Annotated in this window: 214 protein-coding genes, 1 tRNA gene and 3 pseudogenes; 108 read left to right on the top strand and 110 right to left on the bottom strand. The window is 62.9% G+C overall.

The window, feature by feature from the left end; genetic code table 11:
• Window positions 1-490: 490 nt before the first annotated feature.
• The 5 genes and pseudogenes from AC0L2C_RS13635 (at window position 491) to AC0L2C_RS13615 (ending at window position 7,196) form a co-directional block, all read left to right on the top strand.
• Window positions 491-919 (top strand): CBS domain-containing protein, encoded by a 429-nt coding sequence (locus AC0L2C_RS13635; protein WP_023797535.1) that lies wholly within the window; start codon window positions 491-493, stop codon window positions 917-919.
• A gap of 300 nt (window positions 920-1,219) precedes the next feature.
• Complete coding sequence (locus AC0L2C_RS13630; RefSeq protein ID WP_128171160.1) at window positions 1,220-2,380, top strand: efflux RND transporter periplasmic adaptor subunit; 1,161 nt, start codon at window positions 1,220-1,222, stop codon at window positions 2,378-2,380.
• Window positions 2,380-5,511 carry an efflux RND transporter permease subunit gene (locus AC0L2C_RS13625; RefSeq protein ID WP_473523566.1) on the top strand — a complete coding sequence of 1,044 codons (3,132 nt, stop codon included), beginning with the start codon at window positions 2,380-2,382 and terminating at the stop codon, window positions 5,509-5,511. Before AC0L2C_RS13630 ends, AC0L2C_RS13625 begins: the two co-directional genes overlap by 1 nt.
• A 347-nt stretch (window positions 5,512-5,858) precedes the next feature.
• Window positions 5,859-6,675: pseudogene (locus AC0L2C_RS13620) on the top strand (SDR family oxidoreductase).
• A 26-nt stretch (window positions 6,676-6,701) separates the two neighbouring features.
• Window positions 6,702-7,196 (top strand): MaoC family dehydratase, encoded by a 495-nt coding sequence (locus AC0L2C_RS13615; protein WP_031254237.1) that lies wholly within the window; start codon window positions 6,702-6,704, stop codon window positions 7,194-7,196.
• Between the two features lie 5 nt (window positions 7,197-7,201).
• Here the strand turns inward: AC0L2C_RS13615 and AC0L2C_RS13610 are convergent, their stop codons facing one another.
• Entirely contained in the window at window positions 7,202-7,897 is a 696-nt protein-coding gene (locus AC0L2C_RS13610; protein ID WP_023797531.1) for a hypothetical protein, read from the bottom strand.
• A 214-nt stretch (window positions 7,898-8,111) separates the two neighbouring features.
• Here AC0L2C_RS13610 and AC0L2C_RS13605 point away from each other — a divergent pair, with 214 nt between their 5' ends.
• Window positions 8,112-8,756: a TetR/AcrR family transcriptional regulator gene (locus AC0L2C_RS13605; RefSeq protein ID WP_128247424.1), complete on the top strand. Its 645-nt coding sequence runs from the start codon at window positions 8,112-8,114 to the stop codon at window positions 8,754-8,756.
• A 245-nt stretch (window positions 8,757-9,001) separates the two neighbouring features.
• Complete coding sequence (locus tag AC0L2C_RS13600) at window positions 9,002-9,247, top strand: hypothetical protein (RefSeq protein ID WP_023797529.1); 246 nt, start codon at window positions 9,002-9,004, stop codon at window positions 9,245-9,247.
• 85 nt (window positions 9,248-9,332) lie between these two features.
• Here AC0L2C_RS13600 and AC0L2C_RS13595 read toward each other — a convergent pair whose 3' ends face one another.
• From AC0L2C_RS13595 to AC0L2C_RS13575, 5 genes are all read right to left on the bottom strand, one after another.
• Window positions 9,333-9,563 carry a hypothetical protein gene (locus AC0L2C_RS13595; RefSeq protein WP_023797528.1) on the bottom strand — a complete coding sequence of 77 codons (231 nt, stop codon included), beginning with the start codon at window positions 9,561-9,563 and terminating at the stop codon, window positions 9,333-9,335.
• A 50-nt stretch (window positions 9,564-9,613) separates the two neighbouring features.
• Window positions 9,614-10,195 carry a sarcosine oxidase subunit gamma gene (locus AC0L2C_RS13590; protein WP_128247423.1) on the bottom strand — a complete coding sequence of 194 codons (582 nt, stop codon included), beginning with the start codon at window positions 10,193-10,195 and terminating at the stop codon, window positions 9,614-9,616.
• On the bottom strand, window positions 10,188-13,178 hold the full coding sequence (locus tag AC0L2C_RS13585) for a sarcosine oxidase subunit alpha (RefSeq protein ID WP_128173537.1): 2,991 nt from the start codon (window positions 13,176-13,178) through the stop codon (window positions 10,188-10,190). Before AC0L2C_RS13585 ends, AC0L2C_RS13590 begins: the two co-directional genes overlap by 8 nt.
• A complete protein-coding gene (locus AC0L2C_RS13580; RefSeq protein ID WP_023797525.1) occupies window positions 13,175-13,471 on the bottom strand; it encodes a sarcosine oxidase subunit delta in 297 nt (98 codons plus the stop codon). The genes AC0L2C_RS13585 and AC0L2C_RS13580 overlap by 4 nt, the downstream gene beginning before the upstream one ends.
• A gap of 88 nt (window positions 13,472-13,559) precedes the next feature.
• Entirely contained in the window at window positions 13,560-14,813 is a 1,254-nt protein-coding gene (locus tag AC0L2C_RS13575; protein ID WP_473523565.1) for a sarcosine oxidase subunit beta, read from the bottom strand.
• Between the two features lie 259 nt (window positions 14,814-15,072).
• Between AC0L2C_RS13575 and AC0L2C_RS13570 the strand changes: the two genes are divergently transcribed.
• Window positions 15,073-15,831 carry an SDR family oxidoreductase gene (locus AC0L2C_RS13570; RefSeq protein WP_473523564.1) on the top strand — a complete coding sequence of 253 codons (759 nt, stop codon included), beginning with the start codon at window positions 15,073-15,075 and terminating at the stop codon, window positions 15,829-15,831.
• Between the two features lie 83 nt (window positions 15,832-15,914).
• The gene (locus tag AC0L2C_RS13565) at window positions 15,915-16,301 is read left to right on the top strand and encodes an SET domain-containing protein (RefSeq protein ID WP_128169930.1); all 387 of its coding nucleotides are present in this window, start codon (window positions 15,915-15,917) and stop codon (window positions 16,299-16,301) included.
• An 88-nt stretch (window positions 16,302-16,389) separates the two neighbouring features.
• On the opposite strand, the gene AC0L2C_RS13560 is transcribed toward AC0L2C_RS13565, so the two are convergent.
• A complete protein-coding gene (locus AC0L2C_RS13560) occupies window positions 16,390-16,833 on the bottom strand; it encodes a DUF6766 family protein (RefSeq protein WP_023797521.1) in 444 nt (147 codons plus the stop codon).
• Window positions 16,820-17,329, bottom strand: coding sequence for a ferritin-like domain-containing protein (locus AC0L2C_RS13555; RefSeq protein WP_023797520.1), 510 nt, complete (start codon window positions 17,327-17,329; stop codon window positions 16,820-16,822). Before AC0L2C_RS13555 ends, AC0L2C_RS13560 begins: the two co-directional genes overlap by 14 nt.
• Before the next feature lie 406 nt (window positions 17,330-17,735).
• Between AC0L2C_RS13555 and rpsU the strand changes: the two genes are divergently transcribed.
• From rpsU to AC0L2C_RS13535, 4 genes are all read left to right on the top strand, one after another.
• Window positions 17,736-18,008, top strand: coding sequence for a 30S ribosomal protein S21 (rpsU, locus tag AC0L2C_RS13550; RefSeq protein WP_023675331.1), 273 nt, complete (start codon window positions 17,736-17,738; stop codon window positions 18,006-18,008).
• Between the two features lie 152 nt (window positions 18,009-18,160).
• Complete coding sequence (locus AC0L2C_RS13545) at window positions 18,161-19,006, top strand: tetratricopeptide repeat protein (protein ID WP_027153011.1); 846 nt, start codon at window positions 18,161-18,163, stop codon at window positions 19,004-19,006.
• Between the two features lie 154 nt (window positions 19,007-19,160).
• Entirely contained in the window at window positions 19,161-19,634 is a 474-nt protein-coding gene (locus AC0L2C_RS13540; protein WP_473523563.1) for a DUF992 domain-containing protein, read from the top strand.
• A gap of 276 nt (window positions 19,635-19,910) precedes the next feature.
• Window positions 19,911-21,416: an MFS transporter gene (locus AC0L2C_RS13535; RefSeq protein ID WP_473523562.1), complete on the top strand. Its 1,506-nt coding sequence runs from the start codon at window positions 19,911-19,913 to the stop codon at window positions 21,414-21,416.
• Between the two features lie 139 nt (window positions 21,417-21,555).
• On the opposite strand, the gene coaBC is transcribed toward AC0L2C_RS13535, so the two are convergent.
• From coaBC to ubiE, 6 genes are all read right to left on the bottom strand, one after another.
• Complete coding sequence (coaBC, locus tag AC0L2C_RS13530; protein WP_473523561.1) at window positions 21,556-22,773, bottom strand: bifunctional phosphopantothenoylcysteine decarboxylase/phosphopantothenate--cysteine ligase CoaBC; 1,218 nt, start codon at window positions 22,771-22,773, stop codon at window positions 21,556-21,558.
• A gap of 19 nt (window positions 22,774-22,792) precedes the next feature.
• Window positions 22,793-23,200: a type II toxin-antitoxin system VapC family toxin gene (locus AC0L2C_RS13525; protein WP_031254220.1), complete on the bottom strand. Its 408-nt coding sequence runs from the start codon at window positions 23,198-23,200 to the stop codon at window positions 22,793-22,795.
• The gene (locus AC0L2C_RS13520; protein ID WP_023797510.1) at window positions 23,197-23,451 is read right to left on the bottom strand and encodes a FitA-like ribbon-helix-helix domain-containing protein; all 255 of its coding nucleotides are present in this window, start codon (window positions 23,449-23,451) and stop codon (window positions 23,197-23,199) included. The genes AC0L2C_RS13525 and AC0L2C_RS13520 overlap by 4 nt, the downstream gene beginning before the upstream one ends.
• A 2-nt stretch (window positions 23,452-23,453) precedes the next feature.
• The gene (locus AC0L2C_RS13515) at window positions 23,454-23,663 is read right to left on the bottom strand and encodes a FitA-like ribbon-helix-helix domain-containing protein (protein ID WP_473523560.1); all 210 of its coding nucleotides are present in this window, start codon (window positions 23,661-23,663) and stop codon (window positions 23,454-23,456) included.
• Window positions 23,664-23,738: 75 nt separating this feature from the next.
• Complete coding sequence (gene ubiB, locus AC0L2C_RS13510) at window positions 23,739-25,313, bottom strand: 2-polyprenylphenol 6-hydroxylase (protein ID WP_473481021.1); 1,575 nt, start codon at window positions 25,311-25,313, stop codon at window positions 23,739-23,741.
• 70 nt (window positions 25,314-25,383) lie between these two features.
• Window positions 25,384-26,160: a bifunctional demethylmenaquinone methyltransferase/2-methoxy-6-polyprenyl-1,4-benzoquinol methylase UbiE gene (ubiE, locus tag AC0L2C_RS13505; RefSeq protein ID WP_473523559.1), complete on the bottom strand. Its 777-nt coding sequence runs from the start codon at window positions 26,158-26,160 to the stop codon at window positions 25,384-25,386.
• A 148-nt stretch (window positions 26,161-26,308) separates the two neighbouring features.
• On the opposite strand from ubiE, the gene AC0L2C_RS13500 reads away from it, so the two are divergent.
• The 3 genes from AC0L2C_RS13500 to AC0L2C_RS13490 all read left to right on the top strand — a co-directional run bounded on the left by AC0L2C_RS13500 (window position 26,309) and on the right by AC0L2C_RS13490 (window position 28,738).
• Window positions 26,309-27,283 (top strand): adenosine deaminase, encoded by a 975-nt coding sequence (locus AC0L2C_RS13500; RefSeq protein WP_473481017.1) that lies wholly within the window; start codon window positions 26,309-26,311, stop codon window positions 27,281-27,283.
• 163 nt (window positions 27,284-27,446) lie between these two features.
• Window positions 27,447-28,076, top strand: coding sequence for a uracil phosphoribosyltransferase (gene upp / locus AC0L2C_RS13495; protein WP_023797505.1), 630 nt, complete (start codon window positions 27,447-27,449; stop codon window positions 28,074-28,076).
• Between the two features lie 110 nt (window positions 28,077-28,186).
• Window positions 28,187-28,738, top strand: coding sequence for a TIGR02281 family clan AA aspartic protease (locus AC0L2C_RS13490; protein ID WP_473523558.1), 552 nt, complete (start codon window positions 28,187-28,189; stop codon window positions 28,736-28,738).
• A 60-nt stretch (window positions 28,739-28,798) separates the two neighbouring features.
• Here the strand turns inward: AC0L2C_RS13490 and deoA are convergent, their stop codons facing one another.
• From deoA to AC0L2C_RS13460, 6 genes are all read right to left on the bottom strand, one after another.
• Entirely contained in the window at window positions 28,799-30,118 is a 1,320-nt protein-coding gene (deoA, locus tag AC0L2C_RS13485) for a thymidine phosphorylase (protein WP_473523557.1), read from the bottom strand.
• Complete coding sequence (locus tag AC0L2C_RS13480) at window positions 30,118-30,936, bottom strand: purine-nucleoside phosphorylase (protein ID WP_128173525.1); 819 nt, start codon at window positions 30,934-30,936, stop codon at window positions 30,118-30,120. Before AC0L2C_RS13480 ends, deoA begins: the two co-directional genes overlap by 1 nt.
• Window positions 30,937-30,967: 31 nt before the next feature.
• Window positions 30,968-31,360: a cytidine deaminase gene (cdd, locus tag AC0L2C_RS13475; protein ID WP_023797501.1), complete on the bottom strand. Its 393-nt coding sequence runs from the start codon at window positions 31,358-31,360 to the stop codon at window positions 30,968-30,970.
• 78 nt (window positions 31,361-31,438) lie between these two features.
• A complete protein-coding gene (locus AC0L2C_RS13470; RefSeq protein ID WP_023797500.1) occupies window positions 31,439-32,410 on the bottom strand; it encodes an ABC transporter permease in 972 nt (323 codons plus the stop codon).
• A gap of 1 nt (window position 32,411) precedes the next feature.
• Window positions 32,412-33,551, bottom strand: coding sequence for an ABC transporter permease (locus AC0L2C_RS13465; RefSeq protein WP_473523556.1), 1,140 nt, complete (start codon window positions 33,549-33,551; stop codon window positions 32,412-32,414).
• A complete protein-coding gene (locus AC0L2C_RS13460) occupies window positions 33,548-35,080 on the bottom strand; it encodes an ABC transporter ATP-binding protein (protein ID WP_473523555.1) in 1,533 nt (510 codons plus the stop codon). Before AC0L2C_RS13460 ends, AC0L2C_RS13465 begins: the two co-directional genes overlap by 4 nt.
• Before the next feature lie 163 nt (window positions 35,081-35,243).
• On the opposite strand from AC0L2C_RS13460, the gene AC0L2C_RS13455 reads away from it, so the two are divergent.
• Window positions 35,244-35,453 carry a SlyX family protein gene (locus AC0L2C_RS13455; protein WP_091600472.1) on the top strand — a complete coding sequence of 70 codons (210 nt, stop codon included), beginning with the start codon at window positions 35,244-35,246 and terminating at the stop codon, window positions 35,451-35,453.
• 67 nt (window positions 35,454-35,520) lie between these two features.
• Here the strand turns inward: AC0L2C_RS13455 and AC0L2C_RS13450 are convergent, their stop codons facing one another.
• From AC0L2C_RS13450 to AC0L2C_RS13440, 3 genes are all read right to left on the bottom strand, one after another.
• Complete coding sequence (locus tag AC0L2C_RS13450; protein WP_023797496.1) at window positions 35,521-36,510, bottom strand: BMP family lipoprotein; 990 nt, start codon at window positions 36,508-36,510, stop codon at window positions 35,521-35,523.
• A 186-nt stretch (window positions 36,511-36,696) separates the two neighbouring features.
• The gene (gene msrA, locus AC0L2C_RS13445; RefSeq protein WP_473523554.1) at window positions 36,697-37,359 is read right to left on the bottom strand and encodes a peptide-methionine (S)-S-oxide reductase MsrA; all 663 of its coding nucleotides are present in this window, start codon (window positions 37,357-37,359) and stop codon (window positions 36,697-36,699) included.
• A 67-nt stretch (window positions 37,360-37,426) separates the two neighbouring features.
• Window positions 37,427-37,744, bottom strand: coding sequence for a hypothetical protein (locus AC0L2C_RS13440; RefSeq protein WP_287196735.1), 318 nt, complete (start codon window positions 37,742-37,744; stop codon window positions 37,427-37,429).
• Window positions 37,745-38,169: 425 nt separating this feature from the next.
• Between AC0L2C_RS13440 and AC0L2C_RS13435 the strand changes: the two genes are divergently transcribed.
• Together AC0L2C_RS13435 and AC0L2C_RS13430 are read left to right on the top strand one after the other, a co-directional pair.
• Window positions 38,170-38,259 (top strand) — tRNA-Ser (locus tag AC0L2C_RS13435).
• Window positions 38,260-38,517: 258 nt separating this feature from the next.
• Window positions 38,518-39,084 carry a T4SS efffector SepA family protein gene (locus AC0L2C_RS13430; protein ID WP_473523553.1) on the top strand — a complete coding sequence of 189 codons (567 nt, stop codon included), beginning with the start codon at window positions 38,518-38,520 and terminating at the stop codon, window positions 39,082-39,084.
• Window positions 39,085-39,282: 198 nt separating this feature from the next.
• Here the strand turns inward: AC0L2C_RS13430 and AC0L2C_RS13425 are convergent, their stop codons facing one another.
• The 6 genes from AC0L2C_RS13425 to AC0L2C_RS13400 all read right to left on the bottom strand — a co-directional run bounded on the left by AC0L2C_RS13425 (window position 39,283) and on the right by AC0L2C_RS13400 (window position 46,622).
• Window positions 39,283-39,624 carry a GIY-YIG nuclease family protein gene (locus AC0L2C_RS13425; RefSeq protein ID WP_473523552.1) on the bottom strand — a complete coding sequence of 114 codons (342 nt, stop codon included), beginning with the start codon at window positions 39,622-39,624 and terminating at the stop codon, window positions 39,283-39,285.
• A 53-nt stretch (window positions 39,625-39,677) separates the two neighbouring features.
• On the bottom strand, window positions 39,678-40,394 hold the full coding sequence (locus AC0L2C_RS13420; RefSeq protein WP_473523551.1) for a DUF4145 domain-containing protein: 717 nt from the start codon (window positions 40,392-40,394) through the stop codon (window positions 39,678-39,680).
• 92 nt (window positions 40,395-40,486) lie between these two features.
• Window positions 40,487-41,134: an HNH endonuclease gene (locus AC0L2C_RS13415; protein WP_473523550.1), complete on the bottom strand. Its 648-nt coding sequence runs from the start codon at window positions 41,132-41,134 to the stop codon at window positions 40,487-40,489.
• On the bottom strand, window positions 41,131-42,654 hold the full coding sequence (locus tag AC0L2C_RS13410) for an AAA family ATPase (RefSeq protein ID WP_473523549.1): 1,524 nt from the start codon (window positions 42,652-42,654) through the stop codon (window positions 41,131-41,133). Before AC0L2C_RS13410 ends, AC0L2C_RS13415 begins: the two co-directional genes overlap by 4 nt.
• Before the next feature lie 1,459 nt (window positions 42,655-44,113).
• Window positions 44,114-44,470 carry a hypothetical protein gene (locus AC0L2C_RS13405; RefSeq protein ID WP_473523548.1) on the bottom strand — a complete coding sequence of 119 codons (357 nt, stop codon included), beginning with the start codon at window positions 44,468-44,470 and terminating at the stop codon, window positions 44,114-44,116.
• A 1,255-nt stretch (window positions 44,471-45,725) separates the two neighbouring features.
• On the bottom strand, window positions 45,726-46,622 hold the full coding sequence (locus tag AC0L2C_RS13400) for an ATP-dependent DNA ligase (protein ID WP_128169911.1): 897 nt from the start codon (window positions 46,620-46,622) through the stop codon (window positions 45,726-45,728).
• Window positions 46,623-46,692: 70 nt separating this feature from the next.
• On the opposite strand from AC0L2C_RS13400, the gene AC0L2C_RS13395 reads away from it, so the two are divergent.
• Window positions 46,693-46,881: a DUF3606 domain-containing protein gene (locus tag AC0L2C_RS13395; RefSeq protein ID WP_128169910.1), complete on the top strand. Its 189-nt coding sequence runs from the start codon at window positions 46,693-46,695 to the stop codon at window positions 46,879-46,881.
• 254 nt (window positions 46,882-47,135) lie between these two features.
• Here AC0L2C_RS13395 and AC0L2C_RS13390 read toward each other — a convergent pair whose 3' ends face one another.
• Window positions 47,136-47,504 (bottom strand): YybH family protein, encoded by a 369-nt coding sequence (locus tag AC0L2C_RS13390; RefSeq protein ID WP_473523571.1) that lies wholly within the window; start codon window positions 47,502-47,504, stop codon window positions 47,136-47,138.
• A 400-nt stretch (window positions 47,505-47,904) separates the two neighbouring features.
• Window positions 47,905-48,795 carry a LysR family transcriptional regulator gene (locus AC0L2C_RS13385; protein ID WP_473523547.1) on the bottom strand — a complete coding sequence of 297 codons (891 nt, stop codon included), beginning with the start codon at window positions 48,793-48,795 and terminating at the stop codon, window positions 47,905-47,907.
• A gap of 139 nt (window positions 48,796-48,934) precedes the next feature.
• Between AC0L2C_RS13385 and AC0L2C_RS13380 the strand changes: the two genes are divergently transcribed.
• The 18 genes from AC0L2C_RS13380 to AC0L2C_RS13295 all read left to right on the top strand — a co-directional run bounded on the left by AC0L2C_RS13380 (window position 48,935) and on the right by AC0L2C_RS13295 (window position 67,368).
• Window positions 48,935-49,660 (top strand): SDR family oxidoreductase, encoded by a 726-nt coding sequence (locus AC0L2C_RS13380; protein WP_473523570.1) that lies wholly within the window; start codon window positions 48,935-48,937, stop codon window positions 49,658-49,660.
• An 85-nt stretch (window positions 49,661-49,745) separates the two neighbouring features.
• Window positions 49,746-50,018: an Atu4866 domain-containing protein gene (locus AC0L2C_RS13375; protein ID WP_473523569.1), complete on the top strand. Its 273-nt coding sequence runs from the start codon at window positions 49,746-49,748 to the stop codon at window positions 50,016-50,018.
• Between the two features lie 86 nt (window positions 50,019-50,104).
• Window positions 50,105-50,866, top strand: a complete 762-nt coding sequence (locus AC0L2C_RS13370) for an NYN domain-containing protein (protein ID WP_091595693.1) — start codon at window positions 50,105-50,107, stop codon at window positions 50,864-50,866.
• 530 nt (window positions 50,867-51,396) lie between these two features.
• Window positions 51,397-51,657 (top strand): DUF982 domain-containing protein, encoded by a 261-nt coding sequence (locus AC0L2C_RS13365; RefSeq protein ID WP_051505610.1) that lies wholly within the window; start codon window positions 51,397-51,399, stop codon window positions 51,655-51,657.
• Between the two features lie 220 nt (window positions 51,658-51,877).
• Complete coding sequence (locus tag AC0L2C_RS13360) at window positions 51,878-52,066, top strand: DUF3606 domain-containing protein (protein ID WP_023797481.1); 189 nt, start codon at window positions 51,878-51,880, stop codon at window positions 52,064-52,066.
• Window positions 52,066-52,248, top strand: coding sequence for a hypothetical protein (locus AC0L2C_RS13355; protein ID WP_036262205.1), 183 nt, complete (start codon window positions 52,066-52,068; stop codon window positions 52,246-52,248). Before AC0L2C_RS13360 ends, AC0L2C_RS13355 begins: the two co-directional genes overlap by 1 nt.
• Before the next feature lie 516 nt (window positions 52,249-52,764).
• Window positions 52,765-52,854 (top strand): K(+)-transporting ATPase subunit F, encoded by a 90-nt coding sequence (locus AC0L2C_RS13350; protein ID WP_023797479.1) that lies wholly within the window; start codon window positions 52,765-52,767, stop codon window positions 52,852-52,854.
• A gap of 33 nt (window positions 52,855-52,887) precedes the next feature.
• The gene (gene kdpA / locus AC0L2C_RS13345) at window positions 52,888-54,591 is read left to right on the top strand and encodes a potassium-transporting ATPase subunit KdpA (protein ID WP_287239825.1); all 1,704 of its coding nucleotides are present in this window, start codon (window positions 52,888-52,890) and stop codon (window positions 54,589-54,591) included.
• Window positions 54,592-54,615: 24 nt separating this feature from the next.
• Complete coding sequence (locus AC0L2C_RS13340; protein ID WP_023797477.1) at window positions 54,616-54,828, top strand: hypothetical protein; 213 nt, start codon at window positions 54,616-54,618, stop codon at window positions 54,826-54,828.
• The gene (kdpB, locus tag AC0L2C_RS13335) at window positions 54,825-56,918 is read left to right on the top strand and encodes a potassium-transporting ATPase subunit KdpB (RefSeq protein ID WP_473523546.1); all 2,094 of its coding nucleotides are present in this window, start codon (window positions 54,825-54,827) and stop codon (window positions 56,916-56,918) included. The genes AC0L2C_RS13340 and kdpB overlap by 4 nt, the downstream gene beginning before the upstream one ends.
• Window positions 56,919-56,930: 12 nt before the next feature.
• Complete coding sequence (gene kdpC, locus AC0L2C_RS13330) at window positions 56,931-57,500, top strand: potassium-transporting ATPase subunit KdpC (protein WP_023797475.1); 570 nt, start codon at window positions 56,931-56,933, stop codon at window positions 57,498-57,500.
• A gap of 69 nt (window positions 57,501-57,569) precedes the next feature.
• On the top strand, window positions 57,570-60,287 hold the full coding sequence (locus AC0L2C_RS13325; protein ID WP_128173506.1) for a sensor histidine kinase: 2,718 nt from the start codon (window positions 57,570-57,572) through the stop codon (window positions 60,285-60,287).
• 10 nt (window positions 60,288-60,297) lie between these two features.
• A complete protein-coding gene (locus AC0L2C_RS13320; protein WP_287239819.1) occupies window positions 60,298-60,990 on the top strand; it encodes a response regulator transcription factor in 693 nt (230 codons plus the stop codon).
• Between the two features lie 590 nt (window positions 60,991-61,580).
• Entirely contained in the window at window positions 61,581-62,822 is a 1,242-nt protein-coding gene (locus AC0L2C_RS13315) for a CAP domain-containing protein (protein ID WP_473523545.1), read from the top strand.
• A 78-nt stretch (window positions 62,823-62,900) separates the two neighbouring features.
• Window positions 62,901-64,661 (top strand): type I secretion system permease/ATPase, encoded by a 1,761-nt coding sequence (locus AC0L2C_RS13310; RefSeq protein WP_473523544.1) that lies wholly within the window; start codon window positions 62,901-62,903, stop codon window positions 64,659-64,661.
• The gene (locus AC0L2C_RS13305; RefSeq protein ID WP_473523543.1) at window positions 64,658-66,112 is read left to right on the top strand and encodes an HlyD family type I secretion periplasmic adaptor subunit; all 1,455 of its coding nucleotides are present in this window, start codon (window positions 64,658-64,660) and stop codon (window positions 66,110-66,112) included. Before AC0L2C_RS13310 ends, AC0L2C_RS13305 begins: the two co-directional genes overlap by 4 nt.
• 321 nt (window positions 66,113-66,433) lie before the next feature.
• Entirely contained in the window at window positions 66,434-66,730 is a 297-nt protein-coding gene (locus AC0L2C_RS13300; RefSeq protein WP_473523542.1) for a hypothetical protein, read from the top strand.
• Window positions 66,731-66,858: 128 nt separating this feature from the next.
• Window positions 66,859-67,368, top strand: coding sequence for an NUDIX hydrolase (locus AC0L2C_RS13295; RefSeq protein ID WP_128173503.1), 510 nt, complete (start codon window positions 66,859-66,861; stop codon window positions 67,366-67,368).
• On the opposite strand, the gene AC0L2C_RS13290 is transcribed toward AC0L2C_RS13295, so the two are convergent.
• From AC0L2C_RS13290 to AC0L2C_RS13270, 5 genes are all read right to left on the bottom strand, one after another.
• Complete coding sequence (locus AC0L2C_RS13290) at window positions 67,344-68,195, bottom strand: citryl-CoA lyase (protein WP_023797466.1); 852 nt, start codon at window positions 68,193-68,195, stop codon at window positions 67,344-67,346. The two genes, AC0L2C_RS13295 and AC0L2C_RS13290, sit on opposite strands and share 25 nt — an antisense overlap.
• Window positions 68,196-68,208: 13 nt before the next feature.
• Window positions 68,209-69,393: a CaiB/BaiF CoA transferase family protein gene (locus AC0L2C_RS13285; RefSeq protein ID WP_473523541.1), complete on the bottom strand. Its 1,185-nt coding sequence runs from the start codon at window positions 69,391-69,393 to the stop codon at window positions 68,209-68,211.
• A 15-nt stretch (window positions 69,394-69,408) separates the two neighbouring features.
• On the bottom strand, window positions 69,409-70,932 hold the full coding sequence (locus AC0L2C_RS13280; RefSeq protein ID WP_287230415.1) for a tripartite tricarboxylate transporter permease: 1,524 nt from the start codon (window positions 70,930-70,932) through the stop codon (window positions 69,409-69,411).
• Between the two features lie 4 nt (window positions 70,933-70,936).
• Entirely contained in the window at window positions 70,937-71,473 is a 537-nt protein-coding gene (locus tag AC0L2C_RS13275) for a tripartite tricarboxylate transporter TctB family protein (RefSeq protein ID WP_023797463.1), read from the bottom strand.
• 129 nt (window positions 71,474-71,602) lie between these two features.
• Window positions 71,603-72,580: a Bug family tripartite tricarboxylate transporter substrate binding protein gene (locus AC0L2C_RS13270; RefSeq protein WP_023797462.1), complete on the bottom strand. Its 978-nt coding sequence runs from the start codon at window positions 72,578-72,580 to the stop codon at window positions 71,603-71,605.
• 204 nt (window positions 72,581-72,784) lie between these two features.
• On the opposite strand from AC0L2C_RS13270, the gene AC0L2C_RS13265 reads away from it, so the two are divergent.
• Window positions 72,785-73,558 (top strand): IclR family transcriptional regulator, encoded by a 774-nt coding sequence (locus tag AC0L2C_RS13265; RefSeq protein ID WP_031254195.1) that lies wholly within the window; start codon window positions 72,785-72,787, stop codon window positions 73,556-73,558.
• Window positions 73,559-73,608: 50 nt separating this feature from the next.
• Here AC0L2C_RS13265 and AC0L2C_RS13260 read toward each other — a convergent pair whose 3' ends face one another.
• Together AC0L2C_RS13260 and AC0L2C_RS13255 are read right to left on the bottom strand one after the other, a co-directional pair.
• Entirely contained in the window at window positions 73,609-74,148 is a 540-nt protein-coding gene (locus AC0L2C_RS13260; RefSeq protein ID WP_023797460.1) for a GNAT family N-acetyltransferase, read from the bottom strand.
• A 201-nt stretch (window positions 74,149-74,349) separates the two neighbouring features.
• Window positions 74,350-74,550 (bottom strand): YdeI/OmpD-associated family protein, encoded by a 201-nt coding sequence (locus AC0L2C_RS13255; protein WP_128169938.1) that lies wholly within the window; start codon window positions 74,548-74,550, stop codon window positions 74,350-74,352.
• A gap of 169 nt (window positions 74,551-74,719) precedes the next feature.
• Here AC0L2C_RS13255 and AC0L2C_RS13250 point away from each other — a divergent pair, with 169 nt between their 5' ends.
• Complete coding sequence (locus tag AC0L2C_RS13250) at window positions 74,720-75,175, top strand: DUF2214 family protein (protein WP_128173499.1); 456 nt, start codon at window positions 74,720-74,722, stop codon at window positions 75,173-75,175.
• On the opposite strand, the gene nth is transcribed toward AC0L2C_RS13250, so the two are convergent.
• Entirely contained in the window at window positions 75,169-75,972 is an 804-nt protein-coding gene (nth, locus tag AC0L2C_RS13245) for an endonuclease III (RefSeq protein WP_128173498.1), read from the bottom strand. The genes AC0L2C_RS13250 and nth overlap by 7 nt on opposite strands.
• Window positions 75,973-75,994: 22 nt before the next feature.
• On the opposite strand from nth, the gene AC0L2C_RS13240 reads away from it, so the two are divergent.
• The 5 genes from AC0L2C_RS13240 (at window position 75,995) to AC0L2C_RS13220 (ending at window position 80,841) form a co-directional block, all read left to right on the top strand.
• Window positions 75,995-76,489 carry a DUF2244 domain-containing protein gene (locus AC0L2C_RS13240; RefSeq protein WP_091595586.1) on the top strand — a complete coding sequence of 165 codons (495 nt, stop codon included), beginning with the start codon at window positions 75,995-75,997 and terminating at the stop codon, window positions 76,487-76,489.
• 234 nt (window positions 76,490-76,723) lie between these two features.
• A complete protein-coding gene (locus tag AC0L2C_RS13235) occupies window positions 76,724-77,602 on the top strand; it encodes a methylated-DNA--[protein]-cysteine S-methyltransferase (RefSeq protein WP_128173497.1) in 879 nt (292 codons plus the stop codon).
• Window positions 77,603-77,748: 146 nt separating this feature from the next.
• Window positions 77,749-78,660, top strand: coding sequence for a ribokinase (locus AC0L2C_RS13230; protein ID WP_473523540.1), 912 nt, complete (start codon window positions 77,749-77,751; stop codon window positions 78,658-78,660).
• 5 nt (window positions 78,661-78,665) lie between these two features.
• On the top strand, window positions 78,666-80,114 hold the full coding sequence (locus AC0L2C_RS13225; protein WP_473523539.1) for an amidase: 1,449 nt from the start codon (window positions 78,666-78,668) through the stop codon (window positions 80,112-80,114).
• Between the two features lie 112 nt (window positions 80,115-80,226).
• Entirely contained in the window at window positions 80,227-80,841 is a 615-nt protein-coding gene (locus tag AC0L2C_RS13220; RefSeq protein WP_473523538.1) for a LysE family translocator, read from the top strand.
• Window positions 80,842-81,080: 239 nt separating this feature from the next.
• Here the strand turns inward: AC0L2C_RS13220 and AC0L2C_RS13215 are convergent, their stop codons facing one another.
• Window positions 81,081-82,022, bottom strand: a complete 942-nt coding sequence (locus tag AC0L2C_RS13215; protein ID WP_473523537.1) for a nucleoside hydrolase — start codon at window positions 82,020-82,022, stop codon at window positions 81,081-81,083.
• A gap of 143 nt (window positions 82,023-82,165) precedes the next feature.
• On the opposite strand from AC0L2C_RS13215, the gene AC0L2C_RS13210 reads away from it, so the two are divergent.
• Both AC0L2C_RS13210 and AC0L2C_RS13205 read left to right on the top strand, forming a co-directional pair.
• Window positions 82,166-82,591 carry an Hsp20 family protein gene (locus AC0L2C_RS13210; protein WP_023797450.1) on the top strand — a complete coding sequence of 142 codons (426 nt, stop codon included), beginning with the start codon at window positions 82,166-82,168 and terminating at the stop codon, window positions 82,589-82,591.
• A gap of 63 nt (window positions 82,592-82,654) precedes the next feature.
• Window positions 82,655-82,912 carry a BQ00720 family protein gene (locus tag AC0L2C_RS13205; protein WP_023797449.1) on the top strand — a complete coding sequence of 86 codons (258 nt, stop codon included), beginning with the start codon at window positions 82,655-82,657 and terminating at the stop codon, window positions 82,910-82,912.
• Window positions 82,913-83,000: 88 nt separating this feature from the next.
• Here AC0L2C_RS13205 and ptsN read toward each other — a convergent pair whose 3' ends face one another.
• From ptsN to lptC, 6 genes are all read right to left on the bottom strand, one after another.
• Window positions 83,001-83,465, bottom strand: coding sequence for a PTS IIA-like nitrogen regulatory protein PtsN (gene ptsN / locus AC0L2C_RS13200; protein ID WP_023797448.1), 465 nt, complete (start codon window positions 83,463-83,465; stop codon window positions 83,001-83,003).
• Between the two features lie 106 nt (window positions 83,466-83,571).
• Window positions 83,572-84,156, bottom strand: coding sequence for a ribosome hibernation-promoting factor, HPF/YfiA family (gene hpf / locus AC0L2C_RS13195; protein WP_023797447.1), 585 nt, complete (start codon window positions 84,154-84,156; stop codon window positions 83,572-83,574).
• Between the two features lie 268 nt (window positions 84,157-84,424).
• Window positions 84,425-85,951: an RNA polymerase factor sigma-54 gene (gene rpoN, locus AC0L2C_RS13190; RefSeq protein ID WP_128247357.1), complete on the bottom strand. Its 1,527-nt coding sequence runs from the start codon at window positions 85,949-85,951 to the stop codon at window positions 84,425-84,427.
• Between the two features lie 189 nt (window positions 85,952-86,140).
• Window positions 86,141-86,959, bottom strand: coding sequence for an LPS export ABC transporter ATP-binding protein (gene lptB, locus AC0L2C_RS13185; protein ID WP_128247356.1), 819 nt, complete (start codon window positions 86,957-86,959; stop codon window positions 86,141-86,143).
• Window positions 86,959-87,573 (bottom strand): LptA/OstA family protein, encoded by a 615-nt coding sequence (locus AC0L2C_RS13180; protein ID WP_128247355.1) that lies wholly within the window; start codon window positions 87,571-87,573, stop codon window positions 86,959-86,961. The genes lptB and AC0L2C_RS13180 overlap by 1 nt, the downstream gene beginning before the upstream one ends.
• Complete coding sequence (lptC, locus tag AC0L2C_RS13175; protein ID WP_128247354.1) at window positions 87,560-88,273, bottom strand: LPS export ABC transporter periplasmic protein LptC; 714 nt, start codon at window positions 88,271-88,273, stop codon at window positions 87,560-87,562. Before lptC ends, AC0L2C_RS13180 begins: the two co-directional genes overlap by 14 nt.
• Before the next feature lie 322 nt (window positions 88,274-88,595).
• On the opposite strand from lptC, the gene sppA reads away from it, so the two are divergent.
• From sppA to olsB, 11 genes are all read left to right on the top strand, one after another.
• Window positions 88,596-89,549, top strand: coding sequence for a signal peptide peptidase SppA (sppA, locus tag AC0L2C_RS13170; RefSeq protein WP_128247353.1), 954 nt, complete (start codon window positions 88,596-88,598; stop codon window positions 89,547-89,549).
• Window positions 89,550-89,617: 68 nt separating this feature from the next.
• Window positions 89,618-89,902, top strand: a complete 285-nt coding sequence (locus AC0L2C_RS13165; protein ID WP_023797441.1) for an integration host factor subunit beta — start codon at window positions 89,618-89,620, stop codon at window positions 89,900-89,902.
• An 81-nt stretch (window positions 89,903-89,983) separates the two neighbouring features.
• Entirely contained in the window at window positions 89,984-90,316 is a 333-nt protein-coding gene (locus AC0L2C_RS13160; protein WP_027153064.1) for a LapA family protein, read from the top strand.
• Window positions 90,317-90,450: 134 nt separating this feature from the next.
• A complete protein-coding gene (lhpI, locus tag AC0L2C_RS13155; protein ID WP_128247352.1) occupies window positions 90,451-91,425 on the top strand; it encodes a bifunctional Delta(1)-pyrroline-2-carboxylate/Delta(1)-piperideine-2-carboxylate reductase in 975 nt (324 codons plus the stop codon).
• Window positions 91,426-91,585: 160 nt separating this feature from the next.
• The gene (locus AC0L2C_RS13150; RefSeq protein WP_287239796.1) at window positions 91,586-92,071 is read left to right on the top strand and encodes a DUF1772 domain-containing protein; all 486 of its coding nucleotides are present in this window, start codon (window positions 91,586-91,588) and stop codon (window positions 92,069-92,071) included.
• 89 nt (window positions 92,072-92,160) lie between these two features.
• The gene (locus AC0L2C_RS13145) at window positions 92,161-93,198 is read left to right on the top strand and encodes an RsmD family RNA methyltransferase (RefSeq protein WP_023797438.1); all 1,038 of its coding nucleotides are present in this window, start codon (window positions 92,161-92,163) and stop codon (window positions 93,196-93,198) included.
• Window positions 93,199-94,050 carry a TrmH family RNA methyltransferase gene (locus AC0L2C_RS13140; protein ID WP_023797437.1) on the top strand — a complete coding sequence of 284 codons (852 nt, stop codon included), beginning with the start codon at window positions 93,199-93,201 and terminating at the stop codon, window positions 94,048-94,050.
• A gap of 14 nt (window positions 94,051-94,064) precedes the next feature.
• Entirely contained in the window at window positions 94,065-94,565 is a 501-nt protein-coding gene (gene lspA / locus AC0L2C_RS13135) for a signal peptidase II (RefSeq protein ID WP_031254192.1), read from the top strand.
• 53 nt (window positions 94,566-94,618) lie between these two features.
• Window positions 94,619-95,608, top strand: coding sequence for an acrylyl-CoA reductase (NADPH) (gene acuI, locus AC0L2C_RS13130; protein ID WP_128247350.1), 990 nt, complete (start codon window positions 94,619-94,621; stop codon window positions 95,606-95,608).
• A gap of 192 nt (window positions 95,609-95,800) precedes the next feature.
• Window positions 95,801-98,089 (top strand): response regulator, encoded by a 2,289-nt coding sequence (locus AC0L2C_RS13125; protein ID WP_473523536.1) that lies wholly within the window; start codon window positions 95,801-95,803, stop codon window positions 98,087-98,089.
• Between the two features lie 177 nt (window positions 98,090-98,266).
• On the top strand, window positions 98,267-99,142 hold the full coding sequence (olsB, locus tag AC0L2C_RS13120) for a l-ornithine N(alpha)-acyltransferase (RefSeq protein ID WP_473523568.1): 876 nt from the start codon (window positions 98,267-98,269) through the stop codon (window positions 99,140-99,142).
• A gap of 93 nt (window positions 99,143-99,235) precedes the next feature.
• Here olsB and AC0L2C_RS13115 read toward each other — a convergent pair whose 3' ends face one another.
• Together AC0L2C_RS13115 and grpE are read right to left on the bottom strand one after the other, a co-directional pair.
• Complete coding sequence (locus AC0L2C_RS13115; RefSeq protein WP_023797432.1) at window positions 99,236-99,868, bottom strand: trimeric intracellular cation channel family protein; 633 nt, start codon at window positions 99,866-99,868, stop codon at window positions 99,236-99,238.
• A gap of 119 nt (window positions 99,869-99,987) precedes the next feature.
• Window positions 99,988-100,623 carry a nucleotide exchange factor GrpE gene (gene grpE / locus AC0L2C_RS13110; RefSeq protein WP_091595557.1) on the bottom strand — a complete coding sequence of 212 codons (636 nt, stop codon included), beginning with the start codon at window positions 100,621-100,623 and terminating at the stop codon, window positions 99,988-99,990.
• Between the two features lie 239 nt (window positions 100,624-100,862).
• Here grpE and AC0L2C_RS13105 point away from each other — a divergent pair, with 239 nt between their 5' ends.
• Window positions 100,863-101,096 (top strand): hypothetical protein, encoded by a 234-nt coding sequence (locus AC0L2C_RS13105; protein WP_473523535.1) that lies wholly within the window; start codon window positions 100,863-100,865, stop codon window positions 101,094-101,096.
• Window positions 101,097-101,230: 134 nt separating this feature from the next.
• Window positions 101,231-102,253, top strand: coding sequence for a fatty acid desaturase (locus AC0L2C_RS13100; RefSeq protein WP_473523534.1), 1,023 nt, complete (start codon window positions 101,231-101,233; stop codon window positions 102,251-102,253).
• Window positions 102,254-102,329: 76 nt separating this feature from the next.
• On the opposite strand, the gene AC0L2C_RS13095 is transcribed toward AC0L2C_RS13100, so the two are convergent.
• From AC0L2C_RS13095 to cysG, 6 genes are all read right to left on the bottom strand, one after another.
• Entirely contained in the window at window positions 102,330-102,950 is a 621-nt protein-coding gene (locus tag AC0L2C_RS13095) for a DJ-1/PfpI family protein (protein ID WP_473523533.1), read from the bottom strand.
• Window positions 102,951-103,085: 135 nt separating this feature from the next.
• Entirely contained in the window at window positions 103,086-103,622 is a 537-nt protein-coding gene (locus AC0L2C_RS13090; protein ID WP_473523532.1) for a DUF934 domain-containing protein, read from the bottom strand.
• A gap of 166 nt (window positions 103,623-103,788) precedes the next feature.
• Window positions 103,789-104,553 (bottom strand): phosphoadenylyl-sulfate reductase, encoded by a 765-nt coding sequence (locus AC0L2C_RS13085; RefSeq protein WP_128173486.1) that lies wholly within the window; start codon window positions 104,551-104,553, stop codon window positions 103,789-103,791.
• Entirely contained in the window at window positions 104,528-106,198 is a 1,671-nt protein-coding gene (locus AC0L2C_RS13080; RefSeq protein WP_473523531.1) for a nitrite/sulfite reductase, read from the bottom strand. Before AC0L2C_RS13080 ends, AC0L2C_RS13085 begins: the two co-directional genes overlap by 26 nt.
• Before the next feature lie 47 nt (window positions 106,199-106,245).
• The gene (locus AC0L2C_RS13075; RefSeq protein ID WP_023797424.1) at window positions 106,246-106,551 is read right to left on the bottom strand and encodes a DUF2849 domain-containing protein; all 306 of its coding nucleotides are present in this window, start codon (window positions 106,549-106,551) and stop codon (window positions 106,246-106,248) included.
• Window positions 106,548-107,999 (bottom strand): siroheme synthase CysG, encoded by a 1,452-nt coding sequence (gene cysG, locus AC0L2C_RS13070; RefSeq protein WP_473523530.1) that lies wholly within the window; start codon window positions 107,997-107,999, stop codon window positions 106,548-106,550. Before cysG ends, AC0L2C_RS13075 begins: the two co-directional genes overlap by 4 nt.
• A gap of 436 nt (window positions 108,000-108,435) precedes the next feature.
• Here cysG and AC0L2C_RS13065 point away from each other — a divergent pair, with 436 nt between their 5' ends.
• Both AC0L2C_RS13065 and ybaL read left to right on the top strand, forming a co-directional pair.
• A complete protein-coding gene (locus AC0L2C_RS13065) occupies window positions 108,436-108,885 on the top strand; it encodes a baeRF12 domain-containing protein (protein ID WP_473523567.1) in 450 nt (149 codons plus the stop codon).
• Between the two features lie 198 nt (window positions 108,886-109,083).
• A pseudogene (ybaL, locus tag AC0L2C_RS13060) lies at window positions 109,084-110,854 on the top strand (YbaL family putative K(+) efflux transporter).
• Between the two features lie 66 nt (window positions 110,855-110,920).
• Here the strand turns inward: ybaL and AC0L2C_RS13055 are convergent.
• The 8 genes from AC0L2C_RS13055 to AC0L2C_RS13020 all read right to left on the bottom strand — a co-directional run bounded on the left by AC0L2C_RS13055 (window position 110,921) and on the right by AC0L2C_RS13020 (window position 118,036).
• A complete protein-coding gene (locus AC0L2C_RS13055) occupies window positions 110,921-111,673 on the bottom strand; it encodes an SDR family NAD(P)-dependent oxidoreductase (RefSeq protein ID WP_065010150.1) in 753 nt (250 codons plus the stop codon).
• Window positions 111,674-111,776: 103 nt separating this feature from the next.
• Window positions 111,777-114,029 (bottom strand): transglycosylase domain-containing protein, encoded by a 2,253-nt coding sequence (locus AC0L2C_RS13050; RefSeq protein ID WP_473523529.1) that lies wholly within the window; start codon window positions 114,027-114,029, stop codon window positions 111,777-111,779.
• Window positions 114,030-114,487: 458 nt separating this feature from the next.
• Entirely contained in the window at window positions 114,488-114,877 is a 390-nt protein-coding gene (locus tag AC0L2C_RS13045) for a hypothetical protein (RefSeq protein WP_023797418.1), read from the bottom strand.
• A 207-nt stretch (window positions 114,878-115,084) separates the two neighbouring features.
• A complete protein-coding gene (locus tag AC0L2C_RS13040) occupies window positions 115,085-115,231 on the bottom strand; it encodes a hypothetical protein (RefSeq protein ID WP_023797417.1) in 147 nt (48 codons plus the stop codon).
• 27 nt (window positions 115,232-115,258) lie between these two features.
• The gene (locus AC0L2C_RS13035; protein ID WP_023797416.1) at window positions 115,259-115,513 is read right to left on the bottom strand and encodes a GlsB/YeaQ/YmgE family stress response membrane protein; all 255 of its coding nucleotides are present in this window, start codon (window positions 115,511-115,513) and stop codon (window positions 115,259-115,261) included.
• Window positions 115,514-115,618: 105 nt separating this feature from the next.
• Entirely contained in the window at window positions 115,619-115,867 is a 249-nt protein-coding gene (locus AC0L2C_RS13030) for a hypothetical protein (RefSeq protein WP_023797415.1), read from the bottom strand.
• Window positions 115,868-115,918: 51 nt separating this feature from the next.
• Window positions 115,919-116,539 (bottom strand): ribonuclease D, encoded by a 621-nt coding sequence (locus AC0L2C_RS13025; RefSeq protein WP_287344067.1) that lies wholly within the window; start codon window positions 116,537-116,539, stop codon window positions 115,919-115,921.
• A 111-nt stretch (window positions 116,540-116,650) separates the two neighbouring features.
• Window positions 116,651-118,036: a M20/M25/M40 family metallo-hydrolase gene (locus tag AC0L2C_RS13020; RefSeq protein ID WP_473523528.1), complete on the bottom strand. Its 1,386-nt coding sequence runs from the start codon at window positions 118,034-118,036 to the stop codon at window positions 116,651-116,653.
• Between the two features lie 403 nt (window positions 118,037-118,439).
• Here AC0L2C_RS13020 and polA point away from each other — a divergent pair, with 403 nt between their 5' ends.
• Window positions 118,440-121,406 (top strand): DNA polymerase I, encoded by a 2,967-nt coding sequence (polA, locus tag AC0L2C_RS13015; protein WP_473523527.1) that lies wholly within the window; start codon window positions 118,440-118,442, stop codon window positions 121,404-121,406.
• A 254-nt stretch (window positions 121,407-121,660) separates the two neighbouring features.
• Here polA and AC0L2C_RS13010 read toward each other — a convergent pair whose 3' ends face one another.
• The 8 genes from AC0L2C_RS13010 to AC0L2C_RS12975 all read right to left on the bottom strand — a co-directional run bounded on the left by AC0L2C_RS13010 (window position 121,661) and on the right by AC0L2C_RS12975 (window position 129,619).
• Window positions 121,661-122,065, bottom strand: a complete 405-nt coding sequence (locus AC0L2C_RS13010; protein ID WP_023797411.1) for a Fur family transcriptional regulator — start codon at window positions 122,063-122,065, stop codon at window positions 121,661-121,663.
• Between the two features lie 142 nt (window positions 122,066-122,207).
• Window positions 122,208-123,254: an L-glyceraldehyde 3-phosphate reductase gene (gene mgrA / locus AC0L2C_RS13005; protein ID WP_287344071.1), complete on the bottom strand. Its 1,047-nt coding sequence runs from the start codon at window positions 123,252-123,254 to the stop codon at window positions 122,208-122,210.
• A 124-nt stretch (window positions 123,255-123,378) separates the two neighbouring features.
• On the bottom strand, window positions 123,379-124,542 hold the full coding sequence (locus tag AC0L2C_RS13000) for a Gfo/Idh/MocA family protein (protein WP_287344072.1): 1,164 nt from the start codon (window positions 124,540-124,542) through the stop codon (window positions 123,379-123,381).
• A 12-nt stretch (window positions 124,543-124,554) separates the two neighbouring features.
• Window positions 124,555-125,301 (bottom strand): sugar phosphate isomerase/epimerase family protein, encoded by a 747-nt coding sequence (locus AC0L2C_RS12995; protein WP_287344073.1) that lies wholly within the window; start codon window positions 125,299-125,301, stop codon window positions 124,555-124,557.
• Window positions 125,302-125,356: 55 nt separating this feature from the next.
• Entirely contained in the window at window positions 125,357-126,454 is a 1,098-nt protein-coding gene (locus tag AC0L2C_RS12990; RefSeq protein ID WP_287344074.1) for an ABC transporter ATP-binding protein, read from the bottom strand.
• A 2-nt stretch (window positions 126,455-126,456) separates the two neighbouring features.
• Window positions 126,457-127,392: a carbohydrate ABC transporter permease gene (locus AC0L2C_RS12985; RefSeq protein ID WP_023797406.1), complete on the bottom strand. Its 936-nt coding sequence runs from the start codon at window positions 127,390-127,392 to the stop codon at window positions 126,457-126,459.
• Window positions 127,385-128,278 carry a carbohydrate ABC transporter permease gene (locus tag AC0L2C_RS12980; protein ID WP_023797405.1) on the bottom strand — a complete coding sequence of 298 codons (894 nt, stop codon included), beginning with the start codon at window positions 128,276-128,278 and terminating at the stop codon, window positions 127,385-127,387. Before AC0L2C_RS12980 ends, AC0L2C_RS12985 begins: the two co-directional genes overlap by 8 nt.
• A gap of 108 nt (window positions 128,279-128,386) precedes the next feature.
• Window positions 128,387-129,619 carry an ABC transporter substrate-binding protein gene (locus AC0L2C_RS12975; protein WP_023797404.1) on the bottom strand — a complete coding sequence of 411 codons (1,233 nt, stop codon included), beginning with the start codon at window positions 129,617-129,619 and terminating at the stop codon, window positions 128,387-128,389.
• Window positions 129,620-129,783: 164 nt separating this feature from the next.
• Between AC0L2C_RS12975 and AC0L2C_RS12970 the strand changes: the two genes are divergently transcribed.
• Both AC0L2C_RS12970 and AC0L2C_RS12965 read left to right on the top strand, forming a co-directional pair.
• Complete coding sequence (locus AC0L2C_RS12970) at window positions 129,784-129,918, top strand: hypothetical protein (protein ID WP_287172870.1); 135 nt, start codon at window positions 129,784-129,786, stop codon at window positions 129,916-129,918.
• Between the two features lie 86 nt (window positions 129,919-130,004).
• Window positions 130,005-131,048, top strand: a complete 1,044-nt coding sequence (locus tag AC0L2C_RS12965; protein WP_287344076.1) for a LacI family transcriptional regulator — start codon at window positions 130,005-130,007, stop codon at window positions 131,046-131,048.
• Window positions 131,049-131,291: 243 nt separating this feature from the next.
• Here the strand turns inward: AC0L2C_RS12965 and AC0L2C_RS12960 are convergent, their stop codons facing one another.
• From AC0L2C_RS12960 to AC0L2C_RS12910, 11 genes are all read right to left on the bottom strand, one after another.
• Complete coding sequence (locus tag AC0L2C_RS12960; protein WP_353682521.1) at window positions 131,292-132,251, bottom strand: adenylate/guanylate cyclase domain-containing protein; 960 nt, start codon at window positions 132,249-132,251, stop codon at window positions 131,292-131,294.
• A 192-nt stretch (window positions 132,252-132,443) separates the two neighbouring features.
• Window positions 132,444-133,496 (bottom strand): alpha/beta fold hydrolase, encoded by a 1,053-nt coding sequence (locus AC0L2C_RS12955; protein WP_287344078.1) that lies wholly within the window; start codon window positions 133,494-133,496, stop codon window positions 132,444-132,446.
• A 43-nt stretch (window positions 133,497-133,539) separates the two neighbouring features.
• Complete coding sequence (locus AC0L2C_RS12950) at window positions 133,540-134,277, bottom strand: hypothetical protein (RefSeq protein ID WP_287344080.1); 738 nt, start codon at window positions 134,275-134,277, stop codon at window positions 133,540-133,542.
• Between the two features lie 53 nt (window positions 134,278-134,330).
• A complete protein-coding gene (locus AC0L2C_RS12945; RefSeq protein ID WP_473523526.1) occupies window positions 134,331-135,137 on the bottom strand; it encodes an SDR family NAD(P)-dependent oxidoreductase in 807 nt (268 codons plus the stop codon).
• A 129-nt stretch (window positions 135,138-135,266) separates the two neighbouring features.
• A complete protein-coding gene (locus AC0L2C_RS12940) occupies window positions 135,267-135,929 on the bottom strand; it encodes a VOC family protein (protein ID WP_473523525.1) in 663 nt (220 codons plus the stop codon).
• A gap of 67 nt (window positions 135,930-135,996) precedes the next feature.
• Window positions 135,997-137,274, bottom strand: coding sequence for an epoxide hydrolase family protein (locus AC0L2C_RS12935; RefSeq protein WP_236375964.1), 1,278 nt, complete (start codon window positions 137,272-137,274; stop codon window positions 135,997-135,999).
• A complete protein-coding gene (locus AC0L2C_RS12930; RefSeq protein ID WP_077380650.1) occupies window positions 137,271-137,699 on the bottom strand; it encodes a DUF6130 family protein in 429 nt (142 codons plus the stop codon). Before AC0L2C_RS12930 ends, AC0L2C_RS12935 begins: the two co-directional genes overlap by 4 nt.
• A gap of 89 nt (window positions 137,700-137,788) precedes the next feature.
• Entirely contained in the window at window positions 137,789-139,150 is a 1,362-nt protein-coding gene (locus AC0L2C_RS12925; RefSeq protein WP_287344087.1) for an epoxide hydrolase family protein, read from the bottom strand.
• 240 nt (window positions 139,151-139,390) lie between these two features.
• Window positions 139,391-139,777 (bottom strand): response regulator transcription factor, encoded by a 387-nt coding sequence (locus tag AC0L2C_RS12920; RefSeq protein ID WP_473523524.1) that lies wholly within the window; start codon window positions 139,775-139,777, stop codon window positions 139,391-139,393.
• A gap of 73 nt (window positions 139,778-139,850) precedes the next feature.
• A complete protein-coding gene (locus AC0L2C_RS12915; RefSeq protein WP_128247318.1) occupies window positions 139,851-140,513 on the bottom strand; it encodes a response regulator transcription factor in 663 nt (220 codons plus the stop codon).
• A gap of 13 nt (window positions 140,514-140,526) precedes the next feature.
• On the bottom strand, window positions 140,527-142,110 hold the full coding sequence (locus AC0L2C_RS12910; protein ID WP_287344092.1) for a sensor histidine kinase: 1,584 nt from the start codon (window positions 142,108-142,110) through the stop codon (window positions 140,527-140,529).
• Between the two features lie 654 nt (window positions 142,111-142,764).
• Between AC0L2C_RS12910 and AC0L2C_RS12905 the strand changes: the two genes are divergently transcribed.
• Entirely contained in the window at window positions 142,765-142,938 is a 174-nt protein-coding gene (locus tag AC0L2C_RS12905; protein ID WP_236375973.1) for a helix-turn-helix domain-containing protein, read from the top strand.
• A gap of 9 nt (window positions 142,939-142,947) precedes the next feature.
• A complete protein-coding gene (locus tag AC0L2C_RS12900) occupies window positions 142,948-143,424 on the top strand; it encodes a Clp protease N-terminal domain-containing protein (protein WP_473523523.1) in 477 nt (158 codons plus the stop codon).
• A gap of 192 nt (window positions 143,425-143,616) precedes the next feature.
• Here AC0L2C_RS12900 and AC0L2C_RS12895 read toward each other — a convergent pair.
• Window positions 143,617-143,991, bottom strand: a pseudogene (locus tag AC0L2C_RS12895) (LysR substrate-binding domain-containing protein); the annotation flags it as partial.
• Between the two features lie 142 nt (window positions 143,992-144,133).
• Between AC0L2C_RS12895 and AC0L2C_RS12890 the strand changes: the two are divergent.
• Window positions 144,134-144,457: a nuclear transport factor 2 family protein gene (locus tag AC0L2C_RS12890; RefSeq protein WP_128247316.1), complete on the top strand. Its 324-nt coding sequence runs from the start codon at window positions 144,134-144,136 to the stop codon at window positions 144,455-144,457.
• Entirely contained in the window at window positions 144,454-145,233 is a 780-nt protein-coding gene (locus tag AC0L2C_RS12885) for an SDR family oxidoreductase (RefSeq protein WP_473523522.1), read from the top strand. Before AC0L2C_RS12890 ends, AC0L2C_RS12885 begins: the two co-directional genes overlap by 4 nt.
• 23 nt (window positions 145,234-145,256) lie before the next feature.
• Here AC0L2C_RS12885 and AC0L2C_RS12880 read toward each other — a convergent pair whose 3' ends face one another.
• Together AC0L2C_RS12880 and AC0L2C_RS12875 are read right to left on the bottom strand one after the other, a co-directional pair.
• Window positions 145,257-145,727, bottom strand: coding sequence for a MarR family winged helix-turn-helix transcriptional regulator (locus AC0L2C_RS12880; RefSeq protein ID WP_128247314.1), 471 nt, complete (start codon window positions 145,725-145,727; stop codon window positions 145,257-145,259).
• Window positions 145,728-145,754: 27 nt separating this feature from the next.
• Window positions 145,755-145,934 (bottom strand): hypothetical protein, encoded by a 180-nt coding sequence (locus tag AC0L2C_RS12875; protein WP_473523572.1) that lies wholly within the window; start codon window positions 145,932-145,934, stop codon window positions 145,755-145,757.
• Here AC0L2C_RS12875 and AC0L2C_RS12870 point away from each other — a divergent pair.
• Window positions 145,870-146,664, top strand: a complete 795-nt coding sequence (locus AC0L2C_RS12870) for an alpha/beta fold hydrolase (protein ID WP_023797390.1) — start codon at window positions 145,870-145,872, stop codon at window positions 146,662-146,664. The two genes, AC0L2C_RS12875 and AC0L2C_RS12870, sit on opposite strands and share 65 nt — an antisense overlap.
• Window positions 146,665-147,094: 430 nt before the next feature.
• Here the strand turns inward: AC0L2C_RS12870 and AC0L2C_RS12865 are convergent, their stop codons facing one another.
• The gene (locus AC0L2C_RS12865) at window positions 147,095-148,801 is read right to left on the bottom strand and encodes a winged helix-turn-helix domain-containing protein (protein WP_287239724.1); all 1,707 of its coding nucleotides are present in this window, start codon (window positions 148,799-148,801) and stop codon (window positions 147,095-147,097) included.
• A 212-nt stretch (window positions 148,802-149,013) separates the two neighbouring features.
• Between AC0L2C_RS12865 and AC0L2C_RS12860 the strand changes: the two genes are divergently transcribed.
• Entirely contained in the window at window positions 149,014-149,631 is a 618-nt protein-coding gene (locus AC0L2C_RS12860; RefSeq protein ID WP_287239722.1) for a cupin domain-containing protein, read from the top strand.
• 281 nt (window positions 149,632-149,912) lie between these two features.
• On the opposite strand, the gene gndA is transcribed toward AC0L2C_RS12860, so the two are convergent.
• From gndA to AC0L2C_RS12830, 6 genes are all read right to left on the bottom strand, one after another.
• On the bottom strand, window positions 149,913-151,340 hold the full coding sequence (gndA, locus tag AC0L2C_RS12855) for an NADP-dependent phosphogluconate dehydrogenase (protein WP_473523521.1): 1,428 nt from the start codon (window positions 151,338-151,340) through the stop codon (window positions 149,913-149,915).
• Window positions 151,341-151,511: 171 nt separating this feature from the next.
• The gene (locus AC0L2C_RS12850; RefSeq protein WP_473523520.1) at window positions 151,512-153,137 is read right to left on the bottom strand and encodes a copper resistance CopC/CopD family protein; all 1,626 of its coding nucleotides are present in this window, start codon (window positions 153,135-153,137) and stop codon (window positions 151,512-151,514) included.
• A 54-nt stretch (window positions 153,138-153,191) separates the two neighbouring features.
• Entirely contained in the window at window positions 153,192-153,710 is a 519-nt protein-coding gene (locus AC0L2C_RS12845; RefSeq protein ID WP_128247309.1) for a YcnI family copper-binding membrane protein, read from the bottom strand.
• Between the two features lie 39 nt (window positions 153,711-153,749).
• On the bottom strand, window positions 153,750-154,289 hold the full coding sequence (locus AC0L2C_RS12840; RefSeq protein WP_128247308.1) for a copper chaperone PCu(A)C: 540 nt from the start codon (window positions 154,287-154,289) through the stop codon (window positions 153,750-153,752).
• A 104-nt stretch (window positions 154,290-154,393) separates the two neighbouring features.
• The gene (locus AC0L2C_RS12835) at window positions 154,394-154,750 is read right to left on the bottom strand and encodes a DUF2946 family protein (RefSeq protein ID WP_128247307.1); all 357 of its coding nucleotides are present in this window, start codon (window positions 154,748-154,750) and stop codon (window positions 154,394-154,396) included.
• Between the two features lie 142 nt (window positions 154,751-154,892).
• On the bottom strand, window positions 154,893-155,786 hold the full coding sequence (locus AC0L2C_RS12830; protein WP_128247306.1) for a GntR family transcriptional regulator: 894 nt from the start codon (window positions 155,784-155,786) through the stop codon (window positions 154,893-154,895).
• A 268-nt stretch (window positions 155,787-156,054) separates the two neighbouring features.
• Here AC0L2C_RS12830 and AC0L2C_RS12825 point away from each other — a divergent pair, with 268 nt between their 5' ends.
• The 6 genes from AC0L2C_RS12825 to AC0L2C_RS12800 all read left to right on the top strand — a co-directional run bounded on the left by AC0L2C_RS12825 (window position 156,055) and on the right by AC0L2C_RS12800 (window position 163,634).
• Window positions 156,055-157,560 carry a UxaA family hydrolase gene (locus AC0L2C_RS12825; RefSeq protein WP_128247305.1) on the top strand — a complete coding sequence of 502 codons (1,506 nt, stop codon included), beginning with the start codon at window positions 156,055-156,057 and terminating at the stop codon, window positions 157,558-157,560.
• A 62-nt stretch (window positions 157,561-157,622) separates the two neighbouring features.
• Window positions 157,623-158,621 (top strand): aldo/keto reductase, encoded by a 999-nt coding sequence (locus AC0L2C_RS12820; protein ID WP_287239713.1) that lies wholly within the window; start codon window positions 157,623-157,625, stop codon window positions 158,619-158,621.
• Window positions 158,622-158,949: 328 nt separating this feature from the next.
• The gene (locus tag AC0L2C_RS12815) at window positions 158,950-159,945 is read left to right on the top strand and encodes an ABC transporter substrate-binding protein (protein ID WP_027153111.1); all 996 of its coding nucleotides are present in this window, start codon (window positions 158,950-158,952) and stop codon (window positions 159,943-159,945) included.
• 91 nt (window positions 159,946-160,036) lie between these two features.
• Window positions 160,037-161,590 (top strand): sugar ABC transporter ATP-binding protein, encoded by a 1,554-nt coding sequence (locus AC0L2C_RS12810; protein ID WP_287239709.1) that lies wholly within the window; start codon window positions 160,037-160,039, stop codon window positions 161,588-161,590.
• Window positions 161,587-162,552 carry an ABC transporter permease gene (locus tag AC0L2C_RS12805; protein ID WP_473523519.1) on the top strand — a complete coding sequence of 322 codons (966 nt, stop codon included), beginning with the start codon at window positions 161,587-161,589 and terminating at the stop codon, window positions 162,550-162,552. The genes AC0L2C_RS12810 and AC0L2C_RS12805 overlap by 4 nt, the downstream gene beginning before the upstream one ends.
• Window positions 162,553-162,617: 65 nt before the next feature.
• Window positions 162,618-163,634 (top strand): zinc-binding alcohol dehydrogenase family protein, encoded by a 1,017-nt coding sequence (locus tag AC0L2C_RS12800; RefSeq protein ID WP_473523518.1) that lies wholly within the window; start codon window positions 162,618-162,620, stop codon window positions 163,632-163,634.
• 7 nt (window positions 163,635-163,641) lie between these two features.
• Here AC0L2C_RS12800 and phnF read toward each other — a convergent pair whose 3' ends face one another.
• Entirely contained in the window at window positions 163,642-164,391 is a 750-nt protein-coding gene (gene phnF, locus AC0L2C_RS12795; protein ID WP_473523517.1) for a phosphonate metabolism transcriptional regulator PhnF, read from the bottom strand.
• 123 nt (window positions 164,392-164,514) lie between these two features.
• On the opposite strand from phnF, the gene phnG reads away from it, so the two are divergent.
• The 11 genes from phnG to phnE (AC0L2C_RS12740) all read left to right on the top strand — a co-directional run bounded on the left by phnG (window position 164,515) and on the right by phnE (AC0L2C_RS12740) (window position 174,457).
• Window positions 164,515-164,979 (top strand): phosphonate C-P lyase system protein PhnG, encoded by a 465-nt coding sequence (gene phnG, locus AC0L2C_RS12790; RefSeq protein WP_473523516.1) that lies wholly within the window; start codon window positions 164,515-164,517, stop codon window positions 164,977-164,979.
• Window positions 164,979-165,590 carry a phosphonate C-P lyase system protein PhnH gene (gene phnH / locus AC0L2C_RS12785; protein WP_091595426.1) on the top strand — a complete coding sequence of 204 codons (612 nt, stop codon included), beginning with the start codon at window positions 164,979-164,981 and terminating at the stop codon, window positions 165,588-165,590. The genes phnG and phnH overlap by 1 nt, the downstream gene beginning before the upstream one ends.
• Before the next feature lies 1 nt (window position 165,591).
• Window positions 165,592-166,704: a carbon-phosphorus lyase complex subunit gene (locus tag AC0L2C_RS12780; RefSeq protein ID WP_473523515.1), complete on the top strand. Its 1,113-nt coding sequence runs from the start codon at window positions 165,592-165,594 to the stop codon at window positions 166,702-166,704.
• Window positions 166,701-167,612 carry an alpha-D-ribose 1-methylphosphonate 5-phosphate C-P-lyase PhnJ gene (locus AC0L2C_RS12775; protein ID WP_473523514.1) on the top strand — a complete coding sequence of 304 codons (912 nt, stop codon included), beginning with the start codon at window positions 166,701-166,703 and terminating at the stop codon, window positions 167,610-167,612. Before AC0L2C_RS12780 ends, AC0L2C_RS12775 begins: the two co-directional genes overlap by 4 nt.
• A complete protein-coding gene (gene phnK / locus AC0L2C_RS12770; RefSeq protein ID WP_091595419.1) occupies window positions 167,609-168,385 on the top strand; it encodes a phosphonate C-P lyase system protein PhnK in 777 nt (258 codons plus the stop codon). The genes AC0L2C_RS12775 and phnK overlap by 4 nt, the downstream gene beginning before the upstream one ends.
• Before the next feature lie 2 nt (window positions 168,386-168,387).
• A complete protein-coding gene (phnL, locus tag AC0L2C_RS12765) occupies window positions 168,388-169,095 on the top strand; it encodes a phosphonate C-P lyase system protein PhnL (protein WP_287239705.1) in 708 nt (235 codons plus the stop codon).
• The gene (locus AC0L2C_RS12760) at window positions 169,092-169,709 is read left to right on the top strand and encodes a DapH/DapD/GlmU-related protein (RefSeq protein ID WP_287239702.1); all 618 of its coding nucleotides are present in this window, start codon (window positions 169,092-169,094) and stop codon (window positions 169,707-169,709) included. Before phnL ends, AC0L2C_RS12760 begins: the two co-directional genes overlap by 4 nt.
• Window positions 169,710-169,924: 215 nt before the next feature.
• Entirely contained in the window at window positions 169,925-170,782 is an 858-nt protein-coding gene (gene phnC / locus AC0L2C_RS12755) for a phosphonate ABC transporter ATP-binding protein (RefSeq protein WP_473523513.1), read from the top strand.
• A gap of 160 nt (window positions 170,783-170,942) precedes the next feature.
• A complete protein-coding gene (phnD, locus tag AC0L2C_RS12750; protein WP_287239700.1) occupies window positions 170,943-171,851 on the top strand; it encodes a phosphonate ABC transporter substrate-binding protein in 909 nt (302 codons plus the stop codon).
• 76 nt (window positions 171,852-171,927) lie between these two features.
• Complete coding sequence (phnE, locus tag AC0L2C_RS12745; protein ID WP_128170842.1) at window positions 171,928-172,902, top strand: phosphonate ABC transporter, permease protein PhnE; 975 nt, start codon at window positions 171,928-171,930, stop codon at window positions 172,900-172,902.
• Between the two features lie 4 nt (window positions 172,903-172,906).
• The gene (phnE, locus tag AC0L2C_RS12740) at window positions 172,907-174,457 is read left to right on the top strand and encodes a phosphonate ABC transporter, permease protein PhnE (protein WP_287364269.1); all 1,551 of its coding nucleotides are present in this window, start codon (window positions 172,907-172,909) and stop codon (window positions 174,455-174,457) included.
• Here the strand turns inward: phnE (AC0L2C_RS12740) and AC0L2C_RS12735 are convergent.
• From AC0L2C_RS12735 to AC0L2C_RS12725, 3 genes are all read right to left on the bottom strand, one after another.
• Window positions 174,445-175,326 carry a sugar phosphate isomerase/epimerase family protein gene (locus AC0L2C_RS12735; RefSeq protein WP_287239695.1) on the bottom strand — a complete coding sequence of 294 codons (882 nt, stop codon included), beginning with the start codon at window positions 175,324-175,326 and terminating at the stop codon, window positions 174,445-174,447. The genes phnE (AC0L2C_RS12740) and AC0L2C_RS12735 overlap by 13 nt on opposite strands.
• 34 nt (window positions 175,327-175,360) lie before the next feature.
• Complete coding sequence (locus AC0L2C_RS12730) at window positions 175,361-176,548, bottom strand: Gfo/Idh/MocA family protein (protein ID WP_091595405.1); 1,188 nt, start codon at window positions 176,546-176,548, stop codon at window positions 175,361-175,363.
• A 154-nt stretch (window positions 176,549-176,702) separates the two neighbouring features.
• Window positions 176,703-177,758, bottom strand: coding sequence for a sugar phosphate isomerase/epimerase family protein (locus AC0L2C_RS12725; RefSeq protein WP_287208575.1), 1,056 nt, complete (start codon window positions 177,756-177,758; stop codon window positions 176,703-176,705).
• 396 nt (window positions 177,759-178,154) lie between these two features.
• Here AC0L2C_RS12725 and AC0L2C_RS12720 point away from each other — a divergent pair, with 396 nt between their 5' ends.
• From AC0L2C_RS12720 to AC0L2C_RS12700, 5 genes are all read left to right on the top strand, one after another.
• Entirely contained in the window at window positions 178,155-179,042 is an 888-nt protein-coding gene (locus AC0L2C_RS12720) for a sugar phosphate isomerase/epimerase family protein (protein WP_287054404.1), read from the top strand.
• Window positions 179,043-179,109: 67 nt separating this feature from the next.
• A complete protein-coding gene (locus tag AC0L2C_RS12715; RefSeq protein ID WP_287054457.1) occupies window positions 179,110-180,279 on the top strand; it encodes a mandelate racemase/muconate lactonizing enzyme family protein in 1,170 nt (389 codons plus the stop codon).
• A 2-nt stretch (window positions 180,280-180,281) separates the two neighbouring features.
• Window positions 180,282-180,995 carry a FadR/GntR family transcriptional regulator gene (locus AC0L2C_RS12710; protein WP_287054406.1) on the top strand — a complete coding sequence of 238 codons (714 nt, stop codon included), beginning with the start codon at window positions 180,282-180,284 and terminating at the stop codon, window positions 180,993-180,995.
• A gap of 1 nt (window position 180,996) precedes the next feature.
• Complete coding sequence (locus AC0L2C_RS12705) at window positions 180,997-181,977, top strand: hydroxyacid dehydrogenase (RefSeq protein WP_473523512.1); 981 nt, start codon at window positions 180,997-180,999, stop codon at window positions 181,975-181,977.
• A gap of 44 nt (window positions 181,978-182,021) precedes the next feature.
• Window positions 182,022-182,408 (top strand): hypothetical protein, encoded by a 387-nt coding sequence (locus tag AC0L2C_RS12700; RefSeq protein WP_473523511.1) that lies wholly within the window; start codon window positions 182,022-182,024, stop codon window positions 182,406-182,408.
• 13 nt (window positions 182,409-182,421) lie between these two features.
• On the opposite strand, the gene AC0L2C_RS12695 is transcribed toward AC0L2C_RS12700, so the two are convergent.
• Both AC0L2C_RS12695 and AC0L2C_RS12690 read right to left on the bottom strand, forming a co-directional pair.
• Window positions 182,422-183,717, bottom strand: a complete 1,296-nt coding sequence (locus AC0L2C_RS12695; RefSeq protein ID WP_473523510.1) for an amidase — start codon at window positions 183,715-183,717, stop codon at window positions 182,422-182,424.
• A gap of 58 nt (window positions 183,718-183,775) precedes the next feature.
• Complete coding sequence (locus tag AC0L2C_RS12690) at window positions 183,776-184,684, bottom strand: SDR family oxidoreductase (RefSeq protein WP_236393040.1); 909 nt, start codon at window positions 184,682-184,684, stop codon at window positions 183,776-183,778.
• 121 nt (window positions 184,685-184,805) lie between these two features.
• On the opposite strand from AC0L2C_RS12690, the gene AC0L2C_RS12685 reads away from it, so the two are divergent.
• Complete coding sequence (locus AC0L2C_RS12685; protein WP_473523509.1) at window positions 184,806-185,378, top strand: TetR/AcrR family transcriptional regulator; 573 nt, start codon at window positions 184,806-184,808, stop codon at window positions 185,376-185,378.
• 56 nt (window positions 185,379-185,434) lie between these two features.
• Here the strand turns inward: AC0L2C_RS12685 and AC0L2C_RS12680 are convergent, their stop codons facing one another.
• Window positions 185,435-186,646, bottom strand: a complete 1,212-nt coding sequence (locus AC0L2C_RS12680; protein WP_473523508.1) for an MFS transporter — start codon at window positions 186,644-186,646, stop codon at window positions 185,435-185,437.
• 92 nt (window positions 186,647-186,738) lie between these two features.
• On the opposite strand from AC0L2C_RS12680, the gene AC0L2C_RS12675 reads away from it, so the two are divergent.
• Window positions 186,739-187,710, top strand: coding sequence for an AraC family transcriptional regulator (locus AC0L2C_RS12675; RefSeq protein ID WP_473523507.1), 972 nt, complete (start codon window positions 186,739-186,741; stop codon window positions 187,708-187,710).
• Window positions 187,711-187,780: 70 nt separating this feature from the next.
• Here the strand turns inward: AC0L2C_RS12675 and AC0L2C_RS12670 are convergent, their stop codons facing one another.
• The 7 genes from AC0L2C_RS12670 to AC0L2C_RS12640 all read right to left on the bottom strand — a co-directional run bounded on the left by AC0L2C_RS12670 (window position 187,781) and on the right by AC0L2C_RS12640 (window position 194,467).
• On the bottom strand, window positions 187,781-188,866 hold the full coding sequence (locus AC0L2C_RS12670) for an ABC transporter ATP-binding protein (RefSeq protein WP_473523506.1): 1,086 nt from the start codon (window positions 188,864-188,866) through the stop codon (window positions 187,781-187,783).
• Window positions 188,866-189,975, bottom strand: a complete 1,110-nt coding sequence (locus AC0L2C_RS12665) for an ABC transporter ATP-binding protein (RefSeq protein ID WP_128184826.1) — start codon at window positions 189,973-189,975, stop codon at window positions 188,866-188,868. Before AC0L2C_RS12665 ends, AC0L2C_RS12670 begins: the two co-directional genes overlap by 1 nt.
• Window positions 189,972-190,181 carry a hypothetical protein gene (locus AC0L2C_RS12660; RefSeq protein WP_027153141.1) on the bottom strand — a complete coding sequence of 70 codons (210 nt, stop codon included), beginning with the start codon at window positions 190,179-190,181 and terminating at the stop codon, window positions 189,972-189,974. The genes AC0L2C_RS12665 and AC0L2C_RS12660 overlap by 4 nt, the downstream gene beginning before the upstream one ends.
• Window positions 190,178-191,137: a carbohydrate ABC transporter permease gene (locus tag AC0L2C_RS12655; RefSeq protein WP_023797335.1), complete on the bottom strand. Its 960-nt coding sequence runs from the start codon at window positions 191,135-191,137 to the stop codon at window positions 190,178-190,180. Before AC0L2C_RS12655 ends, AC0L2C_RS12660 begins: the two co-directional genes overlap by 4 nt.
• A 1-nt stretch (window position 191,138) precedes the next feature.
• Window positions 191,139-192,044 (bottom strand): carbohydrate ABC transporter permease, encoded by a 906-nt coding sequence (locus AC0L2C_RS12650; protein WP_023797334.1) that lies wholly within the window; start codon window positions 192,042-192,044, stop codon window positions 191,139-191,141.
• 66 nt (window positions 192,045-192,110) lie between these two features.
• Window positions 192,111-193,427 carry an ABC transporter substrate-binding protein gene (locus tag AC0L2C_RS12645; RefSeq protein ID WP_473523505.1) on the bottom strand — a complete coding sequence of 439 codons (1,317 nt, stop codon included), beginning with the start codon at window positions 193,425-193,427 and terminating at the stop codon, window positions 192,111-192,113.
• Window positions 193,428-193,786: 359 nt separating this feature from the next.
• Complete coding sequence (locus AC0L2C_RS12640; protein ID WP_473475731.1) at window positions 193,787-194,467, bottom strand: TetR/AcrR family transcriptional regulator; 681 nt, start codon at window positions 194,465-194,467, stop codon at window positions 193,787-193,789.
• A gap of 115 nt (window positions 194,468-194,582) precedes the next feature.
• Between AC0L2C_RS12640 and AC0L2C_RS12635 the strand changes: the two genes are divergently transcribed.
• The 3 genes from AC0L2C_RS12635 to AC0L2C_RS12625 are packed head-to-tail and all read left to right on the top strand — an operon-like array spanning window position 194,583 to window position 197,138.
• Window positions 194,583-195,779, top strand: coding sequence for a Tm-1-like ATP-binding domain-containing protein (locus AC0L2C_RS12635; protein WP_473523504.1), 1,197 nt, complete (start codon window positions 194,583-194,585; stop codon window positions 195,777-195,779).
• Window positions 195,780-195,790: 11 nt separating this feature from the next.
• The gene (locus tag AC0L2C_RS12630; protein ID WP_473523503.1) at window positions 195,791-196,717 is read left to right on the top strand and encodes a phosphoenolpyruvate hydrolase family protein; all 927 of its coding nucleotides are present in this window, start codon (window positions 195,791-195,793) and stop codon (window positions 196,715-196,717) included.
• A gap of 4 nt (window positions 196,718-196,721) precedes the next feature.
• On the top strand, window positions 196,722-197,138 hold the full coding sequence (locus AC0L2C_RS12625) for a cupin domain-containing protein (RefSeq protein WP_287239667.1): 417 nt from the start codon (window positions 196,722-196,724) through the stop codon (window positions 197,136-197,138).
• Between the two features lie 129 nt (window positions 197,139-197,267).
• Here AC0L2C_RS12625 and AC0L2C_RS12620 read toward each other — a convergent pair whose 3' ends face one another.
• A complete protein-coding gene (locus AC0L2C_RS12620; protein WP_287364272.1) occupies window positions 197,268-198,458 on the bottom strand; it encodes a M24 family metallopeptidase in 1,191 nt (396 codons plus the stop codon).
• Window positions 198,459-198,735: 277 nt separating this feature from the next.
• Between AC0L2C_RS12620 and AC0L2C_RS12615 the strand changes: the two genes are divergently transcribed.
• The 5 genes from AC0L2C_RS12615 to AC0L2C_RS12595 all read left to right on the top strand — a co-directional run bounded on the left by AC0L2C_RS12615 (window position 198,736) and on the right by AC0L2C_RS12595 (window position 204,274).
• Window positions 198,736-200,346, top strand: a complete 1,611-nt coding sequence (locus AC0L2C_RS12615; protein ID WP_473523502.1) for an ABC transporter substrate-binding protein — start codon at window positions 198,736-198,738, stop codon at window positions 200,344-200,346.
• Window positions 200,347-200,632: 286 nt separating this feature from the next.
• Window positions 200,633-201,619 (top strand): ABC transporter permease, encoded by a 987-nt coding sequence (locus AC0L2C_RS12610; RefSeq protein ID WP_473523501.1) that lies wholly within the window; start codon window positions 200,633-200,635, stop codon window positions 201,617-201,619.
• Window positions 201,616-202,446, top strand: a complete 831-nt coding sequence (locus AC0L2C_RS12605; RefSeq protein WP_473523500.1) for an ABC transporter permease — start codon at window positions 201,616-201,618, stop codon at window positions 202,444-202,446. The genes AC0L2C_RS12610 and AC0L2C_RS12605 overlap by 4 nt, the downstream gene beginning before the upstream one ends.
• Window positions 202,443-203,474, top strand: a complete 1,032-nt coding sequence (locus AC0L2C_RS12600; protein ID WP_473523499.1) for an ATP-binding cassette domain-containing protein — start codon at window positions 202,443-202,445, stop codon at window positions 203,472-203,474. The genes AC0L2C_RS12605 and AC0L2C_RS12600 overlap by 4 nt, the downstream gene beginning before the upstream one ends.
• Window positions 203,471-204,274, top strand: a complete 804-nt coding sequence (locus AC0L2C_RS12595; RefSeq protein ID WP_473523498.1) for an ABC transporter ATP-binding protein — start codon at window positions 203,471-203,473, stop codon at window positions 204,272-204,274. The genes AC0L2C_RS12600 and AC0L2C_RS12595 overlap by 4 nt, the downstream gene beginning before the upstream one ends.
• Here the strand turns inward: AC0L2C_RS12595 and ggt are convergent.
• The 4 genes from ggt to AC0L2C_RS12575 all read right to left on the bottom strand — a co-directional run bounded on the left by ggt (window position 204,268) and on the right by AC0L2C_RS12575 (window position 209,166).
• Window positions 204,268-205,854 (bottom strand): gamma-glutamyltransferase, encoded by a 1,587-nt coding sequence (ggt, locus tag AC0L2C_RS12590; protein WP_473523497.1) that lies wholly within the window; start codon window positions 205,852-205,854, stop codon window positions 204,268-204,270. The genes AC0L2C_RS12595 and ggt overlap by 7 nt on opposite strands.
• A gap of 129 nt (window positions 205,855-205,983) precedes the next feature.
• The gene (locus AC0L2C_RS12585) at window positions 205,984-206,838 is read right to left on the bottom strand and encodes a TIGR01459 family HAD-type hydrolase (protein ID WP_473523496.1); all 855 of its coding nucleotides are present in this window, start codon (window positions 206,836-206,838) and stop codon (window positions 205,984-205,986) included.
• On the bottom strand, window positions 206,835-208,121 hold the full coding sequence (locus AC0L2C_RS12580) for an FGGY-family carbohydrate kinase (protein WP_473523495.1): 1,287 nt from the start codon (window positions 208,119-208,121) through the stop codon (window positions 206,835-206,837). The genes AC0L2C_RS12585 and AC0L2C_RS12580 overlap by 4 nt, the downstream gene beginning before the upstream one ends.
• Before the next feature lies 1 nt (window position 208,122).
• Window positions 208,123-209,166, bottom strand: coding sequence for a class II aldolase/adducin family protein (locus AC0L2C_RS12575; protein ID WP_473523494.1), 1,044 nt, complete (start codon window positions 209,164-209,166; stop codon window positions 208,123-208,125).
• A 199-nt stretch (window positions 209,167-209,365) separates the two neighbouring features.
• Between AC0L2C_RS12575 and AC0L2C_RS12570 the strand changes: the two genes are divergently transcribed.
• The 5 genes from AC0L2C_RS12570 to AC0L2C_RS12550 all read left to right on the top strand — a co-directional run bounded on the left by AC0L2C_RS12570 (window position 209,366) and on the right by AC0L2C_RS12550 (window position 215,101).
• Complete coding sequence (locus AC0L2C_RS12570) at window positions 209,366-210,148, top strand: DeoR/GlpR family DNA-binding transcription regulator (protein ID WP_128170895.1); 783 nt, start codon at window positions 209,366-209,368, stop codon at window positions 210,146-210,148.
• A complete protein-coding gene (locus AC0L2C_RS12565; protein WP_473523493.1) occupies window positions 210,145-211,524 on the top strand; it encodes an FGGY-family carbohydrate kinase in 1,380 nt (459 codons plus the stop codon). Before AC0L2C_RS12570 ends, AC0L2C_RS12565 begins: the two co-directional genes overlap by 4 nt.
• Window positions 211,521-213,065 carry a sugar ABC transporter ATP-binding protein gene (locus AC0L2C_RS12560; RefSeq protein WP_473523492.1) on the top strand — a complete coding sequence of 515 codons (1,545 nt, stop codon included), beginning with the start codon at window positions 211,521-211,523 and terminating at the stop codon, window positions 213,063-213,065. The genes AC0L2C_RS12565 and AC0L2C_RS12560 overlap by 4 nt, the downstream gene beginning before the upstream one ends.
• A 20-nt stretch (window positions 213,066-213,085) precedes the next feature.
• Window positions 213,086-214,084, top strand: a complete 999-nt coding sequence (locus AC0L2C_RS12555) for an ABC transporter permease subunit (protein WP_287054458.1) — start codon at window positions 213,086-213,088, stop codon at window positions 214,082-214,084.
• Between the two features lie 78 nt (window positions 214,085-214,162).
• A complete protein-coding gene (locus AC0L2C_RS12550; protein ID WP_091595356.1) occupies window positions 214,163-215,101 on the top strand; it encodes an ABC transporter substrate-binding protein in 939 nt (312 codons plus the stop codon).
• Window positions 215,102-215,230: the final 129 nt, after the last annotated feature.

Raw genomic sequence — 215,230 nt, 5'->3', positions numbered from 1 at the left:
GGCGCGCCGCCCTCGTTGGTGAGGCGTATATAGTCGGCGCCCATCCAAAGTGTCAACAACCATTTCAATCTTTTTTGCGGAGAACTGTTTCGCTTTGGCGTCTCAGTTCAGGGTGCACCAACCATGTCTTAGGTACGATTTGTTACCTATGTCTCCGGGCTGGACAACTTCCGGTAGACCGGCTGGATCGCCACGATCCGAAGGTTCTCACCATAAAAATTTGAACCGCACGGGACCAAGAACTCACCTGTCCCCATGCGGCGGAGCCGTCTCCGGTCCTGTGAGCTTAATATGGGAACAAAACAGGAAAATTCAAGGATCACGGCTGGAACCATTCGGCCCGGCTTTTAGTTCCATCAGCGAAGAACGGGACCGCCGAGCGAGCGTCGCAGCGCGACAGGCCTGAGGTCCTCAGCAAGTCTTCCAGGCCAATATCGCTCTACGACCGCAGGCGGTGGTGCTGTTCTGGGCACGAACAGGGAGATTCACCATGAAAGTCGCTGAGATAATGACCCCCAACGTCCATCTCGCCAGTCCTGACGAGTCACTGCAGAAAATCGCGAAACGAATGGCGGTTGACGATGTCGGATTCCTCCCCGTCGGAGAAAACGACCGACTCGTCGGAACGATCACCGACCGTGACATCGTCGTGCGTGCGGTCGCCGAAGGCAAAGACGGCAACGCGACGGTCCGCGACGTGATGACTGAGGATGTCAAATACTGCTTCGAGGACGAAGATATCGAGCACGTCGTCCAGAACATGGGTGATATCCAGGTCAGGCGGTTGCCTGTCCTCAATCGCGACAAGCGCCTGGTGGGCGTGGTCTCGCTCGCGGACGCGGCGCTGAAGGAAGATCCGGCAACCGCCGGAATCGCGATGTCCGGCGTCGTCGTGCCCGGCGGCGCACACGCGACGTAAAAAAATCCCCGCGGGCAAGCAGACGGGATCCGATGGACGACCTGCCGAGCGGCGTCGTCGGCATGGCCCTGAGGCGGCGATCGAAACGGCGAGCGCATTGGTGATCTCTGCCGCCCGCGCCGATCGGCCGGTGAGCCAGCCGGGGCCCTTACCAACGTTACACCGATTTAATGTGCAAGCGAGCGGGAGAATTGCCATAAAGCTTTGATATCGACGGGCCATCCCCTGTGTCGGAGGGTGCTGTCGCGTCTACTTCAGCTTGGGAAGGGGTAGACGGTATCTTTGCCAACCGGAGTGCCGATGGCCGCCTGGAAACAGATTGTTTTTGCATTTGTGATCCTCGTCGCGGCCGCGGCCGCCTGGGTTCGCTTTTTTCCAGGCGCGCCGGATGTGCTGGCGCGCTGGGGCATCGAATGGGCTGATGCCGCGACGCCTCCGACAGCGACGAGCGCCGTCGACAACGCCGGGCAAGCGGGCCGCCGCAGCGACGCCGGCCAACTGGCGACTATCGTCGCATTGCCGGCGGCCACGGCCGTCATCAATGATCGCCTGCGGGCAATCGGCACCGGCCGAGCCTACGCCTCGGTGACGGTCAATCCCTACAGTTCAGGCCGCCTGGTCGAATTTCTGGTCGAGTCCGGCGCCCATGTCGAAAAAGGACAGATCATTGCCACCCTCGATTCCGACACCGAGGTGATCGCACAGGACCGCGCAAAGGTTGCCTTGCAGGACGCGCAGGCCAAGCTCGACCGGGTCAAATCGTTGCGGGCTTCCAACGCTGCGACGGCGGTCTCTGTTGCCGATGCCGAGGTGGTGCTGGCCAATGCCAAGCTGGCGCTTCGCGATGCGGAACTGGCCTTGCAGCGCCGCTCGATCGTCGCGCCGATCGCCGGCGTCGTCGGCATCCTGCCGATATCAGCCGGCAACTATGTGACCAGCCAGTCGGCGGTCGCCACCCTTGACGACCGCTCCAGCATACTGGTCGAATTCTGGGTGCCGGAGCGCTTCGCCGCCGTCGTCAAAGTCGGCGCGCAATTGTCGGCGACGCCAATCGCCAACCCAAACAAAGCCTATACCGGCACGGTCTCCGCCATCGACAACCACATCGATGAAGCCAGTCGTACCCTTCTGGTCAAGGCAAAGATCGCCAATCCGGCCGATTCGCTGCGTGCCGGCATGTCCTTCCAGATCACCATGAAGTTCCCCGGCGACAGCTATCCTGCGGTCAGTCCGCTGGCGATACAATGGGGTTCGGACGGCGCCTATATCTGGACCATCGTGGACGGCAAGGCCAAGCGGGTTGCGGTGCGCATCATCCAGCGCAACACTGAGACCGTGCTGATCGATGCCCCGATCGTCAGCGGCGACATGGTGGTGACCGAGGGCACCCAGAGTGTCAGCGAAGGCGGCGAGGTCCGCATCGCCGGCGAACAACTGCGCGCCGCGGACGCCGACGGCTGATGACCGCAACCAACAACGCAGCCAGCGACACAGGATTCACCGCGCTGTTCATCCGCAGGCCGGTGATGGCCTTCGTTTTGAACACGCTGATCGCGGTCGCCGGCCTTGCTGCCTTTTACGGTGTCGAAATCCGCGAACTGCCGGATGTCGATCGCGCCGTCGTCACCGTCAACACGACCTTTGAAGGCGCTGCAGCCGAGACCGTCGACCGCGAATTGACCGACGTGATTGAGGGCGCGGTCGCCCGCGTCTCTGGTGTGAAGTCGATCTCGTCCACCTCGTCCTTCGGCACAAGCCGCGTCACCATCGAATTCAACGACGGCGTCGACCTCGACGTCGCCGCCTCCGATGTGCGCGATGGCGTCGGCCGCGTCGCCGACCAGATGCCAGATACGGCGGATGCGCCTCGCATCGTCAAGGCCGATGCCAATTCCGAGCCGGTGATGCGGCTGGCTGTCACCTCCGACACCATGTCGGTGCAGGACATGACGGTGCTGGTCCAGGACCAGATCGAGGACGAGCTTGCCGCCGTGCCTGGCGTAGCCGACGTCCAGGTCTATGGTGACCGCGACAAGATATTTCGCATCGATGTCGATCAGAACAAGCTCGCCGGCCTGGGCTTCACCGTCGCCGACCTGAGGACAGCGCTGGCCTCGGTCGCTTTCGATTCGCCTGCCGGCTCGATCACCACGACCAACCAGGATCTGATCGTGCGTCCGACGGCGGACGTGACCACGCCGGAGGAGTTCGAAAACATCATCATCGGCGGCACGACCCGCATCCGCGACGTCGCCACCGTCACGCTCGGCCCCGACATCGGTCAGACCACATTGCGATCGAACGGCAAGACCGGCATCGGTCTCGGCATCATCCGCCAGGCGGAATCGAACACGCTGGATATTTCGACCGGCGTCAGGGCCGCCGTCGCCGCGCTGCAGGCGGATCTGTCTCAGGGCATGTCGATCAAGGTCACCAGCGACGATGCGGTCTTCGTCAACGGCGCGGTGCATGAGGTCGAGATCGCACTCGGCCTGTCCGTCTCCATCGTGCTGATCGTCATCTATGTGTTTCTCCTCGACTGGCGCGCGACGCTCATTCCTGGGCTTGCGATGCCGGTCGCCATGATCGGGACGATCGCCGCCATCTATCTTGCCGGCTTCTCGGTCAACATATTGACGCTGCTGGCCCTGGTGCTGGCGACGGGCCTGGTCGTCGACGACGCCATCGTTGTTCTGGAAAATATCGTGCGACGACGCAACGAAGGCATGGGGCCACGCGCCGCGGCCGTGCTTGGCGCCCAAGAAGTGTTCTTCGCCGTCATCGCCACGACGCTGACGCTGGTCGCCGTCTTCGTGCCGATCTCCTTCCTGCCCGGCCAGACCGGCGGCCTGTTTCGCGAATTCGGCTTCGTTCTCGCCATATCGGTGCTTCTGTCCGCCGTCGTGGCGCTGACCCTTTGTCCGATGCTTGCCTCGCGCATGCTGTCGGTCGCGCCGCTTCATCACGAAGGCGGCAGCGGCATCGGCGCCCGCATCGGCGGCGCGCTGAACAGGCTCTACCGGCGCTGCCTGCGCACCTGCCTCGATGCGCCGTGGATCGTGCTCCTGGTCGCGCTGCTGTTTGCAGCCACCGCCTTCACGCTGTTCGGCACGATTCGCCAGGAACTGACGCCGACCGAGGATCGTGCCGTCGTGCTCATGCGCGTCGACGCGCCGCAAGGCGTCAGCCTCGACTACACGACGCAGCAGATGCAGAAGATCGAAAAACTGATCGAGCCGCTGCGCGATTCCGGCGAAATCCGCAATACGTTCGAGAGCGCCGGCCGCAACGGCGCCTACAATGCCGGCTTCATGGTGATGACGCTGGCGCCATGGGACGAGCGCACCCGCAGCCAGCAGCAGATCATGGCCGACATCAGACGGCTCACCCGGCAGGTGCCGAGCGTGCGCGTCTTTCCGATGCAGCCCAACAGCCTCGGGATTCGCGGCGCCGGCAACGGCCTGCAGTTCGCGCTGGTCGGCAACAACCGTGCGGCGCTCGGCGACGCTGCGGTGAAGATCATCGCCGAGATGCAGAAGGACGCCCTCTTCCAGTCGCCCCGGCTCTCCGTCGACCCGACGCAGCCCCAGCTTTCCGTCGCCATCGACCGCGAGCGCGCTTCCGACCTCGGCATCGACATCACCAGGCTGGCCGATTCCTTCCAGGCCATGCTCGACGGCAATGATGTCGTCGACGTCTATATCGCCGATCGCAGCTACGGCGTGAAGCTCGTCTCGACGACCAACCCGATCAACGATCCGACCGATTTGGAGAACATCTTCCTGAAGACGGCCGACGGCCGCTTCGTGCCGATGTCGACCATCGCCACTTTGACCGAGCGCGCCGTACCGCCCTCGCTGACCCGCGAGCAGCAGCAGCCGTCGGTGGCGATCACCTCCAACCTCAGCGGCGATTTCGCGCTCGGCCAGGCGCTCACCCGCGCCGAGGCAATCGCCACGCCGCTTCTGCCGCCGGGCAGCCGCATCGTCCCCTTGGCCGAGGCGGCGACGCTGGGCGAGACCAACAGCGCCATGATCACCATCTTCGGCTTCTCGCTAGTCATCATCCTTTTGGTGCTCGCCGCTCAGTTCGAGAGCTTCGTCAGCGCGGTCATCATCATGGCGACGGTGCCGCTCGGCCTCGCCTGCGCGATCTTTGCCCTTTTGCTCAGCGGCACCAGCCTCAACGCCTACAGCCAGATCGGCCTGGTGCTGCTGGTCGGCGTGATGGCCAAGAACGGCATCCTGATCGTCGAGTTCGCCAATCAGTTGCGAGACCGCGGGCTCGGCGTGCGTGAGGCGATCGAGCAGGCCTCCACCATCCGGCTGCGGCCGGTGATGATGACGATGATCTGCACCGTGCTCGGCGGCGTGCCGCTGGTGCTGGCGAGCGGCGCCGGCGCCGAGGCGCGGATCGCGCTCGGCTGGGTGATCGTCGGCGGCCTGGGTCTGGCCACCGTCTCGACGCTGTTCCTGACGCCGGTCGCCTATCTCCTGCTCGGCCGCTTCGTCACGCCGAAGGTGGAAGAGGCGTCACGGCTGAAGCGCGAACTCGAACAAGCCGCCTACACCAATGTCGAGCCGGCTGAGTAGGCAGGACAATCGCTTCAGCTTAGACCGGTGACCGCTCATTCCAAGCGTTTGCGCTGCCCCTCACCTGCCTGCCGGCATCCTCTCCCCGTATAGGGACGGGGAGAGGGGCTCTCGTCACCGATTTCGCCAATCACTGGCGTCGCAAGAAGGGCGCCGGCGTTGCGGTCAGCTCCTCCTCCCCGTCACTATACGGGGAGGAGTGCCCGGCAGGGCGATGAGGGGCGGCGCCGACTTCAACAAGTTGATCTCCAATACAAATTGGGCACTATCATTTGCCTGAAGAGATTTGCGGCCCTGACCATGGCAGCCTTTTGCTGGGCGAGGCACGGGCGCGCGGAGGAATTGCGATGAGCTATCTGGACGAGCTGTTTTCGGTGGCCGGCAAGACCGCGCTGGTGACCGGGGCTGCGACCGGCATCGGCCGCATGGCGGCGACCGCTTTGGTCAGTGCCGGCGCCACCGTGATGATCGCCTCGCGCAAGGGTGAGGACTGCATCAGGGTTGCCGATGAACTGAACGGCCTCGGCGGCACCGGCCGGGCCGAAGGCTTTGCCGGCGATGTCTCCAGCGAGGCTGGCATCGCGGCGCTGGTCGACGAGGTCAAAGGCGCGGACCGAGCGGCTGAACATCCTGGTCAACAATGCCGGCGTCTCCTGGGGGGCGCCGCTGGAAAGTTTTCCCTACCATGCCTGGGCCAGGGTGTTCGGCGTCAACGTCACTGCGGTCTTCCAACTGACGCGCGAGCTTCTGCCGCTGCTCGATGCCGCCGCCAGCGATGCCGATCCGGCCCGGGTGATCAATCTGGGTTCGGTGATGGGCACGCAGCCGCTGGCCGACGACGCCTACTCTTACTCTGCCTCAAAGGCTGCTGTTCACCATCTGACGCGCATCTTGGCGATCGAGTTCGCCGCCCGCCGCATCACCGTCAATGCCTTCGCCCCCGGCCCCTTCCAGAGCCGGATGACAGCTTTTGCCACCGCGAGCGAGGAACAGGCAAGACAAGTCGGCGGCCATGTTCCGCTTCGTCGCATCGGCGCGTCGGATGACATTGCCGGCGCAACGCTCTATTTGTGCAGCCGTGCCGGCAGCTATGTCACCGGCGCCATCCTGCCGATCGATGGCGGGCAGTCGGTGCAGCATGGGCTGACACTGTTCAAGGAATGAAGCCGCTCGCGCTCCGGACGGTTGAAATGGAGGACATCAGCGTGGAACCGATCAGTCTCGATGTGCTTCTGGCCAGCGTCGGCAAGGAGGTCGGCGTGTCGTCGTGGCGGGTGGTCTCGCAGCGCATGATCGACCAGTTCGCCGACGCCACCGACGACCACCAGTTCATCCATTGCGACCCGGAGCGCGCCAAGCGCGAGACGCCGTTCGGTGGCACCATCGCGCATGGTTTTCTGTCGCTTTCGCTTTTATCGGCGATGACCTTCGAGACCATGCCGCCGCTCGAAAACAGCAAGATGGGCGTCAACCATGGTTTTGACTCGCTGCGCTTCCTGGCGCCGGTGAAGACCGGCGCGCGCATCCGCACCCGTTTCGTGCTGGCCGACGTCAAGGTCAGGCCGTCGGGGTGGGTGCAGACCGCGCATGACGTGACGATCGAGATCGAGGGCTCGAAAAAGCCGGCGCTGACCGCGCGCTGGCTGACGCTGACATTGATCGAGCGCGAGCCAGAAGCGGCCTGAACGGCTCAACGAACCTCGCCAGAGATCATCTTCATGTGCCGGCCGACCTGCAGGGCGATGTAGACGACCAGCGCGCAACCGATCGGGAACACGATCTCGTTGAGGCCGGTTGTGATCGCCCGCGGCAATTCAAGGGCAACGCCGTTCACCGCGGCCGTCTCAATCGTCAGGACCGTGATTCCGCCGCCGAACACCGCGCCGATCGCGGTGCCTGCCAGCGCGAAATGGAGCGGACGGGGCCTTTCCTTCGACGCCAGCGAGGCCAGGATCCAGCCGAGCAGGCCGTATTCGATCGCCCGTAGCACGCCCAGCGTGGTGAGCGAGAGGGTGGCCGGTTTTGTGGCCGCATCAAGAGCAGTTACCATGACCTTTTGCGACCCCTTGGCGATGGCCATCGCCAGTGGTGCCGAGATTGCAGCGATCAGGCCGCCGAGCGAGGCTCGTACCTTGGCGATCGCCGTGCCGAGGCTGAGACCGGCGCAGACGAAGAACGCCCACGTCACGCCTTGCGCCAATTCGATCAGGATCAGGGTGGTAGCCGGGTGAGAACCCGCTGCAAGCCTGCCAGCCAGAGTAAGCGCCTCCATGGCGAATCCGAGCGCGATCGCCAACGATGCAACCATGACCACCCGCCTGAGGGCCAGCATGGCATCGTGAGAAAGTGGATCTGCGTTTGGCGCAACGGAAGAAAGCTCGGTCATGGTCATCTCGGCCCTAGCAACAAAATCTCTTGGCCGGGCCGCAGCTAACCTCTGGTTGTAACAGTCCGATGCCGCGTCGTTTCTGCCCGGGTAACACGTGTGATCGATGTTTAGGCGAAAATGGCTGAGAAGGACGCCGATTTTTGACCGCGCCTTGTCCGATTCCGTACAGCGTATATAATTTAGCCAGCCACAAACAGAAGGCAGGCGAAAATTGCCGCTTAGCGTCCAGACACGCCGCGAGAAACAAAAGGCCGAACTGCGCTCCGAACTTGTCGACGCCGCGCACAAGCTCGTCCAGGAAGAAGGCTATGAAGGCCTCACCATCCGCAAGCTGGCCAAGCGTGTCGGCTATGCGCCGATGTCGGTCTATTCCTATTTTGCCGACAAGCAGGACATCTTGTTCGCGTTGGCCGAGGACGCGTTCAAGACTCTGGCAAAGCGTATCGAGGATCACCCGGCCGACGATCCGATCGAGGCGCTGCAAGTGGTGATGACCGAATATGCGGCCTTCGGCCTTGGCAACCCCAACGAGTATCGCACGATATTCATGACCGAGAAGGTCAAGCCCCCGGAAGGCAGGACCTTCGCCGAGATGCAGGAGGGCAACCCATTGATGAAGGTGCTGATCAAGAGGGTCGAAGCCTGCGTGGCCGCCGGCAGGCTGAGGGGCGATCCGCGCGCCATCGCCACCATGCTGTGGTCGGTCGGCCACGGCACGATCTCGCTGCTGATCACCTTTCCCTTCTATCCGTTCGGCGACCAGCAGGCTTTCGTCAAGCGGATGTGCGACTTCACGCTTGCCGCTCTGGCCACGCAGGACGTGCCGCCGCTGACCGAGACGCCGGTCAACTGCTGAAGGGTTTTTGTTCGGTTTCGGATAGCTGACAGGCAAGCGAAACAGGGCGAAGGCCTGGGGAATCAATCTATGCGTGTAGGACCCTGGTGGCTGGGATCGCGACCCGGCGGGCTAGCGCCACGCTCGCCATCAAAAATTCCGTACATGTACAATTTCCGACTTGAACTTCATATTCGCCGGCCGTATATGTACGCAATGTTGTACATGTACAGAAAGATTTCAGAGATCCAGCCCGGAGACAGACAATGAAAAAGACAATCCTCACCCTCGCGGCAGTGCTTGCTTTCTCGGGCGCTGCCTTCGCCGACCAGAGTCAGCCCGGCAAACAGGCGACGGCCGCGGCCTGCGCCGACACCAGCATCAAGCTCGATTGCGGCGCCACCGGATCGGTCGAGAAGGCAGGCGCGGCCACCCACAAGGGCTCAACGGAAAGCAAGGACCCGCGGCTCGGCATCGACATCGACCCGTGGATCGTGCCCAGCACATTCTGACGTTCGAAAACAAAAGCGGCGACAGGAAATCCTGACCGCCCCGCTCTCGTGGCCGGCGACCCGGCTCGCTGGAGCCTGATGGAATTTATTTCCTGCGCTTCTTCATTCCGGCCACGATCTTGGCCTTGCCAGGTCTTGCAGGTGCGCCGGGAATCGAAGTCCCGGTGATCGACACCGGATCGCTGGCCGGAAACGTGTCCTCGAGCCCTTCCTCGAGTTCCTCTTCAATGTTTGGCTCTTTGTGCTGCTCGTGTTCGAACGAGCGCACGGCCGGCGTCTTCTGAGCCGCTGGATTCGGCGCGGATTTCGACGGCATCGACATTCTCCCCGACGTGCTCCGGCAAACGGTCGCGCCCAGCGAATATCCTAAGCCGCTGCGTCGCCGGCCGCCTCCGACAGGAAAGTAAAGACATAATCGGAAAAAGAGCGCCAGCATTCAACCCGGAACGCGTCGGCTGCGATGCGCAATAGCACGATCTCGGCCTTGCCCAGGATGGTGCGCGAGGCCGCGCCCACCGGAAAGACGTCCAGCGACAGATCCTGCGGACAGCCTGAATTGATCGTCGCCGCCGCAGCTGGACCGATAACCGAGATGGCGACGTTGCGATGCGAGATGCCGACCGCCGAATGCAGCACTGTGACCTCGGCGCAATCGGCGAGCGGGTCTTTTCCCACCTCGTCGATGACCAGCCATTCGTCCGGCCCAAGCCACAATGCCGTGCGCCCGGCTTTTGCCGCCGAGGTTTTGGGCTTCCGCGGCAGCTCCACGCCAAGCGCCTTCGAAAGCGCCGCGACCGAGGCGTCCGGCGCGCGCAGCGAAATACGCCGCGCCGGCGGCAGCACAGCAAGCGTAACGCCGGTTACGGACAGCTCCTGACCGGCGAGAGCCGGCCGGCGTTCGACCGACGGCGCAGCGGCGGCAGATTCCTTCGCGGCAGCCTTAGCCATTGAGGCGCTCCCCCTTGTCGTCAAAGAACACCATGCCGGTGACCTCCACCTCGATCGTCGCATTGGGCATCGGCACGTAGAGCGTCTCGCCCATCCGGTCGCGGCCGCCGGCAACCAGAGCCAGCGCAATCGAGCGGCCGCAATTTTCCGACCAGTAGCTCGAGGTGACATGGCCAATCATCGTCATCGGGATCGCCTGCTTCGGATCGCCGACGATCTGCGCGCCTTCTTCTAGCACCACTTTTGGGTCTTTGGTCTTCAGGCCGACAAGCTGCTTGCGGCCCTTGGCGACCAGGTCGGGCCGAGCCATGCCCCTGATACCGACGAAATCGGTCTTCTTCTTGCCGACCGCCCATTCGAGCCCGGCATCGCCGGGCGTCACCGTACCGTCGGTGTCCTGGCCGACGATGATGTAACCCTTTTCGGCACGCAGCACGTGCATCGCTTCGGTACCGTAAGCACAGGCGCCGTGCTTCTGGCCCTCGGCCCACAGCGCTTCCCAAACGGCCTGGCCGTAATCGGCCGGCACGTTGACCTCGAAGCCGCGCTCGCCGGTGAACGACATGCGGAACAGCCTTGTCGGCACGCCGCAAATCCTGCCCTCGCGCACCGACATATGCGGCAGCGCCCCGTCCAACATGTCGATGCCCTCGACCAGCGGCGCGATGATCTCCCGCGACTTCGGTCCCTGCACGGCGATCACCGCCCACTGCTCGGTGATCGAGGTCAGCCAGACGTTGAGATGCGGAAACTCGGTCTGGAGGTAATCCTCCATATGGTTCATGACTCGCGGCGCACCGCCGGTCGTCGTCGTCACATGGAAACGGTCGGGTGCAAGCCTGCCAACGACACCGTCGTCATAGATGAAACCATCCTCGCGCAGCATGATGCCATAGCGGCAGCGGCCGGGCTCCAGTTTCTCCCACGGATTGGTGTAGAGCAGTTCCATGAACTTCGCCGCATCCGGCCCGACCACCTCGATCTTGCCCAGCGTCGAGGCGTCGAACAGGCCGGCCGTCTTGCGCACCGTGACACACTCGCGATCGACGGCGGCGTGCATGTCCTCGCCTGCCTTGGGAAAATACCAGGCGCGCTTCCATTGGCCGACATCCTCGAACACTGCACCTTGGCGCTCGGCCCACGGATGGATCGCCGTCTTGCGGGTCGGGTCGAAGAGCGGACCCCGCGCGTGTCCGACGATCGAACCGAAAGTGACCGGCGTGTAAGGCGCCCGGAACGTCGTCAGGCCGACTTGCGGGATCGGCATGCCCAGCGTCTCGGCGGCGATCGCCAGGCCGTGCATGTTCGAGGTCTTGCCCTGGTCGGTCGCCATGCCGTTGGTGGTGAAGCGCTTGACGTGCTCGATCGAGCGCATGCCTTCATGCACCGCCTGGCGGATGTCCTTGGCGGTGACGTCGTTCTGGAAGTCGACGAAGGCTTTTACCGTCGTGTCCGGCCCGGCGCCGGGCGCCGCGCCCAGCATGCCACGCGACCAACTCTCGCTGGCGTCGACCTTCGGCTTGGCGCCGGCATTCTTGACGCCCGCATCCTTGGCCACCTTGGCGCCCGCCGCATAGGCCTCGTCGATCGTCGCCGACAGTCCGTCCGTGCCGTTGCAGGCGCCGACCGACACGCAATCCTGCGCGTAGGTACCGGGCACGAAACGCTTGGTCTCGTCGTTGAAGGCGACCTTGCCGCGCGATTGCGAGAACAGATGCACCGACGGTGTCCAGCCGGCCGACATCAGGATGGCGTCGACCGGGATGGTGCGCTCGCCGCCGCCATTCTTCGGCTGAACGGTCATCGACGAAACCCGCAATTTGCCGCCGGCGCGGATCACCGCGCGGCCGAAATTGACCTCGATTCCAAGCGCCCTCGCCTCGTCGATCACCGATCCGGTCGGGTTGTCGCGCAGGTCGACTATCGCCGCCACGCCGACGCCGGCCTTCTTCAGGTCGATCGCCGCCGCATAGGCGGAATCATTGACCGTATAGACGCCGACATTCCTGCCGACCGCGACGCCAAAATGGTTGAGATAGGTGCGCGCCGCCGACGCCAGCATGATGCCTGGCCGGTCGTTGTCGGCAAACACCATGTGCCGCTCGATGGCACCGGTCGCCAGCACGACGCGTTTGGCACGGACCTGCCACAGCCGCTCGCGCGGCAGCTCGCGGCCGGCATTCTTTAGATGGTCGCTGACGCGCTCGACCAGCCCGACGAAATTCTGCGCGTAATAGCCGAAGGCCGTGGTGCGCGACAGCACGCGGACATTGTCCATGGCCTTGAGCTTGGCGACTGCACCTTGCGCCCAGGCAAAACCATCCTGGCCGTCGATCCTGGCGCCACTCTCGAAATGCAGGCTGCCGCCAAAATCCGGCTGCTCGTCGGCAAGGATGACGCGCACGCCGGTTTCGGCCGCGGCAACTGCCGCGGCGATGCCGGCAGCACCGCCGCCCAGCACCAGCACGTCGCAATGTGCGAAACGCGCCGAATAGTGGTCGGGATCCGGCTGGTCGGGAGCGACGCCAAGCCCTGCCGCAGCCCTGATCCTGGGCTCGTAAAAGTTCTTCCAGGCGGACTTCGGCCACATGAAGGTCTTGTAGTAAAAGCCCGCCGAAAGCAGCGGCGAGGCGATGTCGCCGAGCGCGCTGACGTCGAAGGCCAATGACGGCCAGCGGTTCTGCGACTGTGCCGTCAGCCCGTCATAGAGCTCCTGCACGGTGGCACGGACATTTGGCGTCCTCCTGGCCGAGTCGCGCTTGATCTCAACCAGCGCGTTGGGCTCTTCCGCCCCGGCGGACAGGAAGCCGCGCGGCCGGTGATATTTGAACGAACGGCCGACCAGATGGACGCCGTTGGCGAGCAGCGCCGAGGCCAGCGTTTCGCCCTCGACGCCGGCATAGGACTGGCCGTCGAAGCTGAACCGAGCGGTCTCTGCCTGCTTGAGGCGCCCGGCGCCGGGAATGCGGAACGTCGCAATCATTCGGAGGCTCCCGGCAGCTTCGCCGGCTTGGGCTCGCCGGCCTTGTAGGTCATCAGGAACCTGTCGCTGACGGTATCGCGCACGGCATTAAAGAACCGCGCGCAGCCATGCATGTGCCGCCAGCGCTCATAGATGATGCCTTTGGGATTCGAGCGGATGAAGAAGAACTTTTCAAAATCGTCGTCGCTTGTCGCGGCCATATCCGCCGAACGCGCGATATGCGCCTCGCCGGCGTTGCGGAATTCAAGTTCCGGACGCTCTTCCTCACAATAGGGGCAGCGGATGAGAAGCATGGTTGTTCCTACAATTCGCCGTGGCCGACGCAAGCGTCGGCGGGTTGATCGCAAAGCCTCTGGCCCAACATCACAAAGCGGGCCATCATCAGTGCGCCACCGCTGCCGCCGCTGCCTCGTCGATCAGCCGACCGGTGCGGAAGCGCTCGATGGTGAAGGGCGCGTTGATCGGATGCGGATCGTCCCTGGCGATGGTGTGGGCAAAGACATGGCCCGAGCCCGGCGTCGCCTTGAAGCCGCCCGTGCCCCAGCCGCAATTGACATAGAGGCCGGGCACCGGCGTCTTGGCCAGGACCGGCGAACGGTCGGGCGTCACGTCGACGATGCCGCCCCACGAGCGCAGCATCTTCATGCGCGTGAACATCGGGAACATCTCGCAGATGGCGTCGAGCGTGTGCTGCAGGATGTGCAGGCCGCCGGTCTGCGAATAGGAGATATATTGGTCGGTGCCGGCGCCGATGACCAGTTCGCCCTTGTCGGACTGCGAGATATAGGCGTGCACCGTGTTCGACATCACCACGCAGGGGAAGACCGGCTTGACCGGCTCCGACACCAGCGCCTGCAGCGGATAGCTTTCCAGCGGCATGCGCACGCCGGCCATGTCCATGATGACCGACGAATGGCCGGCGGCAACGACGCCGACTTTTTTGGCGCCGATGAAGCCGCGCGTCGTCTCGACGCCCATGACCGCGCCGTTCGGCGCCCGCTTGACGCCGGTGACCTCGCAATTCTGGATGATGTGGACGCCGCGCGCCGAGGCGCCGCGCGCATAGCCCCAGGCGACGGCATCGTGACGCGCCGTGCCGCCGCGACGCTGCAGGGTCGCGCCCATCACCGGATAGCGGGCATCGCGCGAAATGTTGAGCGGCGGGCAGAATTCCTTGGCGGCTTCCGGCGTCAGCCATTCATTGTCGATGCCGTTCAGACGGTTGGCATGGACGTGGCGTTTCAGGACCTGGATGTCGTGCACATTGTGGGCCAGCATCATGACGCCGCGCGGCGAATACATGACGTTGTAGTTGAGCTCCTGGCTGAGCCCGTCCCACAGCTTCAGCGCGTGGTCGTAGATGCCGGCGCTCTCGTCATAGAGATAGTTGGAGCGGATGATGGTGGTGTTGCGGCCGGTATTGCCGCCGCCGAGCCAGCCCTTTTCCAGCACCGCGACATTGGTGATGCCGTGCACCGTGGCGAGATAATAGGCGGTGGCCAGGCCATGGCCGCCGGCGCCGACGATGATGACGTCGTACTCCTTCTTCGGCTCTGGCGAGGACCACTGTTCCTCCCAGCCCTTGTGGCCGCGCATGGCCTCGCGGGCGATGGCGAATACCGAGTATTTCTTCAACGTTCCAGCCTCGCAGATAGCGGCCGGACATCCAATCGAGCCCCGGCGCGCGAGGTGTATCACTAGCGAAACAGCGCTGCCACCCTTGCGCTGTTTGCGACGGCGCTTGCCGTTTTGCGCCACGGCCAAAAAGACCTGTCGAGCAACGAGCCGAACGACGCATCCGGACGCCTTCAGGTATCGGGTGGCTCGTGCCGCCTCGATCTGCGACCAAGCATCCGATTGCCGGCGAAAGCTGGCGCGAAAGAAGGATGCAAAAATGCTCGCACTCGCCAACAAGATCGCCATCGTCACCGGCGCCAGTTCCGGCATCGGCCGCGCCACGGCAAAACTCTTTGCCGAGGAAGGCGCCAAGGTGGTCGTCGCTGCCCGTCGCCAGGCAGAGCTGGACGCGCTCGTCGCGGAAATCGAGGAAGCCGACGGCACGGCGATCGCCCTTGCCGGCGACGTTCGCGACGAAGCCTATGCCAAAGCCCTTGTCGACCTGGCGGTCGAGAAATTCGGCGGGCTGGATATCGCCTTCAACAACGCCGGCTCGACCGGCAAGATGGGTCCAATCTCGGAGCTGTCGCTGGAAGGCTGGCGAGAGACGCTTGACACCAACCTGACCAGCGCATTCCTCGGCGCGAAATATCAGGTCCCGGCGATGGTCGAACGCGGCGGCGGATCGCTGATCTTCACCTCTACCTTTGTCGGCCATACCGTCGGCATGCCCGGCATGACCAGCTATGCCGCAAGCAAGGCCGGGCTGATCGGATTGACGCAGGTGCTTGCCGCCGAATATGGCGCCAAAGGCGTGCGGGTCAACGCGCTGCTGCCGGGCGGCACCGCCACGCCTTCGGCAACGTTCAAGACACCTGAATCGCGAGCCTTCGTCGAAAACCTGCATGCCTTGAAGCGCGTCGCCGAGCCTGAGGAGATCGCCCATTCGGCGCTCTATCTGGCTTCCGACGCATCGAGCTTCACCACTGGAACTGCGCTGTTTGCCGATGGCGGGGTCTCGATCAATCGGACGTGAGGCAATCTCGCAAAAGCGGTCTTGCTTTCCGGTGCGATTTGGCGATTTCTTCGGACACTTCTGTTCGAAGACAGGCCTAGAACATGCTGCTGATCAGGACCTACATCGCTGCTAGCGCAATCGAAGGCGTCGGCGTGTTCGCCGCCGAGCCGATCAGGAAGGGAGCGTCGATCTGGCGGCTCGATCCCGACTTCGATCGGCTGATCCCGCTGGAAAAATATGGGGCCGCGCCGCCGCACCTCAGGGAATTGCTCGACAGATATGCCTATCCTAGCCCGGACCGGCCCGGATTCATCGTCTATGAGGTCGACAATGGCCGCTTCATGAACCATTCTGAAAGGCCGAACACGGATTTTTCTCGGCATGGTGGGGCAACCGCGATCCGCGCCATAGCGGCGGGCGAGGAAATAACCTGCGATTACGGCGAGTTCTTCGAAGATTTCGAGCGGCTTCATTTGGCCACGGCATAGAGGAGCGCCTGTCGCCGCTTGCGAATGCAAGGACCATCAAACGGGCCCGGAGTGGTGAGCGGCTCCGGGCCACATTTCCATTCCCAGATCAGTTCCGGTGGGCGTGCGGCTCGTCGGTGTGGCGGCCGTCATACTGCAGGTCCAGCTCGCGAATCGCCTCCTTGCCTTTCTTCGGATCGACAAGCCTGAGAAGCGCGTCGATCTTGGCCTCCATCCGGTCGGTACTCTCCTTCGATTGCGGCGAACCGACGAAGAGCAGGAACGCCAGGCCACCGACCTGCCAGAGCAGCTGCAGGAATTCCGATTGCCAGTTCTCGAGCGTGTCGCGGCTCATCTCGATCAGATAGCCGCCGAACTCTGGCGGTTGGCTCAGCGCTCGCTGCTCGTCGAGATAGGCGAACCAGCCGAAAACCCAGTGGCCGACGATCGAAATGATGAAGAAGCCGAGGGTAATCCAGGCATAGCTGTAAGCCCGCCACACCGAAGGTGGTGTCACCTTGGCCGCCGGCCTGTCGTCCTCATCGTTTGGCATTGTCGCTGTCCGACCCCGAGCGAGCCAAGAACTGCTCCGTAGTCGCGGGCAGCTTGTTTTTCAGCCACTCGGCCATCGCCTCCTCCTCACGCAGATTTTCTTCGCAGGCCCGGGCGACTTCTGTTTCGCCTAGGGATTCGGCGGCTGCGATGAGGATCGTGTAGGATGCGATCTCCATGTGCTCGAAGGTGTAGCTCGCCAGTGAGCCTTTCATCACCTCGTCGCCGGCGAAGACGCCGCTTAGGGACTGTGCCATCGCCAGCAGCTTGCCGCCGGCGTCCTTCAGCGTGGACGTATCTTCGCCCACTTGTTCCAGGCAGGTCCTGAGGCGCGCGGCTTGCCCTCTCGTCTCGTTGAGGTGCAGGCTGATGCGCTCACGGAGTTCGGGATAACTCTCCAGCCGGCTCAGCTGGCCGTTCAGCATGGTTTCGGCCTGCTCCTCCATCGCATGCGCGTCCCTGAGCCACTGGACGAGCCATTCACGGGTCTCTGACATCGGTTTTCTCCTGTGCTTGCGTATGCGAAACAACCATGGGGAACGAGGTTTGTTCCTTCGTCGATAAAGCCGGGCGGACCGTTTTGCCGGATTGAGGCAGCAGGTTTTATCGGTGGCTGAGAAGACGTCAACGATGCTCTCATCGGCGCGGAGAGCCCGCCCGATAAGGCAAATCTACTACCAAGGGTCGTAATTCCTTGCTTTCTGACGGCAGTTATGCTAATGATTTGCGTATGGTGCTGATTGCGCCGACGACCCGCCGCCGAGGCGGGTTTTTCGTTTCGGCAGTGGACAGAGCGGCGTGATTCTGCTATCAGCCGCCACAATTCGTGGTGTAGACCGCCGCGGAGGCAAGCGACTATGGCCACTTGCCTGTTGTTAACAAACCCGAAAGACAGGATTGCCCGTGCAGGTACTCGTCCGCGACAACAATGTTGATCAGGCGCTTCGCGCGCTCAAGAAAAAGATGCAGCGCGAAGGCATCTTCCGCGAAATGAAGATGCGCGGACATTATGAGAAGCCCTCTGAGAAGCGCGCCCGCGAAAAGGCGGAAGCCGTTCGCCGCGCCCGTAAGCTGGCCCGCAAGCGCGCCCAGCGCGAAGGCCTGCTGCCGATGACGCCGCGCCCGGTGGCGGCTGGTGCCGCTGGGGCCGGCGCTCCGCGTCCGCCTCGGTTCTGACGCCAATTTTTCGTCCTTTTCGAAGGATACCCAAGGTGGCGCGATGCGAAATCGCCGCCACCTTTTTGTTTTGAATTCGACCAGCTCGCAGAGGGCCGGTTCGGAGAGGGAACAGACCTGACGGCGCGGGCGGGCAGTGAGGACGAGCAGACATGAACGCAATTAGCGTGGAGCGCAGAACCGCAATGCGCGGCTTCGCCCTGACGGCAGCCCTGCTTTCTGGCTTGGCGATCGCCGGCTGCCAGACAGCCCCGACCGGTGAATTCACCAACATCGACAAGGCACAAGGGTCGGCCGAGAACATCTCCTCGCTGTCAGCCGTTATCCAGCGCAGTCCCCAGGATCCGGAAGGCTATAATGTGCGTGGCTCGGCCTATGGCCGCGGCGGCCAGTATCAGGCGGCGCTCAAGGACTTCAATACCGCCATCCAGCTCAATCCGAATTTCTACCAGGCCTATTCGAACCGCGCTCTCATCCAGCGATTCCTCGGCGATCAGGCGGCCGCGCTTTCCGACTACAACCGCTCGATCCAGATCAATCCCGACTATGACGCAGCCTATATCGGCCGCGGCAATCTCTACCGCAAAGCCAACCGCATCCAGGAAGCGTTCAACGATTTCCAGAAGGCGATCCAGCTCGACACGACAGACGCGCGCGCCTATCACAATCGCGGCCTGATCTATCAGAGCCAGGGCCAACACGCTTTCGCCATCGAGGATTTCTCGACAGCCATCTCGCTGGCGCCGGACGCCGCCGAACCCTACAATGGCCGCGGCCTCTCCTATCTCGCCATGAACGACGAGGACAACGCCTTCGCCGACATCAACATGGCGATCAAGCTCGACGGCAAGAATGCCGAGGCCTGGTCCAACCAGGCGCTGATCTACGAGCGGCGCGGCGACAAGGCCAAGGCGGCAAAAGCCTATCGCGAGGCCGTGCGCCTCAGCCCCACCTACCAGCCGGCCAAGGACGGCCTGGCGCGCACCAGCACCGGCTGACCGACGGCGGCGTTTCGGCCTGACGTGGCGGGCCTGCCGTTTGGCATGGCTTCGAAACCTTCAACGACTGCCGCCTTGATCGCGCCAAGTTCTCGGCGGAACGCTCGGGACGCTTAGCCGTTGTTCAGGGCTATTCGCGAAAAGGACTCCTCCCATGATCAAGAAACTCGCCTGTGCCGCCGCCCTCGCCGCTACGGTTCTAGCCGCCCCTGCCAGCTCAGGGAGGCTGCAGCTCGGCGTGCTCGACTGCACCATCGACGGCGGCACCGGCTATATCGTGACATCCAACAAGGGCGTGGCCTGCACCTTTCGCCCTCATCATGGCGGTCCCCCGGAAGCCTATACCGGGGTCATTTCCAAGCTTGGCGTCGACGTCGGCAGGACGCACCAGGGCGAATTGATATGGGCGGTTCTGGCGGCCACCCGCAACCGTGATGCCGGCGATCTTGCCGGCAGCTATTATGGCGTCAACGCCGAGGCCAGCGTGGTAACGGGCGGCGGCGCCAACCTTCTGGTCGGCGGTCTGAACAGCGCCTTCTCGCTGCAGCCTCTAAACGTACAGGCGCAGACCGGCGTCAACCTGGCAGTCGCCGTCACCTCACTGGAACTGATCCACTCTTTCAAATGAGCGCCATAGCGTGGCTCTGCATGCGGCGCGGAACAGGATAGAACTGTTCCGCGCCGCACGACTTTTGGGGAACCGCCGTGCGAGGGAAGATCATCGCTGACGCCATGATCGCAATCTTGCCATCCCGCCTTCATAGCACCCTCAGCGCACCCGCGAAAAACCGCTTGAGCTCAACTGCGGTTGAGGTTTTACAACCCATCCCCGAAGTGCCATTTGGAGACGAAGAGCGCTCCACCATTTCTTTAATCGGCGTATACGAAAGTTCGGGAGGGCGGGGTGATCGAAACCAGCACAAACAGGGTCGACTGGCGGGCGCTGTGGGCGAGCGGCGATCTGGCGCGCTTCTGCTTCATCAGCCTCGGCATCCTGCTGCACGCCACCAACGAAACCATGGTGGCAACGGTGATGCCGGCGATGGTCGGCGAACTCGCCGGGGTTCAGCTGGTCGGCTGGTCGCTGGCGATCTACGAGCTCGGCGCCATCGTCGCCGGCGCTGCCGCCGGACGGCTGGTGAGCTATGTCGCGTTGCGCACCAACATGGTGGTTGCCGCCCTGCTCTACGCGGCCGGCGCCCTGGTCTGCGCCATCGCGCCGTCCATGCCGCTGTTCCTGGCCGGGCGACTGATCGAGGGATTTGGCGGCGGCGCGCTGGTGTCGCTGGCCTTCGTCTCGGTCGAGCGGCTGTTTCCACGCGCCATCTGGCCGCAGCTTTTCGGCGTTATGTCGGCGATCTGGGGCGTCGCCGCCTTCAGCGGGCCGGTGCTCGGTGCGTTGATGACCGAGTTGCTCTCCTGGCGCTGGGCTTTCGGCGTCTTCACGCTTGGCGGCACCGCCATGGCGTTGGCGAGCTTCATCGTGCTCGACACGCCCGAGGCGACCCGGCCGCAGGCGATCACTGGAACCGCGCCGCCCTTCCCCTTTGCCGCGCTCGGCTGCCTTGCCGTCAGCGTCGTGCTGATCGCCACGGCCGGTGTCGAGATTGCCCTGCTGCGCTCCTCCCTGTTGCTCATCCTCGGCCTGATCGGGCTCGCGCTGTTCATCCGCATCGATGCGCTGAAGGCGGGCTCGCGGCTGTTCCCGTCGCGCCTGTTCTCCTGGCGCTCGCCGGTCGGCGCAGGCATGACCATGGTCGCCGCCTTTTCGGTGGCGACCTGTTCCTTCGCCGTCTACGGGCCGCTGCTTCTGACCAGCCTGCATGGCATTCCGATCCTGACCACCGGCTATATCATCGCCGCCGAATCGATCGCCTGGTCGATCCTGTCGATCCTCGTCGCCAATGCGCCGCCAGAGCGGGAAAGACTGATCATCACCGGCGGCGCGCTGATGATCGCGGCCGGCATCGCCGGTTTCGCCTATGCCGTGCCGGCCGGTTCGATTCCGCTGATCCTGTTTTGCGCCTTGCTGCAGGGCGGCGGCTTCGGCATTGCCTGGCCCTTCGTCACACGCGTGATCGTCGCGTCGGCCAGTGACGGCGAGCAGACGATCGCTTCCGCCGCCGTACCGACCATGCAGCGCATCGGCTATGCGGTCGGTGCCGCGTTGACCGGCATCGTCGCCAATGCCAGCGGTTTTTCCGAAGGCCTGAACCGTGAGGCGGCGGCGAATGTCGCCACGTGGCTGTTCCTCGCCTTCGTGCCGCTCGGGATTCTGGGCTGCCTCGCCGCGCTGAGGATCTCGGGGCCGGCAGCCCCACGGCCGGCGGAGCTGCCAATCTCCCCCCTTGTGGGGGAGATGCCCGGCAGGACAGAGGGGGGCGCGAAGGATCGCCAAACGTGGGCTTAACCTACCCATACGAGACAGCGCAGATTCCTGGGATCCTGTTATTTCGAGCGCCGCTGCGGGACACGATCTTTCGAAACGTCGGGGGGACAGCGCCCCCCTCTGGCCTGCCGGCCATCTCCCCCACAAGGGGGGAGATTGACTAGACGACGATCGTCTTCAGCCGCTCCGCTATAAGTGCTGCGAGCCGCGTCGCCACCTCGTCCTTGCTCATCTCAGGCCATTCGTCGACACCGGCCTTCGAGACGATCCGCACCGTGTTGCGGTCGCCGCCCATCACCCCGCTTTCGTGGGATACATCGTTGGCGACAATGAAATCGGCGCCCTTTTTCCTGAGCTTGGCCTCGGCGTTCCTGACCAGATCCTGCGTTTCGGCGGCGAAGCCGACGACCAGGCTGGGCCGCTTCCTGTGATGGCCGACACCGGCAAGAATGTCAGGGTTTTCGACCATCTGCAGCGCCGGCGGCCCCTCGCCCGCCACCTTCTTGATCTTCTCGCCGGCCGAAGCCTCGCTGCGCCAGTCGGCAACCGCCGCGACGAACACCGCCGCGTCTGCCGGCAGCAGCTGTTCGACCGCGTCCTTCATCTGGTTTGCGGTTTCGACATGCAGCGTGGTGACACCAGCGGGATCGGCAATGCCGACCGGACCGGAGACGAGGCGCACATCGGCGCCCAGCCTTGCCAGCGCCGCCGCGATGGCATGGCCCTGCTTGCCGGACGAACGGTTGGCGATGTAGCGCACCGGGTCGATCGGCTCATGCGTCGGCCCTGAGGTGACGATGATCTTTCTGCCTGCCAGCGGTTTCGGCCTGACATCGAGCAGCGCCTCGATCGCGGCAACGATTTCCAGCGGCTCGGCCATGCGGCCCTCGCCCGCCTCGTTGCTCTCGGCCATCTCGCCCTTTGCCGGGCCGACGAATGCGACGCCATCGTTCTGCAACGTCGCGCGGTTGCGCCGGGTCGCCGGATGCGACCACATTTTCGGGTTCATGGCGGGCGCCATCAGCACCGGCTTGTCGGTCGCAATGAGCACGGTCGAGGCAAGGTCGTTGGCATGGCCGTTGGCGAGCTTCGCCATCAGGTCGGCGGTAGCCGGCGCCACGACGACAAGAGCGGCCTCGCGCGACAAGCGGATGTGGCCGACATCGTGCTCGTCATTGCGGTCGAACAAATCCGTGAACACGTGGTCGGCCGACAGCGCCCCGACCGACAGCGTGGTGACGAATTCCTGCGCCGCGGCGGTCATCACCACGCGCACGGCGGCACCGCGCTCGCGCAGCCGGCGGATCAGGTCGAGCGCCTTGTAGGCGGCGACACCGCCGCCGATGATGAGCAGGATGCGCTTGGCGGAGAGGGTCATGCCCAGTTCTTGTCCGATGTCATGCCGGCTTCAGCGCCGGTTCGATGTCGGTATGGATGAAATCGTCGCCCTTGAAAAGCAGCGGCAGGTTTCGCGTCTTGGCCAAGGCGTAGGCGAAGCAGTCGCCCATGTTGAGATTGGCGCGATGGCCAGTACCTCGGCCATACAGTGCATAGGCTTCAATTCCGGCTTGCGCATGTTCGGCGGAGAGCGCGACGATTGTGACTTTGAGTCTAGCAAGAAGGCCCGTCAACTCGGCCGTGCCAGCCGCGCCATAGCGGCGGACAATTACTGTGCCGCATTCCATCAGGGTTGCGGCGCTCATCAGTATCCGCTGATTTCCCGCGAGGCGCTGGGCGATCGCCGGAGCGTCGGGCTCCTGCTTCAGGATGGCCACGATCGCTGAGGTGTCGACCACCACGGTCATTCCTCCTCGATGAAGGACCAGAGGTCATCAGTGAATTTCTTCTGATCGAAATCCGCTTGTTGCAGTCGTCGGCCGAATTCGAGGATTTCCTCCGCCGTAACAAAATCCCCGTCACGTTCTTTGGTGACTGCCACATCCTTCAGCAAGAGATTTCTTGCCTCCTGCTCCATTGACACGCCATGTCTGGCAGCCCGCTCGCGCAGCTTTTGCTTCAGATCGTCGTCGAGATTGCGAATGGTCAGGGTGCCCATAACTACCCTTGCCCCCGTGTCGTCGGTCTGAACTTGGCTTCGTCCTCGGCTGCAATGGCCGCCGAGTCGAAACCTTTGGTGGTCGGAAGCCCTACGGATGCGGCGAGCACGTCCCGCGCCTCCTGCTCCATGGAAACGCCACGCGCGGCGCCACGCTCACGCAGTCGCCGCATGACACTCTCATCCACATTGCGAACAGTAATCCGGGCCATGATCGCGCTCCCGCGACCTAATATAGCGACACTGGAGCATGACTGCAATGACAGCACTGCTGTCATTGCTTGCAGTCAGAGCAGCCTCCAGGCGATAAAGACCAGCGTCAGCGCGATCACCCACAGCGCCAGCCTGCCGGATCTGCTATAGCGCGCCTCGGCCTTGCCGATGGCGTGCGCCGTCCTGTCATCGAAACGCAGCCCGTGCTCGGCCATCAGATCGATCTCGCGCGACAGCCGCTCGGTGCGGGCGGCGAGGTCCGGCGCCTGGCGGGCCAGCGCCAGCAACGCGCTGGCGCCGTCGCGTGCGTCGGCCAGCAGGGCACGCGGGCCGAGATTGCCTGATATCCAGCCTCCGACCACCGGTTCTGACGTCTTCCACATGTTGAATGCCGGGTCGAGCGTGCGGGCAACGCCCTCGACCACCACCATGGTCTTTTGCAGCAGCACCAGTTCGGACCGCGTCGCCATGTCGAAGAGGTCGGTGACCTCGAACAGAAGCGCCAAGAGCTTGGCCATCGAGATGGTTTCGGCCGGCTGGCCGTGGATCGGCTCGCCGATGGCGCGGATCGCCTGGGCGAATGCCGCAACGTTATGCAGGCGCGGCACGTAGCCGGCCTCGAAATGCACTTCCGCGACGCGCAGATAGTCACGGGTGATGAAGCCGTAGAGAATTTCGGCGAGGAACCGGCGCTCCTTCTTGCCGAGCCGGCCGGCAATGCCGAGATCGACAGCGACGATGGTGCCATCGGGCTCGACGAACAGGTTTCCCGGATGCATGTCGGCGTGGAAGAAACCGTCGCGCAGCGTATGGCGCAGGAACGACTGGACCAGATTGGCGGCGATCGCCTTCAGATCGTGGCCGGCGGCAGTCAGGCCGGCAATGTCGTTCATCTTGATGCCGTCGACCCATTCCATGGTCAGCACGTCGCGGCCGGTGCGTTCCCAATCGACCGTCGGCACGCGAAAGCCGGGATCGTCCCTGGTGTTTTCGCCGAGCTCCGAAAGCGCTGCCGCCTCAAGCCTCAGATCCATCTCGATCTTGGTGGTCTGCGCCAGCGTCTGGGTCACCTCGACCGGCCGCAGCCGGCGCGACGACGGGATGTATTTTTCCTGGAGACGGGCGGCGAGGAAATAGCTTTCGAGATCGCGAAAGAAACGGCGCCGCACGCCCGGCCGGATCACCTTCACCGCCACCCGCGAACCGACGCCGTTCTGCAAAGTTTCGGCGGTATGGACCTGAGCGATCGAGGCCGCGGCGACCGCCTCGCCGAAACTGGCGTAGAGCTCGCCGACCTTGCGCCCGAGCGAGGCCTCTATCGCCGCAATGGCCTCGGTCTGCGGAAATGTCTGCATCTTGTCCTGCAGCATGGCGAGATCGAGCGCTATGTCGTTGCCGACGACATCGGGTCGTGTCGCCAGGAACTGGCCGAGCTTGACATAGGATGGGCCGAGCCGGACGACGGCCTTGGCCAGCCGATCGCCACGCTCGTAGGCAAGCGCGCGGCGGCGGGTGAACAGCCGTGCCACCCGCCAGCCGAATTTCGGCAGGCCGAACAGCTCATCGCCCGGCAACGCCGCGACGACGCCTTCGCGGACCAGCACCCAGCCGGCCCGTACGAGCCTGAAACCAGCGCCGACACTGCTCATGACTGCGCTTGTCCTGCCGGTTTTCTAGACCGGCGAAGGGCAGGTCGCGTATAAAAAATACGGGCCAGCCTCAAAGCTTCCAGCCCGAATGAAGCGCAGCTATGCCGCCGGCATAATTGCGAAAAGACACGCGCTCAAAACCGGCGCGGGAAATCATCGCGACAAAATTCTGCTGATTGGGAAATTTGCGGATCGATTCGACCAGATAGGAATAGGGTTCGTTTTCGCCGGTCACCGCCTTGCCGATCCTGGGGATGGCGTTGAACGACCACGCCTCGTAGACCCTGTCGAGCAGCGGCATGTCGACCTCGGAAAATTCGAGGCAGAGAAAGCGCCCGCCAGGCTTCAGCACGCGAAAGGCTTCGGCAAGCGCCACATCGATGCGCGGCACGTTGCGAACGCCGAAAGCAATCGTGTAGGCGTCGAAACTGGCCTCAGCGAAAGGCAGCTCCTCGGCATTGGCCTCGACGAAATCGGTATTATCCGTCAGGCCCTTTTTCTCGGCCCGGTCGCGGCCGACGGCGAGCATCGAGCCGTTGATGTCGAGAACCGTGGCATGGGCGTTCCTGCCGCTCGCCTCGACGATGCGGAAGGCGATGTCGCCAGTGCCGCCGGCAACGTCGAGAACGCTCCAGCCCGGTCGTTTCGGTGGATTGAGCCATGTGACCATGGCGTCCTTCCACAGCCGATGCAGGCCGCCCGACATCAGGTCGTTCATCAGATCGTAGCGGTTCGCCACCTTGTGGAAAACGTCGTTGACCAGGGACTGCTTCTCGCCTGCCCCTACGCGCTTGAAACCATAGGAGGTTTCCATACCGCCAACGGCCGTGGTTCTCTCAACCGACATTATTTTTGATCCGCCATAAAACCGGCGGGACCATAGCCGATCGATGGTGCCGACGCTATTGTTTAAGGCGCGGTGTTCGGCCGCGCTCCCCGGTCGTGGAATCATGCTTATGGCTCCATGTCCTGGACTGACCTGACGGGATGATTGCATGCCTTTGAAAGCGGAACTGCACTGCCATATCGAAGGGGCAGCGGCGCCCGAACTCGTCATCCGCCAGGCGCAGAAATACGGCAAGGACACCTCGCCCTACATTCAGGACGGCTCTTTCGTCTGGCACGATTTCAGCTCCTTCCTCGCCGCCTATGACTTCTCCTCCGACCTGTTCCGCGCCGAAGAGGACTATGCGCGGCTGGCCGATCATTATCTGACCAGCCTCGCCCGCGACGGCGCCATCTATTCCGAGATCTTCACCTCGCCGGACCACGCCGGGAAGGCCGGGCTGTCGCCCAGGGCCTATACGGACGCGCTCGGCGAAGGCATGGCGCGCGCCAAGGCCAAGACCGGCATCGAGGGCCGCATGATCGTCACCGGCGTGCGCAATGCCGGCGTCGAATCGATCGAGCAGGCGGCGCGCTTCGCCGCCCGCTGCGGGCATCCGCTGGTCACCGGCTTCGGCGTCGCCGGCGACGAGCGGATGGGCGATCTGGAGGACTATGTCAGGGCCTTCGAAATCGCCCGCGAGGCCGGCCTTGGCATCACCGTCCATGCCGGCGAACTGATGGGCTGGGAGAGCGTCAAGGCCGCGCTCGATCACATCCGCCCCGCTCGCATCGGCCATGGCGTGCGCGCCATCGAAAACCCCGACCTTGTCCGTCGCATCGCCGATGAAGGCGTCGTGCTCGAATGCTGTCCGAGCTCCAACATCGCGCTAAGGGTGTTCGACAGTTTCGCCGATCACCCCTTTCCGGCCCTGTTGGCGGCAGGCTGCAAGGTGACGCTTAACTCCGACGATCCGCCCTATTTCCGGACGTCGCTGAAGCGCGAATACGACATTGCCGCCGAGCATTTTTCGATGAACGACAAGGCGCTCGCCTCCGTCACGAGAACCGCCATCGACGCCGCCTTCGTCGACAGGAAGACCAAGGCAATGCTGCTGGGCCGGCTCGACGTCAAGGGCAGGTGAATGGTGAATGGTGAATGGTGAATGGTGAATGGTGAATGGTCCACCCGGCGCTTCGGTCCGTCAACCGCGAGTTCTCCGCTGAACCAAGGACTCGCAAACCTGTTCACTATTCACTATTCACCATTCACTACTCACTTTTCACCTGCGCAGCTAGGAGACCACCATGCAGGGCGTCACCGTCGTCGACCACCCGCTTGTCCAGCACAAGCTGACCATCATGCGCAAGAAGGAAACTTCGACGGCCGGCTTCCGGCGGCTGCTGCGCGAGATCTCGCTGCTGCTCGGCTACGAGGTCACCCGCAACCTCGAATTGACGACGACGACGATCGAAACGCCGATCGAGACGATGGAAGCGCCGACGCTGGAGGGCAAGAAGCTGGTCTTCGCCTCAGTACTGCGCGCCGGCAACGGCCTGCTCGAGGGTTTGCTCGACCTGGTGCCGGCGGCGCGCGTCGCCCATATCGGTCTCTACCGCGACCACGAAACGCTGGAAGCGGTCGAATATTTCTTCAAGGCGCCGAGCGATCTCGCCGACCGGCTGGTGATCGTCGTCGATCCGATGCTGGCGACCGCCAATTCGGCGATCGCGGCGATCGACAAGTTGAAGGGGCGCGGCGCCACCAACATCCGCTTCCTCTGCCTGCTGGCGGCGCCAGAAGGCCTCGATCGCTTCATCAAGGCGCATCCCGATGTCCCGGTCTTCACCGCTTCCATCGACCGCCAGCTCAACGAGAAGGGCTACATCATGCCAGGCCTCGGCGATGCTGGCGACCGCATGTACGGGACCAAATGACCGTGGCCCCGCTCGTTTACCGATCGTTTACGCAAACGACCGCTTTCTGCATCTGTTAAAGCGGCAAACACCATGCCGCGATAAGCATGGGTCTTCACGAAGGCCGGTCCATGCTGCGCAATCTTCTCATCCTTGGCGTGCTCGCCGTAGCATCGGCGTCGTTCCCGATGCTCTACCAGTCGAATCCGCAGATGTTCGAAGGCCTGCTGAAATCGGCGGTCGGGGCCAGCCCGGCGGTCGAAACGGACCTGAACCTGGCCACGGTTCCCGACAGGCCGGCGCAGCCGCTCGGCCGCAAGGTCGTGATCCCGGCTGACGCGCGCGGGCATTTCACGTCGGCGTTCAAGCTCAACGGTCGAACGGTCGACGGCATGATCGACACCGGCGCAACGCTGGTCGCCATCAACAGTTCGACGGCGCGCAGGATCGGCGTTTCGCTGAACGCGTCGGATTTCGAGCACCAGGTCAACACCGCCAACGGCGCGATCAAGGCTGCCTTGGTGACCGTCGATCGGCTGCAGATCGGCAAGATCACGCTCGACGGTGTCCAGGCGGTGGTGCTCGACGACAAGGCGCTGCGCACCAATTTGATCGGTCTGAGCTTTCTCCAGCGGCTGGAAAAATACCAGGTCGCGAACGGCGCGCTGCTGCTCGTCCAGTGAACCATGATCCCGAAAAGTGGAAACCGGTTTTCGGAAAGATCATGGTCCAATAAAAAAACTTCATCCGCGCGGCAGGATGCGCCGGATGACGGTTTTTTCCGCGGGCGGCTTCGAAGCGCCGATCGAATAGGCCGAAAGCACGGCGGCGGCGGCCGCCTCGGCATCCCCGGCATTGCGGGCATGGACCAGCGCCAGCGCCTCGCCGGCCCGCACCTCCGCGCCGACAGGCAGCAGCCGGGTGATGCCGACGGCATGGTCGATCCTGTCGTCCGGCCGGATGCGCCCGCCGCCAAGCCCGACGACGGCAAGCCCGATGTCGCGGGTGGAGATACCGGTGACGAAGCCGTTTTCGGTCGCCTTGACCGCAAACTCCATCGCCGCCCTCGGCAGGTGTTTTTCCGGGTTCTCGACGAAGTCGGCCGGACCGCCGAGCGCCGCCACCATGCGCGCGAAGACGGCGGCGGCACCGCCGCCGGCAAGCGTCTCGGCGGCGCGCCGCATGCCGTCCTGGTTGGACGAGACCAGCCCGGCCGACTGCAGCATGTCTGCGGCCAGTGCCAGCGTCACATCCTCCAGGCGCCGGTCTCGGAAGCGGCCGGTGAGGAAATCGACGGCATTGCGCACCTCGACCGCGTTGCCGGCTGCCGACGCCAGCGGCTCGTTCATGCCGGTGACCAGCGCCGAGGTCTTCAGGCCGGCGCCGTTGGCGACTTCGACCAGGCTGTTCGCCAGTGTCGTTGCGTCGCGCGACTTTTCCATGAAGGCGCCGTTGCCGACCTTTACGTCGAGCACCAGCGATTGCAGGCCGGCGGCCAGTTTCTTCGACAGGATCGAGGCGGTGATCAGCGGCACCGATTCGACGGTTCCCGTCACGTCGCGGATCGCATAGAGCCGGCGGTCCGCGGGCGCGAGATCGGCGGTCTGGCCGATGATGGCGCAGCCGGCTTCGAGCACTGCCCTGCGGAATCCCGCGACATCCGGCTGGCTGGTATAGCCCGGGATGGCGTCCATCTTGTCCAGAGTGCCGCCGGTATGGCCGAGGCCGCGGCCGGAAATCATCGGCACATAAGCGCCGCAGCCAGCGACGATCGGCGCCACCAACAGCGAGACATTGTCGCCGACGCCGCCTGTCGAATGCTTGTCGGTGACCGGGCCTGGCAGGTCCGACCAATCGAGCACGCCGCCGGAATCGCGCATCGCCAGGGTCAGCGCCACCGCCTCGTCGCGGCTCATGCCGTTGAAGAACACCGCCATGGCGAAGGCCCCGACCTGCCCGTCCGAGACGGTGCCGGCGGTGAGGCCTTCGATGAAGCTGGCGATCTCCTGCGTCGACAGCTTGTGGCCATCGCGCTTGCTGCGGATGATTTCCTGGGGAAGCATCAGGCCGGGACCTTACGCTCCGGCAACCCATCCTGGAACACACGCTGGAGGATCGTCGCCAGCCGCGCGCCGCCAATCGGCGCCATGTCCTTGGTCTCCTGGTGCGAAAGCTCCGCCCCTGTCATCCCTGCGGCGAGATTGGTGATGACCGAGCAGGCGGCGACGCGCAGGCCGAGAAAACGGGCGAGAATGACCTCCGGCACGGTCGACATGCCGACGGCATTGGCGCCCATGACGCGCGCCATGCGGATCTCGGCGGGCGTCTCGAAGCACGGCCCCGAAAACCACATATAGACGCCCTTGTGCAGCGCGGTGTCCGTCGCCTTCGCCGCCGTCTCGATCGCTGAGCGAAGGCCGGCATCATAGGCTTCGGTCAGGCCGACGAAGCGGCGGTCGCTCGGCTCGCCGATCAGCGGATTGGAACCCGAGAAATTGATGTGGTCGGTGATCAGCATCACCGAGCCCGGCCCCATGCCCGGATCGACCGAGCCGGCGGCATTGGTGAGGATCAGTTGCGAGATGCCGAGGCCGGCAAGCACTTCAAGCGCCGGCCGCATCGCCGCCGCGTTGCCGTGTTCGTAGTAGTGAGCGCGGCCGGACAGCATCAGCACAGGCGTGCCGGCAAAATGTCCCGCCACCACCTCGCCGGCATGGCCGGTGACGCCGCTTCTGGGAAAGCCCGGCAATTCGCCATAGGAAATGCGGACAGGATCCTCGACCTGGTCGACAAGCCCGCCAAGGCCCGAACCCAGCACCAGCGCGGTGGCGGGCGCCAGCCCGTCCAGCCTTTCGACCAGACGATCAAGCGCTTCCTTCATGTCAACCAGCTCTTCATTTCAACCAAGCTCCTCATTTCAACATTTCGCCCTGAAAGCCGTAGGGCAGCATCTCGCCCATGGTCACGGTTTCGACCACGCCGGCATTGTCGCAAAGATAGAGTTTGGTTTCCGGCCGGCAGAATTCGGCCAGCCGCTGCCGGCAGCCGCCGCAGGGCGAGCATTTAGCCATGCGCTCTGCGATGACAGCGATCTCCGTTATCCTGCCGCCGCCGGCCATGATGAAGTGGCCGAGCGCGGTGGTTTCGGCGCACCAACCTTCCGGATAGGACGCGACCTCGACGTTGGCGCCGGTAAAGACGCGGCCGTCCTCGGTGCGCAGTGCCGCCCCGACCGGGAATTTCGAATAGGGCGCATAGGCCTTGGCCATGGCGGCCTTGGCCTCTTCGAACAGATCATGCGACATTGTTTTTCCATTGCATGATCTTGTCCGAAAACCGGCTTCTACATTTCGCTGACGCTGACCTGCGGTTCGAAATCACGCTTAGCGTTCCTTGACATAGGGCACGCCGCCGGCGCGCGGCGGAATTGCCTTGCCGATGAAGCCGGCGAGCAGGATGACGGTGAGGATATAGGGCAGCGCCTGCATGAGCTGCACCGGCACCTTGCCGATCAGCGGCAGCGGCGTGCCCTGCAGGCGGATCGACAGCGCGTCGAGGAAGCCGAACAACAGGCAGGCGAACATGGCGTTGACCGGCTTCCACTTGGCGAAGATCAGCGCGGCCAGGGCGATGTAGCCCTTGCCGGCAGTCATGTCCTTGACGAAGCCGCCATTCTGCACCATCGACAGATAGGCGCCGGCAATACCGGTGAGCACGCCGGTGCAGATCAACGCCCGGTAGCGCAGCCAGGCGACCGAGATGCCGGCGGTGTCGACCGCGGCCGGGTTCTCGCCGACCGCGCGCATGCGCAAGCCGAAACGGGTGCGGAACAGCACCCACCAGGTGAACGGCACGGCGAGGAACGCGACATAGACCAGCACGGAATGGCCGGAGATCAGTTCCGAATATATCGGTCCGAGGATCGGCACGCCCCTGAGCGCGTCCGCGCCGGGCCAGACGATCGCCCCGAACCGCTCATCCGATGCCAGAGCCGGCGTACGTCCACCTTGCTGGAACCAGGCCTGGCCGAGCATGATCGTCGATCCGGCGGCGATGAAATTGATCGCCACGCCGGAGACGATCTGGTTGCCGCGATGGGTGATCGAGGCAAAGCCGTGGACCAGCGCAAAAGCGACCGAGATGAGGATGGCCATGCCGAGGCCGATATAGGCGGAATGGAAGACGGAGGCGGAGGCAGCACCGGCGAAGGCGCCGACCAGCATCTTGCCCTCGAGCCCGATGTCGAAAATGCCGGCCCGCTCCGAATAGAGACCGGCGAGGCAGGCGAGCAGCAACGGCACCGACAGGCGGATGGTCGAGTCCAGAACCTGGATGATGGCGTTGAACAGATCCATCTCAGGCACCCTTCCCCTTGATCGCTTCGATGCCGACAGATCTCGGGCTGAGCGAGGCGAACAGCGCCTGGACATATGGCCGGAACATATGCTCGAGCGCGCCGGCGAACAGGATGACCAGGCCCTGGATGATGACGATCATGTCGCGGCTGATCGCCGGCATTTCGAAGGCGAGCTCGGCGCCGCCCTGGTAGAGCATGCCGAACAATATTGCGGCGAGCACGATGCCGACCGGGTGCAGGCGCCCCATCAGCGCTACTGCGATGCCGACGAAACCGGCGCCCGAAACGAATTCGAGCGCGACATTGTGCTGGTCGCCCATCGTTGGGTTGAGCGCCATCATGCCGGCCAGCGCGCCCGAAATCATCATGGCGACTATGATGATGCGGGTTTCTGAAATGCCGGCATAGCGCGCCGCTTTCGCGCTGTGGCCGTAGGTGCGCATCTCGTAACCGAGCCTGGTGCGCCAGATCAGCATCCAGACCAGAAACGCCATGGCCAGCGCCAGCAGGAAGCTGATGTTGAACGGCGCCGAGCGGATCTTGGCGCCGAACAATTCGATGACCCAGTTGAGCTTTGGCAGTTGCGCGCCGTCGAGGAAGGTGCGTGTCTGCGGCGCCATCGAATTGGCCGGCTTCAAGAATCCGACCAGCGCGTAGACCATGACGCTGGCGGCGATGAAATTGAACATGATGGTGGTGATGACGATGTGCGAGCCGCGCCTGGCCTGCAGATAGGCCGGGATCAGTGCCCACAGCGCCCCCATCGCCGCAGCGGCAATGATCGCCAGCGGAAAGGTGAGCCACCATGGCAGCACGCTGTCGAACGCCAGGCAGACGATGCCGATGCCGAGACCGGCGATATAGCCCTGGCCCTCGCCACCGATGTTGAATAGGCCGCAATGCGCCGCAACCGCCACCGAAAGCCCGCTGAAGATGAAGGTGGTGGCGTAGAACAGCGTGAAGGCGATGCCTTGCCCACGGCCGAAGGCGCCCTCGACCAGGACGACGGCAGCGCGGAACGGATTTTCGCCAACCAGGAGCACGACGAAGCCGGCGACGACGAAGGCAACGGCGAGATTGATCACCGGGATCAAGCCGTAATCCGCCCAGGCCGGCAGCTTGGCATAAGGCGTGCTCATTCCGCCGCCTCCCGGTGCTCGACGCCGGCCATCAGCAGGCCGAGCTCGCCTTCGGTCGCCTCGGGGCCGCGCTCGCCGACGATGCGGCCGGCAAACATCACCAGGATGCGGTCGGAGAGCGAACGGATCTCGTCGAGCTCGACCGACACCACCAGCACCGCCTTGCCCTGGTCGCGCATGGCGATGAGCCGCTTGTGGATGAATTCGATGGCGCCGACATCGACGCCGCGCGTCGGCTGGCCGACGATCAGCACGCCCGGGTCCTGTTCCATTTCCCGCGCCAGCACGATCTTCTGCTGGTTGCCGCCTGAGAAATTCGCGGTCTTGAGACGGCAGTCCGCCGGGCGGATGTCGTATTTGGCGATCTTGTCCCTCGCGTCGTCGCGGATCGCGTCGATGTCGAGGAACGGCCCCTTCAGGTATCGCGGATCGTCGTGATAGCCGAGTATCGAATTCTCGTTCTCCTCGAAGGCCAGCACCAGCCCGACATGATGACGGTCTTCCGGGACATGGGCGAGGCCGCGGTCGCGCAGTTCGCCGGGATCGGCAGCCCCGGTCAGATCGATCGGCCTGCCGTCGAGCATGACGGAGCCCGAGACGGCGCGCCTGATGCCGGAAATCGCCTCGAGCATTTCGGATTGCCCGTTGCCGGCGACGCCGGCGATGCCAACGATCTCGCCGGCGCGCACATCGAAGGAGACGTCGTCGACCATGGTGACGCCACGCGAATCCTTCACCGTCAGGTTCTTCACCGCGAGCTTGACCCCGCCGGCTTCCGCCTCGCCCTTCTCGACCCTGAGCAGCACGCGGCGCCCGACCATCAGCTCGGCCAGTTCCCCGACCGTGGTCTTCGTGGTTTCCCGTGTCGCCACCATCGTGCCCTGGCGCATGACCGAGACCGTGTCGGTGATCGCCATGATCTCGCGCAGCTTATGGGTGATCAGCACGATCGTTTTACCCTGCTCCTTCAACTGCCTGAGGATGCGGAACAGATGGTCGGCTTCTGCGGGCGTCAGCACGCCCGTCGGCTCGTCGAGAATCAGGATCTCGGCGCCGCGATACAGTGCCTTGAGGATTTCGACTCGCTGCTGCAGGCCGACCGGCAATTCCTCGATGATCGCATCGGGATCGACCTCCAGCCCGTATTCGCGCTCGAGCCGTTCCAGCTCGGACCGCGCCTTGGCGATGCTCTTCTTCAGCAGCGCATCGCTTTCAGCGCCGAGAATGACGTTTTCGAGCACCGTGAAATTGTCGACCAGCATGAAATGCTGATGCACCATGCCGATGCCGAGCGCGATGGCGTCGTTGGGCGATTTGATCGACGCCGGCTGGCCGCCGACGCGGATCTCGCCGCTGTCGGCCTGATAGAAACCATAAAGGATGGACATCAGCGTCGACTTGCCAGCGCCGTTCTCGCCGACAATGCCGTGAATGGTACCGCGCGCGATCTCCAGATTGATGTCGCGATTGGCGCGGACGGCGCCAAAACTCTTGTTGATGCCGACCAGCTCGATTGCGGCTTGCGCCATGCGGCCTTTCCCATCGTATTTTTATCGCTTGGTCAAAACGCCTAGCATGACGCCCCGCCTGTGCCAATTGCCGGAGCAGCGTTCACTCTCGACAAATCCCCGCGCGCTTGTCAATTTCGAACGTGGCCGCAGCCTGCACAATCGCCTGGATCGAGGATTTCAAATGACCATGCCCGACGACCGGCTGACGACGCTGGAAATCCGCGCCGCCGAGCAGGAGAAGACCATCGAGGAACTGTCCGGCCAGATCGCCGAGCAATGGAAGGTGATCGAGCGCATGCAGCGCAAGCTCGATGCGCTGGCCGACCGCTTCCTGGCGCTGGAAGAACAGGCCGCGCCCGACGTGCCGGTGACCAAGCCGCCGCATTGGTGAGTCTGCGGACAAGAAAAAACCGCCGGGTTTTCACCCGGCGGCGTCGATCAGATCGGCAAGCTCGCTGTCAATAGGGGCAGGAATTGTCCGACATGTAATCATGCACCTTGATGGTACCGGCGATAATGTCGGCCTTGGCCTTTTCAACCGCCGCCTTCATCGCGTCGTCGACAAGCGCCTTGTTGTTGTCGTCCATGGCGTAGTCGACACCGCCTTCCTTGAGGCCGAGATCGTTGATGCCGCCGGTGAACTTGTCGTTCTTGGCGTCCATGAAGGTGTTGTAGACGGCAACATCGACGCGCTTGACCATCGAGGTCAGCACCTTGCCGGGCTGCAGGCCGTTCTGGTTGGAATCGACGCCGATGCCGAGCTTGCCGCCGTCGGCCGCTGCCTGCAGCACGCCGACACCGGTTCCGCCTGCCGCTGCGTAGATCACGTCGGCGCCCTGGTCGATCTGCGTCTTGGCGATCTCGCCGCCCTTGGCCGGATCGTTCCAGGCTGCCGGCGTGTCGCCGGTCATGTTCTGGATGACATCGGTCGCGCCGGCCGCCTTGGCGCCACCGACATAACCGCAGCCGAATCGGCGGATCAGCGGAATGTCCATGCCGCCGATGAAGCCGACCTTTTTGGTCTTCGAGGCCATCGCCGCCATCACGCCGACGAGATAGGAGCCTTCCTGCTCCTTGTAGACGACGGAGCGGACGTTGGGCTTGTCGACGACCATGTCGATGATGGCGAATTTGGTCTCGGGAAACTCGACGGCGATCTTCTCCAGCGCATCTGCCCAGGAGAAGCCCGCCATGGCGATTGGATTGCGGCCATCCTCGGCGAAACGGCGCAGCGCCTGCTCGCGCTGGGTGGCGTTTGAGACCTCGAATTCCACATAGGCGATGCCGGTTTCGGCCTTGAACTTTTCGGCGCCGTTGTAGGACGCTTCGTTGAATGACTTGTCGAACTTGCCGCCGAGATCGTAGAGAAGTGCTGGCTGGATGTCCGCGGCGAAGGCCGGAAGAACCATCGCAGTTGCGGCCAGGAGGCCGAGAACGATACGTTTCATGTGATCCACACCCTGTCGGTTATTTTTCCGTTATGCACCGCCTGCCTGCCCGGTTCTCCGGCAGGCATGCGACATCAGACAGGAGTGTCTTCCTCCCGCTTCGGGCCAATCTGGCACGGCCCGAAGCAAAATTCACGCGGAATTTTGACCTGTTGGAAAAGCCGGGATCATCGTCCCGCCAAGGCCTCAGGCGGAGACGGCAGCCGGGATGGCGCAGGTGACGCCGGTGCCCTGCAGATTGCAATAGCCGTAGGGATTCTTCGCCAGATATTGCTGGTGGTCTTCCTCGGCGAAGTAGAATTCTGGCGCCGGCGCGATCTCGGTGGTGATCTTGCTGCGCCCGGCGCCGCGCAACGAGGCCTCGTAGGCGTCGCGCGAGGCGATCGCCGCCTGGTATTGCTCATCACCGAAGGTGTAGATCGTCGAGCGGTAGGTGGTGCCGACGTCGTTGCCCTGGCGCATGCCTTGCGTCGGATCATGGCTTTCCCAGAACAGCTTCAGAAGCTGTGCATAGGACACGATCTTCGGGTCGTAGACGACGAGCACGACTTCGGCATGGCCGGTCAGACCGGTGCAGGTTTCCTGGTAGGTCGGATTGGGGGTGACGCCGCCGGCATAGCCGACGGCCGTGACCCATACGCCCTCGACCTTCCAGAACAGGCGTTCCGCGCCCCAGAAGCAGCCCAGCCCGAACATCGCCTTCTCCAGGCCCTCGGGATAGGGGCCCTTCAGCGGCCGCTTCGAGACAAAATGGCTGGATGCCGTCGGGATAGGGTTGGCGCGGCCCGGCAGCGCCTCGGCAGGTTTCGGCAGGTTGAGCTTCTTGTTCAGCATGTCGCTGAGGAACATGTGCAGTCTCCCTTTCTCTTTGTTGGCGGCTTTCTCTTTGTTTGGGGACGCTGGAGAATTATCAAGTCTAGGCGAACCGCCCAGTCGGCCGCTCCCGCCGGTAGCCGATCATGTAGAGAATGAAGGCAAGCCCCGCGAACACCGCGAAACCGGGCTGGTTGAGCACCCAGGCGATGGCGCCGTCCCACAGCAGCGGACCGAGCCTGTCGCGGACGAAGCTTTCGAAGGCGCTTCGCGTATCCGGCGAGACGGCGAGCCAACTCGTGTTGAGCGGTGTCATGACCAGGGCGGAGGCCGCCACCGAGCGCGTTGCGTCGACCACCGCCATGATGACCGAAACCGAAAGCGCAACCATTGCGGCAAGACGGAAGACGAAGCGGAACACCCAGACTTACCTCCCCGCAAGCTTATCAAAAATATCTGTATCGGCCTGATAAATAGGATCTGCGCGCTTTGTCCGCAATCGCGACACGCGAAGTTGAACCTGCGCCGGCTTGCGTCGCTGAGACGTCGGTCGGCCAGAACGCCGCCGCCGATCGCGGCGATCGGCTTGCCAGGGCAGCGCTGGTGGCGTGGACAGGACATCCCTATCCGACAAAGCGAATTGAATGCCGTTATGTCTTGGCATTCGGCACCGGATCGACTAGATGAGCCCCGCGCCTGTTGCTTTGACGGCTCAGGTGCGGGGAAAAGGCGTCCGCTGGTTGACGGCGCCCTACGGTGCGGCGTTCCGGACCGGAATTTCCCGAGGGAGACGGCATCTCCCCAACCCGCGCGCGGCGAAACCGGCCGCGGTGAAAATGCCAGGACGGAGAGGTGGCCGAGTGGTTGAAGGCGCACGCCTGGAAAGTGTGTTTACGGGAAACCGTAACGCGGGTTCGAATCCCGCTCTCTCCGCCATTCAAATCAGCTAACAACTTGATATTATTGAAATATGGTAGCTCTCGCTGAGCCTGCTTGCACCTTTGCTTGCACCTTAGGCCCGCGCTCGCGACTGACATCGCGTCGCATCCGCGAGGCCTGCCGCACCTGAGCGATGCCTTTACTTGCCAAGAACCTCCCGCAAAAACAGCGGAACGAGGGGATATGTTACATAATTCTCTTGAGCTTGTCGTCACAATATGTAACATATTCCCTATCAAACCTACGGAGGACGACATGATGCCAGTGGTTAGAATTAACGACGCAACCTTTGCCGATCTGAAGTCTATCGCGACGTGGTTCGGCACCAACACGCCCAGCCAGACCATTGACCGTATTGTGCGAGAGGCGATGGAGCAGCTTGGGATGGAGCGGGACGACGAGCCGGAAGAGGTAGTGGCGACGACAGGCGACGGCGCGATGCAGTTCGACGCTGCGCCGGGGCTTGCTTTTACGAAGCCGCTTGCGGCCTCAGTCAACGGCAAGGCGATACACAGTCCGCGCTGGTCGGCCATCTTGCTGACGATGATCGCGCAGGTGAAGGCCAAAGGGTTCGAGGGCGAAAAGCTGGCCCGCGAATTGGCCGTTCCAGCCAAAGCTGAGCAGTATGAGGAAGAAGGGTTCAAGTACCACCCGGACCTTGGCATCTCGGTGCAGGGTCAGTCGGCATCGGATGCTTGGAAGGAGGTAGACCGTCTCGCCAAGAAGTGGCGCATACCGGTCACAGTCGAGTTTTGGTGGCGTCAGAACCCGAAGGCGCAGTACCCCGGCAAGACAGGTATGCTTCGCTCCGGGAGTGCGTGACGCCTCCAGCTGCCTTACCCGATGTCCGGAGGGCGACGTCGTTGGTTGCCCTCCTGCGCTATCGGGACGAGCGAGCGATCAGCTTGGCAGCGTGACGCCGTGCTCGCAGTTCGGCAACGAAGGGGGAGGCACGCGTTGTCGGTGACGTTGAGCGGGCACCAAAGCCGCGCAAGCAAACCGGCCTCGATCCGCCAAGGCTCACCTGCCAAGTGACCTCTGCGTTGTCGCCATCCAAGCATCGAGCCACTGCTCGCCTAGGTGAGCAAATGTCATACGCTTCCCGCTGCCGACACGACGGAGAGCGATGTCGGCCTCGGTGCCGAGAAGGACCCCGAGCGTCAGGCGAAGCGTCGATCCTTCGGCGTTGCCACGATAGTGATAGGTGAGGCGCTTACGAAGGTTCTGGCTGCTGTTTGTCCCACGAGGTGATATTGCGAGATAGAGCAATGAGCCACCCTCGAAACCGATACAGCCATTGGTACCCACGCCGGGTATCGAACCACGAAAATACCAAGCGTACAGGCCGGGCCTCGCGGGCACCGGAGACGGTCTAGCGAGAACCTCTGCGCGACCGTAGAGGCTAGGCTTCAGCGTCAGCGCGGCATGGCCTCGTCGAGGTCGATCTTGGTGGCGGCTTCCTCGCCGCGCACGATCAACTCCATTACCTTGGCGCGGGGCGCAGCCTCGGCTTCGGCTTGAAGGCTGGAGAGCTTGGCGGCGATCGCAGCCCTCTCCGCTTCGGTTTCCTGCGCAAGCTGCTCCCACGTGGCTCGTTCCTCAGCCTCGCGCTTCAGCCGATCCTCCGTACTCTCGCGAGCGCGGGCCTGTTCCTCCGCCTCACGGCGCGCGGCAGTGGCGGCGTCCTCGCTGTCGGCAACTTTCTGGCGAAGCGCCTCGATCTCTTGCCGCAATGCCAGCGTGGCATCGACCGGTTCCGGTGGCGGGATGAATGCGCCCGGCTTGAAACCCGTTTGCCTGCCGTAGGTGCGGTGGAGCCAGACGCCAAGCTGGCGGGCGAACTTCAGGGCAGTCAGCGCCTCTCCATGCGACCCCTTTATCTCGTGAACGGCATCGTTTCCCACGTTCTTGAGAGCGTGAAAAAGGTCCGCAATTTCCTTAGGAAGTATGCGCTCGAACGACAGGCGGCGAAGGGTGTCATTGAATGTCTCGCGTTCGTCACGATAGGCGGCATGGTGTGCAGCGATCAACTTCGCCATGAGTTCGGCGAACTGGCGCGTCTTGACGATGGCGGTCGACGGGTCGTCGCGGAAATATAGTTCCGCGAACCCACCCAACGTCACCGATCCCATTCCCCCTCGTGGTCATTGGGATGAGTAGGCGTGATAGTAATAGATATCCCAGTTGAGGCGCTGTCCCACTTTTCGCGTACAGCGTCAGTCTGCTACTTCTCTGACAGTTGGGATACGATGGCATCGAACGCCTCCTCGGCTACCAACGACTTTCGATCAAATAGGGCGTCAATTTCTGCTTCAAACCTTGTATCAGCTGCGCTATTCTTCCAATCGATGAATTTCTGTGCGTACCTCAATAAATCGCATACATAAATAGTAATTTTCCCTTTCTCCGTCTTGCCTGCGTATAGCATTCCTCGCTTATGTATGTGTTCGTCAAACAGATCGTGGTGAGGATGCAAAATCCGAAATGCTTCTGATTTTTTTGGATATTTTTTCAATTTTGGATTTACAAGAGCTTCTCTATTGATGAGCGGGTCCTTCTCCCCCTTTTTGAGGTTACAGTCCGGACAAGAAGCCGCAAGGTTCGTGGGCTCGAACATAAAGCGAGCGTGATCGATCCGGGATGCGATATGCTCGACATCCCACATTCGGTGATTGTCGGTTGGTATATGTTGATTGCAATAGCAGCAGCGATTGGCTTGCTCGGTGATGTAGTGGGTCTTTACGTTTGCTCGTAGACCATCGATAGCTGCGTCCGACCAATAGGAGCCATGCTGCGCTTTAGCATCCAATTGATTGAAAGCGTCCACTAGCTTCTGCTCCTCAGCAGTATATGTAACAGGAGAATTGATCATGTAGCCGCTGCCTCCTCCGCCACCAGTCCAAGCTCTCGGATTACTTTGGCAACAGGCGTGTCAGGCTCCAAGTTCGGCAAGAGACCATTCATGCGGGACAGAATGGTCGCGAATTCGTCAGTCTCCGTTTTGCCATCCGCCGCAAGCCGAAGTGCTCTTATAACTTCCTGCTTCAGGTAAAGATTATTATTACTCACAACTTGAAAGGCTGTAATGAGCAAATGATCGGACGATTGGCCTGCGAAATCTTCGGTATTCTCGGGTTCGCGCCTTTCCGGATCAAGAAAAACAACGTTCGAGTTCTCAAGCGTGATGTCGGACAAGATCAGTGGGGAATGTGTAGCCAATACGAAATGGCATCCGCTGAACTTACCGAAAGTTCTTAGAAGTAAGTCGATGTAGCGGGTCTGCCATTCGGGATGAAGGCTAATTTCTGGTTCGTCGATGAAAATAAGGCTGCCATCCTCGATCACAGACGCGAGGCTGAGAAATCCGGTTACAATTCCTAGCTCGCCAGAGCTCGCCAGCTTAAGGTCGAGAGCCATTCCGTCAATAACACGTTCCACAATTGCCGATCTCATGCGCAAAAGGTCGGCGCGTCGCAGGATTTGAATTCGGCGAAAAAAGGTGTCATCCTCTGAAAAGCCTTCAAAGTCGGCTCTCAGATTAATGAAACGACCACCCTTTGCTCGATTTAGAACATCTTCGCCAACGCTGCGCAACTCGTCTAACAATGGAGGGTCGCGCTGAAGCATTCTTCCTAGCGGGCGGAGAAAAATGTTTCGATTTTCCGGCCCGAGAATGTGGTCAATGGACGCTCCGTCTACAATTTCTTTGAGGCGATCCGCATTATTCGGAGAGATCTCATAGTGAACTTCGATGTTGGGCTTGTAGCCTAGAAATCCGAAGACCTCAGCGATGCGAAGTCGCCGGTCAGCACCAGATCGGGATGCTTCAAATAGTCCTTCAATAGCCCGAAAGATGGCGGCAGTAGGGGATGCACGCCCAGATCGATCTCTTAAGCCGAGATAGGTGTATCTTTCGTCGGCGACAGGTTCTTCCTTCTCTGGCATTCTTAGGAGGGAACGCGAAATACGAAATTTGTCGAACGGGGTAGTGGTGAGCGCAATGATCTTTGTTGGAAGCGGTAAGTGTGCCAATTCACAGAACCTGCCGTCCATTTGCGCCTGCCACCGGCCACTGTCATCAACATCAATCTCGCAAATGTGGCCGTCGATTGAATAAGAGAGCCTCGAGACAGAGATGTCGTCGGCTCTCTTGCGCATTGAGCCCCTATCGAGGGTTTCCAGAATGTCGGCGATCCCTGCAATCAACCGGCTCTTGCCGACCCCATTCTTCCCAATCACCACTGAGATCCATGGCTGGTGGTTGACATGCGTTGTAATCTTCGAAGTAAATTCGACATCCAGATGCACCGGCCTTTTGCTGGCCTGCGCATCGAGCAAATCACGACGTTCGAACCCGCCAGACGCCCTTAGCAGCCTAAAAATTTCGGCCATTCTTGCCCTCCCCCTCGCCTAGACTATGCAAACGAACGCGAATGTCCACTCAAGCGAATGCGTTCAGTGGAACTGTCCTCTTACAGCAAAAAAACCTTTCCCCAGCGAGCTTTATGGAATGCGTCTCGATGCCGGATCCTCAAACAAGTCGACATTTCGGATGTAGCGCGCGAGGCTCGCCTCGGAGCGTGGCCGGGGTCTGCCTGATCTTGTAGGTCGTGGCTCCCGCCATTGCGGCGGTGAAGAAACCGCTGCGCAGCGAGTGGCCGAGAAGTAGGACGGGTCATATCCGGCAGTGCCGAGGCAGGTCTTGATTACATTTACTGAACGCCTCGCCAGAGTAACTGGCCACCGAGAGCTCTTGAGGACTGCCCGCGCCTTGCGTACTAGCAATCGTCTAGCGCGTGTGGAATTTGCTGGCGCGCGCGGATCAGGGCCCCACAAACGCCGACGCCCCCGCCTTCGGGAAACCGCCCCCGGAGGGACGGTGGTACCGCCGGTTGGCCACCGCAACGACGCGCAGCAGCGCGGTGGGCCAATAGTAGGCAACCCGGTTGCCGCCTTGATCCCCTCTTTTCATTTGCCTTGACCTGGGAATTACGGTGACAGTGCACTTTTTTCCATGTTTGCTCGGCTGTCGGGCGTAAAATTGAACTCATGGCTCGACTTGCATTGCGGCGCCGCCGATATCGGCATCTGCGCGGCCGAATGGGCAGCGAAGCATTTTCTGGACAGGAATGCCGAGCAAACCGGAAAAGCATCGGAACGCAGCGGGCGAGGAAAAGAAATAGTGCACCTGTCACGGCAATTCCCGCCTTCGGACAAACCGCCCCGGGGGGCACGGACAAGGATGCCTGCTTCGCGCACCCATCAGCAGCGGTGTGGCTTCTAGCCGCAAGCAATTGCTTGAAGCAGCTCCCGACACCACATGGTGTTCCATAGCCAGCCAAGCGAGATAAACTCGCCCGACGCAGTCGCTGCCCTCCACGGTGGAAATCACACTATTGGATCATGGCGATGACGTACGGCCAACCTTTAGGAACCAGAAAGACATCATGCCTGAAATTGCCAGACTAACTACGAGCGACGTCCCCCTCATGAAGCTAGGCCCCTATCAATGCCGCTTCCCGGTTCGCGAAGATCGGTCAGTACCCGGCGGTCATCGCTTTTGCGCTGGGGCAACTTCGCCTGACCGCGTGTACTGCGATCACCACCACAGCGTCGTGACCGCCGTCGAGCCCCGTCGGGCCCGTCCGGGTTTCCAACTTGCTCAACGACGCGCCGCGTAAATAGATATCGGGGCGGCTGCACCTCGAACCGGTCTCAAGGGCTCGATGTGATGCTCTCCCCCGGGCACCACATCGTCGGGCCGAGCAGTCCAAGAGAGCCGCAGACCCATCCGCTTTCCATTGAACTCGCTGGAGCCATCGAATTGCGGTGGCTGCCGGTGACAATGGTATCAGCCCCGCATCATCGAGTGCAGGATGGCCTGCATGTGCTCTTCCAGGTCGAGTTCGCCCCGTGCCTCAGTGGCTAACAGGTACTCGGCCTTGGCTCGGCGGTCGCCTCGACTGACCGCCGGATAGGAGCAGATGGCCAGCAACGCTTCCTCTTCAATCCAGCCTGCCCTCTTGCGGTCGTGACTGCTGCTGCCCGCTCGATGAACAACCCTGTGGAGCGCGTCATAGGCGGCCTCATGGGCTCCGATCAGCGCCTGCAATTCGGGTGAGGCACCTTCCCCTTCAGCAAACGTCGGTTCAACGAACGAGGCTACGGCGGTGAACGCAAGAAGTGTACGGCGGGTGAGTTCGGGCATGCCTCATATCCTTGCAGTCTGATCAGGCAGGAACACCATAGCACCGAAGCAACAGTTCGGAGAGGCGTTATGGAATGGGGCAGCGTTGTCTGCTGACAAAAATGTATCCGTTCCCTCACGCAGCAAGCACCGTAATTGCCTATAGATCAGGAAAGCTTGCTTTTGAGCAGTCATTCCGGGTCCGAAATGAAAAGCCGCTGTCATAAGGCGGCGAGGCGCTACGGCGTTCTTGCGCGGCGGTTAGGACTTCCTATCGCCGTTTGGATTTGGTGCCGGAGCCTCACGCACGTCTCGTGGCGGCGGGTCCACATGTTCAGGCTCCGGCGATGCTTCCTTGTCGGGACGACGGACAGGTGTCTTCTTGGGGGCGGGCTTCGGTGGCGGGTCTTTGATTTTGTTTGGCATATCCAGTTAACCGGATCGCCAAGCTCTGGTTCCGGTGTGCCCATCAAAAGGCCCCGCCACCGTGAGGCAGCGGGCAACGGGTGGAATGCGGGAACAGAAGACAAAAAGGTGCACTGTCACCGTAAAACGTTGGCACGTTAGGGGAATAGTCCCTTCCAGATGGTCGGCGCCGCTGAGAGGATCAATCCGTCGAGATCGTACACTGAACTACTTGACCCGTTGCCTTGTCACGAACCCTTTTCGAAAACACGCGATGAAGGCCGATTGCGCGTGATTTAGCTTCATCGCTCGCAACGTAATCGGGAGTGCCGACATACATTACCCAGCGAATGTCTCTGGGGGCAGGTTTCCACGTAACTTTTGATCCATAGGCCGCTTTGCCCGGAGCTGTGCTATCGAACCGGCAGTCGATCGCTACGGGCATCATGCCTTTCTTAAACATTGCTTCGTCAACCCTGGCAAAATTTGACTTCGTAAGCCATCCATCCGCACCGCTAGTCGAAACTGTAGTGCACCCTGCCAGAGATATGCTCGATATCAAAAGCCCGATGGCCAGTGCGTTGCCTATGGATGATCGCCGACTGCCTTCTTGATTCTGTTTCATACCCGCCCCTGAGATTGAACGTAGTTCGGGCTAGGTAGGATGTCGGCAGGAAACAACGCAAGGCCACTTTTTAGTATTCCCCCCGAAAATCTTGTGGCGAACCACGCGGCAGGTCTCCTTGCCGTGCAGGTGCATCACACGGCCGATCATCCCCGGCTTGACCCCTGTGTCGCTGGCTCTTAAGCCCCTCGGTAATGCCGCGTGCCAAAGGCGATCATCGAGCGACTAAGCCGATGCCAGACGACGCTACTCCTCGTCAGCGAAACCCAGCAGCGACGCATTGCGTATCTGGCTGTGGTCGCCGCGCAGATGCTTGATGCGCAGCTTCACCCCCGGCCTGAGCCATTGCGTCCCAGGCCGTTTCTTCATCGCCTCTGGCGGCGGCCCGGCGTGCTCCCGAACCCGCTTCAACAGCCGCTCCTTCATGTCGCGGCTCAGGCTGATCAGGGCGGAACCGACATATTTCCCGCTGCCGGGCTGTGCCAGAAGGGCGAAGGCTCCCTCGCCGGGCTGGCGCTCGACGCCCAATAATTCGAATTCATCGACCGTGAAGCTCTTGGCCTTCAGCCAGTCCGTGGTCAGGCCGCTGCGATATCTGCTGTCGGCGCGCTTCGAGACAATGCCCTCAAGCTCGACCTCCTCGACGAGGTGGAAGAGCGACTGCGCGTCGCCAGGCATGGCCTCGCTGAACCGAATCCGGCTGTGCGGCTTGATGATACCGCTGAGAATTTCGCGGCGCGCCTTGCAACCGATGTCGCGCAGATCATCGCCGTTGAGGTGCAGAATGTCGAATGCGCACAGGTACATGCCGTGGGGATTGTTGTGGACGGCGTTCTGGAGCGCGTTGAAGTCGGGCATGCCCGCCTTGTCGGTGACGACCGCCTCGCCGTCGATGATGGCGTTCTCGACCTCAAGCTCACCCGCGGCTTCCATGATGCCCAGATATCGACGCGTCCAGTCCTTGCCGGTTTCGGTATAGACGCGGATATCCTCGGGCCCGTTGATAGTGATCTGGGCGCGGTAGCCATCCAGTTTGATCTCGTGAATCCAGTCGTCACCCTCGGGCGGCATGGCCACCAGCCTGGGCTCCATCGGGGGAATGAACTCTAGCCGGCCGGTGCCGGCCTCTGCCCGCCTGCGCATGGAACCCAGTCTAGGTCATCACCGTATATTAGCCATAGTAAATATTAGAAAATTCTAAAGGATGTGCGATATGGCAGACGACCAAAGCAAACGCGACTTTCGCGACCGCAACAAGATATCGGCGAGCGACGATTATGAAGTGAACTTCTTCGCTCTGCAGAACAACATCACGCCGGAGCAGGTGCGCGAACTGATCCGCAAGCACGGCAACGATCGGGCAACCCTGACCGCTGCCGCGAAGGCATTGCCGGCACAATGATGACCAAACGCTCAGACCTGGGGCCGCCGATCGCCGGCTGGTCATTGGCTATTTCCGTACGATAGGCAGAAAAGCCCGCGCCCCGTGGTGGGGAAGAGGACGCGGGCTGATCGGAGGGACGAGCCGATCTCGCAACATGTCTGCACAGGAAATAATGCTGCGGAAGCCGAACTTTCTACCTAAGCCTTTGTTCCAACGCAAAAAACCCGCCGCAGCTTTCGCCAAGCCGGTCAATGAGGCCCGGATTTCAATCTCTATTGGGCCGCACCCAAATTCCAGATGTCCCGATGCAGGCGCCATGTCCCGTCGTCGCCCTTTTTCCAGACGACCATGTACTTGCCCGCAAGGGTGGAGAGGGCGCCGTCTTTGCTCGGCACATCGAGCGTAAATGCGCCAACTTCGTAGGCAAGGTTCGCGCTCTCTTCCACTTCCAGCGCCTTCAGGGTGAGATTCTTCATCCCGCCTTTGATCGCGCCCTGCCAGAATTCTTCCACGCCCTTGCGACCATCGACACGCTTGCCGTCGGGCGGCAGCAAGGCAGCGTTCTCGGTATACAATTGACCCACCGCCGCCGCGTTTCCGCTGTTGAAGGCGTCCGTGAATTTCGTCAGCGCCGCTTCGATGTCCTCGCGAGCCGACTGGGCGGATCGACATATCTACCGGATGAATAGCACGCCCAACCCGAGTGCGCCGCCGCGCCCGCTCAATCGGCCAGACCTGATTTGCATTAGGCTTATCTAATATAATTGCGCAAGCGCCAGACGCTCTCAGCCCACAACCCGATCTGCCCGCTTTCTCCGCCAGAGGCGCGGGATTGCGGGCGGCCCGGCAGCCTGTTGGGGGTGACCGGCCGGCCGCCGGGCCTGACCGGCTTGCGGCCGGCTGACGGAAACATGCGCTCACACTAATATAATTGCAATATCGAGATAGCGCTGCGCACAGCGAGTTTTGACGATCTCCCGTCCCAAAGCGGATGATGGGCCGGAAAGCGATTTCGGCTCGATCGGTCCGCGTGAAAAAAAGCTAGCCAGGACGCCGCAGGTGTTCGACAAGCGCGCGCAGCTTCGGCGCGGCGTTGCGACGGCTCGGATAATACAGGTAGAAGCCGGCAAAGCGCGGGCAAAAATCCTCGAGAACCGGCACCAGTTCGGCCCGACCGATCCACGGGCGAAAGCTTTCCTCCATGCCGAAAGTGATGCCGGCGCCGGCAATGGCGAGCTTTATCATCAACGCCATGTCGTTGGTCGTGATCTCCGGCGCAACCGCGACGCTGAACTCCTTGCCGTCCTCGGCGAATTCCCAACGATAGGGCGCGACTTTCGGCGCGCGGCGCCAGCCAATGCAGCGATGATCAGCGAGTTCCTTCGGATGCGAGGGCTCCCCGAACCGATCGCGATAGGCCGGCGCGCAGACGGCCAGCTGCCGCTCGTCACCGGCAACAGGCACTGCGATCATATCCTGCTCGATCACCTCGCCGAGCCTGACGCCGGCATCGTATCCCTCGGCGACGATATCGAATTCCTCGTCCGTCACCATGATGTCGATCTGAACCTCTGGATTGGCCTCGGCAAAGGCCGCCAGGAACGGCCCTGAAAGAAAGCGCTCGGCGATCGACGAGACGGCGAGCCGCAGCTGCCCGCGCGGACGCCCGCGCAGGTCCCCGGTGCTCTCCATTGCGGCGCGCATGTCGGCAATGGCGGGCGCTATCTCGGCGTAAAGGCGTTCGCCAGCCTCGGTCAGGCTGACGCTTCGCGTCGTGCGCTGGACCAGCGCGATACCGAGCGTCTCTTCCAGCCGCTTCATCGTCTGGCTGACCGCCGAGCGGGTGACGCCCATCCGGTCCGCAGCCGCGCGAAAGCTCCGCTCCTCGGCGACGAGGGCGAAGACGGCAAGCGCATTGAGATCCGGCTGCATTGGTTAGCTGTGCTTTCGACGCTGTAATCAAATGGTCGTCTTATCTCTACAGTGAAACAGATCCATCTTCGTGGCAACCGCTGCATCGCGGTTCGCAAGATCAACCAGACGGAGACCAAACATGTCCCTCAACCCAAACATGTCTCTCAACAAAGTCGTGCTCATCACCGGGGCTTCGAGCGGCATTGGCGCCGCCATCGGCCGGCAGCTCGGTGCCGCAGGAGCAAAGGTCATGCTCGGCGCGCGCCGCACCGATCGGCTGAACGCCCTCGCAGAAGAGATCAGGGCAACGGGCGGGGAGGCACTGACACGCCGCCTGGACGTGACCGACCGCGCCGATGTCGCCGCCTTTGCCGATGCGGCGCGCCAGGCCTGGGGACGCGTTGATGTGATCGTCAACAATGCCGGCGTCATGCCGTTGTCGCTGATGGCCTCGATGAAGGTCGACGAATGGGACCGAATGGTCGACGTCAACATCAAGGGCGTGCTCTACGGCATCGCTGCGGTGCTGCCGGAGATGACGGCCCGAGGCTCCGGCCATGTCGTCAACATCGCCTCGATCGGCGCGCTTTCGGTATCGCCGACAGCCGCGGTCTATTGCGCAAGCAAATACGCGGTCCGCGCCATCTCCGATGGCTTGCGGCAGGAGCACGACGACATCCGCGTCACCTGCATCCACCCCGGCGTGGTCGAGAGCGAGCTCGCCGACACGATCACCGATCCGGTCGCGGTGGAAGCGATGAAGACCTATCGCGCCATTGCGCTGCAGCCCGACGCGATCGGCCGTGCCGTGCGCTTTGCCATCGAACAGCCGGACGATGTCGACGTGAACGAGATCGTCATCCGGCCGACAGCCAGAAAGTAGTCTCATGAAACAGATTTCCATACTTGCCGCTGCCGTGCTTGTTGCCGGCGCGGCCGGCTTATCCGCACAGAAAGGCCTCGCCCGGATGAATATCGCGCAAAATACCGCTGCCCGACCTTCGGCAAGCCACCCCTATGTCGGGATGTGGGTCACGGCCGATGGCCATATCCGCCACAACTTGCTTCCAAATGGTCGCTATGACGAAGCGCGCGGGAACCGTAAGAGCGCATACCAGGGGCGCTATGAGATCCGGGGAAATCACATCAACTACTGGGACGACACCGGCTTTACCGCTGACGGAACGTTCATTGACGGCGTGCTGCACCACGCCGGCATGATTTTTTATCTGGAGAAGTAGATGACGTTCGTATTTCGATAAAAAGGTTTCGCATGGCGCCGCTGCACCATATGTCTCTGGTGCGCAGCCAAAAACAGGGGCTCACCTTGCCAACCGAACCACGTTCTCCACGGCTTGCAGTGCTGATCGACGCGGACAATACCTCGGCCAAGATTGCCGACGGCTTATTCGAGGAAATCGCGAAGATCGGCGAGGCAAGCGTCCGTCGCATCTACGGCGATTTCTCCAGCACCCGCTCAAAGGCGTGGGCCGACGTGCTGTCGAAGCATGCGATCATCCCGCAGCAGCAATTCGCCTACACCACCGGCAAGAACGCATCCGACATCACGCTCGTCATCGACGCCATGGACCTTCTCCACAGCGGGCGGTTCGAAGGCTTCTGCCTGGTGTCGTCCGACAGCGATTTCACCCGCCTTGCCGCTCGCATCAGGGAGCACGGGATCGACGTTTATGGGTTTGGCGAGCAGAAGACGCCGGAGAGTTTCCGGCAGGCATGCCGCCGGTTCGTATACACCGAGAACCTGCTGCCGACTGCGCCAGCCAACGCGAACGATGCGGCGCCGACGAAGTCCTTGCAGCCGCCCAGCGCCGCGACGCCGATCATCACCAGGGTCATTTCACAGATGGGAACCGAGGACGGCTGGGTGCCGCTCGGTATTGTCGGCAATCAGCTCGCCAATCTGGCATCGGACTTCGATCCCAGAACCTTCGGCTTTCGCAAGCTGAGCGATCTCGTGCGCAAGACCAATGCCTTTGAGATCGATCATCCCGAGGGCGGAGCGATGCGTATAAGGGTCAAGCCAGCTGCGAAGGGCAGAGAGAAATCGAGGTCGGCAGCATCGCGCTGAGCCCTGCAAAAAGCTAGCTGTCCCCAGTCCAATTGGTGTCCGATCGGCATCTGGTCGGACCACAATTTCGCTGGCGAAAACCACCATTCGGCGTATTATTCTCGTGGCAGAGAGTTCATGGCGGAGGAGGCCAATGGACATCGTTTCGAGAGCGCCTGTCGTTGACTTGCCGGCCCATGAACTTGTTTCATCAGCGCTTTCAAAATTCCGCGCCGGCGACACCATATCGACCAGAGCCGCAATAGACACCATCCGCCGGGCAGGCCCAGCTTGTACGGACAGCGACGACCAACTGGTCGAGCTTATCGTCATGACCGCAATTGGCAGGACCATGGGGATCGTGTTCGACCATCGGTGCCGCTAATGCACATCACCCGGCCCACAATTGGCTTGCGCACTGTCCGGACGACACCGGCGAGGTAAGCTATTCAGTAACCATGAATCGTGACCGGGATTGATCGCGCCATTCGCTATCGGAACGAATAACTCCGCTGCGCCGTTGCTGTCCTTGGAGTCGAGGATTGACGGCAATGCGTGATGAACAATTCGACGTTCCGGTGACGATCGAGAGCGAACGCACCGGACGCCGGCTTTCTGTGACGAGGACGGTCCAGGCGGCCTCGCTTCTGGTCGACAAATGGCCAAACGAAAAGCGCGGGCCGAAATATCGCGCGGCCTTGAAAGCCATGATGGATGCGATGGAGCAGCGGCGGGCGGTTGGCACTGCGCGGCGGGCATTCACGGCGGCCGCCAAGGAAGCCCATGTGTTTGTGCGCGAAGGCCGGCATTAAAGCGCGTCACGTCTGAAGAGCGCGATGCCACGTGCTTTTGGGTCTTGTTTTTAGGGATGTCGTTGCCCAAGACCGCTGCGCAGCTTTGGGCGACATGCATTGTTCCTGTTTATGCATGTCGTTGTCCCAAAACCGCTGCGCGCTTTTGGGCGACAGGCATTAAGGAACCTCACGAAATCTCCGCCGTTATGCTCCAGGTCCAAGCGAGGAGAGAACTGCCATGCCCGACGACAAGACCAAGACCGACAACCGCGATCGCTCACAAGTAGCCGGCGACGAAGACTATGAGGTGAGGCATCTCGCCGAGGAAGCCGGCATCACTCCCGACCAGGCTCGCACGCTGATCAAGCGCCACGGCACCGACCGCAAGGTGCTGAACGAAATCGCCAAGAGCATAAAGGCATTGTGATGGCTGACAAACGGACCGCAATGGCCGATCGGAAGAAACGCGAACCGGACGACAAGGAGGCCCTGCGACTGGCCGAGACAACTGACGTTTCGCCCAACCAGGCGAAGGATCTGATGCGCAAGCACGGCAAGGACAGCGCCAAGGTCGAGAAGGAAGCCAAGAACTTCAAGGCCGAAGGCTGAGCAGCCGATTTGGCGGAGCGAGTCCGCCCTCGTTCCCGCATCAGCTTCGCACCCGCCAGCCATTCGCACGCTGGACGACAGCCCCATCCCATTCTTCGATGAACTCGGCTGGAAGCGGGCGTATGCGGACGACTATGCCGTGATCTATACGCGAAATCGCTGATTTTCGGCGGCTTCGCCCCGCCGCACGGCTTGTCTTTGAGCGCCGCGCTGAGAGCCGCGACGGCAAAGTCTTTATAGGATTCTTATTTCTTTCCTCTTCGCCACGTCTCGAACCTTTATGGGGTTTGGATCCATATTCCGTCGGGAAGGACACATCTCGGTCGCCATTATCATCGCGACAGAGTGTCTTCACATGACTTCAACGCTGCCCGGCTGCAGGCAAGCCAGCGCAAAAACGAAAATAAGGAACAGCTCCGATGGACATCATCGTTCTCGGGATACGGTTTTTGTTTTTCGCCCTGTTCTTCGCCTTCGTCAAAGCCTGCGACAGTCTTTAGGCGGAAGGACCGCAACATGCTTGTCGACTATATCCTCGGTGGCGCTGTGACCCTGTTCCTTCTCGTCTACCTGACATACGCCCTCATTCGCCCAGAACGTTTCTAACGGCAACTGGCGCAGGCACGGAAGGTTATTTCAATGACTTTCAACGGATGGATGCAGATCCTCGTCTATTGCGGGATCGTCGTTTTGCTGGTGAAGCCGCTCGGCGGCTACATGTATCGCGTTTTCAGCGGCGACCGCACATTCCTCTCGCCGATTTTGGGTCCTGTCGAGCGCAGCCTTTATCGCATCTCGGGGATCAGCGAGCGTGAGGAGCAGCACTGGACCACCTATGCGGCGGCCTTGTTGTTCTTCAACCTCGCCGGCTTCCTGGTGCTCTACGCCCTGCAACGGCTGCAAGGCAGCCTGCCGTACAATCCGGCCGGCATGAGCGCCGTCGAACCCGGGCTCGCCTTCAACACCGCCGCCAGCTTCATGACCAACACCAACTGGCAGAACTACGGCGGTGAAAGCACGATGTCCTATCTCGTGCAGATGGCCGGCCTCACCGTGCAGAACTTCCTGTCCGCAGCGACCGGCATCGCCGTCGCAATCGCGCTGATCCGCGGCTTCACCAAGGCTTCCGGCAAATCGATCGGCAATTTCTGGGTCGATATGACCCGCTGCACCCTTTACCTGCTGTTGCCGCTCTGCATCGTGCTGACGCTGGTCTATGTCTATCTCGGCATACCGCAGACGCTCAGCGCCTATCTCGAAGCCACAACCCTGGAAGGCGCGCGGCAGACAATCGCGGTCGGGCCAGCAGCCTCGCAGATCGCCATCAAGATGCTCGGCACCAATGGTGGCGGCTTCTTCAACGCCAATGCCGCGCATCCCTTCGAAAACCCCGACGCGATCTCGAATCTTATCCAGATGGTTTCGATCTTCGCCATCGGTGCGGCGCTGACCAACGTATTCGGCCGCATGAACGGCGACCAGCGCCAGGGCTGGGCGATCTTGACGGCGATGGGCGTCCTGTTCATCGCCGGCGTCGCCGTCTGCTACTGGGCGGAAGCATCAGGCAATCCGCTGGTGCATGCGCTGGGCATCGACGGCGGCAACATGGAAGGCAAGGAAACACGCTTCGGCATCGCCTTGTCGGCGCTGTTTGCGGTGATCACCACCGCCGCGTCCTGCGGCGCCGTCAACGCCATGCATGACAGCTTCACAGCGCTTGGCGGCATGATCCCGATCATCAACATGCAGCTCGGCGAGGTCATTGTCGGCGGTGTCGGCGCCGGTCTTTACGGCATCCTGATGTACATCGTGATCGCCGTCTTCGTTGCCGGACTGATGGTCGGACGCACGCCCGAATATCTCGGCAAGAAGATCGAGGCCAAGGAGGTCAAGATGGCGATGCTCGCCATTCTCTGCCTGCCGCTGGCGATGCTGATCTTCACCGCCATCGCGGTGGTGCTGCCGACCGGCGTCGCTTCGATGGCCAATGCCGGCCCGCACGGCTTCTCCGAGGTTCTCTATGCCTACACCTCGGCTGCCGCCAACAACGGCTCGGCCTTTGGCGGCCTGACCGGCAACACGCCCTGGTACAACATCACGCTCGCCATCGGCATGCTGATTGGCCGCTTCCTGGTCATCATCCCGGCTCTGGCGATCGCTGGTTCGCTGGTCGCCAAGAAGACGGTGCCGGCCTCCGCCGGCACATTCCCAACCGACGGGCCGCTGTTCGTCGGGCTGCTGGTGGGCGTCATTCTGATCGTAGGCGGCCTCACCTTCTTCCCGGCGCTGGCGGTCGGACCGATCGTCGAGCACCTGGCTGGCATCCACGGGCAGACTTTCTGAACCGTCCCACCTTGGATCAAAATTATGTCCTGGCTCGAAACCATACGTCGCAAGATTCGGCATCGAGATGATCGGAAAGGGGCAACCCCGCCTCCTTTCCCGACCATGTCCACGTTCTTCGGCATTGCGGCAGTCATGATCGTGATCTGGCTGCTGGCCTCCGGGCTTCCGCATCTTCGTTCGGCATCCGATCGATCGGCGCCAACCAACAACATCGATACTGGAGCCACCAAATGAGCCAGTCCAAATCCGCTGTCATCATGGATGCCCGCATTCTGCTGCCCGCCATCGACGGCGCCTTCAGGAAACTGAACCCGCGCACCTTGATGCGCAATCCGGTGATGTTCGTCGTCGCCGTGGTCTCGGCGCTCACGACAGTCCTGTTCGTCAAGGATCTCGTCACTGGTGGCGGCGATCTCGGCTTCTCGCTGCAGATCATCATCTGGCTGTGGTTCACCGTGCTTTTCGCCAACTTCGCCGAAGCGATCGCCGAAGGCCGAGGCAAGGCGCAGGCCGATTCGCTGCGCAAGGCTCGCACCGAGAGCCAGGCCAAGCTGTTGAGCGGCGACGACCGCAGCAATTTCAAGCTGGTGCCCGGCACCAGCCTGAAGGTCGACGACGTGGTGCTCGTCGAGGCCGGCGACATCATTCCATCGGACGGCGAGGTGATCGAAGGCGTCGCTTCGGTCAACGAGGCAGCGATCACCGGCGAATCCGCTCCGGTTATCCGTGAATCCGGCGGCGACCGTTCGGCGGTGACCGGCGGCACGCAGGTTCTGTCTGACTGGATCCGCGTGCGCATCACCGCGGCCTCCGGCCATACGTTCCTCGACCGCATGATCTCGCTGGTCGAAGGCGCTGCGCGCCAGAAGACGCCCAACGAGATCGCGCTCAACATCCTGCTCGTTGGCATGACGCTGATCTTCGTGCTGGCGACGGCAACGATCCCGAGTTTCGCCGCCTATTCGGGCGGCACCATTTCGGTGACCGTTCTCGTCGCCCTGTTCGTCACCTTGATCCCGACGACCATCGGCGCGCTGCTTTCGGCCATCGGCATCGCCGGTATGGATCGCCTGGTGCGGTTCAACGTGCTGGCGATGTCGGGCCGCGCCGTCGAGGCGGCCGGTGACGTCGACACGCTGCTGCTCGACAAGACCGGCACGATCACGCTCGGCAATCGCCAGGCGACGGCATTCCGCCCGGTCAAGGGCGTCACCGAGCAGGAGTTGGCCGACGCGGCGCAGTTGGCCTCGCTTGCCGATGAAACGCCGGAAGGCCGCTCGATCGTCGTGCTGGCGAAGGAGAAATACGCCATCCGTGCCCGCGACATGGCGACACTGCATGCCGCTTTCGTGCCCTTCACTGCGCAAACCCGCATGAGCGGCGTCGACATCGATGGCTCTTCGATTCGCAAGGGCGCGGTCGATTCGGTGCTCGCGTTCGTCAATCAGTCGACCGTCGCCACGCATGGCACGCGCCCCGGCGGCGACACCGTCCGCGACCTCCAGGCGATCGCCGACGATGTCGCCAAATCCGGCGGCACTCCGCTTGCGGTCAAGCGCGACGGACGCCTGCTCGGCGTCGTGCATCTCAAGGACATCGTCAAGGGCGGCATCAGGGAACGCTTCGCCGAACTGCGCAAGATGGGTATCCGCACGGTGATGATCACCGGCGACAACCCGATGACGGCGGCGGCGATCGCGGCGGAGGCCGGCGTCGACGATTTCCTTGCCCAGGCGACGCCCGAGGACAAGCTGAAGCTCATCCGCGACGAACAGGCCAAGGGCAAGCTCGTCGCCATGTGCGGCGACGGCACCAATGATGCGCCTGCTCTTGCGCAGGCCGATGTCGGCGTTGCCATGAACACCGGCACGGTCGCCGCACGCGAAGCCGGCAATATGGTCGACCTCGACAGCGACCCGACCAAGCTGATCGAGATCGTCGAAATCGGCAAGGCGCTGCTGATGACGCGCGGCTCGCTGACAACCTTCTCCATCGCCAACGACGTGGCCAAGTATTTTGCCATCATCCCGGCCCTGTTCGCCGTCTTCTACATCGCGCCGGGGCAGACATCAGGTCCGCTGCAGGCGCTTAACATCATGCATCTGGCGACGCCGCAGAGCGCCATTCTCTCGGCCATCATCTTCAACGCGCTGATCATCGTCGCGCTGATCCCGCTGTCGCTGAGGGGCGTCAGATATCGCGCCATCGGCGCGGCCGCGCTGCTCAGCCGTAACCTTCTCGTCTACGGCCTCGGCGGCAGCATCGTCCCCTTCGTCGGCATCAAGGCGATCGACATGGCCATCACCGCGCTTGGCCTCGCATAAGGAATGAAGTCGATGCTCAAGCAAATCAGACCCGCGATCACCATGATCGTTTTCTTCACCATCCTCACCGGCCTGATCTATCCGATCGGCATGACCGGCATCGCCCAGGCCTTGTTCCCGCGCCAGGCCAATGGCAGCCTGATCGAGAGGGACGGCAAGGTCGTCGGCTCCGAACTGATTGGCCAGGCTTTTGCCAGCGAGCGTTATTTCCATGGCCGGCCGTCGGCTGCGGGCGACGGCTACGACGCCGCCGCTTCGAGCGGCTCGAATCTTGGGCCGACCAACCCCAGGCTGATCGACCGCGTCAAGAGCGATGCCGACAGGCTGAATGCGGAAAATCCGAACCAGAAGGTGCCGATCGATCTGGTCACGACTTCAGCCAGCGGCCTCGATCCGCATATCAGCCCCGAGGCCGCCTATTTCCAGGTCGCCAGGGTGGCCAGGGCCAGGGGCGCCGATGAAGCCAGTGTCAAGTCGCTTGTCGACAGCCATGTGGAGGACCGCGAGCTCGGCTTCATGGGAGAGCCTGTGGTCAATGTGCTGGCGCTTAACCTGGCGCTGGACGAGGCCATCAAGCAATGAATTGTGGGAAGCAATGAGTGGCAGGCTGGGGATCGACACCATCCCCGGCGCCATTCATGATCGATTGTGATGCCGGACGACAGAAGCAACGAAACCCGACCCTCACCCGACGCCCTGCTTGACCGTGCGGAGCGGGAGGCGCGCGGTCGTCTGCGGATTTTTCTGGGCGCAGCACCCGGTGTCGGCAAGACCTATGAAATGCTGATGTCGGGCCGTGCAAGATTGGCCGACGGAGTGGACGTGGTGATCGGCGTCGTCGAGACGCACGGCCGCAAGGAAACCCAGGTGCTGGTCGACGGCTATGAGGTGATTCCCCGTCATCGGGTCGAGTACAAGGGGCGCATCCTCGAGGAAATGGATCTCGATGCCATCCTTGCCCGGCGTCCGGCGCTGGTCCTCGTTGATGAGCTTGCCCATACCAACGCACCGGGCAGCCGCCATCCCAAGCGCTATCTCGACGTTCAGGAAATCCTGACGCACGGCATCGACGTCTACACCACGCTCAACATACAACATGTCGAAAGCCTGAACGATGTCGTGGCGCAGATCACGCGCGTCAGGGTGCGCGAGACGGTTCCAGACTCCATCATCGACCAGGCCGACGACATCGAGATCATCGATCTCACGCCCGACGACCTGATCAAGCGGCTCGAGGAAGGCAAGGTCTATATCCCCAGCACCGCCCGGCGCGCGATCGAGAATTATTTCTCGCCGGGCAATCTGACGGCGCTCAGGGAACTGGCGCTGCGCCGCACCGCCCAGCGCGTCGACGAGCAGTTGCTGACCCACATGCAGGCCCACGCCATACCCGGGCCCTGGGCGGCGGGGGAAAGGGTTCTCGTCTGCGTCGATGCGCGTCCGGGCGGGGCGGCCCGCGTCCGCTATGCGCGGAGATTGGCCGACCGGCTCCGCGCTCCCTGGACGGCGCTTCATGTCGATACCCCTCGTTCAGCCGCCATGTCCGAGGAGGAAAAGGATCGGCTCGCGACGCTGCTGCGCCTTGCCGAGCAGCTTGGCGCCGAAGTAACGACCATTCCAGGCCAGAACGTCGCGCAGGACATCGTTCGCCATGCGACCGCCAACAACTTCACCCATATCGTGATCGGCAGGCCGACCCGTTCGCGCTGGCGGGAATTGATCGAAGGCTCGCTCACTTATGATCTCATCCGCAATGCCGGCGACATCAGCGTCCATGTCATTTCGGGAAACGAACGCAACGACGAGGCGACGTCACGGACCGTAAAGGTGGCGGACGAGCAGTGGCAATTCGATATCTGGCCCTATCTCAAGGCCACGGCCTATGTTGCTGGCTCGCTCGCCTTCGCGGTCCTTCTCCACCAGTTCCTCGACGTCCGCAATCTGGCGATCATCTTTCTCATCGGGGTTCTGACGTCGGCGGTGACCGGCGGTCTCTGGCCGGCTTTGTATGCCTGCCTCATCAGCGCCATTGCCTTCAACTTTTTCTTCCTGGAACCACGCTACACGCTGACGATCCAGGACCCGGAGAGCATCGTGGCGCTGGCTGCCTTCCTGGTTGTTGCGGTCATTGCCAGCAATCTGACAGCGCGGGTGCAGCGACAGGCGGTCGCTGCCCGCGCGCGGGCACGCGCCACGGAAGATATCTATCTTTTCTCGAAGAAGCTCGCCGGCGCCGGCACGCTAGACGACGTGCTCTGGGCGACTGCCTTCCAGATCGCCTCGATGCTGAAGCTGCGCGTGGTGCTGCTGCTGCCGGAAGACGGCACGATCACCGTCAAGGCCGGTTACCCACCCGACGACACGCTGGCCGAGGCCGACATCGCGGCCGCCCGTTGGGCCTGGGAGCACGATCGCCCCGCAGGCCGCGGCGCCGACACGCTTCCCGGAGCAAGACGCCTGTATCTGCCGTTGCGCACCGGTCGCACCGCCGTCGGCGTCGTCGGCCTCGACAACGACAAGCAAGGCCCGTTGCTGACCCCCGAACAGAAGCGCCTGCTCGACGCACTCGCGGATCAGGCGGCGGTCGCGATCGAGCGCATCCAGCTTGTTGCCGACGTCGACCGGGCCAGGCTCGAGGCCGAGGCGGACCGCCTGCGCTCGGCGCTGCTGACCTCGATTTCCCATGACCTGAAAACGCCGCTTGCCGCAATCATGGGCGCCGCCGGCACATTGCGGGAATTTGCGCCGGCGCTTCCCGAAACGGACCGGGCGGACCTGCTGTCGACCGTGCTCGACGAATCGGAGCGGCTGAACCGCTTCATCGCCAATCTGCTTGACATGACCAAGATCGAATCCGGTGCGATGGAGCCGAACTACGCGTTCCACTATGTCGGCGACATTGTCGGCACCGCCTTGCATCGAGCCAGAAAAATCATCGGCGAACACAAGACCGAAATGGACATTCCCACGGATCTGCCGATGCTGAGGGTCGACCCCGTCCTGTTCGAGCAAGCGCTGTTCAATCTCCTCGACAATGCCGCTAAATTTGCCCCGCCAGCTTCGACGATCCGCCTGCAGGGCTGGGCCGACAATGGTTCCGTCATGCTGCAGATCATGGACGAGGGGCCAGGCGTTCCGCCAGCGGATCTGGAGCGCATTTTCGACACGTTCCACCGGGTGCGCAAGGGCGATCAGGTCCGTGCCGGCACCGGGCTCGGGCTCTCGATCTGCCGTGGCTTCATCGAGGCGATGGGCGGGACGATTTCGGCGGCCAACAGGACCGACCGCCCGGGTGCGGTTTTTACCATCAGGATGCCGGTAGCGGCAGACCAACATGTGGGCGACCCCGGCATGGATGACCTGCCATGACGAACTTGCCATGACGAACCTGGGCGTCAGGATTTTGGTCGTCGATGACGAACCGCCGATCCGCAAGCTGCTCCGCGTCGGCCTTGGCAGCCAGGGCTATGCGATCAGCGAGGCGCCGAACGCCAAGACGGCGATCGAACTCGTGGAGACGGAAAAGCCGGACCTGATCCTGCTCGATCTCGGCCTGCCCGGCATGGGCGGTCACGAATTGCTGCGCAAATGGCGGGACGACGGCCTGGATGTTCCCGTCGTCATCCTTTCCAGCCGCACCGACGAGGCCGGCATCGTCTCGGCACTTGATCTCGGCGCCGACGACTATATCACCAAGCCGTTCGGCATGAACGAGCTTGTCGCGCGCATCCGCGTGGCGCTCCGCCACAAGTTCCAGCAGCAAGGCGAGAAGCCGGTCTTCCACACCGGCGATCTCACGGTCGATCTGGTGAAGCGCATCGTCATGATCGAGGACAGGGAGATAAAGCTCTCGCCGAAGGAGTACGACATCCTGCGCATCCTCGTGCAGCACGCCGGCAAGGTTCTCACCCACCAGTTTCTTTTGAAGCAGGTCTGGGGCGATTCGACCGACGTGCAGTATCTCAGGGTCTATGTGCGGCAGCTCAGGCAAAAGATCGAGAAAACGCCCGACCAGCCGCGTTACATCACCACCGAAACCGGCGTAGGATACCGCCTGCGCGAAGTCGACTGAAGCGAGGGCCGCGGGCGGGCCCGTCTAACCCCACTGCGGGGCGCGCGTCTACCATCAGCCGCCTGTTGCAGCTGATCCAGCGCTCCACAACCAAGCGTCCCGGTTGCACGGCGAAGCCGACTTGATCAGCTTTTCGTTTAACGATCTTGACAGCGATCGAGACGGCCCGGCCACACGGGTCCCTGATGTCTAGGATCGGCGAACAACCTTCGGTTAATGGCAATGGTCGACGCGAGGCGTTCGGGGACCGGACCGGGCGCCGTCCCGATCTGGATGCCGGCAGCATGCGGGTAAAGGACGAGAGCCCGACCTCTTGCCGGCGGCATAGCCGCGGCCGCCACTCTCAACTCGTCACGGCCTGGCGCGCACGTCGCGCATCGCGAGAACGCGCATAATTGAATGTCACACTTGCTGGTTGCATTACAATATGAAATTTCGTGTTATCGCATCCCCACAAATTCTCTTTAACAAAATCATGGTTAACAGCTGCTTGCCGCAGGTTAGCCACAGTCGTCTTTTACCAAGCGTGATTGGGAAATTCTACAGCTTGGCGGGACCGTCCAAAAACGAAACAGTGGAGCGACGATCTAATGCCGCAACATAGCGCACATGAACAATATCTACTTGAACTTATCAACGCGGAGAGGGCTAAGGCCGGCGTGCAGCCGCTGGCCTTCGATAATGATCTCAGCGAGGCGGCTGAGGGGCACAGCAGATGGATGCTTGCAACCGACACCTTTTCTCACACGGGGTCGGGAGGGTCCTCGCCCACCCAGCGTATGAAGGCTGCCGGCTACACCCTAACGGGCTCCTGGGCGACAGGAGAGAACATCGCATGGGCTACGACCAGGTCACCGACGGGCTACAATGACGAGATTCTGCTCCTGCACAACAACCTGATGAACTCCCCGGGTCATCGTGCCAACATCCTCAACGGGAACTTCCGCGAGGTAGGTCTTGGATTCGAGGTTGGCGATTACCGGGGGCGCTCCAGCGGTTTCGTGGCGGAGAATTTCGCCAAGACCGGATCAGACCTGTTCCTGACCGGTGTGGCGATCGACGACAAGGACGGGGATAGGTTCTACGATCCCGGTGAAGGTCTATCCGGTCTCACCATCACAGCGAAGAGTTCGACGGGCGCGACGTTTACGACGAAGACCATGGGCGCCGGCGGCTACGACCTCGCGCTCAAGCCCGGCACCTACACAGTAACCTTCTCGGGGGCGGGCATCGAAGCTTCGACGCGCACCGTCTCTGTCGGGAGCAAGAACGTCAAACTCGATCTCGTCGATCCGAAGCAGGGAGCCGTCGCTGCCGTTCAGGATGAACCGGCGGCAGTTTCCGATCCGGCGCCGCAGCAGGAACCAACGCCAACGGCGCAAGCTGAGCCGGCCCCGACACCAACGGCGCAAGCTGAACCGGCCCCGACAACGCCGCCGGATTCTGGGCAGCCGAATTCTGGCTCCCAGTGGCTTGCAACCTTCTTCGGCAAACAGGGCGTAAACTTCCGGTCTGACCAGACCCTGGCCGAACATGAGGAGGCTGAAGGAACGCCTGGCACGGCTAAGGAGAGTGGTGCACAGGTGGCGCTTGACGGCGATAACATCGTGTTTCCACCACTCGGGAACGCTCGGGGCCAACTCGACGACGCTATCGAGCAGGTCCGGGACAATGCGTCGACCGCGCTAGCAAATGCGGGCGATCCGAGACCGGCTTTTGATTGGGCAGAGTATGCACATACGCAAGCGGGCGATGCCGACGCGCTGGCTGCGAAACTCATCGAGCAACTGTCTGCGCATACCAACAGCGTGATCGCCGATCAGGCCGCGTAGCCAATGCCGGACGATGCGGGCCTGCAGTCATGGGCCCGCATCGCCTGCTGACGCATGCGGTTGATCGAGGGGACATCAATGTCACAATCTGGTTCAGAGAAGCTCCGCCCGCCGAGGGCGAAGTCCGAATTGGCTGCCTGCCTGGCGCATTTCCGGCGCGCCTTTTTGGCGGTGGCGGCTTTCAGCGGCCTTATCAACGTGCTGATGTTGTCCGGCTCGGTGTTTATGCTGCAGGTCTACGACAGGGTCCTGCCCAGCCGTAGCGTGCCGACGCTGGTGGCTCTGGTCCTGCTGATTTCGATTCTATATGTTTTTCAAAGTGCACTCGACGCGATCCGCGGCCGGGTGCTGGCGCGTATCGGCAGCGGACTCGACGAGCGCCTGAGTGAGCGGACCTACCGCGTGATGTCGCAATTGCCCTTGGCCAGAGGCCGTTCGGGCGAGGGCATGCAGCCGGTGCGCGATCTCGATCAAATCGGCGGTTTCCTGGCCAGCGGTGGTCCCGCCACTCTTTTCGACCTGCCGTGGATGCCGCTTTATCTCGCGCTCTGTTTTGCCTTCCATCCTTGGCTCGGCCTGGCTGCGCTGATTGGGGCGATCCTGCTTTTGGCATTGACCGTGCTCACGGAGAAAACTGTCCGCCATCCAGCAACTGAAATGTCTGGATATGCCGGAGCGCGCAGCAATATCGCACTGGCAAGCATCCGCAATGCCGAGGTGCTCGAAGCGATGGGCATGAGATCCACGATGGCCTCGCGCTGGGCGGAAGCAAACGGCAAATACAGGCGGGCGCAGATGCGCGCCAGCGATGTCACGGGTTCATTCGGCGCGCTCTCCCGCGGCTTTAGGATGCTGCTGCAATCAGTCGTTCTCGCGATCGGAGCGTATTTGGTGATCGGCCAGGAAGCCACGCCTGGCATCATCATCGCAAGTTCTATTCTCACCGCGCGAGCGCTGGCGCCAGTCGAACTCGCAATTGCGCACTGGAAGAACTTTCTTGCCGCTAGACAAGGCTGGCATCGGCTGAGCGAACTTTTCAGGGAGTTCCCCGCCACAGAGGATCGCTTGCAGCTGCCGCCGCCGCGGACCGAACTCTCGGTTGAAGGGATCGGCGTCGTTCCGCCAGGCGAGCGCCGTTTTGTTGTACAGGACATTACGTTTTCGCTGAGCGCCGGCTCCGCGCTCGGTGTCATCGGTCCGAGTGCATCGGGCAAATCGTCACTGGCGCGGGCGCTCGTCGGCGTCTGGCCGGCAGCGCGCGGCAAAATCCGCCTGGACGGCGCCGCCATCGAACAGTGGCCGGCTGAGGCACTGGGGGGGCACATCGGGTATCTGCCGCAAGATGTCGAACTTTTCGCAGGTACCATTGCTCAAAACATTGCCCGCTTTGATCCTTCTCCGGATCCGGCAACCATTATCGCGGCGGCCAAGACCGCGGGCATGCACGAAATGATCCTGCGCTTGCCTCGCGGATATCAGACCGAGATCGGCGAGGGCGGCGCATCGCTTTCAGCAGGACAGCGGCAGCGCATCGGACTGGCCCGCGCGCTTTATGGTGATCCTTTCCTCGTTGTTTTGGATGAACCGAACTCGAATCTGGACGCTGGAGGCGAGCAGGCTTTGACCCAGGCGATCCTTGCAGTCAAACAGCGGCACGGCGTGGTTGTCGTCATCGCCCATCGTCCAAGCGCCCTGGCGGCAGTGGACCTTTTACTTGTTCTCGACTCCGGCCGTCAGCACGCATTTGGGGCGAGGGATCTGGTCGTCGGGGGCACGACGCGGAGTGCCTCCGTGGGAACGCTTCAAGCAGTTGCCCCGGAGGAAAAGGCATCAGGATGACGTTATTTCATGATCGATCGTTCTTTGGCGCGCGTAACGGCGTGAGGGGGATGATTCCGCATATTCGTGCCGGAGCGAGCCATCTGGCCGGCGTCAAGGGCAAAATCGGCGGGCTGCTGTTCGTTCGGGCTAACCTCCCTACCGATGTGCGATCGCAGCCGACGCAGAACGACTTATCCCTTCGCCGGTATATGCTTCTTGGCGCCGCAACCGTGGCGCTGCTTGTCGGCGGCCTTGGTGCATGGGCCGCAACGACGGAATTGTCAGGCGCCGTCATCGCTACCGGCCATATCGCAGTGGAATCCAACGTCAAGGCGGTTCAGCATCCAAGTGGCGGCGTTGTGGGTGAGATCAACGTGCGCAACGGCGATGAAGTCAGAGCAGGCGATATTTTGCTCCGTCTCGACGACACGCTTACACGCGCCAATCTCGCCGTCATAACCAATACCCTGGACGAACTCTCGGCGCGGGGGGCACGCCTCACAGCGGAGCGTGAGGGTGCCGAGGCGATAGCCTTTTCCGAGGATCTCACCAGCCGCTCCTCTGTTGGACATGTGGCGCGTGTGATCGGCGGGGAGCAGAAACTTTTCGCTTTGCGCCGGGGAGCTTACCGTGCCCAAATCGAGCAACGCAGGCAACGGGTGAGCCAGCTCAAGGAGGAGATAGCGGGCCTCGAGGCACAAAGGGCGGCCAAGGAGCACGAGATTGCGTTGGTCCGCGACGAGATCAAGGGCGTCAGGGGCCTTTGGGAAAAGAAACTCGTCCAGCGGTCGCGACTCCTGGACCTGGAGCGGGGCGAGGCTCAGATCGAGGGAGGGCGCGGCCAACTCGTCGCTGCGATAGCCGAAGCGAACGGCAGAATCAGCGAAACAGAAATGGCCATCATCCAGATCCAGCAGGATTGGCGCAGCGAGGTCGCGAAAGAATTACGCGAAACGGAGGCTCGAACCACAGAATTGGCAGAGCGAAAGATCGCCGCGGAGGAATTGCTTAGACAGACCGATATTCGTTCACCCCAGAACGGACGGGTGCATCAGCTTGCGATCCATACGGTCGGCGGCGTCGTCACGACCGGCGAGCCAATTATGATGATTGTCCCGACCGCTGACGAATTGACTGTGGACGCACGCATCGCGCCTCAAGACATCGATCAGGTCCAGCCCGGCCAGCTTGTCCATCTGCGGCTGTCGGCGTTCAGCCAGCAGGTCACGCCGGAACTCGAAGGACATGTAGCAACGGTTTCTCCCGACCTCGTCGAAGACGAGCGGAACGGACTATCCTACTACAGCGTGCGGATCAGGCTTGACGAAGGCAAGCTTGGCTCGTTGGATCCGGAAAGCCTCAAGCCGGGCATGCCGGTGGAGGCGTTCATGCGCACGACCGATCGCACCGTCATCTCGTTTCTGATGAAGCCATTGACCGACCAGATCAGCCGCGCATTCCGCGAATAGTCGCGCAGCTGGGCTATCGCCGTGCCGTGGCCAAAGGCTCCGGGGAACGCAGCGCCGCCCGTGCCGCGATTTTCAACTGTGCGATGTTGCGGTTCAAATTATCCAATCCAGGCCTGAAAGGCATGGAACTGCAGGATGCCCTCCAGCTTCTTGTCGTCGGCCTCGTATTGGTGCCCTTTGCCAGCACACATCGGTCGACGGGCTTTGCGCCCTGACTGGCTAGTCAGCCAATTCCGCTCCGGCGTGGGGTTTTAATCCATGGCATCATCAGACAAACGCCCTATATAATCGCAAGGTTCTGTTTCGTAAGGGAATGGATGGATGTCGCCGCTTCGCCTTTCGACGATCTTGATGTCGGCAACCCTGGCAACAGCGATGCTGTCGGGCGCGGCTGTCTCCGCGCAGAACGTCGCTCCCGCCAATCGCAAAACCGTGGTCCTGCAAGGCGAATTGCAGATGCTGGAGAACAGGCTGCGACGGCAGCAATTTCAGCAGCAGCAACAGCAGTTCCGTGCCCAGGATCGCGTGGTCGTGCCGCAACGGCCAGATGTGCCGCAGATGGCGCCTACTTGCCAGTTGCGGCGATCGGGCAGCCGCTTCATCAGCGTCTGCCGCTGATGGCCCGGCGTTTTCATTTATTTAGCTGATATGCTTGGACGCCGCTCTACTTAAAGTAGCATCAAAGGCGGTTTTGATTTCGCAACGTGCCTTTGCGCTTGGGCACTGCCCTGATTGGATCGTCGGCAATGGCAGCCACCAAGAAGAAGGTCGTGCGCAAGGCGAGGAAGGGCGAGCGGATCCGCCAGGTCGCGGCAATTCCCTTTCGGCTGGGCAGGCATGGCGGCGTCGAGGTGATGCTGGTCACCTCGATATCGACAAGGCGCTTTATCGTGCCCAAGGGCTGGCCGATGAAGGGCAAGAGTGGGCGCAAGGCAGCCACCATCGAAGCGCGGGAGGAAGCCGGCGTCCTCGGCAAGACGCTGAAGCAGCCGGCCGGCACCTATTCCTACTGGAAGCGGCTGACGAACCGCTTCGTCCGCGTCGACGTCACCGTCTACCTGCTGGCGGTGACGGAGGAACTGGCCAACTGGCAGGAAGCCAAAAGGCGGCAGCGGGCATGGCTGGCGCCGGAAGACGCAGCCGTGCTTATCGACGAGCCCGAACTTTCAACGCTGCTGAAGAACTTGAAAATTCCCCAGCCAGCGCCCGCTGGCGAACTTGAACCAAGGTCTCATTTGGCGTCGTCCTCTCCCTGAGGGAAAGACCGGACCGGCGTGCCGGTATAGGCCCACAACCATTCGCGCGGCAGTGGTCCTTTGTTGCGGTCGCTCTGTTGCGACTGTTCCCACGCATGCGCCAAGATGCCGACCGAGCGCGACAGCACGAAAAGGCCACGTGTCAGCGGCGGCGGAAAGCCGAGCTCGCCATAGATGACGGCGGTGGCGCCGTCGATGTTGAGCGGGATCTTCTTGCCCTTGCGCCGCGCGACCTCGGCCTCAACAGCCTCGGCGATGTCGGCGAAACGTCCGCTGACGACGCCGCGCGCGGCAAAATCGCGGGTCAGCTCGATGAGACGCGGCGCCCGCGGATCGACCGGGTGGAAGCGATGGCCGAGCCCCGGCACATAGGATTTTTCCTCGGCGAAGAAGCGATCGAGCCGCGACGCGACGGCATCGGCAAGCGTCACGCCTGCGTCCAGTGCCGCGGCGATGTCGCCGTAGAAGGCAAGCGCCTGCTCGCCGGCGCCGCCATGCACGTCGCCAAGCACATTGATGGCTGAAGCCATGGCGCTGTTGATGCCGACGCCGCAGGTGGCCGCCATGCGGGCAATGGCGATCGACGGCGCCTGCGGCCCGTGGTCGACGGCCGCCCCCAGCGCGATACCGAGCAGCGCCGCCTGCTCCTCGCCAGGCAGTTCGCCGCGCAGCATCAGCCAGATCATCGCCGGAAAGCTGACGCGGCCGATCAGGTCCTGGATCTCATAGCCACGCAGCCGGATCACGCCAGGGCGCATTTCGATGATATCGGTCTGCCACCATTCCTCACCGCGCTCGCGGCCGGTTTTTTTCTCAACGTTGCTCATGTTCTCGCGTCGCTCATGCCTGCGCCCTTTTCTTGACGCGCGGCGGCAGACTGGCAAACACCTCGTCCATATGCTCGCCCAGCGCCGGCGGCGGCTTGGTCGGCAACGGTGCTGCACCATCGACCATGAACCCGCCGCGCACGACGGTCAGCGGTCGGTCGATGTTCGGCATGCTATCGAAACGGGTGGTCATGTCGCGCTCGATCACTTGCTGCTCGGCCAGCACCTGCGGGATCGTCAGCACCCTGCCCGCCGGCACGCCTGCGCGATTGAGCGTCTCCTCCCAGGCCGCGGCCGAGCTGTTCGCCAGGGCATCCTCGATCAGCGCCTTCAAGGCGATGCGGTTGCGCTTGCGCGTCTCGCGCTCGGCAAAGCGCGGGTCCGACGCCAGCTCCGGCAGCCCGACCAGCCGGCAGAGCGTGACGAACTGCTCCTGCTTGTTGGCGGCGATGTTGAGCAGACCGTCGCCGGTGCGAAACGTGCCGGAAGGTGCCGCCGTCATGTTCTCGTTGCCCATCGGCTGCGGCTCGACGCCTGCCGTCAGATAGTTGGAGACCGGCCAGCCCAGCGCGGAAAGCGTGCATTCGAGCATCGACACGTCGAGGAAAGCGCCCTCGCCTGTCGTCTTCTGCTTCACAAGTGCCGCCGTGATGGCGAACGCCCCGACCAGCCCACCCAGCGTGTCGGCGACGGGATAACCGACACGCAGCGGCGCGGTCTGCGCTGTGCCGGTGATGCTCATGATGCCCGAAAGACCCTGGATGATCTGGTCATAGGCCGGATTGTCGCGCATCGGCCCGGTCTGGCCGAAGCCCGAAATCGCGCAATAGACAAGACTGGGGCGGACCTCTTTCAGCCTGGCATAGCCGAGCCCCAGCCGATCCATCACGCCGGGGCGGAAATTCTCGACCAGCGCGTCGGCGGAGGCGACCAGATCGAGGAAGCGTCCGCGATCGGCCTCTTTCTTGAGATCGAGCACGACCGATCGTTTGCCGGCGTTCTGCGCCAGGAATGAAGCGCCCATGCCGGTGCTGTTGAGTTCCGGCGAGCCGCCGAGCTGGCGCGCCAGATCGCCGCCTTGCGGCGCCTCGACCTTGATCACATCGGCCCCGAGCAGCGCCAGCTGATAGGCACAGTAGGGGCCGGCCAGAACATTGGTCAGGTCGAGGACGCGGATGCCGGACAGCAGATCGGTCATGATGTCACAAACAGGTCAAGCATCGCCCGGCACGTGTTCCGGTCCACGCATGCGCCGGCGTTCGATGTAAGCGTAGATATGCGGCCCGATCAGCCCGATGAACGCCAGCGTCAGCAGCGTCAGCGACAGGGGATGTTTGTAGAACACCGACCAGTCGCCGTTCGAGATGGTCATCGCGCGGCGGAACTGCGTTTCGGCGAGCGGCCACAGGATCATGCCGATGATGACCGGCGCCGTAGGAAAATCGAAGCGCCGCATCAGGAATCCGGCCCCGCCGAGCAGATAGAGGATGACGAGGTCGGTCGGCGACTGAGAAATACCGTAGGTGCCGACCGTGGCGAACACCAGGATGCCGGCATAGAGCTGCGGCGCCGGGATTTTCAGCAGCCGCACCCACAACCCGATCAGCGGCAGGTTGAGGATGACGAGAATGATGTTGGCGATGAACAGGCTGGCGATCAGCCCCCAGACCAGATTGGCCTGCGTCATGAACAGCATCGGCCCGGGATTGATGCCATAGCTCTGGAAGGCCGACAGCATGATCGCGGCCGTCGCCGAGGTCGGCAACCCAAGCGTCAGCATCGGCACCAGCACGCCGGCGGCCGATGCGTTGTTGGCGGCTTCCGGCCCGGCAACGCCTTCGATGGCGCCGACCGTGCCGAACTCCTCCTTGTGTTTGGAGAGCTTTTTCTCGATTGCATAGGACAGAAAGGTCGGGATTTCGGCGCCGCCGGCCGGCAGCGCGCCGATCGGGAAGCCGAGCAGGGCGCCGCGCAGCCAAGCCTTCCACGAGCGTGCCCATTCGGCCGCCGTCATGTAGAGCGAGCCCTTCAGCGGCACGATCTCGTCCTTGCCGGCATAGCGGCGCGAGGCCATGTAGAACGTCTCGCCGACCGCAAAGAGGCCGACGGCGACGACGATCACGTCGACGCCATCGAGCAATTGACTCATGCCGAAGGTGAAGCGCGGTTGCCCGGTCTGCAGGTCGACGCCGATCATGCCGATGACGAAGCCGACGAACAGGCTGGTCAGGCCGCGCACCGACGACGAGCCGAGCACCGCCGAAACCGTGATGAAGGCCAGCACCATCAGCGAGAAATATTCGGCCGGGCCGAAGGACAGCGCGAATTTGACGACGACCGGGGCCAGGAAGGCGACGCCCAGCGTGCCGAGTGTACCGGCGACGAAGGAGCCGATCGCCGAAGTGGCAAGTGCCGCGCCGCCGCGGCCGGAACGGGCCATCCTGTTGCCTTCCAGCGCAGTGACGATGGTCGCGCTTTCACCCGGCGTGTTGAGCAGGATCGATGTCGTCGAACCGCCATACATGGCGCCGTAATAGATGCCGGCAAACAGGATGAAGGACGCTTCCGGCGCCACCTGGTAGGTGATCGGCAAAAGCAGGGCGATGGTCAGCGCAGGTCCGAGGCCGGGCAGCACACCGATCGCTGTCCCCAGTGTCGTACCGAGCAGGCACCACATGAGATTGACCGGCGTGAAAGCGACCGAAAATCCGTGCGCGAGATGGCCAAGCGTTTCCATGGCTTCAGCCTCTCAACATACGGATAATCGAATCGAGACCCGTGTTCAGCTGGTTCTCGATGAAGCCGGCGCCGATGTTGACGCCGAGCGCCCTGGCGAAGCCGAAATAGGCGGCAAGCGCCAGGATCAGGCCGAGCAGCACGTCACGCAGCGGATGTCTGCTGCCGAATCCGTGGCAGATGAGAACGAACATGATCACCGAGGCTGCGGTGAAGCCAAGCGGCTGGATCAGAACAAGATTCGCGACCAGTCCGACGGCGACGATGCCCATCGCCTTCCAGTCGGTCGGGGTTTCCTTTTCTTCTTCCGGCTGCCAGCCGCCCCGCAATGCGGCGACGATCAGCAGCAGGGAAAGGATCGTCATGCCGACCATGGTGATGTAGGGGAAGACGGTCGGGCCGACCTTGGAGTAGAGCGGCGACACCGGAATCGACAGCGTCTGCCAGGCCACTGCGCCGGCGCAGGCAAGAAGCCCGATGCCGATCAGCAATTCGGGCACGGCAAGGCGCGGCCGCGCCGCCTGCTGGTCGCTGGTGCTCATGATCGTCCTCCCCGGATAGCAGGTCTCCCACGGCCGACCTCATCGCAGTTTCACTCGCGCCGGATCCTATGTCCATGCGGCTGGCGAACATCGGAAAGGGGCAGTGCGGACCGCCCCTCTCCGGGGACATCAGGCAAGGCCGAGGTCCTTGAGGATGGCTGCGATCCGAGCCGTGTCTTCGGTGAGAAATTTCGCATAGTCGTCGCCGGTGAGCAGGATCTGCGTCCAGTTGCGGTTTTTGCATTCGGTGGCCCAGGCTTCGCTTTTGGCCATCGTCTCGACCAGCGTGATCATCGCCGCCTTGTCGGCGTCGGAAACGCCCGGCGGTGCGAAGACGCCGCGCCAGTTGAACAGTTCAACATCGATGCCGGATTCCTTCATCGTCGGTGCGTCGATGCCTTCCTGGCGCTTGTCCGCGGAAATGGCGAGCAGCCGAAGCGCGCCTGCCTTGACCTGTTCGGAGAACTCGCCATAGCCGGAGATGCCGGCCGCGACCTGGTTGCCGAGAAGCGCTGACAATGCCTCGCCGCCGCCGGCGAACGGCACGTAGGAGAGGTTGGCTGCCGGAACACCGGCCGTCTTGGCGATAAGGCCGAACAATATGTGGTCCGAACCGCCGGCCGAACCGCCGGCCACCGGCACTTTGGTCGGATCGGCCTTGAGGGCGGCGACGAAATCCGCTGCTGTCTTGAACGGCGAGGCCGCCGGCACCACCAGCGCCTCGAATTCGCCGGTGAGGCGGGCGATCGGCGTGACCTCGGTGAGATTGTTGGCCGATTTGTTGGCGATGATGGCGCCAACCATGACCATGCCGGCAACCATCAGCGAATTGCCCTTGCCGTTCCACTGGCTGATGAATTGCGGCAGGCCGACTGTGCCGCCGGCGCCGCCGACATTGGTGATCTGCGAACCGGAGATCAGCTTCTCACTGCGCAGCACCTGGTCCATCGTGCGCGCCGTCTGGTCCCAGCCGCCGCCGGGCGCTGCCGGCACAAAGATCTGGATCTGCGGTGCGTCCTGCGCGAAAGCGGGCGAGAGATGCAACGCTGCGAAACCGGCGGCGCCGGCAGCGGCGGTGCTCGTTAAAAATCTGCGTCTGTTCAGCATGGGATTCCTCCAATCACGACACCTCCTCCGGTGCCTGCCAGCAACGTAGCCTGAATTCAGACCCGCTCGACAAAAATTCATGCAGTCTTTGCATCGTTCTGTCAACCGGAATGGCATTCTGCTGGACAGAACTGTCCGGATGCGGCACAATTGTTCCGATCGGCCCTTCTGTCCAACTGGGAACGGAACGACGTGGTCAAGCGGATAACCGTAACACAAACCAAGCCTGCGTCGACCAACGGCGTTGCCGCGCTCGACCGAGCGATCGCCATCCTCGATGCTTTCGCTGCTGCCGACCGTTCGCTCAGCCTGGCCGAAATCGCGGCGCGCACCGGCCTCTACAAGAGCACGATCCTGAGGCTGGCGAACTCGTTGCTGCGCGGGCAATTGCTGGAGCGTCTCGACGACGGCCGCTACCGTGTCGGCCCTGCCACCTTTCGGCTGGGCGCCCTATACCAGCGTTCGGTGGTGGCGATCGACATCCTGCTGCCGATCATGCGCGATCTGGCCGAGCGAAGCTGGGAAAGCGTCGCCTTCTATGTCCGTTCGGGCGACGTGCGCACCTGTCTTTACCGCGTCGAGTCCAAGCATCCCATCCGCTACACCATCCGGGAAGGCGACGTGCTGCCCCTGCTGGCCGGCACAGGCGGCCGCGTGCTTGCGGCGTTTTCCGGTCAGCAGGGCGAACCATACGAGACGATCCGCAAAACCTACCATTGTTTGTCGGTCGGCGATCGCGACCCCGAGACGGCGGGCGTCTCGGCACCAGTGTTCGGGCCGGGGCACACCCTGCTCGGTGCGTTGACGCTGTCCGGCCCGAGCACGCGCGTCGACGCGGCCTTTCTACAGCGCATGAAAAATCCGCTGATCGAGGCGGCCGCGCGCGCCACCCGCGCTTTCGGCGAAGACGCCTCGATGCTAGAACAGGCGGCCCTAAAGGCCGAAGCGGAAGGCCCGGTGCTGAAGCGGCAGGCCTAGAAAGCCTCGATTCGGCCCGATCAGAACCACCGGATGACAGGCCGCAACCGCTAGGGCTGCCGTTCCAGCAGGATCGTCGCATCGTCGTGATAGGTGGTCCGCAACACTTCGCTGTAGCCGCATTTGGCCGCGACGCTCAGCGAAGCGGTGTTTTCCGGATCGATGATGCAGACCGTCCTTGCGCGCCCGAATGCCTCGTCGCCCCAGGCGAGAGCCCGTCCGACGACTTCGCTGGCGAACCCTTGGCCATGTGCGCTCGGGGCCAGCGCCCAACCGGCTTCCGGAACGCCTTCGATCGACGGCACCATGTCGCGCTTCAGATCGTGGAAACCGGCCTCGCCGATGAAACGGCCGGATGCCTTGTCCTCGATCGCCCAGAAGCCGTAGCCCAGCAGCGACCACAGGCCGGCATGACGCAGGAAGCGCATCCAGCTTTCCTCGCGCGTGCGCGGCTTGCCGCCGATGAAGCGGGTGACGTCCGGATCGGCCCACATGGCAACATAGGCATCGAAATCATCGAGCTGGTGTGGCCGCAAGATGGTTCGCTTCGTCTCGATGACCGGTGCACTGGCTGCTCCTGGAATTCCCATAACTCTGCCTCGCGGCGCATGATCGCCGAAAAACCGCCTCCGAAACGATCATGCGCAAATTCAAAGTGTTTCTTTGCCGGTGCCTCATGCATGTCGCCCAAATGTCCAACAAGAGCCAGGACAGGGCAGATCATCTTCCAGCGCGAGAAACAAGGTCGAGGCGCTTCGACCGCGGGAAACTGTGACCCGACAAGCGCGATTTCAGCCGCGCCACGGCATGTTCATGTAGACGCCGCCACGCTTCAATTCGTCCAGCATCTGGTCGAGCCGCTTGTGTCTTGTCTCGGGGCGTTTGGCACGAGCGATCCAGCCGAGATAGTCGTTCTTCTGATAATCCGGTCTGTCATCATAGGCCGCCATCAAACCCTGCTTTGTCAAAGCGGTTCGGATGTCGTCCGGCATCGGGTTCAAGGCGCGTTTCAGTCTGGTTATGGTCAAATTTAGGCTGTCGGGATTTGGCGTCAACGTAGTCGCGAACTCCAGCTCCGGCATGGGAATCTTGCCGAACGATGCTACCCTTCGCATGAACTGATTCAGCGTCCGCTGTGCCGTCCGACGGAGGGAAAAGGGCATGGATACCACCGATTTTCTGCTTGCCATCGTTCATCATCTGCTGGTGTTTTCACTGGCCGGCATCATCGGCGCCGAATTTGTCCTGATCCGCGGCGATCTGCCCGCCGCGACGCTTCGGCGGCTTGTCGGCATCGATCGCCATTACGGCATCATCGCCATGCTGATCATCGTTGTCGGCATCGGACGCGTCATCTACGGCCTGAAAGGTTGGGAATTCTACGTCTACAACTGGGTATTCTGGGCAAAGATGGCGGCCTTCGTCACCGTCGGGCTGCTGTCGATCATCCCGACGGTCCGCTTTGCGTCCTGGAGCAGGCAGGCCTCGGCCAGCCCCGGCTTTCAAGTGCCGGCGGCACAACTTGCATCCGTTCGAACTTATGTCCGCGCCGAAGCCTCGATCTTCCTGCTGATCCCGGTCTTCGCCGCGGCGATGGCGCGCGGCTACGGCTACTGAATCTCGCTTAAGGGTTCGAGCGGCGCAATTTCGACCAGCGGCGCCGGAACATCATTCGTCTTCTCCTCGGCCTTGCAGATGTCGGCGATGACACAGATCGGGCAATCCGGTTTGCGCGCCTTGCAGACATAGCGGCCATGCAGGATCAGCCAGTGATGCGCATGGCGCATGTATTCGTCCGGAATGATCCTCAACAGCCCCTGCTCGACCTGTTCCGGCGTCTTGCCGGGCGCCAGCCGCAGCCGGTTGCCGATGCGAAAGATATGCGTGTCGACCGCCATCGTGTGCTGGCCGAAGGCCATGTTGAGCACGACATTGGCGGTCTTGCGCCCGACGCCCGGCAGCTTGACCAGTTGGTCGCGGTCGTCGGGCACTTCGCCGCCATAGCAGCGGATCAGCGCCTCCGACAGCGCGATGACGTTCTTGGCCTTGTTGCGCCAGAGCCCAACGGTGCGGATATAGTCTCCGACCTTGGCTTCGCCGAGAGCCAGCATCTTTTGCGGCGTGTCGGCGACCTTGAACAGCGCCCGCGTCGCCTTGTTGACGCCGACATCGGTCGCCTGTGCCGAAAGCACCACCGCCACCAGCAGCGTGAAGGCGTTGACATGTTCGAGCTCGCCCTTCGGCTCGGGCCGCTGAACGGAAAAGCGTCGGAAAATCTCGTGCACTTCGGCCGGGCTGTAGAGCGAATGGGACCGCAGAGGCCGGGCACGCGGTTTGGCATTCGCGCTATCGCGTCGGCCGGGGAGCAGTTCATTTTTGGGTGTAGAGGAATTTTTGGACTTGGGGCTCGTCATCCCCTTCCTATAATATCCCGGCATGAGCGACACAAACGCCTCATTTCAGGCCGACGAGCCATTCTTCCAGGCGTTGCTGATACCGCATCGCTCGCTGGGCAAAACCGGCTTTGCCATCCTGATGGGCGCCCTGCTGTTCGGCTCGTTGGTCACCGGAGCGTTTTTCCTGTCGCGCGGCGCCTGGCCGGTGTTCGGCTTCCTGGGTCTCGACGTCATCGCCGTCTACATCGCCTTTCGCGCCAATTATCGTGCCGCCCGCGCCCGTGAGGAGGTGTCGGTCTCGCGCACCAGCCTCGACATCCGCAAGACCGCGCCATCAGGCAAATCGGAAGCACATCGCTTCAACCCGTTCTGGGCGCGTTTTTCGGTCGCCCGCCACGCCGAAATCGGCATCACCAGGATGGCGGTGGAAGCACAAGGCCAGAATGTGCCGATCGGCGGCTTCCTCAATCCCGACGACCGCGAGAGCTTTGCGTCAGCCTTTTCGCGCGCCCTGGCGACCGCGAAAGCGCGCTGAATGTGAGCGAACCGCCTCGTTCGCGAACCGGTTCTGCAATGCCTCATAAACCGGCAATCGGCCAAGAACGGTATCGGCAGCGTTACTTCTCCCTGCTGGAATGCACCTTTTTGCCAGCCCTCGTCGGCTCCTTCCTCGAAGCCAGATCTATCTGGATGCACATGACGAGAAGGCAAGTTTCGGGTGGTGATCGGAGCCGCGAAGGACGATATTCACGATCAAGGAGATGGCCCGATGAACGCACAGACAGCTATTCTGAAGACAGACATCACACCCGAAGGCGGTGACTACGAAGTTGTTCGGCGCGCGATCGAGAAGATCAGCCTTGACTATCGTGACCAGCCGTCGCTCGAGATATTGGCGGAGGAAGTCGGCGAGACACCGACCGGGTTGCAGAAGCTCTTCACCCGCTGGGCCGGCCTGTCGCCCAAGGCGTTTCTGCAGGCGGTCACGCTCGACCACGCGCGCAAACTGCTCGATTCCGGCATGCCGCTGCTCGAAGCCTCTTTCGAGGTCGGCATGTCAGGCCCCGGCCGGCTGCACGACCTTTTCGTCACCCACGAAGCGATGTCGCCGGGCGACTACAAGACGCGCGGCGCCGGGCTGACGATCCGCTACGGCTATCATATCTCGCCTTTCGGCATCGCCCTGATCATGGTCACAGACCGTGGGCTTGCCGGCCTCGCCTTCAGCGATGTCGGCGACGAGCGTGCGGCCTTCGCCGACATGTCCGGCCGCTGGCCGAACGCAACCTATGTCGAGGACATGGCCGCGACGGCGCCCTATGCGGCGCGCATCTTCGACCCGGCACTGTGGCGCGCCGACCAGCCGCTGCGCGTCGTCTTGATCGGCACCGACTTTCAGGTCCGCGTCTGGGAAGCCTTGCTGCGCATCCCGATGGGCAAGGCCTGCACCTATTCCTCGATCGCCGCCGGCATCGGCGCACCGAGCGCCAGCCGGGCGGTGGGCGCCGCGGTCGGCGCCAATCCGATGTCCTTCGTGGTGCCGTGTCACCGGGCTCTCGGCAAGTCCGGCGCGCTCACGGGCTACCACTGGGGCCTGACGCGCAAACGCGCCATCCTTGGCTGGGAAGCGGGACAGGTCGGATCCTGAAATCGCGCGCCAATTGTCGATGTCGGCGCCGACGACGCCTGGAGTTGCGCTGAGAAGCGCGTTCAGACCTGACGCGATTAGATCGCGCCGTCTGGCAAGCGGCGGCCTTACGGAGTAGCTTCCCGCAGTCAGCAGGGAGGCACCACTTGATCATCGTTGTCGGCTCGATCAACCTCGACCTTATCGCCAATGTCGACCGCTTGCCCGCACAGGGCGAGACGGTTCGGGGTTCTGGCTTCAGCACCGCACCCGGCGGCAAGGGCGCCAACCAGGCGCTGGCCGCCGCGCGCGCCGGCGCCAAGGTGCGCATGGTCGGCGCGGTCGGCAAGGACAATTTCGCCAACGAAGCGCTGGCGCTGTTGCGGGACGGCAAGATCGACCTGTCCGGTGTCGGTGAAACCTTCGCTTCGACCGGCACGGCATTGATCATGGTCGCCGACGACGGTGAGAACATCATTGCCGTGGTGCCGGGCGCCAATGATTCGGTCGTCACAGGCGACCTCTCCAAGGCTTTCATGAAGAAGGGCGATGTCGTGCTCCTGCAGCAGGAGATTCCGCTGCAGACTGTCGATGCAGCACTGGACGCGGCACGGGCGGCAGGCGCGGTTACCGTGCTCAACACGGCACCGTTCCGCGCAGAGGCGGCCGCCTTCCTCGGCAAGGCCGACTATGTCGTCGCCAACGAAACCGAATTCGACCTCTATGGCGAGGCGCTGTCGCTGAGCGGCCGCGATCGCCCGGCGCGGATGCGCGATTTCGCGGGGACGACCGGTCGCACAATAGTCGTCACGCTCGGCGGTGACGGCGTTCTGGCCGCCACGCCAGCCGATCTCCTGATGGTTCCGGCGTTGAACATCACTCCGGTCGATACGGTCGGCGCCGGCGACACGTTCTGCGGCTATTTCGCCGCCGGGCTGTCATCGGGCCTGCCGCTCGACCAGGCGCTCGCCCGTGCTGCAGCCGCTGGTTCGCTCGCTTGCCTGAAGCCCGGCGCCCAGCCGGCGATCCCACTAGCGAAGGACGTCGAGGCGGCGCTCCAAAACACGCCAGCCAGGTGAGAGCCATGCGTCCGGCCACAAAACACGCCGTGCCGCCTGCCGGCAATATCTGCCGCCTGTCCGCCGTGGATCTTGCCGAGGCGATCCGGCGCAGGCGGTTGTCGGTGCGCGAGGTGGTGACGGCATTCCTCGACCGGATCGACGCGGTAAACCCGCTGGTCAATGCCATCGTCTCGCTGCGCGACCGTGCCGACATCTTGCGCGAGGCCGACAGGGCAGACGCCCATCTGGCGCATGCAGGGCATGCCGGACCGCTGTTCGGCCTGCCGATCGCCATCAAGGATCTCGCGCAGACCAAGGGCCTCAGAACCAGCTTGGGCTCGCCGATCTTCGCCGATTTCGTCCCGCAGGAAGACGATTTCTTCGTCGAGCGCATCCGCAAGGCCGGCGCCATCATCATCGGCAAGACCAATGTTCCCGAATTCGGCCTGGGCTCCAATACCTACAACACCGTATTCGGCCCGACACGCAATGCTTTCGACCCGGCCTTGACCGCCGGCGGTTCGAGCGGCGGCGCGGCGGTCGCGCTGGCGCTCGACATGGTGCCTGTCGCCGACGGCAGCGACTTTGGCGGCTCGCTGCGCAACCCGGCCGCCTACAACAACGTCTATGGCTTCCGTCCGTCGCAGGGGCTTGTCCCGGCCGGCCCAGAGCTTGACGTCTTCCACGCCCAGATGGGCGTCGAAGGGCCGATGGGCCGCAGCGTGCGCGACATGGCGTTGCTGCTCGACGAGCAGGCTGGCTACGACCCTCGCGCGCCCCTCTCGCATCACAAGCAGGACTGCTTCCTGCAGGGACTGCAAACGCCGACGGCCGGCGGCCGCATCGCCTGGCTCGGCGATCTCGGTGGTCATCTGCCGGTCGAACCCGGCATCCTTAGTCTTTGCGAGGCCGCTCTCGGCCGGTTCGCCGCGGCATCCTTTCAGACCGAAGCGCTGGTGCCGGATGTCGATTTCGAAGCGCTGTGGCAGGCCTTCGTGACGCTGCGCCAGGCGAGCAGCGGTTGTGCGCTCAAGGCGCATTACGACGATCCCTTGAAACGCGCTCTTCTGAAGCCGGAGGCGGTGTGGGAGGTGGAACAGGCGCTGCAGCTCACGGCGCCGCAGATCCACGCCGCCACGGTGAGGCGCTCGTCCTGGCATCGAACGTTGCTGGCGCTCTTCGATCGCTTCGACCTGATTGCGCTGCCGACTGCGCAGGTTTTTCCCTTCGATGTCAGTACTCCTTGGCCCCGGGAGGTGGCCGGGCGTGCCATGGACAGCTATCACCGCTGGATGCAGGTTTCAGCACTCGCCACGCTGGGCGGCTGCCCGGCGGTCAACGTACCGGCCGGCTTCGATGGCAGCGGCAGGCCGATGGGCATGCAATTGATCGGGCGGCCGCGCGGCGACATGGCCGTGCTGAGAGCGGCGGCAGCCTACGAGACGACGCTGCCGTGGCTGGCTGGAGCCTAAAATAATCCAGGTCAAGGTTGCCGGCGACATCTCCTGCCGCTTGCAGCCGCGTTACTGTCATGCATTGATCGCGGTCAGCCGTGTCGCAAAGCCGCATACTGTTGAGGAAACCATGTCGCTGGAACTCTATGCCACCTATCTCGTCGCCTGCCTCGTCATCATCCTGGTACCCGGACCGACGGTCACGCTGATCATCGCCAACAGCATCCGCCATGGCTCTCGCGCCGGCCTCGCCAACGTCGCCGGCACACAGGCCGGACTGGCGATCATGATCGCCATTGTCGGCATCGGATTGACCTCGCTGATCGCGGGAATGGGCCATTGGTTCGAATGGGTCAGGCTGATCGGTGCCGCCTATCTGATCTGGATGGGTGTGCAGATGTTCCGCTCCAAGGGCAAGCTGAACGCCGACGGATCGGCGAAGACACCGCGCGGCGGCTTCTTCCTGCAGGGCCTGCTGGTGGCGATCAGCAATCCCAAGACGCTGGTGTTCTTCGGCGCCTTCTTTCCGCAGTTCATCGCCCCTGGCGGCAACCATGGGTTGCAGATCGGGGTGATGGGCCTCACCGCCATGATCTTCGCCGCCGTATCGGATTCGACCTACGCGCTGGCCGCCGGCCGCGCCGGACGCCTGCTTTCGGCCGGCCGCGTCAAGCTGCTGTCGCGGATAAGCGGCAGTTTTCTGGTCGGCGGCGGCCTGTGGCTGGCATTTTCAAAGGCGAAGTGAGCGGCACTCTTTTCCTTCTCCCCTGGTGGGAGAAGGTGGCCGCCCACGGGTCTTGCCTCCGGCAAGCCCGAGGACAGGCTCCGCGGCCGGATGAGGGGTGTTCAGCTTGGCACCAACAGCGCTCCGGCCAACACCCTCAACCGTCTCGGCGCTGCATGCAGATCTCCCGCCCGGGGCGAGTCACGGGCCTCGCCCGCCCTTCGGGCCACAAGGCCCCACAAGGGGAGAAGGAAGCGGCCCTAAAGCCGGCCCAGCCTTTCCAGCAGCAGCGCGAACAACGCATCGTGGTCGATGTCGCGCATCACCATGGCGTTGCTCGGCCGTTTGGTCACGCCCCACCAGTCGATCACGGTCATGCCCATGGTGAGTTCCGAGGCGGTTTCCACAGCGACGTTGCAGTTGCGGCCCCTGAACAGCTCGGGTTTCAACAGATAGGCGATGACGCAAGGGTCGTGCAGCGGACCGCCGTCGGTGCCGTATTTCTCTTCGTCGAATCGTTCGAAGAATTCCAGCATCTCCGCCGTGGCCGTGCCGACCCTGGTGCCGAGCTTGCGGTAAGCTTGGGTGCGCTTGGCCGTGGTCAGCGCCTTGTGGGTGACGTCGAGCGGCATCATGACGATCGGAATGCCGGATTTGAATACGACATCGGCGGCATGCGGGTCGACATAGATGTTGAATTCGGAGGTCGGGGTAACGTTGCCGCCTTCGAAGAAGCCGCCGCCCATCAGCACGATTTCCTTGATGCGCGGCGCGATGTTCGGCTCGCGGATCAGCGCCAGCGCTATGTTGGTGAGCGGACCGAGCGCGCACAGGGTGATCGTGCCGCTCTCTTCCTTCATCAGCGTCTCGACGATGAAATCGACCGCGTACTGGTCCTGCAGCTCCATTGTCGGTTCGGGCAATTGCGGACCGTTGAGCCCGGTCTCGCCATGCACCTCCTCCGCGGTGACCAGTTCGCGCGCCAGCGGCCGGATGGCGCCGGCATAGACCTTGATGTCAGGCCGGCCGGCCAACTCGCAGATCTTGCGTGCATTCTTTTCGGTGAGTCTCAGCGGCACGTTGCCGGCGACGGCGGTCATGCCGACGATCTCCAGCTCGGCGCTGCCGAGCGCCAGCAATATGGCGACGGCATCATCCTGGCCGGGATCCGTGTCGATGATGATCTTGCGGGATTGGGGCATTTCAATTCCTTGTTTAGGGAGTCTTTTTGGGCGGGGCTTTTGACGGCTTGAACTCGACCGCCGGGCGGACCATATCAAGACCATCGGGAAAAATGCCATCCGGGTTTTTCCGCTTTATGTCGCTCTTGAGAGGACAGTGTAACATGAGTCGAATGACGCCTTTTTCCAGCCCGCTTCTCCTGGGTTTCGACGCCATGGAAAAGACCCTGGAGCGTCTGGCGAAGTCAGGTGACAGCTACCCTCCCTACAACATCGAGCGCCTCAGCGGTGCCGACGGCAAGGCCGAAAGGCTGCGTATCACACTCGCTGTCGCCGGTTTCGCCGAAAACGATCTTGATGTGACCACGGAGGAGAACCAGTTGGTCGTGCGCGGCCGTCAGAACGATGACACCGAGCGCGAATTTCTGCACCGCGGCATTGCCGCGCGCCAGTTCCAGCGCTGTTTCGTGCTGGCCGACGGCATGCGGGTGATCGCGGCGGAGCTGAAGAACGGTCTTTTGTCGATCGATCTCGATCGGCCCGAGTCCGAACGGCTGGTACGGAAAATAAACATATCGGTGAAAGACTGATTTTTATCGATTGCTCTCATGCGAGGCGGCCTTGAACGGGGTCCTCGCTGCACGGAGGCTTAAATGACCAGAACTGACGAAAACCTTATCATGACCAGCGGCGAGTTCGCCCATCTCGGCGAAGGTTCGGTCGCCTATCTCAGGAAAATCTCGAGCGACGATCTGCGCGGCCGTTTCCCGGGCCTCGGCGAAATCGCGCCCGGGCTGGAACTGTGGGCCCTGTTTGCCGCCAACGGCCAGCCGATCCTTCTTTCGGACGCTCGCGAGCGGGCGCTGGCCGGCGCCCTGGAAAACGACCTGACCCCCGTCGCAATCCACTAAGTCGCCATCCACTAACAATAGGCGCAGCGATCTGGTTAGAACGGACAGGGCCGCTCGCGGCGCCCTTTTACCGAACTGATCGAAAAAATCAGGCCGCGTGCGAGGCTTGTGTATCCGATAAAAGCGCATGGATCGCGGCGGCGTCGCGGGTGCCCCTGATCTTGGCCACCGTGTCGGCGTCGCGCAGCACCCGCGCGATGCGCGACAGCGCCTTGAGATGGTCGGCGCCGGCGCCTTCGGGCGCCAAAAGCAGGAACACCAGATCGACCGGCTGGTCGTCCAGCGCCTCGAAATCGACCGGCGTCTCCAGCCGGGCGAAAACCCCCGCGATCCGCTTCACCCCGGCCAGCTTGCCATGCGGAATGGCAATGCCGTTGCCGACACCGGTCGAGCCCAGCCGTTCACGCTGCAGGATGGTGTCGAACACCTCCCGTTCCGGAATGCCGGCAATTGCCGCCGCCCGTTCGGACAGCATTTGTAGCAGTTGCTTCTTGGAGTTCGCCTTCAACGCCGGCAAGATTGCCGGAACGTTGATAAGATCGCTCAGGTCCATACTTGAAATCCCTTGTTCGCCTGCCGTCGCCAGCCCTCACTCTCGCGTGCGGCTGGTGCCTTATCCCAGTGCGGCCTTGGCCGTCAGCCCAGTGCGGCCTTGGCCGTCAGCCCTGCGCGACCTTGGTCGTAGACGGGTCGATCCAGCCGATGTTTCCGTCCGGCCGACGATAGACGATATTGAGATGCTCGTTTCCGGCGTTGCGGAAGACGAGGACCGGGCTGTCCTTGGTGTCGAGTTCGATCACGGCTGACGCCACCGACATGGTCCGCAGCGTCATGGTTGATTCGGCGACGATGGCTGGCGCGAAATTCTCCGGCATTTCCTCGTCATCGTCGGCAAGCGGCGCCATCACCGTATAGGCAACGTCGGTGGGTTCGCCATTGGCGTTGCCTGAATTATGTGACTTCAGCCGACGCTTGTAGCGGCGAAGGCGGGTCTCGAGGCGATCCGCCGCCGCCTCGAAAGCGAGCGTCGGGTCCTGCGCTTCACCGGTGGCCTGCAGCGAAGCGCCGGAATCCAGCCGGATCATGCAATCGGCCGTGTAGCGCGACCCCGATTTGACGACTACAATTTGCCCTGAAAAGCCCCGATCGAAATATTTCCCGATCACTTCTCCGACACGGTCGTTGATGCGCGTACGGAACGCATCGCCGATATCCATGTGTTTTCCTGATATGCGCAGCGTCATCTGAATACTGACCTTCCTTGCTCAGGCTTCAAACTGTCGCGAGTTTATACCCGTGGTCTGAGCGCACAAGCTTTGCGGCGTCACTTGCGCCGATTTTAAATCCGAACTTTTCCGATTGATCACAAGCCGCCTTCTTGACCGTCCCGTGGCCAACGTCGTGACGGACCATCCGCATGCGGGCAGTAGCCCGTCCCATGCGGGCGGGCTTCTAGCCACTTCATTGCGGCTTGTCAATGAAGTGCGAAAGCTGTGGAAATTCCGTCGGAGATCAACGTCCGGCGCTGGCCAAAGCGCGTTTTTCACGCCGCCGCTGCACCGACGAGGGAATATTCATGCCCTCCCGATACTTGGCGACCGTGCGCCTGGCTATATCGACGCCGCTTTCCCGCAACATATCCACAATGGCGTCGTCGGAAAGCACGTCGGCAGGTTTCTCCTCGTCGATCAACTGCTTGATGCGGTCGCGCACCGCTTCAGACGAATGCGCGTCACCGCCACCCGACGAGGCGATCGAGGCGGTGAAGAAATAGCGCAGTTCGAACACGCCGCGCGGCGTCAGCATGTATTTGTTGGCGGTGACCCGGCTGACGGTCGATTCGTGCATGCCGATGGCGTCGGCCACCGTGCGCAGGTTGAGCGGCCTCAGGTGACGCACGCCATGGACGAGGAAGGCGTCCTGCTGGCGCACGATTTCTGAGGCAACCTTGAGGATAGTCTTCGCCCGCTGATCGAGGCTGCGCGTCAGCCAATTGGCGTTTTGCAGGCATTCCGCCAGGAAATCCTTTTCCGTCTGACTTTTCGCATGCGGCGAAACCCGGGCGAAATAGATATGGTCGACCAGCACGCGCGGCAGCGTTTCGGGGTTGAGTTCGATCACCCAGCTCCCGTCATTGGCCGCACGCACTTCGACATCGGCGATGATCGCGTCGCTGGCGCCGCCCGAAAACGCCATCCCCGGGCGCGGATCGAGCGCACGTATCTCGGCCAGCATGTCGAGCAGATCCTCCTCATCGACCCCACAAATCCGTTTCAGGGTCTGGAAATCGCGCCGGGCTAAGAGTTCGAGATTGGCAATCAAAGTCTTCATCGCAGGGTCGAGACGGTCGCGGACGGCAAGCTGCAGCGACAGGCATTCGGCAAGGTCGCGGGCAAAGAGGCCGGTGGGCTCGAATGTCTGGCAGACCGCGAGCGAATTCGCCACCGCCGCTCTGTCGGTGCCGAGACGGGTGGCGATCTCAGCCATGTCGGCGCGCATGTAGCCGGCCTCGTCAAGGCCGTCGGCCAGTTCGCTGGCGATCAGGCGTGCTGCCGGGTCGGCGAAGGCAAGCGCAACCTGCTCGGCGACATGCTCGCGCAGCGTGATGGCTCCGGCCGCCATGTCTCCGACGTCAAAACCGTCGGAAGAGGATGCGGAACCGTTGCCGGATGCCGATTTCCACTGGGCCGTCAGGTCGGGACCGAGTCGCTCGCTGGTGCCGGGGTCGTCGGGAAACAGGTTTTCCAGCGAAGTATCGAGCTTTTCCGAGATCGCCTCGGCGGTCCACGCCGTTTCCTTCTCGAACCAGTCGCCGGCGGTGGCCGTTTCCGGCGCGGCATCGATCTTCTGCGCCTGGTCGCTGACGGCATCGTCCTGCGGCTCGGCGCGCTCGAGCAAAGGATTGCGCTCGATCTCGTCGTCGATGAAGCGTTCCAGCTCGATGTGGGTGAACTGCAGCAGCCGTATCGACTGCATGAGTTGCGGCGTCATCACCAGCGACTGGGACTGTCGTAGCTGTAGTTTTGCCGCCAACGCCATGGTTCGGTTTCAAACGCCCTGTCTACGCATCCGGACTGCCGGAAGGAGTTCGGCATAGAAACTGGCCCGGCTTTTGCTTGTCAAGGCGACGGCGATCAAAACTCGCCTGTCCGTGCGTATTCCGACGAGAAATCGAAGAAAAAGCTCTGTCTCGCGTCAAAAACCGCGTCTGGACAGAAATTTTCACGCTTAGAGTGTAAACCCCTCACCGAGATAAAGCCGCCGCACATCCGGGTTTGCGACCACTTCGTCGGCCCGGCCATGAGTCAACACCTGGCCGGCATGGATGATGTAGGCGCGGTCGATCAGGCCGAGCGTCTCGCGGACATTGTGATCGGTGATGAGCACGCCGATGCCACGCGCCGTCAGATGGCGCACCAGTTGCTGGATGTCGGCGACGGCGATCGGATCGATGCCAGCGAAAGGCTCGTCGAGCAGCATGTATGCGGGGCGGGTCGCCAGGGCGCGCGCGATTTCAAGGCGCCGCCGCTCGCCGCCGGAAAGCGACAGCGACGGGGCCTTGCGCAGATGGCTGATATGAAACTCCTCGAGCAGTTCGTCGAGAATGCGTTCGCGCTCCTTGCGGCTCTTTTCGACCACTTCGAGCACGGCTCGGATGTTTTGCTCGACGCTCAAGCCGCGAAAGATCGACGCCTCCTGCGGAAGGTAGCCGATGCCAAGGCGGGCGCGGCGGTACATCGGCATGGAGGTGACATCGAAGCCGTCGATTTCGATCGTGCCTTCGTCGACCGGCACCAGGCCGGTGACCATGTAGAAGCAGGTGGTCTTGCCGGCGCCGTTGGGGCCGAGCAGTCCGACCGCCTCACCGGCGCGCACGCCGATCGTCACGCCGCTGACGACTTTGCGGCCCTTGTAGCTCTTGGCCAGCCCTTTGGCGATCAGGGTTCCCTTGAATTTTACCTGATCGAGGTTAACCGCGGCCGGTGCCGCAAGTTTGCTGGCGGCGCGTCCTGGAAGACGCGCCAACAGCGATGCTACGTCGACCATCAGGGGTTCGCCGCTCCCGACTTCGGCGGCGTGATCGACATCATGACGCGTCCACCGCCGCAGGGGTCGACCTGGGCCAGACCGCTCTTCATCTGCACGGTCAGCTTGCAGCCGACCAGTACATTGTCGCCTTGCGAGAGCACGACCTTGCTGCCTGAAAGCACCAGCACTTCCGTCTTCATGTCGAAGGTGCCGCTGTCGCCCGTGGCGACCTGGTCGTCCGATTTGATATAGACCTTGTTGGCGACCTCCAGACGGTCGATGTCGGCCGAGCCCGTCATCGCGGCACCCGAGGCCTGCTCACCCTTGGCGGCAGCGTCGGGGTCCTTAACGTAATAGACCGTCATCTTGCCGGCCTTGAGCAAGGTCGGACCCTGGACGACGTTTACATTGCCGGTGAACACGGCGACGCTGTCCGCCTGGCGGACCTCGAGCTTGTCGCTTTCGATCTGGATGGGCTTGTCGCCGGACAGTTTGAGGCCCGACAGCTGGCTGGTGGTCCTGGACTGCGCCAGAGCCGGCGTCGCCGCCAAAGCCAGCCCCAGGGCGGCCAGCCCTACGGCCGGCAACGCCGAAGCCGCGGCCACGAGCCGTGTCGAACTACTGAACCGCATTGGATTCTCCGCTCATTGCCTCTGCCGCCTTCAAGCTGGCGGGATCGATGTTGACACGCACTCTGTTCTCGAAGACCACGATCTTGCCGTTGTCCTGGACAAACATCGAATCCGCGGTAATCCGCGACCCGCCACGGCTGACGTCGACCGGATCGTTCGTCTTCATAGTGCCTTTGCCCATGTCGAGAAAGACCGATTTGAACTTTGCCGCCAGGCCATCTGTGGTGGTTATGGTGACATCGCTGGTCAGGCTCATCGTGTTGCCATCGCGATTGAAGCTACCGTGCGGGGCATTGATGGCCGCCACATTGTCGGTTGATATCGGCAGCTTGGCGTCGATGCCTTCCAGATTGATGATACCTTGCTGGCTCACGTCCTGTATGGCGCGCAAAGCCGTCATGGAATAGGGCAGTTTCTGCTTGGTGAACCCGTTGAGCTTGGGGTGGGCCATCACCAGCTTGCCGTTGGCGAACGCGCTGGCGTCGGCCTGGACCTGGATTGAGCCAGGTGCCACGAGATAGGAATAGACCGGGACGGCGACCGCGATCGCGGCAGCGGCCAGCGGCACCGCCAGCTTCAAGATACGCACGCGGCGCGAATGGCGCTGGGCGATGCCGAAGGCGTCGACTCGCGCCGGGCCTACGTCCGGGGAAGCCAACTCCGTCTCGGTGTTGGTCGGTTCGATTGGTCGCGCTAACATAACTGCTTTCTTCTAAACCCCTGCCGCCAAGCACCCCTATAGGTGGGATACCGGCGCCCTCAAGCAAGCACAAGCGGAGGAAAACCGCAAAAGTGTGACGGTTGCTGTTGCACAAACGAAAATGAAACCGGCACAACTTGCACGTCATACCAGATACGGGCGGACAGCGTTAGGGGCTGTGGATTGGTCTTTTATGTTCTCTCGAAACGCCGGCTCGCCAGCGTCGAGAGCTTGTCTTTGGCGCAAGCTCGTCAGGAATCGGTAGCCGGGCGCGGGCGGTTGCTTTAAAAGCATCTGCTCCCCACCGACTATGAGGCTGACCATGGTACTGAGAGCCGACGACCTGATCGACCGCCGCCGCTTGCGTCGCAAGCTGACATTCTGGCGCGTTGCAGCGCTTGTCGTCGCAGCAGCCGGGCTGATTGCCTTTTCGACCTGGATTTACGGCGATGACTTCACTGGCGCGGCGGTCGACCATATCGCCAAGGTCAAGATCGAGGGCACCATCACCGAAGACGAAGACCTGATCAAGCAGCTGGACGCCATCCGTCAATCCTCGAGGGTGAAAGCTGTGATCCTGGCGATCGATTCACCTGGCGGCACCACCGTCGGCGGCGAATCGATCTACGAGGCAGTGCGCGAGCTGGCCGCCGAGAAGCCGGTGGTGGCCCAGGTCGGCACGCTGGCCGCATCGGCGGGCTATATGATCGCCACCGCGACCGATCATATCGTCGCGCGCAAATCGTCGATTGTCGGCTCGATAGGCGTGCTGATCCAGTATCCGGACGTCAGCGGCCTTATGAACAAACTCGGCGTCAAGCTCGAGGAAGTGAAATCGTCGCCGTTGAAAGCTTCGCCGTCGCCTTTCAAGCCGACCAATGACGACGAGCGCACCATGGTCCGCAAGCTCATTCTCGACAGCTACGACTGGTTCGTCGGCATCGTCGCCGAACGCCGCAAGATGACCAAACCGGAGGCGCTGGCGCTGGCCGACGGATCGATCTTCACCGGCCGGCAGGCCGTTGCCAACAAATTGGTCGACGCGGTCGGCGGCGAGACCGAAGCGATCGCCTGGCTCGCAACCAAGGGCATCGACGCCAAGCTCAAGGTGGTGGAGTGGAAGGACGCGGAAAGCGGCGGCTTCCTGTTCTCGAAGGCGATGGCACGAACCATCGGCAGTGCGCTCGGCCTGCCCGACTATGGCGGCGACATCATTCACGAACTTGGTGCCGATCGCTTGTTTCTTGACGGTCTGGTTTCCGTCTGGCACCCTTGAGACGAGTGAAAAAGCAAATAAAATCATCCTCATAATTTGACCGCAGTGTTTTCACGGGGAGCCTTCTCATGATCAAATCCGAACTTGTGCAGATCATCGCCACACGCAACCCGCACCTTTTCCTGCGTGACGTCGAAAACATTGTCGGCGCGATTTTCGACGAGATCACCGACGCGCTTGCCGAAGGCAACCGGGTCGAACTGCGCGGTTTCGGCGCTTTCTCGGTGAAAAACCGCCCCGCCCGCACCGGCCGCAATCCGCGTACCGGCGAATCCGTCGAGGTCGAGGAGAAATGGGTGCCGTTCTTCAAGACCGGCAAGGAATTGCGTGAAAGGCTGAACAGCGGCAAATAAGCGCCGCGCGGGCTCATGCGCCATGCCGGCCTTTTCAGGAGGCCCGGCCTTTGGTAGAGCCCGCCTTCGACAGGAAATTCTATGTTCAATCGTTTCATGCTCATCGTGGTCTTCGTGCCGCTGGCCGTCATTCTGATTGCGCTGGCGGTCGCCAACCGCGATCCGGTTGCCTTCACCCTGGACCCATTCAACCCCGGCAATCCGGCGCTGACGATGACGCTGCCGCTTTTCATCTTCCTGTTCCTGGCCCTCGCCATCGGCATGATCGTCGGCAGCCTGGCGACCTGGATCAAGCAGGGCCGCTATCGCAAGCTGGCGCGCCAGCGCGGCGTCGAGGCCGAGAACTTGCGCCAGGCGGTCAGCCGGGCACCGGCCGCGCAACAAGGCCCCTCCTTGCCGAAGCCGACGGGCTGAGCCGGAACCGCCGCGCGTCCTTTTTGGGCGCGCAAAGGACGCTGTACCATTTTTGATTGCGCATGATCTTTGCAGAAAATCGCTTCTGATTTCGCGGTCATGCGTCAGGCGTATTTCTCTCGACGGAGTTTCTTATGCTGAGCATTTCGGCGGCCGAGGTCGATCAGGCGCTGACCTTTCCCGGCCTGGTCGAAACGCTGCGCGCGGCTTTTCGCGATGGCGCGGTACAGCCGGTCAGGCACCACCATACGGTCGAACGGCCCGACGGCGCGGCCTCGACCCTGCTCCTGATGCCGGCCTGGACCGACTTCAATGCCGCCGGCTCGTCGGCAGGCGGCCATATCGGCGTCAAGATCGTCACCGTGTCGCCCGACAACAACGCCGTGGGCAAACCCGCTGTGATGGGGCTTTACCTCCTGCTCGACGGTGCGACCGGCGAGCCTGAAGCCATGATCGACGGCCAGCGGCTGACGCAGTGGCGCACGGCCTGCGCCTCGGCGCTGGCAGCCTCCTATCTGGCCCGCGAGGACGCTTCGCGGCTGCTGGTGGTCGGCGCCGGCGCGCTGTCGCCGTTCCTCGCCAGGGCGCATTGCGCGGTGCGGCCGATCACCGTCATCCGCATCTGGAACCGCACGCCCGCCAATGCAGAAAAGGTTGCGGCGGAATTGCGCGCCGAGGGCTTTGCGGCCACCGCCGCGAGCGATCTCGACGCCGAACTCGGCCAGGCCGACATCGTTTCGTCGGCGACGATCACGACCACGCCGCTGATCAAGGGCGCGCTGTTGAAGCCGGGGACCCATGTCGATCTGGTCGGCGGCTTCACGCCGGCCATGCGCGAAAGCGACGACGATGCGATTGCGCGCGCCCGCGTCTACGTCGACACCCGGGCCGGCGCCACCAAGGAGGCGGGCGACATCGTCCAGCCACTGGCCTCGGGCGTGCTGGAGGCGCAAGCCATCGTCGCCGACCTGCATGAATTGGCACGCGACCAGAAGAAGGGCCGGCAGAGCCCCGGTGAGATCACGCTGTTCAAATCGGTCGGCGCAGCCCTCGAAGACCTCGCCGCCGGCATTGCGGTGTACAAGGCGATGGGGAAGTTAGGGGAGTAGGGGGAGTCGTACCATTGGATCGGCTTCGTGCAAGCCATCTTTCCCTATTCACTTACTGCTTTATGCCCTACTCCCCTACTCCCCTACTCCGCTACTCCCCTACTCCCTTACTCCCTTCCGACGGGGAACGTCTCCGGCGTCACCCCGTTGTTCGGGCGTTATGGAGATACGCGGGTTCCTGTTGTTCTGGTCCATCTTGGCCGCCGTTGTCGCGGCGCTCAGCCTTGGACCATCCTTCGCCCATGTCCTGGAATCGGCTCCTCGGCTGACGAAGTGGTCGCCTTCTCTCTGGCGCGAGGCCACTGTCTTCAACGCCCAGTTCCAGCTGTTTGCCGTCATTGGCGCGCCACTGGACCTGGCCGCGATCGGCTGTCCGGGACTGCTCGCTTGGATGCTGCGCAATGACCGACCGGCGTTCTGGTACGCGTTGGCCGCTGCCGTACTCAATGCGGTGTCTCTTGCGATGTGGTTTGCTCTCGTCAAGCCGGCGAACGATATTCTGGCCACCTGGGTGCCTGGGCCGATTCCGGAGAATTTCGAAGCGATCCGGCTGCGTTGGGAAACCGGCCATATGATCGTCGCCGGCTTCAAGGCCGTCGGCTTCGTATCGCTGGTTGCCGCCCTGCTCTTCATCAAGCGCGGCTGACCGTTTCGCGAATGTCCAGCGACTGCGTTTATTGCGCCGGTGAATGTGCTGTGGCAGAAGCGGGCCACGTCGCCCAGGAGATGCTCTTCTTGAAACCTTTTCGCGACAAACGCCGCGACAGCCGCTCGCATCAGCTCGCAAAGGGCGGGGCGGAACCGCGCGGAAGCGGCACAGCATCGCACCGCACCGAGCCGATAGCCGCGCCGCGCGTCCTTTCCCGCCGCGACGGCGCCCTGCCCGCCGAACACCTGCCGCTGATCCTCGAAGTCGCGCCCAACGCCGACTACGCGTTGCTCGACAGCGGTGCCGGACAGAAGCTCGAGCAGTACGGCCCCTATCGCATCGTTCGGCCTGAAGGCCAGGCGATCTGGCAAAAAGCGTTGCCGACCAAGGACTGGGACCGCGCCGACGCCATTTTCACCGGCGACACCGACGAGGAAGGCATCGGCCGCTGGCGTTTCCCCAGGACGCCGCTCGGCGAAACCTGGCCAATGAAGCATGACGGCATCGATTATCTCGGCCGCTTCACCTCGTTTCGCCATGTCGGCGTGTTCCCCGAGCAGGCCTCGCACTGGGATCACATGGCCGGGCTGATCGCGGCGGCAAAGCGGCCGGTCAAAGTGCTGAATCTGTTCGGCTATACCGGCCTTGCCTCGCTGGTGGCGGCGCGCGCCGGCGCCGAGGTCACCCATGTCGATGCTTCCAAGAAGGCGATCGGCTGGGCCAGGGAGAACCAGGAGATGGCGGGCCTGTCGCAAAAGCCGATCCGTTGGATCGTCGACGACGCCCTAAAATTCGCCGAGCGCGAGGAGCGCCGTGGCAGCCGTTACGACATCGTCCTGTTCGATCCGCCCGCCTATGGCCGTGGCCCTAGGGGCGAGGTCTGGCAATTGTTCGAGGATCTGCCTGCTCTGACCGACCTCTGCCGCTCGGTCCTGACGCCGAAGCCGCTCGCTGTCGTGCTGACCGCCTATTCGATCCGCGCTTCCTTCTTCGCCATCCATGCCTTGATGCGCGACACTTTTGCCGGCATGGGCGGCACGGTCGAATCCGGCGAACTGATTATCCGCGAGAAATCCGCCGGCCGGGCGCTGTCCACCTCGCTGTTTTCGCGCTGGGTGGCCTGAATGAGCGAGCGGCACGCCGGCGCGCCAGGGCAGGTGAAGGAAGTCACCAGCCTTGCCAATCCGTTGATCAAGGACATCAAGGCGCTCTCGCTGAAGAAATACCGCGACCAGCAGAACGCATTCATGGCCGAGGGGCTGAAGCTGGTCATCGACGCGCTCGACCTCGGGTGGTCGATCCGGACGCTGGTCTTCGCCAAAGCCGGACGCGGCAACGCGGCGGTCGAAAAGGTCGCGGCACGCACGGTTGCCGCCGGCGGCACCGTGCTCGAAGTTTCGGAAAAAGTGCTCGTCGCCATCACCCGCCGCGACAACCCGCAAATGGTGGTCGGCGTCTTTTCGCAAAAGTTCCTGCCGCTGAAGGACATCCGCGCTCAAGACGGCGATGTCTGGGTGGCGCTGGACCGCGTGCGCGATCCCGGCAATCTCGGTACCGTCATCCGCACCGTCGATGCCGTTGGCGCCAAGGGCATCATCCTGGTCGGCGAGACCACCGATCCTTTTTCCGTCGAGACCGTGCGCGCCACGATGGGTTCGATCTTCGCCGTGCCGGTCGCCAAGGCGACGCCGGAAGCCTTCCTTGCGTGGCGAAAAAGCTTTCCTGGCCTAGTTGCCGGCACACATCTGAAGGGTGCGGTCGATTACCGTTCGGTCGACTTTTCCAAAGGCCCGGTGCTGCTGATGATGGGCAACGAACAGCAGGGCCTGCCCGAAAGCCTGGCCGAAAGCTGCGACAGATTGCTGCGGATTCCACAGTCCGGTCGGGCCGATTCGCTCAATCTCGCGGTGGCCACCGGCATCATGCTGTTCGAGATCCGGCGCGGCGCGCTGAAACTTGCCCCGGAGGGCGCCTGACCGTGACATCCCGAATGGTGAAATCCCCAACGGCAAAATCCTGGTTGCCCTACGTCGTGCTGGTCGCCGCCGCGGTGACGCTCGACCAGTGGGTGAAATATCTGGTCGAGACCGGCCTCCCTTTTCAGGAAAAGGTCGATCTTGTCCCGTTCCTGGCATTGTATCGCACCTACAACACCGGCATCGCCTTCTCGATGTTTTCGTCCTTCGGTGACACCGGCCTGGTGGTCATCGCCGCTTTCGTCGTCGCTTTCGTGCTCTATCTCGCGGCCCGAACTCCGCCCGGCCACGTGCTTACCCGCATCGGCTTTGCGCTGATCGTCGGCGGCGCGCTCGGCAATCTGTTCGACCGCGTTACCTATGGTCACGTGATCGACTACATCCTGTTTCACACCCCAATATGGTCCTTCGCCATCTTCAACCTCGCCGACGCCTTCATCGCGGTCGGCGCGGTGGTGGTCGTCCTCGACGAACTCATTGGTTGGCGGCGTGAGGCCAAGCCCTCAAGCGATTGACCTGGCCTTCTGCCGCCATACAGTGTCCCATTCAAGAAGCCCGAGGAGAAGACATGCCCGAAACCTTCAAAGCCATCCTCGTTTCGCGCGACGCCGAGAAGAAGCAGTCGGTCGCGATCACCGACCTTACCGAAGCCGACCTAATGGAAGGCGACGTCACCGTCGCCGTCGAGGCGACGACGGTGAACTACAAGGACGGCCTCGCCATATCCGGCAAGGCGCCGGTGATCCGCCGCTGGCCGCTGGTGCCGGGCATTGATTTCGCCGGCACCGTGATCTCGTCCTCCCATGCCGACTGGCGCACGGGGGACAAGGTCATATTGAACGGCTGGGGCGTCGGCGAGACGCATTTTGGCGCCTATGCCGAGCGCGCCCGTGTCAGGGGCGACTGGCTGGTGCCGCTGCCCCAGGGCATGAGCCCGCATGATGCGATGGCGGTCGGCACGGCAGGTTACACAGCCATGCTTTGCGTTATCGCGCTGGAACGGCACGGCATCGTGCCGGAACGCGGCCCCGTCGTGGTGACGGGCGCGGCCGGCGGCGTCGGCTCGGTCGCGGTTTCGATTCTGTCCAGCCTCGGCTATCACGTCACCGCCTCGACCGGCCGCAGCGCTGAAAGTCCATACCTGACCGACCTGGGTGCTTCGGAAGTGATTTCGCGCGACGAGCTTGCCCAGCCGGCAAAGCCGCTCGCCAAGGAACGCTGGGCCGGCGGCGTCGACGCGGTCGGCAGTCACACCCTGGCCAACGTCCTTTCGATGACCTCCTATGGCGGCGCCGTCGCCGCCTGCGGCCTGGCCGGCGGCATGGATCTGCCGACGAGCGTCGCCCCGTTCATCCTGCGCGGCGTTTGTCTGCTCGGCATCGATTCGGTGATGGCGCCAAAAACGGTCCGCATGGAGGCGTGGCGCCGCATCGGCACGGACCTCGACCTCCAGAAGCTCGCCAAACTGTCCACGACCATTGGCTTCGATGGCATCATCGACGCCGCGCACGATATCGTCGAGGGCAAGGTCCGCGGTCGCGTGGTGGTGGACATGTGAGCTCTTCCTTCTCCGGTTTTTAATGCATGTCGAGCAAAAGTATGACCCAGGGTGTGCAGCGGTGAAGCGCCTCGCATGAGGCCGGCCAAACGCGACGCGCTTCAGGAGCGGAGAGGCAAAAACCGCGCGACCGCTAAAATTCGAACGATCCGCGGCAATTTTCCATAATCTCTGTCTGGCAAGGGTTTCCGCATGGTCACGGAATCCGGCATCAGAGAAACAGAGAGCGCCGAAAACGTCGACGGGATCGGCCCGGAGGCGCCAAGCCGGCAGCATATCGCGGCGCCGCCACTGGCGCCTGAATTGCCCGCCGCCAATCGCGAAGGCCTGCCGTTCCTGATGCTCGTCGCCATCGTCGTGCTGGCGGGCCTGTCGCATCTGACCGGCGCGCCGATCTTCATCACCGTCGGGCTTTTGGCGACTGGCATGGCAGGCCTTGCCGTGCATCTGCGTGCCAGGCGCACGGCGCGTCGCACGGTTGCGCTGCTTGGCGAGACTGCAGCGCGCAGCCGCGCCGAGGTTGAGAGCCTGGCCGACCGCGTGTGGGAGATGCAGGAGAGCGAGGAACGCTTTCGCGGGCTGATCGACGCGCTTGGCGATCTCGTCGTCCATCGCGACCGTGACGGCCACATCGTCTATGCCAACAAGGTTTTCGCCGAGCTTGTTGGAGCCGACCAGCGCGACCTTGCCGGCAAGGCCCTGGCCGACCTCGGCATCGACGTCGGCATCGTTCCCGATGCCGCTTTTTCCGATCATGAATGCCTGAGCTCCACCGACGTCGCCATTAGAACACCGAGCGGCCCGCGCTGGTTCTCATGGATCGAACTGTCCGTGCGCGACAAGGAGAGCGGTGCCGTCTCGCATCGCGCCATCGCCCGCGACATTACCGCCCGCAAGCACGCCGAAACGTCGCTGATCACCGCCCGCGAGCGAGCCGAATATGCAAGTCAGGCCAAATCGCGCTTTCTCGCCACCGTCAGCCACGAGATCCGCACGCCGATGAACGGCATCATGGGCATGGCCAAGCTGCTGGCGGACACCGGGCTCTCGCCGCAACAACGGACCTATGTCGGCGCCATCTCGACCTCGGCCAGCGCGCTGCTGGCGCTGATCGAGGACCTGCTCGACTATTCCAAGATCGAGGCCGGCCGCTTCGATCCCGAACCGCAGCCAATGTCGGTGCGCGAGATCGCCGACAACATCGTGGAACTCCTGGCGGCGCGTGCCTTCGCCAAGAACATCGGCCTTGGCTGCCATGTCGAACCCGACGTGCCGCAGATGATATCAGCCGATCCTGGAAGAGTCAGGCAGGTGCTGCTCAACCTCATCGGCAACGCCATCAAGTTCACCGACAGCGGCGGCGTGTTGGTGAGCATCGCTCGTGCCCGCACCGAAACCACCGACCGCATAGGCTTCACCGTCACCGACACCGGTCCCGGCCTGCACGAGGACGACCTGGAGCGCATCTTCGAGGAATTCGAACAGGCTGACGGCACGTCGACTCGCGCGCATGGCGGCGCCGGGCTCGGTCTTGCCATCTCCAGGCGCTTGGTGATCGCCATGGGCGGCACGATCTCGGTGTCGAGCCAGCTCGGCCAGGGTTCGGAATTCGTCTTCGAAATCCCTGCAATATCGGCCACCGAGCCGCCGCAGAGCCGTCGGGATGTGCTGTCAGGGCGGCGCGCCGTGATCCTGTCGAAGAACGCCATCGAGACCGACGCCATCGCCCGCACCATCCGCGCCAATGGCGGCAAGGTCGATCTGGCCACCACCGCCGCCCAGGCAGCGTCCTTCGCCGAAGGCTGCGACGCGCTTTTGGTCGATGCGGCCATGGAGGAAGGCGACGGCAGGTTGCTCAAGCGCCTTCGCCAGAGCGGCTTTGCCGATTGCGAGGCGATCACACTGATCGCGCCAACCGACCGCGGCATGCTGGGCGAGTTCCGCGCCAGCGGCTACGCCACCTTTCTGGCAAGGCCGGTGCGTGGCGAAACGTTGCTTCGCGTGCTTTTGACCAGCAGCGTGCCTGCCCTCACCCAGCCGCAGCCGGAAAAGCGCGGCGCACCAACCGCCCGCGCCATTGGCGGCCGGCGGCGGGGCCTGTCCGTGCTGATCGCCGAGGATAACGACATCAACGCCATGCTTGCCCGTGCCACGCTGCTAAAGGCCGGGCATCGCGTGAAACTGGTCGGCAACGGCAAGGCCGCCGTCGAGGCCATCACCGGCACCGACCACAAGTACCGCTTCGACGTGGTGCTGATGGACCTGCACATGCCTGTCATGGACGGGCTGGACGCGATCGCCGCCATCCGCCGGCACGAGGAGGAAACCGCCGTGTCGCCGGTTCCGATCATGGTGCTGTCGGCGGACAGTCAGGAAACGACCCGCCACGCAGTGCTCGCCCATGGCGCCAGCGGCTTCGTCACCAAGCCGCTCGACCCCGACGCGCTTGTCCATGCGGTCGAGGGTCACGTGGCCGCTTGATCCGCCGGCTGTCCTTGCCTGGCTTACCTGCAGAACATAGCCGGTTGAAGGGTTGACCAGCCGACGAAGTATTGCCGGCAGGGCCGTATCACGGTACTGTCACAATCCTGTTGCACCTACGCCGTATCCCCGTGCCAAGAGGGATGGCTCGAAGGAGAATCACTCGTGCATACAGTTATGCCGGAATGTGACGCTCGGCCGAACGCCAGGGGTGCTTTGCTCACCGGGCGCAACGTCGATGCTGTCATAAAAGGCGAAGCGCTTGGCCGTATCGGCAACCTCGAAGTGCGGCTCGCACGCAACGAGGCCGAGATCGCCGCCGCGCAGGAAGTGCGCTACCGGGTGTTCTATGACGAGCTCGGCGCCAGGAAAACCCTGTTTCAGGTGCAGGACCGCCGCGACGCCGACCATTTTGATCCGCTCTGTGATCATCTGCTCGTCTTCGACACCTCGCTGTCCGGTCCCGAGCATCGCCGCATTGTCGGCACCTACCGCCTGTTGCGGCAGGAGATCGCGGCAGCGGCCGGCGGCTTCTATTCCGAGGGCGAGTTTGAGCTGACCAATCTTATGGCCCGCCATCCCGGCCAGCGTTTCCTCGAGCTCGGCCGCTCCTGCGTCTTGCCGGAATACCGCTCGAAGCGCACCATCGAGGCGCTCTGGCAAGGTATCTGGGCCTATATCAACCATTATGGGATCGGCGTGATGACCGGTTGCGCCTCGTTCCCCGGCACCGTGCCGGCGGCACACGCCGAAGCGCTGACCTATCTCGCCCATCACTGCCGGACGAATTCGGCCTGGGACGTGCGCGCCGTCGCCGGCCGCTACTGTTCCATGGATTTGATGCCGATCGAGGCGGTCAACGCCAAGGCCGCGATCGCGGCGATGCCGCCGCTGGTCAAGGGCTATCTGCGCGTCGGCGCGCGCATCGGCGACGGCTGCGTCATCGACCGCGAATTCTCGACGGTCGACGTGTTCGTGGTGATGCCGGTCAAGGAGATCGGCGCCCGCTACGTCAGCTATTATGGCGGGGAAGCCCAGCGCTTCGCCGCCTGAGATTCCAATGAATAGCGAATAGGGAGTAGCGAGTAGCGGGAGTTCCGCCAATTCGCTGCGGATCGTTCTCCCTATTCGCTACTCGCCCTCATTTCACGGAATATCTTCCGGCCGCCGGCCGGGCCGGCTCTTGTAGGACGGAAAGGCCCAGCCGAACTTAAGCGCGCCGCCACGCACGCAGAAAGCGGCTATGAAGCCCACCAGGCCCGAGGCGAGCGGCGGCAGTCCGGCGAGATCGCCTGTTGTAAACAGGATGGCGCCCGCAAGGGCGGCGGTGACATAGATTTCTGGTCTCAAGAGCACCGAAGCCTCACCGGCCAGCAGGTCGCGCAAGATCCCGCCGAACGTGGCGGTGAGCACGCCGGTAACAACGGACACGACCGGCGAGCCGGTGATGGCCAGGCCCTTGGCGGCACCCATCACCGAAAACGCGGCGAGGCCGACGGCGTCGAGCCAGAGCAGTAATTTCCAGCGGGATTCGAGACGGTGCGCCCCGAAAAAGACAAGCATCGCCACCACCGCGCAGATCAGCACATAGCCAGAGTTGGTAACCCAGAAGACCGGCAGATTGAGGATGACGTCACGAAACGTGCCACCGCCGATGCCGGTGACGCTGGCCAGGAACAAAAAGCCGATGATGTCGAGTTGCTTGCGCGAAGCGGCCAGCGCACCGGTCGCCGCGAAGACGGCGACACCGGCATAGTCGAGAAGCTCGATCGGGTTCAAGGGCATAGCGGAGTAGGAGAGCGGGTGAATAGGGATGTATGAATAGCACGAAGCCGTACGATTGGTACGGCTCCTTTACCCTACTGCCCCTACTGCTCCTACTGCCCTATTCCCTTAACTTACGCATCCTTCTCAGCTTGCTCATTCACCGGCCCTGGCTCGACCGGCGCTTCGCTTGCCACATGCTTGGGACCGCCCTTGGCAACGCCGACCATGGCCGGCCGCAACACCCGCTCACCGATCGAATAGCCTGGCTGCACGACCTGGACCACCGTGTTGGCCGGCACCTCCGGATTGGGCACCTCGAACATCGCCTGATGGAAATTCGGGTCGAATTTCTCGCCTTCCGGCTCGAGCTTCTTCACTCCGTGCCGCTCGAGCGCCGATAGCATGGCGCGCTCGGTGAGCTCGACGCCCTCGATCAGTGACTTCAAACCGGCATCACCCGACGCCTTGGACTCAGCCGGGATCGCATCCAGTGCGCGGCGCAGATTGTCCGATACCGACAGCATGTCACGGGCGAAATTGGCAACCGCATAGGCGCGTGCATCGTGCACGTCACGGGCGGTACGGCGGCGCAGATTCTCCATCTCGGCTGCGACGCGGAGCGCGCGGTCCTTCAACTCGTCGTTTTCCTTCAGCAGCCGCACAAGCGCTTCATAGTCGCCGTCGGCGCTGCCTTGCGTGTGTTCGGTGGCAGCCCCGGCCGTCTCGGCCTCATCGGGCGCGCGTTCGTCTTTTGCCTGGTCGCTCATCGCCGTTTCCCGTCATTTCAAATGATGTGGATTTTGTGCCCGATATCGAGGTTTGGCGGCCAAAAATCAAGGGGCAAGCGATACTGGACGGGCCGCTCGCGCTTTTGACGACGCATCATGGAGACCTTTCGATATTAATTCAAATTTTACTGTAACCACCGGCTTTGCTTGCCAAGATGCTGCGATGGGGGAACCATTCGTCTGCTGGAAGAGTTTCGAAACCGACACAGGATTTTGAGATGGCGACCCGCAACGACGGCGACCGTAAGAATGGCGTCCCCAACGATGACGAAAGACGTGAAAGGCTGGCGGCCGGCATCAGGCGCCAGTTCGGCACCGAGGCAACGATGCACTTTCTGCGCGCGTTGCCGGCGTTCCGGACGGAGAACGACATTCCCGATCGTTTCAGGGAATTGCTTGACCGCCTGGACGGCATCGAAAGCAGCGTAGCCGCCGGTGGCAACCGGCGATAGACAACACACACGCCTGTCGCTGCGCGCCATTGGCATGCCTTTTGCCGCAGCTTGCGCGTCGCGCGACAATTACCCGCAGTAACTTTGCGTGATGCCTGGCTTGCGGCGACGAAATGGTCCGTCTATGCTTCCTGATGAACATGATTTCCCCCGAAGCTGTAGCGAACAGTAAGCGTGCCTGGTTGAAGATCCTGGCGCGCTACAAGAAACCTGACAGGCGGCGCAGCGCCGTCGAACTTGCCATCACCCTCATCCCCTTTGCCACGCTGTGGGCACTGTCCTCGGCTGCCTATGCCTATGGCCATTGGTGGGGTCTGATCCTCATCCTTCCGGCCGCCGGCTTTCTGGTGCGGATCTTCATGATCCAGCACGATTGCGGCCACGGTTCCTTCTTCGCCAACCGCACCGCCGACGACTGGATCGGCCGCGGCCTGGGCATCCTGACTTTGACGCCTTACGATTGCTGGCGACGTGCCCACGCAACCCATCATGCCAGCGCCGGCAATCTCGATGAGCGCGGCACGGGCGACATCAAGACGCTGACTGTCGCGGAATATCGGCAAATGTCCTGGCGGGGCCGCCTTGCCTATCGTCTCTATCGCCATCCGCTCGTCATGTTCGGCCTCGGCCCCATTTGGCTTTTCATCTTTGAGCAGCGACTGCCGGTCGGCATGATGCGAGGCGGCCTCACGCCCTGGGTGTCGTCAATGGCCACCAACGTGGCCATCGCGGTTGCGGCCGCCGCCCTCATCTGGTTCGTCGGCCTCGAAGCGTTCCTGGTTGTTCACTTGCCCATCGTCGTTCTCGCCGGTTCTGCCGGCATCTGGCTGTTCTATGTCCAGCACCAGTTCGAAGAGACAGAGTGGGCAAAGGACTCCGAATGGGAGTTCCAGCATGCGGCCCTGCACGGCTCGTCCTATTACGACCTGCCGCCGGTACTGAACTGGTTCACCGGCAATATCGGCGTCCATCACGTGCACCACCTCTCCGCCAAGGTGCCGTGCTATCGTCTGCAGGAGGTCCTGAGGGACTATCCCGAACTGCGCGAAATTGGCCGCGTCACGCTTCTCGACAGCCTGCGCTGCGTCAAGCTGGCGCTGTGGGATGAGAGCCGCAGCAAGCTGGTATCGTTTCGCGAAGCGCGGATGACCGCATAAAGCACATCCCAAAAACGAACGCGCGGCGCTGTAAAGCCGCCGCACCACAGGTGCGGCGGCTTTTATAACGTGTGGCTCAAGCCGCCTGGCGTTCGTCGCGCATCAGGATCTCGCCGTGGCGAATCTCGGTGCCGAGCACTTTCAGGCATTCGCGCATGAAGGCGGCCAGCCCCGGCCAGCCCTTGGCCCACACCAGATTGCCGTCGACATGGGCGCCGGTCGGCGCGACATCGATGTAGGTGCCGCCAGCGAGCGTGACTTCCGGCTCGCAATACTGCAGCGCCGCGACTTCCCTGCCACGCAGCACGCCGTCGACCGCCATCAGGATCTGCGCGCCGTGGCAAATGGTGAAGATCGGCTTGCCGGTCTCGTGGAAATGCCGCACCAGCGCCTGCACGCGCTTGTCGATGCGGATATATTCCGGCCCGCGCCCGCCTGCCGCATAGACCGCATCGTATTCGGCCGGATTGACCTCGGAAAACGTCTTGTTGAGGATGTAGTCATGGCCGAGCTTTTCCGTATAGGTCTGGTGACCCTCGAAGTCGTGCAGCGACGTCTTCAGGATATCGCCCGCCTTCTTGTCAGGACACACGACATGCACGGTGTGGCCGACCGCATGCATGGCCTGTTCAAAGACGAAAATCTCGTATTCCTCGCTGAACTCGCCAACGAGCATCAATATCTTCTTACCAGCCATTCCCGGTTCCTCCCTTGGTGGCGAATTTATTTCGGATCGCGAAATAATAGGCCGTATCTTAAGGGGCAGATGCCGAAAATAAAAGATTGAATCGGCAAAGTGGTCCGACCAGATGCGACTTGCTCGGTGGGGAGATCAACCGGTGCGCACCCGCCGCCAGGAATATTTGGGGCCTTTGGCCTCCGGCTTCACGGTCGGCTGGTAGGACAGCGGCAGACCGCCGGTGCGGCCTTCCTCGAGCCGTTTCAGCAACACTGGATTTGATACTTCGAACTCGTCGAAGCCGAGGCGCAGCATATGCGGAAGCTGGTCGACCAGAACCTGTCCGGTGGCGCGGACCGCGCCCTCGAAACGGTAGCGGCTGCGCAGCAGTTCGCCCTTGGAGAAGGAGCGGCCGTCACTGAAAGCCGGGAAGGCCAGCGCCACCAGCGATATCTGGTCGAGCAGGTCCGCGATCTTTTCGAGCTGATCGCCGGGCTGAAGCAGTACGCCGAGGCGCTCCCTCGCCGACCGGCGCACCGCCGGATCGAGGTCGAGAAACGCCTGCAGCGGCAGGATGAAGCGGCCATTGCCGGACAGCGCGTCGGCGCTCTCGGCATGGCTCCACTCGTCCTCGCTAAAACCTGTCGGGGTCCAGAGGCGGGTGGCGTTTTCCGCTGTCGATTCACTCATCGAGAAATTCCCAAGTCCACAAAATTCCAAAGTTCAAACGCTGAGGGTGTGTTGAGATTCAGGTAAGGCCGAGCCGAGAATGGTGGCTTCCGAGAACCGGAGCGGAGCGTACTTTGGGTACGTGCCGCCATTCGCAAGGCCAGCCTCACCTGAATATCGACATACCCTAAAGCGATGCGTCGGTGAGCGACTTTTCCAGCCCCGACAAATGGATGCCGCACTCGGTCTTGGCGTGCCCCACCCAGCGGCCGCTGCGTGCATCCTCGCCCGGCTGCACCGGCTGCGTGCACGGGAAGCAGCCTATCGAGAGATAGCCATAGGCGACAAGCGGATTCTCACGCAGCGCATGCGCGCGCATATAGTTGGCCTGGTCTGATGTCGTCCAATGCGCCAGCGGGTTGATGCGAATGCGCGAGCCGACCGCTTCGAACACCGGCAGGGATGCTCGCGTCGTCGCCTGAAAACGCTTGCGGCCGGTGAACCAGGCGCGGAACGGCTCGACGCCGCGCGCCAGCGGCTCGACCTTGCGAACACCGCAGCAGGCGTCGGTGTCGGTTTCGTTCAGATTACCGGCCGGATCGATCCGTTCGAGCGCCGCTTCTTCGGGCGTGATCACCCTGATATCGGTCAGCCCGAAATCGGCAACCAGCGCGTCGCGATAGCCGAGCGTCTCCTCGAAGTGCTTGCCGGTGTCGAGGAAGATGACCGGCAGCGTCCGGTCGATCTTGGCGATCATGTGCAGAAGCACTGCAGAATCCGCCCCGAACGACGAAACTGCGGCGATTTCACCGTGAAAGAATTCCCGGGCCGACCGCTCGATGATCTCCAGCGGCTTCAGATGACCATAGAGCGCATCGAGCCCCGCCGCTTCGGCGGCGATGCCGGCCTCGGCGTCGACAATACGATCAAGCGGCCTTGGCTTCGCCAGCATAGAGCGCCTCCTTGAACGGCGCGGGACCGACACGGCGGTAGGCGTCGATGAATTTTTCGTTTCTGTCGAGCCGGAGGCCGAGATAGGTCTCGACGATCTGCTCGATGGCGTCGGTGATCTCTGCCGAGCTGAAGCCGCGGCCGATGATCTCGCCGACCGAGGTGTTCTCGTCGGCCGAGCCGCCGAGCGTCACCTGGTAGAGTTCGGCGCCCTTCTTCTCGACGCCGAGGATGCCGATATGGCCGACATGGTGATGGCCGCAGGCATTGATGCAGCCGGAAATCTTCAGCTTCAGTTCGCCGATCTCGCGCTGCCGCTCTAGCGAAGCGAAACGACGCGAGATTTCCTGCGCCACCGGAATCGAGCGCGCCGTGGCCAGCGCGCAATAGTCGAGGCCCGGGCACGAGATGATGTCTGATATCAGGTTGGAATTGGCCGTCGCCAGTCCGATGTCGACCAGCGCGTCATAGACCGCCTTGAGGTCGGCCCGCGCGACATGCGGCAGGATCAGGTTCTGCTCATGGCTGACGCGCAGCTCGTCGAAAGCATATTTTTCGGCAAGGTCGGCGACCGCTTCCATCTGGCTGCCGGAGGCGTCGCCCGGCGCTTCGCCAATGGCCTTGAGCGAGATGGTCACGGCGGCATAATCGGGGTGACGGTGGGTCACCACGTTCTGGTCGAGCCACTCCGAAAAGCTCTTCGACTCGAGGCGGGCGAGCTTGACGGCCTCGTCGCCTTCCGGCCGTTCGACCAGCGCCGGTGGTGCGAAATAGGCATCGATGGTGCGGATGTCGGCTTCCGGCAGTTTTAGATCCGCATCCTTCAGCTGCTGCCATTCGGCCTCGACCTGGCGGGTGATCTCCTCGACGCCGGTCTCGTGGACGAGTATCTTGATGCGCGCCTTGTATTTGTTGTCGCGGCGGCCGTAGAGGTTGTAAACGCGCAGGATCGCCGTGCAATAGGACAGAAGGTCGGCCTCGGGCAGGAAGTCGCGGATCTTCTTGGCGATCATCGGCGTACGGCCCTGGCCGCCGCCGACATAGACGGCGAAACCGAGTTCGCCGGCAGCGTTCTTCTTCAAATGCAGGCCGATGTCATGCGTCTGGATGGCGGCGCGGTCGCGCTCCGCGCCGGTCACCGCGATCTTGAATTTTCTCGGCAGGAACGAGAATTCCGGATGCACCGACGACCATTGGCGCAGGATTTCCGCATAGGGACGCGGATCGGCCACCTCGTCGGCGGCGGCACCGGCAAAGTGGTCGGCGGTGACGTTGCGGATGCAGTTGCCGCTGGTCTGGATGGCGTGCATCTCGACACCAGCCAGATCGGCCAGGATCGCCGGAATGTCCGACAGCGCCGGCCAGTTGAACTGGATGTTCTGGCGCGTCGTGAAATGGCCGTAGCCCTTGTCGTATTTGCGGGCGATGTGGCCAAGCATGCGCAACTGCTTGCTGTTCAGCGTGCCGTAAGGCACCGCGATGCGCAGCATGTAGGCGTGCAACTGCAGGTAGACGCCATTCATCAGCCGCAGCGGCCGGAACTGATCCTCGGTGATCTCGCCGGCAAGCCGCCGCGCGACCTGATCGCTGAACTCGGCGACGCGGGCCTGGACGAAATCGTGATCGAACTCATCGTAACGGTACATGTCTGGTCTTTCCGGGCGCGTCCGCCCGTTGTCTTCAATGTGGTCGTTTACGCCGCCCGGGCGGCTACCGGGCGGGCCTGCTTGCCCAGGTCGTTGCGGTTGGTCGGGCCGGCGGCGCGGATCTTTTCGCGCAGCCGGACCGGCTCGACGACACCATTGGCGACGGTCACGTCGATCAGATTGACGTCGACCACTTCATTATTGGCAGAGGCCGTGGCGCCGATCGCCTCCAGCCGGTCTTCAGCCGCCTTGTCATAGGCGACATCGGCATTGTCGATGGTCTCGGCCCAGCCGCCATTGGCGTACCAGACGGCTTCGCCGTCGGCGAGGCGGTTTGCAGTCAGGACTTTCATCGTTCAGCTCCTTCGGCGGCTGTTTGGGCCGCGCCTTCATGCCTGTGTGCCGCCAGCGGCTCGGAACGTTCAAAATTGGCGCCGGCGACCGCATCGCCGATGATGGTCATGACCGGACCGGTAAGGTCGGCGCGAATCTCCAGCGACGGCAGGTCGGCGAGCGTGCCGTGGAAACGGCGCCGGTTGGCAAGGCTGGCATTCTCGACCACGGCGACCGCAGTATCCGGCGACAGGCCGGCCTCGATCAGCCGGCCGGCAACCTCGGCGGCGACCGAGCGGCCCATATAGACGGCGACCGTGGCGCCGGAAATGGCGAGCTTTGCCCAGTCGGGCAGCGAATTTCCCTTGAGGTCGTGGCCGGTGGTGAACACCATCGACGACGACACGCCGCGCAGCGTCAGCGGCAGCTCGAAATCGGCGGCGGCGGCGAAGGCCGCGGTGACGCCCGGAACGACCTCATAGGCGATGCCGGCATCGCGCAGCGCTGCCATTTCCTCGCCCGCCCGGCCGAACACCAGCGGATCGCCGGATTTCAGCCGCACGACGCGCTTGCCGTCGCGGCCGAGCTCGATCAAGAGCGCATTGATCTCGGCCTGGCTCTTGGTGTGGCAGCCCTTGCGTTTGCCTACCGGCAGACGCTCGGCGTCGCGACGGCCCATGGCGACGATCGCCTCCGGCACCAGCGCATCATGGACGATGACATCGGCTTCCATCAGCAGCCGGTGGGCGCGCAGCGTCAGCAGGTCTTCGGCGCCGGGACCCGCGCCAACCAGGGCAATGTGACCCGATGCCGGCGCGTTCGAAAGCAACAGGTCGACGGCGGCACCGTGCGCCTGCGAAAGCTGGCCAGCCTCCATGGCGCGGGCCGGCGCGCCGCCGAAAAACTCGCTCCAGAAGCGGCGGCGGGCATTGCCTTTCGGCAGCAATCTCTCAACAGTGCCGCGCAACGAGGCAGCAAGCGAAGCAAGCGGCCCGAGCGACGGCGACAGCATGCGGTCGATGCGGCTGCGCAGCAACTGGGCAAGCACCGGTCCGGCCCCTTCCGTGCCGATGGCAATGGCGACCGGCGCGCGGTTGACCAGCGCCGGGGTGAAGAAATCGCACAGCTCCGGCCGGTCGACGGCATTGACCGGAATGCCCAGCCGGCGCGCATCCTCGGCAACGCGGCGGTCAAGCGCCTCGTTGCCGCTGGCAGCAAACACCATCACCGCGCCTTCGAGATGCGCGGCCTCATAGGCGGCAGCGATGTGGACGGCGCCATTCGCGGCGATGAAGGCCAGCAAATCATGCTCGGGGGCATCGGCTATGATGCGCAAGACGGCTCTCGACTGGCCGATCAGCCGCGCCTTGGCCAGAGCCTCCTCGCCGCCGCCGACGATGGCCACAGCTTCGCCAGCGACCCGCATAAAGACGGGAAAGGCGTTGAGCTTGGCGGGGGCCTGCGGCATACGAGCGGAATCCTGAATACGCTGTCGGTTTTACGCGCGGGCGCGAAAAAACAGAAGGAACGCACTCGCGCATCGCTTCGTGCGAAGCAATCGCTTTTCCGCAAGCACCAGAGGCAGGAGAAAAAAATTCCACACCCACGAGTGGAGCGGATCCAAGCCGCTGTTGCGAGCCTTGATCTGCGGCCGTTCTAGCGACAAGCGAGATATATTACAAAACACTTTTTTCTAAATTCTACCAATCTAGTAGATTAAAGCCGACATGCGCTGAGCACCGTCATCCCCGTTGGTTGGCTTGCTCGCCGTGCTTGTCGTCACCGGAACATTCCTGCCTCGGCGCGCGTTTGCCTGTGCGAATCCGAGCCTGGCTGTCCAGCTGCGGCAATGGCTCCAGAGACGGGCCTGGAAAACCATGAAAAACAGAAAAAGGAGCGCTCCGGTGAACAACCTCAAGCTGAAACGCGGACTGTGGGTCGTGGTCGCCGACGGCGAGAAGGCACTGTTCCTCGAGAACCGCGGCGACACCCAATATCCCGACCTTCAGGTCGTGCAGGAGATGGAACAGGAAAATCCGGCGACTCGAGAGCAAGGTTCGGACCGCCCTGGCCGCTACAGCGATGGCCCATCCGTCCACCGCAGCGCAGTCGAGGACACTGACTGGCATCGCCTCGGCAAGGAGCGTTTCGCCGACGAAATTGCCGAGCGGCTGTACAAGCTCGCGCATCGCGGCGCCTTCAAGGAGATGGTGCTGATCGCACCGCCTCAGGTACTGGGTGACATGCGTCGAAAACTGCACAAGGAAGTTGCCGAGAAAATCACAGCGGAAATTCCCAAGACGCTGACCAACCACACCATCGTCGACATCGAAAACCTGCTGCAGGCCGCCTGATCGGGCATCAGGCGCGCAGGCCATCTCTTTTTAGCAGCAACCACTGCCAGCCCGAGGCGACCCGCCTTCTGCCACCCTTGTCGTCGATCCATGGCATTTGCGGGTTGCCGCGCGGCCATCCGGGCCGCCATATTGCAAGGCGGCTGCTTCGGGCGGTGCATATCCGACATCGTAATTTTGAAAGGCGCTCCATAGACAATGCCGCATGACACGCCGCTTATCGCCACCATCGTCGCCGGTTTGGGGCTGGCTTTCGTCTTCGGCGCAATTGCCAATCGCTTCCGCATCCCGCCGCTGGTCCGGTTACCTCGTCGCCGGCGTCCTGGTCGGGCCGAACACGCCGGGCTTCGTCGCCGATACCGGCCTCGCCAATGAACTGGCCGAAATCGGCGTGATCCTGTTGATGTTCGGCGTCGGCCTGCATTTCTCGCTGAAGGACTTGTTGTCGGTCCGCGCCATCGCCGTGCCCGGCGCCATCGTGCAGATCGGCTTCGCGACGGCGCTCGGCGCCGGCCTTGCCTGGATGCTCGGCTGGTCGATGGGCGCGGGGCTGGTGTTCGGGCTGGCGCTTTCCGTCGCCTCGACCGTTGTGCTGCTGCGTGCCTTGCAGGAGCGGCGGCTGATCGAGACCGAGCGCGGCCGCATCGCCGTCGGCTGGCTGATTGTCGAGGATCTGGCCATGGTGCTGGCGCTGGTATTGCTGCCGGCGTTGGCCGGCGTGCTGGGTGGCCAGCAGCAAGTGGAGAGCCATAGCAGTCTGCTGTCGCTGCCGGCGAGCTTCGGCGTCTGGGGCATCGTCGGCATGACGTTGGCCAAGGTCGCGGCCTTTGTCGTCGTTATGCTGGTGGTCGGCCGCCGGGTCATCCCCTGGATCCTGCACTACGTCGCCCATACCGGGTCGCGTGAATTGTTCCGGCTGGCGGTGCTGGCCATCGCGCTCGGGGTCGCCTTCGGCGCGGCCAAGCTATTCGGCGTCTCGCTGGCGCTGGGCGCATTCTTTGCCGGCATGATCATGAGCGAATCCGAACTCAGCCATCGGGCGGCCGAGGAATCGCTGCCGCTGCGCGACGCGTTCTCCGTGCTGTTCTTCGTTTCGGTCGGCATGCTGTTCGACCCGTTCAGCCTGATCAGCAATGGCTGGCCTATCCTGGCGGCACTGGCCATCATCGTCATCGGCAAATCGCTGGCGGCCTTCGTCATCGTCGTCGCCTTCCGTTATCCGATCGCGACCGCGTTGATGATTTCGGCAAGCTTGGCCCAGATCGGCGAATTCTCCTTCATTCTGGCCGAGCTCGGCGTCGGGCTGAAGCTGCTGCCCGAACAAGGACGCGACCTCATCCTCGCCGGTGCTATCCTGTCGATCGTCCTCAACCCGCTGATGTTCCTTGCCGTCGACTGGATGAAACCATGGCTGGAGAGGCGCGCCGGCAAGACGGCGCCGCTCGATGAGGCAAAGCCGATCGGCCCCGCGACGGAGCCAAGCCAGTTGGCTTCGGTTGCGGCACCGGTGAAAGAGTACGGCCCGCCGCCCAGCACAGCGCTTACCGGCCACTCCATCCTGGTCGGCTATGGCCGTGTCGGCAGCCTTGTCGGCGCGTCATTGAAGGAGGCCGCCCTGCCCTTCCTCGTCATCGAGGATGCCGACAAGACGCTGGCGAAGCTCAAGGACGACGGCATCGAAACCGTATCCGGCAATGCGGCGAATAGCGAGGTGTTCGCCGCAGCCAATCCCAAGGGCGCGAAGCGGCTGATCCTCGCCATCCCCAACGCCTTCGAGGCGGGACAGATCGTGCTGCGCGCCCGCGCCGCCAACCCGAAGATCAACGTCATCGCCCGCGCCCACTCCGATGCCGAGGTCGAGCATCTCAAGGGGCTCGGAGCCGACACGGTCATCATGGGTGAGCGCGAGATCGCCCGTGGGATCGTGGAAGAGGTTTTGGCGGCACCGAAAGCGCCTTCAGCAGCCTAAGCCGGCGCCGCCCCTCACCCTTACCCTCTCCCCGTGAAGAACTAGAGAGGGTAAGTGTGAAAAAGCTCACACGTGCTGGCCGCCATTGATGTGGATTTCCGAGCCCGTCACATAGGACGCCTGCTGTGAGCACAGGAAGAAGATGATGTCGGCGACTTCCGCCGTGGTGCCCAGCCGCCGGAGCGGAATCGTCTCGACGATCTTTTCCGTGCCCGGTGACAGGATCGCGGTGTCGATCTCGCCGGGTGCGATGGCGTTGACGCGGATGCCGTGCGGGCCGAAATCATGCGCCATTTCGCGCGTCAGCGAGCCGAGCGCCGCCTTCGACGTCGCATACGCGGTGCCGGCGAAGGGATGCACGCGAGTGCCGGCGATGGAGGTGACGTTGACGATCGAGCCCTTGGCCGACGCCAATTCCCTGAACAATCCCCGCGCCAGCATGATCGGCGCGAAGAAATTGACCTGGAACACGTCGCGCCAGACATGCATCGGCGTGTCGATCGAATTCATGCGGCTGTTGCCGTCCTTGAGCTTCGGCGAGATACCGGCATTGTTGACCAGCGCATGAAGCTGGCCGCCATGCGCCTCCAGCCGATGGCGGATCTCCGAGATTGCGATGCCGACATCCTCCTGGTCGGCGAGATCGACCTTGATATGGTCCTCCGGACCGGCTGGCCACGGGCAGTCGTCGGCAAAGGCCTGGCGCGAGCAGGTGATGACGCGCCAGCCTTCACGCGAAAAGCGCTTGACTGTGGCATGGCCGATGCCGCGGCTGGCGCCGGTCAGCACGATGGTCTTTCTGGTGTCGGTCTCAGCCATTCGCGATCTCTCTAGGGCGACGTGCGTCCCTTTGGACGCACAAAGTACGCTCTAGCACTTTTAAATCGCAGATGTAGCGGAACACGGCAGCGATGACGAGGGGTCAGCCGCCGGTGAGGATGTCGAGGATCGAGGTCTGCCGCTTCTTGACCGGGCCGCCGACATCGGCGGGCGGCACCGGGCGCTTGATCGATGCGGTGGTGCCGCCACCGCCCGGCATGCCGAAGCCGCCGGCATCGACCGTTTCGGCGGGACGCACAGCGCGAGGCGGCGACGCTTTTTGGGCGGACGGCGCGGATTGGCTGACCGAAGCGGACGGCACCGGCGCCGGTTGCGCCATGTTGGGCGGTAATTCGTCCTGCACGATCGTATCGGCAGGCGTCGACCGCCATGTTCCAGGCAGCGGCCGCACCGGCACGCCTTCATGCGCGGCGACCATGAACTCATGCCAGGCCTGCGCCGGCAGCGCGCCGCCGGTAACCTTCTTCATCGGACCGCCATCGTCATTGCCGAACCAGACTCCGGTGGTGAGATTGGCGGTATAGCCGATGAACCAGGCGTCGCGCGAATTCTGGCTGGTGCCGGTCTTGCCGGCGGCCGGCCAGGCAAAGGCCGCCTTCCTGGCAGTGCCGATTTCAACTGTGCCCATCATCATAGAGTTCATCATGCCGACGATCTCGGGCTTGATGACGCGCGGGGCGCCGCCATTGTTGTCGTAGAGCACCTTGCCTTCGGCTGTCGTCACGCGGCGGATGAAATGGACATCCGGCCGGTAGCCGCCATTGGCGAAGGGGACATAGGCCGACGTCAGTTCCAGCGGTGTCACTTCGGACGTGCCGAGCGCGATCGAGGTGTTGGCCGTGAGGTCGGACTGGACACCCATGCGATGCGCCGCCTCGACGACCGCGTCAGGCCCGACTTCCATTGTCAGCTGGGCGGCCACCGAGTTCAGCGACTTCGCCAGCGCCGTCGCCAGCGTCACCTTGCCGAAATACTTGCCGCCGTAGTTGGTGGGCGTCCATTTGCCAATTTTGATCGGCGCGTCATTGCGCACGCTGTCGGGCGTGCGGCCGGCTTCCAGCGCCGCCATGTAAACAAAGGGCTTGAACGCCGAGCCCGGCTGGCGGCGCGCCTCCGAGGCGCGGTCGAACTGGCTGGTCGAATAATCATAGCCGCCGACCATGGCGCGTACCGCGCCGGAATTGTCGATCGACACCAGCACGCCCTGGCTGGCATTGAGCTTTTTGCCGCTGCCGTCGATCAGCCGGCGGATCGATTGTTCGGCGAGCTTCTGCAGCGTCAGGTCGACGGTGGCGTCGACGATGATGTCGCCGCGCACGTCGCCGATCAGGTCGGGCAGTTCTTCCACGATGGCGTCGGCGACGTAGTTTTCCGAGCCCGTCCAGTAGGATGCCACCCGCGACGCCGGCGCGCTCATCGCCGTGGTCAGTTCCTTGGCGCTGATCTTGCCTTCGTCGCGCATGGCGGCGAGAACAAGCTGCGAGCGCCGCTCGGCGGCCTTCGGGTCACGCGCCGGAGACAGTCGCGACGGCGCTTTCAACAGGCCGGCGAGGAGCGCGGCCTCCGGCAACGTGACGTCGCGCGCGCTCTTGCCGAAATAGCGGCGCGAGGCCGCTTCGACACCATAGGCGCCGGAGCCGAAATAGACCCGGTTGAGATACATTTCGAGGATCTGGTCCTTGGTGTGCTTGTGCTCGAGCCAGAGCGCCAGAAGCACTTCCTGTACCTTGCGTTCCAGCGTGCGATCGGGTGTCAGGAACAGGTTTTTCGCCAATTGCTGGGTCAGCGTCGAGCCGCCCTGCGAAAAACGCCCGCCGACAACGTTGGCCACCATGGCTCTGGACAGACCGATCGGGTCGATGCCCAAATGCGAATAGAAGCGGCGATCTTCGATGGCGATGACGGCCTCGGGAATATAGGTCGACATTTCATGCAGGCCGACGGCTTCGCCGCCGCTCATGCCGCGATTGGCGAGCAGTTTTCCGTCGACCGAGACGATCCTGATATTGGGCGCGCGGTCGGGGATGGCCCAGGTGGTGGCCGCCGGCATTTTCGCGCCGTAATAGACGACGATGCCGGCGGCGGCGATGCCGCCCCAGATGGCCAGCACGAAGCACCAGTAGGCCAGCCGGCCGAGCACGCCGAACAGGCCGCGCCGGCTTTTGCCGCGCCCGCGACGCGACGGTTTTGTCCTGGCCGATTGGCGCTTTGCAGAGGTGTTGCGGTTGCTCGGCACGACGCGATCCTCCTCGCTCAACGAAAAACCGGCCGAGGATTTCGCCCGCGGCGGTCCCTCGAAGCTCGGTTCGATGCGGCTGTCTCTGCGGTTCGCCATACGCTGTGCTGTCTGTCCCGATGCCTGTCGCATCGGCCTGAAAATCGGTATCGATTTTCGGAAAAGCCGATGCGAAGCTTCAAAGTCGTAGAGCGCACTCTGTGCGTCCGAACGGACGAACGTTGCTCCATGGCGTTCGGGGTGCAGAGTAGATGCGGCGATTTAAGGGCGGGTTAAATGGTTCAAAGTTAGTTCAATGCGTTACGGCACGTCACCGCTCCGTTCCTTGCTCCTGGCGGTCGGCAACAATGGCGTCTATCGCGAGACGGCGGAGCGTTCTCGCATTTCGGCATCAACTGCCCAGCCGCAGTCGTTCGGCGCGGACCGCCAATAGCAAGGTAGCCGCAATCTATGCTCGTCATTAGAGCGCGATCGGTAAAGTGCGTTCGATCGCGCTCTAACCCATTGAATCTACGCATGACCTTGTGACCAAAGTTACGCGTACTGGGGATCATGCGTTAGCCAATCGCAGCACGAACGGAAAGCGCTGCCCAGGATGATTGCATCGTCTCGCCCACATGGCAGTAGCAGACAATTTCGTGGAGCTCATCGTCGGTCAATTCGAAGAAACGCTTTGCTTCGCCATAAGTATCGTCTTTCAGCCCCTCATCGCGCAGGACCGAATCCTCGAAGGCAACCGATATTGGCGAGCCTTCGCCACGCATAATGTCGCGCTCGGGTGACGAACGATATTCGGTCCCGATAAGTGCGGTGAGGAGTCGGTTGGGCTGCCGTTCAAGAAGTTTTGACCAACGTTCGAGACGCTGGGTTCGGTCCATTGCAGGAGGTGTTGGGTCTCTGTGTACCTTTGCCACCGTATGCAGTTGGTCCAGTGTTTGGTGCCTCATGGCAACCTCCTAATAGTAGGTGGGTTGGCCCCAAACTCCCTGTACCAAGATCATACCGCGAATGTGTCGATACGTCACTCTCATTCCATATCCGGCTTGGCTTCTATCCGGGTGCATCGAAGGATGGAGCGGCCCCTGCCTTATCGTCAATTTTCGGCCTGATAGGGTTAGATCATCGGCACCTCTGCCGTGCCACCCCAACGCCGCTCAGTTCTGCTGGATCGAAATGCCTTTGTCGTCGATCTTGAGTTCCACGCCCTCCGGCCTGGTTTGCTCGCGATAGACATAGATGCCGAGCGCGATGACCACGACGACGAGCGCGCCGATGACGAGATAGAGCATGTTCTGTTTCATGGCGCGCCCTTGATGTGCTTCGCAGGATCAGGCCTGCTTCACCAGCTTGATCAGCACGAGCAGGATCACCGCGCCGATCGTGGCGTGGATAATGGAGGCAAGTATGCCACCGCCTATGGCGAATCCCAGCCTTGGGAAGAGCAAGCCGGCTATCAAGGCGCCGACGATGCCGACGACGATATTGCCGATCAGGCCGAGGCCGAAACCCTTGACGATCAAGCCGGCGAGCCAGCCGGCGATGGCGCCGATGATGATGAAGACAAGCAGGCTCTCAGTACCCATTGCAGATCCCTCCCGAGCGAATGGTCGCGGAGCGGAAAGCTCCGAATCGACCTCCGATTGCAACAGGTCCAACCTATTGGAAAGAAGCCGGCGCCGCCAGCGGCGTCATTCGCCGTCGTCATCCCCGGATGCAGGCCGCCAGCTGATCGGCTCGATCTTTCTTTGCGTATGACCGTCCGTATAGGCCCACCAGCCGGTGTCGTTCTCGTCCCAGTCGCCGCCGGCCGCTTTCAGCCGGTCGAGCGACCTGTACTGCGCGATGGATTCGTTCATCACCCCGTCGCTGTCCTTCCAGTAGACGGTGACCTTGGAGCCATCCCTGGGTGCTGTTTCGATTGGTTTTCTGGCAGCCATTTCATCCCCTCCATCGATCGATAGAACGTCGAGGCGAACGCCTGGTTCCACTTAGCTGTGGGCGAAGATGTCTGCCTCATCCCAGCCCATCAGGTCGAGTTTCGCACGCGTCGGCAGGAAGCGGAAGCAGGCCTCGGCCTCCTTGGTCCGGTTGTCGCGCGCCAGCCGCATCGTCAGCACATCGCGCAGCTGGTGCAGGTAAAGCACGTCGGAGGCTGCGTATTCGAGTTGTTCGGGCGACAGTGTCTCCGCCGCCCAGTCCGACGATTGCTGCGCCTTCGACAGGCTGACGCCGAGAAGCTCAAAACAAATGTCCTTCAGCCCGTGCCGGTCGGTGTAGGTTCGGGTCAGCCGCGAGGCGATCTTGGTGCAAAACACCGGCTCTGGCATGACGCCGAAGGCGTTGTAGAGGACGGCGAGATCGAAACGGCCGAAATGGAACAGCTTGGTTATGCTGCGGTTCTTGAGCAGGCTGACGAGGTTTGGCGCCTTCTTCTGGCCGGGCGCGATCTGGATGACGTCGGCGGAACCGTCGCCCGGCGAGATCTGCACCACGCAAAGCCGGTCGCGATGCGGATTGAGCCCCAGCGTCTCCGTGTCGATCGCGACCGCCCCGACGTCGTAGTGCAAGAGCCCGGGCAGGTCGTTCTTGTGGAAGCGGATATCGCTCATCGTCTTCTCCGGTCGCGGCCCATTCGTGCGTCCAACTGGGCGCGGCGTCGCTCTATCCCGTCCTCGCCGCGATCCGATGAAAAATCAACAGAAAGTTGCAGTCTGGCCCTCTCAGCGTGTCAGCGCGTCGAGAATGCGCGCCCACGAGCGCTGGCCCTTGTGGAAGGAACTCATCTCGTATTTCTCGTTCGGCGAATGGATGCGGTCATCGTCGAGCCCGAAACCGACAAGCAAGGATTCGATGCCGAGATAAGTCTGGAAATCGCCGACCACCGGGATCGAGCCGCCGCTTCCCGTGGTCACCGCCGGCTTCGGCCACTCGTCGGACAGCGCGTCCTTGGCCTTGGCGAGAAATGGCGAGTCGTAGGAAAGCTGGATCCCCGGCGAGCCGCCATGCGGGTGGAAATCGACTGAGCAGTCGGCCGGGATGCGCTCCCTGACGAAGGCCTGGAAACCGGCGCGGATCTTTTCCGGGTTCTGCTTGTGGACGAGGCGGAAGGACACTTTTGCCGAGGCTTCCGCCGCGATCACCGTCTTGAACCCTTTGCCGGTATAGCCACCTATAATGCCGTTGAACTCGGCAGTCGGCCGCGCCCAGGTGAGTTCGAGCACCGAGCGGCCGTGTTCGCCGGAACGGATCGACAGGCCGACGGGCCCAAGGAACGTCTCAGCGGTCTCGCCGAGCGCCTCCCACGACTTCAGGATCTGCGAAGGCGTCTCCTCGACACCGTCATAGAAACCGGGAATGGTGACGCGGCCGTCCTTGTCGTGGATGTCGGCCAGGATCCTGGCCAGGATGCGAATCGGATTGGCGGCAGCACCGCCGTAGAGACCGGAATGCAGGTCGCGGTCGGCGGCTTTCACCGTGATCTCCTCGCCGACCAGACCGCGCAGCGCGACGCAGATCGACGGCGTATCGCGGTCCCACATGCCGGTGTCGCAGACGAGCGCGAAGTCGGCCTTGAGTTCGGCCGCATTTGCCTCGAGGAACGGCTTCAGCGATGGCGAGCCGGACTCCTCCTCGCCCTCGAACAGAATTGTGATGCGGCACGGCAGCCCGCCATGCACCTGCTTCCAGGCGCGGCAAGCCTCGACGAAGGTCATCAACTGCCCCTTGTCGTCGGCCGAACCACGTCCCGTGATCACCTGGCGGCCGGGCTCGATCTGCTTTACCGAAGGTGCGAACGGATCGCTTTCCCAGAGCTCGATCGGGTCGACCGGCTGCACGTCGTAATGGCCATAGAACAGGACATGCGGCGCGCCTGCCGGCCCGTCATGGTGCGCCACCACCATCGGATGGCCTGGCGTGTCTCGCACGCTGGCGTCGAAGCCGATCAGCTCGAGCTCAGCCACCAGCCATTCCGCCGCCTTGCGGCAGTCTGCGGCATAGGATGGATCGGTGGAGATCGACTTGATCCTGAGCAGGCCAAACAGGCGCTCCAGGCTCTCGTCGAGATTTTTGTCGAGGCGGTCGAGGACGGGAGAAATTCTGGACATTTTATCAAGCCTTTCGATTCTGAGCGGCAACCCTAAAGCTGCGAGGCAGAAACGAAAAGCCGGCGGTCGTTGGACCACGGGCACCGAAAGGCAAAAAAATGCCGCCGTGGTGGAGGGGGAACCACGGCGGCCTTTACTCGAAACGATGCGGCAGCCCGGAGAGGGGGGATAGGCTGCCGCAAGTGTCCGGGATAGGCGGGGGACGGGCCTTGCTCCGGACCTCGGCGAAAAATGCCGATGGCGTTTATCTGTGTCTCCGAACGTGGCGATTCAAGGGCACGAAGATTACACTTTCGTAACATACCCGTGATCGGATCGACGTGTCAGGGATGTTGCCGGAACCGGTGGTTGAGGCCGCCTTTGGCATGGACCACGACGCCGCGCCGCGCTATCCCTTCGTCCCATGAAAAAAGGCGATCATCTGTTCCTTGTCGACGGCTCCGGCTACATCTTCCGTGCCTATCACGCGCTGCCGCCACTGACCCGCAAATCCGATGGGCTGCCGACCAGTGCCGTTCTCGGCTTCTGCAACATGGTGTGGAAGCTGACGCAGGACGCCCGCAACACCGATGTCGGCATCGTGCCGACGCATTTCGCCGTCATCTTCGACTATTCGTCGAAAACCTTCCGCAACGACCTCTACCCCGAATACAAGGCCAACCGCTCGGCACCGCCGGAAGATCTGATCCCGCAGTTCGGCCTGATCCGCCAGGCGACCAGGGCCTTCAACCTGCCCTGCCTCGAGACGGAAGGCTACGAGGCCGACGACCTGATCGCCACCTATTGCCGGCTTGCCTGCGAAGCCGGCGCCGACACCACCATCATCTCCTCCGACAAGGATCTGATGCAGCTGGTCGGCCCTTCGGTCGCCATGTACGACCCGATGAAGGACCGCCAGATCGGCGTTCCCGAGGTGATCGAGAAATGGGGCGTGCCGCCGGAAAAAATGATCGACCTGCAGGCGCTGACCGGCGATTCGGTCGACAATGTGCCGGGCGTGCCCGGCATCGGGCCGAAGACGGCGGCGCAATTGCTGGAACAGTTCGGCGATCTCGATACGCTGCTCGCCCGTGCCACCGAGATCAAGCAGGACAAGCGCCGCGAATCGATCATCGCCAATGCCGACAAGGCGCGCATCTCGCGTGAACTGGTGACGCTGAAGAACGACGTGCCGTTGAACGGCGGGCTCGATGATTTCGTGTTGCACCCGCCCGACGGACCAAGGCTGATCGGCTTCCTCAAGACGATGGAATTCTCCTCGCTGACCCGCCGCGTGGCGGAAGCAACCGGAACAGAAGCGGCTGACGTCAAGGCCATGCCCGTCATTATCGAGCGCGCCGACACCGCGCATGGTCCCGATATGGGGTTTGGCGTGCCGGGCGCCGCCGAAAGCGCGGCGGGCACAGTGACAGACGAAGCCGGGGAAGCGGTGCCGGCCACCGTCAAGGTGGAACCCAAGCAAGGCGACACCCCATCGCTTCTCTCGGCGCTTCGCTTCGAGGACGCCACCGCCAGCAAGATCGACACCAGCGCCTACGTCTCCATCCGCGACACTGAAGTGTTGAAGGCATGGGTGGCCGTGGCGATGGAGGCCGGCATCGTCGGCTTCGACACCGAGACCAATTCAGCCGATCCGATGCAGGCCGAGTTGATCGGCCTGTCCATAGCCACTGCGCCCGGTCGCGCCGCCTATGTGCCGCTCGCCCACAAACGCGGCAATGGCGACCTGCTCGGCGGCGGAGTGGTCGAAAACCAGATTCCGATCCGTGAGGCGCTTGCCATCCTGAAGCCGTTGCTGGAGGACAGGTCAGTTCTCAAGATCGTTCAGGAGCTGAAATACGACATCGTCGTCATGAGCCGCCACGGCATCGATATCGCCCCCTTCGACGACACCATGCTGATTTCCTACGTGCTCGACGCAGGCACGTCCGGCGGCCACAGCATGGCGGCCCTGTCGGAAAAGTGGCTCGGCCACTCGACCATTGCCCTCAAGGAACTGGCCGGCTCTGGACGAAGCTTCGTCGGCTTCGACCAGGTCGACATCGACAAGGCAACGGCCTATGCCGCGGAGCACGCCGATGTGACGCTCAGGCTCTGGCGGGTGCTGAAGCCGCGGCTTGCCGCCAAGGGCCTCGTCTCGGTCTACGAGCGGCTGGAACGGCCGCTGGTGCCGGTTCTGGCAAGGATGGAGCAGCGCGGCATCTCCGTCGACCGGCAGATCCTGTCGCGGCTCTCCGGCGAGCTGGCACAGGGCGCCGCGCGGCTGGAGGACGAGATCTACCAGCTCGTCGGCGAGCGCATCAATATCGGCTCGCCAAAACAGCTCGGCGACATCCTGTTCGGCAGGATGGGCCTGCCCGGCGGCTCCAAGACCAAGACCGGCCAATGGTCGACCTCGGCCCAGCTCCTGGAAGACCTCGCCGCAGAAGGCCACGAGCTGCCGCGCAAGATCGTCGACTGGCGCCAGCTGACCAAATTGAAATCGACCTATACCGATGCGCTGCCCGGTTTCGTCCATCCCGATACGAAGCGCGTCCACACCTCATACGCGCTTGCCGCAACGACGACGGGCCGGCTGTCGTCCTCCGATCCCAATTTGCAGAACATTCCGGTACGCACCGTCGAGGGGCGAAAGATCCGGACGGCGTTCATCGCCGACAAGGGCAACAAGCTGGTTTCCGCCGACTACAGCCAGATCGAGCTGCGCGTGCTCGCCCATGTCGCCGAGATCCCGCAGCTCAAGCAGGCGTTTGCCGACGGCGCCGACATCCACGCCATCACCGCCTCGGAGATGTTCAACGTGCCGGTCGAGGGCATGCCCTCGGAGATACGCCGCCGCGCCAAGGCGATCAATTTTGGCATCATCTACGGCATTTCCGCCTTTGGCCTGGCCAACCAGCTGTCGATCCCGCGCGAAGAGGCCGGCGCCTACATCAAGAAATACTTCGAACGCTTCCCCGGCATCCGCGATTATATCGACGCGACCAAGGCCTATGCCCGCGAATACGGCTATGTCGAAACGATCTTCGGCCGCCGCATCCACTACCCGGAGATACGGTCGTCAAACCCGTCGGTCCGCGCCTTCAACGAGCGCGCCTCGATCAACGCCCGGCTGCAGGGCACCGCGGCCGACATCATCCGCCGCGCCATGATCCGCATGGACGAAGCGCTGGAAAAGGCGAAGCTGTCCGCCCGCATGCTGCTGCAAGTGCATGACGAACTGGTCTTCGAGACGGCCGAAGCGGAGGTCGAGGCGACGATCCCCGTCGTGCGTCATGTGATGGAGAACGCCGCGATGCCGGCGGTGTCGATGTCGGTGCCGCTGCACGTCGACGCCCGCGCCGCCGACAATTGGGAAGAGGCGCATTAGGGCCTCATGCGGATGTCCGCGGCCGACCAGTTGTAATCTGTAGCGATCCTTCGCGCCCCCCTCTGTCCTGCCGGACATCTCCCCCACGAGCGGGGAGATTGGCAACTTCGGCGCTGCAACCATCTTGCTCCGTTGGAGATTGGCGAAAGCCGGGATAATGGCCGATCTCCCCCCGTGTGGGGGAGATGTCCGGCAGGACAGAGGGGGGCGCTGTCCCTCCGGCTTCCACCGCTAGGTCACGGCACAACCGGCCCTTAAGCCGCCTCGGCCAGGCATTTGGCACACGTCCCGCGGAACTCGATCACCGCCTTCTTGGCGGCGAAGCCGGTCGAGCGCACCCATTCGTCGAGCCGGTGTCCGACATCATGGTCGGAGAATTCGGTCACCTGCCCGCATGTGTCGCAGATGGCAAAGGCGGTCATCGAATGGCTGTGGTCGTGCGGCTCGGCGCAGGCGACAAAGGAATTGAGGCTTTCGAGCCGGTGCACGAAGCCGGACTTCACCAGCGTGTCGAGCGCGCGATAGACCTGCAGCGGTGCGCGAAAACCCCGATCGCGAAGCTGGTCGAGCAATGTATAGGCGCTGAGCGGCCCGCTGGCGGCCTCGAGTTTCTCGAGCACGCACAACTGGTTCTTCGTCAGCACATCCCTTGCCGCCATGATCCTGTTTCCAACCCGTTTTGCGCCGCTCGCACGTCATTTCCGCATGCAAGCGGCTTCAATTCTCTCCAGATAGCGACGAACCGGCCTTTTTGCTACTGTTTCTGTGCCGGCGCCGCAAACCTGAAGTGATTGCCCTGAGTCACTTCCGTGGCGGACCCTTGCGCTCGGCGGACGCGGCCCACAGATTGATGTCGGACTCGCGTGCGTAGGTGTCGATTTCGGCGAGCTCGGCATCGCTGAAGTCGAGCGCCTTCAGCGCGCCGACGCAATCCTCGACCTGTTCCGGCCGGCTGGCGCCGATCAGCGCCGAGGTCACCCGGCCCTTGCGCAGCACCCAGGCCAGCGCCATCTGCGCCAGCGTCTGGCCGCGTCGGCCGGCGATGGCGTTCAGCGCCTTGATGTTGGCGATGGTCTTGTCGTTGATGAAGGCCGGCCGCAGCGACTTGCCTTGGCTGGCGCGGCTGCCCTCAGGGATGCCGCCGAGATATTTGTCGGTCAGCATGCCTTGCGCCAGCGGCGTGAACACGATGGAGCCGACGCCGAGCCCCTCCAGCGTGTCGAGCAGACCGTCGTCCTCGACCCAGCGGTTGAGCATCGAATAGCTCGGCTGATGGATGATGCAGGGCGTGCCGAGCTGCTTCAATATGTCGGCGGCCTCGCGCGTGCGTTGCGAATTGTAGGAGGAGATGCCGGCATAAAGCGCCTTGCCCGAGCGCACCGCGTGATCGAGCGCGCCCATCGTTTCTTCCAGCGGCGTTTCTGGATCGAAACGGTGCGAATAGAAGATGTCGACATAGTCGAGGCCCATCCGCTTCAGGCTCTGGTCGAGGCTGGCCAGCACATATTTACGCCCGCCCCATTCGCCATAGGGTCCGGCCCACATCTCATAACCGGCCTTGGTCGAGATGATCAGCTCGTCCCGATAGGAGGAGAAATCCGTCCGCAGGATTTCGCCAAATGCCGTCTCCGCCGAACCGGGCGGCGGGCCGTAATTGTTGGCGAGGTCAAAATGTGTGATGCCGAGATCGAACGCCTTGCGCGCGATCGCCTGCTTGGTCCGGTGCGGCGTGTCGTCACCGAAATTGTGCCAGAGCCCGAGCGAGATCGCCGGCAATTTCAGGCCGGATCGCCCGCAGCGATTGTAGACCATGTTCTCGTAGCGTTTTTCGGCGGGCACATAGGGCATGGGAGATCCTCAAATCAAAAGCGAGCCCGGCAGTTGCCACCGCGATAAAGGGTGAGTCGGCTCTGCCTCTCACCCTTAGCCTCTCGCCGTTCCCGTGGGGAGAGGGATCGCTGAAGCGCTTGCGTTACTTCTTCTTCGCCAAGAGCCCATTCTTCTTCGCCAACAGCCCTTCCGCATCCTTGACGCCCAGTGCCGCAGGCCGTTCGCAGGTGGTCTGCATGGCAACGAACTTTCCGCTCGCGCCCGACCGCAACATGCCGGTCATCACATCGACGGCATGCAGCGCCAGTTCCATCGAGCAGCGATGCGGCCGTCCTTCCGTGATCGCCAGCGCCATGTCGGCGAGACCGGCGGTGCGGTAGTTGGCCATCATGCCGTGCGAATGCATCTGGTTGGCCACGCCGAATGGATGCTTCCACTTTGGCAGCTTCTTGATCGGCTTGGCGGCATTGGTGAAGCGAACGTCGCCGCCAAAGAAATTCGGATCCGGCAAAAACACCGTGCCCAATTCGCCGTAGAGTTCCATCGGCGCATGGCCATGGCTCCACACGTCCCAGCTGCTATTGAGCGTCACCACGGCGCCATTCTCGAACTCCATCACGCCGTGGATGGTCGTCGGCGTCGCGACCAGGATTTTTTCGCCCGCGCGCGGCTTCGAACTGATGGTGCGTTCTGTCGAGGGGATCGAAGCGAAGGCCGCCACCTGCTTCACCGGCCCGATCAGCTGGATCAGGTTGGTGATGTAATAGGGTCCGATATCAAGCACCGGACCAGCGCCAGGCTGGAAGAAAAAATCCGGATTGGGGTGCCAGTGCTCCATCCCATGGCTCATCACGTGGCATGTGCCGCTGGTGATCTTGCCGAGCCTGCCAGTGTCGATCAGGTTGCGGGCAAGCTGGTGCGCGCCACCGAGGAAAGTGTCCGGCGCCGAGCCGATACGCAGTCCCTCTTTCTCCGCCAGCTTCTTCAGGTCCAGCCCTTCCTTGACCGACAGCACGAACGGCTTTTCCGAATAGACGTGCTTGCCGGCGTCGAGGATCTGTTTCGACACCTCATAGTGCACCGCCGGAACGGTGAGGTTGACGATGATGTCGATGTCGCCGGCCTTGAGCAGTCCTTCGACTGTCTCGGCGCGCAGCTTGAACTCCTTCGCCCGCGCTTTGGCTGCATCCATGTCGATATCCGCGCAGGCGCGCATCTCGATGCCGCGAAACAGCGGCGCCAGCGAAAAATACGCCTTCGAGATGTTGCCGCAGCCGATGACGCCGACCCCAAGTTTTCTTGCCATGCTGGTTTGCTCCTAATAGGTCTTGGCGGCGGTGATCGAGCGGCGGGCGAAGCGCTCGATATCGTTGGGGTTGTCGTGTTCCACGACGTAGTATTTGGCGGCGCTCTCGGCGCGCAGCGCCTGGATCAGGCCGGCCCAGTCGATCGTGCCGTGGCCGACATCAGACCAGCCGTCCTCGTCGAGGCCCTCGCCAGGCTTGGCGATGTCCTTGACATGGACGGCGGCGATGCGTTTGCCATGCTTCTCGATCCAGGGCAGCGGATCGTCGCCGCCGCGCACCACCCAGGCGACGTCCATCTCCCAGCCGATGTCGGGCGCTGCCGCCAGGATATGGTCCTGCGGCACCGAACCGTCGGCAAGCGTCTTGAACTCGAAATCATGGTTGTGCCAGGCAAAGCCGTAGCCGGCTTTGTCAGCCGTCTCGCCGACCTTGGCCAGGCGTGCGCCGAAGCCGCGCCAGCCGGCGGCATCGGTCGGCCTGCTCTCAGCGACCAGATAGGGGCAGATGAGCAGCGTGATGCCGAGCGCGTCGGCGATTTTGCGCACGCCGTCGAAATCGTTCTCGAGCGCATCGATCGAGAAATGGCCGGTCGGCATGGCGAGGCCGTTCTTGTCGAGTTCGGCACGAAAAGCCTTGGGATCGTCATAGACGCCGCCGAATCCTTCGACTTGCGCGTAGCCAAGCTCGCCGAGCAACTTGAGCACCGCTGCCCAAGGCTGGAAGTTGCGGGCGCTGTAAAGTTGGAATGACCAATTCATCGTCTCTGTCCGTTCTCTGGGGATGGATGTGCTTGAGGGTGAAATTCTCGGGGTGTTACAGGCGGTTGCCGGTTGCAGCGTCGAACAGCGAAGCGCGCATCGGGTCAAAACCGATGCTCACGGTGTCGGCGTTGTTTGGCGTGCGCTCAGATGTCACCCGCACGGTGAAATTCTGATTTGCGAGCTTCAGCCAGACCAGCGTGTCGGAACCCATGGGTTCGACGACCACGACATTTGACTTGGCTGTGAACGGCCATCCGGAGCCGCTGTTGAACGCGACATGCTCGGGCCGGATACCGAACACCGCCGCTCCCGGCACGGGCTCCTTTTCGAAAGCGTAGGTGGCAAGCGGGATCCGCACCTCCTCGGCGACGAAGTGCCAGTTGCCATCGTCCTTCTCCAGCCTGCCGTCGAGGAAATTCATCGCCGGCGAGCCGAGGAAGCCGGCGACGAAACGGTTGACCGGGCGATTGTAGATGGTCTGCGGTGCGTCGAGCTGCTGGATGACGCCGCCCTTCATCACCGCGATGCGGTCGGCCAGAGTCATCGCCTCGATCTGGTCGTGGGTGACATAGATCATGGTGTTCTGCAGCTTGCTGTGCAGCAGTTTGATTTCGACACGCAATTCGGCGCGCAGCTTGGCGTCGAGATTGGAGAGCGGCTCATCGAACAGGAAGACGTCGACGTCGCGCACCAGCGCCCGCCCGATCGCCACACGCTGGCGCTGGCCGCCCGAAAGCGCCGACGGCTTGCGCTGCAGCAGCGGCTCGATCTGCAGGATTTCGGCGGCCCGTGCAATGCGCTTGGCGATCTCGTCCTTGGGAATGCCGGCAACGCGCAGCCCGAACGACAGGTTCTTCTCCACCGTCATCTGCGGGTAGAGCGCATAGGACTGGAACACCATGCCGATTCCGCGGTCCTTGGGTTCTTCCCAGGTGACGTTCTTGCCCTTGATGAAGATGCGGCCGTCCGAAACGTCGAGCAGACCGGCGATGCAGTTGAGCAGGGTCGACTTGCCGCAGCCGGACGGCCCGAGCAGCACGATGAACTCGCCCTCGGCGACATCGATGTTGAGGGTTTCCAGCACCGAGATCGCGCCGAAATTCAGCGACAGGTCCTGGATTGAGACGCTGGGATTTTCGAGTCTTGTCATCATCATCCTTTCACCGCGCCGGCGGCGATGCCACGCACGAAAAGCTTGCCGGAAACGAAGTAGACGACGAGCGGCACCAGACCGGTCAGGATGGTGGCGGCCATGTTGACGTTGTATTCCTTCACGCCTTGCACCGAGTTGACGATGTTGTTGAGCTGCACCGTCATCGGATAGGTGTCGGGGCGGGTGTAGACGACGCCGAACAGGAAGTCGTTCCAGATGCCGGTCACCTGCAGGATGATGGCGACGACGAAGATCGGCAGCGACATCGGCAGCATGATGCGGAAATAGATGCCCCAGAAGCCGGCGCCGTCGACGCGCGCCGCCCGGAACAGTTCCTCCGGCATGGAAGTGAAATAGTTGCGGAACAACAGCGTCAGGATCGGCATGCCGAAAATGGAATGGACGATCACCAGACCGCTGAGGCTGCCGTAGAGGCCGATCTCGCGCAGGATGATGACGATCGGATAGATCATCACCTGATAGGGAATGAAGGCGCCGACGATCAGGATCACGAAGAAAGTATCGGCTCCCTTGAAGCGCCAGTTGGCAAGCGCGTAGCCGTTCACCGAAGCGATGGCGATCGACAGGATGACCGACGGAACGGTGATGCGCACCGAATTCCAGAAGCCGCGCGAGAGCCCGTCGCAGTTGAGGCCGGTGCAGGCGCTGGACCAGGCCTTCACCCAAGGCTCGAAGGTGATCTCGAGCGGCGGCGAGAAGATGTTGCCGAGGCGTATCTCCGGCATGCCCTTGAGCGATGTCACCACCATCACGTAGAGCGGCAGCAGATAATACAGCGCCACCACGATCAGCGTGCCGTAGAGGAAGATGTTGCGGCGCGAGAACACATGCCGCGGCTTCGGCCCTCGCGGCCCGGATGCCTCAAGCCCGATAGAGCCCGTACCGGCAGGCAGGGGAACGGCAAGGTCAGCCACGCTTCTTGCCTCCGAATTCGAGATAGGCCCAGGGAACGATGACGACCACCACCGACAGCAGCATCATGGTCGAGGCGGCGAAGCCCTGGCCGAGGTTCTGGGCGAAGAACATGTAGTCATAGACATATTTGGCCGGCACTTCGGAGGCGATGCCGGGACCGCCGCTGGTTTGTGCGACAACCAGGTCATAGACCTTGACGATGCCGGCAGCGATGATGACCAGCGCGGTGATGAAGACCGGTCGCATCATCGGGATGATGATGAACAGATAGGTCTTCAGGGTGGGTATCCCATCCACCCGCGCGGCCTTCCAGATATCCTCGTCGATGCCGCGCAGGCCCGCCAGCATCAGGCACATGATGAGGCCGGTGCCTTGCCAGAGCGCGGCGATCAGGATGCCGTAGATGACGATGTCGGAATTGTAGAGCGGATCGAAGCTGAAGCTTTCCCAGCCGAGGCCGCGCACCACCCCCTGGATTCCGAACTCCGGGTTGAGCAGCCACTGCCAGACCAGACCGGTGACGATGAAGGAGAGCGCGAAGGGATAGAGGAAGATGGTGCGGAACGTGTCCTCGAAGCGGATCTTCTGGTCGAGCAGCGCCGCCAGTATGAAGCCGATGACCAGAGAGAACACCAGCGACAGCACGCCGTAGACCAGCAGGTTCTCGATCGAGACCAGCCAGCGCGGCGTCGACCACAGCCGATAATACTGGTCGAGCCCGACGAAGTTCAGCCGCGGCAGCAGTTTTGAATTGGTGAAGGAATAGAGCACCGTCCACGCGCTGCCGCCGACGAAGATCACCAGTGCGGTGAGGACCATCGGAATAGAGGCGACCTTGGCGTTAAGGTTGCGGAAGAGTTGGTTGGGGCGTTCGCTCTTGCTCATCTGCACAGCCGGGCTGGATCGGGTAAGGCCGAAGGGTCAGGGGTCAAGACTTGACCCGGAGCTCCCGGCCCCGCGGTCGCGGGCCGGGAGCGAGCGGTTCGTCGATCGTCAGTCCGCTGAGGCGACGATGTCGGCGAAGCGCTTTTGCGCCTCTTCCACGGTCATGTCCGGCTTGGCGAAGAACTCGGAGAAAAGGTCCTCCTTCTGCTTTTGGGTGTCTTGCGACAGCAGCTGGTCCGTCCAGGGCATGACGCTGCCCTTGGCCAGGATGTCGAGCCCTTTCTTCATGCAGTCGTTCGCCGCCTTGAGGTCGATATCGCCGCGGACCGGCAGCGAGCCCTTCTTGAGGTTGAAGGCGACCTGCGTCTTGGGATCGAGCAGCGTTTCGGCCAGCGCTTCCTGCGCCTTGGACTTTTCCGCGTCCTGCAGCAGCGGGAAGTAGAAGGCATCGCCGCCGGTGGCGATGACCTCGTTCAGGCCAAGGCCGGGAAGACACGTATAGTCCTTGCCGGCGGTCTGCCCGGCAACCTGGAACTCGCCCTGCGCCCAGTCGCCCATGATCTGGCCGCCGGCCTTGCCGGAGATGACGAGATTGGTGGCCTGGTTCCAGTCCTGCACATTGGTGTTCTTCGCCATCTTGCGGGCATCGTCCGCGGCCTTGAATACCTTCGCGACCTCGGGCCCGGCGGCGAATTCGGCATCCTTGTCGCGATAGACCTTCAAGAAAGCGTCCGTGCCGCCGACCGCCGTAAGCAGCACGTCGAAGGCGCCCGAGGATTGCCAAGGCTGCCCGCCGACCGCCAGCGGTATGATGCCTGCCTTCTCCAGCGCGGGGGCGGCCGCGACATATTCATTCCAGTTCTTCGGCACCGGCACACCGGCCTTTTCGAAGGCCGCGTTCGACAGCCACAGCCACTGCCAGGAGTGAATGTTGACCGGCACGCAATAGATCTTGCCGTCGAGGGTACAGCCATCGAGCAGGCTCTTCGGCTGGACGATTTCCGCCCACTTGTCCCTGGTGGCGAGCTCGGTCAAATCGCGCATCAGACCGGCCTGCACCAATTCTTCCGCTTGCCTTCCGTGGTTGAACTGGGTGGCGCCCATAGGGTCGCCGCCAGTGATGCGGCTGATCATGATCGGCCGCGCCGTGCCGCCGGAGCCGGCGATGGCGCCGTCGACCCAATGATTGCCTGTCGCGTCGAACGCCTTGGCGAATTCGGCGACCGCCGCCGCCTCGCCGCCTGAAGTCCACCAATGGGTGACTTCCAGATCCGTCGCTGCCGCCGGGGCGGCGAGCGCGGTTGTCACTGCCAACGCAGCGGTCATGATTTGGTATCGCATTTCGGCTCCTCCCAGAATCTGAAACGTTACAGATTTTCGATACGGCAATTGTTGGAGGCGCGCAACCCCCGAACAGGAGCAGCTCGCCATTTTTTCGAGCCGCGAACAAACTCGCCGCACAATGTCCGCCTACTGCACCGCAGCAAGGCAGGCTGCATTGCAAAATGACGCTGCAATGCGTGAAATTCGGCAAAACCTTGCTTAGCGGGCAAGCCTTGCCGACGCACACCGACTTTGCGTCGAACGAAGCGCCGCTCATCCAGGCTAGCTTTTACTGGCCGCTGCGCGATGGCAAGTGACAATCTGTAACGTTTCAGTATATAGGGTGTTCATCGCCGATTGCCGACCTGCACGGCAACTGCTATGCGGCTGACGGGCGGGATGAATGGACAGAGATCAGACGGAAAAGGACGACGAGGGCTCGGGCAGGCCGACATTGAAGACGCTTGCCTTCATGACCGGGCTGGGCGTCACCACCGTGTCGCGGGCGTTGAAGGACGCGCCCGAGATCGGCGCCGAAACCAGGCGACGCGTCCAGCTCGTCGCCAAGCAGATCGGTTATCGGCCGAACCGCGCCGGCGTGCGGCTGCGGACCGGCAAGACCAACGTCATCAGCCTCGTGCTCAACACCGAGCGCGAGATCATGAGCTTTGTCTCGGACATCATCTACGGCGTTTCGGAAGTCATTGCCGACACACCCTATCACCTGATCGTCACACCCTATTCACGCTCGCAGGATCCCCTGGACCCGATACGCTATCTCGTGGAGACCGGCTCCGCCGACGGCGTCATCATCTCGCGCGCCCAGCCGAACGACCCCAGGGCCCGTTACATGCTCGAGCGTGGCATCCCCTTCGCCACGCATGGCCGCACCGATATGGGGCTGATCCACCCCTATCATGACTTCGACAATTACGCCTTCGCGACCGAGGCTGTGCGCCACCTGGCCGGCATCGGCCGCCGCAGGCTGGCTCTGCTGGCGCCTCCAGTCGAACTGACCTACCACAGTCATACGCTGAACGGCTTCACCGATGCGCTGAGTGAGGTCGGCGCCAGCGAGATCCCATTCAACACCGTTTCGGTCGACCATTCGATCGAGCAGATCAGGATGAGGGCCGCGCAGCTGATGCGCCGCGACGTCAGGCCGGACGGTTTCGTCAGCAGTGCCGCTGCCGCGACACTCGCCATCGTCGCCGGCATCGAGGACGCCGGGCTCAAGCTCGGCCGGGACGTCGATGTGGTGTCCAAGCAGTCGTCCGACCTGCTGCACCTGTTCCGCAGGGAATTGCTGGTCGTCAACGAGAACTTCCGGCTGGCCGGCGCCGAGCTCGCCCGCTCAGTGTTGGGCTGGATCGGCGGCGCAACACCTGGCTCCTTGCAGAGCCTGAGCAAGCCGACCGCGGTTCTGGCCTATCGCCCTCCCGACTAGAGCGGGATATGTTCAAATTGAACTGGGCATCCCTCTCCATCTATTTGTCTTAGCCGCATTTCTGCGGCGCCAAGTGATTCCACTGGCTGCAAAATGCGCGCTGCTGACTGGCAGCCTTGGGCCGGAGAACGAACCCGGCAGCTGCGGAACCTGGACCTTCAAAAGCGGACAGGGGTGACGGCGACTGCCGTAAAATGGGCATAGGAGATAGGTGGATGCACGGAGATGATGGCGCCACTCCAATCAGCTTTCCAATGCTAGCCTTACGGCTGAAATCTGAAGCGGTTCATCTCTGCCTCCAATCACATGAAATCCGAGGTTCTCCGCGACGACATGTGGAGGTAGAACACGGATACCGGCGAGAAGATCTGCGGAGACCAGAATAGGATGACCGAGAGCCTTGGATAGCGACTCCAGACGTCCAGTGGTGTTCACGACATCGCCGAAATACGCGATCTTGTGTCGCTCAAGGCCAATCTCAGCGGTAACGACCGACCCGCAATGCAGCACGGCGCGAAACTCCGGCACCTGCCCGAAACGCGCTTGCCACGCCGCCGCCTGATCCCTTATGGCCGCCGCGAAGTCGAAGACGCAACGAAGACACGCGGCGTCCCGCATGCCGCGATCCATGGGCCAGGTGACCAGCGCCATATCCCCGATGTAGTCGTCAATAGAGCCCTGGGAGCGACGAACAGGCGACGCAAGTGCGTTGAATATCTGTCCGAGGTAGGCCTGGGTCTCCAGATCTCCGTACCGATCCGCGAATTTCGTGGAGCCACTGACATCGAGGAACAGAAAGATCCGCTCCTCCTTGATGGGACGGTGATAACGACCGAGAAGCAGGCTGGTGAACAGGCTTGGCCCGATAAGGTCACGCAGTCGGAACACGAATGCGACGAGGGTGGAGACGCCGAGTGAATACAGAAGACCGGACTCCGACATCACCATGGCTTCGCGAGCGGTGCTCATATAGCCGAGGAGATGGTGAAGCGCTGTGCCGGCGGCGGCGTTGCCGATCAAGATCATCAACACGTAGGTTGCGATCGTAGCCACGACGAAGACCGGCGTTGCCGCTTGCCGGATCACATTGCGCCATCGGCGCAAGATAACGCCGCGCTCATACAACAGAATAGGGGTTCCGATGAACACGCCCCTGACTGCGGAGTGCAGGGCCTCGACGTCGAACATCAGCGCGTAGGCCAAGCCCGCTACTGCCCCCACAATGGGTGCGAGGAGCCACTGCAAAGGGCGACGAAAGTGGTCCCGGCCAGTGTTCATTTCGTATCCTGCTCGATGACATCGGGGGCACTGCCCCGGCCTGCTGCTCGGTGCGGTTGTGATTTCATAGTTTCGCCCTGGGCACGCTCGATCATGTATCGTGGCATGCCCGTTTGCTCAGGCTAGACTCGCCACCTGAATTATGGCGTCTGCAAATGCCTTCGGTGCTTCTTGCGGAAGATTATGCCCTATGCCGCCGGATATGAGCCGGTGCTCGTACTTGCCCGAAAACTTCTTGGCATAGGCACTGGGGTCGGGATGCGGAGCGCCGTTGGCGTCGCCCTCCAGAGTGATCGTCGGCACGCCGATCACCGGCGCCTTTGCAAGTCGCTGCTCCAGAACGTCATATTGCGGTTCGCCTTCTGCGAGGCCGAGCCGCCAGCGGTAATTGTGGATGACGACCGCCACATGATCCAGATTGTCGAAGGCCCTGGCGCTGCGCTCGAACGTGGCATCGTCGAAATTCCACTGCGGAGAAGCGAGCTGCCAGATCAGCTTGGCAAAATCCCGCGTGTATTTTTCGTAGCCAACGCGGCCCCGCTCAGTGGCGAAGTAATATTGGTACCACCATTGCAGCTCGGCTTTCGGCGGCAGCGCCATCTTGTTGGCCTCCTGGCTGCCGATCAGATAACCGCTGACCGAAACCAAGGCCTTGCAGCGTTCCGGCCACAATGCCGCGACGATGTTGGCCGTGCGTGCGCCCCAGTCGCAACCGCCGACGATCGCCTTATCGATCTGCAGTGCATCCATCAGCGCAATGACATCAACCGCGACCACCGCCTGCTGGCCATTGCGTGGCGTTTTGTCGGAGAGGAACCGCGTGGTGCCATAGCCGCGCAGATATGGAACGACGACCCGAAAGCCTTTCGACGCCAAGATCGCCGCAACGTCGACATAGGTGTGGATGTCGTACGGCCATCCATGCAGGAGGATGACGACCGACCCTTTGCCAGGACCGACCTCGGCATATCCAATGTCGAGGTCGCCAGCTTGAACCTGCTTCAACGGACCGAACGACGTGTTTGCTGGTGGTTCGATTGTGCTGGCGTCCGGTTTCGTAATGCTGGACTGCGCATTTGCCGAGCCCGTCATGGCAAACTGAGCGGCCGCGACGGTGGTGACGGCCACGCCCAACAAGTGGCGTCGATGGAGGTCGATCTGTTCGGTCATAGCGGTTTGTATCCGTTGATAAGGCATGGTGCCTGGTGGAAGATTATCTTCGGTCGACTGTCACATCGGACACGTCGACCGTGATAGGTGCGAATGCTTGGTTTGCGACCCCCTCGGCGTCATGCAGGAGGACACGCCGCCGTGTCGGGAATACGAAACCGTCAAAGGTTTTGTGGTCATAAGCGTAGTGTGCGACCGGCGGGTTTCCCGTCACGTCGGGCGAATAGTCCATGCGCCGCTGCATAAACGCATCGTCGTAATAAAAGACCTGATCGGCGTTATGGTTGGCGATGGTCTTAGGGAACGTGACGGCCAGCCGTCGCCACGTTTGCGCGCCCTCTCTCCAGGGGGCGATTTCTCGTGCTTCGACGCCGGGCAGTGTGAAGACGAACGGCGCCGCGAGGTAGTTCCATACGGCGGCGCTCGTGAAGTACGCCACCTGGATCGCATCCCAGGGTGTGCTGCCATCCAGAAAGGGCAGCGGAAATGAGCCACGTGGATTGAAACGTTCCTCGATGATGCGGCCGTCGCGCGTAGCGATAGCGACCCGCTCGGGAGCGACATCCAGCACAGACATACGGTCTGGTGCTGTGAAGGGCGAAAAAACGATGTGCTCGCGATGTGGATCGAGCGTGACCGTCTGCTTGGAATAGATGTCCGGCCAGCCCCTTGCAGCCCAAAATACGCCCCCAAGCGACATTTCCGCAGTGATGCTTGTAACGTTACCCCAGTTCTGCAAACCGCCATGCGCCTCTAGAACCGCCGTCAAAAGCTTGTCCATTTTGATTCTCCTCGGGCGCTTTACTCAGGCTGACTCATTGAGTTTTCGCTTGGTTAGGCGGCCACGGCGATGCCGTACCGCGCCGGCGAGGTGTTGAGCGAAAGGTTTGGGATGAGTTTCTGCCGCGCCGCTTCATAAGCGTGCCAGTCGGCGACGTCGGGAAGCGAGGGAATAGTCACCAACTCGCCCTGGTCGAGGCCGGCAAGGGCCGCGTCGACGAGGTCATCGGACTGCATGATCGCCTTGCTCGGCAGATCGTCGAGTGAACCTCCTGATACGTCCCAGAAATTGGTGGCGATGGCGCCGGGCAGAACCGCCTGGATGCGCAGCTTCTTGTCCGCAAGTTCCTTGTGGAGCGACAGGCTGAAAGCGAGCACAAAGGCTTTCGTCGCGCCATAGACACCGTTGAGGATTTCCGGCGCGATGGCGACCGCTGACGAGATGTTGATGATTGTGCCGCCGCCTCGCGCCACAAAGGCCGGAACCGCTGCATAAGTCAGGCGGGTCAACGCCGTGATGTTGAGCCCGATCATCGCTTGCATCTTGTCGATGTCGGATTCCAGGAGCGGCGCGACAGCGCCGATGCCAGCGTTGTTGACCAACATCGTGATAGCGGGATCGGCCCCGAGCAAGGTCTCGATCCGGCCCAGATCCGCCTTGTCGTTGAGGTCAGCCGCAACAGTGCTGACGTTGCAATTCGTTGAGCCGGCGATGCGCCTGGCCACTTCGTCCAGCCTCTCCTGGCTGCGCGCCACGAGAATGAGGTCATAGCCGCGGCGCGCGAGCCGGTCGGCGTAGATCGCTCCAATCCCGGCGGAGGCGCCGGTCACCATCGCGATGTCCATTTTGGAATACGTCATGATCGCTCTCCCATTCGATTGCGCTGGCAACTGCGCGTCAAACCATCAGCCGCAAACCTGGCTTGGATCGCCGGCTAAGTTTGGCGGCGGGACGGTGACCCGTCCCGCTCACCCAATTTCGGTTGCTGCTTAAAGCGGCAGCGGTTTGCCGGCCTGCTCCGCCACCATGTACTTGGCGTACCAGTCGGGCCAGTTCTCGTCGCGCTGGCCGCCGTTGCGCTTCTCGTGCTCGCCATGGGCTAACCCCGCGCGCCACATTGCGGCCGCAAGGTCCGCTACCGAAGCATAGTCCGTCGTATTGGAATCGACCCGGCCAGGGAGCCGGGTGGTGACCTCCTGCAGCAGCCACTCGTTGCCGTCTGGATCCTTGAAGGTTGCGTAAGAGGAATAGCTCTGCCGCTCCGGATGCCTGCCGCTGAGCGCTGGTTTGCCCGGACCGGCGCGGTGGAACACTTCGCTCACCTCGACGCCGTGGCCAATGAGTTCGGCGCGCGCGGCGTCAATGTCCGACACGACGAGGAAAAGCCCGCTTGCGGAGCCGGGCGCGGCCGACGTGATGCCGGTGCCGAAATGGATCGAGGCCGGCGAGCCCGGAGGCGTGAACTGCATCGCCCGGAACGTGTCGCCGACGACGAAGTCGCCGTCGAGCCTCCAACCCAGGCCTTCGTAAAACTGCTTGGAGCGTGCTGCGTCCGAAACTGGGATAACCACGGCCTCGAGCTTCATGTCGAGCGTCCGCGTTCCGGGAGTTTCGATCGGTTTTTCGCTATGCGTCTGAGTGGTGCTGCTCATGTCGATCTCCTTAGGTTTAACCTGTTGAACGTTGAACGCGTCCGAGCTGGGGCCAGGTACGCGAGCCTCAGAAATCTTGTCGGAGCGGTCGGAACGCCGCACGCAACTCGGCGGAAAACAGTTCGGGCTGCTCCCAGGCGGCGAAATGACCGCCCTTGTCGACCTCATGAAAGTAAATCAGGTTTGGATAGGCGCGCCGGGCCCACGTCTCCGGGGCCAGATAAGTTTCCTCCGGAAAGACCGTGATGGCCACCGGCAGCGCGATCTCGAGGGTCCGCTCGACGGCGGCAAAAACAACGCTGCGTCCACCGTACTCCCAGTACAGCCGCCCTGCTGAGGTCGCGCTGTTGCTCAGCCAGTACTGAGTAATGTCGTCCAGCACCTCGTCCGGGGACTTTTCGGGATCGCTGTTGTCGTATGTCCAGCGTGAGAAGCCCGGATGCCCGAGCATCCACGCCGCGAGGCCTGTGGGAGAGTCATTGATGGCGTAGCCGATCGTCTGCGGCCGGGTGCCCATCATCGTAGCGTAGGATCTGTTCCCCATCTTGGCTGCAGCGCTGAGCGCGTCAAACGCTGCGCGTTCCTTATCCGTGAGTCCCGTTGGCGCTGGCCCGCCGACGGCGAGCACCGCGGCAATCTCGGGCGGCACCACCGCCGGCAAGTTGATATGAATGCCGAGCAGACCTGTCGGCGCCTGGCGCGCCATCGCGCTGGAGACGGGGGAGCCCCAGTCGCCACCCTGTGCGACGTAGCGGGTGTAACCCAGGCGTTTCATCAGCTCCGCCCAGGTTTGCGCGATGCGATCCGGTCCCCAACCCGTCTCTGTCGGTTTGCCGGAGAAGCCATATCCCGGCATCGAAGGCAGGACGAGATCGAACGCGTCCTCCGCTCGTCCGCCATGAGCTGTGGGATCCGTCAGCGGGCCCACGGTCTTGAGCAGTTCGAACACCGACCCGGGCCAGCCATGCGTCATGATCAGCGGCAAAGCATTGGGATGCTTCGAGCGGACGTGAATGAAGTGAATGTCCACGCCGTCGATCGTTGTCATGAATTGAGGCAGGGTGTTGAGCTTGGCCTCGGCCTTTCGCCAGTCGTAGCCGGTGCCCCAATACTTGACGAGCGGCTTCAGCTTCGCCAACTGTATGCCCTGCGACTGGTCATCGACCGTCTCGCGATCCGGCCACCGTGTTTCGGCGATGCGCCGACGAAGGTCTTCGAGCGCCGCTTGCGGGATGCCGACGGTGAAGGGCCGGATCGAGCGATCTTCGGCCGCACTGGCGTTGGCCAAGGCGGAAAAGATGCAAAGCCCGAATGCCAGCACGGTCGCCAACTTGTGGAGCTTCATGGCTGAATCTCCTTGCCCGGCGAGTGGAACGTCACCGTTTGCTTGGTGAAGACGTTACCTTCGGCGTCCACCACCTCGACTAGGACCTTGTGCTGACCGCGCGGCATGCCCACCAGGATGATGGTGTCGCTCTGACCGTAATCCGCCCACGCCCAGGGCAGGTCGTCGACGGTGAGGTGCAGATGCCCGACCCGCGGAGACACGTTGCGCGCGGCCGGCCCACCGACAGGCAGGATGCGCAGGTTCTCCACCCGGTACGGGATGAACACCACGCCCCCGGCCAACGGACCCGGAAGCGGCGGCTCCACGATCAGCTTTGGCGCGGGCTCGTTGTCGATGGGCACGACCGTGCTCTGGGCGAACGCACCCGTGGCGAACACGGTGCAAGCCGCGAGTGCGGTGAGCGTCTGGATGAGAAGGTTCATTGCATTCTCTCCTTTTGGAGATGCGCTGGGGGTTAATCGCCAGGAGGAGGGTGACGCGCACGTCCGGCGCGCCATCCCCGCTCAACACTTCACGCCGTCCGCAACGTCTTGAACGATGCGCGCACGTCGTCGGTGAAGTACTTCGGCTGCTCCCATGCCGCGAAGTGGCAGCCCCTGGGCGGGTGACCGTAATGCAGGAGCTTCGGGAACGCGCGCTCCGTCCAACTCTTCGGCGCCGTGTAGATCTCGCTGGGGTTCGCGCTCACGCCGACGGGAATGGTGATGCCTTTGGCGTCGAAGAAGCCCGCCTTCGCCGTTTGCCGGTGTTCCCAATAGAGCCGGGCCGACGAGATGGCCGTGTTGGTCAGCCAATAGAGCGTGATATTGTCGAGGATGTCGTCGCGGGTAAGGCCCTCCGGCTCCCCATCGAAGGAGCGGGCTATCAGTGCATAACTGTCCGCATCGTGATCGAGAATCCACGACGCCAGGCCGGCCGGTGAATCGACGAGCCCGTAAAGCGTCTGCGGACGAAGCGCCATCTCGTTGGCATAGCCCAGGCCGAACTTGTAGAAGAAGGCGACCTGCTCGTAGGCGCGCTTTTCGTCGGGCCCGAGATCGGCAGGAGGCGGACTGCCGGCGGCTAGCGCCTTCACAATCTCGGGCGGAATGGTCGCTGGCATATTGGTGTGGATGGCGATCAGCTCGGGAGGCGCCATCAGAGCCATCTGTTCGGTGATGAGAGCCCCCCAGTCGCCGCCCTGTGCAACAAACCGGTTATAGCCCAGGCGCTTCATCAGCACGGTCCACGCTTTCGCGATGCGCACCGGATCCCAACCGGGTTCGGTCGGTTTGGCGGAAAAGCCGTAGCCCGGCATCGACGGGATCACCACGTCGAACGCGTCGGCAGCGGTTCCGTCATGCGCCGTGGGGTTCGTGAGCGGATCGATGACCTTCAGCAGCTCGATGACCGAACCGGGCCAGCCGTGCGTGATGATGACCGGCAGCGCACCCTGATGGCTTGATTTCACGTGGATGAAGTGGATGTCCAGCCCGTCGATCTCGGTGACGAAATGTGGCAGCGACTTCAGCTGCGCCTCGCACTTGCTCCAATCATATTCCGTTCCCCAGTACTGAATGAGCTTTTGCATCGTCGCGAGTTGCACGCCTTGTGTGTCGCCTGCCGCCAACGTCGCCGAAGTCCGCCGAGAAGCTGCTTCGGACACCAACTCGCGATCGGGCCAACGCGTGGCGGCGATGCGACGGCGTAGCTCGTCGATCTCCTCCTGCGGGAAGCTGACGGTGAAGGGGCGGATTGAACTGGCTTCGGCCGCGGCCGCCGGCTGAGACGAGGTGAAGTTGAACGCGGCAGCACCTGCCGAAGTGGCAAGCAATGCGGTGGCCGATGTGGCAAGAAAGTCGCGCCGATTTGGCGCCGGTGATGCCGTGGACATGATCAGTCTCCTTCGTTGCGCGGTGCCATTAGAGTGGTTGACCACTTTAGTTGTGCTCTCACTCCGGTGCGCGCTCCATCGGACGTAGGTTGGTCGTGACCGCATTTTCGTTTATGGCGGTCATACCTTAGGTTTATTGGCCCCGACGGGCCCGAGCGTCCCTCGGTTGAACGGATGCCCTTCGACGATTGGACTTTTGGGGTCTGCTGAGCCTGATCGCGCCCAGCGATCAGCGACGCGCTAGTCGCTCTCACCGGCATTGTTTTTCAATGCAACGTCGAGGCAGCGAGACAGCGTGTCGCCGTCTAAAGGCTTGCTCAAAAAGCAGACGGCGCCTCGAACCAACGCTTGAGCGTGCACCTTTTCATCGGGAAAGGCCGTGATGAAAATGATGGGCGTGTGATGTCCACGTATGCGCAAGATATCGTGCAACTCGATTCCGCTCATCTCCGGCATCTGGATGTCTGAAATCAGACACGAGGTTTGAGCGAGTTGTTCCGAATGCAAGAACGCATGTGCGGATGGGAAAGCGTGGGCGACAAACCCAAGCGACCGTACAAGACTCGCAGTTCCGCTTCGAATGGATTCGTCATCGTCGACGATTGAAATAATGGGGGTGTCTGGCAAGCGATTGGCCCATCTATGCGCACCGACAATGGTACGAGTCGGCTGTGTTCGAAAGTCATACATAGATATGAGGCTACGAGGACATTTCCCGGCCGATACCGAGTGCTTCGGCCATTTTGACGAGGTCCGCGAGCGATTTCGCACGCATCTTCTTCATCGCGTGGCCGCGATGAATCTTAACCGTAATCTCGCTGAGGCCGATGTGAGCGGCGATCTGTTTGTTCATTAAGCCGGTAGCGACGAGCGCCATCACCTCCTGTTCGCGCGACGTCAGGCTGTCGAACAGGCCCTTTAAGTCGAGGCGTGCGCGATCGGCATCCAGCCTGGCCCGGTCGCGGGTGATCGCGGCGGTGACGGCATCCAACATATCCTGGTCGCGAAACGGCTTGGTGATGAAGTCGACGGCGCCGGCTTTCATAGCCCGTACGGACATGGGGATATCGCCGTGTGCAGTGATGAAGATGATGGGAATATGGACATCGGCCTTAGTCAACTCGGCATGAAGCTCGAAGCCGCTCAACCCCGGTAGCCGAACATCGAGAACCAGGCAGCTCGGGATCGGAGGCAGCTTGCTTTGCATGAGTTCGTTCGCCGAATGGAATAGTTCGGCGCGCAAACCGACCGAGCGGAATAACAGGCCGAGCGAGTCGCGGATTCCGACGTCGTCATCGATCACATAGACAGCAGGCTCGACCTCTGTCGTCGGCTGCAAACTGTTCGGTGCGACTTTGATCACAGACGGATCCTTGTCATGCGGAGACAGATCGAGTTGCGCTAAAATGAAATATGGCACCCCGGGGCCTGTTCGGGGCCGCCCACAACCGCCCATCGTGGGCTTCGACGATAGATCTGCAGATCGACAGGCCCATCCCCATGCCGTCGGGCTTTGTCGTGAAGAGCGGGTTGAATATTCGATCCACGTCTTGCGGACCAATTCCGGTTCCAGTGTCCGCAACCGAAACCGTTACGTGGCCATCGTCATGCAACTTGGATTTCACGGACAGCACCCGCGCCCCGCCGACCGCGGCCATGGAATCGATGGCGTTCGTCATCAGGTTTACAAGCAACTGCTGTAGCTGGATTCGATCGCCTGTTACCCGCGGCAGGCGTTCATCCAGATCGGCTTCGACCATTATCCGGTGTTTCGCCAGACCTTCTCGCACCAGGGTGAGTGTTTCCCCGATAAGACTGTTGAGGTCGAGCGGAGCTCGCTTGCGGTCTTCTTTCTTGAAGATCGTTCTAATTCCGTCGATCACCGCTGCCGCGCGATGACCACCGGCGATAATCTGCTTGAATGCCTCCTTTGCTTCCTCCAGATCGGGCATCGAGCGACCGAGAAAGCGCAGGCCGGCATCGGCGCTCGTTATCATGCCAGATAGAGGTTGTTTGACTTCATGCGCAACCGTGGCTGCGACTGCGTCGCCGGTTACCAGTCGCGCCTCGCGCTCGTGACGCTGGCCACGGACCGCTCCGAGAAGCCGCGTATAAAGGGTCGTTATCTCGTGAAGCAGAACCATAAGGACGAGTCCGCTGGACAGAACTCCGAAGATGCGGACGGTATACCAGCCAAGGCTGAAGCGAGCCGGATCAGGGTAATAGCTTAAAGGCATCTCTATCGTGAATAAGAGCATCACGACCATCAACCAAAGATCGAGCATTGAGTGTCGCCGGATCCAGAGCACGACCATCGCGGTGATACTTAGCAATGCGACGGGCGCGCCCACATAGGGCCACACCGGGCTAAGGCGAGTGGAATCGAGGGTCACGGGCGGCAATAACGCTTCGCCCGCTATGAAAAAATATGACGCCAACAAGACCACAGCTGCGGTCAGGGCGACACTGAGGCTAATCTCCGCACGCGCGGTACCCTGCCAAGATCGTTTGCTGGGGTTCGAGCCCTTTGAGAGGGCATAGCCTATGACAAATAGGGGAAAGCCAGCGTGCTGGAAAAAGTAGATCCATGACGTACTCTGCATGCCGCCCACCAGGCCGCCCTTTGGCGTGAACAGACCTGGAAATGCCAGAACAAACGGGATCAGCATGAGCGCTGTAAAGAGATATCCGCTTGCAATCAGGAGCGTGGCACGTGAGCGCAGGATGGAAAACTGAGTGTACAGGAGGATTGCGGTGATCGAATCGTTCACGAACATCGCTGTCGCATAGGCAGGGACGAAGGCGTCGACCCGGCTCAGATGGATGCCCGAGAGCGGACTAACAGTGATCAACACGTAGACGGCCAACAGGCCAAGCACAAAAACGAGAGCGAGCTGCTTCTGCGCCTGACTTGGCGGCAAGCTCGAGAGGACGAAAAAATCGTCCTCTGGGACTGTCACGACTGTCCTCTCCATAAGATACTCATCGCAGCGGCTGCAGCGCGCGGCACGAAAGTCATGGCGCTCGAAAATGATAAAGCTATTTTGCCTGAACTCATCGTCATTCTACCACCCGGGCTGCCAAGTAACAACGAACCAGGAGGCGCGTCAGCGAGATCGCACTTTCCTGCCAATGACCCGATCTCGAACGTGGATCTTCCCCGATCGGCGATTGGGCCGTGGCCCATCAAAACCGAGCAGCGGCGGATTGGGCTGCCCTGCTTGTTCGGCTTGTGCCCGGATCGACTCGAGTCCGTAGGCTCGGGCGCAGATTCGTCAGCGCGTGCCAATGACCGCAATGGGTCCGGCTCCGGCTGCTCGGTGTTGGGCTGGAACGGCGGCGCAACACCTGGCTCCTTGCAGAGCCTGAGCAAGCCGACCGGGGGTTCTGGCCTATCGCGCTCCTGACTGATCTTTTTGTTCAAGCATCGGATTTTTTCCCAAACCAGAAGTCACAGATGCGTGCCTGGCGGCCGCTCTGCCCCGGGTTCTCTGGAAACCGACCCGAATGCATCGTCCCGTCAACATATGTTGACACGAGACGATTTCGTCAACTAATGTTGACGCATGATCGATGTCCGCCAACTGCCCACACCTGACCAGCCGGAGGAAGCATTGGCTGCGGTCGTTGCGCTTCGGCGAGCGGCTGACCTATTGGAGCGTAGAGCGGTCAGGGCGGCCCTGAAGCAAGGTTGGTCCTGGGCGAAGATTGCCCAGGCACTCGGCATCTCCAAACAGGCAGCCCATAAGCGGCTGTCCGACATCAACGCCCAGGACAATCCGCCATAGGAGACGATCATGCTCAGCGGCATCAAAACCCGTCTATCGAACGTCCGCACCATCAAGACACTGTGCGAAAGTGCCGAAAACTACGCTTTAAAGGACCAGCAGCGACAGGCCGGCGCCGAACATTTCCTGCTGGCGGCCATCGATCTTCCCGACAATACCGCCCGTCTCGCATTCCGCGAAATTGGGGCGGATGCCGCTGGCTTCCGCGACGCGGTCGGCGCTCAATATTGGGAAGCCCTGCGCTCCGTTGGGGTGAACGCCGGCGAACAAATATCCTGGGGTTTGACCCCAGAACCGCTTCAGGGAGCGGCAGGCCTTTATGACCCAGCCCCGTCGGGAGTTGAGGTGATGAAGGAATTGGCGGCCAACCGAAACGATCACCGTCCACTGCTGGGTGCGCATGTCGTGGCTATAGTCGCCGCAATGGAGCAGGGCGCGTCGCGGCACGTGCGTTGCGCTGCATGGGAGTTGATCCCGGTGCGCTGATGGCGGCGGCGAACGAGTTCTCGCGCGCCAGCTGACGGAAGGTGGTGTAGGTTGGTTTGTCAGTGGCGGACGGAGTGTTCGAACGCATGCGCCGAAATATTCGGCTGAACTTCGGCAACACAACTAAGTCTGCTTTTGGAAGGCGATCGACAGCTCGAACGACGCCCATTGCGGCGCAAAGCGGAACGGCGCTTATACAGCCGTGTTTCGGCCTTTTGATCCGAGTTCCCGTGCTAGCTCAACGAATGCTCTGTGCGCCGCGGATGGATTCCGTCGTCCCGGGTAATAGATGCAGAGTTCGTCGGAAGGCGGCATCCATTCCTTCAGAACGCTGATCAACCGCCCTGCCTCAATATCCTCGCGCACGTCACGCTCCATTACGTAGCCCAGCGCCACGCCTTCGAGCACGGTGCCGCGGGACAGGCTTGCCTCATCCAAAGTCATCGGTCCGTTCACATCGATCAATAGCGGTTCCCCATCCTTCTCGAAGCGCCAGCGAAAGAGCGCGCCATTCGGCAGCCGGATACGGATACACCGATGTTGAAGGAGGTCAGTCGGCGTGGAAGGGCTACGACAGCTTCCAGATCGTGAAGGCCAGGCCTCGCCATTATCCCACTTTCCGCAATTCGACATCCATATTTATCCCAATTATCCGAACATCGAAATACGCCTACTTGTGGAGCGAACAATTCCCAAGAGGAGATGAGAGATGCAACTGCCTCAGGCGATCCAGGCTTATTTCGAAGCGGATCGGAAGAACAACTGCGAAGCTCTGCTGGCCTGCTTCGCGCCGACGGCCGCTGTCCATGACGAGGGCCGCTCCTACTCCGGGCACTATGCCATCGGCAATTGGTGGGAATGGTCGAAAGCCAGGTATCGGCATGTCGCCGATCCGCTCGAAGCCCTCACCGACGAGCATGGGACGAAGGTGATCGCCAAAGTCACCGGCGAGTTTCCCGGCAGCCCTGTAAATCTCACCTACGTCTTCCGTCTGATGAGCGACAAGATCGCAGCCTTGGAGATCGGCGCATGAGCGACTTCCTGAATCTGTCAGGCAAGCGCGCCCTGATCACTTCCGGCACAAAGGGAGCCGGTGCCGCAACCGTCGACCTGTTCCGCAAACTCGGCGCGCGTGTGCTGACGACGGCCCGCTCGTTCCCCGTGAACTCTTCGGCGGATCTTTTCGTGGCTGCCGATCTTTCCACCAGCGAAGGCTGCTTCACCGTGGCCGAAGCTGTCAGGGGTCAGTTGGGCGGCGTCGATATTATCGTTCACATGCTCGGCGGTTCTTCCTCGCCGGCAGGCGGCTTCTCGGCGCTGGGCGACAGTGATTGGCACAAGGAACTCGATCTCAACCTGTTTCCCGCCGTGCGGCTCGACCGAGAACTGATACCGGGAATGATCGCACAGGGAAGCGGCGTGGTGATCCACGTCTCTTCCATCCAGAGGCTGCTTCCCCTGCCGGAAGCCACGACCGCATACGCGGCGGCGAAGGCGGCGTTGTCGACCTACAGCAAAAGCCTCTCCAAGGAGGTGTCGCCGAAAGGCTTGCGTGTCGTTCGCGTGTCTCCGGGCTGGATAGAAACCGAGGCTTCCGCCAAGCTCGCCCGACGTCTCGCGGATGAGGCAGGCACCGACGTTGAAGGCGGCAAGAAGATCATTATGGACTCCCTCGGTGGAATCCCCCTCGGTCGCCCCTCAAGCCCGGCCGAGATCGCCAATCTCGTTGCCTTTCTGTCTTCCGATCGTGCCTCTTCGATCACGGGTGCGGAGTTCGTAATCGACGGAGGAGCCGTGCCTACAGTGTAAAAATGCCTCCCATGCTTGCCGGCTTAGGCCGTACTCCTCCAGACGCCCGTATGTTCATAGATCGCGTCACGTAGCTCCTTGACGTCACGGTTGATCTGGTTGAGATGCGCTGGGCTTTGTCCTGAGGAGGAAAGCAGAGCGTCAGCAAGGCAGCCTGCACGAGATCTGAGTTCGCGTCCCTTATCAGTCAGTGCAACCACGACCTGCCTCTCGTTCGCGGGATTCCGCGTCCGGCGCAGAAGTCCTGCCGCTTCGAGCCGTTTGAGCAAGGGCGTCAGAGTGCTCGACTCCAGCGCGAGCCTTTCGGCGATGCTGCCAACGGTCAGCTTGTGCTCGCGCCAGAGGACATTGAGTACGAGGTATTGGGGATAAGTCAGGCCCAAATCGTCCAGCAGTGGCTTGTACACCCTCTGGATCGCCATGCCGGCAGAGTAGATCGCGTAACAGAGCTGATCGTCGAGCGGCAATGGGTTGTTGAGTTTTTTCGCTGGCATGGGTGCTCTCCTTGGACCCGATATAGCCTACCCGATCCCAAAAAAGAATATCGCGATAAAAATTATGCTGGACATATCGCGGCTGGAACCGTAGAGAAAGATATCGCGATAATTGTTATCGGATGAATAAGAGGAGATCAGCATGACTTCCAGGACGACCAACCTTCTGGCCGCAACCGCCGCCGTCGCAGGAATTGCCGCAGCCACGGCCACTCACTCTGCCGAGATAATTCCCGACAACCAGACCGTCCGGAACGTGGTGCTGGTGCACGGGGCGTTCGCTGATGGATCGGGTTGGCGCGGCGTCTATGACGAACTGACCGCCCGCGGCTACCGTGTGTCGATCGTCCAGAACCCGCTTACCTCGCTTGCGGACGACGTTGCCGCAACCAAACGCATTCTTGACCGTCAGGATGGACCTGCGGTCCTTGTGGGACATTCCTGGGGCGGCACCGTGATAACGGAAGCAGGTACCCACTCAAACGTCACAGGCCTGGTTTACGTATCGGCGTTGTCGCCAGATGCCGGAGAGACGACTGCGCAGCAGTACGAAGGCTATCAGACCCCGCCTGAATTCGTCATCGAAACTACCGCGGACGGCTTCGGCTTCGTTTCTCCCGACCGGTTCAAGATTGGCTTCGCTAACGACACGACGGACGCGGATGCCGCTTTCATGCGGGACTCTCAGGTGCCGATAAACATGTCCGCCTTCGCAACCAGGCTCGAGCATGCCGCCTGGCGAAGCAAGCCGAGCTGGGCAGTGATTGCTACCGACGACAAAGCCTTCGATCAGCGTATGTTGCAAGCGATGGCGAAGCGCATCGGCGCGACAATCACGGAGGTCGCGGCAAGCCATGCGGTCTTTATGACTCAGCCAAAGGTGGTCGCTGACGTGATCGACGAAGCTGCCCGCAAGGGATCTGTCGAGGCGCAATAGTTCGGCCACGCGCCGTGTGCGGACATTTCGAGCTTTAAGCTGTCATAAACGAAAATACGGCCGCCGGATGGCTCATCCGGCGGTTTTGTTTCGATCGGCGGCGCGGCACCCGGCTCCTTGCAGAGCCTGAGCAAACCGACCGGGGTTATGGCCTATCGCCGTCCCGACTAGAGCGGATGCGGTCAAATTGAGCTGGGCCATCCCGCTCCATCTATTTGTCTTAGCCGCATTTCTGCGACGCCGAGTGATTCCACTTGGCTGCAAAATGCGCGCTGCTGACTGGCAGCCTTGGGCCGAAAACAGACCGGCAGCTTCGGTCTGCAAATCGTCCAGAGCGGACATATACGTTGGGCGCGGGCATCGTCGTGAGACGCCCGGCCGCAAGGACACTTCGACGTTGCCGCTCCCGCCCTACGGGCTCAAGATTCACTCAGCGTTCGACGCATTCTGGCAGGTGCACAGGCTTTTCGAAACGGGCCACCGCCTCTGCCTTTGCACAGGGCGGGAAACCGGCGAGCCGCATGGTCTCGATGAGCCGCCGCCTGTCGTCTTCATTTGTGTCAGGGAGGCTAACAAATCCCTCTATGGTAAGATCGGGAAACCATTTCAGTGCTTCCGCAAGCGCGGTTTTCGCTTCCGCCGTTCGGCCGGAGGCGGCCAGCGCAGCTGGGCGATATACCCACATCCGTCGACCGTAGTTCTCCGGACCCATTTGCTTCTGCATGCGAAGCGCGTCTTCATAGCGTCCGGCCATGAAATAGGCAGCAGCAAAAAGCCTCGTACTCGCCATCGGGTAATTCGGGTTAAGGCGGATTGCTCGATCGGCCATCTCGGCACCGCGCTGCGGCTCGCCGAAGCTGGATGCCAAGAAAGCGTAGAAGCTCAGAATTTCGAACTGGTTCGGCGCCATGCGTAGCGCCGTGTCGAATTCCATCTTGGCACGTGCAAGATCATTCCTGTCGCCGAAACTGAAGCCCAGCACGGCGTGCGCCTCCGCGTCGCTCGGGTCGAGCATGACCGCACGTTCGGCAGCCTCGGCGGCCAGTCGGAAGTTGGCCTCGAAATCGGCGCCGAAACTGGGCATGACGCCATACGCGTGATAGAGCTCGACCCAGGCGCGCGCGAGCCCCGGGTCGAATTCGACGGCGCGTTTGAGGAGCTTGATGGCCTCCTCGACATCGGCGCGATTCATCTTCGCAAGCTTTTCCGTGCCGAGCAGGTACAGCTCGTAGGCAGTAAGGTCGCTTGGCGGCTTGCGATGCGCCGCAATCCGGCCTGCAACCTCGATCACGCCGTGCCCGCCGCCGAGGCGGTTGGAGACCTGCTCGGAGATCTCCGTCTGGATAGCGAACAGATCTTCGTCGGGCCGGTCCCAGCGGTCCGACCATAGATGTTTGCCGGTTGCCGCGTCGAGGAGCTGCGCAGTGATGCGCAGCCGGCCGGCCTGGCGCTGGATCGAGCCTTCGACCACGAAACCGACCCCGAGCGTTTTGGCGATCTCGGCCAAACCGATCGATCTTCCGGCATATGTTTCAGTCGAGTCGTGCGCGATTACTTGAAATTCCGGGAAACGTGCGAGATCGGTGATGATTTCTTCGGTCAGGCCGTTGCCCAGTCGGCGTGCGGACGTCTCCTCACCCAACACGTCGAAGGGCAGCACCGCGACCAAAGGCTTGCCGCCAGGGGAGAGGGGCCGCAGCATCCACCCTGCAGCAGCGGCGACAGCAAGCACAATCAGTAGCAACCCCACAAAGGCGGCGAGCGGTCGCTGGAGCGCGCGATTACTCGTCCGGCTCGTGGCGGGCATCGCAGCCGCATTCGCCTCCGGCAGCGCCAGCATGTAGCCGCGCCGCGACTTGGTCTTCAGGATGGCATGTCCGTCATCCTTCAGTGCGCGTCGGATCTCGTGGATGCATTGCACCAAGCTGTCGTCAGTGACTGCCGTTCCCGCCCACACCGACTGCATCAGCTCACCCTTGGTGACGAGTCGGTTGGGGTTGTTCGACAAATAGCGGAGCACCGCGAACGCCTGCGGCCTGAGATCAATCGGATTGCCCGGCCCGTCGCTCAGCGTTTCGTTGCTCAGGTCCGCAACTACCCCATTGATAAGGAGCCTGGTCGGCGCCGGGGTGTTCATCGGCTATCTCAATGTCGCTGTCTTGCCTGCCTCGCTTCTTACCATAGTTTTCGGCGCCTGGACTGTCGCCCGATCGTCGTTTCTTCGGCAAAAGATCGTACGGCATTCGTTACTCGACAAGCCCTTCGGCTCACCCTCATGGCAACGTCTTCGGCATTGTCCCGAACAGCCGCCCAACCACAAACTCGTTGCATCGAGAGGAAGACCCACCCATGAAGCCGCGATCAGTCAACGCACGTCGTATCGGCATACTTGTGTTCTCACTGTGTGCTCTCGGGCTCATTCCCTCAGCGCCGATGGCCGCGGATGCCAAATTGGTCGTCGAGCCGGTGGTCGAGAAAAAGGTGAAGGAACTGCCACCCGGACCATTGTTCTGGCGGTTGGAGAATTTCCCCACCCTGGCCCAGGCCCAGGGCGCTGCGGGCTCCACCTCGCTTGCGGCGGAGGTCGCAGGCAAGGTCTGGCTGTTCACGCTTGGGCCGAAGGACGGCGCCACTGCCGGCGGAACCAATGTAACTGAGATTGGTCCCCTCCCATCGGTCAGCGCGAGCGAATACTTGCTGCGCATCAACCGTGCCGGCGGCGCGCCCGGCGCCAAGTCGTCGATCCATTCACATCCGGGACCGGAGGCCTTCTATGTCCTGGCCGGCAAGCTCGGCCAGAGGACGCCCCACGGCGTGGCTTATGCCGAAGCCGAAACGACCATGGTCGGGCATGGCGCCGATACTCCTATGGAAGTGTTCAACGCCGGAACAACCGATCTCGATCAGTTGGCCATCTTCGTGGTGGATGCCAATCGGCCGTTCTCGTCGCCGGCCAGCCTCGATTGAAGCGACATTTCGCTGGGTCGCGCGAATGTTTGGACGGCGACGAGGCGCCACCCCGGCGCTTTCATCACGGCGCGGTATCTACAAGAGCGGCGCATGCTGTTCAGGTATCGCGTCCGCTTGCCCCGAATGCAAATCCTCGATCGCCGCGGCGCGGGCGCCGTTGCGCTGGCATCAACCTGGCCTGCTGCTCCATATGGCGCAACCACGATTTCCACCGTGGCCGCTGACAATGTCGGCTTTCAGGCGGTGGCAAAGCTGACTTTAGGGGCCGATATCAGGCGCTAAGCTGCCGCTCCGCTGCCCCACGGGCCATGGAAAGCGCCCGGCCCATCGATGCGTTCGAAGCCGTGCGCGCCGAAGAAATCGCGTTGCGCCTGGATCAGGTTCGAGGTGCCGCGGCCCTGGCGGTAGCTGTCGAAATAGGCAAGCGCCGACGACAGCGCCGGCACGGGTGAGCCGGCTTCCGACGCCCCTGCCACGATGCGCCGCAGCGATGGATGCGCTTCCTGCATCATTGCAATGAAAGCCGGCGCCATCAAAAGATTGGTGGCCGCCCCGCCGGTGCCGAAGGCTTCCGCCATCGTGTCCAGCAATTGCGAGCGGATGATGCAGCCTGCCCGCCAGATCTTGGCGATGGTCGGCATCGGCAGGTTCCAGTTGAATTCCTTCGACGCGCCGCTCATCACCGCGAAGCCTTGCGCATAGGCTGATATCTTGCCGGCGAACAGCGCCAGTTCGAGATCGCCAAGAAGCGCGTCCTTGTCTCCGGAAATGGTGGTCACGCCGCCTTTGCCATAGGCGTTTTCGGCGGCCAGCCGCTCGTCCTTGATCGACGACAGCACGCGCGCCGCCACCGCGGCCTCAATCGCGGTGGCCGGAATGCCGAGCTGCTGCGCTTCGATGACCGACCATTTGCCGGTGCCCTTCTGGCCGGCGCGGTCGAGGATGATATCGACCACCGGCTTGCCTGTCTTCGGATCGTCGGCGGCCAGCACCTTGGCGGTGATCTCGATCAGGTAGGAGTTGAGCCGGCCCTTGTTCCAGCCGGCAAACACCTGTGCGATCTCCTTCGGCCCCATGCCTAACCCGTCGCGCAAGATGCCGTAGATCTCGGCGATCATCTGCATGTCGGCATATTCGATGCCGTTATGGATGGTCTTGACGAAATGCCCGGCGCCATCGGTGCCAAGCCATGCGGCACAGGGCTCATCCCTGAACTTGGCCGAAATTGCGGTCAGCACCTTTTCGACGCGTTTCCAGGACTGTTCCGTGCCGCCGACCATGATCGACGGTCCATGGCGCGCGCCCTCCTCGCCACCGGACACGCCCATGCCGATGAAGGTGAGACCCGAATCGGAAAGCTCGGAGAAGCGCCGCATCGTGTCGCGAAAATTGGCGTTGCCGGCATCGATGACGATGTCGTTGGCCGACAGCACGCCGCGCAGTGCCGCGATCTGCTCATCGACCGGCTTGCCGGCCAGCACCATGATGATGATCGGTCGCGGCGGCCGGATGGCGGCGGCGAGTTCCTCCAGGCTGTAGCAGGGAAAAACCATGTCCTTCAGCGCGCCGGCATTCTCGACGAACGCGTCGGTGCGTGCCGCGGTGCGGTTGAAAACGGCTATGCGGTGCCCCTTCTCGGCGATGTTGAGCGCCAGGTTGGAGCCCATCGTGCCGAGGCCGATCAGGCCGATTTCGGCTTTTTTCATCGTTTCTTCCCTGCTTTCGGATCTTTTGTTGAGGCGCGATTTGTAGCGGTGCCCATTCTTCTTGGGATGCCATTCTTGTCGAGATGCCAATCTTGCCGAAATGAATGACGGGCCTTCAAGGCCGCGTCAACCGCCTCGCCGAAATGTGTTGCGCAGACTGCCGGCTGGTCCTCAAGGCCTGATGTCGATCGGCGCCTCTATCTTCACGATCTCGAAATCCGAGACGAGAATATCGAGCCGTGCTGTCCATCGGCCGGGAACCGGGACGACGAGACCGTCGACGCGCCAGGTGCCGTCGCCTGGTTTTTTCGCCGCGCGCTTGATCGGCTCGATGCCGGCATCGGGTTTTGACAGCACCAGCGTCACTTGTTCAGCGTCGAGCGGGCCGAAATCTCCGGTCATGATGACGATCGAGGCGGCAACCGGCCCAACATGGCCGGGTGTGATGCTGAGGTCGGCCATCGCCTTCGGCGTGTGGATATGCACCGAAGCCGGCTGCGCCGCTGCGATCGCCAGGGCGCGTGGCGGCGGCGTGAAGCGCCAGCCGGCGGCAACGCCGAATATCGCCAGAACGATCAGCATCTCAATGCCGATCGAGCGGACCAGCCTCTTCTGTACTTCCGTCTCTCCCGCTTCCGCGGGACCGGTCAGCTTCCAGCGGTTGATGGCGGCCAGAATGAACAGAAACAACAGCAGCGCCAGCTTGACCAGCAGCAGCCGGCCATAGGCGGTCTCGAGCAAAGCTGCGGGCGCCTGTACCTGGATGACAGCCAGCACGAAGCCGGTGGCCGCAAGCACGGCCACGACAGGTAGGATCGCCTGGGAAAACCGATGCAGGAAAGGTGCGGCCTCGGCCGGCTTCCGCCTGATAGTGAGACCGAGCGGCGCAAGCGCCCCGGCCCAGAACGCGATGCCGGCGCCGTGCAGAAACACCATCGGCCTTGTCAGCCATTGCGGTTCGGCAGCACTTGCATGTCCGCTGGCGGCAAGGGCGGCGCCGACACCGGCCAGGCCGGCAAAGGCAAACAGCTTTGCGCCGCCGCGCGGCCCGACCAGCGACAGCAGGCCAAGCCCGAGCGCCACCAGCGCGACCAGCACTGTCCAGCCGAAGCTGGTGCCGAGCCCGGCCTGCCAGACGCCTGGCTGCGCCAGCCGGACGAACGGTGCGCCGAGCGCGTCCAGTCCCTGCAAGCCGAGCGATAACGGCGCCGCGACGAGGCCGCACAGGATCGCGGCGATGACGAAGCGCCGGCCGGAACGCCCGCCCTTCGCCAGCCAGGCGATGGCAAAGGCGCCGCCGACGCCGAGAAACAGGCCGAAACAGAGAAAGACCTTGCCGGTCCAGATTGCCGACCTCAGACCCCGATCGACAGCTTCGGCGACGGCCGGCGCCGCACTCGGCGCGCCGATCGAAAACAGCACCGAGCCGCCAACCGGATGGCCATCGGCGGAGATCACCCGCCAGCTCAGCACATGCGTGCCGGATCCGAGCCGTTGCGGATTGTCGATGTCGAGCGTCTGGCCATTGAGCCGAAAGGACGTCAGCGGAACCGGCGTTCCATCGGGCCGCACCAAGGTCAGCATCAGCGGTGACACCGGCTCGCTGAAGATCAGCGAGAACTGCGCGGGGCTCTGCGCCAGCACGGCGCCGTCCGTCGGCTCGGTTGTGACCAGCGCCGCGTGGGCGAAGGCCTGACCTGGCGCGGCAGTGGCGGCAAGCAGCACGATCGCGGCCAGCAGGCAGATCGCAAATCGGCCGGTTGTGCAGACCGTTCGCAGCAGGGATGCAGCACTCATGTCACGGCACAAAACAGCGGCGCACTCTTTCGAACAAGGCGCGCCGCCAAATAATCATTGCTTCGGCGCAAGCTTGAGGCCGGGCGCCGGATATTCCAGCGCGTCCTCATCCTGGCCGGCCGCTGGTATCTCGATCCAGCGTTCGGCGGCGCCGTCGCATTCCTGCACCACCGGGAAGTAGAGCGTTTGGCCGGCCGGCAGATCCGCCGCCAGTGTGCCGCGGAAGACGAATTCGTCGTAGAATTCGTCCGGCAGGCTGCCGCCGCTCCAGTTGACTTCCTTGACGCCGCTGGACACCTCTTGACCATGGAGCTGATAGGATTTCTCGTATCTGCCGTTCTTGACCTGCAGCGTCCAGCCGGCCTTCGGCATCGGCTTCACTGAAATCACTCCCTCCGGGATCTGCACGCGCACGGCGGTCGTCGCCTTGCCTTCACAGCCATGCGGCACGTGCAGGACGGCCTTGTAGGTCGAACCGACCGTCGCCTCCTGCGCTTCCAGCGTAATGTGGGCAAAGGCAGCACTTGTCCCCAGGACGAAAAACGCGCCGGCCGACAGAAGATAACTGTTCATGATGGTTCCTCGAGTTTGAATTGTGCGGATCTGGCCGGATCAATTGGCATGGTCGTGCATGCCGCCCGTTTCGCCCATGCCTTCCACCGCGAACTCGACGGCGACCGTGCCAGCCTTTTCGAAGGTCAGCGCAGCGGAAAACGTCTCGCCTTGTTTGGGCTGACGCTTGAGGCCGATAAACATCAAGTGATAACCGCCGGGAGCCAGCGCGACCTCGCCGCCGGCCGGGATTTCGAGGCCGCCGCTGACCGGCCGCATGGTCATGACGCCGTCCTTGACACCCATTTCGTGCAGCTCGGTCCTGTCCGACACGTCAGAGGAGATCGACAGCAGCCGATCCGGCGAACTGCCGGTGTTGGTGACGGTGAAGTAGCCGCCGGCGACTTTGGCGCCGGGCGGTGTGGCGCGCGACCAGGGATGCACGATCTCGAGGTCACCAACCCTGAACTCATGTGCAAAAACGGCCTGGGCGCTGATAAACAGCAGGGCGAGGAGGAGTACGGTGACGCCGAGTCGCTCCTCGAAGCTGCGCAGGAAGCGGCTGTTGCGGCCGAGCCGCGCGCGAAATGTGTGAGACATGATAGCTCCGGGAACTGAGAAATCGCGCCGTCGGCCGGTCGCGAACAGTTTCGATGTTGAACGAATTCGCCCGCGAAAAATTCCGCAAGGCGAACTGGGACGTATCAGGCCGTCACCGGAGGCGCGCGCGGATTCGACGGAGAGCGGTCGCGGGCAAAGTCGAGATGCCTGAACGCCGGCAGCACAAACGCAACGGCTTCGACGGAAAAATTGCCGGACACCGTAGCGGCAGCGGGCGGCGGCGCGTAGACAGCCGAAGCCATGCCGCAGCCAGGCATGCAGCAAGCCGGCATGTGCTGCTGGTGCGGTTCGCCGCCGGGAAGCTGGGCCGCGCTCTGCTGGGTGCAGATGACATTGCCGAAAGCATCGCGTTGCGAAGCATCCGGCCCGATGCCGAAGGCGAATGCGCCAAGCACCGACTGGAGCATGAGCAAATAGGCGGCGGCGAATGTCGCCGGCATGCTCCATCGTCTCCGCCGGATGTTCAAACGCCTGCCTCCTCACGCAGCAACGGCAAGATATCTAGCACGCGGCCGGCGCTCGGAAAATCGCCAAATCACCACTGCGGCAACGCGGTGCTTTAATGCAACAACCTAAAGCTCGCTACGCTTGCTGGCCTTCTGGAATCGACGTCAGCAGCGTGTGCCGCGCGGACTTCAGATGCTTGCGGCAGGCGGCGTCGACCTTGCCGAGATCGCGCGATTTGAGCGCCGCGATATAGGCTAGGTGTTCCGCGACCGCCACTTCGTTGCGCTCGCGCTCCTGCGCCTTGTTCCACTGATAGTGGTAGTGGAAGATCATGGCGATGACGTCGTAGAAATCGACGATGAAGCGATTGTGCGACGCGCGGTGGATCAGTCGGTGAAAGCGCTCGTCGAGTTCCGAGAATTCGTTGAAACGCGTGGCGATCTGGCGCGCCAGCAGGCGATGCTCGTCCTCCAGCAGGTCGAGGTCGGCCCACACCGGGCTGTCTTCCGGCAGGGCGGCGAAGGCGGCGGCCGAGCGCAGTTCGAACATCTCGCGGATTTCGGTCAGTTCCAGCGCGAAAGCGCGGGTAAAGCCTTTCAGCACCCAATGGCTGTTGCGGCGCTTCTCGATCAGCCCGAAGCGGGAAAAGCGGATCAGGAACTCGCGCACGCTGGTGGTGCCAACGCCGATCTCGCGCGCCAGCTCGAGTTCGTTGATCTGCATGCCGGGCTCAGCACCGCCGGCAAGCAGCCGCCGCATGAAGGAGCGCTCGATGATCTGCGAGAGCGTGTCGGTTTCTTCCTCGGGAAAAAAGTCGTCCGGCCGCGGCACGCGCAAAACCGTCTTGCTGCGCTTGTTCCAGGCGATCAGCCCCGTCTCTTCCATGCGCGCAAGGATGGTGCGGATGGTCGTGCGGCTGACGCCAAGCAGGGTGCCCAGCTCGGGCTCCGACGGCAGGCTTTTCGTTTCGTCGAGCAGCCGCAGACCGCGATTGTAGGCGTCCTTATAGACGTTGTTGCTCTTCGACATCCCCTGCCCCGTTGCGCGCCGGCGCTTGCGGCGGCCGGCTTGAAGCGCGATATGCAGATGCTCTGGCGCAGGCTCCCAGGAAGCGGAATCGCTTTTCGGAAGTCAGGCCTGGTTCCAGTGTGCGGTCCTCTGCGCATCCACAAGAACGCGCGGCTTCGTCATGAAAAAACAATTGACGCAAAACTGTTTTTTCACGATAAAAGACATTAACTGTTAACAGGCGCGTGTCAATCGCTTGCCGATCCCAAGAACACCCAGGAAACTGCCCGTGAACACCGCAAACAGCATTCTTCTGTCCCCCGCCGACAATGTCGCGGTCGCCAACGGCCGCATCGAGATCGGCGCGGTGCTGCCGGGCGGCGCCGTTGCCACGGCGCTGATCGAACCCGGCCACAAGGTGGCGATCAAGCCGATTGCCGCCGGCGAGGCCGTGGTCAAATACGCCCAGGCGATCGGCCGCGCCACTGAAGCCATTGCGCCCGGCGAGCATGTCCATTCGCACAATCTGGTCTTCGAATCCGGGCGTTTGCCGGTGGTGCCGCCGAGCGAGGCCGTGCACGCCACAGAGGCCGATCGCGCCCGCACCTTCATGGGCTACCGCCGCGCCGACGGCCGTGCCGGCACGCGCAACTTCATCGGCGTTCTCGCCAGCGTCAATTGCTCGGCCACCGTTTGCCACGCCATCGCCGACGAGGCGAACCGGACGCTGCTGCCCAGATATCCGGGGATCGACGGCTTCGTTCCCATCGTTCACGGCCAGGGCTGCGGCATGAGCGCCACCGGCGACGGCATGATGGTGCTGCACCGCACGCTGGCCGGCTATGCTCGTCACCCGAATTTTGGCGGTGTGCTGATGGTCGGTCTCGGCTGCGAGGTCAACCAGCTCACCCTCTATGGCCAGAAGGGCGTCGCCGCGGGAAAGCGCCATTTCAACATCCAGGAAGCCGGCGGCTCGCGCAAATCTGTCGAGAAGGCGTTGGTCGTGCTGGCCGAGATATCAGAGGAGGTCGGCAAGCTCGAGCGTGAGCCGATCCCGGTCAGCGAGATCGTCGTCGGCCTGCAATGCGGCGGCTCCGACGGCATGTCCGGTATCACCGCCAATCCGGCGCTGGGCGCCGCCGTCGACATCCTGGCCGGCGTCGGCGGCATCGGCATCCTTTCCGAGACGACGGAAATCTACGGCGCCGAGCATCTGCTCGCCTATCGTGCGGCGACCCCGGAGATCGCCGCCAAGCTCGATGGCTATGTAAAGTGGTGGGAAGATCATGTCGCCAAGCATGGCGCCTCCATCGACAACAATCCGTCACCAGGCAACAAGCGCGGCGGCCTGACCACCATTTTGGAGAAGTCGCTTGGCGCCGTCGCCAAGGGCGGCCAAACGCCGCTCAACGGCGTCTTCGGCTATGCCGAGAAGGTCAGCGGCCGCGGCTTGGTGTTCATGGACACGCCCGGCTACGACCCGGTTTCCGCCACCGGCCAGGTGGCTGGCGGCGCCAACGTCATCGTCTTCACCACCGGCCGCGGTTCCTGCTTCGGCTGCCGGCCGACACCGTCGATCAAGGTCGCCAGCAACTCGACCATGTACCACACGATGGAAGAGGACATGGACGTGAATTGCGGCGTCATCGCCTCGGGCGAAAAGACCATTGCCGGCATGGGCCGCGAGATTTTCGAGTTGATCGTCGAGACGGCTTCCGGCCGCAAGACCAAGAGCGAGGAGTTCGGCTACGGCGACAACGAGTTCGTGCCCTGGCACCTCGGCGCGACCCTCTAGCCCGACCGCTAACCGACAACGACAACGGACAGACCGGAACAACGGCCGGTGGGAGGTTTTGCATGAGGAAACGCCGTGTCGGCAGCACCGGGCTGGAAATAACCGAGGTCAGCTTCGGCGGCGCGGCGGTCGGCGGGCTCTACCGAGCCTGTCCACGCGAGACGGCGATGCAGACGCTGCAGGTCGCCTGGGATGCCGGCCTGCGCTATTTCGATACCGCGCCCTTCTACGGCTTCGGCCTCTCGGAACGCCGCTTCGGCGATTTCCTGCGCGACAAGCCGAGGGACTCCTACGTGCTGTCGACCAAAGTCGGGCGCCTGTTGCGGCCGGTGCCGGAAGACCGGATTCCGGACCATTCCTATGTCGATCCGCTGCCCTTTGCGCCCGACTATGACTATTCCTACGACGGCATCATGCGCTCGGTCGAGTTCAGCTATGCGCGGCTCGGCCTCAATCGAATCGACATCCTGTTCGTTCACGACATCGGCGTCTATACGCATGGCGTCGAGAAAACGAAGCTGCATTTCCGCCAGTTTTTGGATGGCGGGCTGAAGGCGCTGGAAGAGCTAAAGTCGTCCAGGGTCATTTCCGCCTACGGCCTTGGCGTCAACGAGGTTCAGATCTGTCTCGATGTGCTGCGCCAGGCGCCGCTCGACTGCATCCTGCTCGCCAGCCGCTATTCGCTGCTCGACCGCACCGCCGAAGCCGAATTGCTGCCGCTTTGCCGGCAACGGCAGAGCTCGCTGATCATCGGTGGCGTCTTCAACTCGGGCATCCTGGCGACCGGCCCGGTGCCGGGTGCGCATTTCGACTACCTGCCGGCCACCCAGGACATTCTCGACCGGGTCGGTGCGATGGAAAAAATCGCCGCCGAGGGCGGCTACCCGCTTGCCGCGGCGGCGTTCCAGTTCCCGCTGCACGAGCCTGTGGTGGCTTCTGTGCTGACGGGCACCGCCAAACCGGCCAATCTGGAACGAAATCTCCAGCTGCTCGACATCCAGGTGCCCGAAACAGAATTCGCCAAATATGATCCCTACACGGTCGTTCAGAAACTCGGCTGATGCGCTGCGGCCTTCGCCGGTTGAACGGCGGATGGTGCGATCAGGAGGCGCACCACCGTACGCCTCAAAAAAGAATGAATATTCCATCTTGACTGGCAGATGGAATTAATATTCCATGCCTTTTCGGAGAGGGGATTTGGCAATGAGGATCGGCACTCCCTTCCGGTCGAGGCATACGCAGGACGATACCAAACACCGCTTGCGTCGACCGGACCGATGCACTATCAAAATGCGTTAAATGTTTTTTATTGATAAAGTTCCGTTTGGGCAACGCCTATCCAAACCGAGCTTCCGCTACGTTCACCGGGCGACTTAGGGAGGAAGTCTAATGAAATTCGTGACCAGCATTCTCAACCGCCGCGCATTCGTGGCGCTCGCCGCCGCCTCGATGCTTGCCGGCGTGATGCATTCGGCGCCGGCTTCGGCGGCGGACGTAACCATTCCGATCATCGTCAAGGACACCACCTCTTTCTACTGGCAGATCGTCCTGGCCGGCGCCCGCAAGGCCGGCAAGGACCTCGGCGTCAACGTGCCGGAACTCGGCGCCCAGGCGGAGACCGACGTCAACGGCCAGATCTCGATCCTTGAAAACGCCGTCGCCGGCAACCCGGCTGCCGTGGTCATCGCACCGACCGAGGCCAAGGCGCTCGGCAAGCCGATCGACGAGGCAGCCACCAACGTCAAGATCATCGGCATCGACTCCGGCGCCGACTCCAAGGCCTTCACCTCGTTCCTGACCACAGACAATATCCAGGGCGGCCGCGTCGCCGCTGACGGTCTGGCGGCCGCGATCGGCGAAGCCAATGGCGGCAAAATCGAGGGCGACGTCGCCCTGATCACCGCGCTTCCGGGTGCCGGCTCGCTTGAGCAGCGCGCCCAGGGCTTCAAGGAACAGCTTGCCGCCAAATATCCCGGCCTCAAGCTCATTGCCGACAAATACGCCGACGGCCAGGCCACCACCGGCCTCAACATCGCAACCGACCTGATCACCGCCAACCCGAATCTCAAGGGCATCTTCGCCTCCAACCTGATCATGGCGCAGGGCGTCGGTCAGGCGATCGCCGAGAACAGCCTTGCCGGCAAGGTCGGGCTGATCGGCTTCGACAGCGACGAGAAGCTGGTCAAGTTCCTCAATGACGGCGTCATTTCCGGCCTCGTCGTCCAGGATCCGTACCGGATGGGCTATGACGGCATCAAGACGGCGCTCGCTGCCTCGAAGGGCGAGAAGGTCGAGGCCAATGTCGACACCGGCGCCAACCTCGTCACCAAGGCCAACATGAAAGATCCGAAGATCGACGCGCTGCTCAATCCGAAGCTCGACTGAGCACCGGCATTGGCACACCGTTTCCGGGGCTTTTTGCCCCGGAAACGACCTACACGCGTGCCACTCGTGAGGCCAATCTGGGAGGATTGTCATGACGTCGACGGCGCAGGAACTGCATCCGGCCCCAACGCTGGAACCGGGCAGGACGATCCTCGAACTCAAGGGCTTGGAGAAGCGATATCCCGGCACGCACGCGCTGAAGCCGGTTAACCTCGCCTTCAAGGCCAGCGAAATCCACGCCATTGTCGGCGAGAACGGTGCCGGCAAATCCACCCTGATCAAGCTGCTGACCGGCGTCATGCCGCGCACCTCCGGCGACGTCATCTGGGAGGGCAAGCCGGCAGCGCTGGCGACGCCGCATGAAGCGATGGCGCTCGGCATCAATGCCGTGCATCAGGAGGTCGTTCTGTGCCGCCATCTCACTGTCGCGGCCAACATGTTCCTCGGCGAGGAGGATTCCCGCTTCGGCATCCTGCAGCAGCGGGCCATGGTCAGGGAAGCGCAGAAGATCATCGACGATCTCGGCTTCGATCTGCCGGCGCATGTCGTGCTGGGTGACCTGACCATAGGCCAGCAGCAGCTGATCGCCGCCGCCCGCGCCACCGTGCGCGGCACCAAGTTCCTCATCTTCGACGAACCGACTGCCTATCTCACCCGCAAGGAAGCCGACCAGCTGTTCACGCTGATCCGCCGGCTGAAGGGCGAAGGCGTCACCATCATCTACATCAGCCACCGCATGGAAGAGGTGTTCGAGCTCGCCGACCGCGTCTCAGTGCTGCGCGACGGCACGCTTGTCGGCACCAGGAACATCGCCGAGACCAACGACGCCGAGCTGGTGAAGATGATGATCAACCGCTCGATCGAGCAGGTCTATCACAAGGAGCATTTTACCCCGGGCGCGACGCTCCTCGAAGCCCGAAATTTTTCCGGCAAGGGCTTCGAAAATGTCTCGATGACGGTCCGTGCCGGCGAAATCGTCGGGCTCTATGGCCTGATCGGCGCCGGGCGCAGCGAGTTCGTCACCACGCTCTATGGCCGTCATCGCAAGTCGGCCGGCCAGATCCTCTGGGAAGGCAAGGAGGTTCAGGTCAACTCCGAGCATGACGCCATCAGGCTCGGCATGGCTCTGGCGCCGGAAAGCCGCCGCGACCAGGGCCTCTGCCTCAACCTGCCGGTCGGCCTCAATCTCAATCTGCCGATCTACAAGCGCATCTCCAGCAATCTGCTGATCTCCAGCGCGCAGGAGAAGACCGAGGCGGATCGCCAGATCGCCAATCTCAGGATCAAGACGCCGACGCGTCACGCCCTCGCCTCCAGCCTGTCCGGCGGCAACCAGCAGAAGATCGTCATCGGCAAATGGCTGGCGCACGGCGCCAAGCTGTTCATCTTCGACGAGCCGACAGTTGGCGTCGATGTCGGCACCAAGGCCGAGATCTACCGCCTGTTCAGTGCGCTTTTGTCCAAGGGCGCCGGCATCATCCTCATCTCGTCCTATCTGCCCGAGGTCTATGAACTCGCCGACACGCTGCATGTGTTCCGGCGCGGCAAACTGGTGGCCACTCATGGTTTCCACACTGCCGACCATGAGGAGATCCTCACCCAGGCACTGGCCGAGAAACAAGAAAAACCGGGAGGACAGATATGAGCACCGAGGCGATCCCGGCCGAAAGGCCGAAACGCAACTACAACGCCCTGTTCGGGCTCACACTGCTGGCGCTGCTGGTTCTTTTGTGGGTCATCCTGTCGGTGGCGACGCCGAGCTTCTCCTCCGCCAACAACATCTCGAACCTGCTGCGGCAAGGTTCGATGATCGCCATCCTGGCGGTCGGCCAGACCTTCGTCATCATCACCGGCGGCATCGACCTTTCCGTCGGCGCCGTCGTTGGCTTCGCCACCGTCATCGTTGCGATGCTGATCAATGCCGGCGTGCCGATTTACCTCGCCATCCTGATCACCTTGCTGGTCGGCGTCGCCATCGGACTGTTCCACGGCTTCGGCATCGTCAAGATGGGCCTGCCGCCCTTCATCATCACGCTGGCGACACTGACCTCGCTGCGCGGCATCGGCCTTTTGATGACCAACGGCAACTCGATCTCGATCAACAACGACGCCTTCCAGCTGTTTTCGCGCAGCTCGTTCCTCGGCGTCCCCAATCTGTTCTGGATGGTGATCCTGGTTGGCATCCCTGCCTACATCTTCCTGCATCACAGCCGCTGGGGCCGGTATCTGTTCTCGGTCGGCTCCAACGCCGAGGCCTCGCGTCTGTCCGGCGTCAACGTCCAGCGCACCATCTACATGGCCTATACGCTGTCTGGCCTCTGCGCGGCTTTTGTCGGCGTGCTGCTTGCCTCGCGCATCGGCATCGGCAATCCGACACAGGCCGAGGGCTGGGAGTTGCAGGCGATCGCCTCGTCGGTGATCGGCGGCACCTCATTGTTCGGCGCCGTCGGCTCGGTGCACGGACCGCTGCTTGGCGCCTTCATCCTCGCCACCATCAACAACGGCGCCAATCTCTTGAACGTCAATGCCTTCTGGCAGCGCATCATTACCGGCGTGCTGATCATCGTCATCGTCTATTTCGACGGCCTGCGCCGCCGCGGCAAGTAGACCATCTTAACAACCGCCGGCCCGGCGATCGGGCCGGCGGTGCCATGAACCGACTGGATCAAAGCATGAAAGCCGTCATCTGCCGTTCGCCCGGCGATCTTGTTGTGGAAGACCGCCCGGCGCCGAGCACACCACCGCCGGGCTGGGCGCTGGTCGCGGTCAGTCATGTCGGCATCTGCGGCACCGACTATCACATCTTCGAGGGTAAGCATCCGTTCCTCGCCTATCCCCGCATCATGGGCCACGAAGTGTCCGGTACCGTGATCGAGGCTGGCGAAGGCGTCGAGCTGGCCGTCGGCGACCCCGTGATCATCAACCCCTATCTCGCTTGCGGCAAATGCATCGCCTGCCGCCAAGGCAAGCCGAATTGCTGCGTCAGGATCGAGGTGTTCGGCGTCCACCGCGACGGCGCCATGTGCGAACGGATCCTGGTGCCGGCGCAAAATCTTTATCCGGCCAACGGCCTGTCGCTGGCCGATGCCGCTGCCGTCGAATTCCTGGCGATCGGGGCGCATGCCGTGCGGCGCTCGCTGACTGGTCCCGGCGCGCGCACGCTGGTCATCGGCGCCGGGCCGATCGGCCTCGGCACGGCGCTGTTTGCCCGCATCGCCGGACTCGACGTGACGCTGCTCGACATGAGCGCGGAAAGGCTCGGCTTCGTCGCAAGCGAACTCGGCTTCGCCACCCTCGACGGTTCGCGGCAGTCTGCGACCGATCTGGTGCGCGAGGCGACCGGCAGCGAAGGTTTTGACGTGATTTTCGATGCCACCGGCAACACCCAGTCCGTCCAGTCAGCCTTCGCCCATGTCGCGCATGGCGGGACGCTGGTCCTGGTCAGCGTCGTCAAGGACGACATCGTCTTTTCCGATCCTGAATTCCACAAGCGTGAAATGACGCTGATCGGCAGCCGCAACGCGCTGCGCGCCGACTTCGACCATGTCGCTGCCTCGATCCGCGATGGTGCTGTGCCGCTGGCAAAGCTCGTCACCCATCGCACGACGCTTGGCGGCACGCCGCGCGACCTCGCCCGCTGGGCGCATGAGAAATCCGGCCTGATCAAGGCCGTCATCCAGGTCGGATGAACCGGACCTAAAGCGCCGATATCTTGAGCTCGACCCGCTCGGCCGGAAACCGCGTTTCGGCGAACTGGATCGGCTGGCCGTCCGGCGTGACGTTGACGGCGACCGTGACCAGCACGATGGCGCCGGGCTGCAGATCGAGATCGGCAAGATCGGCGGCGTCCGCATGGCGGGCCGACAGCACCGTCGATTGCCTGAGATAGTCACCGATGCCGAAACGCCGGAATGAGGCGGTCACCGATCCGGTTTCGGCCATGGCGGCATCGATGCCGGCGAAGCGAGACGCATCGAACCAGCCGGTGGCACGCGAGACCGGTTGCCCATCGGCTTCGCCGCGCGTCTCGAGGCGTATGACAGTCGAACCCCTGGCAAGCCCCAGCCCTTCGGCGACGCGCCGGCTGGCCGGCTCGACCGCCGATTCGAGCAGCACGCTGCGGCGCTCCGACGCCTGCCCTTGCAAGCCCTCCGAAAAACGGGTGCGCGCTCCGATCGGATAGGACAGGCGCTTGCGCGACAGCACAAAAGTGCCGCGCCCCTGTTCGGCCCTGAGCACGCCATCCTGCACCAGTGCGGCGATGGCGCTACGCACCGTATGGCGGTTGACGCCATAGCGCTCGGCCAGTGCAACTTCCGGTGGCAACGCAGCATTCTCGGCAAAGTCGCCGACGGCGATCGACTGCAGGATCTGGTCGGCGATCTGCCGCCACAGCGAGACGCCGCTGCGCCGCTCCAAGCTGCTGGCCATCTGCTGACCGATCATCTCTTTGCCCCGATCTTTTTCGCGCTGTCATCCATCCGTCATGGACACGCTTTAGAAAATAGTTATAATTTGTATAATTGTCTACATCATTACACAAATTTGCAGCGAGAAGGAACGGCGGCCATGCGAGGACAGGAAGCGCGCGATCAGCAGCTTGAGCGCAAGGCCGTCATGGCGACGCTGGCGCAATCGACCGGCGACGATATCGTCCGTCTCTGGAACGAAGCCGGCCTGCCTTCGCAAGCAGAACTCCTGCGCGGCCCCGAAACCGGCCTGGTCACCGTGCGTGGCCGCATCGGCGGCGGCGGCGCGCCGTTCAACGTCGGCGAGGCGACAGTCACCCGCGCGACGGTGCGGCTTGCCTCGGGAGAAGTCGGCCACTGCTACGCGCTGGGCCGTGACAAGCAGAAAGCAAAACTGGCAGCGATCGCCGACGCGCTCTGGCAGGATCCCACCCGCCGCAACGAGGTCGAGAGCAAACTCATTGCGCCGCTGCAGGCCGCACTGGCCAGCCGACGTGAGCGGCGGCGCGCCGAAACAGCGGCAACGAAGGTCGATTTCTTCACCATGGTACGTGGAGAAGACTGATGGACATCGCAACCCAGGCGATCGAGGGCGGCTTTGCCGATCCGGTGTTCGACGCCCAGACGGTGTTCCGCGCCGTGATGGACGCAATGGCGCGGCCGGGCACCCTGCAGCCTCTGCCAGTCTTTGCCCGCCCGCCGGCGCCGCTGTCGGCCACCGCGGGCGCCATCGCGCTGGCGCTGTGCGACAACGACACGCCGCTCTGGCTCGACCTCGTTTTGCAGGCCCCAGCAGCGGTGAAATCCTGGCTCGGCTTCCACACCGGCGCGCCACTGGCCCACACGCCAGCCGATGCGCATTTCGCGCTGATCGCCACGCCGGCCGAGATGATGGCGCTCGACGGCTTTTCACAAGGCACCCAGGACTATCCCGACCGCTCGACGACGCTGATCCTGCAGGTCAGCGACCTTGTCTCAGGCGCCCCGCTGCTGCTCGAAGGTCCCGGCATCGAAACAACCGCGACAATTGCGCCGGCGCAGATGCCGCGCCACTTCGTCGAACAATGGAAGCAGAACAATCAGCGTTTCCCCCGTGGTGTCGACATTATCCTCGCCACCCCGGAAGGCGTTGCCTGCCTGCCGCGCACGACGCGCATCAAGACGATGGAGGCGTGATATGTATGTCGCGGTAAAAGGCGGTGAAGCGGCCATTGCCAACGCCCACGCCCTGCTCGCCGACCGCCGCCGCGGCGACCGTTCCGTGCCGGCGCTGCGCCTCGACCAGATCGTCGAGCAGCTGGCGCTCGGCGTCGATCGGGTGATGAGCGAAGGTTCGCTCTACGATCGCGAATTGGCGGCGCTGGCCATCGTTCAGGCGCGCGGCGACATGATCGAGGCGATCTTCCTGGTTCGCGCCTATCGCACCACGCTGCCGCGCTTCGGCTACACCAGGGCGATCGACACCGGCGCCATGCTGGTCGAGCGGCGCGTGTCGGCGACCTACAAGGATCTGCCCGGCGGCCAGCTGCTCGGCCCGACCTTCGACTACACGCATAGGTTGCTCGATCCCGAGCTTGCCGCCGGCGGCGATGTCGCCGAGCCGCTGCAGCGCGCCAGCGACGCGGAAGCCATGCCGCGCGTCTCTGCCATCCTTGCCCGCGAAGGCCTGATCGAGCCTGACGGCGACATGCCGCAGGACCATGTCCCCGGCGACATCACCCGCGAGCCGCTGGAGTTCCCGATGGCGCGCGACATCCGCCTGCAGGCGCTGTCACGCGGCGACGAGGGTTTTTTGCTGGCGCTCGGCTATTCCACCCAGCGCGGCTATGCCCGCAACCATCCCTTCGTCGGCGAGGTTCGCATCGGCGAGGTCGAGCTGGAACTCGACGTGCCGGAGCTGCCTTTCGCCGTACCGTTCGGTTCTGCGCGTGTCACCGAGTGCCAGATGGTCAACCAGTTTAAGGGCTCGGCCAAGGCGCCGCCGCAATTCACCCGCGGCTACGGCCTCGTCTTCGGCCAGAGCGAGCGCAAGGCGATGGCCATGGCGCTCTGCGACCGCGCGCTTCGTGCAACCGAATTCGGCGAAGATGTCGTCGCCGCTGCCCAGGACGAGGAATTCGTCATCTCGCATTCCGACAATGTCCAGGCGACCGGTTTCGTCGAGCATCTGAAGCTGCCGCACTATGTCGACTTCCAGGCCGAGCTCGACCTGGTGCGCCGCATGCGCGCCGAGCACGACGGCCGCGAAAACGCCGGCAAGGCCGATGAAAAAAGGGAGGCCGCGGAATGACCGCACAACCGACCGATATCGCCACCTACAACTTCGCCTATCTCGACGAGCAGACCAAGCGGATGATCCGCCGCGCGATCCTCAAGGGCATCGCCATTCCTGGCTACCAGGTGCCGTTTGCCTCGCGCGAAATGCCGATGCCCTATGGCTGGGGCACCGGCGGCGTCCAGGTCACCGCCTCGATCATCGGCCCGCACGATGTGCTGAAGGTCATCGACCAGGGCGCCGACGACACCACCAATGCGGTTTCAATCCGCGCCTTCTTCAAGAAGGTCGCCAATGTCGCCGTCACCACCGAGACGGCAAAGGCGACCATCATCCAGACCCGCCACCGCATCCCCGAACATCCGCTGACCACGGGCCAGGTGCTGGTTTACCAGGTGCCGATCCCCGAGCCGCTGCGCTTCCTCGAGCCGCGCGAGACGGAAACGCGCAAAATGCATGCGCTGGAGGAATACGGCCTCATGCATGTAAAACTCTACGAAGACATCGCCAGGCACGGCCGCATCGCCACCACCTACGCCTATCCGGTCAAGGTCGAGGGTCGCTATGTGATGGACCCGTCGCCGACGCCGAAGTTCGATAACCCGAAAATGCACCGTTCGCCGGCTCTGCAACTGTTTGGTGCCGGCCGCGAAAAGCGCATCTATGCGCTGCCGCCTTTTACCGACGTCGTCAGCCTCGACTTCGAGGACCATCCGTTCGAGGTGCAGACCTTCGACCAGCCCTGCGCACTGTGCGCGGCCGAAAACATCTATCTCGACGAGGTCATCCTCGACGACCATGGCGGCCACATGTTCGTCTGCTCCGATACCGACCATTGCGAGAAGCGGCGCGAGCAAGGGCATCGCGGCCACCTTGCGCCCGAGACCCCTCCTGCCCTGGAAAAAAGGGAGCCGGCGCAATGACGGACGAACCGCTGCTGCGCGTTTCCGCGCTGTCCAAGTTCTACGGCTCGCGCATTGGTTGCGAGAACGTCAGCTTCGATCTGTGGCCGGGCGAGGTGCTGGCAGTGGTCGGCGAATCCGGATCCGGCAAGACGACGCTGCTCAACTGCCTGTCGACCAGATTGCTGCCGAGTTCAGGCACCGCCAGCTACCGCATGCGCGACGGCCAGTTCCGCGAGCTTTACCGCATGAGCGAGGCCGAGCGCCGCTTCCTGATGCGCACCGACTGGGGTTTTGTCCATCAGAACCCCGCCGACGGGCTGCGCATGACGGTGTCGGCCGGCGCCAATGTCGGCGAGCGGCTGATGGCGGTCGGCGACCGTCACTATGGCAAAATCCGCGCTACCGCCGTCGACTGGCTGTCGCGCGTCGAGATCGACGAGGACCGTATCGACGACGAACCGCGCGCCTTTTCCGGCGGCATGCGCCAGCGCCTGCAGATCGCCCGCAACCTCGTCACCGGGCCGCGGCTGGTGTTCATGGACGAGCCGACCGGCGGCCTCGACGTCTCGGTGCAGGCGCGCCTGCTCGACCTGTTGCGCGGCCTGGTCACCGATCTCGGCCTGGCGGCGATCGTCGTCACCCATGACCTTGCGGTGGCGCGTCTGCTGTCGCAACGCATGATGGTGATGAAGGACGGCCGCGTCGTCGAAAGCGGCCTCACCGATCGCGTGCTTGACGATCCCCGTGCGCCCTACACCCAGCTTCTCGTTTCTTCCATTCTGCAGGTGTGATCATGGCAACCCCGCTCGTCGTCTCCGATGTCGCCAAGAGCTTCACCATGCATCTGCGTGACGGCATCAAACTGCCGGTCGTCGCCGGCGTGTCGTTCTCGATCAGGAGCGGCGAATGTGCCGTGCTCGGCGGCCCCTCCGGCGTCGGCAAGAGCTCGATCCTGAAGATGCTCTACGGCAACTATGCCGTCGACGCAGGCCAGATCATTGTCCAGCACGAGGACGGGCTCATCGATCTGGCGACGGCCAGCCCACGCACCGTGCTTGCCGTGCGCCGCCTCACGATCGGCTATGTCAGCCAGTTCCTGCGCACAGTGCCGCGCGTCTCGGCGCTGGATGTCGTCGCCGAACCGCTGGTCGAGCGCGGCGAGGACCGTGAGGTCGCGCGCAGCAAGGCGTGCGCCTTGCTGGCGCAGCTCAACCTGCCGGAAAAGCTCTGGGCACTGCCGCCGGCGACCTTTTCCGGCGGCGAGCAGCAGCGCGTCAACATCGCGCGCGGCTTCATCACCGAGCACCCGATCCTGCTGCTCGACGAGCCGACCGCTTCGCTCGACGCCAGCAACCGCGACGTGGTGATTGCACTGATCGCGGCCAAGAAGGCGGCCGGCGTCGCCCTGCTTGGCATCTTCCACGACCACGACGTGCGCGAGGCAGTGGCCGACCGCGTCATCGACGTGACCGCTTTTGCCGCCGGGAAAATCGCCGCATGACCCGAAAACTGTCGGAAACGCCGCTTGTCCACGAGACAGCGGAAGTCGACAACTCGACGCTCGGCCGCTGGACCGAAATCGCCGAACGCTGCCGGCTTTCGGAAAGTACGCTCGGTGACTATTCCTACATGATGCAGGACTGCAGCGCCTGGTGCGCGACGATCGGCAAATTCGCCAACATCGCCGCCAGTGTGCGCATCAACGCCACCAACCATCCGACCTGGCGGCCGACGCTACACCATTTCACCTATCGCGCCTCTGACTATTGGGACGACGCCGAGCACGAGAGCGAATTCTTTGCCCAGCGCCGCGCCAAACGGGTCACCATCGGCCACGACACCTGGCTTGGCCACGGCTCGACCATCCTGCCCGGCGTCAGCGTCGGCGATGGTGCGACGGTCGGCGCCGGCGCCGTGGTGTCGAAGGACGTCGCGCCCTACACCATCGTCGGCGGCGTGCCGGCCAAACCGATCCGCGAACGCTTCGACCGCCGCACGGCGGAACGCTATCGGGCACTTGCCTGGTGGGATTGGGACCACGCCCGCCTGCGCGCCGCGCTCGTCGATTTTCGCCAGCTATCGGCGGAGGCGTTTTTGGAGAAGCATGGCGGTTAGTGAATGGTGAATGGTCAATAGTGAATGGCGGCAGGGAAGCCGTTCTTGTCACCATTCACCATTCACCATTCACTTGATCGAACTGCGGCCGCCGGCTCGCCCCTTCCAAGCTGTGGACGGTAACAAAACTGACATCAATCCGACACCGCGGTTTCACGCGGCTGCGCTAGCGAAGGTTAACAGACCTTCGAAACGCGACTGGACTGGAACTGCCCATGTCAGCAACCTCAGCCACGCTCGAGATCCGCGGCGTCACCCGCCGGTTTGGCAGGAACACCGCCGTCAGCAATGTCGATATCTCGATCCCTCAAGGCCAGATGGTCGGCATCATCGGCCGCTCGGGCGCCGGCAAGTCGACGCTTTTACGCATGATCAACCGGCTCATCGATCCCAGCCAGGGCTCGATTTTCTTTGACGGCGCCGAAGTCTCGAGCCTGCGCGGCTCGCTGCTCAGGCGCTGGCAGCGCGATTGCGCCATGATTTTTCAGCAATTCAACCTGGTGCCGCGCCTTGACGTGCTGACCAATGTGCTGCTCGGCCGGCTCAATCACCGCTCGACCCTTGTTAATCTGCTCGGTGTCTTCTCCCGCGAGGAACGGGCCGAGGCGATCGCGGCGCTCGAACGTCTCGACATCGCCCGCACGGCGCTGCAGCCGGCCGGCACCTTGTCCGGCGGCCAGCAGCAGCGTGTTGCGATTGCCCGTGCCATGATGCAGCAGCCGAAAGTCATCCTCGCCGACGAGCCGATCGCCTCGCTCGACCCGCTCAACGCCAAGGTGGTGATGGATTCGCTGCAGGACATCAATCTGCGCGAGGGCCTCACCGTGGTCACCAATCTGCACACGCTGGATACCGCGCGCACCTATTGCAACCGCATCATCGGCATGGCCGCCGGCAAGGTGGTGTTCGACGGCCCGCCCGAAGAGCTCAATCGGGAGGCCGTGCGCATGGTCTATGGCGCCGACAGCAATGGCGGCGAAATCTCCGAGGCGATCACTTCGACCAGCGTCACCATCAAGCAAAAGATCGTCGCATCCGCCGGACCGCTCGAGCCCGCATTTCCCGGCTACTAGGTCCACGATCCGGCAAATGGATACCGGTATACGAGTATACGAAAGCAGACGACGAAAGAGCGCCTGGACCGCCAGTCCGCATCAAGGCCGGGCATAACAAAGCGCCGTCAAAATTCGAACGCTGCCGGCGCGATGCCGGAACCAACAGGAGAGACGCGAAATGTTTAGAAAAATACTTTTCGGTGCCGTTTCCATCCTCGCCATGGCGATGGGCGCAGTCCAGGCACAGGACCTGAAAGAATTCCGCGTCGGCATTCTGGGCGGCGAGAACGAAGCCGACCGCCTGCGCAACTACCAGTGCTTCGCCGACCACATCAAGCAAGTCCTCGGCGTCGAAAAAGTTTCGCTGTTCCCGGCCGCCGACTACGACGGCGTCATCCAGGGCCTGCTCGGCGGCACGCTCGACTTTGCCGAACTCGGCGCTTCTGCCTACGCCAAGGTCTATCTCGAAAACAAGGACGCGGTTCAACCGATCCTGACGACGATCCAGACCGACGGCTCGACCGGCTACCGTGCGGTCATGGTCGCCCGTGCTGATTCCGGCATCAAGACGCTCGCTGACATGAAGGGCAAGAAACTCGGTTTCGCCGATCCCGATTCGACTTCTGGTTACCTGATCCCGGTCACGTCACTGCCCAAGGACATCGGCATGGATGTGAAGAGCTACTTCGCGTCGACCGGTTTCGGCGGCGGCCATGAACAGCTTGTCCTTGAAGTCCTGAAGGGCACGTTCGATGCCGGCACCACCTGGGCCTCCGGCGTCGGCGACTTCAACGACGGCTACAGCTCGGGCAATCTGCGCAAGATGGTCGACAAGGGCGTCCTCAAGATGGATGACCTCATCGAACTGTGGCAGTCGCCCCTGATCCCGAACGGCCCGCTGGTATTGCGTACGTCGATCGACGCCGGCACCAGGCAGAAGATCACCGATTTCCTGACCAAGCTTCCGGAAACCGATCCGGCCTGTTTCTCGGCAATTCAAGGCGGCGATTACAAGGGCTATTCGCCGGTTACCCCGGAATTCTACCAGCCGATCATCGACGCCCGTAAGGCGAAGATCGGCTCGTAGAAACAAACTGCCACAACGCCGCCGGGGCCATGTGCCGCCGGCGGCGTTGCCGCATCAGGGGCCGGGAAAAACATCGATGAGTGCGACCGAAATTTACCGCGCGCCCACGCTTTCACCGGAGGGAGCCACCGTCGAGCGGCACTGGCGCGATCTTGCCGCCCGCCGGCGCCTTTACACGATCGGCGGCCTGGTTGTCCTGTTTCTTGCACTCTCCGGCTCGCTCTGGTTCGCCAACGAAACCAACGCCGGAAAGTTCTTCGACCGCCTTCCCTACGTCGCCGACTTTTTCGCCGAGTTGAAGCCGCGCGACTGGTTCGACCCGGCGCGTGCGCTGTTCGACCTGCCGTCCCCCTATGACGACGGCAGCCTCAAGTTCGACTACCCGGAAGGCCGGGTCTACCTGACCCAGGGCATCTACATTCCGGAGTATTTCCACCGGATGGCCGAGACGCTGAACATCGCCCTGTTTTCGACGCTGGTGGGCGCCACATTCGGTTTCCTGCTCTGCTTCTTCGCTGCAGGCAATATCACGGCCAGCCGCTGGCTCCGTTTCTTCACGCGCCGCTTCCTTGAAATCGTCCGCGCCTTTCCGGAAATTGTCATTGCCGGCTTTTTTCTGGCGATTTTCTCGCTAGGGCCGATTCCTGCGATCATTGCGGTCAGCATCCATACCGTCGGCGCGCTCGGAAAAATGTTCTTCGAAGTCGTCGAAAATGCCGACATGAAACCTGAGGAAGGCTTGCGCGCCGTTGGCGCCAACTGGGTCGAGCGGGTGTGGTTCGGCATAGTGCCCCAGGTCCTGCCCAACTTCATCAGCTATTTCCTGCTCCGCTTCGAGATCAATGTGCGCGCTTCGACCATACTTGGCGCCGTCGGCGCCGGCGGCATCGGCGAATCCCTGCGTCTTTCGATCGGCCGAGGCCATGAGGCCAAGACCATCGCCATCGTCTTCCTGCTGTTCTGCACGATCGTCGCCGTCGACCAGCTTTCGGCATGGCTGAGACATCGTCTTGTCGGCCGGCAGGCGTTCGCATACGGGCGCGGAGAGTAGTGCAATGAATGCTGACGCCATCAACGACATCGCCGCTCGCCATCCGGAGGCGTTCCGGCGCTCGTTGTGGAAGCGCTACGCCACTCCGATCGGCATGCTTCTTTGCATTCTCTACACCTTCTATTGTTCGTGGTTCTTCTCGGTCGCCGCCGTTCTCGAAAAGGCGAACTGGAACCTTGCCGGCGCGTATCTCGCCGACTGGGTGTCCTACGAAATCCGGCCCGACATCGAGTTCAAGGACAATCATCTGACGATCGACTACTCCCGCTTCTCCAAACTGGGATCCAATCCAGATCCCGACTGGGTGGCCAAGCAGATGGCCGTCATCGAGCGGCAGGTCGAGGCAGTGCCGGCACCGGCGATCGCGACCAACAAGTCGTCGCAGGATTCGTTCATGGCGCCTGGCGCGCCAACTGCCGAGAACCCGGCCGCCCCGTCGGGCCAATCCGCTCCTGCGGTGCCTGAAACGGTGCGCGAAAACGCCGTCGTGGCGGCGATCGTCACCCTTGCCGATGGCCAGATCGCCGTCACGCCAAACGTGGTCACCGTGACGCGCGGCGCCGAAACCGTCGTCTTTGACATCGCCAAGGGCAGTTCTGTGACACCGCGCAAACCGCTGCCTGACTGGATCGAGCAACGCAGGCCAGGCTCGACAGCCTATGTCTCGTTCGGATTTCTCGGCCGCGCTGAGGTGCAGAACGACGAGGTGGTCGCCTGGCGGCGTTTCTTCGGCTGGGCCAATTTCGTGTTCGACACGAACTCGCCATTCTGGGGAAAGCCGTTCAGCGAGGTCGCTTCACTGATCGTCTCCGGGGCTCGCATCGACCCGTTGCGATCAAACGCGGCGCTCGCCTGGGACAACATTTTGAACAATGCCGAGTGGCAGCACGGCGACGTCTGGCTGAAACTCTTGCAGACCGTCGTCATGGCTTTTGTCGGCACCGTGCTGGCCTCGATCGTCGCCTTTCCGCTCGCCTTCCTGGCTGCGCGCAACGTCACGCCGAGCCGCATAGCCAACCAGGTGACAAAGCGCTTCTTCGATTTCCTGCGCTCGGTCGACATGCTGATCTGGGCGCTGTTCTTTACGCGCGGCTTTGGTCCTGGGCCGCTGGCCGGCATGTCGGCTATCTTCTTCACCGACACCGGAACCTTGGGCAAACTTTATTCCGAGGCGCTGGAAAACATCGACGACAAGCAGCGCGAGGGCATCCGCTCGGTTGGCGCCACCCCGGCAATGGTGCAGCGCTACGGCGTGCTGCCCCAGGTTCTGCCGGTATTCCTCAGCCAATCCCTTTATTTCTGGGAATCCAACACCCGGTCAGCGACGATCATAGGCGCTGTCGGCGCCGGCGGCATCGGCCTGAAATTGTGGGAGGCCATGCGCACCAACACCAACTGGGCCAATGTTTTCTACATGGTTCTGCTGATCCTGCTTGTCGTTTTTATCTTCGACAGCATCTCCAGCTATCTCCGCCGCAAGCTGATGGGGACCGTCGCAAACAGCAATGATGAGCGGCGCGTTTCCGCCCGCCCGCCGGCAGCTCAGATCGCCTGAGAGGAAGGCTGCGTCCAGGCACCAGCCTTTTTCCAGCCGCTCCTGATGTGCTTGTAGCCGTCGCGGTAGACGGCTTCCGGGTTTTCCGAAAAATCGCGCCACACCTTGGTGGCCGCCGCCAAATCTTTCAGCGAGCGGCCGAAGGCTTCGATCGTCAGCCAGTCGTCATAGCCGCTCTTGCGGATGGCCGAAAACGTCTCTTGCCACGGAATGTGGCCGCGCCCCGGCACGCCGCGATCATTCTCCGAAATATGGATATGGACGACATTTTTGCGGTTGCGCGAATAGGCGCCGATCGCGTCCGTCTCTTCGATATTGGCGTGGAAAGTGTCGTACATCGCCTTGATGTGCGGCCGGCCGATTGCGTCGACATGCTCCGACAGATCGTCCATCGTGTTGAGCAGATAGCACTCGAAGCGGTTGAGCGCCTCCAGCCCGATGGTGACGTTTTTGTTGCCGGCATGGTCGCCGATGGCGCGTTGTGAGGCGACGGAGCGCTTTTTCTCCGCCGCCGTCGGCCCACTGCCGGAGAAGGCGCCGAGCGTCGAATGCAGCGGGCCGCTCAGCGTTCTGGCGCCAAGCGCTTGTGTGCAGTCGATCGCCCATTTCATATAGTCGATGCCGGCCTTGCGCGTTGAGGCATCGGCCGAGATCAAATTCATCGCCGGATCGCCCATCGCCGAGACGGCGGTGCGCTCTAGCCCGATGCGGTCGAGCAGCGTGCCGAGCTTCTTGTAATCGTCCGGCGTGCCGGCAAAGATCGGTATCTCGACGCCGTCGAAGCCGGTCGCCTTGATATCTCTGAGCAGCGGCTCGTGTTTCTTCGACACGGCCGTCGTCCACAAAAACATGCACATGCCGATTTTCATCGACGCCCCCTCCAACATGATTTCCGGTTGTTTTCTAGAGCTTCGTCCAGGCTGCGTTCTTCTTCGACGATTTCACGCAGGCCTCGATGAAGGCCATGCCTTCGACACCGTCCTGGATGGTCGGGAAGATGACATCCTTAGCCGGCTTGCCACCCTTCCGGCGCGCCGCGCGGATGGCGCGGGCCGCCTCCTGGTAGATGTTGGCGAAGCCTTCGAGATAGCCTTCCGGATGGCCTGACGGAACGCGGCTGACGCGCCCGGCGACGGGCAGCGCGCCGGCGCCATTTCGAGTGATCAACTGCTTTGGTTGGCCGAACGGGGTGTACCAGAGGTAGTTCGGATCGGCCTGCACCCATTCAAGCCCGCCTTTCGAGCCGTAGATGCGCAGCTTCAGCCCGTTCTCGTGGCCGGGCGCCACCTGGCTCGCCCACAACATGCCCTTGGCAGGGTGCGACTTGCCGACCGGCTTGAAGCGCAGCATCACATTGACGTTGTCGTCGAGTTGCCGCCCCGGCACGAAGGCGTCGAGATCGGCGGAAAGCGCATCAAGCTCAAGCCCGCAGACGAAGCGTGCCAGATTGTAGGCATGCGTGCCGATGTCGCCCAGCGCGCCGCCGGCGCCGGCCTGTTTGGGATCCGAGCGCCACGCTGCCTGCTTCTGGCCGGTGGCGGCAAGGTCCTCGGTGAGCCAGTCCTGCGGATATTCCGACTGCACGATGCGAATGTCGCCGAGCTGCCCCTTGGCTACCATCTCGCGCGCCTGCCGCACCATCGGATAGGCGGTGTAGTTGTGGGTGAGGACAAAGACCTTGCCGGTCTTTTCAACCAGTGCCGCCAGCTTCTTCGCTTCCGCCAACGTCGTCGCCAGCGGCTTGTCGCAAATAACGTGGATGCCGGCTTCGAGAAACGCCTTCGCCGCCGGCACATGCACATTGTTTGGCGTGACGATGGCCACCGCCTCGATGCCGTCCGGCCGCTTGGCCTCGGCCTTGGCCATCTCGGCGAACGAGCCGTAGCTGCGCGCCGGATCGAGCCCGAGTTCCTCGGCCGAGGCCTTGGCACGCGCCGGGTCGGATGACAGGGCACCGGCGACCAACACGAACTCATTGTCCATGCGCGCCGCGATCCGATGCACGGCGCCGATGAAGGCGCCTTGCCCGCCGCCGACCATGCCGTAGCGGATCGGGCCGCCTCCCGTTTCCGACTTCGATGCGCCGACCATGATTTTTCTCCCTCGTTGTTGCTTGCCCTCCCCCTTGCGGGGAGGGTCGACGCGTAGCGTCGGGGTGGGGTCGCCGGGCGTGGAGCGCGGCATGAACCGACCCCACCCGGCCCTTCGGGCCACCCTCCCCTCGAGGGGGAGGGAAAAAAGAGTGCTAGATTCCCATCATGGCGCGCAGCACCTTTTTATCGGTCGCGCTGCCGGCGAAGTCGTCGAATGCCTTTTCCGTCACCCTGATGATGTGATGCTGGATGAAGGGCGCGCCTTCGGCCGCGCCATCCTCGGGGTGCTTCAGGCAGCACTCCCATTCCAGAACCGCCCATGAATCGTAGTCATACTGGGCGAGCTTGGAGAAGATGCCGCCAAAGTCCACCTGGCCATCGCCGAGCGAGCGGAAACGCCCGGCCCGGTTCGTCCAGCTCTGATAACCGGAATAGACGCCTTGCCGGCCGGTCGGATTGAACTCGGCATCCTTGGCGTGGAAGGCCTTGATCCGCTCGTGATAGATGTCGATGAATTGGAGATAGTCGAGTTGCTGCAGCAGGAAATGCGACGGGTCGTAATTGATGTTGCAGCGCTTGTGGCCGCCGACCGCGTCAAGGAACATCTCGAATGTCGCGCCGTCGAAGACGTCCTCGCCCGGATGGATTTCGTAACCGACGTCGACGCCATTGTCCTCATAGACGTCGAGGATCGGCTTCCAGCGTTTTCCCAGTTCGGAAAATGCTTCCTCGATCAATCCCGCAGGCCGTTGCGGCCACGGATAAAGGTAGGGAAAAGCCAACGCTCCACAAAACGACACCGACGCCTTGAGCCCGAGGTTCTTCGAAGCCTTGGCGCCGAACTTCATCTGTTCGACCGCCCATTGCTGCCTGGCCTTCGGATTGTTGTGCACCGCCGGCGGCGCGAAGCCGTCGAACTGCGCGTCATAGGCCGGATGCACCGCCACCAACTGCCCCTGCAAATGCGTCGACAGCTCGGTGATCTCGACGCCGGCATCGGAGCAGATGCCCTTCACCTCGTCGCAATAGGCCTGGGAAGACGCCGCTTTCTCGAGGTCGAACAGCCGGCTGTCCCAGGTCGGGATCTGCACGCCCTTGTAGCCCAGCCCGGCCGCCCATCTGGTGATCGACGGCAGCGAATTGAACGGTGCGGCATCGCCCGCGAACTGCGCCAGAAACAGCCCAGGACCTTTCATTGTCGACGGCATCGGCATCCTCCCTCATTATCCACGACCAAGCATAGCGCCGATTGAAAGCAGGGCCAGCCTCTTTGGTCTTTTCTCGACAGGCGCTAGTGCGCACCGCCATTCTGGTATTACCAAATATGCTCATTTGGTCAAGCGTCGCCGCTCGCAGCCAGCGCTGCGCAAATGACCTGGCATCGGGCAAATACGCCAGTTTAATCAAAGAAGTAGTCACCTGATGGGGCTGCCTTGCGGGATTTCTTGCCGTTCAGATGAAATTGATGTAGACCTCTTGTCACGCCAAATTGGTCGAACCAGTTACGAAAAATGCTGGAGCGCCTTGGGGAGGATCATGCAACGCAATCTGGCGGGGTGCGTTGCAGGCGAATTGTTACAGGCGAATTCTGGGAAGGACAGACCATGCATCTTTCGACGCACAACTGGATGCGGGCGGAACCGCTGGAGACGACGCTGAAGCGCATCAAGAAATTCGGCTATGAGTCGATCGAGATTTCCGGCGAGCCCGCGCAATACAAGATCAATGAGACACGTGCGCTCCTGAAGGAGCACGGCATTCGCTGCTGGGGGGCGGTGACGCTGATGCTGGGCGAGCGCAATCTCGCCGCTAGGGACCAGGGCCAGCGCGAGCGCTCGGTGCAGTACGTCAAGGACGTGCTGACGATGGTCAGCGAACTCGACGGCGAGATCATCACGCTCGTTCCCGCCACGGTCGGCAAGGTGGTGCCGGACGGCACCGAGGAAGAAGAATGGGAATGGGTGGTCGACGCCACCAGGGAATGCTTCACCCATGCCAAGAAGGTCGGCGTCAAGGTCGCGATCGAGCCGCTCAACCGCTTCGAGACCTATCTGTTCAACCGCGGCGGCCAGGCGCTGGCGCTGGCCGATGCGGTCAGCCCCGAATGCGGCGTCTGCCTCGACGCCTATCACCTCCATATGGAGGAGTTCAACGTCTACGATGCCATCCGGCAGGTCGGAAACCGGCTGTTCGATTTCCACGTCGCTGACAACAACCGCTTCGCCGCCGGTCTCGGGCAGATCGACTGGCCGAAAATCGTCGGCACCCTGAAGGAAGTCGGTTACGACGGCGCGCTGACCAACGAGTTCGTCGCCCCTGTCGACCGCACGCCGGCTGCTCCCTATCCCGACATGGTCGACCGCAACCCGGTCGACATCTCGCCGGAGCAGCTCAAATTCATCCAGGACCACGGTTCCAGCGTGCTCACGGAAAAGTTCTACACCGACCAGATGCGCATCACCGCCGAAACGCTGCTGCCGCTGATCAAGTAGCCGATCTCTGGAAACGAGCCTTTCCGCCCGACGGCGGCCCCTAACGGCGGCAAGGCAGAGGATGAACATGCGCATCAAGACGGTCCAAGCCTGGTGGGTCCGCATACCGATCGAAGCCGCGCGGCAGCACCGCAGCGACTTCGGTCAGGTGACGACGTTCGACGCCGCAATCCTGCGCATAGAGACCAACGACGGGCTGGTCGGCTGGGGCGAAGGCAAGAATGCCGCCGGCAGCACCGGCAGCTACGGTGCCCTCGTCCACATGTTGAACCACGAGGTCGGCCCGCAGCTGATCGGCTGCGATCCGGCCGACATCGGGGTGATCTGGGAGATGCTCTATAACGGGGTGCGCCACGACAGCGCCGCGCAAAACGGCCACGCCATGCCGCAATTGGCACGGCGCGGCATCAGCGTCGCCGCAATCAGCGCCGTCGACATCGCATTGTGGGATATTCTGGGCAAGTCGCTTGGGGTTCCGGTCTGGCGGCTGCTCGGCGGCCGCAAGCTTGACCGCATGCCTGCCTACGCCTCCGGCGGCTGGGCCTCCACCGAGGCGATTGGTGACCAATTGAAGTCCTATATCGCCAAAGGCGGATTCAAGGCGCTGAAGATGCGGATCGGCGCGATGGACGGCGCTCCGCACCATTCCGCCGCCCGCGTCCGCGCCGCAAGACAGGCGCTCGGCCCCGAAGTCGACCTGATGGTCGATGCGCACGGCACCTATACGGTGGCGGAAGCCAAGCGCTTCATCCATCTCGCCGGCGATCTCGATCTGGCCTGGTTCGAGGAGCCGGTCATCGCCGACGACAAATCCGGCATGGCCGAAGTGCGGGCGTCCGGTTCCATCCCGATCGCCACCGGCGAAAGCGAAGCGACGCGCTACGCCTTCCGCGACCTCGCCACGCTCAAGGCTGCCGACATCTTCCAGCCTGACCCGGCCTTCTGCGGCGGCATCAGCGAGGCAATGAAGATCGGCACCATCGCCAGCGCCTTCAATCTGCGCTTCGCGCCGCATCTGTGGGCTGGCGCGCCTTGCTTCTTTGCCGGGCTGCATGTCTGCGCTGCTTCGCCGGCTAGCTTTACCGTCGAATATTCGCTCGGCGCCAATCCGATGATCCACGATCTGATCGAGGAGACTGTCGAAGCAAAGGACGGTATGATAGCGATCCCCGAGAAGCCTGGACTGGGATTCACCCTTTCGGAACGGTTCCTGGAGGCGCACGCGCTACGCGGCTGATCATGAAAGAAAAGAACCTTCTCGCGGAACTCGCCGCCTATTTGTTCTCCCACTCCGACAAGGCAACCGGCCGAACGCCGTCGGAGCGTGAACTGGCGGAGCATTTCGCCGTCAGCCGCGGCCAGATCCGCGAGGCGCTGGCCATCCTCGAAGCCATGCGCATCGTCGAGCGCCGAGCCAAGTCCGGCATCTACATCGACACCAAGCAGGCCAGCGTCGAAGCGATGGCGCTTTTTGCGCGGGCCGGCCTGCCGCTCGACCCGATCCAGATCTACGAGACCGTCGAGTTGCGCAAGATCCATGAGATCAAGGCTGCCGAGCTTGCCTGCTCGCGCGCCACCGAGGAAAATTTCGAACGGCTGCGCGAAATCCTGAAAGCTTCGGAAGAGCGCATTGCGGCAGGCGAGGGCCTCGCCAAGGAGGACCGCGAATTTCACCTTGAGATCGTGCGGGCGACCAAGAACAGCGTTTTTCACAACATATGCAGCCTCTATTACTTGATGGGCGAGCAACGCCTGCCGATCTATTTTAACGATCCCGAACGCAACGTGCGTTCGCATGCCGAGCACATCCAGATCTACGAGGCGCTGCTGCGCCGCGACGGCAACCTCGCCCAGGCGCTGATGAGCGCCCATCTGCAAGGCGCGGAAAGCTATTGGAAAGGCCTGATCGAGGGTGGGGCAGAGCCTCACGGTCCAGCGCTCGAGGCGGTCTGATATGCCTAAAATCCTGACGACACACACGCTGCACCCGCGCGCCTCCGCCATGCTTTCTGGCGCCGGCGAACTCGTTGTCGCCTCCGCCCTCGATGCCGACACGCTGGCGACTGAAGCGAGAAACGCCGATATCATCATCGTTCGCGCCCCGCTGCCATCAGCGCTTTTCGAAGGGGCGACGAAGCTCCGGGCGGCAATCCGCCACGGCGCCGGGCTCGACATGGTTCCCATGGAAGCCGCCACCGCAGCCGGCGTGCTGGTGGCAAACGTGCCGGCGGTCAATGCGCGCTCGGTCGCCGAATATGTGATGTTCGCGGCGCTGGCGTTGCTGCGGCGTTTCCGCATGGTCGACCGCGACTTGCGGGCCAAGGGCTGGCTGGCCGGCCGCGATCACACCATTCTCGCCAGCGAGCTCGCCGGCAAGACCATCGGCATTGTCGGCTTCGGCGCCATCGGCCAGGCAGTCGGCCATATCGCGGCGCAAGGTTTCGATCTGAACGTGGTGGCGACGACGCGCAGCATGAGGCCGGCGCCGGACAGGGTCGGGTTCCTGTCGATCGATGCGCTGGTCGAGCAGAGCGACATCATCGTTCTGTGCTGCCCGCTGACAGCGGAGACGCGCGGGCTGATCAACCGCGGGCGCATCGGCCGAATGAAGCCGCACGCGCTGCTGATCAATATTTCGCGCGGGCCGGTGATCGACGACGAGGCGCTGATCGAAGCGCTGCAGAATGACCGTATCGGCGGTGCCGCGCTCGATGTCTTTGCGACGCAGCCGCTACCGCCCAATCACCCCTATTTCGGCTTCGACAATGTCATTGTCACGCCGCATATGGCCGGCATCACCGAGCAGTCGATGATGCGCATGGGCGTCGGTTCAGCTGATGAAACCTTGCTGGTGCTGGCCAACAAATTGCCGGTCAACCTGCGCAATCCCGAAGTGGTCGAGCACTACCGGCGGCGGTTCCCGGCCGACGCGTAAGCGCTACCGCCGTTTCGCCCAATTCCTGCACGACGCTGCACCCCATGCTCGTTTTTCGCCGCGCGCCGCTGCTTGTTGCGATCGTTTCGATCTGCGCCCTGCCCTCGGTCGCTGCGGCCGACAGCAGTTATGTCTATTGCGACAACGGCCTGCGGTGCGTGATGGCGCCCTGTCCGTCGAACAGCGCGCTCGATCTTGCCACGGGCAAGATCATCAAGGGCGTGTCGATCGACATCGAGGAATTGCCGCAGCAGGACAAGGCGCTCGATCTTTCGGACAAGCTCTACGCCGGCAAGGTCGTCGTTGTTGGCTCAATCGAGAACCGAACCCAGACCCTCAACGGCAAGCAATACAAACTGCCATGGCTGGTCGCGACCGGTATCGAACGCGCATCCAGGGACAGCGAACGCGGCCACTCTTCGTCGCAATAACGTTTTCACATCTTCAACGGCCAAGCAGTGCCTCGACTTCCGCCGCAATGCGCAGCAGACGGTGGTCGTGGCCGTGGCGCGCCACCAGCATCAGCCCGGCCGGGCGCACCATTCCCGGCATCGGCAGCGAGATCGCGCAGAGGTCGAACTGGTTGGCGACCTGCGTGTTGCGCAGCAGAAGGCCTTCCGTACGCTCACACAGGGCTTCGTCGCTGGTCATCGACACGATGGTCGGTGCGGTGACCGGCGTGGTCGGCAGGGCCAGCGCATCGACAGACGCCAGCCGCTCGTCCATGGCGGCGACAAGCGCCCTGCGGCGGCGGATTGCCCTAATATAGGCGGTGGCCGGAACGGCGGCGGCGCGCGACAACGGCTCGCTCACCCGCGGATCGACCGGCGTCGCCGCACCTTCTGCCAGCCAATCTGCATGGACCGCGGCGCCCTCCATTGCCGCGATCGAGGCCCGCCTGGTTGCCGCGCGCAAATCGGCAAGGAGGCCATCGATGGACAGATCGGCGAGGCGTGCACCGGCGAGTTCCAGCTTGCGAGCACATCGCTCGAACGCCGCCGCGACCTCTTTTTCGGTATCCTCGAAGAGCACGCCGTGGGGAACGCCGATGCTCAGTCCGGCAAACGGAAGCGGAACCAGAGCCACAGGCTGCTCGCCGGCGATCACCGCATCGGCTGCCGCACATTCGGCGACGGTGCGCGCAAGCGGGCCGATGGAGTCGAGCGTGTCGGACAGCGGGAAGACGCCATCGCGCGGTACCCGCCGCGCCGTCGGCTTGAAGCCGACGACACCGTTCAGCGCCGCCGGAATACGCACCGAGCCGCCGGTGTCGGAACCGATCGAGATCTCGCTCGTGCCTTCGGCAATGGAAACACCGGCGCCGGAGGATGAGCCACCCGCGATCCGGCCGGCGTCGGTCGCATTGCCGGGCGTGCCGTAATGCGGGTTGACGCCGATTGCGGTGAAGGCGAATTCGGTCATGTTGGTCTTGCCGAAGATCACCGCGCCCGCTTGCCGCAGCCGCCGCACGATGACGGCATCCCGCAGCGCCGGCGCCGCGGTGCTGAGCAACAACGAACCGGCCGTGGTCGGCTCGCCTGCGACATCGAACAGGTCCTTGATCGACAGAATTGTTCCGTCGAGCGGCCCGAACGTCACGCCGGCTCTGCGCCTGGCATCGGCGGCGTCGGCTGCTGCTCGTGCGGCTTCCGGATAGAGTTTTACGAATACGCTTTCATGATCGGCGCGGACGGCGAGACGCGAAAGGACGGCTTCGAGGCGGTCGCGGGCTGATTGCATGGCACAGTCTACTTTCTTATTGTCGCCCGAACAGCCCAGCACACTGACGTCGATAGCTCTAGCGATAGCCAGTCGCATCTGCTGGTTTGCCGGCGTCCTGAACCTCGGGAACGTAGCGCCACGCGTCAGGCCGCGAGCCGTCGAGATCGGTAAAGCCGTAGACCTGCGCCAGCCCGCCACTCGACAGCGACTGTCCGTTCCAGCGCGAACGGTCCGGGTCCGCCGCAAGCGCCGCCACTGCGCGCCCGACAAAGCGCGGGGTCTCGGAAATGACGAAATGCGGCACTTTTGCTGTCGCATCACGCCAGTTGTCCTCGGTCACCCCGAAAGCTTCCAACATCATTTCCGAACGCAGCCAGCCGGGTGTCAGCGAAATCGAGGTGGCGCCGTGCGGGGCGAGGTCCTTGGCATGGGCCCAGGCCATACGGGTCACCGACACTTTGGCGAGGTCATAGAACGGCGAGAGCCGATAATGCTCGGCATTATACTCCGCGGTGCCGTCGGTGACTTCGACCAGCAGGCCGCCCGGGCGCTCGATCAGAAGCGGCAGCGCGTAATGCGCGGTGATCAGATGCGTGTCGATGCCCAGCCGCAACATGCGCAAACCATTCGTGAGATCATGTTCCCAGACCGGCTTGTTCCATTCGAACAGCTTCTCGCCGCCCCAAATGTCGTTGACCAGCACATCGAGGCGGCCCTGCTCGGCACGTATCCGGTCGACCAGCTTGCGCACGTCTTCGGCAACCAGATGGTCGACTTGCACAGCGATGCCATGGCCGCCTTGCGCTGAAACAAGCTCCGCCGTTTCCTCGATGGTTTCCGGGCGGGCGTATTCGGACTGATGCGCGCGTGTCGTTCGCCCGGTGACGTAGACCGTCGCGCCCTCGGCACCCAGTTCGACAGCAATACCTCTCCCCGCACCGCGCGTGGCGCCAGCGACCAAAGCGACCTTTCCCTCAAGCGTCATTGAACCTCCCCAGACTCTGACCAACCAATGCTCTGACTAACCAATGCGCTGACTAACCAATGCTGGCCTTCTTCAAAGTTAAGATATATAAATGATCATTCGGTTATAAATGGATGTCAAGATGCCTCGGCAAAAAACACAATCCGACGAGGAGGTGCTGGAAGCGGCGCACCGGCTGATCCACAGGCATGGCCCGGAGAGCCTCACATTTGAACGGCTGTCCAAAACTTGCGGGCTCTCCGGCTCGACCCTGGTGCAGCGTTTCAAGAACAAGGCCACGCTCAGGCAAAGAACCTTGCTGCAGGCATGGGACAGGCTGGACGCGAAGACGACAACGCTCGCAGACGCGACGCCGAGGACCCCTGCTGGCGCGATCGAATTGCTGGTGGCGCTGTCACGCGACTATGGCGGCATCGAATGCTATGCCGAGGGCCTGCTCGTCCTGCGCGAAGATCTGCGCGATCCGGTGCTTCGCGCGCGGGGGGCGTCGTGGAAGGCATCCCTGTGCAACATCCTCGACTCTTGCTTTGCCTCTGTCGTCGACACGCCGTTGGACATCGGCCTGCTGATGGCATCGCACTGGCAAGGTTCGCTGCTTTGGTGGAGTTTCGACCCGAAGGCCGAAGTTGCATCCTACGTCGAAGACAGTCTGGGCCGTTTTGTCGCCGCTATCGTCACGGCCCGAAAACCATAACCGATATTCGGGCCAGTTCTTGGAGGCGTCCTACGTGGGACGCACCTACGGATGGCTTAGGTTGCGCTCCTCGGGCCGAGCAGGAACGCCGCCAAGGCCGCCAGCAAAGTCGCGATCCCGCAATAGGCGAAAGCGCTGGCAACGCCGGCATTGTCGACCAGCAGGCCGCCGAAAACGGCGCCCAGTGCGATGGCCACCTGGAATGTGGCGACCATCAGCCCGCCAGCGCTTTCTGCCTGGTCGGGAGCGGCTCGCACAAGCCAGGTTTGCAGCCCGACCGGCACCGCGCCAAAGGCAAAACCCCAGGCGGCCACCGCTATCGCCGCCACCGCGGGCGAAGCGCCGATGGTCAGCAGCAGAAGTGCCGCGACCGCAATCAGCAGTGGCGCCAGGCCCACCGCGGTCTTGAGGCTGCGTTCAGCCATGAACCCGCCGGCAAAATTGCCGAAGAAGCCACCGATGCCGTAGGCGAGCAGCACAAGCGAGATCGTCTCGATGTCCAGCGCAGGCACCTTCTCGAGAAACGGGCGGACATAGGTGAAGCCGGCAAAATGCCCCGAGGCGACCAGCAGGACCACCAGAAGCGCAACCCTGATCATCGGCCGCTTTATTACCTCCAGCAAGGTCCGAAAGCTTGCCACGCCCGCCGGCGGCAGCTTCGGAAGGGTGGCGATCTGCACGAGCAGCGCCAGGGCGCCGACAACAGCTGCGATCATGAAGGCCGTTCGCCATCCCCAGATGTCGCCGACATAGGCACCGACCGGGGCCGCACAGACGGTCGCCACCGAAACGCCGGTGAGGATGATCGACATGGCGCGCGGCATCAGCCGCATCGGGACAAGCCGCATCGCCATGGCCGCCGACATCGACCAGAAGCCGCCGAGGCTGATCCCGAGCATGATGCGGGCGATCAGAAGGACGCTAAGCGAGGACGCAAACGCCGCCAACAGGTTCGACAGGATCAGCAGCACGGTCAGTCCCCACATGACGAGCCTGCGGTCCAGCCGTTTGGTGACGATGGCCATGGTCGGAGCGGCTATCGCGCCGACAACGGCGGTTGCCGTCACCGCTTGGCCGGCGGTGCCTTCGGTCACGCCGAGATCCTGCGCCAGCGGCGTCAGCAGGCTGGCAGGCAGGAATTCCGCGGTCACCAGCCCAAACACACCGAGCGCGAGGGATACGACCGCCCCCCACGCCGGCTCGGCTCGTTCATCGGTTTCCGCCGGATCGAGAACGGCGTCGATGACGCCTGTCGCGGGTTCGGTCATGATGGGATCTCCGATCTGGTTGCAGCGCAACATTTGGCTGCAGTGCAACATAGGGAGTGACCGCCTGGAGTTTCCATGCTAGAAACACCATCATGCTTGACCATTCGTCCAAAGTTCCAGTCACCGGCGATCCGCTGACAGACATATTGCGCGGGTTACGGCTCGACGGCGTCGAATATGGCCGCTGTGAGATGCAGGAGCCTTGGGGCCTCCAGTTTCCGGCCCAGACGGCGGCGCGGTTTCATTTCATCGGCCGCAAGGGATGCTGGTTGCTGCAGCCGTCCGGCGAATGGGTTGAGCTCAAGGCGGGCGACGCGGTGCTGCTGCCGCGCGGTGCGGCACACGTCCTGGCGAGCGAGCCGGGCACCGAGGCTTCGCCGATCCAGGGCTATCAGGTCGCCGAGGTCTGCAAGAACGTTTACTGCCTGTCCAATGAAGGTTGCCGGCCGGGGACGCTGCTGTTTTTTGGCAGCATGTATTTCAATCTCGACGGTTTGCACCCATTGCTCGGCATGATGCCAGATGTCATGCGCGCACACGAGTTGGAAGCCTATGAACCTGGTATCCCGCATCTGCTGGAGGCCATGGCCCGCGAAGTGACGATGGAGCGCGTCGGCTCCGGCGGCATTCTGGCGCGGCTTGCCGATGTGCTGGCCGCCACCGTCATCCGCTCATGGGTCGAGCGCGGCTGCGGCGACTCGTCCGGATGGATTGCGGCAGTGAGGGATCGCGAGATCGGCCGTGTGCTGGCCGCGATCCACCTCGAACCGGACCGCGACTGGACGGTGGAGACCCTGGCCAGGATGATGGGCGCCTCGCGGTCGGGCTTCGCCGAACGCTTCGCGACGATCGTCGGCGAAACGCCGGCCAAATATGTCACCCAGGTGAGAATGCACCAGGCACGGCAATGGCTGGTCCGCGACCGGTTGAAGATTTCCGTCGTCGCCGCACGCCTGGGCTATGAATCCGACGCGTCGTTCAGTCGGGCGTTCAAGCGCGTCATCGGATCGGCTCCCAGCCATTTTCGGGCCGAGGAACAGGCCGAGACCCGCCAAGCCGGCTAAACCTGGCCACAGGCTTCAAGCCGCCTGGCATCCTCCCGCCCAACAGACGCGCATTTTTGCGCGACGCGGCTTAGCCTGCGTGACGAAGGCTTATCCCGGTACCCTTGTCGAACAGCACCACCTTGTCCGGATCCCAGGCAAAGCGCACCGGCTGCTCGATCTCGACATCGGTTCTGGCCGGCACCGTGGCCCGCAACATGGCGTCGCCGACCCGCAGCGTCAGGATCTTTTCGACGCCATGGTTCTCGACATCGTGGACGCGCGCTTCCACCGGTGCCCCGCTCTCGAGATAGAGATCCTCGGGACGAATACCGAAGACGAGCGGGCGACCGTCGGTCTCGCCGCTCGTCCTGGCCCCCCCCGCAAAAGGCAGTTCGAAATTCAGCGGTGCCATCACCGCGCGGCCGTTGACGAGCTTGCCGTCGATGAGGTTCATCGGCGGCGAGCCGACGAAGCTCGCCACATAGGTGTCGCGCGGATTGTTGTAGATCTCATAGGGCGTGCCGGTCTGGACGATGCGGCCATGGTTGAGCACGCCAACCTTATCGCCCATCGACATCGCCTCGATTTGATCGTGCGTGACGAACAGGAAGGTCTGGCCAAGGTTCATCTGGATGTTCTTCAGCTCCGTGCGCAGCGCCTCGCGCAACTTGGCGTCGAGCGCCGACAGCGGCTCATCCATCAGGAATACGCGCGGCTTCCTGACGATGGCGCGACCAATCGAGACGCGCTGCATCTCGCCGCCAGAGAGGCGATCCGTCTTGCGGTCGAGCAGATGCTCGATACGCAAGGTCTTGGCAACGCGGTCGACGCGCGTCTTGATCTCGTTGGGCTCAATGCGGCGGAGTTTCGGCTTCAGCGGGAATTCGAGGTTTTCGCGCACCGTGTAGCGCGGATAAAGCGAATATTGCTGCAGCACCAGCGCCACATCCCGCTCGGCGGCACCCCAGTTGGCGACATCGACGCCGTCGATGAAGACCTGACCTTCGGTCGGCTTCTCCAGGCCGGCGACCATGCGCAGCGTCGTCGTCTTGCCGGCGCCGGTCTCGCCGAGCAGCACGAAGAACTCGCCGTCGGCAATGTCGAGATTGAGCCCGGCCAATGCGGCGTGATTGCCGAATGTCTTCGAGATGTTCTTGAGCTGGATATGGGCCATCAGAGTCTCACCCCCAGCGAATTGCCGCTTGTCGTGTCGAAGAAGTGCGCCTGCGCCGGGTCGAGCCTGGCGAAGACCTGGACCCCCGGCTTGCCGACGAAACCGGAACGGGTCCGGGCGCGCAGCATCTGTGCCCCGACCTTGAGGTCGACGATGTCATAGGAGCCGAGCGGTTCGATGATGTGCGCCTCGACCGGCAGATAACCGTCCGCCGGCTCGCGCGAGACCATCACGCCTTCAGGGCGGATGCCGAGCGCGAGGCGGTCCTGCCCGACGTTCGCGGCGTCGAGCTGGCCGACCAGTTCGGCCGGGAAAACGAACCCTTCCGCGGCCCCATCGACGGTGACCCTGGCGCCGGAGCCGTTCATCGTCACCGCCGCATTGGCAACGTTCATCACCGGCGAGCCAACGAATTGCGCGACGAACAGATTGGCCGGGTGCTTATACACTTCCGATGGGCTGCCCACCTGCTGCAGAACGCCCTCATGCATAATGACGATGCGGTCGGCAAGGCTCATCGCCTCGATCTGGTCGTGGGTGACGTAGATGGTGGTCGAGCCCTGCTTGATGTGCAGCCGCTTGATCTCCGCGCGCATCTCCTCGCGCAGCTTGGCGTCGAGCGCGCCGATCGGCTCGTCCATCAGCATCGCCTTCGGCCGCCGCACCAGCGCCCGGCCGATTGCTACGCGCTGCATGTCGCCACCCGACAGCGCCGACGGCTTCTTGCCGAGCAGATCGTTGATCTGCAGCACTTTGGCGACCGAGCGCACCTCGCCGTCGATCTCCGCCTTGCTCTTGCGCATGGCCCGCAACGGAAAAGCGATGTTCTCGTAGACGCTCATATGCGGATAGAGCGAGAACGACTGGAAAACCATGGCGATGTCGCGGTCGGCAGCCTTGAGATGCTGGACCGGCTTGCCGTCGATGAGGACATCGCCGCCGTCGATCGTCTCCAGCCCGGCGATTGCGCGAAGCGTTGTCGTCTTGCCGCAGCCCGACTGGCCGAGCAGCACGATGAACTCGTTGTCGTCGATCTTGAGATTGAGGTCCTTGATGACCTGGACGGCGCCAAAGAATTTCTGGACGCCACGAAGCTCGATCTGGGTCATGCGTGACCTTCTTTTTCCGGTGCGCCGGTCGCCTTCGGCTCCTGCCTTGGACCGACCCAGCCCGTGATCATGAACGTCAGCAGCCCGACAATGATGATCGTCAGCCCGTAGCGGTGCAGGAAGAGGTTCCACGGCTGGCAGAGCGCGATGATGCCGAGCACCATCACGATCTCGGCCGTGCGCTGGATTGTAGCGTGGCGGATCATTTGCGGATCGCTCCGAAGGACATGCCGCGCAGGAGGTGGTTGCGCAACAGGAAGGTGAAGATGGCGACCGGCAGCAGGAACAGGAAGGTTCCGGCGGCAATCACCGTCCAGTCCGACAGGCCGGAACCGACCTGGCTTGGAATGAAGGGCGGCGCCGTCTGGGCGCGTCGGTTGGTCATGATCAGCGCGAAGGCATATTCGTTCCATGCGGTGATGAAGCAGAATACGGCGGTGGCGGCGATGCCGGTGGCCGCCTCCGGCAGCACGATCTTGAAGAAGGCCTCCATGCGCGTATAGCCGTCGACGAGCGCCGCCTCCTCGTATTCCTTCGGAATTTCGTCCATGAACCCCTTCATCAGCCATACAGAGAAGCTGAGGTTGAAGGCGGTGTAGAGGATGATCAGGCCCCAATGCGTGTCGTTGAGGCCGACGACCCGGTACATCAGGAACATCGGGATCGCCACCACCACCGGCGGCAGCATGCGCGTCGACAGGATGAAGAAGAGCAGGTCCTGTTCCCCCTTTATCTTGAAGCGCGAGAACCCGTAAGCCGTGAAGGTGCCCATGCCGACGGCGAGGATCGTCGAGGTGATGGCCACGATCAGCGAATTCATGAAGCGGTTCGGATAGCCGGACCACTGCACGTCGCCCCTGCCCGAGCGCACCACCTTCTCGCCGCCGTCAAACACCAGCCGCTCCCACCACGGGGCGGCGGCGTATTGTTCCGGCGTCGGCGCAGTGCGCAATTGCGAGCGCTTGGTGAACAGCTTGACGAAGGGCGATATCTCCGGCTGGAAGACCACCGTCGGCGGGATGGTGGTGGCGAGGTTGCGCGGTTTGAACGCCGTCGAGGCTATCCAGTAGATCGGCGCCAGGAAGATAATCGTGACGATCAGCACGCCGACGATGGCGAGCTTGTTGAGCGAACGCTCGGCAGAGGTGGTGACAGCGGCCATGCTAGCGCTCCTTCACCTTGTTCAGGTATTTGACGTAGATGTTGGTGATCGCCAGGATCATGATCAGCACGATGTAGGCGAGCGCGCAGGAGCGCCCGGTCTGCCATTCCTGGAACGCCATCTTGTAGAGCCGGATCGAGATCACCTCGGTAGTCGGCTGGCTGGTCAGGATGTAGGCAAGATCGAAGGTCTTGAACGCCTCCATGGTGCGAAAGATGATCGCGATCATCAGGATCGGCGCGACCAGGGGCAGCGTAATGCGAAAGAACGTATAGAACGAGCCGGCGCGGTCGATCGCGGCCGCCTCGTAGAGGTGCTTCGGCACCGCCGACAGGCCGGCGAGCGACAGCAGCATGACGAAGGGCGACCACATCCAGATGTCGGTGATGGCAACCGCGTAGAGCGCCATGTCGGGGTTGGACAGCCACTCGAAGGAGCCGAGGCCGAGCGTATAGTTGATGATGCCGAAGGACGGATCGTAGAGCAGTTTCCAGAACAGGCCGACAACAGCCATCGACAGCATCATCGGCAAAAGCAGCAGTGTCGTCAGCAGGCCCTTCAACGGGATATCGCGGTTGAGCAGCAACGCCACGCCGAAGCCGACGATGACCTGGCCGACCACGGAGACGATGACGTATTTGGCGGTGATGGCGAAATTCGACCAGATGAACGGGTCGTTGAGCAGCTCGCGGTAATTCTGCAGTCCGACGAAAGTTGCCGGTGCCGCGCTCGATGCGCGAAAGTCGGTGAACGAATAGCCGAGCGAATAGAGCAATGGAAAGATGTTGAAGACGATCAGGAAAACGATCGTCGGAATGATGAAGAGATTGCGGATCGTAAGGTCGCTCATACCGCGGGCGGCGGAGCGCGACTTGGGATCCAGCGTGGTCATGACTGCAGTGGCCAAGGGCCGTTCCTCCGGAAAAGAAAACGGAAGGGGCGGGCTCCCGCCCCCTCCGAGCGTTAGAGCCGTTTACTTCACGCGGTTGTATTTCTTGAACGTCGCGTTCCAGTCCGCGGCGAGCGCATCGAGCACTTCCTTGGCCGTGCCCTGATTGCCGGTGATGTACGGATAGACGCGTTGGTTCATCTGGATGAGCAGCTCGGCATATTCCGGCGTCGCCCAGAAGTCCTTCACCTTGAACATGGTTTCGTAGAAGGCCTTGTTGTAAGGCGTGGCGTTCTGGAATTCAGGCGACTCGAGCACCTTGGCGCTTGCCGTGTAACCGCCGAGTTCCGCCCATTTCTTCTGCGTCTCGTCCTTGATGAACCATTCCAGGAACTTCATCGCCTCTTCCTGATTCTGCGAATAGGAAACGACGGAGATGCCCTGGCCGCCGAGCGCGGCGAACTGGTCGCCGTTCGGTCCTGGAGGGTTGGCGAAGAAGCCGGTGACCTTGGCATTCGGGTTGGAGGCTTCGTTGATGAGCGCCGGGAAGAAGGCGAAGTAGTTCATGCTCATCGCCGCCAGGTTCTCGGTGATCGCCTGGTTGTCCTCGATGAAGAAGCTCTTGGCCCAACCAGGAGGGGTGAAGGAATAGAGCTCCTTGTAGGCCTCGAGCGCCTTGACGTTCTGCTCGGAGTTGATGATCCCGTCGACCTTGTAAGTGGAATAGTCGCCAAGTTCGCCGCCGAAGGAGAAAATGGCGTTCTCGACGCCCATCACCAGAGCATCGTACGAGTTATCGGTGTAGATGGCGACGCCGTAGCGCTTCTCGTCGGGACGGTGGAAGAATTCAGCGATGTCGCGCAGCTGCTTCCAGTCCTTCGGCACGCCGAGATCGTAGCCGTACTTGGCTTTGAAGGCTTCCATCTCCTTCGGGTCTTCGAACCAGTCCTTGCGATAGGACCATCCGACCGCGTCGCCCTCGGCCGGTATCGACCAGTATTTGCCGGAGTTGGACGGATATTCGGCGTAGTATTTCACCGTTGCCGGCGCCATCACTTCCTTCAGATTGTGCTTGTTGAAGAAGTCGGTGAGGTCGACATAGTGGCCGGCCTCGGAGGCCGCGCCAATCCACTGCGAATCGCCGACGACCATGTCGTAGGCGCTGCCCTTGGCGTTGAACTCGGTGAACGCCTTGGTCTGGAAATCCGGCCACGGCGTCGTTTCGACCGTGACCTTCACGCCGCTCTCGGCCTCGTAAAGGTTGACGAGTTCCTGCAAATAGTTCGCCGGATCCCACTCAGCCCAGAAGATGGTGAGTTCCTTATCCTGCGCGTAGACAGACGTTCCGCAGGCGAGCACTAAGCCGATACCAGCAAGCATGCTGGTCATTGTCTTGCGCATGATGATTTCCTCCCTTGTGCGCATTCTACCGTATCATCCGAGCCGGCGGCGAGGCCGGCCCTGGTAGTTCCTTCCGTGATGGCGCCGTTCCGGTTTTCGAGCCTCCTCGCCCAACCGGAAATGGATCGCAGCCCTCACTTTCGACCCGCTATATCGTCCTGATCTGGTATTACCAATTTCGGACGCACGTCAAGCTCTTTCTTGGACGATGGCAGGGCCTCAGACAAGCAGATTCAAGCAACATCTGTCTGTTTTTCTTAAATTTTCCTACTCGTTGATACGCAAGACCCTTGTTCGCGCTACGAAACGCCGACTATTGTCAGTAGTAGGCATCCCCATCTGGTCGAACCAGATCGATACTATTCCGCAGCTGTCGCCGGCGCAGGTCTGTTTCCTCCAGCCATCGATTCCATCACTGCAGCCCGCACCAGCGCGCCGGCTGCCCATTGCGCTACCGACATCATCTTGCGGCTGTCCAGTCCCCATATATCCTTCAGCACGATCAGCACTTCGACGCCGAAGATCAGCGACAGGGCCTGTGCCAGGCGCTTGAATTCGCGTGGCGGCAGCCGGTGCTTGAGCGGTGCGATCGCGTCTTTGAGCAGATCGATGCGATGGCCGCGCGTGAAGGCCGGCTCGCCGTCGAGTGTGCCGGCCTGCCGCCGCGCCCACTGGTCGAGCGACAGCTTCAGCGCCGCCTTGAACGTCGCCTCGAAGGCTTCGATGCGTGGCATGGCCGTGTCGAACAGTTCGACGACGCGGCGCTCGGGATCGGCCGAGGCCGACTTCCAGGTGAGGATCGGCCCGAGCCCTTCGTCGACCACCGCCTGCACCAGCGCCGCCTGGCTTGGAAAGTACCGATAGGCGGTGGCGCGGGAGACTTCCGCCGCTTCGGCGACCTCGCTGACCGAGGGCGTGGCGCCCGCCTGCATCAGCCTTGTCGCCGTCTCCAGCATCAACCGCCTTGTGCGGGCGCGCGCCCCGCGCGCCGCTCCTGAACCGTCGTCGGGCACTGTCGCTGGTTGACGTGAGACATTCATATCAATATGATACGCACGTCTCAAAAAATTGCAATGGCCTTTCGCGCTGCCGAACGGCCGGGGCAAAAGAGCGGCCGGCTACTACGCCGAGTGCGCCTTGAACCGGGGAAACGCAATGAAGCGCGTCTATGTGGTGGGCACCGCCGACACCAAGGGTGAGGAACTCGCCTTTCTGGCTGATGCGGTCGCCGCCACCGGTGCTGCTGTCACCCGCGTCGACGTCGGAACGCGCAACGCGACCGTGCCGGTCGATGTCTCGGCCGAAGAGGTCGCCGGCCACCATCCCGGTGGCAGCACTGCCGTGCTGGGCGTCGACGACCGCGGCACCGCGGTCGCGGCAATGGCCATCGCCTTCACCCGGTTTGTCCAGTCGCGCACCGATATATCAGGAGTGATCGGTATCGGCGGTGGTGGCGGCACTTCGATCATCACGTCAGGTATGCGCGCGCTGCCGCTCGGCCTGCCCAAGATCATGGTCTCGACGCTCGCCTCGGGCGACACCGCGCCTTATGTCGATGTCTCCGACATCGTCATGATGCCGTCGGTGACCGACATGGCCGGCTTGAACCGGCTGTCTCGCGTGGTGCTGCACAACGCCGCCCAGGCGATATCAGCCATGGCTGCGAAACCGGCGCCGCCGCCCGACGGCAAACCATCGATCGGGCTCACCATGTTCGGCGTGACCACGCCATGCGTGACTTCGATCGCCGACGAGCTTCGTTCGAGCTATGACTGCATGGTCTTCCATGCCACCGGCACCGGCGGCCGCACCATGGAGAAGCTGGCCGACAGCGGCTTGTTGTCCGGCGTCATCGACATCACGACGACAGAAGTCTGCGACCTCCTGTTTGGCGGCGTGCTGCCGGCAACCGAAGACCGTTTCGGCGCGATCGCCCGCACGAAGTCGCCCTATGTGGGCTCGGTCGGCGCGCTCGATATGGTGAATTTTTGGGCGCCGCCGACCATTCCGGAACGCTATAGCGGGCGGCTGTTTTACGAGCACAATCCGAACGTGACGCTGATGCGCACGACGCCTGACGAAAGCCGCAGAATCGGCGAATGGATCGGCGCCAAACTGAGCCTCTGCGAGGGTCCGGTCCGGTTCCTCATTCCCGAAAAAGGCGTTTCGGCGCTCGACATCGAAGGCGGCGCCTTCTTCGACCCTGAAGCCGATGCAGCACTCTTCGAGGCCATCGAGCGCACGATCATGCCGGATAACACACGTCGCGTCATCCGCTTGCCGCTGCACATCAACGATCCCGAATTCGCCAAGGCTGCGGTTGCGGCTTTTCTCGACATCGCCAGACAGTGAGAGACGAAGCCATGCCCGCCATACCGCGCAAGAAGATCCTGGAAAAGTTCCGCAAGATGATTGCCGGCGGCGTGCCGATCGTCGGCGGCGGCGCCGGCACCGGGCTGTCGGCCAAGGCCGAGGAGGCCGGCGGCATCGACCTGATCATCATCTACAATTCCGGCCGCTACCGCATGGCCGGCCGCGGCTCGGCTGCCGGCCTGCTCGCCTATGGCAACGCCAACGAGATCGTCAAGGAAATGGCCTACGAGGTGCTGCCGGTGGTGAAGAAGACGCCGGTGCTGGCCGGCGTCAACGGCACCGATCCCTTCGTCATCATGCCGCTGCTGCTGGCCGAGCTGAAGACGATGGGTTTTTCCGGCGTGCAGAACTTTCCGACCATCGGCCTGTTCGACGGCCAGATGCGGCAGAGTTTCGAGGAAACCGGCATGGGCTTCGGGCTCGAGGTCGACATGATCGCCGCGGCACACGATCTCGATCTCCTGACCACGCCCTATGTGTTCAACCCCGATGAGGCGCGCGCCATGACCAAGGCCGGTGCCGACATCGTCGTCGCTCATATGGGGGTGACCACCGGCGGTTCGATTGGCGCGACGTCGGCCAAATCGCTCGACGACTGCGTGACCGAGATCGACGCCATCGCTGAAGCGGTGCGTGCGGTGCGCATGGATGTCATCCTGCTTTGCCATGGCGGGCCGATCTCGATGCCGGACGATGCCCGCTACATCCTCGAACGCTGCAAGGGCCTGCACGGCTTTTACGGGGCAAGCTCGATGGAGCGGCTGCCGGCGGAGGCGGCGATCGCCAGGCAGACTGCCGATTTCAAGGCGGTCACGCTGGAGCATCGGACCCAAAAGTGGGAACCGGTTTTGGGAAAATCCGATGCGCAAACAAAAAAAAGCGGTGCCAAGACGACCGCGAAGAAAAAGAAGGGATGAGACGATGACCGACAAGAGCAAGGTGTTTGTCTACCCGAAGGATGTCAGCGCTTTCGGCTTCGACTGGGGCAAACTGTCGCTGACGGTGGCGCCCGAGGTGAACGGCGCCATGCGCTTTTCCGGTGGAGTCGTCGACCTTCCATCCGGCAAGGGTCACACGCGCCACAATCATCCAGGTGCGGAAGAGATCATCTTCGTCATATCAGGCAATGGCGAGCAGATGGTCGAGGACGAGGACGGCAATCCGGTCGTTGAGAAGGTTGGCCCCGGCTGCACCATCTATGTGCCGGAAAGCCGCTTCCACTCGACACTGAACACCGGCGATGCGCCGATGCAGCTTTTCGTCGTCTATTCGCCGGCCGGGCCGGAACTGGCGTTGCGCGACCTGCCGGATTTCAGGCTGCTGCCGCCAGGCGCGTGACCTTTTTCTCGGGCAGCGCTGCCCCTCATTGCCCTGCGGGGCATTTCTCCCCGTAAAGGGGAGAAAGGTCGCCCTCGGGGAGAAGGTGCCGGCAGGCGGATGAGGGGCGCCGCCGCCCATTGCGGGAGATTATGCCACCCCGCCCCTGTTCCAGCCCCTGCCCCGGTCGCCGAACATGACGTAGCCGCTATCGGTGACCGCCACCGTGTCCTCGAGCTTGATGAAGCCGCGCGTCGGGTGCAGCATCGTCGTCTCGACCGAGAGCACCATGTTTTTCTCCAGCGGCTTTTCGGCATAGGTGCCTTCATAAGTCACCGGATGATTGGTCATCAGGAACGGCGCCTCATGGGTGATCAGTCCCATGCCGTGGGCGAAGAAATCGGTATAGGGCGCGACCTTCGACGCTTTCAGCACGCCTTGCGCGTAGGAAATCATGTCACCACCCAGCGTGCCGGAGCGTACCTTGGAAAAGGCCGCCTGCTGCACCGCCTCGACTTCGGCCAACAGATCCTCGAGTTCGGCATCCGGCTCGCCCAAAATGCCCATGCGGCAGAGGTCGCCGATATAGCCGTGGTAATTGCCGCCGGAATCGATCGACATCACCTCGCCCTTCTTCCAGGCCTGCGGCGAGCCGGCCCGGTTGTGGCTGGCGCCCAGCGTCAACAGGCAATATTCGAAATGCGCGCCGCGATTGGTCTCCTCGCGCCGCAGCTGCTCGATAATCTCGGTCTTGGTCGTGCCTTCGCGCGCCCAGGCAATCGTTGCCAGCATGGAATCGGTGATCAGTTCAGAGGCGATGCGCAGCTTCTTGAGCTCCGCATCGGTCTTGATCGCCCGCATCCGCTCCAGCATGTCAGTCGCGTCGATCAACTTGGCATCCGGCAGCGCCTTGCGGATCAGCGTGTAGGCATCCGACGGCAGGAAAGCCGGCTCGATGCCGATGCGGGCGTTGCCCTTGCCGATTTTCGCCAGGTGCTCAACCGCGAGATTGGCGGCGTCGAGCGTGCCCCAGCAGGCGGCGTGGAAGGTCGGCGTCCAGAACGGGTTGTTCTGGTGCTCGGCGCCCTCCATGCGGTTGCCGATATAGGCGGCGTGGTCCGGGCCGCCCTTATCGTAGACGACGACAGGCAGATACCGGCTGTGGCCGATCGCGTCCATGGCGGCGAAGAAGATGAACTTGTAGCCGCCAAGCAAATATTGCGTGTTGTGCTTGGAGGTGGCGAGCAGCACATCGATGCCGGCCTCCTCCATCAGCCGATCGACCCTGGCGTGATCGAACGGGATGGTGCTGACGGCGTTCTGACCCGGGGCGACGTTCATCTTTCTCTCCATGAATTCCCTGGCCGCACGATCGGATCGCGGCAGTTCTCAGTCTGGTCTTACCGAGATAAGTCTGGTCCTACCAGATAAGGTCGGCTTGAACCGCTTTCTGTATCTGGTCCAGCGGACGAAATTTTCAAAGCCACGTGAGGATGCGCCAAATCCGTCTCTGGCGAAACCCTCGGCAAGGCTCATAATCACCCTTGCAAGGATGCCGTCCGGTGTCCGAGGGTATTGGCCACCCGGGCCGAATGGCTGAGAGGGACGGAGTTCGATCATGTCAGAGGTCACGATTTCCAGACGCAGCGTGCTTGCCGGTTCGGCACTGCTGCTGGCTTCGACGGCGCTGCCGACGATCGGCTGGGCACAGACGCCGAAGAAAGGCGGGCGGCTGGTCGTCGCCGCCGATTCCGAGCCGCGCAACCTCAACCCGGCGATCGTCGCGTCCAACGGCGTCTTCTTCATTTCGAGCAAGATCGTGGAACCGCTGGCCGAGGCGTCCTTTGACGGCAAGGACGGGCTCGACCCGCGCCTGGCGATAAGCTGGGAGGGCGCCGCCGACGGCTTGTCGGTAACGTTCAAATTGCGCGAGGGCGTCAAATGGCATGACGGCAAACCCTTTACCTCCGCCGACGTCGCGTTCTCGGCGCTGCAGATCTGGAAGCCGCTGCAGAATCTCGGCCGCACCGTGTTCAAGGATCTGGAGGCGGTCGACACGCCGGACGAACTGACGGCGGTGTTCAAATTCGCCAAACCGACACCGTTCCAGCTGATCCGCAACGCCTTGCCGGCGCTGACCAGCGTGGTGCCGAAGCACATCTACGAGACAGGCAAGATCGAAGAGAACCCGGCGAACAATGCGCCTGTTGGCACCGGCCCGTTCAAATTCGCCGAACATAAGCCAGGCGAATATTATCGGGTGGAGAGGAATGGCGATTATTGGGGCAAGGACCAGCCTTATCTCGACGAGATCATCTACCAGGTGCTGCCCGACCGCACCTCGGCGGCAAGCGCGCTCGAGGCCGAAGAGATCCAGCTCGCCGCGTTTTCTGCGGTGCCGCTGGCCGATCTCGACCGCATCTCCAAAGTGCCTGGCCTCAAGGTGATCACCAAGGGCTATGAGGCGCTGACCTACCAGCTCGTCGTCGAGATCAACCATCGCCGCAAGGAACTGGCCGACCTGAAGGTGCGCCAGGCGATCGCCCACGCCATCGACAAGGATTTCGTCGTCAAGACGGTGTTCCTCGGCTATGCCGCCATTGCCACCGGCCCAGTGCCGAAAAACGATCCGCAGTTCTATACCGCCGATGTGCCGACTTATGCCTTCGACGTGGCCAAGGCCAACGCCCTGCTCGACGAAGCCGGCTACAGCAAGGGTGACGACGGCAAGCGCTTTTCGCTGAAGCTGCTGCCGGCGCCCTATTTCAACGAGACCAAGCAGTTCGGCGACTATCTGCGCCAGGCGCTCGCCGCCATCGGCATCGACGCCCAGCTGGTCAACAACGACTCGGCCGCGCATATCAAGGCCGTCTACACCGACCACGCCTTCGACCTTGCGGTCGGGCCGCCGGTGTTCCGCGGCGATCCGGCGATCTCGACCACCATCCTGGTGCAGAGCGGCATCCCGGACGGCGTGCCGTTCTCCAACCAGGGCGGCTACAAGAACGACGAACTCGACGCCCTCATCGCCAAGGCGTCCGAGACGCTCGACCCCGCCGCGCGCACGGAACTTTATAGGGAGTTTCAAAAAAAGGTCGCAGCCGACCTGCCGCTGATCAATGTCGCCGAATGGAGCTTCATCAGCGTTGTCAGAGACACGGTGGGGAATGTCGCCAACAACCCGCGCTGGGCGGTGTCGAACTGGGCGGACACCTGGCTGAAGGGGTGAGCTGCGGGTTAATTGAGATTGACCTTCGCCAATAGGTGAAGTTGGTAATGTCCGTGCTCGACGATACCCCCCTCTGTCCTGCCGGACATCTCCCCCTCAAGGGGGGAGATTGGCTTGCTTTGGCGGCGGCCCTTCCCTCAGCAATGTTTGCGATTGGCGCCACAGCAAGTGACGGCCAATCTCCCCCCTTGCGGGGGAGATGCCAAGTTTTGGCAAAGAGGGCAGGACAGAGGGGGGCGCCTAGGCTCGGCATTTCTGTTGATCGGCCCAAGCAGCCGGCGCCGCCATGACCCGCGCGCTTCTCCTCCTTCGCCGTCGCCTCGTCGGCAGCGTCTTCGTGCTGCTGATTGTCGTGATCGGTACTTTCCTTTTGCTGGAAGCCGCCCCCGGCGACGCGGTCGACGCCTATATCGCCTCGACCGGCGGTGACGCCGGCATGATCGAACTGCTGCGCCATCGCTGGGGCCTCGACCAGTCGGCGCTGACGCGGCTGGCGACCTATCTCTGGGCGCTGCTGCATCTCGACCTCGGCCAGTCGGTGACCTTTTCGCGGCCAATCCGCGACGTCATCCTCGAGCGCCTGCCCAACACGCTGCTGTTGATGGGCAGCGCCACCGCGCTCTCCTTCGGGCTCGGCTCGGCGCTCGGCATCTATGCCGGGGCCAGGCCCGGCGGCTTTCGCGACCGCTTGCTGTCGATCGGCTCGCTGGCGCTCTATGCCGTTCCCGGCTTCTGGCTCGGACTGGTGCTGATCATCGTCTTTGCCGTCGACCTGCGCTGGTTTCCGATCGGCGGCATCGAGAGCATCGCGTCGGCCAAGACCGGCCTCGACCGCGCGGCCGATATCGCCCGCCATCTCGTGCTGCCGGTGTCGGCACTCGGCTTCATCTATCTGGCACTCTATCTGCGCATGATGCGCGCCGGCATGGCCGAGGTCTGGCGGCAGGATTTTGTCCTCGCCGCCCGCGCCAAAGGGCTCTCCCGCCGCCGCATCGTGCTCGCCCACGTTGCCCGCAACGCGTTGTTGCCGCTGGTTACCATGCTCGGCCTGCAATCGGCGCAGATGCTCGGCGGCAGCGTCGTCATCGAAAGCGTCTTTTCCGTGCCAGGCCTCGGCCGGCTGGCGCAGGAGGCGGTGGCGGCGCGCGACACGCCGCTGCTGCTCGGCATCATCCTGGTCAGCGCCGTTCTGGTTGTCGCCATCAACCTTCTCGTCGACATTGCCTACGCCTTCCTCGATCCGCGCGTCGGCGCCAGCGAGGCCGGTGCGTGAGCCGGCTTCGCCGCTTTCTTCGCACGCCGGAAGCGGTCGCCGGCGCGATCATTCTGGCGGCGCTGTTCGCCATGGCGCTGACAGCGCCTTTGTTCTTTCCCGGCGACCCGCAAGCCATTGCCGGGCCGGCATTGCTGCCGCCCTTTCAGGACTGGTCGCTGCCGCTCGGCACCGACCGGCTCGGCCGCGACGTGCTGGCCGCGCTTCTCCACGGCGCCCGTACCTCGCTGGCGGTCGGGCTGGCGGCAGCGGCAGCAGCCCTTGCCGTCGGTGCGATAGTCGGCACGCTGGCCGGCTTTGCCGGCGGTCTCGTCGACGAGGTGCTGATGCGCATCACCGACGCCTTCCAGACCGTGCCGAGCTTCCTGCTGGCGCTGGCTTTCGTCAGCGTCGTCGGGCCGTCGCTCGGCGTCGTCGTTGCGGCGATCGCGCTCGGCGCCTGGACGGGGCCGGCGCGCGTTGCGCGCGCCGAAGTGCTGTCGATCCGCGAGCGCGATTTTGTCGCCGGCGCCCGCGTCATCGGCATGCATCCGCTGGAGATCGCCTTGCGCGAGGTGCTGCCCAACGCATTGCCGCCGGTGCTGGCGCTGTCGTCGGTGATCGTCGCCGCAGCGATCCTCACCGAAGCGGCCCTTTCGTTTCTCGGCCTCGGCGACCCCAACCGCGTGACCTGGGGCGGCATGATCGCCGAAGGCCGCGCCGTGCTGCGCACCGCGCCCTTTTTGTCGATCATTCCGGGCATAGCACTCGTGCTGACCGTGCTCGGCGTCTATCTCGCCGGCGAAGGCGTCGTCGAGACGACAGCGGTGAGAAGGAGCCTGTCATGACGGCGCTGCTTTCGATCCGCGATCTGACGGTGACCTATCGCCGCGACGGCAGCGAGGTGGCGGCGCTGAACCATGTCAGCCTCGATGTCGACGCCGGCGAGCGCTTCGCCATCATTGGCGAGAGCGGCTCGGGCAAGAGCACTCTGGCGCTGGCCATTGCCGCGCTGCTGCCGGCTTCCGGCAGGATTGACGGCCGTATTGATTGGTTTTTGCCATTGTCGCCCTTTGGTGCCAAGGCACCCCCCTCTGTCCTGCCGGACATCTCCCCCTCAAGGGGGGAGATTGGCAGTTTCGCTGTTAGGTCCCCTCCTGCAACCTTGGAGAATGGCGAAGGCGGAGTTGAGAGCGCAATCTCCCCCCTTGAGGGGGAGATGCCAAGTTTTGCCAAGGAGGGCAGGACAGAGGGGGGGCTCACAGAACGCAAGCCTCTAAAATCCGCCGCCAAACCCGGCCACACCCCCCTCGGTGGCCGCGATATCGGCTTCGTCTTCCAGGACCCGTCGGCCAGCCTCGATCCGGTAATGACGGTTGGCGAGCAGATCGCGGAAGTCGCGCACACGCATCTTGGTCTGACTTGGTCGCAATCCCATGCCAAGGCGAAAACCCTGCTCGAACGCGTCCGCCTGCCCGACCCGGACGCCGCTTTGCGGGCCTATCCGCACCAGCTTTCCGGCGGCCAGAAACAGCGCGTGGCGATTGCCGCGGCGATTGCGGCCGGTCCGAAACTGCTGATCGCCGATGAGGCGACCAGCGCGCTCGACACCATCGTGCAGGCCGAGATCGTCGCGCTGATCCGGCAATTGGTGGCCGAAGACGGCATGACGCTGCTGTTCGTCAGCCACGACATCGCGCTGGCCGCCGAGCTGGCCGAGCGCATCGCCGTGTTCCGGCACGGCGAGCTGGTCGAACTCGGCACGACGGCGCAGATCGTCGCTAGTCCGCGCCACGCGTACACAAGGGCGCTGCTTAACGCCCATCTCGGCCTCGACGCCGAACCGCTGCTGCGGCAGGCGGGAGCGTTGCGGTGAGCAGCCCATTGCTGGCCGTTTCCGGCCTGACCAAACGATATCGCCGCGGCGGCAAGACGTTCGCCGCCGTCGATGACATTTCCTTCGAAATCGAGGCCGGCGAGACGCTGGCGCTGGCCGGCCCTTCCGGTAGCGGCAAGTCGACGGTCGCGCGGCTGCTGCTGCGGCTGATCGAACCGGACGCCGGCCGTATCGAGTTTGAAGGTGGCGATTTCCTGTCCCTGAACGGCGCTGCCTTGCGCGCACGGCGCGCGCGTTTGCAAATGGTCTTCCAGGACCCGCTCGCCGCCTTCAATCCGCGCGCCAGCGTGGCGCGTGTGCTTGACGATCCCTTGCGCATCCATGGCATCGCAGCCCGATCAGAACGCCCGCGCCGTATCGCTGCTCTGCTGGAGCGTGTCGGCCTGAGCGTTGATCTCGCCGCTCGCGCCATCCACGAGATCTCGGGCGGCCAGCGCCAGCGCATCGCGATCGCTCGCGCCATCGCCACAAACCCGTCGCTGATCATCCTCGACGAGGCAGTGTCCGCGCTCGACGTATCGGTGCGCCGGCAGATCCTGCAATTGCTGCTCGATCTGCAACGCGAGCAACGGATCGCCTATCTTTTCATTTCGCATGATCTCGGCGTCATCAGCGCCATCGCCCATCGTGTCGTCATTCTCGATGCCGGCCGCGTCGCCGAAAGCGGCAACGCCCGCGCGGTCATCGGTACCCCACAGTCGGCGATCGGCAAGGCGCTGGTGGCGGCAGCGCCAAGACTGAACAGGACCGGCACGCAGGGCGCAGCGGACCGTCAGTAACCCAGCGCGCAACCATCCTTGCGTGGATCGGACGCGCCGGTCAGCGTGCCCTTGTCCCAGTCGATCAGCACCAGTTGGCCGCCGCCATGCGGCTCGGTTGGGATGGACACGTCGTGGCCTCGCTCGCGCAGGCCGGCGATCGCCTCGGCCGGAACGCCACGCTCGGCCTCCACTGCGTTCTGGCGGTAAAACACTCTCGGCGCATCCAGCGCCTCCTGCGGGTCCATGCCGAAATCGATCATGTTGGTGAGCAGGTGGACATGGCCGAACGGCTGGTAGCCGCCGCCCATCACGCCAAACGGCATGACTGCCCTGCCCTTGGCTGTCACCATGCCCGGCATGATGGTGTGCATCGGGCGTTTTCCCGGTGCGATGCGGTTTGGGTGGTCCGCGGCCAGGCGGAAGCTGCTGCCGCGATTCTGCAGGACGACGCCGGTCTTGGGGCCGACCACCCCGCTGCCGAACGAACCAAAGGTCGAGTTGATGAAGCTGACCGCATTACGGTCGCGGTCGACCACCGAGATGTAGACGGTATCGCTCGGCTGGAGATCAAGGCGTGGCAGATGGGCCATTGCGCGCGCCGGATCGATCTCGGCGCGAAGCTGGTCGGCATGGGATCTGGACAACAACTGCTGCACGGGGACATGGACCTGGCCCTGGTCGCCGATGAAATTGTCGCGGTCCTGATAGGCAAGCCGCCCCGCCTCGATCTCGAGGTGAAAGCGCTCGGCGCCGTTCGGCTCCAGCGAGCCGAGCGAAAAGCCCGACAGCACATTCAGCATGATCAGTGCCGTCAGCCCCTGGTTGTTCGGCGGCATCTGATGAATGTCGTAGCCCCGGTAGGATGTGCCGACGGGCCTGACATAGTCGCCCTTCGTCGCCGAAAAATCCTCGAGCGCATGCAGCCCGCCAAGCGCGCGCAGACGCGAAACCATGTCGTCGGCGACCTCGCCATCATAGAAGCCGGCACGTCCGCGGCGCGAGACGATGCGCAGGGTCTCGGCCAGTTGCGGCTGCCGGTGCAGCTCGCCGGCCAGCGGCGCCTTTCCATCCGGCAAAAATATCCGCGCGGCATGTTCGTCGGCGGCCAGCAAGGCAGCACTTTCAGCCCAGTCGAGGGCCACACGGTCTTGGACGACGTAGCCCTGGTCGGCGTAGCGTATGGCCGGCGCGAGCGCGGCGTCGATGCCCTTTTTGCCGTGATCCTCGAGCAGCCGGCACCAGGCGTCGACGGCGCCCGGCACGGTGACCGCGTGCGGACCGGACTCAGGCAGTTCGTCGTGCCCCTTGTCCAGATACCACTGCGCCTCTGCTGCTGCCGGTGCGCGGCCGGAGCCGTTGAAAGCCAGAACCTCGCCTTGACCGTTGGGACAATAGAGGACGAAACAGTCGCCGCCGATACCCGTCGATTGCGGCTCGACCACCGCCTGCACCGCCGCCGCGCACACGGCTGCGTCCATCGCGTTGCCGCCGGACCGCAGCATCTCGATCGCGGCCAGCGTCGCCAGCGGGTGCGATGTCGCGGCCATCGCTTCCGTCGCACGAACCGGCGACCGTCCGGGGAGTTGAAAATCACGCATGCAGTTCAATAGCCTCCGACCAACCAGATGTGAACTGGCAACAGCAGCCAAAGGGCTGCGCCACCGAAAGCAGCACCAACGACGGAACGATCACCATGGCAGCGCTCAACCCCTCGGAAGCTGCCGATCTCAATCAGCGAATCTGAAACTGTCCGTGGTGTAATCGGGGTAGGCATCCAGACTATCGAAAAGCTCTGCCAGGTCAGGGGTATCCGCCAATATTCCGGACAAGACCAGCGCGGTCGCCACGCCGGCACCAATTCCACCGGCGACATCGTGTTCGACGCTGTCGCCGACACAGACCACGCTGCTGCGGTCCGGGTTGCCCGCCAGCGCCAGCGCGGCGTCGAAGATCGGCGTGTAGGGCTTGCCGATGCGGGTGACGCTACCGCCGAGGCTCTCGTAGAGATCCGCAAGCTGGCCGGCGCCAAAGCGAGGCCCCGCTGCCGTCAGCATGATCTTGTCGGGATTGGTGCAGAAGCACGGCACCTGCCGCATCGCTGCCGGCGCAAAAAGTCGGCGATAGTGCTCGATATCGTAGCGGTCGCCCTCGCTGGCGGCGATCAGCACCAGCTCGGCATCGTCGCCGTCGCTGGTCAGGGTAAAAGGCAGGCCTTCAATCGCCGAGCGGTCGCCTTCGCGGCTGATCAGCAGGCACTTTGTGTTTGGGCGCAGCTTTCCGGATATCGCCATTTCGTGGAAGGACCGCCACGCGATCTCGCCGGAAGAGACAAATTGATCCCAGCTTCCTGTTTCGAAGCCGAGCTTCAGCAAGCGGGCCTCATTGGGCCGCGCCCGCCTGCCGGAATTCGAGACCAGCACGATCGTCCTGCCTGCCCGCTTCAGCGCCGACAATGCCTCCACAGCGCCCGGATAGGGGTTCGTACCATCGTGCAGCACACCGAACTGATCGAGCAGGAACACCTGATAGCGCTCAACCAGCGCTCCGATGCCGTCGAGATGTTCAACCGTTTTCGTGCTCACAACAGCCCCGCTGCGATTGCGCCCATCAGCGCCAGCCGCGCCGTGCCGGCGGCCGCCTCGTCCGAAAGCGCCGGCAGAAAATCGACACCCAGCTTGCGCTGCCGGATCGCGGTCCAGGCGACGTTTGCCGCACCGCCGCCGACACTTCTGATCGACGTCAATCGGGGGGCGCCGAGTTCGGCAAGCCGGCGATAGCCGAGCGCCTCGATCGCCGCGATGCCCTCGAACATGGCTTTCAGATAGTCGGCGTCGTCGGCCGGCCGCGGCGTCAGGCGTGGCGGCAGAGCAGGATCGGCCACGGGAAAGCGTTCGCCAACCGCGGGAAGCGGATAATAGTCGAGGCCGGTCTCGTTCATTGGGTCGATCACCGCACTCAATTCGATGATGCGCGCGAGAGAAAAATGCTGCGCCAGCACCTTGCCGCCCGAATTCGACGCACCACCCGCTAGATAAGCATCTCCCAGCCGGTGGCTATAGATGCCGAACTGCGGCGCCGAGATCGGCCGGTCGGAGAGGATCTTGATGGTCAGCGAGGACCCCAGCGCGGTGACGCCGTCGCCAACAGCCGCAGCCCCCGTCGCCAGGAACGACGCGCAGCCATCCGTCGTGCCGGCGACCACGGCGACGTCGCGCGCCAGGCCGAACAGGTCCGCGGCGTTCGCGGTGAGCTTTCCCGTGACATCGCCCGGCTTGACGACACCAGGCAGGAATCCCATGCGCATCCCGGTCGCCGCGATCCAGTCCGGCCAGCGCCGCGCCTCGACGTCGTAGCCGGTTTTCAAGGCATTGTTCTCGTCGCTGATGTCGAAGCGGCCGGAAAACTGTCCCGCGATCCAGTCGGCCTGATGCAGCACCGCGGCGACGCCGGGCTGCCGCTGGGACGACAGCGCCTTGGCGAGACCGGACGTCGCCCCACGGGCTGCGCTCGCGGCCGGCGCCTCGCGCGCGATCACCGCCAGAATGGCGTCGTCGTCGACCTTGTCGTTGTACATCAACGGCTCAGCCAGCGGTCGTCCGGCGCCGTCGACCGGCAGCAGCGTGCCCGAAGTGCCGTCGACGGCGATCGACAGCACCGCCGCGCGATCGATGCCCGAAAGCAGTTCCGCCAGCGCCGCGCCGACCGCTGACCACCATACGGAGGGGTCGCGGGCATTCTGGCCAAATCTGTCGAGTGGAACGGCGGAACGCGCGGCAATCGAAAAGTCCGGCCGCATGGCGACGGCGCGGGCGCCTGATGTGCCGATGTCGATTCCGATCGAAAGCGGGCCGGTTGACAACGCCATGTCAGCTGCCGGCTGCATTGAGTTTCTGGCGGTACTGCTCGGCGTCCCAGTTGATCAGTTCGTCGTTCTCGGCTGATGTCAGATAGTTCAGCTTCGCCGCGACGTCGACCCGAGCCGTCACGTCGGCGAGGCAGCGTTGCATGGCGTTGGCGCCGGCACTGGCGTCGCCGCGCATCAGCACGCCAAGCCCGGGAAACAGGATCGCCACCGGTGCCGTGCCGCACCGTTCGGTGACACGCATCACGTCCTCACCGGGTCTCGCCACGACCGAACCCTGGCCGAGAAAGATGACGTGATCGGGATAGAGGCTGCCTCCCGACGCCATGCGGCAGCTGTCAGGATCGATCGCGACGGCATGCGCTTCGACATCCGCCGGCAGCCTGTGACCGGTGCGTCCGATGAGCGTCGTCAATGCCGCGATGTCTGGCTCCGCCACCTCGCGGGGCGGCCGCGCCAGCAACCCTGTGACGCGACGCAGCAGCGCCTCCGCGCCGGCGACGGTCTCGGCTGCGACGACCAGGCCATGGTTGGCAAGGATCAGCACATCGACCCCGGGCCGAAGGCGCTCGGCAATGCCCTGGGCAAGCGGCAGGCCCGGCCGGCGATAGGGAACATACGCCCATTCGAGGCCATCGAGGCGCTTGGCGACTTGAGCCTCGCAGTCGGCCTGCACGGCAAGCGAAATGGTATCGACGCAGTGGACATGCAGAACGACGCGCTGCGGCATCAGCGCGTGAACCGTGGTCTCGATCGAAGGACGCAGCTTGCGGGCATTGAGCGCCTCGATGGCGAAACCCTGGGGCTGATCCGCGGCCGGGTCACGCTGTTCGACAGCCCTGAGCAGCGGCGGGATCGCCACCGGGACCATGATGTCCTCGGCGAGCGCGTCCTTCAACCAGGTGCCGGAAGCCTTGATCCAGAGCGTGTCGCCGGCTTTCAGCGACGTGTTGCCGCCCGCGGCCTGGGTCAAGTGCGGGTCGCGCCCGATGCTGGCCGAAAGCGACCGCAAAGCGCCCAACTCCTGCGCATCCGCATTGATTGCCATCGAAACTCCTTCACAAACCGGCCGCCTAGCCACGGCTTTGGATCCCGGTAGCCGGGACAGCGAGTGACGCTGGTATCGCAGCGGCGAGTAAGTTACGTCAATAGTGATCTTATCCCACCAAATCAAGCTTGCAATCTGATCTGCGTTGAGTAAGTTGCACCAATTGCCGTGGCAAGATGGCATTTCGGGAGGGTATCCGTTGAGCGACTCCGGCCGCCAGCGTCAGATCGTCGAGCTGTTGCGGGATCGCCCCTTCGCCTCGGTGCGCGAGCTGCAGGAGCGGCTCGGCGTATCGGCTGCGACGGTGCGGCGCGATATCGACAAGATCGACGAGGCCGGCGAAGCACGCAAGGTCTATGGCGGCATCTCGGCGCTCGATGGCGCTGCGCAGGCGGGCGTCGCCTATGCCCGGCCCTACGACGAGAACCGCGATCTCGCGGTCGAGGCCAAGCGGCAGATCGCCGCTCTCGCGGCGACCATGGTGCGCGATGGCGACGCCGTCATCGTGCATGGCGGTTCGACCTGCTTCCATCTCGGCGTCAAGCTCGCTGACCGCAACATCCGGCTCTATACCAACTCGATGCCGCTCATCGCCTATTTGAGCGACCACGGCCATTGCAGCCTGACCGTTGCCGGCGGCGAACTGCATCGCGAGCCTGGCATCATCCATTCGCTCACCCAGACGGTGCCGTTCTACGCATCGAAGTTCTTTCTTGGCGCGCAGGGCATCGGCCCGGAGGGCGTGCTGGAATCGCATCCGCTGCTGGTCCGCTCCATCGCCGAGCTCAGCCTATGCGCCGACCAGATCGTGGTGCTGGCCGACAGCCGCAAACTGTCGATCCATGCGCGCAACGTCGCGCTGCCCTTGTCGCGCATCGGCACGCTGGTGACCGATGACGGCCTTTCCGATGCCGACGCACGCATGCTCGAAAACGCCGGCGTCATGGTGCGGATCGCCTCTGCCTCGGGAGCCGTCCAGTGAAGGTGGCTGTCCTCGACTTCGGCAAGACCAACTCGAAGCTGTTCGTCTTCGGTCAGGACGGGCAGATTCTAGGTGAGCGCCGGACCCAGCCGAACTGGACGCGCGAAGGCGGCTTCAGTGTGCTCGACGAAGCAGCGCTTCACGATTGGGCGGCTCGCGCCGTCGGCGAAGCGGTCGACGTCCATGGCATAGAGGGCTTAATGGTTTCGGGCCATGGCTGCACCTTTGCCCTGGTCGACGATGCGGCGCTGACGCATCCGATACTCGACTACGAGCAGGAGCCGCCGGCCGAGATTGCCGCGCAGATCGATCGCCGCATTCCGGATTTCGCCGAGACCTTCTCGCCGCGCCTGCCGCTCGGCTTCAACTATGGTCGCCACATGCTGTGGCTGAAGACGGTGCAACCAAGCGTATTCGCCGCCGCCAAATCGATCCTCGGTTATCCCCAATACTGGAGCTGGCGCTTTGGCGGCCGGGCGGTCTCGGAGGTGTCCTATCTCGGCTGCCACTCGCATCTGTGGGCGCCGCGCAAGCGCGATTTCTCCACGCTGGTCGACGCCGAGGGATGGCGCGGCCAGATGCCCGCCTTCGAGCGTGCCGGCGCGGTCATCGGCGAGCAGCGCTTCGGCGGGGCGACACGGCCGATCGCCATTCACAACGGTGTCCATGACAGCAATGCCGCGCTCCATGCCTATCGCCGGCAGGCGCTTGGCCCGGTCACCGTCGTCTCGACCGGCACCTGGGTCGTGGTGCTCAATCCGCACTGCCCGCTCGACGCGCTCGATCGCGACCGCGACATGCTGGTTAATGTCGATGTCGACGGCGGCCCGGTGCCGACCATCCGCTTCATGGGCGGCCGCGAATTCGCGACGATCAGCGCCGGCTGGCAGGGCGCAATCGACCGCTCCACAGTACAGCAGGTGATCGGCGCCGGCATCATTGCGCTGCCGAGCTTCGCGCCAGGTGGGCCGATGCCTGGCCATCGCGGCGAACTGGTCGGGCGCGCACCCACCGCGGAGGAGCGCGCGGCCGTGGCGCTGCTCTACGTCGCGCTGATGGTCGATCTGTGTCTCGACCTGATCCATTCGAACAACACGGTGATCGTCGATGGCGGGCTGAACAGTGGCGGCCTGCTTGCCAGCCTGCTGGCGCAGCTGCGTCCCGGCCAGGCCTTCATGCAGGGCGCCACGCTGGAGGGCAGCGCCACCGGGGCGGCGGCTCTGGCCTTCGAGAGTGTTGGACGCGAATTTGCCGCCGAGGCGCCGGAGCCGGTACGCGCCTCGAGCTTCACCGAGCTTGCCTTCTATCGCGATAGCTGGCGCGGTCTCGCCGCCGACCGAGGCGTCGCTGATGCCGCAGCGGGAGGCGCGCGATGACCGCCGCTGCCCGGATCGAAACCGTGCGCCAGCCGGTGCTGGAGATGCGGCACATCTCCAAGACGTTCGGCCCGATTCGCGCCTTGCAGGACGTATCGCTGACCGTCCACGCCGGTGAACTGCACGCGCTGATGGGCGAAAACGGCGCCGGCAAGTCGACGCTGATGAAGGTGCTGTCCGGCGCCTATCGGCCTGATGCCGGCGGCGAGATTCTGATCGACGGCACACCGGTCGCCACCGGCGACCCGATCAAGGCACGCGCCAACGGCATTGCCGTCATCTATCAGGAGCTGTCGCTGGCGCCCAACCTGACGGTCGCGCAGAACATCTTCCTCGGCAACGAGCCGAGACGGTTCGGCATCGTCGAGCGCGACCAGTGCAATCGCCGCGCCAAGGAGATCATCGCACGGCTCGGCGTTTCCTTCTCGGCGCGCGCCTCGGTCTCCAGCCTGTCGCTTGGCGAACGCCAGATGGTCGAAATCGCCCGCGCGCTGTCGACCAGCGCGCGCATCATCGTCATGGACGAGCCGACCACCTCGCTGACCTCGCGCGAGACCGACAGGCTGTTCGAGGTGATTGCGACGCTGAAGGCGCAGGGCATCGCCATCATCTACATCAGCCACCGCATGGAGGAGGTCTACCAGCTTGCCGACCGCGTCAGCGTGCTGCGCGACAGCGGCTATGTCGGCACGCTCGAACGCGCCGATCTGAACGCCTCGCGCCTCGTCTCGATGATGGTTGGCCGTGACCTGTCCGCCTTCTACAAGAAGGATCACCGCCCGCCGGACAGCAAGCGCGCGATCGCAATGTCGGTGCGCGACATGTCGGACGGCAATCTCCTGAAAGGCTGCTCCTTCGACCTGCACAAGGGCGAAGTCTTGGCGCTGGCGGGTCTGGTCGGCTCCGGCCGCACCGAACTCGCGCGGCTGATCTTCGGCGCCGACAGGCACACATCAGGCACGCTGGAACTCGACGGCAATCCGATAGCCATCGGCTCGCCGCGCGAGGCGCTGGATGCCGGCATCGCCTATCTTACCGAAGACCGCAAGGAACTCGGCCTGTTCCTTGACATGTCGATTTCCGACAATATCAGCATGGGCGTGCTCGCCAGGGACGCGCAGGCCGGCGGCCTGCGCGACTTCGCCACGGCCGAAAGGCGCGCCGCCAAGGCCGTTTCCGACCTCTCCATCCGCAGCAGGTCGGTGCAGGCCAATGCCGGCTCGCTGTCGGGCGGCAACCAGCAGAAGGTGCTGCTCGCCCGCCTGCTCGAAACCGAGCCGCGGGTCCTCATCCTCGACGAACCGACCCGCGGCGTCGATGTCGGGGCGAAGTCGGAAATCTACCGGCTGATCGATGATCTTGCCAAAAAGGGCATCGCCATCCTGATGATCTCCAGCGAACTGCCGGAGGTGATCGGCGTCGCCGACCGCGTGCTGGTGATGCGCGACGGCATTATCGCTGGCGAGGTGACCGCATCCGAAGGCCAGCCGCTCAGTCAGGAGGCAATCATGGAACTCGCAACGGGAGCGGCCAAGGGATGACCGACAAGAGCGGCCTGGGCATGACCGACAAGGCAACCGGGATGAGTGCGGGTGACCAGGCGGTCGGCAGGAGCCGGCGGCTGCGCACCGCCTTCGCCGCGCTTGGCATGCTGCCGGTCCTGATCCTTTTGGCGGCCGGCTTCCAGATCATGAACCCGCGCTTCCTCACCGAGACCAACCTGTTGATCGTCACCCAGCAGTCGTCGATCAACATCGTGCTCGCAGCCGGCATGACCTTCGTCATCCTGACCGGCGGCATCGACCTGTCCGTCGGCTCCATTCTTGCCGCCTCGGCGATGGTGGCGGTGATGGTGTCGCTGGTGCCGGAGTGGGGCATGCTCGGCGTGCCGGCGGCCATTCTGGTCGGCCTCGGCTTCGGCGTCATCAATGGGCTGCTCGTCGCCTACATCAAGCTGCCGCCCTTCATCGTCACGCTGGGTTCGCTGACCGCCGTGCGCGGCGTCGCCCGCCTGCTCGGCCAGGACACCACGGTGTTCAACTCGGACCTGCCGTTCGACTTCATCGGCAACGGGTCGCTGTTCGGCATCCCCTGGCTGGTCATCATCGCTCTGTCGGTCGTGGTGCTGTCCTGGCTGGTGCTCAAGCGCACCGTGCTCGGCACCTGGATCTATGCCGTCGGCGGCAATGCCGAGGCCGCCCGCCTCACCGGCATCAAGGTGCCGCTGGTGCTGCTCTTCGTCTACGGCGTTTCAGGCCTTCTCGCCGGCCTTGGCGGCGCCATGTCGGCGGCCAGGCTCTACGCTGCCAATGGGCTGCAGCTTGGACAGTCCTACGAACTCGACGCCATTGCGGCAGTCATTCTCGGCGGCACCAGCTTCGTCGGCGGCGTCGGCTCGATCTGGGGCACGCTGATCGGCGGCCTGATCATAGCGGTGCTCTCCAACGGGCTCATCCTGGCCGGCGTCTCGGACATCTGGCAGTACATCATCAAGGGATTGGTCATCATCGTGGCGGTCGCCCTCGACCGCTACAGGCTCCAGGCGGGAGCAAGAACGTGATTGACCTAGTCGCCGGCGTCATCGACCCGGTTCATGTGTAACGCACCGTGAGAGGCGCGGGGCATCAGGAGGAAAACAATGAAGACCATCGCTAAACTGCTCTGCGGCGTTGCCCTCGCGGCCGTCGCCGTCGCACCGGCCTCGGCCAAGGACCTGAACAAGGTCGGCATCTCGGTCGGCCTGCTCGGCAACCCGTTCTTCGTCGCCACCATCAAGGGCATCGAGGACGCCGCCAGGAAGATCAACCCGAACGTCGAGGTGACGTCGGTGTCGGCCGACTACGACCTCAACAAGCAGGTCTCGCAGGTCGACTCGTTCATCGCCGCCGGCGTCGACGTGATCATGCTCAACGCCGTCGACGCCAAGGCGATCGCGCCGGCGGTGAAGAAGGCGCAGGCGGCCGGCATCGTGGTTGCCGCATTCGACGTTTCGGCGCCGGGCGCCGACGTCACTGTGATGACCAACAACGTCAAGGCCGGCGAAGCGGCCTGCCAGTATCTGGTCGACCACACCGGCGGCAAGGGTGACTATGTCATACTGAACGGGCCGGCATCATCGTCGATCCTGGAGCGGGTGAAGGGCTGCAAGGACGTGCTGGCAAAACACCCGGACATCAAGATCCTCTCCGACGACCAGAATGCCGAAGGCTCGCGCGACGGCGGCCTGAAGGTGTTCCAGTCGCTGCTGACCCGCTTCGACAAGATCGACGCGGTGTTCGCCATCAACGACCCGACGGCGATCGGCGCCCAGCTTGCGGCCAAGCAGCTCAACCGCTCGGAGTTCATCTTCACCGCGGTCGACGGCGCGCCCGACATCGAGAAGGAACTCTCTTCCGGCACTTCGATGATCAAGGCCTCGGCCTCGCAGGATCCTTACGTCATGGCCGGCCAATCGCTGCAGATGGCAGCTGAAGTGCTCGCCGGCAAAAAGCCGGCCGAGGCCACGGTGCTGCTCGACCCGCAGCTGATCACGGCAGAGAACCTGAAGGACTATAAGGGCTGGACCGCGGCCCGCTAGCTAAAGCCTCCCAAGGCTGGTGGGGGGGGGGGGGGGGGGGGCCCCCCCCCCTTTTTTTTTTTTTTAATTTTTTTTTTAAGTGGGGGCATTATTGTGGTGGGGGGGTGGGTGGGGAGGGTGGGGGGGGGG

The organism is Mesorhizobium sp. WSM4845 (assembly GCF_055811455.1).
Note: the sequence above shows the minus strand (reverse complement) of the source record. Positions and strands in the feature narration are given on the sequence as shown.

Bases quoted from the DNA above. Each gene is read 5' to 3' on its own strand.
- AC0L2C_RS13635 (WP_023797535.1), top strand. From the start codon at position 491: ATGAAAGTCGCTGAGATAATGACCCCCAACGTCCATCTCGCCAGTCCT.
- AC0L2C_RS13630 (WP_128171160.1), top strand. From the start codon at position 1,220: ATGGCCGCCTGGAAACAGATTGTTTTTGCATTTGTGATCCTCGTCGCG.
- AC0L2C_RS13625 (WP_473523566.1), top strand. From the start codon at position 2,380: ATGACCGCAACCAACAACGCAGCCAGCGACACAGGATTCACCGCGCTG.
- AC0L2C_RS13615 (WP_031254237.1), top strand. From the start codon at position 6,702: ATGGAGGACATCAGCGTGGAACCGATCAGTCTCGATGTGCTTCTGGCC.
- AC0L2C_RS13610 (WP_023797531.1), bottom strand. From the start codon at position 7,897: ATGACCGAGCTTTCTTCCGTTGCGCCAAACGCAGATCCACTTTCTCAC.
- AC0L2C_RS13600 (WP_023797529.1), top strand. From the start codon at position 9,002: ATGAAAAAGACAATCCTCACCCTCGCGGCAGTGCTTGCTTTCTCGGGC.
- AC0L2C_RS13595 (WP_023797528.1), bottom strand. From the start codon at position 9,563: ATGCCGTCGAAATCCGCGCCGAATCCAGCGGCTCAGAAGACGCCGGCC.
- AC0L2C_RS13590 (WP_128247423.1), bottom strand. From the start codon at position 10,195: ATGGCTAAGGCTGCCGCGAAGGAATCTGCCGCCGCTGCGCCGTCGGTC.
- AC0L2C_RS13585 (WP_128173537.1), bottom strand. From the start codon at position 13,178: ATGATTGCGACGTTCCGCATTCCCGGCGCCGGGCGCCTCAAGCAGGCA.
- AC0L2C_RS13580 (WP_023797525.1), bottom strand. From the start codon at position 13,471: ATGCTTCTCATCCGCTGCCCCTATTGTGAGGAAGAGCGTCCGGAACTT.
- AC0L2C_RS13570 (WP_473523564.1), top strand. From the start codon at position 15,073: ATGCTCGCACTCGCCAACAAGATCGCCATCGTCACCGGCGCCAGTTCC.
- AC0L2C_RS13565 (WP_128169930.1), top strand. From the start codon at position 15,915: ATGCTGCTGATCAGGACCTACATCGCTGCTAGCGCAATCGAAGGCGTC.
- AC0L2C_RS13560 (WP_023797521.1), bottom strand. From the start codon at position 16,833: ATGCCAAACGATGAGGACGACAGGCCGGCGGCCAAGGTGACACCACCT.
- AC0L2C_RS13555 (WP_023797520.1), bottom strand. From the start codon at position 17,329: ATGTCAGAGACCCGTGAATGGCTCGTCCAGTGGCTCAGGGACGCGCAT.
- AC0L2C_RS13545 (WP_027153011.1), top strand. From the start codon at position 18,161: ATGAACGCAATTAGCGTGGAGCGCAGAACCGCAATGCGCGGCTTCGCC.
- AC0L2C_RS13540 (WP_473523563.1), top strand. From the start codon at position 19,161: ATGATCAAGAAACTCGCCTGTGCCGCCGCCCTCGCCGCTACGGTTCTA.
- coaBC (WP_473523561.1), bottom strand. From the start codon at position 22,773: ATGACCCTCTCCGCCAAGCGCATCCTGCTCATCATCGGCGGCGGTGTC.
- AC0L2C_RS13525 (WP_031254220.1), bottom strand. From the start codon at position 23,200: ATGACCGTGGTGGTCGACACCTCAGCGATCGTGGCCATCCTGAAGCAG.
- AC0L2C_RS13520 (WP_023797510.1), bottom strand. From the start codon at position 23,451: ATGGGCACCCTGACCATTCGCAATCTCGACGACGATCTGAAGCAAAAG.
- AC0L2C_RS13515 (WP_473523560.1), bottom strand. From the start codon at position 23,663: ATGGCCCGGATTACTGTTCGCAATGTGGATGAGAGTGTCATGCGGCGA.
- ubiB (WP_473481021.1), bottom strand. From the start codon at position 25,313: ATGAGCAGTGTCGGCGCTGGTTTCAGGCTCGTACGGGCCGGCTGGGTG.
- ubiE (WP_473523559.1), bottom strand. From the start codon at position 26,160: ATGTCGGTTGAGAGAACCACGGCCGTTGGCGGTATGGAAACCTCCTAT.
- AC0L2C_RS13500 (WP_473481017.1), top strand. From the start codon at position 26,309: ATGCCTTTGAAAGCGGAACTGCACTGCCATATCGAAGGGGCAGCGGCG.
- upp (WP_023797505.1), top strand. From the start codon at position 27,447: ATGCAGGGCGTCACCGTCGTCGACCACCCGCTTGTCCAGCACAAGCTG.
- AC0L2C_RS13490 (WP_473523558.1), top strand. From the start codon at position 28,187: ATGCTGCGCAATCTTCTCATCCTTGGCGTGCTCGCCGTAGCATCGGCG.
- deoA (WP_473523557.1), bottom strand. From the start codon at position 30,118: ATGCTTCCCCAGGAAATCATCCGCAGCAAGCGCGATGGCCACAAGCTG.
- AC0L2C_RS13480 (WP_128173525.1), bottom strand. From the start codon at position 30,936: ATGAAGGAAGCGCTTGATCGTCTGGTCGAAAGGCTGGACGGGCTGGCG.
- cdd (WP_023797501.1), bottom strand. From the start codon at position 31,360: ATGTCGCATGATCTGTTCGAAGAGGCCAAGGCCGCCATGGCCAAGGCC.
- AC0L2C_RS13470 (WP_023797500.1), bottom strand. From the start codon at position 32,410: ATGGATCTGTTCAACGCCATCATCCAGGTTCTGGACTCGACCATCCGC.
- AC0L2C_RS13465 (WP_473523556.1), bottom strand. From the start codon at position 33,551: ATGAGCACGCCTTATGCCAAGCTGCCGGCCTGGGCGGATTACGGCTTG.
- AC0L2C_RS13460 (WP_473523555.1), bottom strand. From the start codon at position 35,080: ATGGCGCAAGCCGCAATCGAGCTGGTCGGCATCAACAAGAGTTTTGGC.
- AC0L2C_RS13455 (WP_091600472.1), top strand. From the start codon at position 35,244: ATGACCATGCCCGACGACCGGCTGACGACGCTGGAAATCCGCGCCGCC.
- AC0L2C_RS13450 (WP_023797496.1), bottom strand. From the start codon at position 36,510: ATGAAACGTATCGTTCTCGGCCTCCTGGCCGCAACTGCGATGGTTCTT.
- msrA (WP_473523554.1), bottom strand. From the start codon at position 37,359: ATGTTCCTCAGCGACATGCTGAACAAGAAGCTCAACCTGCCGAAACCT.
- AC0L2C_RS13430 (WP_473523553.1), top strand. From the start codon at position 38,518: ATGATGCCAGTGGTTAGAATTAACGACGCAACCTTTGCCGATCTGAAG.
- AC0L2C_RS13420 (WP_473523551.1), bottom strand. From the start codon at position 40,394: ATGGGATCGGTGACGTTGGGTGGGTTCGCGGAACTATATTTCCGCGAC.
- AC0L2C_RS13415 (WP_473523550.1), bottom strand. From the start codon at position 41,134: ATGATCAATTCTCCTGTTACATATACTGCTGAGGAGCAGAAGCTAGTG.
- AC0L2C_RS13410 (WP_473523549.1), bottom strand. From the start codon at position 42,654: ATGGCCGAAATTTTTAGGCTGCTAAGGGCGTCTGGCGGGTTCGAACGT.
- AC0L2C_RS13405 (WP_473523548.1), bottom strand. From the start codon at position 44,470: ATGCCCGAACTCACCCGCCGTACACTTCTTGCGTTCACCGCCGTAGCC.
- AC0L2C_RS13400 (WP_128169911.1), bottom strand. From the start codon at position 46,622: ATGCGCAGGCGGGCAGAGGCCGGCACCGGCCGGCTAGAGTTCATTCCC.
- AC0L2C_RS13395 (WP_128169910.1), top strand. From the start codon at position 46,693: ATGGCAGACGACCAAAGCAAACGCGACTTTCGCGACCGCAACAAGATA.
- AC0L2C_RS13385 (WP_473523547.1), bottom strand. From the start codon at position 48,795: ATGCAGCCGGATCTCAATGCGCTTGCCGTCTTCGCCCTCGTCGCCGAG.
- AC0L2C_RS13380 (WP_473523570.1), top strand. From the start codon at position 48,935: ATGTCTCTCAACAAAGTCGTGCTCATCACCGGGGCTTCGAGCGGCATT.
- AC0L2C_RS13375 (WP_473523569.1), top strand. From the start codon at position 49,746: ATGAATATCGCGCAAAATACCGCTGCCCGACCTTCGGCAAGCCACCCC.
- AC0L2C_RS13365 (WP_051505610.1), top strand. From the start codon at position 51,397: ATGCGTGATGAACAATTCGACGTTCCGGTGACGATCGAGAGCGAACGC.
- AC0L2C_RS13360 (WP_023797481.1), top strand. From the start codon at position 51,878: ATGCCCGACGACAAGACCAAGACCGACAACCGCGATCGCTCACAAGTA.
- AC0L2C_RS13355 (WP_036262205.1), top strand. From the start codon at position 52,066: ATGGCTGACAAACGGACCGCAATGGCCGATCGGAAGAAACGCGAACCG.
- AC0L2C_RS13350 (WP_023797479.1), top strand. From the start codon at position 52,765: ATGCTTGTCGACTATATCCTCGGTGGCGCTGTGACCCTGTTCCTTCTC.
- kdpA (WP_287239825.1), top strand. From the start codon at position 52,888: ATGACTTTCAACGGATGGATGCAGATCCTCGTCTATTGCGGGATCGTC.
- AC0L2C_RS13340 (WP_023797477.1), top strand. From the start codon at position 54,616: ATGTCCTGGCTCGAAACCATACGTCGCAAGATTCGGCATCGAGATGAT.
- kdpB (WP_473523546.1), top strand. From the start codon at position 54,825: ATGAGCCAGTCCAAATCCGCTGTCATCATGGATGCCCGCATTCTGCTG.
- kdpC (WP_023797475.1), top strand. From the start codon at position 56,931: ATGCTCAAGCAAATCAGACCCGCGATCACCATGATCGTTTTCTTCACC.
- AC0L2C_RS13325 (WP_128173506.1), top strand. From the start codon at position 57,570: ATGCCGGACGACAGAAGCAACGAAACCCGACCCTCACCCGACGCCCTG.
- AC0L2C_RS13320 (WP_287239819.1), top strand. From the start codon at position 60,298: ATGACGAACCTGGGCGTCAGGATTTTGGTCGTCGATGACGAACCGCCG.
- AC0L2C_RS13315 (WP_473523545.1), top strand. From the start codon at position 61,581: ATGCCGCAACATAGCGCACATGAACAATATCTACTTGAACTTATCAAC.
- AC0L2C_RS13310 (WP_473523544.1), top strand. From the start codon at position 62,901: ATGTCACAATCTGGTTCAGAGAAGCTCCGCCCGCCGAGGGCGAAGTCC.
- AC0L2C_RS13305 (WP_473523543.1), top strand. From the start codon at position 64,658: ATGACGTTATTTCATGATCGATCGTTCTTTGGCGCGCGTAACGGCGTG.
- AC0L2C_RS13300 (WP_473523542.1), top strand. From the start codon at position 66,434: ATGTCGCCGCTTCGCCTTTCGACGATCTTGATGTCGGCAACCCTGGCA.
- AC0L2C_RS13295 (WP_128173503.1), top strand. From the start codon at position 66,859: ATGGCAGCCACCAAGAAGAAGGTCGTGCGCAAGGCGAGGAAGGGCGAG.
- AC0L2C_RS13290 (WP_023797466.1), bottom strand. From the start codon at position 68,195: ATGAGCAACGTTGAGAAAAAAACCGGCCGCGAGCGCGGTGAGGAATGG.
- AC0L2C_RS13285 (WP_473523541.1), bottom strand. From the start codon at position 69,393: ATGACCGATCTGCTGTCCGGCATCCGCGTCCTCGACCTGACCAATGTT.
- AC0L2C_RS13280 (WP_287230415.1), bottom strand. From the start codon at position 70,932: ATGGAAACGCTTGGCCATCTCGCGCACGGATTTTCGGTCGCTTTCACG.
- AC0L2C_RS13275 (WP_023797463.1), bottom strand. From the start codon at position 71,473: ATGAGCACCAGCGACCAGCAGGCGGCGCGGCCGCGCCTTGCCGTGCCC.
- AC0L2C_RS13270 (WP_023797462.1), bottom strand. From the start codon at position 72,580: ATGCTGAACAGACGCAGATTTTTAACGAGCACCGCCGCTGCCGGCGCC.
- AC0L2C_RS13260 (WP_023797460.1), bottom strand. From the start codon at position 74,148: ATGGGAATTCCAGGAGCAGCCAGTGCACCGGTCATCGAGACGAAGCGA.
- AC0L2C_RS13255 (WP_128169938.1), bottom strand. From the start codon at position 74,550: ATGCCGGACGACATCCGAACCGCTTTGACAAAGCAGGGTTTGATGGCG.
- AC0L2C_RS13250 (WP_128173499.1), top strand. From the start codon at position 74,720: ATGGATACCACCGATTTTCTGCTTGCCATCGTTCATCATCTGCTGGTG.
- nth (WP_128173498.1), bottom strand. From the start codon at position 75,972: ATGACGAGCCCCAAGTCCAAAAATTCCTCTACACCCAAAAATGAACTG.
- AC0L2C_RS13240 (WP_091595586.1), top strand. From the start codon at position 75,995: ATGAGCGACACAAACGCCTCATTTCAGGCCGACGAGCCATTCTTCCAG.
- AC0L2C_RS13235 (WP_128173497.1), top strand. From the start codon at position 76,724: ATGAACGCACAGACAGCTATTCTGAAGACAGACATCACACCCGAAGGC.
- AC0L2C_RS13225 (WP_473523539.1), top strand. From the start codon at position 78,666: ATGCGTCCGGCCACAAAACACGCCGTGCCGCCTGCCGGCAATATCTGC.
- AC0L2C_RS13220 (WP_473523538.1), top strand. From the start codon at position 80,227: ATGTCGCTGGAACTCTATGCCACCTATCTCGTCGCCTGCCTCGTCATC.
- AC0L2C_RS13215 (WP_473523537.1), bottom strand. From the start codon at position 82,022: ATGCCCCAATCCCGCAAGATCATCATCGACACGGATCCCGGCCAGGAT.
- AC0L2C_RS13210 (WP_023797450.1), top strand. From the start codon at position 82,166: ATGAGTCGAATGACGCCTTTTTCCAGCCCGCTTCTCCTGGGTTTCGAC.
- AC0L2C_RS13205 (WP_023797449.1), top strand. From the start codon at position 82,655: ATGACCAGAACTGACGAAAACCTTATCATGACCAGCGGCGAGTTCGCC.
- ptsN (WP_023797448.1), bottom strand. From the start codon at position 83,465: ATGGACCTGAGCGATCTTATCAACGTTCCGGCAATCTTGCCGGCGTTG.
- hpf (WP_023797447.1), bottom strand. From the start codon at position 84,156: ATGACGCTGCGCATATCAGGAAAACACATGGATATCGGCGATGCGTTC.
- rpoN (WP_128247357.1), bottom strand. From the start codon at position 85,951: ATGGCGTTGGCGGCAAAACTACAGCTACGACAGTCCCAGTCGCTGGTG.
- lptB (WP_128247356.1), bottom strand. From the start codon at position 86,959: ATGGTCGACGTAGCATCGCTGTTGGCGCGTCTTCCAGGACGCGCCGCC.
- AC0L2C_RS13180 (WP_128247355.1), bottom strand. From the start codon at position 87,573: ATGCGGTTCAGTAGTTCGACACGGCTCGTGGCCGCGGCTTCGGCGTTG.
- lptC (WP_128247354.1), bottom strand. From the start codon at position 88,273: ATGTTAGCGCGACCAATCGAACCGACCAACACCGAGACGGAGTTGGCT.
- sppA (WP_128247353.1), top strand. From the start codon at position 88,596: ATGGTACTGAGAGCCGACGACCTGATCGACCGCCGCCGCTTGCGTCGC.
- AC0L2C_RS13165 (WP_023797441.1), top strand. From the start codon at position 89,618: ATGATCAAATCCGAACTTGTGCAGATCATCGCCACACGCAACCCGCAC.
- AC0L2C_RS13160 (WP_027153064.1), top strand. From the start codon at position 89,984: ATGTTCAATCGTTTCATGCTCATCGTGGTCTTCGTGCCGCTGGCCGTC.
- lhpI (WP_128247352.1), top strand. From the start codon at position 90,451: ATGCTGAGCATTTCGGCGGCCGAGGTCGATCAGGCGCTGACCTTTCCC.
- AC0L2C_RS13150 (WP_287239796.1), top strand. From the start codon at position 91,586: ATGGAGATACGCGGGTTCCTGTTGTTCTGGTCCATCTTGGCCGCCGTT.
- AC0L2C_RS13140 (WP_023797437.1), top strand. From the start codon at position 93,199: ATGAGCGAGCGGCACGCCGGCGCGCCAGGGCAGGTGAAGGAAGTCACC.
- lspA (WP_031254192.1), top strand. From the start codon at position 94,065: ATGGTGAAATCCCCAACGGCAAAATCCTGGTTGCCCTACGTCGTGCTG.
- acuI (WP_128247350.1), top strand. From the start codon at position 94,619: ATGCCCGAAACCTTCAAAGCCATCCTCGTTTCGCGCGACGCCGAGAAG.
- AC0L2C_RS13125 (WP_473523536.1), top strand. From the start codon at position 95,801: ATGGTCACGGAATCCGGCATCAGAGAAACAGAGAGCGCCGAAAACGTC.
- olsB (WP_473523568.1), top strand. From the start codon at position 98,267: ATGCCGGAATGTGACGCTCGGCCGAACGCCAGGGGTGCTTTGCTCACC.
- grpE (WP_091595557.1), bottom strand. From the start codon at position 100,623: ATGAGCGACCAGGCAAAAGACGAACGCGCGCCCGATGAGGCCGAGACG.
- AC0L2C_RS13105 (WP_473523535.1), top strand. From the start codon at position 100,863: ATGGCGACCCGCAACGACGGCGACCGTAAGAATGGCGTCCCCAACGAT.
- AC0L2C_RS13100 (WP_473523534.1), top strand. From the start codon at position 101,231: ATGAACATGATTTCCCCCGAAGCTGTAGCGAACAGTAAGCGTGCCTGG.
- AC0L2C_RS13095 (WP_473523533.1), bottom strand. From the start codon at position 102,950: ATGGCTGGTAAGAAGATATTGATGCTCGTTGGCGAGTTCAGCGAGGAA.
- AC0L2C_RS13090 (WP_473523532.1), bottom strand. From the start codon at position 103,622: ATGAGTGAATCGACAGCGGAAAACGCCACCCGCCTCTGGACCCCGACA.
- AC0L2C_RS13085 (WP_128173486.1), bottom strand. From the start codon at position 104,553: ATGCTGGCGAAGCCAAGGCCGCTTGATCGTATTGTCGACGCCGAGGCC.
- AC0L2C_RS13080 (WP_473523531.1), bottom strand. From the start codon at position 106,198: ATGTACCGTTACGATGAGTTCGATCACGATTTCGTCCAGGCCCGCGTC.
- AC0L2C_RS13075 (WP_023797424.1), bottom strand. From the start codon at position 106,551: ATGAAAGTCCTGACTGCAAACCGCCTCGCCGACGGCGAAGCCGTCTGG.
- cysG (WP_473523530.1), bottom strand. From the start codon at position 107,999: ATGCCGCAGGCCCCCGCCAAGCTCAACGCCTTTCCCGTCTTTATGCGG.
- AC0L2C_RS13055 (WP_065010150.1), bottom strand. From the start codon at position 111,673: ATGGCTGAGACCGACACCAGAAAGACCATCGTGCTGACCGGCGCCAGC.
- AC0L2C_RS13050 (WP_473523529.1), bottom strand. From the start codon at position 114,029: ATGGCGAACCGCAGAGACAGCCGCATCGAACCGAGCTTCGAGGGACCG.
- AC0L2C_RS13045 (WP_023797418.1), bottom strand. From the start codon at position 114,877: ATGAGGCACCAAACACTGGACCAACTGCATACGGTGGCAAAGGTACAC.
- AC0L2C_RS13040 (WP_023797417.1), bottom strand. From the start codon at position 115,231: ATGAAACAGAACATGCTCTATCTCGTCATCGGCGCGCTCGTCGTCGTG.
- AC0L2C_RS13035 (WP_023797416.1), bottom strand. From the start codon at position 115,513: ATGGGTACTGAGAGCCTGCTTGTCTTCATCATCATCGGCGCCATCGCC.
- AC0L2C_RS13030 (WP_023797415.1), bottom strand. From the start codon at position 115,867: ATGGCTGCCAGAAAACCAATCGAAACAGCACCCAGGGATGGCTCCAAG.
- AC0L2C_RS13025 (WP_287344067.1), bottom strand. From the start codon at position 116,539: ATGAGCGATATCCGCTTCCACAAGAACGACCTGCCCGGGCTCTTGCAC.
- AC0L2C_RS13020 (WP_473523528.1), bottom strand. From the start codon at position 118,036: ATGTCCAGAATTTCTCCCGTCCTCGACCGCCTCGACAAAAATCTCGAC.
- polA (WP_473523527.1), top strand. From the start codon at position 118,440: ATGAAAAAAGGCGATCATCTGTTCCTTGTCGACGGCTCCGGCTACATC.
- AC0L2C_RS13010 (WP_023797411.1), bottom strand. From the start codon at position 122,065: ATGGCGGCAAGGGATGTGCTGACGAAGAACCAGTTGTGCGTGCTCGAG.
- mgrA (WP_287344071.1), bottom strand. From the start codon at position 123,254: ATGCCCTATGTGCCCGCCGAAAAACGCTACGAGAACATGGTCTACAAT.
- AC0L2C_RS13000 (WP_287344072.1), bottom strand. From the start codon at position 124,542: ATGGCAAGAAAACTTGGGGTCGGCGTCATCGGCTGCGGCAACATCTCG.
- AC0L2C_RS12995 (WP_287344073.1), bottom strand. From the start codon at position 125,301: ATGAATTGGTCATTCCAACTTTACAGCGCCCGCAACTTCCAGCCTTGG.
- AC0L2C_RS12990 (WP_287344074.1), bottom strand. From the start codon at position 126,454: ATGACAAGACTCGAAAATCCCAGCGTCTCAATCCAGGACCTGTCGCTG.
- AC0L2C_RS12980 (WP_023797405.1), bottom strand. From the start codon at position 128,278: ATGAGCAAGAGCGAACGCCCCAACCAACTCTTCCGCAACCTTAACGCC.
- AC0L2C_RS12975 (WP_023797404.1), bottom strand. From the start codon at position 129,619: ATGCGATACCAAATCATGACCGCTGCGTTGGCAGTGACAACCGCGCTC.
- AC0L2C_RS12970 (WP_287172870.1), top strand. From the start codon at position 129,784: ATGACGCTGCAATGCGTGAAATTCGGCAAAACCTTGCTTAGCGGGCAA.
- AC0L2C_RS12965 (WP_287344076.1), top strand. From the start codon at position 130,005: ATGGACAGAGATCAGACGGAAAAGGACGACGAGGGCTCGGGCAGGCCG.
- AC0L2C_RS12955 (WP_287344078.1), bottom strand. From the start codon at position 133,496: ATGACCGAACAGATCGACCTCCATCGACGCCACTTGTTGGGCGTGGCC.
- AC0L2C_RS12950 (WP_287344080.1), bottom strand. From the start codon at position 134,277: ATGGACAAGCTTTTGACGGCGGTTCTAGAGGCGCATGGCGGTTTGCAG.
- AC0L2C_RS12945 (WP_473523526.1), bottom strand. From the start codon at position 135,137: ATGACGTATTCCAAAATGGACATCGCGATGGTGACCGGCGCCTCCGCC.
- AC0L2C_RS12940 (WP_473523525.1), bottom strand. From the start codon at position 135,929: ATGAGCAGCACCACTCAGACGCATAGCGAAAAACCGATCGAAACTCCC.
- AC0L2C_RS12935 (WP_236375964.1), bottom strand. From the start codon at position 137,274: ATGAAGCTCCACAAGTTGGCGACCGTGCTGGCATTCGGGCTTTGCATC.
- AC0L2C_RS12930 (WP_077380650.1), bottom strand. From the start codon at position 137,699: ATGAACCTTCTCATCCAGACGCTCACCGCACTCGCGGCTTGCACCGTG.
- AC0L2C_RS12925 (WP_287344087.1), bottom strand. From the start codon at position 139,150: ATGTCCACGGCATCACCGGCGCCAAATCGGCGCGACTTTCTTGCCACA.
- AC0L2C_RS12900 (WP_473523523.1), top strand. From the start codon at position 142,948: ATGCTCAGCGGCATCAAAACCCGTCTATCGAACGTCCGCACCATCAAG.
- AC0L2C_RS12890 (WP_128247316.1), top strand. From the start codon at position 144,134: ATGCAACTGCCTCAGGCGATCCAGGCTTATTTCGAAGCGGATCGGAAG.
- AC0L2C_RS12885 (WP_473523522.1), top strand. From the start codon at position 144,454: ATGAGCGACTTCCTGAATCTGTCAGGCAAGCGCGCCCTGATCACTTCC.
- AC0L2C_RS12880 (WP_128247314.1), bottom strand. From the start codon at position 145,727: ATGCCAGCGAAAAAACTCAACAACCCATTGCCGCTCGACGATCAGCTC.
- AC0L2C_RS12870 (WP_023797390.1), top strand. From the start codon at position 145,870: ATGACTTCCAGGACGACCAACCTTCTGGCCGCAACCGCCGCCGTCGCA.
- AC0L2C_RS12865 (WP_287239724.1), bottom strand. From the start codon at position 148,801: ATGAACACCCCGGCGCCGACCAGGCTCCTTATCAATGGGGTAGTTGCG.
- AC0L2C_RS12860 (WP_287239722.1), top strand. From the start codon at position 149,014: ATGAAGCCGCGATCAGTCAACGCACGTCGTATCGGCATACTTGTGTTC.
- gndA (WP_473523521.1), bottom strand. From the start codon at position 151,340: ATGAAAAAAGCCGAAATCGGCCTGATCGGCCTCGGCACGATGGGCTCC.
- AC0L2C_RS12850 (WP_473523520.1), bottom strand. From the start codon at position 153,137: ATGAGTGCTGCATCCCTGCTGCGAACGGTCTGCACAACCGGCCGATTT.
- AC0L2C_RS12845 (WP_128247309.1), bottom strand. From the start codon at position 153,710: ATGAACAGTTATCTTCTGTCGGCCGGCGCGTTTTTCGTCCTGGGGACA.
- AC0L2C_RS12840 (WP_128247308.1), bottom strand. From the start codon at position 154,289: ATGTCTCACACATTTCGCGCGCGGCTCGGCCGCAACAGCCGCTTCCTG.
- AC0L2C_RS12835 (WP_128247307.1), bottom strand. From the start codon at position 154,750: ATGCCGGCGACATTCGCCGCCGCCTATTTGCTCATGCTCCAGTCGGTG.
- AC0L2C_RS12830 (WP_128247306.1), bottom strand. From the start codon at position 155,786: ATGTCGAAGAGCAACAACGTCTATAAGGACGCCTACAATCGCGGTCTG.
- AC0L2C_RS12820 (WP_287239713.1), top strand. From the start codon at position 157,623: ATGAGGAAACGCCGTGTCGGCAGCACCGGGCTGGAAATAACCGAGGTC.
- AC0L2C_RS12815 (WP_027153111.1), top strand. From the start codon at position 158,950: ATGAAATTCGTGACCAGCATTCTCAACCGCCGCGCATTCGTGGCGCTC.
- AC0L2C_RS12810 (WP_287239709.1), top strand. From the start codon at position 160,037: ATGACGTCGACGGCGCAGGAACTGCATCCGGCCCCAACGCTGGAACCG.
- AC0L2C_RS12805 (WP_473523519.1), top strand. From the start codon at position 161,587: ATGAGCACCGAGGCGATCCCGGCCGAAAGGCCGAAACGCAACTACAAC.
- AC0L2C_RS12800 (WP_473523518.1), top strand. From the start codon at position 162,618: ATGAAAGCCGTCATCTGCCGTTCGCCCGGCGATCTTGTTGTGGAAGAC.
- phnF (WP_473523517.1), bottom strand. From the start codon at position 164,391: ATGATCGGTCAGCAGATGGCCAGCAGCTTGGAGCGGCGCAGCGGCGTC.
- phnG (WP_473523516.1), top strand. From the start codon at position 164,515: ATGCGAGGACAGGAAGCGCGCGATCAGCAGCTTGAGCGCAAGGCCGTC.
- phnH (WP_091595426.1), top strand. From the start codon at position 164,979: ATGGACATCGCAACCCAGGCGATCGAGGGCGGCTTTGCCGATCCGGTG.
- AC0L2C_RS12780 (WP_473523515.1), top strand. From the start codon at position 165,592: ATGTATGTCGCGGTAAAAGGCGGTGAAGCGGCCATTGCCAACGCCCAC.
- AC0L2C_RS12775 (WP_473523514.1), top strand. From the start codon at position 166,701: ATGACCGCACAACCGACCGATATCGCCACCTACAACTTCGCCTATCTC.
- phnK (WP_091595419.1), top strand. From the start codon at position 167,609: ATGACGGACGAACCGCTGCTGCGCGTTTCCGCGCTGTCCAAGTTCTAC.
- phnL (WP_287239705.1), top strand. From the start codon at position 168,388: ATGGCAACCCCGCTCGTCGTCTCCGATGTCGCCAAGAGCTTCACCATG.
- AC0L2C_RS12760 (WP_287239702.1), top strand. From the start codon at position 169,092: ATGACCCGAAAACTGTCGGAAACGCCGCTTGTCCACGAGACAGCGGAA.
- phnC (WP_473523513.1), top strand. From the start codon at position 169,925: ATGTCAGCAACCTCAGCCACGCTCGAGATCCGCGGCGTCACCCGCCGG.
- phnD (WP_287239700.1), top strand. From the start codon at position 170,943: ATGTTTAGAAAAATACTTTTCGGTGCCGTTTCCATCCTCGCCATGGCG.
- phnE (WP_128170842.1), top strand. From the start codon at position 171,928: ATGAGTGCGACCGAAATTTACCGCGCGCCCACGCTTTCACCGGAGGGA.
- phnE (WP_287364269.1), top strand. From the start codon at position 172,907: ATGAATGCTGACGCCATCAACGACATCGCCGCTCGCCATCCGGAGGCG.
- AC0L2C_RS12735 (WP_287239695.1), bottom strand. From the start codon at position 175,326: ATGAAAATCGGCATGTGCATGTTTTTGTGGACGACGGCCGTGTCGAAG.
- AC0L2C_RS12730 (WP_091595405.1), bottom strand. From the start codon at position 176,548: ATGGTCGGCGCATCGAAGTCGGAAACGGGAGGCGGCCCGATCCGCTAC.
- AC0L2C_RS12725 (WP_287208575.1), bottom strand. From the start codon at position 177,758: ATGCCGTCGACAATGAAAGGTCCTGGGCTGTTTCTGGCGCAGTTCGCG.
- AC0L2C_RS12720 (WP_287054404.1), top strand. From the start codon at position 178,155: ATGCATCTTTCGACGCACAACTGGATGCGGGCGGAACCGCTGGAGACG.
- AC0L2C_RS12715 (WP_287054457.1), top strand. From the start codon at position 179,110: ATGCGCATCAAGACGGTCCAAGCCTGGTGGGTCCGCATACCGATCGAA.
- AC0L2C_RS12710 (WP_287054406.1), top strand. From the start codon at position 180,282: ATGAAAGAAAAGAACCTTCTCGCGGAACTCGCCGCCTATTTGTTCTCC.
- AC0L2C_RS12705 (WP_473523512.1), top strand. From the start codon at position 180,997: ATGCCTAAAATCCTGACGACACACACGCTGCACCCGCGCGCCTCCGCC.
- AC0L2C_RS12700 (WP_473523511.1), top strand. From the start codon at position 182,022: ATGCTCGTTTTTCGCCGCGCGCCGCTGCTTGTTGCGATCGTTTCGATC.
- AC0L2C_RS12695 (WP_473523510.1), bottom strand. From the start codon at position 183,717: ATGCAATCAGCCCGCGACCGCCTCGAAGCCGTCCTTTCGCGTCTCGCC.
- AC0L2C_RS12690 (WP_236393040.1), bottom strand. From the start codon at position 184,684: ATGACGCTTGAGGGAAAGGTCGCTTTGGTCGCTGGCGCCACGCGCGGT.
- AC0L2C_RS12685 (WP_473523509.1), top strand. From the start codon at position 184,806: ATGCCTCGGCAAAAAACACAATCCGACGAGGAGGTGCTGGAAGCGGCG.
- AC0L2C_RS12680 (WP_473523508.1), bottom strand. From the start codon at position 186,646: ATGACCGAACCCGCGACAGGCGTCATCGACGCCGTTCTCGATCCGGCG.
- AC0L2C_RS12675 (WP_473523507.1), top strand. From the start codon at position 186,739: ATGCTTGACCATTCGTCCAAAGTTCCAGTCACCGGCGATCCGCTGACA.
- AC0L2C_RS12670 (WP_473523506.1), bottom strand. From the start codon at position 188,866: ATGGCCCATATCCAGCTCAAGAACATCTCGAAGACATTCGGCAATCAC.
- AC0L2C_RS12665 (WP_128184826.1), bottom strand. From the start codon at position 189,975: ATGACCCAGATCGAGCTTCGTGGCGTCCAGAAATTCTTTGGCGCCGTC.
- AC0L2C_RS12660 (WP_027153141.1), bottom strand. From the start codon at position 190,181: ATGATCCGCCACGCTACAATCCAGCGCACGGCCGAGATCGTGATGGTG.
- AC0L2C_RS12655 (WP_023797335.1), bottom strand. From the start codon at position 191,137: ATGGCCGCTGTCACCACCTCTGCCGAGCGTTCGCTCAACAAGCTCGCC.
- AC0L2C_RS12645 (WP_473523505.1), bottom strand. From the start codon at position 193,427: ATGCGCAAGACAATGACCAGCATGCTTGCTGGTATCGGCTTAGTGCTC.
- AC0L2C_RS12640 (WP_473475731.1), bottom strand. From the start codon at position 194,467: ATGAATGTCTCACGTCAACCAGCGACAGTGCCCGACGACGGTTCAGGA.
- AC0L2C_RS12635 (WP_473523504.1), top strand. From the start codon at position 194,583: ATGAAGCGCGTCTATGTGGTGGGCACCGCCGACACCAAGGGTGAGGAA.
- AC0L2C_RS12630 (WP_473523503.1), top strand. From the start codon at position 195,791: ATGCCCGCCATACCGCGCAAGAAGATCCTGGAAAAGTTCCGCAAGATG.
- AC0L2C_RS12625 (WP_287239667.1), top strand. From the start codon at position 196,722: ATGACCGACAAGAGCAAGGTGTTTGTCTACCCGAAGGATGTCAGCGCT.
- AC0L2C_RS12620 (WP_287364272.1), bottom strand. From the start codon at position 198,458: ATGAACGTCGCCCCGGGTCAGAACGCCGTCAGCACCATCCCGTTCGAT.
- AC0L2C_RS12615 (WP_473523502.1), top strand. From the start codon at position 198,736: ATGTCAGAGGTCACGATTTCCAGACGCAGCGTGCTTGCCGGTTCGGCA.
- AC0L2C_RS12610 (WP_473523501.1), top strand. From the start codon at position 200,633: ATGACCCGCGCGCTTCTCCTCCTTCGCCGTCGCCTCGTCGGCAGCGTC.
- AC0L2C_RS12600 (WP_473523499.1), top strand. From the start codon at position 202,443: ATGACGGCGCTGCTTTCGATCCGCGATCTGACGGTGACCTATCGCCGC.
- ggt (WP_473523497.1), bottom strand. From the start codon at position 205,854: ATGCGTGATTTTCAACTCCCCGGACGGTCGCCGGTTCGTGCGACGGAA.
- AC0L2C_RS12580 (WP_473523495.1), bottom strand. From the start codon at position 208,121: ATGGCGTTGTCAACCGGCCCGCTTTCGATCGGAATCGACATCGGCACA.
- AC0L2C_RS12575 (WP_473523494.1), bottom strand. From the start codon at position 209,166: ATGGCAATCAATGCGGATGCGCAGGAGTTGGGCGCTTTGCGGTCGCTT.
- AC0L2C_RS12560 (WP_473523492.1), top strand. From the start codon at position 211,521: ATGACCGCCGCTGCCCGGATCGAAACCGTGCGCCAGCCGGTGCTGGAG.
- AC0L2C_RS12555 (WP_287054458.1), top strand. From the start codon at position 213,086: ATGACCGACAAGGCAACCGGGATGAGTGCGGGTGACCAGGCGGTCGGC.
- AC0L2C_RS12550 (WP_091595356.1), top strand. From the start codon at position 214,163: ATGAAGACCATCGCTAAACTGCTCTGCGGCGTTGCCCTCGCGGCCGTC.